Origin of the sequence: Vitreimonas sp., from assembly GCF_035627415.1 — a bacterium.
Classification (GTDB): Bacteria; Pseudomonadota; Alphaproteobacteria; order Caulobacterales; family Aquidulcibacteraceae; genus Vitreimonas.
Window position 1 is genome coordinate 1 of the sequence record NZ_DASPLU010000012.1, and the last position, 163,353, is coordinate 163,353.

Annotated in this window: 171 protein-coding genes and 2 pseudogenes; 88 read left to right on the forward strand and 85 right to left on the reverse strand. The window is 66.2% G+C overall.

What is annotated here, in order from left to right; all coding sequences use genetic code 11:
• Window positions 1–277, forward strand: a pseudogene (locus VEA80_RS08690) (VCBS repeat-containing protein); the annotation flags it as partial.
• Between the two features lie 22 nt (window positions 278–299).
• Here VEA80_RS08690 and VEA80_RS08695 read toward each other — a convergent pair.
• The 6 genes from VEA80_RS08695 to VEA80_RS08720 form a co-directional block, all read right to left on the reverse strand.
• Window positions 300–881: a hypothetical protein gene (locus VEA80_RS08695; RefSeq protein WP_325060329.1), complete on the reverse strand. Its 582-nt coding sequence runs from the start codon at window positions 879–881 to the stop codon at window positions 300–302.
• The gene (locus tag VEA80_RS08700; protein WP_325060331.1) at window positions 878–1,636 is read right to left on the reverse strand and encodes a C39 family peptidase; all 759 of its coding nucleotides are present in this window, start codon (window positions 1,634–1,636) and stop codon (window positions 878–880) included. Before VEA80_RS08700 ends, VEA80_RS08695 begins: the two co-directional genes overlap by 4 nt.
• A 5-nt stretch (window positions 1,637–1,641) precedes the next feature.
• Window positions 1,642–2,043, reverse strand: a complete 402-nt coding sequence (locus VEA80_RS08705; protein ID WP_325060332.1) for a hypothetical protein — start codon at window positions 2,041–2,043, stop codon at window positions 1,642–1,644.
• A 75-nt stretch (window positions 2,044–2,118) separates the two neighbouring features.
• Window positions 2,119–5,433, reverse strand: a complete 3,315-nt coding sequence (locus VEA80_RS08710; RefSeq protein ID WP_325060333.1) for a hypothetical protein — start codon at window positions 5,431–5,433, stop codon at window positions 2,119–2,121.
• 295 nt (window positions 5,434–5,728) lie between these two features.
• The gene (locus tag VEA80_RS08715) at window positions 5,729–6,715 is read right to left on the reverse strand and encodes a class I SAM-dependent methyltransferase (protein WP_325060334.1); all 987 of its coding nucleotides are present in this window, start codon (window positions 6,713–6,715) and stop codon (window positions 5,729–5,731) included.
• 130 nt (window positions 6,716–6,845) lie between these two features.
• Window positions 6,846–7,088 carry a hypothetical protein gene (locus VEA80_RS08720; protein WP_325060335.1) on the reverse strand — a complete coding sequence of 81 codons (243 nt, stop codon included), beginning with the start codon at window positions 7,086–7,088 and terminating at the stop codon, window positions 6,846–6,848.
• 237 nt (window positions 7,089–7,325) lie between these two features.
• Between VEA80_RS08720 and VEA80_RS08725 the strand changes: the two genes are divergently transcribed.
• Window positions 7,326–8,408, forward strand: a complete 1,083-nt coding sequence (locus VEA80_RS08725; protein WP_325060336.1) for an SDR family NAD(P)-dependent oxidoreductase — start codon at window positions 7,326–7,328, stop codon at window positions 8,406–8,408.
• On the opposite strand, the gene VEA80_RS08730 is transcribed toward VEA80_RS08725, so the two are convergent.
• From VEA80_RS08730 to glmS, 9 genes are all read right to left on the reverse strand, one after another.
• Window positions 8,405–8,932 (reverse strand): adenine phosphoribosyltransferase, encoded by a 528-nt coding sequence (locus VEA80_RS08730; RefSeq protein WP_325060337.1) that lies wholly within the window; start codon window positions 8,930–8,932, stop codon window positions 8,405–8,407. The two genes, VEA80_RS08725 and VEA80_RS08730, sit on opposite strands and share 4 nt — an antisense overlap.
• Before the next feature lie 4 nt (window positions 8,933–8,936).
• On the reverse strand, window positions 8,937–10,031 hold the full coding sequence (locus VEA80_RS08735; protein ID WP_325060338.1) for a 2OG-Fe(II) oxygenase: 1,095 nt from the start codon (window positions 10,029–10,031) through the stop codon (window positions 8,937–8,939).
• Window positions 10,032–10,037: 6 nt separating this feature from the next.
• On the reverse strand, window positions 10,038–11,336 hold the full coding sequence (locus VEA80_RS08740) for a TolC family outer membrane protein (protein ID WP_325060339.1): 1,299 nt from the start codon (window positions 11,334–11,336) through the stop codon (window positions 10,038–10,040).
• 8 nt (window positions 11,337–11,344) lie between these two features.
• Window positions 11,345–12,637 (reverse strand): HlyD family efflux transporter periplasmic adaptor subunit, encoded by a 1,293-nt coding sequence (locus tag VEA80_RS08745; protein WP_325060340.1) that lies wholly within the window; start codon window positions 12,635–12,637, stop codon window positions 11,345–11,347.
• Window positions 12,634–14,394 (reverse strand): type I secretion system permease/ATPase, encoded by a 1,761-nt coding sequence (locus VEA80_RS08750; RefSeq protein WP_325060341.1) that lies wholly within the window; start codon window positions 14,392–14,394, stop codon window positions 12,634–12,636. Before VEA80_RS08750 ends, VEA80_RS08745 begins: the two co-directional genes overlap by 4 nt.
• A gap of 124 nt (window positions 14,395–14,518) precedes the next feature.
• Window positions 14,519–15,658 (reverse strand): NAD(P)/FAD-dependent oxidoreductase, encoded by a 1,140-nt coding sequence (locus VEA80_RS08755; RefSeq protein ID WP_325060342.1) that lies wholly within the window; start codon window positions 15,656–15,658, stop codon window positions 14,519–14,521.
• A gap of 150 nt (window positions 15,659–15,808) precedes the next feature.
• Window positions 15,809–16,939, reverse strand: a complete 1,131-nt coding sequence (locus VEA80_RS08760; protein ID WP_325060343.1) for a DegT/DnrJ/EryC1/StrS aminotransferase family protein — start codon at window positions 16,937–16,939, stop codon at window positions 15,809–15,811.
• Window positions 16,940–16,979: 40 nt separating this feature from the next.
• Window positions 16,980–17,915 carry a Gfo/Idh/MocA family oxidoreductase gene (locus tag VEA80_RS08765; RefSeq protein WP_325060344.1) on the reverse strand — a complete coding sequence of 312 codons (936 nt, stop codon included), beginning with the start codon at window positions 17,913–17,915 and terminating at the stop codon, window positions 16,980–16,982.
• Window positions 17,912–19,735, reverse strand: a complete 1,824-nt coding sequence (gene glmS, locus VEA80_RS08770; RefSeq protein WP_349257239.1) for a glutamine--fructose-6-phosphate transaminase (isomerizing) — start codon at window positions 19,733–19,735, stop codon at window positions 17,912–17,914. The genes VEA80_RS08765 and glmS overlap by 4 nt, the downstream gene beginning before the upstream one ends.
• A 296-nt stretch (window positions 19,736–20,031) precedes the next feature.
• On the opposite strand from glmS, the gene glmM reads away from it, so the two are divergent.
• The 3 genes from glmM to VEA80_RS08785 all read left to right on the forward strand — a co-directional run bounded on the left by glmM (window position 20,032) and on the right by VEA80_RS08785 (window position 23,453).
• A complete protein-coding gene (gene glmM, locus VEA80_RS08775) occupies window positions 20,032–21,393 on the forward strand; it encodes a phosphoglucosamine mutase (RefSeq protein ID WP_325060346.1) in 1,362 nt (453 codons plus the stop codon).
• A 17-nt stretch (window positions 21,394–21,410) separates the two neighbouring features.
• Complete coding sequence (locus tag VEA80_RS08780; RefSeq protein WP_325060347.1) at window positions 21,411–22,640, forward strand: S41 family peptidase; 1,230 nt, start codon at window positions 21,411–21,413, stop codon at window positions 22,638–22,640.
• 108 nt (window positions 22,641–22,748) lie between these two features.
• Complete coding sequence (locus tag VEA80_RS08785; RefSeq protein ID WP_325060348.1) at window positions 22,749–23,453, forward strand: hypothetical protein; 705 nt, start codon at window positions 22,749–22,751, stop codon at window positions 23,451–23,453.
• A 71-nt stretch (window positions 23,454–23,524) separates the two neighbouring features.
• Here the strand turns inward: VEA80_RS08785 and VEA80_RS08790 are convergent, their stop codons facing one another.
• From VEA80_RS08790 to VEA80_RS20420, 3 genes are read right to left on the reverse strand one after another with little or no spacing between them, the layout of a single operon-like run.
• Window positions 23,525–23,815, reverse strand: a complete 291-nt coding sequence (locus VEA80_RS08790) for a hypothetical protein (RefSeq protein WP_325060349.1) — start codon at window positions 23,813–23,815, stop codon at window positions 23,525–23,527.
• 48 nt (window positions 23,816–23,863) lie between these two features.
• Window positions 23,864–25,846: a protein-L-isoaspartate(D-aspartate) O-methyltransferase gene (locus tag VEA80_RS08795; protein WP_325060350.1), complete on the reverse strand. Its 1,983-nt coding sequence runs from the start codon at window positions 25,844–25,846 to the stop codon at window positions 23,864–23,866.
• Entirely contained in the window at window positions 25,846–26,319 is a 474-nt protein-coding gene (locus VEA80_RS20420) for a DUF2267 domain-containing protein (protein ID WP_349257240.1), read from the reverse strand. Before VEA80_RS20420 ends, VEA80_RS08795 begins: the two co-directional genes overlap by 1 nt.
• A 584-nt stretch (window positions 26,320–26,903) precedes the next feature.
• Here VEA80_RS20420 and VEA80_RS08805 point away from each other — a divergent pair.
• From VEA80_RS08805 to VEA80_RS08820, 4 genes are all read left to right on the forward strand, one after another.
• A complete protein-coding gene (locus VEA80_RS08805) occupies window positions 26,904–27,407 on the forward strand; it encodes a curlin-associated protein (protein ID WP_325060352.1) in 504 nt (167 codons plus the stop codon).
• Between the two features lie 69 nt (window positions 27,408–27,476).
• Complete coding sequence (gene csgH / locus VEA80_RS08810; protein WP_325060353.1) at window positions 27,477–27,917, forward strand: curli-like amyloid fiber formation chaperone CsgH; 441 nt, start codon at window positions 27,477–27,479, stop codon at window positions 27,915–27,917.
• A complete protein-coding gene (locus VEA80_RS08815; protein WP_325060354.1) occupies window positions 27,914–28,366 on the forward strand; it encodes a hypothetical protein in 453 nt (150 codons plus the stop codon). Before csgH ends, VEA80_RS08815 begins: the two co-directional genes overlap by 4 nt.
• A 78-nt stretch (window positions 28,367–28,444) precedes the next feature.
• A complete protein-coding gene (locus VEA80_RS08820) occupies window positions 28,445–28,963 on the forward strand; it encodes a hypothetical protein (RefSeq protein WP_325060355.1) in 519 nt (172 codons plus the stop codon).
• On the opposite strand, the gene pgi is transcribed toward VEA80_RS08820, so the two are convergent.
• Entirely contained in the window at window positions 28,964–30,523 is a 1,560-nt protein-coding gene (gene pgi / locus VEA80_RS08825) for a glucose-6-phosphate isomerase (RefSeq protein ID WP_325060356.1), read from the reverse strand. It abuts the gene before it with no gap.
• A 28-nt stretch (window positions 30,524–30,551) separates the two neighbouring features.
• On the opposite strand from pgi, the gene galE reads away from it, so the two are divergent.
• Window positions 30,552–31,541, forward strand: a complete 990-nt coding sequence (gene galE, locus VEA80_RS08830; protein ID WP_325060357.1) for a UDP-glucose 4-epimerase GalE — start codon at window positions 30,552–30,554, stop codon at window positions 31,539–31,541.
• A 51-nt stretch (window positions 31,542–31,592) separates the two neighbouring features.
• On the opposite strand, the gene VEA80_RS08835 is transcribed toward galE, so the two are convergent.
• The 6 genes from VEA80_RS08835 to VEA80_RS08860 all read right to left on the reverse strand — a co-directional run bounded on the left by VEA80_RS08835 (window position 31,593) and on the right by VEA80_RS08860 (window position 36,897).
• Window positions 31,593–32,207: a hypothetical protein gene (locus VEA80_RS08835; protein WP_325060358.1), complete on the reverse strand. Its 615-nt coding sequence runs from the start codon at window positions 32,205–32,207 to the stop codon at window positions 31,593–31,595.
• Between the two features lie 25 nt (window positions 32,208–32,232).
• Window positions 32,233–32,874, reverse strand: a complete 642-nt coding sequence (locus VEA80_RS08840) for a hypothetical protein (protein WP_325060359.1) — start codon at window positions 32,872–32,874, stop codon at window positions 32,233–32,235.
• 63 nt (window positions 32,875–32,937) lie between these two features.
• Window positions 32,938–34,251 (reverse strand): UDP-glucose/GDP-mannose dehydrogenase family protein, encoded by a 1,314-nt coding sequence (locus tag VEA80_RS08845; RefSeq protein ID WP_325060360.1) that lies wholly within the window; start codon window positions 34,249–34,251, stop codon window positions 32,938–32,940.
• A 53-nt stretch (window positions 34,252–34,304) separates the two neighbouring features.
• Window positions 34,305–34,700 (reverse strand): hypothetical protein, encoded by a 396-nt coding sequence (locus VEA80_RS08850; RefSeq protein WP_325060361.1) that lies wholly within the window; start codon window positions 34,698–34,700, stop codon window positions 34,305–34,307.
• Between the two features lie 5 nt (window positions 34,701–34,705).
• Window positions 34,706–36,229 carry a phosphomannomutase/phosphoglucomutase gene (locus VEA80_RS08855; RefSeq protein WP_325060362.1) on the reverse strand — a complete coding sequence of 508 codons (1,524 nt, stop codon included), beginning with the start codon at window positions 36,227–36,229 and terminating at the stop codon, window positions 34,706–34,708.
• A gap of 83 nt (window positions 36,230–36,312) precedes the next feature.
• Complete coding sequence (locus VEA80_RS08860; protein WP_325060363.1) at window positions 36,313–36,897, reverse strand: hypothetical protein; 585 nt, start codon at window positions 36,895–36,897, stop codon at window positions 36,313–36,315.
• 76 nt (window positions 36,898–36,973) lie between these two features.
• On the opposite strand from VEA80_RS08860, the gene gpmA reads away from it, so the two are divergent.
• From gpmA to VEA80_RS08875, 3 genes are read left to right on the forward strand one after another with little or no spacing between them, the layout of a single operon-like run.
• On the forward strand, window positions 36,974–37,681 hold the full coding sequence (gpmA, locus tag VEA80_RS08865) for a 2,3-diphosphoglycerate-dependent phosphoglycerate mutase (RefSeq protein ID WP_325060364.1): 708 nt from the start codon (window positions 36,974–36,976) through the stop codon (window positions 37,679–37,681).
• A 57-nt stretch (window positions 37,682–37,738) separates the two neighbouring features.
• Window positions 37,739–38,482 carry a hypothetical protein gene (locus VEA80_RS08870; protein ID WP_325060365.1) on the forward strand — a complete coding sequence of 248 codons (744 nt, stop codon included), beginning with the start codon at window positions 37,739–37,741 and terminating at the stop codon, window positions 38,480–38,482.
• Window positions 38,475–38,915 carry a bifunctional diaminohydroxyphosphoribosylaminopyrimidine deaminase/5-amino-6-(5-phosphoribosylamino)uracil reductase RibD gene (locus tag VEA80_RS08875; RefSeq protein WP_325060366.1) on the forward strand — a complete coding sequence of 147 codons (441 nt, stop codon included), beginning with the start codon at window positions 38,475–38,477 and terminating at the stop codon, window positions 38,913–38,915. The genes VEA80_RS08870 and VEA80_RS08875 overlap by 8 nt, the downstream gene beginning before the upstream one ends.
• 142 nt (window positions 38,916–39,057) lie before the next feature.
• Here the strand turns inward: VEA80_RS08875 and VEA80_RS08880 are convergent, their stop codons facing one another.
• Both VEA80_RS08880 and VEA80_RS08885 read right to left on the reverse strand, forming a co-directional pair.
• Entirely contained in the window at window positions 39,058–39,441 is a 384-nt protein-coding gene (locus VEA80_RS08880; RefSeq protein ID WP_325060367.1) for an STAS/SEC14 domain-containing protein, read from the reverse strand.
• Between the two features lies 1 nt (window position 39,442).
• Window positions 39,443–40,411, reverse strand: a complete 969-nt coding sequence (locus VEA80_RS08885) for a UDP-glucuronic acid decarboxylase family protein (protein ID WP_325060368.1) — start codon at window positions 40,409–40,411, stop codon at window positions 39,443–39,445.
• A gap of 849 nt (window positions 40,412–41,260) precedes the next feature.
• Here VEA80_RS08885 and VEA80_RS08890 point away from each other — a divergent pair.
• A complete protein-coding gene (locus VEA80_RS08890) occupies window positions 41,261–42,697 on the forward strand; it encodes a tetratricopeptide repeat protein (RefSeq protein ID WP_325060369.1) in 1,437 nt (478 codons plus the stop codon).
• A 130-nt stretch (window positions 42,698–42,827) separates the two neighbouring features.
• Window positions 42,828–43,367, forward strand: a complete 540-nt coding sequence (locus tag VEA80_RS08895; protein WP_325060370.1) for a hypothetical protein — start codon at window positions 42,828–42,830, stop codon at window positions 43,365–43,367.
• Window position 43,368: 1 nt separating this feature from the next.
• Here VEA80_RS08895 and kdsA read toward each other — a convergent pair whose 3' ends face one another.
• Window positions 43,369–44,229 carry a 3-deoxy-8-phosphooctulonate synthase gene (kdsA, locus tag VEA80_RS08900; RefSeq protein ID WP_325060371.1) on the reverse strand — a complete coding sequence of 287 codons (861 nt, stop codon included), beginning with the start codon at window positions 44,227–44,229 and terminating at the stop codon, window positions 43,369–43,371.
• A 146-nt stretch (window positions 44,230–44,375) separates the two neighbouring features.
• Window positions 44,376–45,293 carry a transcriptional regulator GcvA gene (gene gcvA, locus VEA80_RS08905; protein ID WP_325060372.1) on the reverse strand — a complete coding sequence of 306 codons (918 nt, stop codon included), beginning with the start codon at window positions 45,291–45,293 and terminating at the stop codon, window positions 44,376–44,378.
• 143 nt (window positions 45,294–45,436) lie between these two features.
• On the opposite strand from gcvA, the gene VEA80_RS08910 reads away from it, so the two are divergent.
• On the forward strand, window positions 45,437–45,580 hold the full coding sequence (locus VEA80_RS08910; RefSeq protein WP_325060373.1) for a hypothetical protein: 144 nt from the start codon (window positions 45,437–45,439) through the stop codon (window positions 45,578–45,580).
• A 66-nt stretch (window positions 45,581–45,646) separates the two neighbouring features.
• Here the strand turns inward: VEA80_RS08910 and asnB are convergent, their stop codons facing one another.
• Together asnB and VEA80_RS08920 are read right to left on the reverse strand one after the other, a co-directional pair.
• Window positions 45,647–47,380, reverse strand: a complete 1,734-nt coding sequence (asnB, locus tag VEA80_RS08915; RefSeq protein WP_325060374.1) for an asparagine synthase (glutamine-hydrolyzing) — start codon at window positions 47,378–47,380, stop codon at window positions 45,647–45,649.
• The gene (locus VEA80_RS08920; protein WP_325060375.1) at window positions 47,380–48,405 is read right to left on the reverse strand and encodes a glycosyltransferase; all 1,026 of its coding nucleotides are present in this window, start codon (window positions 48,403–48,405) and stop codon (window positions 47,380–47,382) included. The genes asnB and VEA80_RS08920 overlap by 1 nt, the downstream gene beginning before the upstream one ends.
• A 220-nt stretch (window positions 48,406–48,625) precedes the next feature.
• On the opposite strand from VEA80_RS08920, the gene VEA80_RS08925 reads away from it, so the two are divergent.
• A complete protein-coding gene (locus tag VEA80_RS08925) occupies window positions 48,626–49,603 on the forward strand; it encodes a KpsF/GutQ family sugar-phosphate isomerase (protein WP_325060376.1) in 978 nt (325 codons plus the stop codon).
• 515 nt (window positions 49,604–50,118) lie between these two features.
• On the opposite strand, the gene VEA80_RS08930 is transcribed toward VEA80_RS08925, so the two are convergent.
• Together VEA80_RS08930 and VEA80_RS08935 are read right to left on the reverse strand one after the other, a co-directional pair.
• Window positions 50,119–50,550 (reverse strand): PIN domain-containing protein, encoded by a 432-nt coding sequence (locus tag VEA80_RS08930; RefSeq protein WP_325060377.1) that lies wholly within the window; start codon window positions 50,548–50,550, stop codon window positions 50,119–50,121.
• 10 nt (window positions 50,551–50,560) lie between these two features.
• The gene (locus tag VEA80_RS08935) at window positions 50,561–50,845 is read right to left on the reverse strand and encodes a hypothetical protein (RefSeq protein WP_325060378.1); all 285 of its coding nucleotides are present in this window, start codon (window positions 50,843–50,845) and stop codon (window positions 50,561–50,563) included.
• A gap of 317 nt (window positions 50,846–51,162) precedes the next feature.
• On the opposite strand from VEA80_RS08935, the gene VEA80_RS08940 reads away from it, so the two are divergent.
• The 3 genes from VEA80_RS08940 to VEA80_RS08950 all read left to right on the forward strand — a co-directional run bounded on the left by VEA80_RS08940 (window position 51,163) and on the right by VEA80_RS08950 (window position 54,014).
• Window positions 51,163–52,470, forward strand: coding sequence for an amidohydrolase (locus tag VEA80_RS08940; protein ID WP_325060379.1), 1,308 nt, complete (start codon window positions 51,163–51,165; stop codon window positions 52,468–52,470).
• 171 nt (window positions 52,471–52,641) lie between these two features.
• Complete coding sequence (locus tag VEA80_RS08945; protein WP_325060380.1) at window positions 52,642–52,851, forward strand: cold-shock protein; 210 nt, start codon at window positions 52,642–52,644, stop codon at window positions 52,849–52,851.
• 77 nt (window positions 52,852–52,928) lie between these two features.
• On the forward strand, window positions 52,929–54,014 hold the full coding sequence (locus tag VEA80_RS08950; protein ID WP_325060381.1) for a glutathione S-transferase family protein: 1,086 nt from the start codon (window positions 52,929–52,931) through the stop codon (window positions 54,012–54,014).
• A gap of 1 nt (window position 54,015) precedes the next feature.
• Here VEA80_RS08950 and VEA80_RS08955 read toward each other — a convergent pair whose 3' ends face one another.
• The gene (locus tag VEA80_RS08955; RefSeq protein ID WP_325060382.1) at window positions 54,016–56,028 is read right to left on the reverse strand and encodes an adenylate/guanylate cyclase domain-containing protein; all 2,013 of its coding nucleotides are present in this window, start codon (window positions 56,026–56,028) and stop codon (window positions 54,016–54,018) included.
• A 135-nt stretch (window positions 56,029–56,163) separates the two neighbouring features.
• Here VEA80_RS08955 and VEA80_RS08960 point away from each other — a divergent pair, with 135 nt between their 5' ends.
• On the forward strand, window positions 56,164–57,672 hold the full coding sequence (locus VEA80_RS08960; RefSeq protein ID WP_325060383.1) for a calcium-binding protein: 1,509 nt from the start codon (window positions 56,164–56,166) through the stop codon (window positions 57,670–57,672).
• 47 nt (window positions 57,673–57,719) lie between these two features.
• Here VEA80_RS08960 and VEA80_RS08965 read toward each other — a convergent pair whose 3' ends face one another.
• Together VEA80_RS08965 and VEA80_RS08970 are read right to left on the reverse strand one after the other, a co-directional pair.
• Window positions 57,720–59,501: a CHASE4 domain-containing protein gene (locus VEA80_RS08965; protein ID WP_325060384.1), complete on the reverse strand. Its 1,782-nt coding sequence runs from the start codon at window positions 59,499–59,501 to the stop codon at window positions 57,720–57,722.
• A 223-nt stretch (window positions 59,502–59,724) separates the two neighbouring features.
• The gene (locus VEA80_RS08970; RefSeq protein WP_325060385.1) at window positions 59,725–60,192 is read right to left on the reverse strand and encodes an Hsp20 family protein; all 468 of its coding nucleotides are present in this window, start codon (window positions 60,190–60,192) and stop codon (window positions 59,725–59,727) included.
• Window positions 60,193–60,390: 198 nt separating this feature from the next.
• Between VEA80_RS08970 and VEA80_RS08975 the strand changes: the two genes are divergently transcribed.
• From VEA80_RS08975 to VEA80_RS09000, 6 genes are all read left to right on the forward strand, one after another.
• A complete protein-coding gene (locus VEA80_RS08975; protein WP_325060386.1) occupies window positions 60,391–61,281 on the forward strand; it encodes a hypothetical protein in 891 nt (296 codons plus the stop codon).
• 70 nt (window positions 61,282–61,351) lie between these two features.
• Window positions 61,352–61,651 (forward strand): SCP2 sterol-binding domain-containing protein, encoded by a 300-nt coding sequence (locus tag VEA80_RS08980; RefSeq protein ID WP_325060387.1) that lies wholly within the window; start codon window positions 61,352–61,354, stop codon window positions 61,649–61,651.
• Window positions 61,652–61,671: 20 nt separating this feature from the next.
• Complete coding sequence (locus tag VEA80_RS08985) at window positions 61,672–62,610, forward strand: alpha/beta fold hydrolase (protein ID WP_325060388.1); 939 nt, start codon at window positions 61,672–61,674, stop codon at window positions 62,608–62,610.
• 19 nt (window positions 62,611–62,629) lie between these two features.
• On the forward strand, window positions 62,630–63,682 hold the full coding sequence (locus VEA80_RS08990) for an aldehyde reductase (protein WP_325060389.1): 1,053 nt from the start codon (window positions 62,630–62,632) through the stop codon (window positions 63,680–63,682).
• 72 nt (window positions 63,683–63,754) lie between these two features.
• Window positions 63,755–64,102, forward strand: a complete 348-nt coding sequence (locus tag VEA80_RS08995) for a YciI family protein (protein ID WP_325060390.1) — start codon at window positions 63,755–63,757, stop codon at window positions 64,100–64,102.
• 3 nt (window positions 64,103–64,105) lie between these two features.
• Complete coding sequence (locus VEA80_RS09000) at window positions 64,106–65,332, forward strand: RNA polymerase sigma factor (RefSeq protein ID WP_325060391.1); 1,227 nt, start codon at window positions 64,106–64,108, stop codon at window positions 65,330–65,332.
• Here the strand turns inward: VEA80_RS09000 and VEA80_RS09005 are convergent.
• Complete coding sequence (locus VEA80_RS09005) at window positions 65,329–66,072, reverse strand: phosphatase PAP2 family protein (protein WP_325060392.1); 744 nt, start codon at window positions 66,070–66,072, stop codon at window positions 65,329–65,331. The two genes, VEA80_RS09000 and VEA80_RS09005, sit on opposite strands and share 4 nt — an antisense overlap.
• Before the next feature lie 149 nt (window positions 66,073–66,221).
• Between VEA80_RS09005 and katG the strand changes: the two genes are divergently transcribed.
• On the forward strand, window positions 66,222–68,417 hold the full coding sequence (gene katG, locus VEA80_RS09010) for a catalase/peroxidase HPI (RefSeq protein ID WP_325060393.1): 2,196 nt from the start codon (window positions 66,222–66,224) through the stop codon (window positions 68,415–68,417).
• 51 nt (window positions 68,418–68,468) lie between these two features.
• On the opposite strand, the gene VEA80_RS09015 is transcribed toward katG, so the two are convergent.
• Window positions 68,469–69,227: a hypothetical protein gene (locus VEA80_RS09015; RefSeq protein ID WP_325060394.1), complete on the reverse strand. Its 759-nt coding sequence runs from the start codon at window positions 69,225–69,227 to the stop codon at window positions 68,469–68,471.
• Between the two features lie 103 nt (window positions 69,228–69,330).
• On the opposite strand from VEA80_RS09015, the gene VEA80_RS09020 reads away from it, so the two are divergent.
• A complete protein-coding gene (locus VEA80_RS09020) occupies window positions 69,331–69,906 on the forward strand; it encodes a TetR/AcrR family transcriptional regulator (protein WP_325060395.1) in 576 nt (191 codons plus the stop codon).
• A gap of 889 nt (window positions 69,907–70,795) precedes the next feature.
• Here VEA80_RS09020 and VEA80_RS09025 read toward each other — a convergent pair.
• Together VEA80_RS09025 and VEA80_RS09030 are read right to left on the reverse strand one after the other, a co-directional pair.
• Window positions 70,796–71,005 carry a helix-turn-helix transcriptional regulator gene (locus tag VEA80_RS09025; protein ID WP_325060396.1) on the reverse strand — a complete coding sequence of 70 codons (210 nt, stop codon included), beginning with the start codon at window positions 71,003–71,005 and terminating at the stop codon, window positions 70,796–70,798.
• On the reverse strand, window positions 71,002–71,427 hold the full coding sequence (locus VEA80_RS09030) for a hypothetical protein (RefSeq protein ID WP_325060397.1): 426 nt from the start codon (window positions 71,425–71,427) through the stop codon (window positions 71,002–71,004). The genes VEA80_RS09025 and VEA80_RS09030 overlap by 4 nt, the downstream gene beginning before the upstream one ends.
• A gap of 222 nt (window positions 71,428–71,649) precedes the next feature.
• Between VEA80_RS09030 and VEA80_RS09035 the strand changes: the two genes are divergently transcribed.
• The 3 genes from VEA80_RS09035 (at window position 71,650) to VEA80_RS09045 (ending at window position 74,554) form a co-directional block, all read left to right on the forward strand.
• A complete protein-coding gene (locus VEA80_RS09035; protein WP_325060398.1) occupies window positions 71,650–72,324 on the forward strand; it encodes a glutathione S-transferase family protein in 675 nt (224 codons plus the stop codon).
• 203 nt (window positions 72,325–72,527) lie between these two features.
• The gene (locus tag VEA80_RS09040; RefSeq protein WP_325060399.1) at window positions 72,528–73,070 is read left to right on the forward strand and encodes a dihydrofolate reductase family protein; all 543 of its coding nucleotides are present in this window, start codon (window positions 72,528–72,530) and stop codon (window positions 73,068–73,070) included.
• A 332-nt stretch (window positions 73,071–73,402) separates the two neighbouring features.
• Window positions 73,403–74,554 carry a hypothetical protein gene (locus tag VEA80_RS09045; RefSeq protein ID WP_325060400.1) on the forward strand — a complete coding sequence of 384 codons (1,152 nt, stop codon included), beginning with the start codon at window positions 73,403–73,405 and terminating at the stop codon, window positions 74,552–74,554.
• Window positions 74,555–74,607: 53 nt separating this feature from the next.
• Here the strand turns inward: VEA80_RS09045 and VEA80_RS09050 are convergent, their stop codons facing one another.
• From VEA80_RS09050 to VEA80_RS09060, 3 genes are all read right to left on the reverse strand, one after another.
• Entirely contained in the window at window positions 74,608–75,663 is a 1,056-nt protein-coding gene (locus VEA80_RS09050; RefSeq protein ID WP_325060401.1) for a 1,9-bis(guanidino)-5-aza-nonane synthase, read from the reverse strand.
• Window positions 75,664–75,803: 140 nt separating this feature from the next.
• Window positions 75,804–76,370, reverse strand: a complete 567-nt coding sequence (locus tag VEA80_RS09055) for a Uma2 family endonuclease (RefSeq protein ID WP_325060402.1) — start codon at window positions 76,368–76,370, stop codon at window positions 75,804–75,806.
• A gap of 40 nt (window positions 76,371–76,410) precedes the next feature.
• Window positions 76,411–77,427: an AraC family transcriptional regulator gene (locus VEA80_RS09060; RefSeq protein WP_325060403.1), complete on the reverse strand. Its 1,017-nt coding sequence runs from the start codon at window positions 77,425–77,427 to the stop codon at window positions 76,411–76,413.
• A gap of 121 nt (window positions 77,428–77,548) precedes the next feature.
• Here VEA80_RS09060 and VEA80_RS09065 point away from each other — a divergent pair, with 121 nt between their 5' ends.
• Genes VEA80_RS09065 through VEA80_RS09080 form a run of 4 tightly spaced genes read left to right on the forward strand, consistent with a single transcriptional unit; the run spans window position 77,549 to window position 81,184 of the window.
• Window positions 77,549–78,364 carry a DUF2306 domain-containing protein gene (locus VEA80_RS09065; RefSeq protein ID WP_325060404.1) on the forward strand — a complete coding sequence of 272 codons (816 nt, stop codon included), beginning with the start codon at window positions 77,549–77,551 and terminating at the stop codon, window positions 78,362–78,364.
• 3 nt (window positions 78,365–78,367) lie between these two features.
• Window positions 78,368–79,048, forward strand: coding sequence for a hypothetical protein (locus VEA80_RS09070; RefSeq protein WP_325060405.1), 681 nt, complete (start codon window positions 78,368–78,370; stop codon window positions 79,046–79,048).
• Window positions 79,045–79,734: a DUF4386 domain-containing protein gene (locus VEA80_RS09075; protein ID WP_325060406.1), complete on the forward strand. Its 690-nt coding sequence runs from the start codon at window positions 79,045–79,047 to the stop codon at window positions 79,732–79,734. Before VEA80_RS09070 ends, VEA80_RS09075 begins: the two co-directional genes overlap by 4 nt.
• 58 nt (window positions 79,735–79,792) lie before the next feature.
• Entirely contained in the window at window positions 79,793–81,184 is a 1,392-nt protein-coding gene (locus VEA80_RS09080) for a serine hydrolase (protein ID WP_325060407.1), read from the forward strand.
• 8 nt (window positions 81,185–81,192) lie between these two features.
• Here VEA80_RS09080 and VEA80_RS09085 read toward each other — a convergent pair whose 3' ends face one another.
• Complete coding sequence (locus VEA80_RS09085; RefSeq protein WP_325060408.1) at window positions 81,193–82,407, reverse strand: type III PLP-dependent enzyme; 1,215 nt, start codon at window positions 82,405–82,407, stop codon at window positions 81,193–81,195.
• Between the two features lie 482 nt (window positions 82,408–82,889).
• Between VEA80_RS09085 and VEA80_RS09090 the strand changes: the two genes are divergently transcribed.
• From VEA80_RS09090 to pstA, 4 genes are all read left to right on the forward strand, one after another.
• Entirely contained in the window at window positions 82,890–84,122 is a 1,233-nt protein-coding gene (locus tag VEA80_RS09090) for an OprO/OprP family phosphate-selective porin (RefSeq protein ID WP_325060409.1), read from the forward strand.
• Window positions 84,123–84,203: 81 nt separating this feature from the next.
• Complete coding sequence (locus VEA80_RS09095; protein WP_325060410.1) at window positions 84,204–85,211, forward strand: PstS family phosphate ABC transporter substrate-binding protein; 1,008 nt, start codon at window positions 84,204–84,206, stop codon at window positions 85,209–85,211.
• A gap of 179 nt (window positions 85,212–85,390) precedes the next feature.
• Complete coding sequence (pstC, locus tag VEA80_RS09100; protein WP_349257241.1) at window positions 85,391–86,242, forward strand: phosphate ABC transporter permease subunit PstC; 852 nt, start codon at window positions 85,391–85,393, stop codon at window positions 86,240–86,242.
• A gap of 35 nt (window positions 86,243–86,277) precedes the next feature.
• The gene (pstA, locus tag VEA80_RS09105; RefSeq protein WP_414731504.1) at window positions 86,278–87,381 is read left to right on the forward strand and encodes a phosphate ABC transporter permease PstA; all 1,104 of its coding nucleotides are present in this window, start codon (window positions 86,278–86,280) and stop codon (window positions 87,379–87,381) included.
• A 29-nt stretch (window positions 87,382–87,410) separates the two neighbouring features.
• Here the strand turns inward: pstA and VEA80_RS09110 are convergent, their stop codons facing one another.
• Entirely contained in the window at window positions 87,411–87,785 is a 375-nt protein-coding gene (locus tag VEA80_RS09110; RefSeq protein ID WP_325060413.1) for a four helix bundle protein, read from the reverse strand.
• A 39-nt stretch (window positions 87,786–87,824) separates the two neighbouring features.
• Window positions 87,825–89,027, reverse strand: coding sequence for a glycosyltransferase family 1 protein (locus VEA80_RS09115; protein ID WP_325060414.1), 1,203 nt, complete (start codon window positions 89,025–89,027; stop codon window positions 87,825–87,827).
• A gap of 104 nt (window positions 89,028–89,131) precedes the next feature.
• Between VEA80_RS09115 and VEA80_RS09120 the strand changes: the two genes are divergently transcribed.
• A complete protein-coding gene (locus tag VEA80_RS09120) occupies window positions 89,132–89,398 on the forward strand; it encodes a nucleotidyltransferase domain-containing protein (protein WP_325060415.1) in 267 nt (88 codons plus the stop codon).
• Window positions 89,399–89,447: 49 nt separating this feature from the next.
• On the forward strand, window positions 89,448–89,906 hold the full coding sequence (locus VEA80_RS09125; protein ID WP_325060416.1) for a hypothetical protein: 459 nt from the start codon (window positions 89,448–89,450) through the stop codon (window positions 89,904–89,906).
• A gap of 4 nt (window positions 89,907–89,910) precedes the next feature.
• On the opposite strand, the gene VEA80_RS09130 is transcribed toward VEA80_RS09125, so the two are convergent.
• Window positions 89,911–90,228, reverse strand: coding sequence for a hypothetical protein (locus tag VEA80_RS09130; protein WP_325060417.1), 318 nt, complete (start codon window positions 90,226–90,228; stop codon window positions 89,911–89,913).
• Window positions 90,229–90,276: 48 nt separating this feature from the next.
• On the opposite strand from VEA80_RS09130, the gene VEA80_RS09135 reads away from it, so the two are divergent.
• Both VEA80_RS09135 and VEA80_RS09140 read left to right on the forward strand, forming a co-directional pair.
• On the forward strand, window positions 90,277–91,467 hold the full coding sequence (locus tag VEA80_RS09135; protein WP_325060418.1) for a serine hydrolase: 1,191 nt from the start codon (window positions 90,277–90,279) through the stop codon (window positions 91,465–91,467).
• A gap of 51 nt (window positions 91,468–91,518) precedes the next feature.
• Window positions 91,519–91,803 (forward strand): hypothetical protein, encoded by a 285-nt coding sequence (locus VEA80_RS09140; RefSeq protein ID WP_325060419.1) that lies wholly within the window; start codon window positions 91,519–91,521, stop codon window positions 91,801–91,803.
• Here the strand turns inward: VEA80_RS09140 and VEA80_RS09145 are convergent.
• From VEA80_RS09145 to gluQRS, 3 genes are all read right to left on the reverse strand, one after another.
• Entirely contained in the window at window positions 91,800–92,030 is a 231-nt protein-coding gene (locus VEA80_RS09145; RefSeq protein WP_325060420.1) for a hypothetical protein, read from the reverse strand. The two genes, VEA80_RS09140 and VEA80_RS09145, sit on opposite strands and share 4 nt — an antisense overlap.
• Window positions 92,031–92,247: 217 nt before the next feature.
• On the reverse strand, window positions 92,248–92,766 hold the full coding sequence (locus VEA80_RS09150; protein ID WP_325060421.1) for a GNAT family N-acetyltransferase: 519 nt from the start codon (window positions 92,764–92,766) through the stop codon (window positions 92,248–92,250).
• On the reverse strand, window positions 92,766–93,596 hold the full coding sequence (gluQRS, locus tag VEA80_RS09155) for a tRNA glutamyl-Q(34) synthetase GluQRS (RefSeq protein ID WP_325060422.1): 831 nt from the start codon (window positions 93,594–93,596) through the stop codon (window positions 92,766–92,768). Before gluQRS ends, VEA80_RS09150 begins: the two co-directional genes overlap by 1 nt.
• Before the next feature lie 76 nt (window positions 93,597–93,672).
• Here gluQRS and VEA80_RS09160 point away from each other — a divergent pair, with 76 nt between their 5' ends.
• A complete protein-coding gene (locus tag VEA80_RS09160) occupies window positions 93,673–94,323 on the forward strand; it encodes an alpha/beta hydrolase (protein ID WP_325060423.1) in 651 nt (216 codons plus the stop codon).
• Window positions 94,324–94,500: 177 nt separating this feature from the next.
• A complete protein-coding gene (locus VEA80_RS09165) occupies window positions 94,501–95,061 on the forward strand; it encodes an HNH endonuclease (protein ID WP_325060424.1) in 561 nt (186 codons plus the stop codon).
• A gap of 43 nt (window positions 95,062–95,104) precedes the next feature.
• On the opposite strand, the gene VEA80_RS09170 is transcribed toward VEA80_RS09165, so the two are convergent.
• The 3 genes from VEA80_RS09170 to VEA80_RS09180 form a co-directional block, all read right to left on the reverse strand.
• A complete protein-coding gene (locus tag VEA80_RS09170; RefSeq protein ID WP_325060425.1) occupies window positions 95,105–95,389 on the reverse strand; it encodes a hypothetical protein in 285 nt (94 codons plus the stop codon).
• Window positions 95,390–95,497: 108 nt separating this feature from the next.
• Window positions 95,498–95,662, reverse strand: a complete 165-nt coding sequence (locus tag VEA80_RS09175) for a Flp family type IVb pilin (RefSeq protein WP_325060426.1) — start codon at window positions 95,660–95,662, stop codon at window positions 95,498–95,500.
• A complete protein-coding gene (locus VEA80_RS09180; RefSeq protein WP_325060427.1) occupies window positions 95,659–96,096 on the reverse strand; it encodes a (deoxy)nucleoside triphosphate pyrophosphohydrolase in 438 nt (145 codons plus the stop codon). The genes VEA80_RS09175 and VEA80_RS09180 overlap by 4 nt, the downstream gene beginning before the upstream one ends.
• 132 nt (window positions 96,097–96,228) lie before the next feature.
• Between VEA80_RS09180 and VEA80_RS09185 the strand changes: the two genes are divergently transcribed.
• The gene (locus VEA80_RS09185; RefSeq protein WP_325060428.1) at window positions 96,229–96,771 is read left to right on the forward strand and encodes an SRPBCC family protein; all 543 of its coding nucleotides are present in this window, start codon (window positions 96,229–96,231) and stop codon (window positions 96,769–96,771) included.
• Here VEA80_RS09185 and gstA read toward each other — a convergent pair.
• From gstA to VEA80_RS09200, 3 genes are all read right to left on the reverse strand, one after another.
• The gene (gene gstA / locus VEA80_RS09190) at window positions 96,768–97,373 is read right to left on the reverse strand and encodes a glutathione transferase GstA (RefSeq protein WP_325060429.1); all 606 of its coding nucleotides are present in this window, start codon (window positions 97,371–97,373) and stop codon (window positions 96,768–96,770) included. The genes VEA80_RS09185 and gstA overlap by 4 nt on opposite strands.
• A gap of 69 nt (window positions 97,374–97,442) precedes the next feature.
• Window positions 97,443–98,681, reverse strand: coding sequence for a bifunctional glutamate N-acetyltransferase/amino-acid acetyltransferase ArgJ (gene argJ, locus VEA80_RS09195; RefSeq protein ID WP_325060430.1), 1,239 nt, complete (start codon window positions 98,679–98,681; stop codon window positions 97,443–97,445).
• A 101-nt stretch (window positions 98,682–98,782) separates the two neighbouring features.
• The gene (locus tag VEA80_RS09200) at window positions 98,783–99,895 is read right to left on the reverse strand and encodes a peptidylprolyl isomerase (protein ID WP_325060431.1); all 1,113 of its coding nucleotides are present in this window, start codon (window positions 99,893–99,895) and stop codon (window positions 98,783–98,785) included.
• 221 nt (window positions 99,896–100,116) lie between these two features.
• On the opposite strand from VEA80_RS09200, the gene secA reads away from it, so the two are divergent.
• Window positions 100,117–102,819, forward strand: coding sequence for a preprotein translocase subunit SecA (secA, locus tag VEA80_RS09205; protein ID WP_325060432.1), 2,703 nt, complete (start codon window positions 100,117–100,119; stop codon window positions 102,817–102,819).
• Window positions 102,820–102,856: 37 nt separating this feature from the next.
• Window positions 102,857–103,201 carry a DUF3175 domain-containing protein gene (locus VEA80_RS09210; RefSeq protein WP_325060433.1) on the forward strand — a complete coding sequence of 115 codons (345 nt, stop codon included), beginning with the start codon at window positions 102,857–102,859 and terminating at the stop codon, window positions 103,199–103,201.
• A 1-nt stretch (window position 103,202) separates the two neighbouring features.
• On the opposite strand, the gene VEA80_RS09215 is transcribed toward VEA80_RS09210, so the two are convergent.
• The 4 genes from VEA80_RS09215 to VEA80_RS09230 are packed head-to-tail and all read right to left on the reverse strand — an operon-like array spanning window position 103,203 to window position 105,711.
• Window positions 103,203–103,592: a type II toxin-antitoxin system VapC family toxin gene (locus VEA80_RS09215; protein WP_325060434.1), complete on the reverse strand. Its 390-nt coding sequence runs from the start codon at window positions 103,590–103,592 to the stop codon at window positions 103,203–103,205.
• The gene (locus tag VEA80_RS09220; RefSeq protein WP_325060435.1) at window positions 103,573–103,851 is read right to left on the reverse strand and encodes an AbrB/MazE/SpoVT family DNA-binding domain-containing protein; all 279 of its coding nucleotides are present in this window, start codon (window positions 103,849–103,851) and stop codon (window positions 103,573–103,575) included. Before VEA80_RS09220 ends, VEA80_RS09215 begins: the two co-directional genes overlap by 20 nt.
• 46 nt (window positions 103,852–103,897) lie before the next feature.
• Window positions 103,898–104,311 (reverse strand): hypothetical protein, encoded by a 414-nt coding sequence (locus VEA80_RS09225; RefSeq protein ID WP_325060436.1) that lies wholly within the window; start codon window positions 104,309–104,311, stop codon window positions 103,898–103,900.
• Window positions 104,311–105,711, reverse strand: coding sequence for a M20/M25/M40 family metallo-hydrolase (locus VEA80_RS09230; protein WP_325060437.1), 1,401 nt, complete (start codon window positions 105,709–105,711; stop codon window positions 104,311–104,313). The genes VEA80_RS09225 and VEA80_RS09230 overlap by 1 nt, the downstream gene beginning before the upstream one ends.
• Before the next feature lie 76 nt (window positions 105,712–105,787).
• Between VEA80_RS09230 and VEA80_RS09235 the strand changes: the two genes are divergently transcribed.
• The 6 genes from VEA80_RS09235 to VEA80_RS09260 all read left to right on the forward strand — a co-directional run bounded on the left by VEA80_RS09235 (window position 105,788) and on the right by VEA80_RS09260 (window position 112,758).
• A complete protein-coding gene (locus VEA80_RS09235) occupies window positions 105,788–107,038 on the forward strand; it encodes an O-antigen ligase family protein (RefSeq protein WP_325060438.1) in 1,251 nt (416 codons plus the stop codon).
• On the forward strand, window positions 107,035–107,532 hold the full coding sequence (ruvC, locus tag VEA80_RS09240; RefSeq protein ID WP_325060439.1) for a crossover junction endodeoxyribonuclease RuvC: 498 nt from the start codon (window positions 107,035–107,037) through the stop codon (window positions 107,530–107,532). Before VEA80_RS09235 ends, ruvC begins: the two co-directional genes overlap by 4 nt.
• Before the next feature lie 72 nt (window positions 107,533–107,604).
• Entirely contained in the window at window positions 107,605–109,203 is a 1,599-nt protein-coding gene (locus tag VEA80_RS09245; protein ID WP_325060440.1) for an ATP-binding protein, read from the forward strand.
• 167 nt (window positions 109,204–109,370) lie between these two features.
• Complete coding sequence (locus tag VEA80_RS09250; protein ID WP_325060441.1) at window positions 109,371–111,476, forward strand: hypothetical protein; 2,106 nt, start codon at window positions 109,371–109,373, stop codon at window positions 111,474–111,476.
• A gap of 70 nt (window positions 111,477–111,546) precedes the next feature.
• Entirely contained in the window at window positions 111,547–112,161 is a 615-nt protein-coding gene (gene ruvA / locus VEA80_RS09255; protein WP_325060442.1) for a Holliday junction branch migration protein RuvA, read from the forward strand.
• A 51-nt stretch (window positions 112,162–112,212) separates the two neighbouring features.
• Window positions 112,213–112,758, forward strand: a complete 546-nt coding sequence (locus tag VEA80_RS09260) for a hypothetical protein (protein WP_325060443.1) — start codon at window positions 112,213–112,215, stop codon at window positions 112,756–112,758.
• 3 nt (window positions 112,759–112,761) lie between these two features.
• Here the strand turns inward: VEA80_RS09260 and greA are convergent, their stop codons facing one another.
• Window positions 112,762–113,220, reverse strand: a complete 459-nt coding sequence (gene greA, locus VEA80_RS09265; RefSeq protein ID WP_325060444.1) for a transcription elongation factor GreA — start codon at window positions 113,218–113,220, stop codon at window positions 112,762–112,764.
• A 117-nt stretch (window positions 113,221–113,337) separates the two neighbouring features.
• On the opposite strand from greA, the gene VEA80_RS09270 reads away from it, so the two are divergent.
• The 4 genes from VEA80_RS09270 to VEA80_RS09285 all read left to right on the forward strand — a co-directional run bounded on the left by VEA80_RS09270 (window position 113,338) and on the right by VEA80_RS09285 (window position 116,206).
• A complete protein-coding gene (locus VEA80_RS09270) occupies window positions 113,338–113,793 on the forward strand; it encodes a sigma-70 family RNA polymerase sigma factor (RefSeq protein WP_325060445.1) in 456 nt (151 codons plus the stop codon).
• Window positions 113,783–114,385 carry a hypothetical protein gene (locus VEA80_RS09275; RefSeq protein ID WP_325060446.1) on the forward strand — a complete coding sequence of 201 codons (603 nt, stop codon included), beginning with the start codon at window positions 113,783–113,785 and terminating at the stop codon, window positions 114,383–114,385. The genes VEA80_RS09270 and VEA80_RS09275 overlap by 11 nt, the downstream gene beginning before the upstream one ends.
• 37 nt (window positions 114,386–114,422) lie before the next feature.
• Window positions 114,423–115,421: a hypothetical protein gene (locus VEA80_RS09280; protein WP_325060447.1), complete on the forward strand. Its 999-nt coding sequence runs from the start codon at window positions 114,423–114,425 to the stop codon at window positions 115,419–115,421.
• A gap of 86 nt (window positions 115,422–115,507) precedes the next feature.
• A complete protein-coding gene (locus VEA80_RS09285; RefSeq protein WP_325060448.1) occupies window positions 115,508–116,206 on the forward strand; it encodes an NUDIX hydrolase in 699 nt (232 codons plus the stop codon).
• Between the two features lie 212 nt (window positions 116,207–116,418).
• Here VEA80_RS09285 and VEA80_RS09290 read toward each other — a convergent pair whose 3' ends face one another.
• Together VEA80_RS09290 and VEA80_RS09295 are read right to left on the reverse strand one after the other, a co-directional pair.
• Entirely contained in the window at window positions 116,419–117,177 is a 759-nt protein-coding gene (locus VEA80_RS09290) for a hypothetical protein (protein ID WP_325060449.1), read from the reverse strand.
• A gap of 108 nt (window positions 117,178–117,285) precedes the next feature.
• Window positions 117,286–117,696: a YciI family protein gene (locus VEA80_RS09295; RefSeq protein WP_325060450.1), complete on the reverse strand. Its 411-nt coding sequence runs from the start codon at window positions 117,694–117,696 to the stop codon at window positions 117,286–117,288.
• A 153-nt stretch (window positions 117,697–117,849) separates the two neighbouring features.
• Here VEA80_RS09295 and ruvB point away from each other — a divergent pair, with 153 nt between their 5' ends.
• The 5 genes from ruvB (at window position 117,850) to VEA80_RS09320 (ending at window position 120,779) form a co-directional block, all read left to right on the forward strand.
• Complete coding sequence (gene ruvB, locus VEA80_RS09300) at window positions 117,850–118,878, forward strand: Holliday junction branch migration DNA helicase RuvB (RefSeq protein ID WP_325060451.1); 1,029 nt, start codon at window positions 117,850–117,852, stop codon at window positions 118,876–118,878.
• A 50-nt stretch (window positions 118,879–118,928) separates the two neighbouring features.
• Entirely contained in the window at window positions 118,929–119,765 is an 837-nt protein-coding gene (locus VEA80_RS09305) for a hypothetical protein (protein WP_325060452.1), read from the forward strand.
• A gap of 102 nt (window positions 119,766–119,867) precedes the next feature.
• Window positions 119,868–120,167 (forward strand): hypothetical protein, encoded by a 300-nt coding sequence (locus tag VEA80_RS09310; protein WP_325060453.1) that lies wholly within the window; start codon window positions 119,868–119,870, stop codon window positions 120,165–120,167.
• A gap of 55 nt (window positions 120,168–120,222) precedes the next feature.
• On the forward strand, window positions 120,223–120,474 hold the full coding sequence (locus tag VEA80_RS09315; protein ID WP_325060454.1) for a CopG family ribbon-helix-helix protein: 252 nt from the start codon (window positions 120,223–120,225) through the stop codon (window positions 120,472–120,474).
• Window positions 120,471–120,779, forward strand: coding sequence for a type II toxin-antitoxin system RelE/ParE family toxin (locus tag VEA80_RS09320; protein ID WP_325060455.1), 309 nt, complete (start codon window positions 120,471–120,473; stop codon window positions 120,777–120,779). Before VEA80_RS09315 ends, VEA80_RS09320 begins: the two co-directional genes overlap by 4 nt.
• Window positions 120,780–120,814: 35 nt before the next feature.
• On the opposite strand, the gene VEA80_RS09325 is transcribed toward VEA80_RS09320, so the two are convergent.
• The 6 genes from VEA80_RS09325 to VEA80_RS09350 form a co-directional block, all read right to left on the reverse strand.
• Window positions 120,815–122,497, reverse strand: coding sequence for a serine hydrolase domain-containing protein (locus tag VEA80_RS09325; RefSeq protein ID WP_325060456.1), 1,683 nt, complete (start codon window positions 122,495–122,497; stop codon window positions 120,815–120,817).
• Window positions 122,498–122,571: 74 nt separating this feature from the next.
• A complete protein-coding gene (locus tag VEA80_RS09330; protein WP_325060457.1) occupies window positions 122,572–123,165 on the reverse strand; it encodes a TetR/AcrR family transcriptional regulator in 594 nt (197 codons plus the stop codon).
• Window positions 123,162–123,569: a cupin domain-containing protein gene (locus VEA80_RS09335; protein ID WP_325060458.1), complete on the reverse strand. Its 408-nt coding sequence runs from the start codon at window positions 123,567–123,569 to the stop codon at window positions 123,162–123,164. The genes VEA80_RS09330 and VEA80_RS09335 overlap by 4 nt, the downstream gene beginning before the upstream one ends.
• 106 nt (window positions 123,570–123,675) lie before the next feature.
• Entirely contained in the window at window positions 123,676–125,070 is a 1,395-nt protein-coding gene (locus VEA80_RS09340; protein WP_325060459.1) for an MATE family efflux transporter, read from the reverse strand.
• Window positions 125,071–125,206: 136 nt separating this feature from the next.
• A complete protein-coding gene (locus tag VEA80_RS09345) occupies window positions 125,207–126,601 on the reverse strand; it encodes a serine hydrolase (protein WP_325060460.1) in 1,395 nt (464 codons plus the stop codon).
• Window positions 126,602–126,646: 45 nt separating this feature from the next.
• Window positions 126,647–127,027: an MmcQ/YjbR family DNA-binding protein gene (locus VEA80_RS09350; protein WP_325060461.1), complete on the reverse strand. Its 381-nt coding sequence runs from the start codon at window positions 127,025–127,027 to the stop codon at window positions 126,647–126,649.
• A 106-nt stretch (window positions 127,028–127,133) separates the two neighbouring features.
• On the opposite strand from VEA80_RS09350, the gene VEA80_RS09355 reads away from it, so the two are divergent.
• The 3 genes from VEA80_RS09355 to VEA80_RS09365 are packed head-to-tail and all read left to right on the forward strand — an operon-like array spanning window position 127,134 to window position 129,541.
• Window positions 127,134–127,772: a class I SAM-dependent methyltransferase gene (locus tag VEA80_RS09355; protein ID WP_325060462.1), complete on the forward strand. Its 639-nt coding sequence runs from the start codon at window positions 127,134–127,136 to the stop codon at window positions 127,770–127,772.
• Window positions 127,773–127,831: 59 nt separating this feature from the next.
• The gene (locus tag VEA80_RS09360) at window positions 127,832–128,623 is read left to right on the forward strand and encodes a thioesterase family protein (RefSeq protein ID WP_325060463.1); all 792 of its coding nucleotides are present in this window, start codon (window positions 127,832–127,834) and stop codon (window positions 128,621–128,623) included.
• Between the two features lie 45 nt (window positions 128,624–128,668).
• Window positions 128,669–129,541: a TonB family protein gene (locus tag VEA80_RS09365; protein WP_325060464.1), complete on the forward strand. Its 873-nt coding sequence runs from the start codon at window positions 128,669–128,671 to the stop codon at window positions 129,539–129,541.
• A gap of 3 nt (window positions 129,542–129,544) precedes the next feature.
• Here the strand turns inward: VEA80_RS09365 and VEA80_RS09370 are convergent, their stop codons facing one another.
• Window positions 129,545–130,249, reverse strand: a complete 705-nt coding sequence (locus VEA80_RS09370) for an SIMPL domain-containing protein (RefSeq protein WP_325060465.1) — start codon at window positions 130,247–130,249, stop codon at window positions 129,545–129,547.
• 79 nt (window positions 130,250–130,328) lie between these two features.
• Window positions 130,329–131,063, reverse strand: a complete 735-nt coding sequence (locus VEA80_RS09375; protein WP_325060466.1) for an MBL fold metallo-hydrolase — start codon at window positions 131,061–131,063, stop codon at window positions 130,329–130,331.
• A 148-nt stretch (window positions 131,064–131,211) separates the two neighbouring features.
• Here VEA80_RS09375 and VEA80_RS09380 point away from each other — a divergent pair, with 148 nt between their 5' ends.
• Window positions 131,212–132,120 carry a hypothetical protein gene (locus VEA80_RS09380; protein WP_325060467.1) on the forward strand — a complete coding sequence of 303 codons (909 nt, stop codon included), beginning with the start codon at window positions 131,212–131,214 and terminating at the stop codon, window positions 132,118–132,120.
• Window positions 132,121–132,125: 5 nt separating this feature from the next.
• On the opposite strand, the gene VEA80_RS09385 is transcribed toward VEA80_RS09380, so the two are convergent.
• The 4 genes from VEA80_RS09385 to VEA80_RS09400 all read right to left on the reverse strand — a co-directional run bounded on the left by VEA80_RS09385 (window position 132,126) and on the right by VEA80_RS09400 (window position 135,126).
• Window positions 132,126–132,671, reverse strand: a complete 546-nt coding sequence (locus VEA80_RS09385) for a DUF4142 domain-containing protein (RefSeq protein ID WP_325060468.1) — start codon at window positions 132,669–132,671, stop codon at window positions 132,126–132,128.
• Window positions 132,672–132,835: 164 nt separating this feature from the next.
• Window positions 132,836–133,714 (reverse strand): DUF4198 domain-containing protein, encoded by an 879-nt coding sequence (locus tag VEA80_RS09390; protein WP_325060469.1) that lies wholly within the window; start codon window positions 133,712–133,714, stop codon window positions 132,836–132,838.
• Between the two features lie 100 nt (window positions 133,715–133,814).
• On the reverse strand, window positions 133,815–134,186 hold the full coding sequence (locus tag VEA80_RS09395; protein WP_325060470.1) for a hypothetical protein: 372 nt from the start codon (window positions 134,184–134,186) through the stop codon (window positions 133,815–133,817).
• 28 nt (window positions 134,187–134,214) lie between these two features.
• Window positions 134,215–135,126: a tyrosine recombinase gene (locus tag VEA80_RS09400; protein WP_325060471.1), complete on the reverse strand. Its 912-nt coding sequence runs from the start codon at window positions 135,124–135,126 to the stop codon at window positions 134,215–134,217.
• 14 nt (window positions 135,127–135,140) lie between these two features.
• Between VEA80_RS09400 and VEA80_RS09405 the strand changes: the two genes are divergently transcribed.
• On the forward strand, window positions 135,141–135,770 hold the full coding sequence (locus VEA80_RS09405; RefSeq protein WP_325060472.1) for a hypothetical protein: 630 nt from the start codon (window positions 135,141–135,143) through the stop codon (window positions 135,768–135,770).
• Window positions 135,771–135,835: 65 nt separating this feature from the next.
• Here VEA80_RS09405 and VEA80_RS09410 read toward each other — a convergent pair whose 3' ends face one another.
• The 3 genes from VEA80_RS09410 to VEA80_RS09420 are packed head-to-tail and all read right to left on the reverse strand — an operon-like array spanning window position 135,836 to window position 138,376.
• Window positions 135,836–136,459, reverse strand: coding sequence for an NUDIX hydrolase (locus VEA80_RS09410; RefSeq protein ID WP_325060473.1), 624 nt, complete (start codon window positions 136,457–136,459; stop codon window positions 135,836–135,838).
• 40 nt (window positions 136,460–136,499) lie between these two features.
• Entirely contained in the window at window positions 136,500–138,164 is a 1,665-nt protein-coding gene (locus VEA80_RS09415; RefSeq protein WP_325060474.1) for a hypothetical protein, read from the reverse strand.
• A 23-nt stretch (window positions 138,165–138,187) separates the two neighbouring features.
• Window positions 138,188–138,376 (reverse strand): hypothetical protein, encoded by a 189-nt coding sequence (locus VEA80_RS09420; protein WP_325060475.1) that lies wholly within the window; start codon window positions 138,374–138,376, stop codon window positions 138,188–138,190.
• A gap of 110 nt (window positions 138,377–138,486) precedes the next feature.
• On the opposite strand from VEA80_RS09420, the gene VEA80_RS09425 reads away from it, so the two are divergent.
• The 9 genes and pseudogenes from VEA80_RS09425 (at window position 138,487) to VEA80_RS09455 (ending at window position 145,438) form a co-directional block, all read left to right on the forward strand.
• Window positions 138,487–139,092, forward strand: coding sequence for a shikimate kinase (locus VEA80_RS09425; protein WP_325060476.1), 606 nt, complete (start codon window positions 138,487–138,489; stop codon window positions 139,090–139,092).
• Between the two features lie 168 nt (window positions 139,093–139,260).
• Window positions 139,261–140,370: a 3-dehydroquinate synthase gene (gene aroB, locus VEA80_RS09430; RefSeq protein WP_325060477.1), complete on the forward strand. Its 1,110-nt coding sequence runs from the start codon at window positions 139,261–139,263 to the stop codon at window positions 140,368–140,370.
• Complete coding sequence (locus VEA80_RS09435; RefSeq protein ID WP_325060478.1) at window positions 140,367–141,650, forward strand: HlyC/CorC family transporter; 1,284 nt, start codon at window positions 140,367–140,369, stop codon at window positions 141,648–141,650. The genes aroB and VEA80_RS09435 overlap by 4 nt, the downstream gene beginning before the upstream one ends.
• Before the next feature lie 135 nt (window positions 141,651–141,785).
• On the forward strand, window positions 141,786–142,172 hold the full coding sequence (locus VEA80_RS09440) for an antitoxin Xre/MbcA/ParS toxin-binding domain-containing protein (RefSeq protein ID WP_325060479.1): 387 nt from the start codon (window positions 141,786–141,788) through the stop codon (window positions 142,170–142,172).
• Window positions 142,132–142,917, forward strand: coding sequence for an RES family NAD+ phosphorylase (locus VEA80_RS09445; RefSeq protein ID WP_325060480.1), 786 nt, complete (start codon window positions 142,132–142,134; stop codon window positions 142,915–142,917). The genes VEA80_RS09440 and VEA80_RS09445 overlap by 41 nt, the downstream gene beginning before the upstream one ends.
• 15 nt (window positions 142,918–142,932) lie before the next feature.
• Window positions 142,933–143,223 (forward strand): annotated as a pseudogene (locus tag VEA80_RS20425) (transporter associated domain-containing protein); the annotation flags it as partial.
• Window positions 143,224–143,291: 68 nt separating this feature from the next.
• A complete protein-coding gene (locus tag VEA80_RS20430) occupies window positions 143,292–143,489 on the forward strand; it encodes a KTSC domain-containing protein (protein ID WP_349257237.1) in 198 nt (65 codons plus the stop codon).
• Window positions 143,490–143,492: 3 nt separating this feature from the next.
• The gene (locus VEA80_RS09450; RefSeq protein WP_325060481.1) at window positions 143,493–144,038 is read left to right on the forward strand and encodes an ATP-dependent nuclease; all 546 of its coding nucleotides are present in this window, start codon (window positions 143,493–143,495) and stop codon (window positions 144,036–144,038) included.
• Window positions 144,008–145,438 carry an ATP-dependent nuclease gene (locus tag VEA80_RS09455; protein WP_325060482.1) on the forward strand — a complete coding sequence of 477 codons (1,431 nt, stop codon included), beginning with the start codon at window positions 144,008–144,010 and terminating at the stop codon, window positions 145,436–145,438. Before VEA80_RS09450 ends, VEA80_RS09455 begins: the two co-directional genes overlap by 31 nt.
• A gap of 173 nt (window positions 145,439–145,611) precedes the next feature.
• Here the strand turns inward: VEA80_RS09455 and VEA80_RS09460 are convergent, their stop codons facing one another.
• Window positions 145,612–145,962, reverse strand: a complete 351-nt coding sequence (locus VEA80_RS09460; RefSeq protein ID WP_325060483.1) for a DUF5615 family PIN-like protein — start codon at window positions 145,960–145,962, stop codon at window positions 145,612–145,614.
• Window positions 145,963–146,178, reverse strand: coding sequence for a DUF433 domain-containing protein (locus tag VEA80_RS09465; RefSeq protein ID WP_325060484.1), 216 nt, complete (start codon window positions 146,176–146,178; stop codon window positions 145,963–145,965).
• A gap of 622 nt (window positions 146,179–146,800) precedes the next feature.
• Between VEA80_RS09465 and VEA80_RS09470 the strand changes: the two genes are divergently transcribed.
• Complete coding sequence (locus tag VEA80_RS09470; protein WP_325060485.1) at window positions 146,801–147,547, forward strand: YebC/PmpR family DNA-binding transcriptional regulator; 747 nt, start codon at window positions 146,801–146,803, stop codon at window positions 147,545–147,547.
• On the opposite strand, the gene VEA80_RS09475 is transcribed toward VEA80_RS09470, so the two are convergent.
• Together VEA80_RS09475 and VEA80_RS09480 are read right to left on the reverse strand one after the other, a co-directional pair.
• Window positions 147,544–147,768, reverse strand: coding sequence for a hypothetical protein (locus tag VEA80_RS09475; protein ID WP_325060486.1), 225 nt, complete (start codon window positions 147,766–147,768; stop codon window positions 147,544–147,546). The two genes, VEA80_RS09470 and VEA80_RS09475, sit on opposite strands and share 4 nt — an antisense overlap.
• 97 nt (window positions 147,769–147,865) lie before the next feature.
• Window positions 147,866–148,432: a hypothetical protein gene (locus tag VEA80_RS09480; protein WP_325060487.1), complete on the reverse strand. Its 567-nt coding sequence runs from the start codon at window positions 148,430–148,432 to the stop codon at window positions 147,866–147,868.
• A 232-nt stretch (window positions 148,433–148,664) separates the two neighbouring features.
• Between VEA80_RS09480 and VEA80_RS09485 the strand changes: the two genes are divergently transcribed.
• Both VEA80_RS09485 and VEA80_RS09490 read left to right on the forward strand, forming a co-directional pair.
• The gene (locus tag VEA80_RS09485; RefSeq protein WP_325060488.1) at window positions 148,665–149,654 is read left to right on the forward strand and encodes a complex I NDUFA9 subunit family protein; all 990 of its coding nucleotides are present in this window, start codon (window positions 148,665–148,667) and stop codon (window positions 149,652–149,654) included.
• Window positions 149,651–150,331, forward strand: a complete 681-nt coding sequence (locus tag VEA80_RS09490; RefSeq protein ID WP_325060489.1) for a hypothetical protein — start codon at window positions 149,651–149,653, stop codon at window positions 150,329–150,331. Before VEA80_RS09485 ends, VEA80_RS09490 begins: the two co-directional genes overlap by 4 nt.
• A gap of 66 nt (window positions 150,332–150,397) precedes the next feature.
• Here VEA80_RS09490 and VEA80_RS09495 read toward each other — a convergent pair whose 3' ends face one another.
• Together VEA80_RS09495 and VEA80_RS09500 are read right to left on the reverse strand one after the other, a co-directional pair.
• The gene (locus tag VEA80_RS09495; RefSeq protein WP_325060490.1) at window positions 150,398–150,853 is read right to left on the reverse strand and encodes a DUF488 domain-containing protein; all 456 of its coding nucleotides are present in this window, start codon (window positions 150,851–150,853) and stop codon (window positions 150,398–150,400) included.
• Window positions 150,850–151,695, reverse strand: a complete 846-nt coding sequence (locus VEA80_RS09500; protein WP_325060491.1) for an undecaprenyl-diphosphate phosphatase — start codon at window positions 151,693–151,695, stop codon at window positions 150,850–150,852. The genes VEA80_RS09495 and VEA80_RS09500 overlap by 4 nt, the downstream gene beginning before the upstream one ends.
• 172 nt (window positions 151,696–151,867) lie before the next feature.
• Between VEA80_RS09500 and VEA80_RS09505 the strand changes: the two genes are divergently transcribed.
• The 5 genes from VEA80_RS09505 to VEA80_RS09525 are packed head-to-tail and all read left to right on the forward strand — an operon-like array spanning window position 151,868 to window position 160,583.
• Window positions 151,868–153,271 carry an NAD(P)-dependent oxidoreductase gene (locus VEA80_RS09505; RefSeq protein ID WP_349257238.1) on the forward strand — a complete coding sequence of 468 codons (1,404 nt, stop codon included), beginning with the start codon at window positions 151,868–151,870 and terminating at the stop codon, window positions 153,269–153,271.
• Entirely contained in the window at window positions 153,268–157,941 is a 4,674-nt protein-coding gene (gene gltB, locus VEA80_RS09510; protein WP_325060493.1) for a glutamate synthase large subunit, read from the forward strand. The genes VEA80_RS09505 and gltB overlap by 4 nt, the downstream gene beginning before the upstream one ends.
• Before the next feature lie 52 nt (window positions 157,942–157,993).
• On the forward strand, window positions 157,994–158,116 hold the full coding sequence (locus tag VEA80_RS09515; protein ID WP_325060494.1) for a hypothetical protein: 123 nt from the start codon (window positions 157,994–157,996) through the stop codon (window positions 158,114–158,116).
• 21 nt (window positions 158,117–158,137) lie between these two features.
• A complete protein-coding gene (locus tag VEA80_RS09520; RefSeq protein ID WP_325060495.1) occupies window positions 158,138–159,523 on the forward strand; it encodes a hypothetical protein in 1,386 nt (461 codons plus the stop codon).
• Between the two features lie 49 nt (window positions 159,524–159,572).
• Entirely contained in the window at window positions 159,573–160,583 is a 1,011-nt protein-coding gene (locus tag VEA80_RS09525) for a hypothetical protein (protein WP_325060496.1), read from the forward strand.
• Here the strand turns inward: VEA80_RS09525 and VEA80_RS09530 are convergent.
• A complete protein-coding gene (locus VEA80_RS09530) occupies window positions 160,580–161,533 on the reverse strand; it encodes a hypothetical protein (RefSeq protein WP_325060497.1) in 954 nt (317 codons plus the stop codon). The genes VEA80_RS09525 and VEA80_RS09530 overlap by 4 nt on opposite strands.
• A 116-nt stretch (window positions 161,534–161,649) precedes the next feature.
• Between VEA80_RS09530 and queG the strand changes: the two genes are divergently transcribed.
• The gene (gene queG, locus VEA80_RS09535; RefSeq protein ID WP_325060498.1) at window positions 161,650–162,786 is read left to right on the forward strand and encodes a tRNA epoxyqueuosine(34) reductase QueG; all 1,137 of its coding nucleotides are present in this window, start codon (window positions 161,650–161,652) and stop codon (window positions 162,784–162,786) included.
• The coding region (locus VEA80_RS09540; RefSeq protein ID WP_325060499.1) for an NAD-dependent epimerase/dehydratase family protein at window positions 162,783–163,353 on the forward strand (571 nt) is incomplete at its 3' end. The genes queG and VEA80_RS09540, both read left to right, overlap by 4 nt.

Genomic DNA, 163,353 nt, shown 5'->3' on the forward strand with positions numbered 1-163,353 from the left:
CGACGGCTATTCCGACCTCATCTGGCAGCGCAATGACGGCCTCATCGTCAGCTGGCAGATGCAAGGTGCGACCGTGACCAGTTCGGGCGTGCTCGCCAGCATCGATCCGAGCGAATGGACGCTGCAGACTGTCGGCGATTATAACGGCGACGGCCGCGACGACATCGCCTGGCAGAACAACAATTCCGGCACCGTCTTCATCTGGCTGTTGAACGGCAATTCAATCCAATCCGCCGGCGCCGCCGCAAGCCTCGGCGACGAATGGGGATGGATCTGAGCGCTGCGCCTCCGGGCGGCGCTCAGCCGCCCGGATCGTAGAACATGATGCCTTGCAGATCGTCGCTGATGCGGAAGCCGAAATGCTCCACGATCAGCTGATCCTGCATCAGCTCGAAGCCCGGCAGCTCCAGCGTCACGTCGATCTCCTGGGCGAGATCGCGGCCGGTGGCGCTATTGATGATGATGTTCTGCAGCGCGCCTTCGGTGACGTTGTGCACCAAAGCAGTGACGCCGTTCTCGTCCTCGATCACGACGCCGCCGGCGTTCTCCAGTTCGCCGAGGCCGAGCGCGTCGAGCTCTTCGGGCGTCATGTCGTTGATGCTCTCGCCGATGTCGCCGACCGTCTCTTCGATGAAGGTGCCGGCGTCAGTCCAGGTGAGCGTCGTCGTCAGCGCCGGCACGCCGTTCACCAAGGTGGTCACCACGGCGCCGAAATTGATGTCGACGCCGCCGATGGAGATGCCGCCGCGTTCAGCCGCCATTTCCTCCTCGGCCATGACTTCGACGCCGTCGCCCCAGCCCGACTCGCCGGCAAACGCCGGCGCCGCCAGCGCGACGAACGCGACGGCCGAGAGCAGGGCGATGCGCAGCGGCCGGGTCATGGCGTCGTCACCGGGGTGATCTGGTAGAGTTCGCGGAAGTTCAGCGTGAGATCCGTCGCCGAGACCGGCCCGCGCGCGTCGCCGAGCGGCGCGACCGACCACGGGCGCCATTCGGCGGCGCGGTTGTAGGCGGGCTCCGGCCAGTTCGCCGGCGGCGTGCGGATCGCCAGCACGACGCCGTTCCAGACCGCGGCGAATTCCTCGCGCGTATAGGTCTGCAGCCCGAAGGTGGGATCGCCGACCAGCACGCGATGTTCGTCGACGCCCTTGATGACGACGAAGTGGCGATAATTGTTGTGCGTGATGAGCGCGATCGACGGCGTGTTCAGCGTCGCCAGCCGATCGAGCGGCAGCCGCAGGCCGTCGGCCTCGAAGCCGCGCGCCACGAGATAATTGCGCATGTCCAGCATCGAGAAGCCGACCGCGCGGATGCGCTCCTGGTCGCCGCGCTCGAACATGTGCTCGAAGACTTCGGATTCGCCGACCTGCAAGCCGTAATGGAAGCGCAGCAAGGTCGCGACCGCGGCCGAGCCGCAGCTGTAATCGTATTGCTGGCGCACGACGGTGCGGAACGGAATGTCGCGCCAGCTGGTGACGGCGATGTTGAACGAGCCGCCAAATTCGCCGTGCGTGCGCACCTGCGCCGCTGCCGGTTGTGCGGCCGAGATCCAGGCCGCGGCGGCCGCGGCAAGGAGAACGCCGCTCCGCTTGGAGCGGAACGGCGCAAGATCGAAAGTGAAGCCGCGGAAGCGCATGCGCCTCAGGAGCCTGGCGTCGGCGGCGGCGGGGCCAACACGACCGAAACGCTCATGTTGGACTGCAGATTGTTGTTGTGGCCGGTGTTGATGACGAAGTTGCCGAGGCCGCCATAGCCCGAGAACGCGTTCGACCCGATATTGACTTGGCCGGAATTGACCGTGTCGCCCGAGACCGTGTTGCCCGTGTTGATGGCGGTCAGCGTGCCCTCCGTGATCACCGAAACATCGACGCCCGTGCCCCCGGCGAGGGCGTCCATGTCGTCCATGCTGAGCAGCTCGGGTTCGCCGGCGGATTGCTCGAGAACCGAAGCTGCGGAAGGGCCTTCTTCCGCCGCCGCGAAACTGGCGCTGGCCAGGCCCGCGGCGAGGATCGCTCCCCTCATAGTCTTGGTCACGCTCTTCATGGATGCGCGCCTTTTCTAGCTGAAGCCGGCGAACCGGGCCGGCGGAGAAGATCCGCCGGCCCGGCCCGTTTCGACTTACGGGGTGCCCGAGCCGTTGCCGAACTGGATGTTGGCGTTGGCGCCGACGGCCGTGGCCGCCTGGTTCGCCGAGCCAATGCCCGAGTTCATGCTCGAGGTGTTGATGCCGCCGAAGTTGGCCATCGCGCCGTTGTCGATCGTGACCGACCCGGTTTCGATTTCGCCTTCCTTGAAGCCGTGCGCATCAACTTCGATGTCGGTGACCAGCGCGTTCAACTCCATCGCAGTGATGACCTGCGTGGTGGTCGAGCTGTCGCTGTTGTAGCTGTCATCGACGTCGGTGTTGTTGGAGTCCTTGATCTCCGTGTTGAACGAGTCTTCGTTCTCGACCGAGTTGTCGGTGTTGTTCGAAGCGATCGTGTTGAACGATTCTTCGTTTTCGACCGAGTTGTCGGTGTTGAAGGAGTCTTCGTTCTCAACCGAGTTATCGGTGTTGTAGCTGTCTTCCGTGACCGCGACGTTCAGCGTGTCGTTGTCCTGGTTGTAGCTATCCTCGTGCTCCACCGAGTTATCGGTGTTGTACGAGCCGATGTCGTTGTTCGACGCCGCGGTGTTCACCGAGTTGTCGTTGCCCGAGTCCGCCACGGAGACGTTGGTCGAGTTGTTCGAGTTGTCGGTGTTGTACGAGCCGATATCGTTGTTCGAAGCAACCGTGTTGTAGCTGTCTTCGTGCTCGATCGAGTTGTCGGTCGAGTTGTCGATATCGTCACCGGCGAGGTTGCCCGTGTTTTGGGTCAGGTCGTCGCCAGCATACGTGCCCGAGTTCTGGTTCAGATCGTCGCCAGCCAGGTTGCCCGTGTTCTGGGTCTGATCGTCGCCAGCCACGTTCGAACCCGTATTTTGGGTCAGATCGTCGCCCGCGAGCGTGCCGTTGTTCTGGGTGAGGTCGTCACCCGCGACGTTCGAACCATAGTTCATGTCGTCTTCAGCAACGATCGAACCGTAGTTCATATCGTCTTCGGCAACGATCGAACCTTGGTACTGGTCGTCGCCGGCCACGTTCGAACCCGAGTTTTGGGTCAGATCGTCGGCAGCCACGTTCGAGTTGTTGGCTTGCGTCAGGTCGTCGCCAGCCACGTTCGAGCCTTCGGCCACGACTTGGTCGTCGCCCGCTTGGATCGAGCCGTTGTCGGCGACCGATTGATCGTCGCCCGCAACGTTCGAGTCGGCGGAGAGGACTTGATCGTCGCCGGCGAGGTTCGAGCCGGTCGCAACCGTTTGGTCGTCGCCCGCAACGTTCGAGTCGGCCGCGAGCACCTGATCGTCGCCGGCCAGGTTGGAGCTGGTGGCTTGGGTCAGGTCATCGCCGGCTTGGTTCGAGCCGTTGTCGGCGAGCGTCATGTCGTCGCCCGCGAGGTTCGAATCCGCCGCCAGCGTTTGGTCGTCGCCCGCGAGGTTCGAGCTCGTGGCTTGCGTCATGTCGTCGCCAGCCATGTTCGCGCCGTTGTCGGCAACCGTTTGGTTGTCGCCGGCAACGTTCGAGTTCTGGGCCATGTCGTCGCCAGCTTGGTTCGAGCCGTTGTCGGCGACCGATTGGTCGTCGCCCGCAACGTTCGATTCGGCCGCTACGACTTGGTCGTCGCCCGCAACGTTCGAGTTGTTGGCTTGGTCGTCGCCAGCATACGTGCCCGAGTTCTGGTTCAGGTCGTCGCCCGCGTAGTTGCCGGCGTTCTGGTTCAGATCGTCGCCAGCGTAGTTGCCGCTGTTGTTGTTCTGATCCAGGTCGTCGCCCGCCAACAGCGAACCGCCATCGGCGACCGTTTGGTCGTCGCCGGCGATGTTCGAGTTGTTGTCCGCGTTGTCGACGCCATTGCCCGAGAAGTTGCCGTTGCCCGAGTCGGCCACGTCAACGTCGGTCAGGTCGCCGCCGGCGTTGTTCGAAGCGCCGCTGACGTTGTCGACGCCGTTGCCCGAGAAGTTGCCGTTGCCCGAGTCGGCCACGTCAACGTCGGTCACGTCGTCGCCGGCGATGTTCGAGTTGTTGTCGGCGTTCACCGAGTTGTCGTTCGCCGAGTTGTCGTTGCCCGAGTCGGCCACGGCCACGTTCGTCGAATTGTTCGAATTGTCGGTGTTAACCGAGTTGTCGGCGCCATTGCCCGAGAAGTTGCCGTTGCCGGAATCGGCGACGTCGACGTTCGTCGAGTTGTTCGAGTTGTCGGTGTTGACCGAGTTGTCAGCGCCGTTGCCCGAGAAGTTGCCGTTGCCCGAATCCGCGACCGTGGTCACGTCGTCGCCGGCGATGTTGGAGCCGCCGTCGGCGTTGATCGAGTTGTTCGAGTTGTCGGTGTTGGTCGAGTTGTCGACACCGTTGCCCGAGAAGTTGCCGTTGCCGCTGTCGGCCACATCGACGTTGGTCGAGTTGTCCGAATTGTCGGCGCCGTTGCCCGAGAAGTTGCCATTGCCCGAGTCGGCAATGTCGGTGTTGGTCGAGTTGTTCGAGTTGTCGGTGTTGACCGAGTTGTCGTTGCCCGAGTCGGCGACCGCGACGTCCGTGTTGATCGAGTTGTTGGTGTTGTCGGTGTTCGTCGAGTTGTCGACGCCGTTGCCCGAGAAGTTGCCGTTGCCAGAGTCGGCCACGTCGACGTTCGTCGAGCTGTCGTTGGTCGAATTGTCGACGCCGTTGCCCGAGAAGTTGCCGTTGCCGGAATCGGCCACGTCGACGTTCGTCGAGGAATCGGAGTTACCGTTATTCGAGAAGTTGCCGTTGCCGCTGTCGGCGACATCGGTGTTGATCGAGTTGTCGTTGGTCGAGTTGTCGTTGCCGCTGTCCGCAACCGCGACATTCGTCGAATTGTCGGAATTGTCGGTGTTGGTCGAGTTGTCGACGCCGTTGCCCGAGAAGTTGCCGTTGCCCGAGTCCTCAACGTCGACATTGGTCGAGTTGTCGGTGGCGGTGTCGGCCGACTGGAACGAGGCGCTGTTGCCGTTGTTCGAGAAGTTGCCGTTGCCGCTGTCGTCAACGTCGGTGTTGGTCGAGTTGTCGTTGCCCGAGAAGTTGCCGTTCAGGCTGTCGGCGACGGCGAGATCGGTGTTGGTCGACGAATCCGTGTTCGTCGTGCTGTTGCCGTTGTCCGAGAAGTTGCCGTTGCCGCTGTCGTCAACGTCGACGTTCGTCGAAGAATCGGTGTTGCCGTTGTCAGAGAAGTTGCCGTTGCCACTGTCGTCGATGTTCGTGGTGTTGGCGGTGCTGCTTTCATTGGCGACGGCGTTGCCGTCGTCCATGCTCACGTCCGCATCGGTCGCCCAGGCTGCCGGCGCGAACGCCAGACCCAGGGCGACGAGGCAAACCGAGCTCAAGAGCTTCAGTTGCATTTTCCCGTTACCTCCGTACGCAAAGATGCCGGCATGTCCCCCAGCTAGAGTTCGGGATGATGCAGCCAGCCTGGCGATGAGTACGGAGCGCCGCAGGACAATCTTGGTTAAACAATCGCCCTGGGAATATTAACCAATAACTTGTGGTTAACTTTCGTGTTCTGCGCGTGTATTATCAAAATGCGACGTCACGGGCTGAATAGTGGCTTTTGCTTGTGTCGGTTCTTAGGCCGCGCGCAAGCACGCGCCGTCAGCCCCTGCGAAGGGACTTTCGACTCGGCGCAGTGATGGGAAGTCAGCCGGCGTCTGGACGCCGGATGCATTCGGCGGCGGTCAATCCGAATGAGGACGTGAGCGGCCCTGGCCGTTTCTGCATGCTTGCGACCATCACCGTCGGCGTGATCGCGCGAGTCCGCAGCAACTGAACTTCGCGCTCCCAGAGCGTGTCGACGAACGCCAAGTCTTCGGGCCGGTTCGGATCGAGATTGTGGCCGTAGCCGCGGTCGATGAACTGATCCAGGATGCCGCCCCACACGCAGAGCTTGGTGAAATGGAAGCGTTCCACCAGGCACGGCATGATGTCCTGCGCGCGAATGCCTTCGAAGCTCTCACCCGAACAATCCCAATTGTCGTACGGATCGACTTCGCGCCCCCAGATGTGATGATATTTGTATCGCCGCGGGATCTGCGCCCAGAGCTCGTTGACGACGCTCAACGCCTCCGGCCAACGCATGTGGCCGTTCCGGCCGATCATATCGGCCGTCACGAATGAGCCGTAATCGGCCAGGTGATCGCGCACCTGATCGAACACGTGCTCGAGGGCCACGATATGGTGCAGCGAATGATGCGCAAACGCGGCGCCGTAAATCTGGGTCGCCCGCCAGCTCGACAGATCGGCGACATGAAACTCGAAATGCTCGCGCAATCCCTCGTCTCGGGCGGAGGCCTCCGCGCGCGCGACCAGGTGCGGATTCAGCTCCACGCAATGGAATCTGAAGCCGCTGAATCCGCCGGCCAGCAAGCGTTTGGCGACGGCGATCTCGATGCAGGCGTCGCCCGAACCGACGCTCAGAATGTGTGGATTTCCACTGGCGCTCAGAATGGAGGTGCGTAGCTCCGTCGCGAAAATCTCATGCATGTTGTCCAGGCCGAACACCTCTTTGAGGTGCGGACCGAGATACTTGTGAGACCAGTAGTGGAAGATTTGGGGCAGGTCGTGAATATTGACCTGCGCTCGGTAGTGCTCGATCTCGGCAGCTACGCGAGAGGCGTGATCTGACATTTGGAAACCCCGAAAGCGGCCCTGTTGAGCCGCGACCTCAGCGCTTGTGTGCTGAAATTATCGCCCGGTTGCGGCGCGACCTTAACTGCTGCGCTGCGGCAGCAAAAGTCTGAAGCTCAGCCCGGACCGGTTATCCACCGTCCCGGTTAAGCGCGACGAGCCAGCGGACGAACCGGCCCATGCCCAGCCCCGTGAACCCCGCGCCCCCGAACAGCAGCGCCACCAGCGCCGGATTCTGCGGCGCGGGCCCTTCGCTCACCGCCGCCAGGGCGATGGTGATCACCACCGGCACGCCGCCCAGCACCAACGCCGTCGCGATGCGCCCGGAAAAGGCGCAGGCGAGGAAAACCAAGGCGGCCAGAACGACGATCATCGGCACTCCGAAAAGGACGGGCGGCGCCAGGGTTTAGCCGCCGCGCCTGCGAAACGGAACGGGCGTCTTGCCGCCGTTAGTAACCTGTTGACCCGAAGCGCCGAGCCTCCGGCGGCGATTCTGCAGCGTGCCCGAATCGCCACAATGCAGTTGCGGGCGCCCGAGCGCGGTAGCGGCGCCGCGCGAGGCTTGCTAAGCAACCGGCGGGCGAGTCAGGAGTCGGGGGAGACCAGCGGAATGATTGCATACTCCCTGGGCCGGCCGGAGGCGCGGTTCGACGAGGCGGCTCAGCGCGCTTTCTACGCCAACAAGCGGGTGCTCATTACCGGCGCGGCGGGCAGCGTCGGCTCGGCCCTGGCGCTGCGCTTGGCCCAGTTCGGCTGCGCCCATCTCGCCATGCTGGATCAGTTCGATCACGGTTTGATCGAGGTGGTGGAAGCCGTGCGCCGGGCCGCGCCGAAGCTGCAGGTCACCGAAGCCCTCTGCGACATCCGCGATAGCGGCCGGCTCGACGCCTGGATGCGCCGGATCGAGCCCGATGTCGTCATCCATTCCGCGGCGCTGAAGCACGTCCATCTGGGCGAGCGGCACGCGGCCGAATGCGTGCTGACCAACCTGGTCGGCGTCCGCAACGCGCTCGCTGCCGCAGCCAACGCCGGGGCCTCGCATTTCATGCTGGTCTCGTCCGACAAGGCCGCTGCGCCGGTCTGCGTCATGGGCGCGACCAAGCGCTTGGCGGAGCTGCACCTGATCGGCTTTCAGATGGAGCGCAACCCGGCGATGCGGCTGCGCTCGGTCAGGTTCGGCAACGTGCTGGGCTCGCAAGGTTCGGTGCTGCCGCGCTTTGCCGCGCAGATCGAAGCCGGCGGCCCGCTCGAAGTCACCCATCCGGACATGCGCCGCTTCTTCATGACGCCGAACGAAGCCGTCGGCCTCATCCTCAGCGTCGCCGCCGTCGACGAGCGCGGCGCGTCGGGCGCGGGCGCCTATTTCATGGAGATGGGCGAGAAGATCTCGATCATGGACATCGGCCGCGAGCTGATCCGCCGCTCCGGCCGCGACATCGCCATCGAGATCACTGGCCTGCGTCCCGGCGAGAAGCTCGAGGAGCAGCTGGCTGACGAGCACGAGACCGTCTCGCCGAGCCAGCTTGCCGGCGTCTTCCGCGTGTCGCCGCTCGCCGCCGACGCCTACATGACCTCCGCCGATGTGGCGCATCTCGAAACCGTCGCCCGCACGCACGAGAACGCCATCGTGCGCCAGCGCGTGTTCGCCCAGCTCGACCAGCGCCTGCGCCGCAGCGAGCGCGCCGCGGGCTAATGCCCCGCGAACGCGCAGATCGCGTCGACATGCACGCTCAGCGCGCGCAATTTGTCGGCGCCGCCTAGCTCCGGCAGGTCCACCACGAAGCTCGCGCCGGCGACGCGCGCGCCGAGCTTCTCGATCAGCTTCACCGCCGCCATCGCCGTGCCGCCCGTGGCGATGAGATCGTCGACGATCAGCACCTGCTCGCCGGCTTTGAGCGCATCGGCGTGCATCTCCATCGCGTCGGTCCCGTACTCCAGCGCATAGTCCTGCGCGATCGTGCGCCAGGGCAGCTTGCCCTTCTTTCGCACCGGCGCAAAGCCGACCGAAAGCTGGTGCGCCACCGCGCCGCCGAGAATGAAGCCGCGCGCCTCGATGCCCACCACCTTGTCGATCCTGAGCCCGGCATAAGGCTGCACCAGGCGGTCCACCGTCGTCCTGAACGCGCGCGCATCGCCGAGCAGGGTGGTGATGTCGCGAAACATGATGCCGGGCTTCGGGTGATCGGGGATCGTGCGGATCATGCTGCGCAGGTCCATGCGCTCAATCCTTGCGATAGGCGCCGACTCCGGCGTCGAGGAACTGGTTGTTGCGCTCTCTGAGTTCGGCGGCCGCGTCGTCATAGAGGAACGGCAGGAACGCGTAGCGCCGCCCGCGCGTCACCTTGGTGACCGCATGCAGCAGCGAGCAGGAGAACACCACCGCCGCTCCGGGCGCCGGCTTGAATGTGCGCGGCCCGTATTCGGGAAAGCAAAGCTCGCCGCCCTCGAACTCGGCGTTGAGATTGATCGACACGGCGAAGCGCCGGTGCGCCGTGCCTTTGGTGGTGTTGTCGCGGTGCGGGCGGAAGTGGCCGCCGTCCTCGGCCGTGTAGCAGCCGATCAGATAGCGCTCCATCCGCGTGGCCTGAAACTGGTGAACCTTGGCGATCTCCGGAACGATCCGCCGCCGCACCCGCTCCTGCAGCGCAGCGATCAATTTGCCGTCCGAGACGATGCAATCGCGCCGGCGCTTGTGCGCGGCGTCGGTGACGAGCACTGTCTTGCCGTTCACCTCGCGCATGAAGCCGGAGTCTTCGCCGCCCTCGGTTTCGTATAGGTCGATCAACTGTCGGCAGAGTTCGGGCTCGAACACGTTGGCGAGCTGCAGCACTGGCGCCATCGCCTCCGCGCCGCCATGGCGCCCCGGCGGCGGCAAGCCGCGCACGAACGCGACGATCTCCTCCGCCGCAACGCTGTCGAACGGCGCGACGCGGACGATCCGCAACGCCGGATCGAGCACGAACCAGAGTCGGCGGAAGACATCGCCGTCCTCGGCCTTGGCGCCATAGAGCAGCGCTACGACGGCGTCGAAATCGAGGAAATAGCGATAGCCCGGATAGCGCTCGCTCAGGCGCGCTTCGTCGGCCGGATCGTTGGAGACGCCGAAGAAGCTCGCATGGACGTCGTCGAACACATCGCCGGCGCTGGCCAGCGCGGCGAGCGCCGCCCGCGTGCGCGCCTCGACGGCGGACGCAAAGAAGGCGAGCACGATGTAGCGCCCGGCCGCGGTGTCGAAGGTGTAGCTCGGCTGCGCCGCCGAGCGCTGCCGGAACCAGGGCGCCGGATCGCCGACCTGCAGATTCCTGAACCGCGCCACGAGCGCCTATTCCTTCACCCCGATCGTGCTGACGGTAAGCGCGCCGGTGGCCGCAAGCAATGCGAAGGCGGCGAAGGTTTCGTCCGCCTCGGCGCGGGCGAGCGCGACTTGCGCCTCGCGCCGCTCTTCCTCGGCGTTCAGCACGTCGAGTGTGGTGCGCAGGCCAAGCCCGCGCTCGCGCTCGGCGCCGGCGACCGCCTGCTCGGCGGCGGCGACCTGTTCTTCCGCCGCGGCGACGATGTCCCGGCCAGCAACCAGATCGTTCCAGGAGGCGATCGTGCTCGCCACCACTTCGCGCCGCAGTCCTTCGATCCGCGCTTCGGCGCGGCCGACATTGAGCCGGCTCTGCCGCACGCGCGAGCGGTTGAAGCCGCCTTCGAACAGCGGCATCGAGAATTGCGCCACCGCGCTCGCGCTGTCGCTGCGATCGTCCGCGATCGAGCTGTCTTCGGCATGATCGTAGCGCGTCACGATCGAGACCTGCGGCCTCAGCGCCGAGCGCTCCACTTCCACCTGCGCGCGCGCGCCGCGCCGCTCCGCCATCGCCCGCAGCACGTCGGGGTGGCGCGCTTCGGCTTGCGCCACCGCGTCGTCGAGATTGGCGGGCGTCGGCGGCGCTTCCGCCGGCTCCAGCCCCTCCGGCATTTGTCCGACCACCAGCTGATAGCGCGCGCGCGAGCTTTCGAGATCGGCTTCAGCGCGAGCGAGCGAAGCGCGCGCGCCGGCCAGCCGCGTCTGCGCCTGCGCCACGTCGGTGCGGCTGACTTCGCCGACTTCGAGCCGCCGCCGCGCGCCGGCAAGCTGGCGCGTTAGCCCTTCGACGTGCTCATGCCGCAGACGCACGATCTCCTGGTCGCGCATCACGCTCACATAAGCGTCCACCGCCGCCAGCAGCACGTCCTGTTCGGTCGAGCGCAGCCCATGGCGCGCGCTCTCGATCCCCGCGCGTGCGCGGCGCACCTGTCCGTCGCGCCGCCCGCCGGTATAGAGCTGCTGTTGCAGCACGACGCTGGCCGCGCCCGGATCGAGCTCGGTCTCGCTCTCGCTCGGCCCGAAAATGCCCGTGGTCTCGGTTTCGGCGGTGCGCGCGCCGTAGCTGCCGGTGACGCCGAGCGAGGGCAGATAGTCGGCGAACGCCTGCACGCTGTCTTCGCGCGCGGCGCGGACGGCGAGGCGCGCATCCTCCAGATTGGGATTGTTGCGATAAGCCGCGCTCAGCGCGTCCTGCAGCGTGTCGGCGCAGGCCGCGCCCGGAGCGAGCAGCAGCGGCGCCAGCGATAGCGATGCGAGCAGCCGTCTCATCATCGGAAGCGTCATTCCTCTCTGAGCGAGCGCCAGAGCGTCTGGTCGAGCGGCTCGAGCAGGTATTGAAGGGCGGTGCGCTTGCGCGTCGGCACGATGACTTGCGCGGAGAGGCCCGCGCGCAGCTCGCGGCCGGCGCTTTCGGTCAGGCGGTCGATCTCCGCGTGCGGGACGGCGATCTGAGTCAGGAAGTAGGCGCGGCCGTCGCGTTCGTCGGTGAACCGGTCGGCGGAGACTTGGCGCACCTCGCCGTGCACGATCGGCAGATTGCGCCCGCCGAACGAAGTGATGCGCACCTCGGTGCGCTGGCCGGCGGCGAGATCGTCGGCATCTTCCGGCCGCACTTGCGCTTCGATGATCAGCTCCTGGCCTTCCGGCACGATGTCGAGCACGCGCTGGCCCGGCGAGATCACCCCGCCGACCGTATGCACCTGCAGCCCGACCACCTGGCCGTCGGCGGGCGCGCGCAGGCGCGTCAGCTCCAGACGTTCGCGCGCGCCGGCGAGTTGCGGCGTAAGCTCCGCCAAGCGCGCGTCGACCGTGCGCAGATCCTGGTGCCGTTCCTGTTGCGTCGAGGCGATCATCGCCGTCAGCTCGGAGCGTCGCCCCTGCAGCTCGGCGAGGCCGCGCTCCAGCTGGCGCACCCGCGTCATCGGCACGAGCTGCTCGGCGGCGAGTTCGCGCATGCCGGCGAGTTCTTCCTGCAGCAGCGATTCCTGGCGGTTGATCGAGGCGATCTCGCCGCGATAGCCGACGATGCGCGCGTCGAACGGGCTCCACGATCCGCGCCCGCCGCCGGCCACTTCGCGCTGATGCCGCTCGTACGCCGCTTCGGCGACGGCGAGGTCCTCCGGCGAGAGCGCCGCCCATTCCGGCGGCCGCTCCAGCGCCCGCGATCCGGTGCGCTCGGCGGTGAGGCGCGCGCGCTGCATCTGCAGGTCGACGACTTGCGAGAGCAGGGCGCGCTCCTGCGCCACCAGTTCCGGCGAGCCGAGCTCGATCAGCACCTGGCCGTGATTGACGCGGTCGCCTTCCTTGACCAGCAGCGCCGTGACGATGCCGCCGTCGCGGTGCTGCACGGTCTGGCGGTTGCCGGAGACTACGACAACGCCCGGCGCGACCACGGCGGCGTCGAGCGGGGCGAACGCGGCCCAGCCGCCGAAGCCGAAAAAGAATACGAGCAGCGTGAGGATGCCGGCGCGGATTTCGCCGCGCCCGGAATCGTCCTCCGCGTTCGCCGGCGAGAGCGGCGGCTCATTCCGGCGTGCGGCCGCGTTCGACCGCTGCAGCAAGTCTACGCTCATGATCTGCGTCCTGTGGCTTCGCCGTCCGAGGCGACGACGACCGGCCGCTGTTGCGCCGGCCCGGCGAGCTTCGCCATCACTTGCTCGCGCGGGCCGTACATCTCGATGCGGCCGTCGCGCACCACCATCAGCGCGTCCGCCGCGTTCATCATGCTGGAGCGGTGCGCCACCACGAGCGCGGCGGCGCCGCGCTCCCGCGCGGCTTTCAGCGCCTCGATCAACGCCGCTTCGCCCTCCTGGTCGAGGTGCGCGTTCGGTTCGTCGAGCACCAGCAGCACCGGATCGCGGTAGAGCGCGCGCGCGAGGCCGACGCGCTGCGCCTGGCCGGCGGAGAGCCCGCGCCCGTTGGGGCCGATCTCGGTGTCGTAGCCTTTCGGCAGCGTCAGGATCAGGTCATGCACGCCGGCGCCCTGGGCAGCGGCGACGACCGCGCCATCGATGTCGCCGGGATCGCCTGCTTCGAAGCGCGAGATGTTCTGCGCGATTGTGCCGGCGAACAGGCCCACATCCTGCGGCAGATAACCGATGTGTCGGCCGATCGTCTCCGGCCGCCAATCGGTGAGCTTGGCGCCGTCGATCCGGACAGCGCCCTGGTCCGGCTGCAGCGCGCCGGCGACCGTGCGCACCAGTGTCGTCTTGCCGGCCCCGCTCGGGCCGATGACGCCGACGATCATGCCCGGCTGCATGCGGAAACTCGCGCCCATCAGCAGCACCCGCTCCCCGCCGGGCGCGCGCACGCCGACATTCTCGACCGAGATATTCGCGGTCGGCGACGGCAGCTCGGTGAATTCGCGCTTCTGCTCTTGCGTTTGCAGCACCTTGGTCAGCACGCCATAGGCTTGCCGGCCTTGCTCGAATTGGCGCCACGCGCCGACGATGAGCTCCAGCGGCGCGAACGCGCGCGAAGCCAGGATCGAGGCGGCGATGATGCCGCCGGCGGAAATCTCCTGCTGCAAGGCGAGATAGGCGCCGAGGCCCAAGGCCGCCGATTGCAGGAACAGCCGCACGAACTTGGTCGACGCGGAGAATACCGCGCCGCTGCGGCCCGCCGTGTGCGAGGCGCCCGACATCTCCGCGCGCGTCGCCAGCTGGCGGCGCACCAGCGCCTCTTCCATGCCGAGCGCGCGCGCCGTGTCGCCTTGGGCGCTGTCGGAGGCGTGGAGGTTGTACATCGCCCCGGTGGTCTGCTCGTTCTCGCGCAGCGCCCGGTGCATCGCGACCTGATTGATGTAGGCGATCAGCACCAGCAGCACGCCGCCGAACAGGGCGAGCGAGCCGATCCAGGGATGGATCAGGAAGCAGACGGCGATGTAGATCGGCGTCCATGGCGCATCGACGGCGGCGAGCGCCGGCGGCCCGGTCATCGCCGCGCGCAGCGTGTCGAACTCGCGCAGCGGCTGCGCGTTGCCGGCGGCCTGCCGGCCGTCGCGCTGCAGCGCCGCCATCAGCACGTGCGGCGCGACGATGCGATCGAGGCGCTTGGCCATCGCCGTGAGCAGCCGCACGCGCGTGGCGTCGAGGAACGAGAGCGCCGCCAAGCTCGCGAGCAGCACGGCCGAAAGATAGAGCAGCGTCAGCAGCCCGCCCGAGGTCAGCACCCGGTCATAGACCTGGAGCATGTAGAGCGAGGGGGCGAGGTAGAGCAGGTTCAGCGCCGCGCTGAACAGCAGCACGTAACCGATATGGGTGCGGCACGCTCTGAGGGCGTCGCGGAGAATGGCGGAGCCCGCCTGCACCGCGCCGGATTTGCTACTCATAGACCGCATCCCCGCCGCACCCGTCGCGGCCCATCGTTTCTATAGAGCATCGATCCGGCCGCGTCAGGGCGCGGCAACAGCCGCGCGAGTGAGCCGGCTCGCTTGAACCGCGAGTTCCCCGTCTTCACAGCGCCTGGAGGGCCAGATCCGCCGCCGCTTGGGCCAGCGCGGGCGAAGAGGTGAGCCCGGGGCTCTCGATGCCGAACAGGTTCACCAGCCCGGGCAGGCCATGCCGTTCGGCCCCGTCGAGCCGGAAATCCGCCGCCGGCTGGCCGCGGCCCGAGAGCTTTGGCCGGCAGCCGGCGTAATCGGGCGTCAGCACGCCGTCCGGCATCGCCGGCCAATAGCGGCGGATCACGGCGTAAAAGCTGTCCGCCCGCCGCGGATCGACGCTGTAATCGACCTTGGCCGGATCGTGCTCGTCGAGCCACTCGACATCCGGCCCGAACCGCATCCGCCCGGCGAGATCGAGCGTCAGGTGCACACCGAGGCCGCCCTCGACCGGCGCAGGGTAGATCAGCCGCGTGAACGCCGGCCGCCCGGCGCAGCCGAAATACGACCCCTTCGCCAAAATGAGCGGCGGAATGGTTTCGGCCGGCACGCCCTCGATCACGCTCGCCACATGCTGTGCGCCAAGGCCTGCCGCATTGATCAGCACGCGGCATCGCAGCGTCGCCGGCGCCGCGCCGCCGATATCGAGCTCGAACCCGCCGCCCTGCAGCGCCCGCCCGCGCAGCACCGGCGCGCCCAGCACCAGAGCGCCGCCGCTGCCTTCGATCTCGCCCAGCAGCGCCAGCATATAGCCGTGGCTGTCGATGATGCCGGTCTCCGCCGAAAGCAGCGCCGAGACGCAGGCGATATTCGGCTCGATCGCCATCGCCGCCGCGCCCGTCAGCAGCGTGACGTTTTCTACGTCATTCTCGAGCGCGCGCCGATGCAGCGCCGCGATCTGCGCTTCTTCCGCTGCATCGGTGGCGACGATCAACTTGCCGCACTTGCGATGCGCCACCCCGCGCGCGGCGAGATAATCGTAGAGCATGCGCCGCCCGCGCACGCACATCGTGTGCTTCAGGCTGCCGGTTGGATAATACATCCCGGCATGGATCACCTCGCTGTTGCGCGATGACGTGCCCGAGCCGATGCAGTCCGCCGCTTCGACCACCAGCACCTCGCGCCCGCGCCGCGCAAGCTCCGCCGCGCACGCCAGCCCCACCGCGCCCGCGCCGATCACCGCCGCATCGATCTGGTAAACGTCCCCGCTCATGCGCGCGGGAGATTAGCGCAAGCGCCACGCGCGCCGCATCCCATTCCCCTCGCCCCGCGCAGCGGGGGAGGGGCCAGGGGAGGGGGACAGTGTGTTTCCCCCTCCCTGCGGCTTCGCCGCTTTCCCTCCCCCGCTCCGCGGGGCGAGGGATTAACCACCCGCCTTCACGAACTCCCGCACCGCATTCGCGATTTTCGTTTGCGTCTGGCCGTCCAGATAGGGGTGCATCGGCAGCGCCAGCACGCGCTTGCAGATGTCTTCGCTCACCTTCATCCCGCCCGCGCCCACCGGGAAGCTCTCGTACGCCGTCTGCTTGTGCAGCGGCTTCGGATAATACTGCGCCGTCGGCACGCCGTTCTCGCGCAGATGCGCCGCCAGCGCATCGCGCGCTTCGTGCTCGACTACGTACTGCGCCCAGGTGGAAATGCCGCCTTCGATCACCGTCGGCGTCCGCACCAAGCCTTCCAGCAGCTGCGCATAGCGATCCGCTACTTCGTTCCGCGCACGAATCTCGTCGGCGAAGATCGCCAGCTTCTCGATCAGGATCGCCGCCTGGATCGTGTCGAGCCGCGAATTCATGCCGATGCGCGCGCAATTGTACTTGTCGTCGCCGCTCGCGCCATGAAACGCGATCGAGCGCATCAGCGCCGTTTCGGCATCATCGTTCGACAGTGTCGCGCCGCCATCGCCGTAGCAGCCGAGGGGCTTCGCCGGAAAGAACGACGTCGTCGCCACGTCGGCCCAATGCATCGGGTGCTGGCCATTGAGCGTGCAGCCATAGCCCTGCGCGCTGTCGGCGATCAGCTTCAGCCCTTCGCGCTTGCAGATCGCCGCGATCGCCGGATAGTCCGCCGGCTGGCCGAACAGATCGACGGCGATCACCACTTTCGGCGTCAGCTTGCCTTCTCTCTTCACCCCCGCGATCGCCGCTTCGAGCGAAGCAGGGTCCATGTTGTACGTATCCGCCAGCACATCGACGAACACCGGCGTCGCCCCGACCCAGGGTGCGATCTCCGCCGTCGCCGCGAACGTGAACGACGGGCAGAACACCGCATCGCCTTCGCCGACGCCCCAGGCCCAAAGCGGCAGCACCAACGCATCGGTGCCGTTGGCGTTCGCCACGCAATGCTTGGCGCCGCCGAACGCCGCCAGCTGGCCTTCGAGCGCCTTCACTTCCGGTCCGAAGATAAATTGACCGTGCGCCAGCACACGCGCAATCGCAGCGTCGATCTTGTCGGCAATACGCGCGCGCTGCGCCTGCAGGTCGATGAAAGGGATCATGGTGTTTCTCTAGGTTTCGAACGATCAAATTCAATGGCGCTCATGAGTGCGACGGCAGCCCGGACGCGGCGTCCACCGCCAGCGCCAGCTCCAGCACCGCCAGCGCCTCTTCGCCGGTCACCACCGGCCGCGGCGCGACGCCCAGCACCGCGTCCACGAACGCGGCGACATTGGCGCCGAGCGGATCGGCGCCAATCCGCGTCTCCGCGAACGCGGCGTTGAGCGGAAACGACGTCGTGTTCTCGAACGTGCGCGCCAGAAAATCGATCTTCACTTCGCCCGAGGGATAAACCGCGCGCATGGTCCGGCGGCGATCATCAGCGATACGGCTCGACCTGAACACTGCCTGCGTCGCGCCAAAGCCGATCCGCGCCTCGATCTCGTCCGCCGCCTTGCCGTGCTCGGCGCGCGCGGTCGCTTCGACGCGATCCGCCCTCGCACCCATCAGCTTCAGCGCCAGATCGAGATCGTGCACCATGAGATCGAGCGTCACCGAAACGTCGGCGCTGCGGCCCGTCCACGGCCCTTCGCGCACGCTTTCGATCAGCACCGGCTTCTCCGGCGTCTCGAACAGGCCCATCGCCTCGAACACCAAGCGCTCCTGGTGCCCGCACGCTAGCACCCGCTGTTTCTCCGCCGCGACCCGCACCAGTTCGGCGCCCGCCGCCAAATCCGTAGCTAGCGGCTTCTCGATCAGCACGTGCTTTCCGGCTTGCAGCGCCGGCAGCGCATTGCCGGCATGGAAGGAGGGCGGCGAAGCGATGGTGATCACATCGGTCTGCGCCAGCATCGCGTCCAAACTCGCAAACGCTTCGGCGCCGTGCGTGTCGGCCAGCATCTGCGCCCGTTCGAGATCGGGATCCCACACGCCCATGAAGATGACGCGCGCGTCCTCGGCGTATTTGCGCGCATGATGGCGGCCGAAGGCGCCCGCGCCGATGACGCCCGCGCGCGGACGGCGTTCTTGCTTCGTCATTCCACCGTCACCGATTTGGCCAGATTGCGCGGCTGATCGACGTCGGTGCCTTTGTGCACGGCGGTGAAGTACGCCAGCAGCTGGATCGGCACGGAATACACCAGAGGCGCCACGAACGGATCGCACGCCGGCGCGAGGATAATGTGCGAAGCGATGTCGCCCACCTCCGCCGCGCCCTTCGCATCGGTGATCACGATCAGCTTGCCGCCGCGCGCCCGCACTTCCTGCATGTTCGACAGCGTCTTCTCGAACAGCGCATCGTGCGGCGCCACTACCACCACCGGCGTCGCCTCGTCGATCAAAGCGATCGGCCCGTGCTTCAGCTCGCCCGCAGCGTAGCCTTCGGCGTGAATGTAGGAGATTTCCTTCAGCTTCAGCGCGCCTTCGAGCGCAATCGGATAATGCACGCCGCGCCCCAGATAGAGCACGTCGCGCGCATGGGCGAGCTCCAGCGCGATCTTCTCGATCTCCGGCTCGGCGTTCTGCGCATCGGCGATGAGGCGCGGCGTCTCCATCAGAGCGCGCACCAGCCGGCGCTCTTCCGCCGCATCGATCGCGCCGCGCGCCCGCCCGACCGCGATCGCGAACGCCGCCAGCGCCGAAAGCTGCGCCGTGAACGCCTTGGTCGACGCGACGCCGATCTCCGGCCCCGCCAAGGTCGGCAGCCGCGCATCGGCTTCGCGCCAGATCGTCGATTCCGGCACGTTGACGACGGCGAGCGTCTTCATGCCGTTGTCTTTGCAATAGCGCAGCGCCGCCAACGTGTCGGCGGTCTCGCCCGATTGCGACACGAACACGCCGAAGCTCGTCTTGCCGAACGCCGGTTTGCGATAGCGGAATTCCGAAGCGATGTCGGTCTCGACCGCCAGCCCCGCGATCTGCTCCAGCCAATACTCGGCGACGCGCCCGGCATAATGCGCCGTGCCGCAGCCGATCAGCACCGCGCTGTCGGCCGAAAGATCGAGCCCATCGAGATCGGGCATTTCCACGCGCTCTTCGTACGCATTGACGTAGCGCGTGATGGTGCGGCCGGTGGTTTCCGGCTGCTCGTAGATTTCCTTCTGCATGAAGTGGCGGTGATTGCCTTTCTCCACCGCCGCCGCGCCGCCGGCGAAGATGTGCACGCGCCGCTCCGTCTCCGCGCCGTTCGCATCGAGCACCTTCACGTGTCTGCGCGAAAGCACGGCGATGTCGCCTTCGTCCAGAAACATCACCCGCGTCGTGAACGGCGACACCGCGATCGCGTCCGAGCCCAGATACATCTCGCCGTCGCCGACCCCGACCGCGAGCGGGCTGCCCTTGCGTGCGCCGATCAGCACGTCCTCTTCGCCCGCGAACAGCACCGCGATGCCGAACGCGCCTTCGAGCCGCCGCACCGCCGCGATCGCGGCCTCTTCGGGCGATTTCCCCTTGTCGAGATAATCGGTGATCAGGTGCGCGATCACCTCGCTGTCCGTTTCGGAGGCGAACTTGTGGCCCGCCTTGATCAGCTCTTCGCGCAGCGGCCGGAAGTTCTCGATGATGCCGTTATGGACAATCGCCACTTTGTCTGTCGCGTGCGGGTGGGCGTTGTCGGTGGTCGGCGCGCCGTGCGTGGCCCAGCGCGTGTGACCGATCCCGGTGACCCCCGCCAGCGGCTGCTCGGCCAGTTCGCGCTCCAGATTGCCGAGCTTGCCGGCCGCACGCCGGCGCTTGATCCGGCCGTCTTCCAAAGTGGCGACGCCGGCCGAGTCATAGCCCCGGTATTCGAGCCGCTTCAGCGCCTCCACCAGCCGCGGCGCGGCCGGCGCATTGCCGAGAATGCCGATAATTCCACACATGCAGTCGTACGCTCCGTCCGTCATCCCGGGGCTCGCGAAGCGAGAACCCGGGACCCAGGGGCAAACGCACAGCCCTTTGACCCCTGGGTCCCGGATCGCGCTGCGCGTCCGGGATGACGGTGAAAGAGGTTGAGCGGTTGATTGAATGTCCCGGCGCCCTCATGCACGCCAGGCCATTGATTTGCACCTCAATTAGTCTTTCAACATGCGACGGAACAGGAGCTTCCGCGAGAGGAACGCGCGGAAGCGCCCACCATTGATTTGTCCGCCTCCTGAAGGGGCGGCTGGGAGCGAGCATGACGCGAGCCTATTTCGGCACGGACGGCATTCGGGGCACAGCCAACCGCCATCCGATGACGCCCGAAGTCGCCCTGCGCGTCGGCCTCGCCGCCGGCAAGCGCTTCATGAGCGCCGACGACCGCCGCCACCTTGTCGTCATCGGCAAGGACACGCGCCTCTCGGGCTATATGCTTGAACCGGCGCTCACCGCCGGCTTCACCGCCGCCGGCATGGACGTCGTTCTGTTCGGCCCGCTGCCGACGCCCGCGGTCGCCATGCTGACGCGCTCCCTGCGCGCCGATCTCGGCGTCATGCTCTCGGCCTCGCACAACAAGTTCGCCGACAACGGCATCAAGCTGTTCGGCCCGGACGGCTACAAACTCTCCGATGAAGCCGAGATCGAGATCGAGCAGCTGATGGACTCAAAGCTCGACGAGCACTTGGCCGCGCCCGACCAGCTCGGCCGCGCCCGCCGCATCGACGATGCGCAAGCGCGTTATGTCGAGATCGTCAAGGCGACGTTCCCGAAAGGCCTCACGCTCAAGGGCCTTCGCATCGTCATCGACGCCGCCAACGGCGCCGCCTACAAGGTCGCGCCGGTGGCGCTCTACGAACTCGGCGCCGAGATCATCAAGATCGGCGTCGATCCGGACGGATTCAACATCAACGAGGAAGTCGGCTCCACCGATACGCGCGCGCTGAAGGAAGCGGTGCTGAAATATCGCGCCGATCTCGGCATCGCCCTCGATGGCGACGCCGACCGCGTCGCCATCGTCGACGAGAAGGGCCACCTGATCGACGGCGACCAGCTGATGGCCTTGATCGCCAAGAATTGGAAAGAGCAGGGGATTCTCAAAAAGCCCGGCATCGTCGCCACGGTGATGAGCAATCTGGGGCTCGAGCGTTTCCTCGAAGGCATGAAGCTGAAGCTCGAGCGCACCAATGTGGGCGACCGCTACGTGGTCGAGTCGATGCGCGCCAAGGGCTACAATGTCGGCGGCGAACAATCCGGCCACATCATCTTGAGCGATTTCTCCACCACCGGCGACGGCCTCCTCGCCGCGCTGCAGGTGCTCGCCGTCATCGTGCAGAGCGGCAAGCCTGCCAGCGAAGTGCTGCAGCTGTTCGAACCGGCGCCGCAAATTCTCGAAAACGTGCGCTACGAAAAAGGCAAGCCCGATCCGATGCAGGCCGCCGCCGTCAAAGATGCGATCAAAGCCGCAGAAGCCGCGCTCGTCGGCAAGGGCCGACTGCTCGTCCGCAAAAGCGGCACCGAGCCTCTGGTCCGCATCATGGCCGAAGGCGACGACGAAGCCCTCGTGCGCAAGACCGTGACCGAAGTGAAAAACGCCGTCGTCGCAGCGGCGCGGGCGGCTTAGCGCTCTGGTGGGGCAGCATGAGTAAGCTGGGCGTTCTTCTGGCATTTGTCGTGGGGCTTTGCCCAATCAGCGCGCAGGCGCAGGATGTCTACCGCACGCTGGAGCAGGTGGCGGATACGTTCGCGCGCCTGGAAAACGAGTGCCCCGCAAACATCCGGAGCGCAATGCTTGGCGCCACGAACCGTGTGAACGAAATGCAGAGCCGCACGAGTTCGACGCTCATGAGCGGGCGAGAGCATGCGGATGCGTACGCATTTCTCGAAGCCTACGCGGATGTCGCGGCGACCGTGGACAGCCGGCGCTTGAATTCGCTCTCGTTGGCCGCAATGGACGGCATGCTAAGGAACTGGATTCCGCGATCATATTTTGTAGGTCCGCACCCCTCGCGGGTGGAGCACGTGCCGATCACGTTGCGGGCAGACGGCGAGCGAGTGTTGGTCGATACTGTCCTCTCGGATATTGCATTGTCGTCGGGCGACGTCATCCTTTCGATAGATACGCAATCGGTCGCCGGCCGGTCATTGCACGATGCGACTGCGATGCTGCTCGGCGCGCCCGATACCTCCGTCGTCATCGTCTACTCACGCGGAGATGACGAGCCAAGAACAGTGCTGATTGAGCGAGAATCGCGTCAGAGGGCGCAAGATTTCGAAGGCTTCGAAGCGACCAGAGACGGAAACGTCGCAATACTAACATTGCGCGAATTCAGCGAACGAACACCGGCCGAAATTCGCCGCGCCGTGCGCGAACTTCGGCGTAACGCCGCCCCAGCTGGCTACGTGATCGATCTGCGGGAGAACGGCGGCGGTCGGATTGATGACGTCGTTCGAACGGCTGACCTGTTTCTCGATGGCGGCGTCATAGGCGGCGTCAAGGCGGCGTGCGATGACGAGACGCAGCTGTATAGAGCGACCGAGGGCGATGTTGCCGACGGTCTTCCGATCGTTTTGGTGATTGATGAAGGCACGTCTTCAGGCGCTGAATGGTTCGCTGCGGCGCTGATAGAAAACCGGCGGGCTCGGGCCGTCGGCGAACGGACGTTCGGCAGGGGCGACGTGCAGACGCTCATGCCGATGCGGCGGTACAATGTCTGGATATCGATGGCGCTTGGGCGCTTGGTTACGCCGTCAGGGCTGGAGATTGACGGGGCGGGCGTAACGCCAAGCGACGTCATGCCTGACGCGCACGCCGAAGGACACGAGCCCTTGGAGCGCGCCCTGCTAATGATCGGGCAGACCGCGGAATAGGGGATAGACGCCCGATCTATCCAACACTTTTTCGCGCCAAGCCGCTGAAAACTAAGCAGATCGCAGAAATCAATCCGACTGGGCCAGAACTGGGTGATAATGCTGCTTATGAACGCAGCAACAACAGCCCTGACACTCACCGCCGAACCGCTCTGGCGCCGCGCCCGCGACGCTTTCGCCCGCGCCGTCGACTCGTTCGGCGCGCCGGTGGTGATCGCCGTTCTCCGCCGGCTGACGCGTCCGTTGCGGCGCGCCATCGTCGCGCGGCTCTGTCTGCTCGAACACGTCGGTCGCAAATTGCTGCTTGCCGAAGCCGCCGCGATCCGCAGCGCCGAACTCGCCGCCGCCGCGTGCGGCGCACAGGCGATCGCCGCGCCGCCCGCAGCGTCGCCGAGGCTGCCAGCGCAGCCGTTCGCCGCGCGCCGCGAACGCGCGGTCATGAAGCCCGATCTCTACCATCCGCAAAGCTGGCGCGCGCCCTTCGCCTGCGGCGTGCCGGCCGATCCGCCGCCGCAGCCGCTGGAGCGCAAGCCGCGCGTCCTTCGCAACGAAGACGAAACCGCCTTCCGTCTCGCCCGCCGCCTCGAAGCTTTGCGCCGCGTGCTGAAGGACCCGCTGCCGCACGCCGCGCGTCTCGCCAACAGGCTCGCGCGCGAAGCCCAGCGCGTCCCCGAGCTGGCGTGGCGCTTCGTGCTGGCGAGCGCGCGCGGCAACGGCTGCGACCACCAGGATCCGCTGCTCGGCTTGCACGCCACCAACGCCGCCTTCACCGGCTGCGTCGCCACCCCTGCGCCATTTCCGGATTCAAGTTGAGCTCAAGCCCAGCCTCGGACGGCCCAAGCCCCGCTTGCAGCAGGCAACGCGGGAACGCCCACGCGCGCCGATCAGGCGGCGATCTCGCCGCGCCGGCCGACCAGCGCGCGCAAATGCGCAAGCGCTTCCGCTTGCGAGGCAAACCACCGGTTCACGGCCGCCGGCGCGCGCAGCTGCATATGCACGCGGTCGCCGAAAATGCGGATCACGCCAAAACCGGGGAAGCGCCCATTGCCGGCTGCGCGGTTGTTCCAGCGCGTGCGGCGGCGGAACGGAAACGGGCGGTAATCGTGTTCGGCGCCGAGCAGCTCGGCGCAAGCTTGGTAGAACCCCTGTTCCACCACCAATTTTTCGTCGTTCATGTCGAGGATGCATATAGGCGTTCGCCGCCGCCGCCGCGAGAGCCTCCTTTAGAGCCCGAACGGATAGGTCTCATCCGCGCCGGCTTTGCGCTGCGTCGGCAGCGGCGTCACCGCACGGGTTTCGTCGAACCAGACGTAAGCGTCGAACTGTTCCGACAGCGCGCAGCTCGAATAATGGCTCCAGCGCTCCGTTTCGGGACGGTAGATCACGCCGATGAAGCGCTCCAGCATCGGTTCGGCCAGTTCCTCGCGCAGCCGATCGTTCTTGCCGCGGCGCAGATCGAGCAGGAAGCGCCTCTTGCCGCTGTCGTGCGCCACCTTCTCGTAGCTGTCGGCCAGCGCCGGACGCACCTGTTTCACCTGCATCGGCTCGTCCCAATCGTCGGCGCAGGCGACCGTGCCGCTATGGGTGCCGAAGCCGATCAAAGCCGCCTTCTCGCCGAAGCGCTCGCGGCAGAGCTGGCCAAGATTGAGTTCGTCCCGCACTTGGCCCATGTCCGTCTTCGAGGCGTCGCCGATGTGCGAATTGTGCGCCCAGACCACGGCTTTCGCGCCCGCGCCCCTGGCGTCGAGCAGCGCCTGCAGCGTCTCGAACATGTGCGTGTCGCGCAAATTCCAGCTCTCCGCCGCGCCGTAATACATCGCCCGGTAATACGCCTCGGCGTTCTTCACCAGCCGCGCATTGGCCGCCGCATCGAGGAAGCTCTCGCCGTCCTGCGCCTCGTACTGGAGCCGCTTCTCCATCAACTCGCGCAGCATCTTCACCACGCCCGCCTCGCACTGCGAGTAGCCGCGCGAAAGCGCCATGCGGCCGTAGGTCTGCGGCTCGTTGGCGTAGGGCGTGAGGCAGCCGTAACGTTTGCGCGCGACGGCGGCCGCTTCCGGATCGACTTTGTCGAGATAATCGAGCACGGCCCGGATCGAGGACGAGAGCGAATAGAGATCGAGGCCGTAAAGGCCCGCCCGCTGTTCGGCCGGGCGGTTGGCGTTGAGTTCGCGCAAGCCTTCGGTGAACGCCTCGAAATCGGTGTTGCGCCACATCCAGGTCGGGAAGCGGCGGAACGGCGGCTCGGCGTGCGCCGGGGCAGGGCGCTGGCGCACATAGCGGTCGATGCTGGCCGCATCCGGCCAATCCGCTTCGAGCGCCACGATCGAGAAGCCGTGCCGCTCGATCAAACGCCGCGTGATCGCCGCCCGCGCGCGATAGAATTCGGACGTGCCGTGCGTTGCTTCGCCCAGCAGCACGACGCGCGCCGAGGCGAAGCGGTCGAACGCCTCCGCGAAGGCGGGATCGTTCAGGTCGGCCAGGTCTTCCGCCGCTTCCGCCATCCGACTCGCCAGCGTCGATGGCGGTCCGGGCTGTCGCGTCGGCAATTCCTCAGTCTCGGTCCAGCCATGCGCGCCGATCAGCGGCACGAACATCACCGCGCCAAGGTCCTCCTCTTCGAAGTGCCGCGCATCCTGCCGCGTCACCTTGATCAGGCGCTGGCTGCGCGGGCTGTCGCCTACCGGCATCACCAGGCGCCCGCCGAGATCGAGCTGTTCTTTCAGAACCTGCGGAACCGCCGGCCCGCCCGCGGAGGCGATGATCGCGTCGAACGGCGCCCGGTCCGGGCAGCCTTTGGTGCCGTCGCCGTGCAGGATTTCGGCATTGTCGTAGCCGGCTTGCTTCAGCCGCCGCCGCGCCAAGTCCGCAAGTTCGCCGTGCCGCTCGATCGCGATCACTTCGCCAGCGATGCGGCTCATCACCGCCGCCGCATAGCCGGAGCCCGCGCCGATCTCGAGCACGCGGTCGCCGCTCTCGACTTCGGCGGCCTCGATCATCATGGCGACGATGAACGGCTGCGAGATCGTCTGCGCCGCCTCGATCGGCAGCGGCGTGTCCTCGTAGGCGAATTCGCGCATGGCTTCGGGCACGAACAGCTCGCGCGGCACCTCGCGCATCGCGGCCAGCACGGCGTCGTCGCTGATTCCGCGATGCGCAATTTGGCGTTCCACCATGCGCTCGCGCGCATAAGCGTAGTCGAGCATCACATGTACCGGTTCAGGTTTCCCGCAGCGCTGAGCATGTTCGGCGGCGGCACGACGGATTCCTCCACCGACATCCACAGGTCGCGCAGATCCCTCGGCAACGCGTCCTGCACGTTCTCGATCTCGCCGACCGGAATGTGCCGCGACAGCGTCTGGAGCACCGCGATCACCGCTTCGCGCGGATCGGTCGGACGCGCATCGGCCAGCCATTCGTCGACTTCGGCGATGAATTCCTCGCGGTCGCAATCGGTGGGCTGCCGCGCCGGGGTGAACTGGTCGTAGAACACGCCGCGGACCAGCAGCGGCAATTGCGCGCCGAGATGGGCGGCGACATCCACCGGCAGGCGGTCGCGCAATTTGTGCAGCACCACCGACAGCACTTTCCAGGCGTGCTGACGGTCAGGCCCCAACGCGTCCATGATCTCGTTCAGCCAGATGTGCGTGGTCTGCAGTGTCTTGTCGAACACCGGCAAGCCCGAACGCGAGGCGCGGCGGTTGTTGCGGTTCGGCCCGCGCTGCTGGTCGCGAGAACCGCGCCCGCGCCGCTCCTCGTCGAAGCGCCGCTCGCCGAAACGCTGGCGATATTCGCCGCGTCCGCCGAAGCGTTCCGCGTCGAAGTCGCGCTCGGCACCGCCGCGACCCCGGCGCGGCTGATCCGGGTAGGGTTCGCCATAGCCGCCGAAATCGGCCCCGCCGCCGCGGCCCCACTCACGGAAATTCGCTGCGCGCTGATCCTCGTAGGAGCCGCCGCGCCGCTCGTTGTCGTCGCGCCAGTACCGCCCGCCGCCCTGCGGGCCGCCCGGGCCGCCGCGGAACGCGCGGTCGTCGCCGCGTCCATAGCGGTCGGCGTCGTAGTATCGAGCCATGAAGGGACCTCCATCCAGATCCCCCGCCGCAGACTTCATCTAGCGCCGCCGGGCGCGCGGTCCAGCGTGCGAACGCCTCGAGCCCACCATTCTGAGGCCGTCATTCAAGTACCGCTCAGGATCGCGGCGCTAGCGTCTTGCTCATCGGGGCGTCGAGGGCCGCACCCGCAGAGTTAACGGAGCACACCACCATGAAACGCATTCTTATGGCTGTCAGCGCGGTCGCCCTCATGACCTCGATGAGCGTCACCAGCGCGGCCGCCCAGAACCGCACCGTCATCAGCCAGTTCGGCCGCGACAACGGCGTCGCCGCGGCGCAGCAAGGTTCGCGCAACGAGGGCCGCATCGAACAACGGGGCCGCTCGCACTATTCGCGCGCCGTCCAGAATGGCCGCGACAATTTCCTGCGCATGAATCAGGGCGGCACCCGCAACGAAGCGGTCACCGAGCAGAACGGCAATAACAATCTCGCCGTCACCGGCCAGGAAGGCCGCCGTCTCGACGCCGCCATCTATCAACGCGGCAACGGCAACATTTCCGGCATCGCCCAGATCGGCAACGGCTCCATCGCCACCACCGATCAGGCCGGCCGCAACAACACCACCGGCGTGATCCAGGTCGGCGACAATCAGGATGCGAGCGTGGTCCAGCGCGGCAGCAACAACATCACGGTCGTGATCCAAGGCGGCCCGTAAGCCGCGATGGATCGGTCGAAGGGCGGAAGGGCGTCAACGCGTCCTTCCGCATCGTCCGGAGGAGCAACAATGTCACGTCATGCGATGCTTGCGGCGCTCTTGCTGAGCGTAGCGGCGTGCGCGGCGGCGAGCGAGCCGCCTGAGACAGCCGCCGAACTCGATGCGCCAGCCATTGCGTACGAACCGGCCGAGTCGGGTGGTGCGGCGCCAGCCTATCGCACAATGCCGGCCGAGCTCGGCTGCGAGATCGACGTCACGCGCATCAGCGGCGGCGTCCGGCTCGAAGCCCGGGCGATCAACTATTCGATCGCCTCGGATTCGCTCGAATACGATTTCGTCGTCACCAAGAGCGGCGCGGCCGGTTCGTCCGACATCGTCCAGGGCGGCGAAGTCACGGAAGAAGCCGTCGGCGAAGTCGAACTCAGCCTCGAACGCGGCGCGCGCTATCGCGCCCGGCTGACGCTTAGCGATACCGAAGGCGAAGTTTGCACAACACGGGTGCGGTCATGAACAAGAAATCCATCCTCATCGCCGCGTCGGCGCTGATGCTCAGCGTCAGCGCATTCGCGGAACCAGCCTCCGCGCGCGGCTTCGGCTGGCGCGCGAACCAAGTCACGGTCGAGCAGAACGGCGCCAACAACGGCGCTGCGGTCGCCCAGAACGGCCGCGCCAACAACGCCTCCGTCCTTCAGAACGGCGACGGCCACACCGGCATCGTCCGTCAGGGCGGCGACTTCAATGGCGGCCACGTCGCCCAGCGCGGCGCCGGCAACACCGCCAATGTGACGCAGACCGGCGGCGACAACGCGCTCTGCATGCTGCAGCGCGGCAACAATCTCTCCGCCAACATCACCCAGTCCGGCGGCGAGAGCGCGGTCTACATCCAGACCAATCGCGGCGAGATTTATGCGCCGTCGCGCAGCATCCTGGTCCGCAACTGCGCCCGAGGCGGCGGCTAGGCCGGCTGGAACGTTTCCGGAGCTGGGTCCGTTTCTGAGCACGCCAAGCTCGAACCGATCCAGCTCCAAGGAAACGCCATGCCCGACACTCTCACCGCCGCTCGAGGCCCGTCCAGCGACGCGTTCGCCATGGCGCTCGCGCGCGGTCTCGGCGCCTTTTCGATCGCGCTCGGCCTCGCCGAGCTGCTCGCGCCGCGCCGGCTGAACGATGCGATCGGCGCCGATGCGCCCAACCTCACCCGCGCCTACGGCGCGCGCGAGATCATCACCGGCGCCGGCCTGCTGGCGGCAAAGGATCCGACGCCCTGGATCTGGGCCCGCCTCGCCGGCGATGTGCTGGACCTCGCGACGCTTGCCGCCGCCGGTCGCGGCGCGAACAGCAAGGGGGCGAGCATCGGAACCGCCATTGCCCTCGTCGCCGGCGTCACCGCGCTCGACCTTCTCTCGGCGCAAAGACTGCACAACCGCACCGGCACCAAGTCCTGGTTCGCGCATCAGCGCGATGAAAGCCTAATCGGCGCCCTGGAGGAAACCGATCCGTACGATCCGAACGGCATGCTGCATCGTCCGCCCGAGGAGGGCCTGCGCGTGCAGTGATCACTTTAGGCGGTCCAGCCAGAACGCGGTGCTGGCGTCCACGTCCGCCGGCGCCGTCCCGCCTTCGAGCGCGGGCAGGAGCGCGTTCGCCATCTCCTTGCCGAGCTCGACGCCCCACTGATCGAACGGATTGACGCAGGCCAGCACGGCTTGGGTGAAGGTCCGATGCTCGTAGAACGCCAGCAATGCGCCGACGGCTTCCGGGCTCAGCGCGTCGATCGCCATCATTGTTGAAGCCCGGTTGCCCGGAAAAGTCCGATGCGGCGCGAGCGCTTCGGCGTTCGCCACGCCTTTGGCTTTCATTTCGCTCAGCACTTGCTGTTGCGATTTGCCGACCATCAGCGCGCGCGCTTGCGCCAGCGCATTGGCGTAAACCTTGGCGCGATGCGCCGGCGGTCCTTCCTGCGGCCCCGCATTGACGATGAACTCGACCGGAATTTCCTCGACGCCCTGGTGCAAGAGCTGGAAGAACGAATGCTGCGCATTGGTGCCGGCCGCGCCCCACGTGACGGCGCAGGCTGAGCGCGTCAGCGGCTCGCCGTCGCGCGTCACCCGCTTGCCGTTCGACTCCATCTCCAGCTGCTGCAGCCACGCCGGCAACAGCCGCAGCCGCTCCGCATAGGGGATCACCGCGTAGGAGCCATGTCCCAACGCCTCGCGATTCCACATCTGCACCGCGGCCGAGATCGCCGGCAGATTTTGCGCGAACGGCGCATCGCGGAAGTGCGCATCCATCTCCTCCGCGCCTTCGAGCATGCGGAAGAAGACGCCGTGTTTCAGCGCGATCTCGCAGACGAGCGAAACCGACGACCACAACGAATAGCGCCCGCCGACCCAGTCCCAGAACGGAAACACATCCGACTCGGCCACGCCCCAGGCCACTGCTTTCTCCGGCGCAGCGGTCGCAGCCGCGATCCGCGCCGGCCCCCAGGCGCGCACGAATTCGGCGTTGGCGAGCGTCTCCTGCGTCGTGAACGTCTTCGAGACGACGATCAGCAGCGTGCGTTTGGGATCCAGCCCTTCGATCGCGTCGGCGACGTCGGCGCCGTCCACATTGGCGGCAAAGCGCACTTCGATGTTTGACCGCCGCTCCGCTTTGACCGCATCGAGCACCAGTCGCGGCCCCAAGTCCGAGCCGCCGATGCCGAGATGGACGACGGCGTCGAATTTTCCGCCTTCGGCGATCTCGTGTGCAAAATCGTGCATGCGGTCGAGCACGGCCGTCACTTCATTGTCGCCGCCCGGGGGATCGGTGATGCGCAGCTTCCAATGCATGGCCGCGCGTCCCTCGGTGTTGTTCACCACTTCGCCGGCGAACAGCTTCCCGCGCCAGGCGTCGAACTCTGCCGCCGCCGCAAACTTATCCAACAGCGCCAGAGCCGTGGTATCTATGCGTTGTTTCGAGAAGTCGGCGGTGAGGTGAGGGGCGGCATAGGTTAGTGACGCGACGCGGTCAGGGTCGGAGAGGAGGTCCGTCAGCGTCGCGTTCGCCAATTGCGCGGCGTGCGCTGCGATGTCGGCCCAGGCTTGCTTCGGTGCGGCGAAAACATTGGCGCTCATGGGGGCAAGCCTCTAACAGGACGAGGGCATGGCGACAATTCTGATCACGGGCGGCGCGGGCTATGTCGGCGCACATTGCTGCTTGGCGCTGAAACGAGCCGGGCACGATGTCGTCGTTTACGACAATCTGTTCAACGGCCACGAACAATTCGTGAAATGGGGTCCGTTCGAACGCGGCGACATCCGCGACAAGGCGCGGTTAGTCGACGTCTTCGCACGCCACAAGCCCGCCGCCGTCGTCCATTGCGCGGCTTTGATCGAGGTCGGCGAGTCGGTGAAAGCCCCCGACCGCTTTTACGACAACAACGTCACCGGCGCGCTCGTGCTGCTCGATGTCATGCGCGAAGCCGGCGTGAAGCCGTTCGTGTTCTCCTCCACCTGCGCCACCTACGGCGCGCCGCAGCGCCTGCCGATGGACGAGACCCACCCGCAGAACCCGGTCAGCCCCTATGGCTGGACCAAGCTGATGATCGAGCGCGCGAGCGCCGACATCGCCGCCGCTTACGGTCTCAAGTTCGCGCACCTGCGTTATTTCAACGCCGCCGGCGCTGCGCCGGAAGAGGGCATTGGCGAACGTCACGAGCCGGAAACGCACGCGATCCCGCTTGCGCTGATGACACTGCTCGGCCGGCGCGAAAGTTTCAAGATTTTCGGCACGGATTGGGAGACGCGCGATGGCTCGTGCCTCCGCGATTACGTCCACGTGCTCGATCTCGCCGACGCGCACGTGCGCGCCGTGGAGCGCTTGCTCGCCGGCGGCGAAAGCCTCGCTGCCAATCTCGGCACGGGCGATGGCGTCACCGTGCTGGAATTGCTGGCTGCTATCGAACGCGTCGCCGGCAAACGCGTGCCCGCCTCGCCAGCGCCGCGCCGCGAAGGCGATGCGCCGGCGTTGGTGGCGGACATCACTCTTGCGCGCAGAGACCTAGGTTGGACGGCCATGCGCAACATCGACGTCGTCATCGCGGACGCATGGCGCTGGCATTTCGAAATCGAGCCGAAGCTGTTCGGCCCGTGACCGCCGGCGCATGACGCCGGCGGTCCGCGTTGTGTTTTGGAGATTGTATTTTTAGGAGCTCGTGCCTTCCGCCGGCTGGTGCGTCGAGGCGATCGCATCCTTGAGGCCTTCCGACATGCTCACTTTAGTGGCGAAGTCGGTCAGCGCCCCATTCATGATCCGGGTCCAGGTTTGGCTGAGGCCGCCGCCGGTGCGCTCGGAGTAATAGCCTTCGAACGCCTCGGTGTAGATCGTCTGACCCGTCGTGCGGTCCACCAGCGCCACATCGCCTTGAACGCTGCCGAAGAATTCGACCGTCACCAGGCCGGTGCGATAATCGAACCAGAAATTGCGCAGCGTCGTGTCAAGCACATAGCGATCCTCCTGGCCGCCGAGGATGTGGCTGTTGGCGGTGAGCACTTGTTCGAGCGCATGCTCGATCGTCTCCGCCGGCGGCTCAGTCGTGCCGACCGCACCCATGACCATGCCGTAGCCGTTGCGCTTGTCGCCGATGCGGTCTTGCCGCTGACGCTGGTCGGCGACCGGGCCGACATCGATCCGGGTCGGCGGCGCTTCGGAAAGCACGCCGGGCCGCGCTGCGGCCGGCGCCAGCGTCAAATTGGTGGTGCCGGTCGCGCAGGCCGAAGCCGTGAACGCGAGCGCCAAGGCTGCGAGCAGTCGTTTCATTGGATTCCCCCCGTTCAAAAACAGATCAACGATAGATGACGGTGTTGGCCACTTGCTGCCCGGCGCGGACCGCAAGCGCCTCCATCTCGGCGCGGAAGGCTTCGGGCGTGAAGTCGGACAATTCGGCCGTCATCTGGCCGATGGAGTGCTGCCGCTCTGGTCCGAACACGCGCCGGCCTCGGGCGTCGAGCACGCTGACGTTGAGTTTCAAAAAGGCGCGCATGGTCGTGTCCGGCCGCTGCGAGCGGCGGATCAAGCCCCATTCGCCGATCTCGACCAGCAGTGTGTTCGAAGCGCCGTCCGCACTCTCGGCCAGCGGCACTGCGTTGCGCGAGGCCAAGCGTTCCGTCAGCGCCTGCGTGATCAGCGTGTCGAGATCGATCGACTCTGCGGTCGGGACCAGCGGCTCGGCCTTTTGCTGATCCTCGATGTTGTTGTCGGCCGAGTTCACGACCGCGCCAATCATGCCGAAGAACACGGCCGCGGTCGCGGTCTCGTCCATCCGGGCGTCGATCACCTCGAATTCGCTGTGTTCGGGGCTGACGTCGATCGCCAGAGACGTAATCTGGATATCGCCGAGTCTGGCCGCGTTGCGCTGGGCGTTGGCTTCGCCCACGCCAATGAGCGCAGCGCAGGCCATCGCCGCGGCAAGTGTCAGAAGTCGCATTCTTGTCCCCCCACGGCCTCGAAGGCTATGCGGGAACAATCGCAGACACAAGACCGCTCGCAATCAATCCTTCTCGGCCCGGCCGACGCTCACGTACTTGAAGCCCTTGGCCCGCATTTCTTCCGGCCGATAGATGTTGCGGAGGTCGACGACGACCGGCGTCTTCAGGGCGTCCTTGATCCGGTCGAGATCGAGCGCGCGGAATTGGTCCCACTCGGTGATGAACACCACCGCGTCGGCGTTCTGCAGGCAATCGTAAGGCCCGGTGGCGAACTGCACGTCCTTCAGCATGTGCTTGGCTTCGTGCATGCCTTCGGGATCGAAGGCGCGGATCTTGGCGCCCTCGGCCTGCAGTGTCGGCACGATGTCGAGCGCCGGCGCATCGCGCATGTCGTCCGTGTTCGGCTTGAAGGTGAGGCCCAAGACGGCGATGGTCTTGCCGGCGACGTTGCCGTCGAGCGCCGCGATGATCTTCTGCGCCATCTTCTGCTTGCGCGCCGTGTTCACGCGGACGGTCGTTTCGATCAGCTCGATCGGCGCCCGATAGTCGCGCGCCGTCTTCATCAGCGCCAGCGTGTCCTTCGGGAAGCACGAGCCGCCATAGCCGGGGCCGGCGTTCAGGAATTTGCGGCCGATGCGATTGTCGAGGCCGATGCCCTTGGCGACTTCCTGCACGTTGGCGCCGACTTCTTCGCAGAGGTCGGCAATCTCGTTGATGAAGGTGATCTTCATCGCCAGGAACGCGTTGGCTGCGTACTTGATCAGTTCAGAGGTGCGCCGCGCAGTGAAGATCATCGGCGTTTCATTGAGGAAGAGCGGGCGATAAAGTTCGCGCATCACCTCGCGAGCACGCTCGTCGTCGGTGCCGACGACGACGCGATCCGGCCGCTTGAAGTCGTTGATCGCCGCGCCTTCGCGCAGGAATTCCGGGTTGGAGACGACCGCGAAATCGGCGCTAGGGTTGGCTTTTTTGATGATCGCTTCGACCTCGTCGCCGGTGCCGACCGGCACGGTCGATTTGGTGACGACGACGGTGTAGCCGTCCATCAGGCCCGCGATTTCTTCGGCGGCCGCGTAGACATAGGAAAGGTCAGCATGGCCGTCGCCGCGGCGTGACGGCGTGCCGACGGCGATGAACACCGCGTCCGCATCGCGGATCGCCGCGCTCGGGTCGGTGGTGAAGAAGAGCCGCCCTTGCTCGACATTGTCCTTCACCAGCTCGTCGAGTCCCGGCTCGAAGATCGGGATCTCGCCCTTTTGCAGGCGCTGGATCTTGCCGGCGTCCTTGTCGACGCAAGTGACGGTGTGGCCGAAATCCGCAAAGCATGCGCCGGACACAAGGCCCACATAGCCAGTGCCGATCATGGTTACGCGCATTGGTGTCTTCCCTCAGAATTTCCCGGCAGCCATCGGCTGCCTGGAATAAAATATCAAGCGGCGGAGCGGCGCATAGCTTCCTCAATGGCAGCGTACGCGAGCTTAGCATCGTTCAGATTGGGCGCGGTGTAGATCGCTCGACGCGCGCCCTCCACCTCCACGGTCAGGACAATCGCGCGGCGTTTGACATTGGCCAACGGCGCGAATGCGCACACCAGACCGCCGATGATCCAGAGCAGCGGAAACTGCACCAACAGGCCTCCGAGCAGCAAAATCGCGCCGATGCTTATAACTGTCACCCGCGCTGATCCCTGCACAACGCTCTCTTGAATCTGCGGCGCGCTCACCGCGCCGACGGCAATTTCGTCGTCGCCGCAGATGATGCGCTTGTCGGTGACCGTGAAGTCGTGCCCTTTGACGATCTGGACCTCGCCGGGGTCCACTTGCATGCGGATCAAATCTCCTGATTGTACGCGCCCACTTCAGCGAAGCGGGCGAGGCGCGGCTTCACTTCTTGGCGGAAGAGCGCCTTCATGTCGTCGTCGCTGGTCATGCTTTCAACCACGACCACCAGTTCGGGCTTATTGGAGGAGGCGCGCACCAGCACCCAGGCGCCGTCCTCGAGCGTGACACGCACGCCGTTCACCGTGTTCACGTCGCGGATGGCGCGGCCAAGGATTTTGCCGCCTTCGGCCGCGAACTTCCGATAATCCGCCACGACCTGTTCGACGACGCCATACTTCTTTTCGTCGTCGCAATGCGGGCTCATGGTCAGCGAGGTGTAGCTCTTGGGCAGCGCCTTCTTCAGCTCCGAAAGCTTCTTGCCCGGATTGCGCTCCAGCATCGCCAGCACGGCCGCGGCGGCGACGATGCCATCGTCGTAGCCGAGCCCAAGCGGTTCGCGGAAGAAGAAGTGTCCGCTCTTTTCGAAGCCGGCGAGGGCGCCGAGTTCGGTGGTGCGGCGCTTGATGTAAGAGTGGCCGGTTTTCCAATAATCCACCTTGGCGCCGTTCGCCTTCAACACCGGATCGACGGCGTAGAGCCCGGTCGATTTCACGTCGGCGATGAACGTCGCGTTCTTGAACTCGGCGCTCAAATCGCGCGCGAGCATCAACCCGACCTTGTCGGCGAAAATCTCTTCGCCTTCGTCATCGACCACCCCGCAGCGGTCGCCGTCGCCATCGAAACCGAGCGCGACATCGGCGCCGTGCTTCTTCACCGCCGCCGCCATGTCGTGCAGCATTTCGCTGTCTTCGGGATTGGCGTTGTAGTGCGGGAAGGTCCAGTCGAGCGCGGTGTGGAGGTCGATCACCTCAGCCCCCATGCGCCGCAGCGCTTCCGGCGCGAACGCGCCCGCCGTGCCGTTGCCGCACGCCGCGATCACCTTCAGCGGCCGCTTAAGCTTCACCCGCGAAGCCACGTCGGCGATGTAGCGCTCACGCACGCCCTCGATACGATTGTAACCGCCGCCGGCGCGCTCCTTGAACTTGCCGCCGAGCACAATTTCCTTCAGCGCGCCCATCTCTTCCGGACCGAACGTGAGCGGCTTGTTCGCGCCCATCTTCACCCCGGTCCAGCCGTTCTCGTTGTGCGAGGCCGTCACCATGGCGACGCACGGAATGTCGAGCGCGAATTGAGCGAAGTAAGCGGTCGGCGAGAGCGCGAGGCCGATGTCGTTCACTTCCATCCCGGCCTGCATCAAGCCCAGAGTCAGCGCCTGCTTGATCGATTGCGAATAGAAGCGGAAGTCATGCCCGACGACGATCCGCGGCGCGACGCCGAACTCATGCACCAGCGTGCCGAGGCCCAGCCCCAGCGCCTGCACGCCCAAGAGGTTCAGCTCCGGCGGCTTCTCCGCGCCCGGAATGCCGAACCACCAGCGCGCGTCGTATTCGCGAAAGCCGGTCGGCTTCACCAGCGGGAAGCTCTCGAACTCGGCGGTATTGGGCGCGAGGCTTGCGCGGGGCGCAGGCAGCATGGTGTTCAAATCCGTGGGCGGCCGGGGGGAGGGAGCCGGCGTGATGGGCGAAAAGCCCGAAAATGGCAATTGCCGGCAGCCCGTCAGGGGTGCGGCGTAACGCGAACTCGTGTGATTTCCAGGCCGTAGGACTGGTCGGTTCCGTTCGACAGCGCGCGCAGGCCGATGGCGTTTACGGCGAACTGGGGGGGCAGTTCGAAGCGGAGCGTGGCGGGCTGGGCCGGCGCCTCCTGGCTCACCCATTCGGCCGGGCCGATGCCTTGCAGGCTGACGGCGAGGGCGCTGGCGGCGTTGACCGGCAGCGGGTTGTAGCTGACCTCGACCGTCACCGGCTTGTCGTCGATCAGCGCGGCCTGCTCGGGAGTCAGCAGCAGGCGCGCGCCTTGTTCGGCCGGCGTCGGCGGCGGCTGGTTCGGCAGCTGGGCGATGCGCAGCGTCTGCGCCCGGCCGAGAAAATCGCGCGTCACCGCCATGTCCTGCTCGGCGCCCACGGCGGGGGAGTTGAACGCTTCGCCCTCGAACACCAGCGCGCCGTTCTCCACCTGCGCCGCGACCGGCGCAGGCTCGCGCGGCCAGGACTGCGGCCGCACGCTGATGGCAATCACCAGGACCGCGAACAGGATCGCCAGCGGGTAGAAGACGAGCGGGTGGAACAGCCAGTGACGCATTGCTCTCCCTGTAGCCGCTGGGCTGCGGCCCTCCAAGGACTTGACGCTCGCCGCCCATGCTGAAACTCAGGCGCCCATGCCTTTCCTCGCCCTTCTTCGCCACGGCCAGAGCCAGTGGAATCTGGAAAACCGCTTCACCGGCTGGGTCGACGTCGACTTGACCGCCGAAGGCGAGGCGCAGGCGCGCCGGTCGGGCGAATTGCTGGCGCAAAGCGGCGTGCCGTTCGACAAGCTGTTCACCTCGGTGCAGACGCGGGCGATCCGCACCGGCAATCTGGCGCTGGACAAGGCGGGGCTCGCCTGGCTTCCGGTCGAGCGCTCCTGGCGCTTGAACGAGCGCCATTACGGGGCGCTGACCGGGCTCGACAAGGCCGAGACCGCGGCCAAGCACGGCGAGGCGCAGGTGAAAGTCTGGCGCCGCTCCTACGATACGCCGCCGCCGCCGCTCGAAGCCGGGGGCGCGTTCGATCTCTCCAAGGACCGCCGCTACGCAGGCGTGGAAGTGCCGCAAACGGAGTCGCTGAAACTCACGTTGGAGCGCGTGCTGCCGTACTGGAACGAGAAGGTCGCCCCCGACCTCCAGGCCGGCAAGAACCTGATCATCGCCGCCCACGGCAATTCCCTGCGCGCTATCGTGAAACATCTGTTCAACGTCCCGGACGATCAGATCGTCGGCGTCGAGATGCCGACCGGCAATCCACTGCTGATCGAACTCGACCGCGACCTGCGCCCCAAGAGCGCGCGCTATCTCGACGCCGCGCGCGCCGAGAAGCTGCCGCCTTAGGATTAAGCACTCCCAATATCCCTAACTCGTGTTAGCCTCCCGCAGGGAGGGTGAACAATGTTAAAGGCTGTCATTCAGCAGCCGCTTGAGATCCTGATTGGTTTGATCCTCGCGGCGATCACAATTGCGGTCCCTTACGCTGTAGAAACAGGTCAGTTGGAGCTCTCGACGGTTTGGTCTCAGGTGATCACGGGCGTATGCGGCACCATCACGGGAATATGGTTCGCCCAAATTTTCGCCGAGGTCGACCAGTTCGAAAAGGCGGCGAATCTGCTCCGTCCCCAAATTGCGCAGGCAAACCTGTCGCTTCTCAGTGCGACCAATGAACTCGTGCAAATACTCCGCCGACATGAGGCTAGCGAAGTCAGCGCTGATGTTGTCGTGCAAGTAGTAGACGCGCAGACCCGTACCTTTCAAACGGCCCTTACGCACTATCAGGAGATTGTCGGTTCGCCTGACATGTCTGGTCGTTTGTCTGGAATACTCATGGCCATAGACAGTTTTGAAGGGGCAATCGAGAAGTTCGAGCGAAGGACGGGGAATGGTTCGGCGATGTCGGAACCTTCGGACGTTGCTGACCTCAAGCAAGAGCTTTCTGAGTTGCGTTTGCACTTGGACGCTGTCGGAGGTCGCTTCTCCAATCGCGAAGCAGTCACGATCAAGTGCCCCAAGTGTCCAGAGATGGTTGGGGTCTATATCGGCCGGTTGAAAGGCAATACTGCCCACGCCCGTTGCCCCAATCGGCACAAATTTCCGGTCCACCGCGCCTATGACGGATCAGTGTTCGTAGGTGGTGTCTGACCTCACCTTCATGCAACGGGCGCTGGCTTTGGCCGCGCCGGGCGTGGGCCGGACCGGCGAAAATCCGAGCGTCGGTTGCGTGATCGTGCGCGACGGCATGATCGTCGGCGAGGGCGCGACGGCGATCGGCGGGCGCCCGCACGCGGAGCATGTGGCGCTGGCGCGCTCGGGCGACGAGGCGATCGGCGCCGATGTCTACGTGACGCTGGAGCCGTGTGCGTCGCGCTCGGTGCCGGGCACCGCATGCGCCGATCTGCTGATCCAGGCGCGTGTGGCGCGGGTGATCGTCGGCGCACGCGATCCGCATCCGCATGCGAACGGGGCGGGACTTGAACGGCTGCGCGCGGCCGGGATCGCGATCGAGACCGGCGTGATGGCGGAAGAAGCCCGCGCGCAGAATGCGGGCTTCTTCGCCAAGTGGGACGTGCGCTAACGCTGCTGCAAAGACTCCTCTTTCTGGGGCAATGCCCAGCGTTGAACCTCGACGCCAGCGGCAAACGACACTGCTGTTGCCCCTGGGTTCCGGGTTCTCGCTTCGCGAGCCCCGGAATGACGAAAAGTAAGCACGCAACGCTTCAGCCCTTCAGCCACTCCCGCGCTTCTTCGCGTGTGCTGAAGAAGCCGACTTCGACGCGCTCGCGATCCAGCTTTTGCGCGACGCTGTCGACGGCGACGCGGTTGAAATAGAAGTTCGGCTGCACCAGCGCGACCTTTCGTAGCCCCGCATGCATGGCGCGCGGAATCCAGACTTCGTTGAGCCAGGCCTGGTCCTCGGCGCCGATCAGCACGAAGTCGGTGACATCGCCCAAGAGCTTGCTGGCTTTGCGGGCGTTGATTTCCGAGAGCACTTGCGCGTTGCCGTCACGAAACGCGGCGCTGGTGGCGTAGCCCTTCCAGATCATGACGACGCAAGGAATCTCTGCGTCATATTCGATCGCGAGTTCGAGGTCGCCGTGCATCTCAGCGCCTCACCATCAGCGGATCGCCTTCTTTCAGCAGGCCGTCGAAATAGGCGATTGTCTTCGTCAAGCCGTCACGCAACTGCACTTTCGGCTGCCAGCCCAGCACTTCCTGCGCTTTGGCGATGTTCGGCTGCCGCTGTTTCGGGTCGTCGCTCGGCAGCGGGCGATAGATCAGTTGTGATTTGGAGCCGGTGAGATCGACGACGGCCTCGGCGAGCTGCTTGATCGTGAATTCGGTCGGGTTGCCGAGATTGACCGGCCCAGGCCAATCGCCGTCCTTGTCCATATAGGCGAGGAAGGCGTCGATCAGATCGTCGACATAGCAGAACGAGCGCGTTTGCGAGCCGTCGCCATAGAGGGTGATGTCTTCGCCCTTGAGCGCCTGAACGATGAAGTTGGAGACGACGCGCCCGTCGTTCGGGTGCATGCGCGGGCCATAGGTGTTGAAGATGCGGCCGACGCGAATGTCGAGATGATGCTGGCGATAATAGTCGAAGAAGAGCGTCTCGGCGCAGCGTTTGCCTTCGTCATAGCAGGAGCGGATGCCGATCGGGTTGACGCGGCCCCAATATTCTTCCGGCTGCGGATGAATGTCGGGATCGCCGTACACTTCCGAGGTCGAGGCCTGGAAGATCCGCGCCTTGAGGCGCTTGGCGAGGCCCAGCATGTTGATGGCGCCGTGGACGCTCGTCTTCGTCGTCTGCACCGGATCGTGCTGGTAGTGCACGGGCGAAGCCGGGCAGGCGAGATTGTAGATCTGGTCGACTTCGACATAGAGCGGAAACGTCACGTCGTGGCGCAGGAACTCGAAGTTCGGCTGGCCCAGGAGGTGGGCGATGTTGCGCTTCCTGCCGGTGAAGAGGTTGTCGGCGCAGACGACGTCGTCGCCGCGGGCGACGAGCCGGTCGCAGAGGTGAGAGCCGAGGAAGCCGGAGCCGCCGGTGACGAGGATGCGTCGTTCGAACATGGCTTCTCCTTTGGATGAGGCAGTAGGCAGTAGGCAATAGGCAGTAGGGTGTCGCAGGCCTATCAAACTTGGAGCGCGCGCCTTCAGGCGCGCAAAAAAGGGCGTGCGCCGGCGCCATGCGGGCCTGAAGGCCCGCGGTCCAACTTTCAACGTTCGCTCCCGAGCGGGAGACGGGGCGCGTGGTGCGCGCCGGAGGTCGTTCTAGTGCTGCTCTTGCGAGCAGCCGTGCGCGTTGCACGCGCCCCGTAATCGGCCGTTATTCCCGGATTGGCGAGCCAGGAGTTTTTGGCTCACCTGCATGGTTTCGCACGCAGGAGCCTTAGCTCCTTATGACCACGAGCCGGTTCAACGCGTCAGGACTCTCCGATGAATCCTGGGCCCTGCGGTTTCATGCCCCGCAGGCAATGCAAGCGTCGTTCGTTTCGCCGCCAGGAGCGGACCTCTGCCGAGCGTCCGTTTCCCGCGTACTTCCTCAACGATGATGGAGATGTTCGTTCGCACGTCCTCCTCCTTCCATCGAAGCGACGTCTGCCGCGCCGGTCGACGTCTGCACATTCCAAAGTTTCGGACGTCTTCGAAATCTCCCGTGTGCGGACAAGAGGCATTCTACGGCTGTTTGGGCGCGGTCGGATAAGTTTTGAGAAAGCCGCCGAATTGGAGTGCGGGCCTTGATGCCCGCATCTGGCGCTAAGGCTTGATAGATAAGCGCAAAGCGCGCCTGAAGGCGCGTGGTCCAAGCTCCGGGCCGCCGGCGCGAACTCGGAGGATAGAGCGCGCATCTATCCGCGCCGGGCGCGGCTCTTCACAGCGCGCTGTCGCCGCCCTAGCCTTTCCGGGGAGGTGGAGCCGATGCGGGCTTGGGCGTGGGCGTTTGCGGTGCTGTTCGCGGTCTGCTCGGCGGCGGTCGCGCAGCCGAGGGAGGACGACCCGTTCGAAATATGCTCGGATCGGGCGGCGACGCCGGCGGACCGTATCGCCGCCTGCACTGAGATCGTCGATTCCAATCCGGCTGACCCGACGCTGTTGTCGCTCGTCCGTCTGTTTCGCGGCATCACGTATTTGAACGAAAGCGATCCCGAGCGCGCCCGCGCTGATTTCGCCGAGGCGGTGCGGCTCGATCCGAGCAACGCGCTGGCGCACTTCTATCTCGGCAACGCCGCTTACGATCTGCGCGATTATCCCGCCGCGCTCGCCGCCTACAGCGAAGCCATCGGGCTCAGTCCCGAGAATGCGGGCTGGTACAACAATCGCGGCAACACGCATTCGCGGCTGCGCGACAATCGCGCCGCGATCGCGGATTTCGATCGGGCGATCGAACTCGATCCGAGCTATCCGCAAGCTTACAACAACCGGGCGATCGCGCATTCGCGGCTCGATCAGGATGAACTTGCCCTGGCCGATCTCAATCGGGCGCTCGAACTGCAGCCGGATTGGCCCGAGGCGCTCAGCAATCGGGGCGATGTCTATCTCAGTATGAATGACGAGAAGCTGGCGCTGGCCGATTTTCAAGCTTCACTCGCGCTCAATCCGCGGTCGCCGCCGGCGCTGGTGGGGCAGGGCCGCGCGCACAGCCGCGCCGGCGATCTGCGCCAGGCGGTGCGCAGTTTCGATGCGGCGCTGGAGATCGATCCCACGTCTGAAGAAGCGCTCATGCATCGCGGCAACACGCATTATGCGGGCAGGGACCGGGATCTGGCGTTGGCTGATTTCAACCGGCTGATCGAACTCTATCCGCGGACCCCGGCCGGTTACCTTGGGCGCGCGTTCGTCCGGCGTGAAAGCCAGGATTACGAAGGCGCGGCAGCCGATTTCAGCGAAGTCATCCGGCTTCGGCCGACAGTGGCTGCACCGCATTATGAGCGCGCCGAGACCTATGTGGAGGCCGGCGATCTTGCGCGCGCGATTCCGGACTATGACGAAGCGCTGCGGCTCTCGCCCGAGGAAAGCGAATGGGCGACGCGGCGTTGCCGCGCCTATGCGGAGTGGGGCCGGCAGCTGGACGCGGCGCTCGCGCACTGCGAGGCCGCGCACGCTGCGGCGCCGGACGCCGTGACGCTTGCCTCGCGCGCGCTCGTGCATCTGCGCCGCGGGAATTTCGAGGCGGCGCAGGCCGATTACACCTCCGCGCTGGAGCTCGCGCCGAAAGATCCAGACGCCCTCTATGGCCGCGGCTTGGCCCGCAGAGGTCTGGGCTGGCCAGACGCGCCTGCCGACTTCGAAGCGGCGGTCGAGCAGGACGAAGCCGTCGCCGCGCGCTATGCTGCGCGCGGCTTTGCTCAGGAGTGAGGCGGATACGCCGGCGCCGCGGCGTTTTTCTCTGCCGGCCCGTCCACAGAGCGAAGATGGGAACCGTTTGCGTGCCCTGGCGTTGAGCCGCTCGGCTTATGGCCATGCGCGCGCAAAAAGGGGGGTGGACGTGTCGGCTCTGGCTCTTGGGTTTGCCGGTTTGGCGATCGGCCTCTTAGGCTTCTTTGTCGGGGTGCTGTTCGAGGGCGCGTCTTGCCGCCGGCGGCTGAAGGAGGCCGACGCCCGGCTCGAAGCGCTGCGGCGCGACTTCGACACAGTGTCGACCGTCAATCTGCAGCTGCTGCACAAGCCTTCCGCCAAGCCCGCGGCCGCGCCGGTCGAGGAGGGCGCGCTGCACCGCTTTCTCGATCTCTACGACGAGGCCAAACGCTGCCTGCACCGTGCGCTCGACCGACACAATGCGAAAGCGCCGCGCCCGATCGTCATCAACCGGGACGGCGCCAACATTCTCCAGGCGCTGACCGAGCTGCCGCCGCTGAGCTTCTGCGAGGATTCGCGCAAGGACGCCGGGCTGCGCTCCTGGCTCTATCGCGTGCTGGAGCTCGACGTGGAGCGGCGCAAGCTGCGTCAGCCCCCGGGCGCGGACAAGGTGAGCGCGTTGGAGTGCGAACGGGAGCTGTGGGGCGCGGTGATCAAGCAGTGCGCTTGAGCTACTCCGCCGCGATCGCGGTTTGCTTGGCCAGTTTGTCGAACGCGACGAGGTCGCGGACAAGGTCTTCGAGCTGATCGAACGGGACCATGTTGGGGCCGTCGCTGGGGGCGTTGTCCGGATCGGGGTGGGCTTCGAGGAAGACGGTGGCGACGCCGATGGCGACGGCCGCGCGCGCCAGCACCGGCACGAACTGGCGTTCGCCGCCGCTGGTCTCGCCGCGCCCGCCCGGCTGCTGCACCGAGTGGGTGGCGTCGAACACGACGGGGGCGCCGAAGCTCTTCATGATCGGGATCGAGCGCATGTCGGAGACGAGCGTGTTGTAGCCGAAGCTGGCGCCGCGCTCGCAGGCCATGACGTTGGGATTGCCGCTGCCGGTGATCTTGGCGATCACGTTCTTCATGTCCCAGGGGGCCAGGAACTGGCCCTTCTTGACGTTGATGGCTTTGCCGGTTTCGGCGGCGGCCACGAGCAAGTCGGTCTGGCGGCAGAGGAAGGCCGGGATCTGCAGCACGTCGACCACTTCGGCGACTTCGGCGCATTGCTCGGGCAGGTGCACGTCGGTCAGCACCGGCACGCCGATCTTCTTGCGGATCTCTTCGAAGATGGGCGCGGACTTCTCGAAGCCGGCGCCGCGCTTGGTGCCGAGGCTGGAGCGGTTGGCCTTGTCGAAGCTGGTCTTGTAGATGAAGCCGGCGCCGACGCGCTTGAACACATCGCGCAGGAATTCGGCGGTTTCGAGCGCGTGGCTGCGGCTCTCCAGCTGGCACGGGCCGCAGATGAAGGTGAGCGGCAGGTTGTTGCCGATTTCGAGCGGGGTGGATTCCACGCGCGGAATGCGGATCACGGAAGCGGGTTGCATCAAGGTCCTCGGGGCGACGGGAGCCCAGACATAAGCCTGGGGCGGCGGGTGCTCAACAGCGCGGACGCGCCGGACAGCCATGAATTAGCGGTCACGTCAGCGCAATGTGGACGTTCCTATCGCCGCTATTGGGCGGGGTTATGGCTTCAGGCTGCGGCGCCGGCGACCGGCAGCGGGCAGGGCGCGTCCTCGGCGGCGGCGCGGGCTTCGAGCCAATCGCGGAAACGGGCCGCTTCGGGCGCGAGCGCGCGGGCGGTGGGCCAGACGATCCAGTAGGCGAAATCGTCGCGCACGGCGAACTCGAACGGGGCGACGAGGCGGCCGGCGCGCAGTTCGTCGATGGCGAGCCATTGGCGCCCGAGGGCGACGCCATCGCCCTGCAGCGCGGCGCGCAGCAGCAGCGGGCCGTCGTCGAACATCGGCCCGCGCTGCGGCTCGGGCCAGTCGAGCCCGGCGGCGCGGAACCAGAGCGCCCACGGCGTCCACGGATTGCGCAACAGCGTGGCGCGTTCGAGATCGGCGGGCGTGCTGAGTTTGAGCTGATCGCGATAAGCGGGCGTGCAGACCGGCGTCAGCGCTTCGTCGAACAATTTGTGTGCGTGCATGCCGGCCCAGCCGCCGCGGCCGAGGCGGACGCCGATGTCGATGCCCTCTTTCTTGTAATCGCTGACGCGCTCAGAGACGCGCAGTTCGAAATCGGTCTCCGGATGCTCGGCGCGATATTCGGCGAGGCGGGCGAACAGCCAGGTGGAGGCAAGGCTCGGCACCGAGCTGACGACGATGTGGGTGCGGGCCTTGGCTTGCTTGGGCGGCGCGAACGCCTGTTCGAGCACGGAGAGACCCTGGCGGACCTGGGCGTCGAGCTTCTGGCCGGCTTCGGTCAAGTGCATGGCGTTGCCGACGCGCTTGAACAGGGTGACGCCGAGGCGCTGCTCCAATTCGCGGATGCGATGACTGACGGCGCCGTGGGTGAGGTTCAGCTCTTCGGCCGCCTTGGAATAGGATTTGAGGCGCCCGGCCGCCTCGAAGGCGCGCAGCGTCTGCAGCGAGGGCAGGTGGCTCATGGCGGCGGCCCAAAAAGGTTGTGAATTCCGCTCACAACCAAGTCGTCAAACCCTCGTTCGGATTCAAGGGGTGGGCTCCCCACTTCGGGTCTGTCGCCGGCGAAATCCTCGCCAAAGCCGGCTCCAGATCACGGAGAAGTCCCATGCGCGCCCAAGGTTTTTATCTCGACGTTCTCGAACACGGCTCGCCGCTGGCGGTGAAGGTGGCGTCGCTGGCGGTGTCGGCGGTGCTGTTTCTGATCGTGGCGCTGCCGGTGCTGGCGGTCGGCGCGGCGGTGGTGGCCTGACGCTTTGCCCAACTGGCGGGGCCGCTCTGCCCGCCCTGATCCCCCCACGCGGCCCCGCCGATTTTTTCAGACGCGCAGCAGGCTGTCGAGCGCGTCGGCGGGCTTGGCGCCTTCGGTGTGGATGCGCCCCCATAGTCCCAAGAACAGGAGCGGCCAGCGCAAGGCGGCGTGCGCGTCGTCGGTGAAGATGGCGCGGATGGTCTGCGCATCGGCCGCGGCGCGGACGGCTTCGACGTGCGCCAGGCTCTGCGCCAGCTCGCTTGCGCGCGGCGCGATCCAGGACGCGACCGGGACGGTGAAGCCTTTTTTTTTCGCCCACGGTTCGGCGGCGGGGCAGTTTTTCTCGAGCCACGCGCGCAGCAGGTATTTGCCGAAGCGGCCGCGGACTTTGAGATGGTCCGGCAGGTTGAAGGCGAAGGCGGCCACTTCCGGATCGAGAAACGGCGTGCGGCCTTCGAGGCCATGCGCCATCAGCATGCGGTCGAGCTTCAAGAGCAGGTCGTTCGGCAGCCATGTGGCGATATCGGCGGCTTGCGACTGCTGCAGTTGGGTAAGTGGGAGCGCGGCGCTCCGCGCCGCATGCGCGGCGGGAGCCGCGCGGTCCGACTTTGACACGTCGCGCCACTTGGCCAGCGCTTCACCGCCAAACATCTCCGCCACCTGCGGCTCGGCCGGACGGCCGCCGAGCCAAGCTGGCCGCAGCGCGCGGCGGTAGCGGCTATAGCCGGCGAAGAGTTCGTCGCCGCCTTCGCCGGTGAGCACCACGGTGAGGCGCGCCTTCGCCGCTTCGGCCAATTTGTACGTTGGCAGGCACGCATAGTCGGCGACCGGATCGTCCATCGCCCAAACGACGTGCGGAGCGATGCGCCAGAAATCCTCTTCGCCGAAACTGACATCGTTCCAATCGAGATTGAGCGCGCGCGCGACGCGTTCGGCTTGGCCGCGTTCGTCGCGCGCTTCCGGCACATCGAAGCCGCAGGTGTAGGCGACGACAGGACGCTGGTTGAGCCGCGCCATCATGGTGGCGACCGCGGCGCTGTCGATGCCGCCGGAGAGAAAGAGGCCGTAGGGCACGTCCGAGCGCTGGTGGACGCGGATGGAGTCTTCGAGCACGCGGTCGAGTTGGTGGATTGCAAGCTCGAGCGAACCTTCCCCCGCTTTGCGACGGGGCGTGGGTATTCTAGCGCGCACGCGATGCAGCTTCACATCGCCGCCGATGATTTCGACGATCTCGCCCGGCTCGATCCGCCGTACGCCAGGCCAGGCGGTTTCGTTCTCGAGCGTGTAGTTGAGCGCGGCGACTTGCTTGCTGATGGCGGGGGCAACGCGCGCTGCGCCGAATGACCGCGGTTCGGAGGAGAACGCGACCGCGCCGTGCTGGGCGCGGATGTAGAGCGGCTTGATGCCGAAGGGATCGCGCACGAGCCAGGTGCGGCCGTCGGCGCCGATGAGGCAGAAGGCGTACATGCCGCGCAGGCGGTCGAACGCGCGTTCGCCTTCCTGGGCGTAGATGTGCAACAGCGGTTCGAAGTCGGAGCCGGTGGTGAGTTTGCCCTTGAGCTGAAACTCCTCGGCGAGTTCGACATAATTGTAGATCTCGCCGTTGCCGATGATGGTGGAGCCGGCCGCGTGCAGCGGCTGCCAGCCGCCTTCGAGATCGATGATCGAGAGTCGGGCATGGGCGAGCGAATAGCCGGGCGCTTCCTCGACGCGGATGCCGTTGGGGCCGCGGTGGGCGATGGCGTCGATCAGCGCGCGGGCGCCTTGGGTCTCGCCGATGATTCCGGCAACGCCGCACATCAGACGCCTCCCAGACTGTCGAACAACGCCCGCCAGTGCGCGACGACGGCGCTCTCGGAGAACTCTCCGGCGACGCGTTCGGCGCCGGCTTGAATGAACGACTGGCGCAGCGAGGGATCGACCAGAAGCGCGCGCGTCTTGGCCGCCAGCGCTTCGGCGTCGTCGATTTCGATCAGGAAGCCGTCGCCGCCGTCGCGGATGAGTGCGCCGGGCCCGGCGGCGCGGGCGGCGACGATCGGCACGCCGTGCGCCCAGGCTTGAATCACGACATTGCCCAGCGGCTCGAAGCGGGAGGGAAACACGACGACGTCGGCGCTGCGGTAGAGCGAGGCGGCATCGTCGCGCCAGCCGAGGAAGCGCACGCGCTCGGCGACGCCGAGCGATTGCGCCTCGGCCTTCAGCGCTTCTTCCTCGGGTCCGTCGCCAGCGATCCAGAGATACGCCTCCGGCAGACGCTGCAGCGCCCGCAGCGAGACGTCGTGCGCCTTGCTTTGGTGGAGCCGGCCCATGCCGAGCAGGAGCGGGGCGTCGTCGGGCGTCTCAAGTGCGGCGCGGTCAACGCGGCCGCCGTCGCCGGGCGCGGCGAAGTTCGGAATGTAGTGCGCGCGTTCTTTCGGCCAGCCCTCGCGCACCATCCAGTCGACGATGTCCTGCGTGTTGCCGACGAGCGCATCGTAATCGCGGTAGTTCTTCAGCTTGTAATAGCCGCCGAGGCGGCCGACGCGCTTCCAGGGCCCGCGCGGCGTCGCGCTCGCGGCGCGGTTCATCCAGGCGAGGATGATGCGCGCGTCGCCCTCGCGCGCCATCGCCGCGATCGCGGGCGTGGTGGTGAAGTCGAAGGTCTTGCCGAACGGCAGCACGCGCGTGGGGACGCCGAATGCGGCCAGCGCCGCTTCGCGGCCGGCGTGCGCGCGGATGGCGGCGTGCTGCGCGATCCCGGCGCGCGCAAAGGCGCCGACGAGGCTGACGAAATACGCCTCCGCGCCGCCATTGACGGCCGAGCCCAACGTGTGCGCGAGGCTCATGCGGAGGGGCGGGGAACTGGCATGCTGAGGTCGCAGACATAGAGGCGCGCGGGACCGGTCTCAACCCAGCGATCCACTCTGTAGCCGTTCCAAAGCGTCAGCCTGAGCTTGTCGAAGGCGGGGTGCGCCAGCGCCGCGCTTCGACAGGCTCAGCGTGACGCTGGTGGTTGCCGCTGGCGCTTTCTTTTCTTTTCGGCGCCGACATGCGAGAGGGCTCCCCATGTCGATCATCACCCCCGCCGCGGCCGTCGCCGCCGGTCAGGACACCATTCGCGCCGAGGCGCGCTCGCTGGATACGCTGGCGGAGGCGCTGGCCGGCGAGCTGAAAGAACCGTTCGTGCATGCCGCCCGGCTGCTGGCGGAAACCAAGGGGCGGGTGATTGTCTCCGGCATGGGCAAGTCGGGGCACATCGCGCGCAAGATCGCGGCGACGCTCGCGTCCACCGGCACGCCGGCGCAGTTCGTGCATCCGGCCGAAGCCAGTCACGGCGATCTCGGCATGATCGTCGAGAGCGACTGCGTGCTGGCGATCTCGCGCTCAGGCGAGACGCGCGAACTCTCCGACATGCTCTATCATTGCCGGCGCATCCACGTGCCGATCATCGGCATGACGTTCAAGGCCGGCTCCTCGCTGGCGGCGGCCTCGACCGCGGCTTTGGTGCTGCCCGAATGCGGCGAGGCGAGCGAAGACGCGCCGGCGCCGACGATCTCGACCACCATGTGCCTGGCGCTCGGCGATGCGCTCGCGGTCGCGCTGATCAAGGCGCGCGGCTTCACCGCCGAGCATTTCGGCGCCATTCATCCCGGCGGCAAACTGGGCGCGGCGCTGAAGCGCGTGCGCGACATCATGCGGGTTGGGCAGAGCGATCCGCTGGTCTCGCCGGAGCTTTCGGTGCCGGAGGCGATGCAGGCGATGAGCGTCGGCGGCATAGGCGCGGCCGGCGTCGTCGAAGGCGGCAAGCTCATCGGCATCATCACGGACGGCGATTTGCGCCGGAAGCTGACGCCGGAAATGTTCGCCAGGCGCGCGCGCGACATCATGACGGCGAACCCGAAAACGATCGCCCCGGACGCGCCGATCGCCGACGCCATCGCCATCATGAACGAGAAGCGCATCACGCTGCTGTTCGCGGTCGAGGACGGCCGACCGGTCGGCGTCGTGCACATGCACGATCTACTGGCGGCGGGGGTGCGGTGAGGAAGGTGACGCCATTGCTCCTGCGGGGGCGGCGGCTTTCGCGTTCGGCGCTCTCGCGTGGGTGCTTTACAAAGGCGCATGGGGCGCGTGGCGCCACTTTCACACGTTTGCACCTGATCCGGATTATGACGTGTGGGGCCTTGCACAGGAGGTTTTGGGCATCGTCGCAGTAGTGGCGCTTGTTGAGTTCACGGCGTGTTTTGTCGTCGTCGCACTGACGTTGGGCCTCCTTAGCCGCTTTGTGCGAGACGGCGTTGTGCTGGCCGGCATTGTGGCAGCGGTTGCGTCTATCTTTTGAATGCGATCGCATTTCTATCTCTGCCTTCTTATCTGTTGCCAGCCGAAGGCATTACATGGCGATCGTTCTTGCCTGGGCCGCAGACCATTGCAAACATGGCCGCAGCCGCGATGATCGGCGCGTTGACGTGGCGCATGGGGTTCAGGCGGGAGCGTGCGTCAGCTCCGGCTTAACGCACGAGAAGAGCGAGTTGCCGGTGAGGGAGTCGAGGGCTCAATCAAGCGGCGCGAAGCGCGCGCATGAGATTGGCGGTGGACCAGGTCGCCACGCCGGCGCCGGCAAAGTCGCGGTCGTGAGTCCAAATGTCGCCGTCCACCGCCCAGCTGAGCGCGAGCACATGCGCGTCTGTGGTTGATCCGGTCCGACTGGGCACGCTATCGCGCAGCACAATTTCGGCCCGCGGCAAGGCTTCACTTAGGGCGGCCACAGGCACAACCGCCATCTCGACCAAAATTGCATCGAGCAAGGACAACAATTCTGGGCGTTTCAGGCCCAGCTCCACCCGTCGGCTGACTTCGAGCACGGCGCGGTCGGTCGTCACGAGCCTGCACGCGCGCACAGCTTCCAGCATCGCGCCGGTTTGACGCCCCAGCAGAGCGGACACCAGGACCGCCGCATCGACGACGAGCGTGGATGATACGCCTTTCATCGGCGGCGTTTCAGAACGGTTCGGCCTTCAACTTCTTGATCTCGGCGATCGACCAGTTGACGGGATCGACTTCGCCAAACTCCGCCAGCAATCGCTCATCTTCCTTCGGGTCGCGCTTCTTGGCCAGCCGCTCGGCGCGCTTCAGAACGGCGCCGAGCTTGTCAGCGTCGCCCACCTTGAGCGGAATGAGCACGCCGATCGTTCGCTCTCCGGCCTTCACCGGGGTCGGCCCCTCGAGCGCGCCGATGGTTTCCCCGGAGATCTTCTGCAGGTCGCGGATGCTGAGGACGTTCATCCGCATTACATACGCACGTATGTACCGCGAGTCAAGGCGATTACGCCGCTTATGGCGGCGCGCCGCGCGCCAACCCTGGGAAGTCGTCGCCTTGCCGGCGAGGGCGCCGGCGGTCCATAGAAGTGAGACATCTCGCTACGTGCGCGCTCGGTGCGTGCGGACGGCGGGGGTGCGGTGACGATCAATACAATAGCCGTCATCCCGGCCGGAGGCGCGCAGCGCCGTAGAGCCGGGAGCCAGGGCAACAAGCTCGTTTGCCCCTGGGTGCCGGCTCGCGCTCCGCGCGTCCGGGATGACGGAGGTTAGTGGGGGAGAGAATGAAGCATCTCACGAAGTTCGCAGTCGCTGCATCGTTGTTGTGCGCGGCGCCTGCCGCCGCGCAAACCCAAACGGCGTTTCCCGCCTCAGTCGAATCCTCCATCCAGTCCGTGCTTCCGCGCATGATCGCATGGCGGCGGGATTTTCATGAGCATCCGGAGCTGAGCTACGAAGAGGTGCGCACCGCGCGCGTCGTCGCGCAGCATCTGCGCAGTTTGCGTATGGAGGTGCGCACCAATGTCGCGCAGACCGGCGTCGTCGGCGTGCTGCGCGGGGCGCGGCCGGGGCCGGTGATCGCGCTCCGCGCCGACATGGACGCGCTGCCGGTGACCGAAGAGGTTGACCTGCCGTTCGCGTCGCGCGTGCGCGCGACCTACAACGGCCAGAACGTCGGTGTCATGCATGCGTGCGGGCACGACACCCATGTCGCCGTGCTGATGGCGGCGGCGCAGGTGTTGGCGGGGCGTCGGAATGAGCTGGCGGGCACGGTGATCTTCGTGTTCCAGCCCTCGGAAGAGGGCGCGCCTCCCGGCGGCCTCGGCGGCGCACGGCGCATGATCGCGGAAGATTTGTTCGGCGACCTCGAACCCGAAGCGATTTTTGGCTTGCACGCTTGGCCGATCCGCAGCGGCGCCGTGTCGATCGCCTCTGGGCCCACGATGGCCGGGTCCGACCGCTTGCGGATCACCGTCCATGGCAGCCAGACCCACGGCGCACAGCCGCATCGCGGCGTCGATCCGATCGTTGTCTCGTCACAAATCGTCAACGCGCTGCAGACCATTCCGTCCCGGCAGATGGACGCCGTGCGCTCACCTGTAATCGTCACTATCGGTTCGATCCATGGCGGGGTGCGCTACAACATCATCCCCGACAGCGTGCAGATGGAAGGCACGATCCGCTATCTGAACCCGGAAACGCGCGACGAACTCTATGCCCGCATCCGCCGCACCGCCGAAGAAATCGCCGCAAGCGCTGGCGCGCGCGCCGATATCTCGATCGAACCGAACGCAATTCCCGTCGTGAATCCGGCGGAATCGACGGCGAGGGCGCGTGCAGCGCTCGTGCGCGCGCTCGGCGAAGAGAACGTCCTGACCGACCAGCCCAATATGGTCGCCGAGGATTTCGCCTATTTCCAACAGGAGCTGCCGGGCGTGTTCTTCTTCTACGGCGTCAATGCGCCAGGCGTCGAAACTGCCGACGCCGCGCCGAACCATAGCCCGCGCTTCTTCGTCCATGAGCCCGCGATGGAAACGGCGCTGCGCGCAATGCTTGCCGTCGCGCTGGATCGCGTGGCCCCCAGCCCCTAGCACCCAGACCCCAAGTTGCGTTTTTCTTGACTCTCCCGCGGCGCGAAGGCGTTATGCCGTTCGGACTAACGGTCGAGACGACCCGACCGCGCGCTCATTTGCGCCGGCTTCGTTCTTCCCGGTCCACCCGGTCGCCGCTCGTGGCGTTCGGTGTCTCGAGGAGTTGCGACGATGGCTACGGGTACTGTGAAGTGGTTCAACATGGCGAAGGGCTTCGGCTTCATCGCTCCGGACGGCGGCGGGCCGGACGTGTTCGTGCATGTCAGCGCGGTCGAGCGTTCCGGACTTACCGGGCTGCGCGAAGGGCAGGCCATCAGTTTTGATGTCGAGAACGACCCGCGCAAGAACAAGCCGTCGGCGGTGAACATCAAGCCGGCCTGACGCACTCAATTCAGTTGCAGTTTTGATCGCCGTGCGGTTTGACCGTGCGGCGATTCTGTTTTCCGGGAGTTCCCACTATGACCGCCCCGTTCCGCCTCTTTGGCGCGGAGCTTTCCCCGTACTCGATCAAGGTCCGGTCGTATCTCCGCTACAAGGGCGTCGAGTTCGAATGGCTGACGCGCACCAATGCGCGGCAGGAGGAGTTCGCCCGCTACGCCAAGCTGCCGCTGATCCCGGTGCTGGTCGACGCCAATGAGAACGCGCTGCAGGATTCGACGCCGATGATCGAGGCGCTCGAGGCGGAGTTCCCCGATCGCTCGATCACGCCGGACGAGGCCGCGCTCGCCTTCGTCTCGGCGTTGCTGGAGGACTACGCCGACGAATGGCTCAACAAGGCGATGTTCCACTATCGCTGGAGCTATCCGGAGGACCAGGAGAGTGCGGCGCAGCGCATCGCCGGCGCGATCTTCGAGGGCGGCGAGAAGCCCGAGGGCATCGAAGAGAGCGTGCGCACGCGGATGGTGAGCCGGCTCTATCATGTCGGCTCTTCGCCGGAGACGGCGGCGTTAATCGAAGGCTCGTTCGCGCGCGCGCTCGAACTGGTCGAGGCGATGCTGAAGGGGCGGCCGTATCTCTTTGGCGGGCGGCCGAGCCTTGCCGATTTCGGCCTCGCCGCGCAATTCGCGCAGCTGCTCTCTGATCCGACGCCGGGCGCGATCATCCGCGCCCAGGCGCCGAATGTCGTCGCCTGGATCGCGCGCATGGACAGCCCGACAGCGGAAGGCGCGTTCGCGCGCCTCGACGACGTGCGGGCGCCGCTGGCCGATCTGCTGCGCATGGAGGTGGCCGGAGCATATCTCGCCTGGATGAGCGCGAACGCGGCGGCTGTGGAGGAGGACGCGAACGGCGTCGCAGCCGAGATCGGCGGCGTGATGTTCACGCAGAAGCCGCAGCGTTATGCGGCCAAGGCGTTCGCCGAGCTGCAGCGCAAGCGCGCGGCGGTCAAGGACGCGGCGCTCGCGGCGCTACTGCAGGAGACCGGGTGCGACGCGTACTTGAGCGCGGCGGACGAGGAAGAGGAGGGCGAAGCGGAAGCGCCCGCTCGGTCCGAAGACGCTGATGAGGGCGCCAATCACAGCGAAGACCACGAGCCGTCGAAATAGGCTAACCCTCGCACGCGGCCCTGAAATCGTACGCGGTCTCGCCGGCGCAGTCCGGCCAGCGTTCGGTTTCGCGCCAGTAGCGGGCGAGACCGAGGCGCACGCAGAGCTTCGCGAACGCCGGATCGTTGCGCAGCATGCGCGTCTCGTTGATGAAGAGGAGCGCGGTTTCGTAGCCGATGTGCGGGCGCGTGGTTTCGAGCGCGCCCGCGCGCCAGGCGTCGGGATTGTCGAGCGCATCGCCGAATATTTCGAGCGCGGGGCCGGTGAAGCCCAGCACCGAGAGCGCGACGGCGAGGTCGAGCGCCGAGGCGGGCTCGGCTTCGGCCATCGCCGAGAAATCCTGGCCCAACTGCATGAACGCCTCCGGCGAAGGCGCCATCATCAACTGCTGCATGCGCTCGCCGGCTTTGTAGGAGGCGGAGTCCACCAAGGTCGGCAACAGCCGCGCCGCGTCGGCGCGCAGCGCCTGCGCGGTGGCGAAGTCGCCGTCCAGCGCGGCGGTGTTGAGGCGCATGAACCAGACGAAGACGTTGTCGCCGTAGCGCTGGGCGGCGTCTTCGAGAATGGCGCGGCCGTCGCCCTTTTGGCCCTGCGACCAGAGATTATAGCCGTGGAACGCCGCCAGCATCGGATCGAGCGGATCGAGTTCGAAGGCGCGCGCCTGTTCGGCGAAGCCGGCGGCGACGCGTCCAGTGGCGATCAGGAATTGGCCGTGGCGGAAGAGGAGGTGCGGGTTGTTGGGCTCGACCGAGAGCGCTTTTTCGATCAGCGCCTCGCGTTCGCGCCAGCGGCCGAAGAACTCGCCCTCGAGCGCCGCGAGCACGGCGTAGGCTTCGCCCATGGAGGGATCGGCGCCGAGTGCGCGTTCGGCGGCTTCGCGCGCATCGTCGACGAGGCCTGCGCGGTCGGCGCGCGAGAGGCGCAGCACTTCGAGCTTGGCTGAGGCGAGCGCGGCCCAGGCGCGGGCGAAGTCGGGCGCCTCGCGGACGACGCGTTCCAGCGCGGCGGCGGCGGCCTGGATGCAGGCGATGGCGCCGGTGCGCATCAACTCGCGCGCTTCGAAGTAGGTATCTGAAAGCGCGGCCGTCAGTTTCGGCGCGCGCACGCGCTTGGCTTCGCCGAGCGTGACGGAGAGCGCCTTCACAACTTCGCCGGCTATCTCTTCCTGCAGTGCGAAGGCGTCGGCGAGGTCGCGGTCGTAGCGTTCGGACCAGAGCACGACGCCGGTTTCCGCCTCGGTCAGATGCGCGGCGATGCGTACGCGGTCGTCCATGCGCCGCACCGAGCCGTCGAGCAGGTGCGTCGCATTCAGCGCCTTGGCCGCGCGCGGCTTGTCGCGGCCGCGGAAGGCGAAGCTCGACGTGGCGCCGATAACTTTGACGCCGGGCACGCGCGAGACGCTGTAGAGGATCTCCTCGGAGACGCCGTCGGCCAAGGTGCGCGTGGCGCGGTCGCGCGCGGGCGTATCGAACGGCAGTACGGCAAGCGTGGGCGCGCCGACATGCGCCTTCACCGCCGCGCCCGATGGATCGAGCGCAAATACGCTCACGAGTGCGCGCATCTTCGCGAGCTTGATCTTGCCGCGCGCCTGCAGCCGCGCCGCGAGCTCTGGCGCGGCGTTGTCGCGCACGATCTCCGAGACGAGGATCGCGCCTGGCGCAGCCTCCGCCTGCAGTCGCGCGGCGATGTTGACGCCGTGCCCAAGCAGATCGCCGTTTGCGGCCTCAGTGACTTCGCCGAGGTGAACGCCAAAGCGTAATTTCGCTTTCGTTTCCGCTTCGCAGAGTGCGATCGCGGCGTTCAAGGCATTGGTGACGCTGGCGAATTCGAGCATCACGCCGTCGCCTGCGGTGTTGAAGATGCGGCCGCCGTGACGCGCGGCGAGGTCCATCGCCGTGGCGCGCACGCGCGCCACATGCGCCAGCGCCTCCGCCTGATCGCGTTCAGCGAGGGCGGAAAAACCGGCGATATCCACGGAAACGATGGCCGCGAGTTTGCGGGGAGCTTCAGCCATGGTTGCAATCACTTAGCACAAAGCGCGCGGCGAAGCCCTCCGCGAATGCAAGGTTCCCTCGTTCGAAACGCATTGCCGCAGATTACGGCGGCGTTATGCAATGGGGCGGCGGGGGCGCTGAGTGGAGGGTTCAGCATGGCAGACATTTTCGGAACGCCGGGCAACGACGTCATCCCCGGCACGCCGGACGACGATTTCATCTTCGCAGATGACGGCGACGACACCGTCAATGCGGGCGATGGCGATGACCAGGTCGAGGGCTGGGACGGCAATGATACGCTCTATGGCGAAAACGGCGATGACTTCGTCTTCGGCGGCGAAGGCGATGACTTCATCGATGCGGGCGATGGGCATGACCAGGCGGCCGGCAATGAAGGCAACGACGAAGTCCATGGCGGCGCCGGCAACGACAATCTGTTCGGCGAGCTGACCAACGAAACGCGCGCCGGCGTCACCGGCAACGACGCGCTCTATGGCGGCGACGGCGACGACTTCATGCGCGGCGGCCTCGGCGACGATTATCTCGACGGCGGCACGGGCTCGGACCGCGCCAGCTATTACGCGCTGCCGGGTAGCGTGCATGTCGATCTGCGCATTCAGGGCACGGCGCAGAACACGCTCGCCGGCGGCTGGGATACGCTGGTGAACGTCGAGAACGTCGCCGGCTCGGAATTCGCGGACGTGTTGATCGGCAACCACAACGCCAACTGGGTCTGGAGCCACGGCGGCGCCGACGACATCACCGCCAACGCGGGGGACGACACGATCTGGATCCCGGAAGGCGACGGCGCGGTGGTGCATGGCGGCCAAGGCGTCGATGTGATCTCGTTCCGAGGCCGCGTCGACGAGACCGGCTCCGGCACGGACACCGCGGGCATCGTCTTCAACCTGGCGCTGAATGGCGCACAAGACATCGGCCGCGGCCTCGTCACCGCGATCAGCATCGAAGGCGTCGAGGGCTCGGAGTACGACGATACGATCAGCGGCGACAACAAGGACAACTTGCTGTCCGGCTTCACCGGCGACGACACGGTGAACGGCGGCAACGGCGATGATCTGATCTATGGCGACCATTCGATCCGCGAAGTCGGCGAAAACCCGCTCAGCTACAATTACGATGATCCGGCCATCTTCACGCATGGCGACGATACGCTGAACGGCGGCGCCGGCGACGATCTGATCTTCGGCCACGGCGGCGACGATGTGATCGACGGCGGCAACGGCCGCGACACGATCATCGGCGGCGCCGGCGCCGACAGCATCGCCGGCGGCAATGGCGACGACACGTTCGTCTATGACGCCGCCTCGGACTCCAGCGGCACGGGTTTCGATACGATTGTCGAAGCCAACTTCCACAACCGGGACATCTTCGATCTGCCGGTCGCCGTCACGAGCTACGCGACGCTGACCGGCGGCAGTCTCGACGCCGCTTCGTTCGATGCGGATATGAGCACGGCGATGAGCGGGATTCTGACCGCAGGCCGCGCGGTTCTCTACACCGCGACGGCCGGCTCCTATGCGGGGCAGAACTTCCTGATCGTCGACGGCGACGGCATCGCCGGCTACACCGCCGGCGCCGACTTCGTGTTCTTGCTGCAGGACGCGCAACAGCTCGTGCGTCTCGGCATTGACGACTTCATCTGAAGCAGGGCGGCGGCCGTCCGTGAGGGCGCGCCGCCGTACGCTTTGGATCAGGCGGACAGGGCGAGGCCGCGCGCCTCTGCGGGGACGCCGATGTCCGTGCGCTGGTCCGCGAACTCGGCCGGGATCGTCAGCACGTAGACGCAGCCGCGCTCCGCGCAACAGCTCACCTCGAAGCTGCCGCCCATCAGCGCCGCCAGCTTGCGCGTGACGGCAAGGCCAAGCCGCGCGCCGGAGAGCCGTTCGTCGTCTTCGCGCAGGAAGGGCTCGAACAGACCTTCGATCTGCGCGGCCGACAGCAAGGCGCCCGCGTCCGTCACCTCGAACTGCAGCGCATCGGCGCCGGCCGATGTGAGGCGCTCCGCGCGCAGCGTGACCGCCTTGCCGGCCGAGCGGCGGACCGCGTGCGTGAGCATGTTGACGATGCACTGGCGCAGCCGGTTCTGATCGGTGAACGCCTGACCCAGGTTCGGCGGCGGAAGAACGCGGAACTGGACATTGTGCGCGCGGACGCTCGATCCCAGCGCGGCCGCGGCGCTGAGGAACACTTCCTCGACATCAAACGCCTCGGCCACGATCTCCAGCCGATCCGCCTCGATGCGGGAGAGATCCAGCAATTCGGTGAGGAGCGTCATCATGCTGCGCGCTGCGCCGGTGATGCGAGCCAGGTCGCCGCGCACCGTGCTATCGCCGCGGTCGGACAGCTCCTCGTCGATCAGATCGGCGTAGCCGATCACGTCGTTGAGCGGCGTGCGCAATTCGTAGCTGATGTTGGCCAGGAAGTCGGACTTCATCCTGTTGGCGGCGGCCGCCGCTTCGCGCTCGAGGATGGCTTCGCGGGCCCGCTGGTTGGCTTCGCCGAGACGGCGCGCGAACTCGTTATAGGCGTCGGTCAGGCGCGCGATCTCGTCCGCGCCGCGGTCGCGCGGCAGTGGCGTGATCGTCTTCGACTGGGCTTTGAAGTGCCGCTCGATCCGCTGGATTCGGCTGATGACGAGGATGCGCAACAGCAGCCAGATCGTGCACATGGCCGCCGCGATCATGAAGGCGGCGGCGAGCGTCGCGACGCCGATCGTGGCGGCGCCGAGGGCGGAGACGGCGCGCTCGCTGCGCGCGATCACGCCGCCGATCGCCTCTCCGTTCGGCGCGCGCAGGGGGATCAGCGAACTCAGGTCCGTCGCGCTGTGCTGAATGCCGCTCGCGAGGGATTCCGTTTGCTGGCGCCGACTCACGAACTGGAGCTGGAGCTGGGTCTGGTTGGCGAGCGCGGCGGTGTCGACTCGGCGGCCGAACACGACCCACCCGCGCGGCGTCCCGCTGCCGTCGGTGTGTGTCGAACGCGCGGCGGCGTAAACGATTGGCCCCATGCTCTCGGTCCACAGTGCGCCGCCTACGACGCTCTGACCGGAGGTCTCGCGGATCGCGTTGAGCACGCGGGCGCGGATCACGAGCATAGCCTCGACCGCGCCGTCGGGGCTCCACTGCTTGGACCAGAGCGTCCGTCCGCGGTCGTCGAAATAGATGGCGAGGTCGACGCCGTATTCGCTCAGCCACTCGTCGCGGGTGAAGTTGTCTTCGATGTAGCTCGGGTTCGCGCCGCCGATATAGGTGTAGGTGTCGTCCCAGCGGGCGTAGTCCACCGCGCGCGTCCGCAGGTCGTCGGCGATGGCGGCGATGTTCGCCTCGACGCGGGCGCGATCGAGCGTGTGGGCCTCGACGTCTTGGCGCTCGAACGTAGGGCGCACGGCTTGATCGAGAATGAACCAGGCCCCGCCCAGGAGGGCGGTGAACACGATCAGCAGAATCGCGCCGGTTTTGGCTGTGATCGACATGAGGCGGCCAGCCTAACCGCTACATGCTTAAGGGAGCTTCGCGAAGGTTAGGTGAAGCGCGCGGAAACTACAGTTGCCGAAAAGAAAACGGCGCGCCGCTGGGGGAAGGCGCGCCGTCGCTCTTAGAGAGCTCTCGGGTCGGGGAGGATCGGAGAGCTGAGGGGCCTCGCCGCGCGGCGTCGGGGGGAGGGGAATGGCCGCGCGGCGAGGGGGAAGCGGTTAGTTAGGCCGCTTCTGTCTTGTCGTTCGCCGCTTCGACGATCTTGGTCGGGGCGGCGGCGCTGATCTCGATCTTGCGCGGCTTCAGGATTTCCGGAAGCTCACGCACCAGCTCGATCGTCAGCAAACCGTTTTCCAGCTTCGCGCCCGCGACGCGGACGTGGTCGGCGAGGCCGAAGCGGCGCTCGAAGCTGCGCTCGGCGATGCCGCGATGCAGGAAGTTGCGTTGCTCGGCCGGCTTGCGCTGGCCGGTGACGAGGAGCGAGTTCTGCTTGAACTCGATGGTGAGATCGTCTTGCGAGAAGCCCGCCACAGCCAGTTCGATCCGGAACTGGTCGTCGCCGACCTGCTCGATGTTAAAGGGCGGATAGCCAGGCGCAGCGTCCAGGCGCGCGGCTTGGTCCATCAGGCTCGCGATGCGGTCGAAGCCGACCAGCGTGCGGTAAAGCGGATTGAGTTCGGTCGAAGCCATGCTTTTGTCCTCCTAAAGCGACAATCAGGCGCTCCTCATGGGAGCTGTTTCTGCCGGCGCTTCCGCCCCCGAAGGCGGCGGGCGTACCGGCTGCGCGGCCTCTGCCGAGCGCCGTGCTCACCGCATGTGGGAACGCCTATGGCAGCTTCAAGAGCCCCCATTTTGACAATCTTAGCTGTTCCCGCTTAGCCCTCGGCCATGATCGAATTCACCCGCCGCCAAGCCGCTCTGGCGCTCGCCGCCGGTCTTGCAGGATGCGGCCGCGGCCGCGGCGCCGACGCGCCGCCGCGCGGCTCGCTGGCATGGGCGATGGCCGGCGAATGGCGGATCGAGCCCGAACGCGATGACTGGCGCCATCCGCTGCAGACGCTGCTGTTCTGGGGCCTCGAAGGCAATATGACCGTGCTCGAAGTGCTGCCGGGCCGCGGCTGGTACACCGCGATCCTCGCGCCGTATTTAGCGGCGAACGACGGTCGCCTGATCAGCGCGAGTTTCGATCCGCGCAGTCCGTCTCTGGCGCAACGCGAAACGCTGGCCGCGTGGCAAGCGCGCTTCGGCCAAGACCCCGAGCTGTTCGGCGAGATCGAACGCACGGTCGTGCGTCCCGGCGCGCCGCTTGCGCCGGCAAACAGCGTCGATCTCGCCATTCTCGCCAACAACGTTCACACCTTGATGGCAGAGGGGATCGCCGAGTTCGTTTTCCGCGAAATCGCGAACGCGCTGAAGCCCGGCGGTTCGTTCGGCGTCGAGCAGCACCGCGCGTCGTCGACCGGCCTGCAAGATCCGCTCGCCGGCACGGGTTACGTCCAGGAAGCTTACGTCAAAGCGCTGGCGCAAGAGGCGGGGCTCGAGTTCGTCGCCGCCAGCGATGTGAACGCCAATCCGCGCGACACCCGCGACCACCCGTTCGGCGTCTGGACGCTGCCGCCGACGCTGCGCACCTCCCCGCTCGGCCGTCCCGACGATCCGGATTTCAACACCGCGCCGTACGAGGCGATCGGCGAGAGCGATCGGATGACGCTCAAATTCCGCAAATCGACCGTTCCTGCCGCGGCGGCGCCCGCAGAACCCGCGGAATTGCGTCCCTGACGCTTCCGTCACTCTTGCAGGCCAACGCGCGCTGGTGTGTAAGGGACCAAGGCCGAAGCCGGAGGAAGCAATGACGTACGACGAAATCTTGAACCGCTTTCAAAGCGCTGGCGTGACCGTCCCGGGCAAGAAGGTGAAGTTCGACTTCGGCGACCAAGGCAAGATCCATCTCGACGGCGGGGCCAATAAGGTCTCGAGCGAAGACGCCGCCGCCGACACGACGATCAAAGTGAAGCTGGAAGATTTCGTCGCCATGGCGCAAGGCGCGCTCGATCCGACCGCGGCCTTCATGCAAGGCAAGCTGCGCGTCGAAGGCGACATGGGCGTCGCCATGCAGCTGCAGAGCGTGATGGCGAAGCTGCGCAGCTGAGAGCGGCGGCAGAGGGGGCCATGGCGTTCGTCCGCGTCCCAGGCAACGACATACCCGAGGGCGCGGAAGAGCATTGGCTCGAAGGCCGCGGCGGCGTGAAGGTGCGGGTGATGACCGCGCCCGCGATCGGAACGCCGCGCGGCTCCGTCATCGTCGCTCCCGGCCGTACCGAATTTGTCGAAAAGTACTTCGAGGTGACCCGCGAGCTGCAGGCTCGCGGGTTCGCCGTTTTCTGCATCGACTGGCGCGGCCAGGGTTTGTCGGGCCGCGAAGTGGAGAACGGCCTCAAGGGCCACTTCGCCAGCTTCGACGATCCGGTCAACGATCTGTCGACGGCGCTGAAGCTGCTTTCGGCCAAGCTGCCGCGTCCGCACATTGGCCTCGCCCATTCGATGGGCGGGGCGATCATGCTGCGGGCGCTGCAGACGCGCCGAATCGAACTCGACGGCGCGGCGTTCTCGGCGCCGATGTGGGGCATTCTCGGCCTCAACGACATGGCCAAGAAGTACGTGCGCTTCATGACTTCGCTCGGCGTCGGCGGCCAATTCGCGCCGAGCGTCGAAAAGAAGTGGAAGCGCGAAACCTTCAAGAAGAACCCGGTCACGCACGACAAGGAGCGGCACGCTCGTTGCCAGGGGCTGGTGGCGGAAGAGCCGCGCTTGGCGCTCGCCGGGCCGACGGTCGGCTGGGTCGCGGCGGCGGCGGACGCGACCGAGGCGTTCCTGACTCCAAACAGCCTCGCGCACATTCGCATCCCCGTGCTGGTGGCCACGGCCGGCGAGGAGCAGTTGGTCGACAATGCGAGCCATCCGCTCGTCGTCCAGCAATTGCCGGAAGCGCGCCACATCACCATTGTCGGCGCCAAGCACGAAATCCTGATGGAGACGGACGAGCTCCGCAGCCAGTTCTGGGCGGAGTTCGATCAATTGGCGGAGCGCGTTGCACCCGCAAGCGCTTGAGTAGCGAGCGGAGGCCGACATGGCCGGAGAATTGGTTCTCGTCACTGGCGGCAGCGGCTTTCTTGGCGCGCACGTCATCATCCAGCTTCTGAACGCAGGTTATCAGGTGCGCACGACGGTGCGTTCGCTGTCGCGCGAAGCCGAGGTGCGCCAAATGCTGCGCGTCGGCGGCGTCGAAGCGGGCGAGCGGCTGAGCTTTGCGGCCGCAGATCTCACGAAGGACGACGGCTGGGCCGATGCGGTTTCGGGCTGCACATACGTGCATCATGTCGCTTCGCCGTTTCCGCCCAACATTCCGAAGCACGAAGACGAAGTCATCATTCCCGCGCGCGACGGCGCGCTGCGCGTGTTGAAGGCCGCGCGCGACGCCGGCGTGAAGCGTGTGGTGCTGACGTCGTCTTATGCGGCGATCGGCTATGGCCAGCCGCAGCAGAGCGCGCCGTTCGACGAGACCAACTGGACCAATCCCGACGGTGACGACGTCCGCGCGTATGTGAAGTCGAAAACGCTCGCGGAGCGGGCGGCATGGGACTTCATGCAGCGTGAGGGCGGCGCGATGGAGCTGTCGGTCGTCAATCCCGTCGCGATCCTCGGGCCGGCGTTGGCGGCGGACTATTCGACCTCGATCCTGCTGATCAAGCGGCTGATGGAAGGCGACATGCCGGGTTGTCCGCGGCTCTGGTTCGGCATTGTCGATGTGCGCGACGTCGCCGACCTCCACATGCGCTGCATGACCGCGCCCGAAGCGAAGGGCGAGCGCTTCCTGGCCGTCGCCGGCGAGTTTCTCTCGATCGCGCAGATCGGGCGCATCCTGAAGCGTCGGCTCGGCCCTGCGGCGAAGCGCGTGCCGACGCTTGAGCTGCCGGATTTTCTGGTCCGCATGGCGGCCCGGCGCGATCCGGCGGTGCAGCAGATCCTGCCCGAACTCGGCAAGCGCAAGAACGGCACGGGCGCCAAGGCGCGGCGCATGCTCGGCTGGGCGCCGCGTTCGAATGAGGAGGCGATCGTCGCGACCGCCGAGAGCTTGGCCGCGCTGGGTTTGCTGAGGGGCGCGGAGAAAAAAGCGGCCTGAGTGTCGAAATGCAGAAAGCCCGCGCGTCACTGCCGCGTGGGTGATGGCGCCCACTTCGTTTGGGAGACGACGATGCAATACATGCTGTTGATCTACGGCGATGAATCGAGCTGGGCCGCGCTGACGCCGGACCAGATCGCCCAGGAGATGGGCGCCTATATGGCCTACACGCAGGATCTGCAGAAGGCCGGCGTCTACATCGCCGGTCACGAACTGCAGCCGGTCGCGACGGCCAAGACCGTGAGCGTTGACGCCGGCAAGCAGAAGGTCGTCGACGGCCCGTTCGCTGAAACCAAGGAAACCCTCGGCGGCTATTATTTCATCGAGGCCGAGACCATGGACGATGCGCTCGCTTGGGCGGCGAAGTGCCCGGGTGCGCGGCATGGGCGCATCGAGGTGCGCCCGGTGGTCATGCGCTGAAGCATGTCCACGGCTGCGGCCGCAGAGCGCGTCGCGCGCGACAGCTACGGGCGCCTCGTCGCTCTGCTCGCCGCGCGCACGCGCGATGTCGCCGCCGCCGAGGACGCGCTCGCCGACGCTTTCGCCGCAGCGCTGACCGCCTGGCCCCGCACCGGCGCGCCGGACAATCCCGAAGCGTGGCTGTTCGCGGCGGCGAAGCGAAAGCTGATCGACGCCGCGCGCCGGCGCAAGACGGCGCAAGAGGGCGAAGCGCAGCTCGCGCTCAACATCGAAGAGCTCGAAGCGGAAACCGCCGCGCGCGAGCTGCCGGATCGCCGGCTCGGGCTCATGTTCGCCTGCGCCCATCCCGAGATCGACGAGAGCGTGCGCACGCCGCTGATGCTGCAGGCGGTGCTCGGTTTCTCCGCTGAGCGCATCGCAGCCGCGTTCCTGGTCGAACCCGCTGCGATGAGCCAGCGGCTCGTGCGCGCCAAGAAGAAGATTCGCGACGCCGCGATCGGCTTCGACGTGCCGAAGCCGAACGCTTGGCCGACGCGGCTCGCCGCCGTGCTCGACGCGATCTACGCCGCCTATGGCGCGGGCTGGAGCGATCCGCTTGGCGCCGATCCCGAGCGGCGCGGTTTGGCGGAGGAAGCGATCTGGCTGGCGCGTGTGCTGGCGAGCCTGGTGCGGCATGAGCCTGAAGTTCTGGGCCTGCTTTCGCTGATGCTGCATCTCGAAGCGCGCCGACCGGCGCGGCGCAACGGCGACGGACACTTCATCCCGCTCGACGAGCAGGATGTGAGCCTCTGGCGGCGCGACCTGATCGGCGAAGCGGAGACGCTGCTGCGCGCGGCGCACACCGCCAAGCGCCCCGGCCGCTACCAACTCGAAGCGGCGATCCAATCGGCGCACGCGACGCGGGCGTGGCGCGGCGAAGCCGATTGGGACGCGATCATTCTGCTCTATCAAGCGCTCTCCGAACTTACCGGTTCACCGGTGGCGCGGCTCAATGCGGCGGCCGCGCTCGCGCGCCGCGATGGCGCGGAGGGCGGGCTCGCGGCGATCGAGGCCGCCGCCGGCGAACACCCCGTGCTCAAGACCTACCAGCCCTATTGGGCGTTGATGGCCGATCTCTGCGCGCGCCTCGGCCGGCGCGAAGCGGCGTGCGCGGCGTACGAAGAAGCGATCGCGCGCGAACGAGACAGAGCCGTCATCGCCTTTCTCGAACGGCGGCGCGACGCGTTCTAATCGCCGTACGCCGCGGCCAGTTCCGCGCGTGCGGCTTCGAGCTGGCGCTGAAACTCCGGATCTGCGTGCAGCCGCGCGATCGCGGCGGCGCCGACATCGCGCCCTGCCTGGACATCGCTCGGATAATGCACGCCGCAGACGACCCGGCTCCAGGTGAAATCGCGGCCGCGCTCGATGATGGCGTCGGCGCGGGAGGGAACCAGTTCCGCCAACACCAGCGCCCAGGCCCAGCCGAGCGCGGCGTGGCCGGACGGATAGGAAAAGCTCGCGCGCAGGCGCTCGTCGCCCGGGATGCACGGCGTGATTGCGTCGTCGCTCAGGAACGGACGCTGACGGCGGTGAAGAAATTTCACCGGATCGCCGGCAAAGCCGGCGGCGCGCCCTGCGCGGTCGAGCGCGGCCGTCGTGGCGGGAAAGTTCGCAGCCGTGAAGTCCGCGCCCAGCACCGAGTCGAACGCCGCGAACGGATCGATGGCGTTGTCCTCGAGCGCCTGCTGGCGGCGCTCCGCTGTCCACGGGCCCCGCACAATCGAGCGTTCGGCCATCTCCGCCGCGCTGTTGGCCTGAGGCGGCGGCGGGATGAACACCGTGGCGTCGACCTGGACTGCGGGATTGCGCTCCGGCGTTGTCGGGTGTGTCGGCTGGGCGCTTGGCGGGGACTGAGCGACAGGCGCTGTGTCCGCGGTCGCGCAGGCCCCCAGTGCGACGGCGGCAGCGAAGACAAGTTTCAGTTTGATCATGTTTCCCCCAGTGACGCGAAGCACCCTAGCGGCGGCCGGTCGAAGCTCAAGGCGCCCGATCTAGTGGCCCTCTCTATAGTTCGACCTAATAAATCCGATTGGGCCGATACCGGCCGAGGCGCTATCGACGCATGAGGAGGATCTCGGACATGGCCGACGAAGGTGAACGCAAATGCCCAGTGCCGCATTCGCGCGGCAGATTGAATCGCGACTGGTGGCCGAACCAGGTCAATGTCAGCGTGCTGCATCAGAACACGCCTGAGACGAATCCGTACGGCGCGGCGTTCAACTACGCCAAGGAATTCGAGAGCCTCGACCTCGACGCGGTGATCAAAGATCTGCGCGCGTTGATGACCGACAGCCAGGACTGGTGGCCGGCGGACTACGGCCATTACGGACCGTTCTTCATCCGCATGGCGTGGCACGCGGCAGGGACGTATCGCGTCGGCGATGGACGCGGCGGCGGCGGACGAGGTCAGCAGCGCTTCGCGCCGCTGAACTCGTGGCCGGACAACGGCAATCTCGACAAAGCGCGGCGCCTGCTCTGGCCGATCAAGCAGAAATACGGCGCAAAGCTCTCGTGGGCCGATCTGCTCATTCTCACCGGCAACGTCGCGATCGAATCGATGGGCGGACCGATCTTCGGCTTCGGCGGCGGCCGCGCCGATACGTGGGAGCCCGAGAACCACGTCAACTGGGGCGCAGAAGAAGCCTGGCTTGCCGACAGCAAAGCGCCCAACAGCCGCTATAGCGGCGAGCGCGAATTGTTCGGCGATTACGGCGCCGTGCAGATGGGCCTCATCTACGTCAATCCTGAAGGGCCGGACGGCAACCCCGATCCGGCGAAGTCCGCGATCGATATCCGCGAGACCTTCGCGCGCATGGCGATGAATGACGAAGAGACCGTCGCGCTCGTCGCTGGCGGCCACACCTTCGGCAAGGCGCATGGCGCCGGCCCGACGAGCCATGTCGGCCGCGAGCCGGAAGGCGCCGAGCTCGAGCTGATGGGGCTTGGCTGGCAAAGCACGTTCGAAAGCGGCATGGCCGGCCACACCATCACCAGCGGCATCGAAGGCGCGTGGAAACCCAATCCGACCAAGTGGGACATGGGTTATTTCGACGCCCTGTTCGGACACGAGTGGGAGCTGACCAAGAGCCCGGCCGGCGCGCATCAATGGAAGCCGAAAGGCGACGCCGGCAGAAATGTCGTCGACGCCCACGATCCGAACAAATTCCATCAGCCGATGATGACGACCGCGGACATGGCTCTGCGCGTCGATCCGATCTACGAGAAGATCTCGCGCCGCTATCACCAGAACCCGCAAGAGTTCGCCGACGCGTTCGCGCGCGCCTGGTTCAAGCTCACACACCGCGACATGGGCCCAAAGTGCCTTTACCGCGGCAAGTACGTGCCGAAGGAGACGTTGATCTGGCAGGACCCGATCTCCGGCCCGCCGAGCACGATCGATGCAGGCGACGCCGAAATGCTGAAGGCGAAGATCTTGGCGACGGGTCTTTCGGTGCGGGAACTGGCCGAGACGGCGTGGGCTTCGGCTTCGTCGTATCGCGGCTCTGATCGCCGCGGAGGCGCGAACGGCGCGCGCATTCGGCTTGCGCCGATGAAGGATTGGGAGGTCAACAAACCGGCCCAGTTGCAGAAAGTGCTGTCGGCGCTGGAAGCGGTCCAGCAGGCGTTCAACGCCGGCGCGAAGAAAGTCTCGATGGCCGATCTCATCGTGCTCGCCGGCAATGCGGCGATCGAGAAAGCGGCGAAGGACGGCGGCGTCACGGTGAAGATCCCGTTCAATCCGGGCCGCGGCGACGCCACGCAGGACGAGACGGAAATCCATTCGTTCGAATTCCTCAACCCGAAGGCGGACGGCTTCCGCAACTATGTGCGGAAGCCGATCATGCCGGTCGAAGAGCACCTGGTCGACCGCGCGCAATTGCTCGAGCTCACCGCGCCGGAAATGACGGCGCTGATCGGCGGCTTGCGGGTTCTGCAAGTGGGTCACGAGCAACATGGCGTGCTGACGAACCGGCCGGGCGTTTTGTCGAACGACTTCTTCGTCAATCTCTTGGACATGGGCACGCAGTGGAAGGGCGCGGGCGGCAGCCAAGAAGTGTTCGAGGGCCGCGACCGCAAGTCGGGCAAGCTGAAGTGGACCGGCACGCGCGCCGACCTGATCTTCGGCTCGCACTCGCAGCTGCGCGCGCTGGCTGAAGCGTACGGCGCCGAGGACGCGAAGGAGAAGTTCGTGCAGGACTTCGTCAAGGCTTGGACCAAGGTGATGGAGCTCGATCGCTTCGATCTGCGCCAGCCGGCGCCGACCGGGGCGCACTGAGCTCAGCGCGAGGACGGAGAGAGGGCGGCGCCGCACGCGCCGCCCTTTTCGTTACGCCGCTTCCAGTTTGGGCAGGAGGCCCAGCTCCCGCATTTTTGCCCGCGCGCGGCGGTCGTAATCGTCGGCCAGCGCGAGAAGCGCGCTCTCGCAATCGCCGGTGAACGACGGGCCGTGCATCAGCGCGAGTGTGCGCGGTTTCAGCTCCGCCAGCTTGCGCAGCGTCGCGCCCATGGCGGGGTTGAGCGCGGAATAGTTGGCGATGTCCTCGCTGGCGATGGCGGCGCCGACGATGTCGCTCTCGGTCGTCGCCGGACCTTGGCCGTACTGGGTGAAGAGATCGCCGCAGAGCAGCGCGCCGGTGGTCTCTTCGTAGATGAGGCCGGCTTCCCAGCCGTGCGGCACGTGCGGCGTGTCGAGATAGCGCGCGCGCTTGCCGCCGAGATCGAGCACTTCGCCATGCTTCAGCGCGCGCGGCGCGCGGTTCGCTTGATCGTTGAGCGAGACGCCGACGGCCGTCATGCCGTGCGCGATTTGCGCCTCGGGAGCGATGGCGAGCCATTCGTTCATAGAACCGCACTCGTCGGCTTCGTAATGGCCGAAGCTGATCCAGCGCAGTCGTTCGGGCGGCATGAGCTTGGCGACGGCGTCGCGCACGAGCGGGAAGAGGCCGCGCATACCGGTGTGAAAGAGCAGCGGCTGCTCGCCGCGGATCAGGAATTGGTTGAAGGCGAGGCCGCCGGGTTCGACCTGCGGGATGAAGGTGGAGAGCCGGAACACGCCGTCGGCGATTTCGTCGATGCTGGTTTGCATGGAGCTGTCTCCTTCAGTCGCCTAGATTGACAATACATGCGTGTGTAGCCAAATTGAGCGGCATGTCAATATGGATGCACAAAGCTGTGCAACGAAAAGCGTAATGGCCCGTACGTACACGCTGAAACGCCGCGCCGAAGCCCAGGCGGAGACGCGCCGGCGCATCGTCGAAGCGGCGGTCGAGCTGCATTCGACGCTCGGTCCCGCGGCGACGAGCTTCAGCATGATCGCCGAGAAGGCGGGCGTGCAGCGGCATACGTTCTACGCCCATTTCCCGGACGAGCGCAGCGTGCTGATGGCGTGCTCGGCGCATTCGCTGGCGCAGGATCCGCTGCCGGAGGCGGCGCCGTGGCGGCCGATCGCCGATCCGGCGGAGCGGCTGCGGGTCGGGCTGCGCGCGGTCTACGATTGGTACGAGCGCAACGAGAGCCTCGTCGCCTGCGTGCTGCGCGATGCGGAGACGCACGAATTGGTGCGCGAGATCATGGCGCTGCGCTATGGGCCGGGCATCGGCGCTTGGCATGAAGCGCTGGGCGCCGGGCTCAAGGCGAAGCAACGGCCGCTGCTGGCGCTGGCGCTCAGCTTCCACAGCTGGCGCACGCTGACGCGCGAAGCGGGGCTGAAGCAGGCGGAGGCGGTGAAGGCGATGATGCATGCGGTGATTGGGACGGGGCAGTAGGCAGTGGGCAGTAGGCAATAGGGTGCGCTGATGCGCCGGCGGACGCCGGTGCTCGAAAATTCCTACTGCCTACTGCCCACTGCCTACTGCCCCTAATGAGAGGCGGGGCGCGTCGGACGCGCTGGGGTAGTGCCTAGTGTGCGTTGGCTGTCGCCAGACAACGCTGCGCGTCGAACGCGCCCCGTGATCGGCCGTTATTCCCGGATTGGCGACCAGGAGTTGTTGGCTCACCAACGCACAGAGCACGCAGGGGCCTTGGCTCCTTATGGCCACGAGCCGGTTCAGCGCGTCGGAGTCTTCCGAAAAACTCCGGACCCTGCGGTTTCACGCCCCGCAGGCAATGCAGACCTCGTTCGCTTCGCCTCACGAACCTGGAAAGCGTCGTACCCTCTCTCAAGGGCCCTCTCGACATTCCACGTCCGCGGACTTCCTCAACGATGGGCGTCACGTCGTTTTCTTTGTGGACCGGTGCCTTCGTGTTTTTTTACCACGGCGACACAACGGATTTCACAGCGATCACAACGCTCCTCTTCCATCGAAGCGACGCCTGCCGCGCCGGTCGATGCGCTCACATTTCAAAGCTTCGGAGCTCTTCGAAATCCTCTCGTGTGAGCGCGAAGGCATTATACGTCAGGTCTGGCGCCGTCGGATTGATTTCTGCGCGGGCGTTGATCGGATTGGGTTTTCGCGCGAAAACATGGGGGATAGAGCGCGCATCTATCCTCGTTTCCGTCACGCTGGGCGAGCATCGCGCGAGCCCAGGATTCAGGGGCGGCCGCTGCGGCGTTGGCCCCTGGATCCTGGGTTCTCAGCTTCGCTGAGCCCCAGGATGACGGATGTGGCTGCGGCTATTGTGGTCCGCTGCGGCGCTGGGCTTCGCGGCGCCAGATCACGCGGGGCGTTTCGGCTTCTCCCTTTCGAACACGTCCTCGATCGTGCGTTCGAACGCGTCGGCGATGGCGAAGGCGAGGGAGAGCGAGGGATCGAAGTGCCCGTTCTCGATCGAGTTGATGGAATTGCGCGAGACGCCGACCTGCGCCGCCAATTCCGCCTGACTCCAGCGGCGCTCGGCGCGCAGCACCCTGATCTTGTTCTTCATGACGGCTCGCGCGGCGCGCGCGACATCCAGACATGCCAGCCGAAGCTCAACAGCGCGGTGCACAGCGCTTGCGCGACGACGACCGCCAAGAAGCCGAAGGTGAAGGTGAGCAGCACGAGCTGCTGATCCGGATTTGGCTCACCGCCCCAAACCGCGGCGCCGGAGAGGATCAGATCATGGATCGGCGGCAGAGCGAGCAGCAGCGCCACCAGCGCCGAGCCCGTGGCCCATCCCCATTGGACGGAGAACCGCGCATTGCTGCGCTGCCATTCGTCGATCTGGCGGTCCTGCAGCATGGCGAGCGCGAAACTCGCGATGATGGTCAGCGTCGCGGCGAGCCCGGTGAGCATCAGCGCCGTCCCGTCGGGCTGCTGCTTCAGCCATGGTGCGGCGGCGAGCACCGAAACGGGCGGGACAATCATGAGCGCGAGGAGGAGAGCCTGGAGCGGCGACCGGGATTTGCTGGACGGGGGCATGTATGTTTCCTGTCGAGCCCAATGTGCTTGGCAAAATGCCAAGTAAACTTGGCATACCTGCCGGCGACGGTCAAGCGGTCTCCACCTCTTGTGGGCGGCGACCAGGCGAGCGGAGGATGTCGGCGCCGGCGGCGCTGGATCGTCCTTCGAGCGAGCAAGGAGAACGCGATGACCATCACCATCACCGCTTTCGCAGACTCGCCCGATCGCGGCGGCGGCTATGCGCGGGACATGATCGTGCGCTGGGCGCTGGAGGAAGTGGGCCAGCCCTATGAGGTGCGGCTCGTGCCGTGGGCCGATTTCAAGAAGCCCGCGCATCGCGCGCGCCAGCCGTTCGGGCAGATTCCGACCTATGAGGAAGGCGATCTCGTGTTGTTCGAGTCGGGCGCGATCGTGCTGCATATCGCCGAGCGTTTTTCGGGCCTGTTTCCAGCGGACGCGAATGCGCGCGCGCGGGCGATCGCGTGGATGTTCGCGGCGGTGAGTTCGGTCGAGCCGCTGATCGTGCAGCGCGAAGTGGTCGAGTATCTGGAGAGCGACAAGAGCTGGGCGGGTGAGCGCATGGCGATGGTCGAGCAGCGCATCCGCGATCGGCTGGGTGAGTTGTCGGCGCGGCTCGGCGATGCGGAGTGGCTCGACGGCGATTTCAGCGCGGCGGATATTCTGATGGTGCAGGCGCTGCGCCGGCTGGAAGGCTCGGACTTGTTGGCGGCGTTTGCGAACCTCGCGGCCTATGTGGAGCGCGGCAAAGCGCGGCCGGCGTTCAAGCGCGCATTTGCGGCGCAATTGGCGGTGTTCACCGGACAAAACCCTCTCCCCCGAGAGGGGGAGAGGGCAGGGTGAGGGGGTGGCGCAGGCGGTTGTAGGTCGGAGCGCGCGGCTCCGCCGCGCATGCGGCGCGGGAGCGCCGCGGTCCAACTCGGCAACGCCTGCGCTCCACCCTCACCCCAACCCTCTCCCTCCCACAGGAGGGAGAGGGAGCGACGGAGGTGTGGCGCTCGATGGCGCCGGCCCGTAGAAGCGCAGCAAAGCTGGAGATCTGCAGCATGGCGAAGCTTGTGTTCGGGATGAACGTGTCGCTCGACGGCTATGTCGATCACGATCGGTTTGCGCCTGAACCGGCGCTGTTCAGGTATTTCATCGAGCAGACGCGCAACACGTCCGGCAGCATCTATGGGCGCGGGCTCTACGAATTGATGCGCTATTGGGACGGCGACGAGTGGGCTCAGGATGGCCTGGAGCAAGGCGACCTGCGCGCGTTCGCGGAGGCGTGGCGGGCGATGCCGAAATGGGTGGCATCGCGCTCGCTGAAGCAGGTTGGGCCGAACGCGACGTTGATCGGCGATGATGTCGCGGCGGCGGTGCGGAAGTTGAAAGCTGACGTGGATGGCGAGATCGAAGTCGGCGGACCGAAGCTCGCGGCAAGCTTGGTGAGGCTTGGGCTGATCGATGAATATCACCTCTTCCTGCACCCGGTCGTATTGGGCCAAGGCGCGCCGTTCTTCGCCGGCGTGCAGCCGAAGCTGCGGCTGGTCGGGAGCGAGCGGATTGGGGAGGGGACGGTGAAGCTGACGTATGCGCCGGCTTAGCGCGTGTTAGGGGGTGAGGGGCGTTGAGCTGCCGCGGTGATACAGAACTAGCCCGGACCGCCGGCGCCCTCGCCGGCATCTTGGCTGATGCAAACTCTGTCCCGCATTGCTTGGCACAACGCGTCTTGCCGGCGAGGGCGCCGGCGGTCCGGGCTTAGCTTGCAAACAGCGCGCGCGTGTTTTCGCCCCTCATCCCGTTCGGCGCTGCGATTGAAGTGCAATCGCTCCCGTTTCGCGGGACCGCGCCGAACCCCTTCTCTGCAAGGAAGAAGGGGAGCGCGCGCAAACCTGACACATGGACGTCTTGCTATGCAGTCCATAGACTGGCGAGCATGAGAACGGCCGCAATAGCAGCTCTCGTTGTGCTCGCCGGTTGCGCCATGACGGCATCGAGCGCGGCGCAAGACCAAGCGCCCGCTGAAGCGTGCGCCAGTGCCGTAAGTTCGGCCGCGACCCTGAACGGGTCTGCGCTGTTTGCAGGCGCGACGTCCTGTGCTCAGGCGGAGCGGAAGGAGGATGCCAACTTCCTGATACTCGTCGGTCAAATCAGAGCCATGGCGGATTTGGCAATCCTGACGCCGAGCGACGAGGAAAGCGCGACGATTGCTGCTCAACTCTATGAACAGATTTACTATCAGTTCGGCGGGTTGGGTTTCGACGAAGTGTATAGAGTCCCTGCAGGTGTCTCTGCGCTTGAACAGCGAGTGCGGGCGGTGAACATCGCCTTCGCGCCCGGGTACGATCCCGGCTGGACTTACCGCTCATCGTCCAAGACTGACATTTATGATGCGATCGTCGCGAATACGCGAGAGCAGCGCCTTTGGCAGATGCGATCCATGGCATTGCATCTCCAGGACGACGAATATTACGCGGCACACCAAGCTCTCGGCGAATTGCAGCGGGCCAATCGTGTCTTCCAGGAAGGCACACCAGCCTACGAAGAACTTCAGCGTTTGAACGCGCGAATGGAGGAAGCTGCGCAAGATATTCCTGAGCTTCCGCCGCCTGAAGACACGACACCATATGCGCGTCTAAACGAGCCAGACCCGGAAATGATGACCCGCCAAGTGGCTGCTGGATTCAACGGCCCGGCGGAAGCAGGGACCTATCTGTTCCGTTCAGAGGCGGAGTTGCGCGCCTCATGGTTGGCGAGAGCATTGCCCGCTCCAGAATTCGCGGCGCTGATAGAAGGGACCAATTTCGACTCTCAGTGGCTCGTGGCGATGAGCATTGGTCGCCGCATGAATGCCTCAAGCCAGATTCACATTTCAGGGCTCGGCTACAGTTCGTCGTTCCCGGGTTATTCGATTGCGGTTCAGGTCGGGGTCGTCCCGGAATCCTGCGGTGTGAGCTTTACGGCGTCCTATCCGTATGTGGTTGGTGTCGTCGATGCGGCGCCGGGGGCGGAAGTGCGCGGACACAGCATGTCAAACTTCCCCGCAGAGTGCGGACCCATCATGGCAGGCCAGCCGACGCCGGAATAAGAAAGACCGCTCCTTTCGGAGCGGCCTTCGTGTTCTGCGCTCGCGCGCTGCGCTTACTTAAACAACTTCGCCCAATTCCGCGCTTCGCGCTTCTGCCACGCGCCGCGGTGATACGCATCGCTCACGATGATCGGCGCAACGGACGTCGCCTCCGCGAACACCATTTGCTCGTACACGGTGCTCACCTTGCCCCAGCTGGCGGCTTCTTGCAGCGTTGAGGAGGAGCAGGCGCCGTCGCGGACGTCGGCGACCGTGATCTGCACGGCGTATTTGTGCATCTCCACGTCCTCGTGGCCCAAAATCTCGGCGCAGACGACGGTGTCTTGCGCGAAGTTCTTCGGAACGCCGCCGCCGACCATGAAGAGGGCGGTGGTGCCGGCGGCGAGCTTGATCTCGGTCAGCTCGCGGAAGTCGCCGCCGCTGTCGATGGTGAGGTACGGCTTGCCCGCCTTGCGGCGCTCGACCTGGTGCTTGACGATGCCGAAGCCGGCCGAGCAATCGGAGAACGCCGGCACGAAGATCGGCACGCCTTTTTCGTAAGCGCGCTGGATGAGCGAATCCGGCTTCTTCGCGTTGCCGGCGGCCAGCCACTTGCCGAGCTCGTAGATGAACTCGCGCGAGGTGTAGGGGCGCGGCTCGAGCTGTTCGCAGATGGCGTAGATAGTGTGATCGACGTGCTGCAGCTCTTCTTCGTCGATGTAGGTGTCGTAGATGCGGTCGATGTAGAGCGAGCGCAGTGTGTTGTCGTTCGGGATCTCGCGCGCCTGATAGTGCTTGAAGCCGAGCGCTTCGAGGAAATCCATGTCGATGATCGAGGCGCCGGTGGCGACGATGGCGTCGATCATGTTGTACTTCACCATGTCGCGCCAAACGTGCAGGCACCCGGCAGCGCCGGTGGAGCCGGCCATGACGAGCCAGGTGGAGCACTTCTGATCTTCCAGCGCCATGTTGAGGATTTCGGCGGCGCGCGCGGCGTCGCGGGAGGTGAAGCTCATCTTGCCCCAGGCGTCGACGATCGGGCGCGCGTCGAAGCTGGCGATGTCGATGTGCTCGACCGGGGTGGAGAGCAGTTCCGCCTTGCGGTTGGAATCGATTTTGGCTTCGGCCATTGGAGGCATCTCCTAACGGCGGCGTCTGAAGCGACGACCGCACGGACGCTCCGCCCACGCGCGATCGCGGCGTCAGATAGGGCAATTGTGGCGGAATGCAAGAGAATATGAAAGCCGGCGCCGCGGCCGACAAGCGCCGGCTATTTCAGAGTGGACGTGTCGACCGCCAGCGGTTGCGTCAGCGCAGCGATGATATCGCCGAAGTGCGCCGGGTCACGCTTGGCGTACGCATTCGCCTGCGGCCCGGAGTGACGCAGCACGAGACGGCCCTGCACGTCGGCGACCCAGTATTCGGCGAGGCCGCCCGCGGCGTAGTCCTCCAGCTTCTCGCCGAGATCGTCGGCAAGCGTAGAGTCCGCCACTTCGACAATGAGCTTCACCGCCGAGGCGGGGATCGGGCCGTCGAGATTTGCAGGCGCTTCCGCCGGATTCCAGACGATGATGTCAGGCAGGGGCTCGAAGCCGCTGCCGAAGCGGACCGAGATTTCCTGATCGACAATCCAGGCCAAGCCGGCGCTAGCCAGGGCTGTTTCCAAAGCCTTCGCCAGCAGCCGCTTCACCGTGCCGTGTGGAACGTATTGTGGGCTCGTTTTGACGATCAGACCCCGCCGCAGCTCGACGCGCATGTCGCCGAACCCGCCCGAACGCACGAGGCGTTCGAACTGCTCGTTGGTAAACGTCGCGAGACTGCGAGAGGGCGCGTTCATGAGGATAAGATAGCGCCACTGATCGGCGGCGACAAAATAGTCAGCCTTTCCCGCGCGCTTCGCGTGGGCTCACCCCGGTCCAGCGCTTGAAGGCGCGCGAGAACGAGGCGGGGTCGGAGAAGCCGACGAGATAGGCGGTCTCGTTCACCGAGACCTTCTTGGCGGCGAGATAATCGAGCGCGAGCCGGCGGCGCAGATCGTCGAGCACCTGTTCGAAGGTCACGCCTTCGTCCTTGAGATGGCGATAGAGCGTCTGGCGGCTGACGCCGAGCTTCGCCGTGATCCGGTCGATGCCTACATCGCCGGTGTGCAGGATCGGCATCAGCATCGCCTCGACCTGGCCGCGCAACGTCTTCGCTTGCTCCAGCTCTTCGAGCAATTCGTCGCCGCGTTCGGTCAGCACGCCGAAGGCGTAGCGGTTCTCCGGCTGAATCTGCACGAAGGCCCAGGCGGGATTGCTGCGGATCGCATTCCAGCGGCTGGAGAAGGTCACCGGCACCTGCCAGAGGCGCTGGTACGCTTCCGCGTGAGCGGGCTCGGGATGAGTGACGTGCGCTTCGAGCGCGAACACCGCCTGCGGGAAGTCGCGCCGCGTCCAGCAGATGAAGCGCGACCAGGTCGACTCGGTGAGCTCCGGGAAATCGTTCGGATTGCCGCGGCGGTCCTCCATCCAGCGTTCGGCGTTCTTCTCCACGATCTGAAAGCGCGGGCCGTCGCCGAGGCCTTCGGTTTCCACGACCAGGCGGCCGTACCTGTTCAACTGCTGCAGCGCTTCGAGCATGTTGGCCGAGGCGTGGCTGATCAGTCCGACGACCGAGAACTTCCTGAAGTCGGTGGCGGCGCCGAATTCGAGCGCGAGCGCGGGATCGCCGGTCTCCGCTTTCGCTGCGCGCATCAACGCGACGTAGCGCGCGAACGGCAGACGATTGTCCTGATCGCTCAGCGCTTCGGCGGGAATGCAGGCGCGCGCCAACAGGCGCCGTTCGCCGGCGCCATGCGCAACGGCGAAGTCGAGCAGCGCCTTGACGTAGCCGGCGGAGACAGTCGGTTCAGCCATCGGCGGCGCTGTTACCTGGGATCATGTTTTTGGCGCCTCGCGTCATGGGCTCTTATCGAAAGTCGACGATAGCATATCGGCCATCGATAGTCGTGCGAAGCGACGTGCGCAGGAGAGAGAGATGACCGAAGCCGTCGCTACAACGCCGATGCCGTCGCGATCGATCGGCGAGGGGGCGCTGGGCGCGGCCACGACGCTCTGGTTCTTCGTGACGCTCGCCGGCCAATGGGTGTTTCTCTACTACATCGTCGCTTTCTATGGCCCTGGCGCGATGTCGGGCCAATGGGAGACGTGGAATCGTCACCCGATGGTGCACGCCATCACGCCAGGCGATATCGGCGGCAACATCGCTTTCGCCGCGCACGTCGCGCTCGCCGCGATCATCGTGATCGGCGGCACGTTCCAGCTGATCCCGCAGCTGCGCCGCCATGCGCCCGCCGTGCATCGCTGGAATGGGCGCGCTTTCATTGTCAGCGCCATGCTGGCGAGCTTGGCCGGGCTCTACATGGTCTGGATTCGCGGCGGCTCCACGGGCGGCATCATCAACGCCATCAGCATCAGCACCAATGCGCTGATGGTGCTGACGTTCGGGGCGCTCGCCTGGCGCGCGGCGGCCAAGCGCAACATCTTCTCGCACCGGCGCTGGGCGCTGCGCACCTTCATGGTCACGAACGGGGTCTTCTTCCTGCGCCTGGCCTTCTCCGGCTGGATCATCATCACCCAGAGCGAACCGAGCGCGCTCACGTTTCACACCATTACCGCAATTTCGTTCCTGCTGCCGCTGGCGCTGACGGAGCTTTATCTTCGCGCCAAGGACGGCGGCGGCGGAGCGCAGCTCGCCACGTCCGGCGTGGTGTTCGCTGCAACAGCCTACATGACTCTCGGCCTGTTCGGGTTCTACATGATCTTCGTGCGCAGCATCCTGGGGGCTGGTTGAACGATGTCGCCTGAAGGGCTCTTCCACGCCGCCGCGGGCGCCGTCGGCATCATCACCGGGATCATCGCCGTAGCCACGCTCAAGGGCGGGCCGACGCACCGGGCCGCGGGCAAGGTCTTCGTCGCGGCTATGGTGGCCGCGGCGTTGAGCGCAATCGTGCTCGCCTTCAGATCAGGCACGCCCGGCTTCATCGGCGCCGGCGTGCTGATCGTCTATTTCATGCTGACGGCCTGGATGGCGGTGAAGCGCCGGGAGAACGAAGCCGGCTGGTTTGAGATCATTGCGTTCCTGTTCGCGGCCGCCGGCGCAGCAGCGATGTACTACGCTTGGCAACTGGCGCTGCGCGCGGAGGATGCGCTGCTGGGGGGCTTGCCGATCCTCATCTTCGCCATCGTCGCAACACTCTGCGCGCTGGGCGATCTGAGCGTCGTGCTGCGCCGGGGCCTCGCCGGGCGGCAGCGCATCCTGCGCCATCTCTGGCGCATGCATCTCGGCTTCTTCGCCGCCGTCGGCTCGTTCTTTCCGGGACAATTGCAGATGTTTCCGGAGTACATCCAGAACATCCGCCCGCTCATCGTGCTCTTCATTCCCCCGTTCAGCATTGCCGCGCTGATGCTTTTCTGGCTGGGCTTTGTGATCTTCTCGAAGCAGTTCGCTGCGCGGCCGGCCGGAGCCAAAGCATGACCAATCCGCGGCTTAACGCACGCATCGCCGGGCTGCTCTATCTGTTCGTCGTGGTCGCGAGCACGTTTGCGCTCGTCACGGTCTCGGGCCTCACGGTGCGCGGCGATCCGGCGGCGACGGCGGCGAACATCTTGGCGTCGGAGCAGATGTTCCGCCTGAGCATCGCCGCGACATTGCTGTCGGCGATCGCTTATGTGGCGGTGGTGGCGATCCTCTATGCGCTGTTCAGACCGGTGAACCGGCCGCTGGCGATCGTTTCAGCCTTCATCGGGCTGGCGGGCTGCGCCGTCTCGGCGACATTCCTGGTGAACCAGCTCGCGGCGCTTTCGCTGCTCGATGGCGCAGACGCGGCGCAAACGCAGGTGCTGGTTCGGCACTCGCTTCGGCTCGCCGCGCTGGGCAATACGCTGGGCTTGGTGTTCTTCGGCTTCTATTGCCTCACCTTGAGCGCGCTTGTGTTCGGGGCGCGTTTCCTGCCGGGCGTGCTTGGGCTATTCCTGCTGATCGCCGGTGTGGGATGGCTTGTGGGCAATCTCGGCGCGATCGTCGCGCCCGATTTGCTCGGGCCGATATCCCGCTATCTCCTGCCCGTCAGCGGCCTCGGCGAGTTCATCTTCACGCTGTGGCTGCTGGCGATGGGCGTCAACGCCGAACGCTGGCGCGAGCAGGCGGCGGCGGCCGCGTAGGGCGCCTTGCATCCGCCATCAAAGAGCTGCTGCATCCCGCCCGCAGCGGGAGGCGAACGTGCGCGCAGTCACCAGAAGAACAGCCCTGTTGTGCGCCTTGGCGGCGGGAGCGTGCCAGAGCGTCGGCACTGACCAGGCCCTTGCGCCGGCTGAGGCGGCGGACATCGCCGCTCTGCTGCGCGCCCGGATCGATGTGCAGAGGCGCGGAACCGGTGGGGCTGTCGGCATCCTCAGCGCGCGAGACTTCTCTGTCGTCAGCCATGGCGTCGCCGCACGCGACAGCAGCCAGCGCGTGAACGATGAGAGCGTCTTCCAGATCGCCTCCCTGACGAAAATCTTCACGGCGCTGTTGCTGACGGACGCCGTCGGCCGCGGCGAGCTCGCCCTCGAGGAGCCGCTGGATGCATTCGTGCCCGTTCCAGCGCCGCGCTTCGAAGGACGCTCGATCACGCTGCTCGATCTTGCGACGCACACAGGCGGCTTGCCGCTGCGCCCCGCAAGCCGCCAGGACCGCAGTCAAGACGATCCCTACGCTGGCTTTACCGAGGCGGAACTCTACGCCGATCTACAGGCGGTCGAGCTGACGCGCGCCCCGGGCGCCGCGTTCGGCTACTCCAATTTCGACTACGGGCTGCTGGGCGCGGCGCTTTCGAACAGGCTGGGACGCTCCTACGAACAGCTGTTGCAATCGCGCATTCTCGATCCGCTCGGCATGCGGGAGACGACGCTCACGCCCAACGCGCGCATGCGCGCGCGCCGGGTGCAGGGCTACGATTCCTCGTTCGAACCGATGCGGCCGTGGGACTTTGGCGCGCTCGCGCCGGCGGGCGGGCTCTTCTCGACGCTGCGCGATCTTCGCAAGTTCCTGGCGCTCTGGGTGGATGAAAACGACAGCGCTCTCGCCCGAGCTGCGCGCGCGACGCTCGCGGCGTCGCGCCCTGGGGACGATGCGGAGACGCGCATGGCGATCGGCTGGCGCGTGATGCAGAGGGGCGGGCGAACCGTAGCGTGGAGCAATGGCTCCGGCGGCGGCGTGCGCAGCTTCATGAGTTTCACTTCCGGCCGCGGCGTGATCGCGTTCGCGAACATGGCGACGGGAGTCGGCATGGACGACATCGGATTTCGGGTGCTCGATCCCAGCTATCCGGTGGACGTCAGCGCGGCGCCGCAACGCGTCGCCATCTCCGTTCCGGCCGAGGCGCTCGCGCGATATGTCGGCGAGTACGTCTACGCCCCAGGCGACTCGATGACGATCGATCGCGACGCGGAAGGCCTGCTGCTTCTGCAAGGTCCCAACCGCATCAGGCTGCTCGCTGAGACGCCGACTTTGTTCTTTATCCGCGAGGACACGAACATCACGCTAGAGTTCGGCGCCGCGCCGACCGAGCGGGTCGACGCGTTCACGCTGACGCAGGGCGGCCAGAGCTATGTGTACAGGCGCTCCGAGTAGAGGCTGGCTCAGGCCTGCTTCGGCTTCCGCGGCGCGCGCTTGCGCTTTGGCATCGCCACCACTGGCGCTTGCGCTTCGCCGTACATGGTCGGCCAGGGCGAGTCCTTCGACTCGATCGTCACCGCTTCGCCGAAGCCGTTGAAGCGCGTCGCCATCGCCATGCCGTAGGCGCCGAGCGAGCCGATCTCGATCAGATCGCCTTCACGGATGTCGGCCGGCAGCATGAACGGGCCGGCGGCCGCATCCATGGAATCGCAGGTCGGGCCGTAGAGGCGGAACGGCGCGAGCTTGGCCTTGCTCGGCTCGGGGCGCAGCAGCTTGGCCGGGAAGGCCCAGTTCAGGTGCGTCGCGTCGAACAAAGTGCCGAAGGCGCCGTCGTTCAAATAGAGCGCATCGCCCTTGCGCAGCTCGACGCGCGTGACGGTCGAGCCGGCTTCCGCCACCAAAGCGCGGCCGGGCTCAGCCCAGAGCTTGGCGTTCTGGGCGACGAACATCTCTTCGAAGCCGGCTTTGATCGCGTTGACGTACTCGATCATCGGCGGGGGCGTCATGCCCGGATAGATGGCCGGGAAGCCGCCGCCGATGTCGACGATGTCGACCAGCACGCCGGCTTCGACGATGGCGCGGTTGACCATGTCCATCGCCGTGCGGAACGCGTCCGGACGCATGCACTGGCTGCCGACGTGAAAGGAGACGCCCAGCATCTCTTCCGAGACCTGGCGGGTCTTGCGCAGCAGCGCCGGCGCTTCGTCCGGGTTGACGCCGAATTTGCGCGCGAGCGGGTAGGCGGCGCCTTCGCCGGCGGCGGCGAAGCGAACGACCAGAGTCAGGTCCTTGGCGTTGTTGGTCTCGGCCAGGATCTTTTCGAGCTCGTCTTCGCTGTCGAGCGCGAACGTCTTGACGCCGAACTCGTGGAAGGCGCGGCCGATGGCGCGGCGGCTCTTCACCGGGTGCATGAAGGCGATCTGCGCGCCTTCGAAGCGCTTGGCGATCAGCGCCGCTTCGTTGTCGGAAGCGACGTCGAAATTCTTGACGCCGTTCGCCCACAGCGCGTCGAGCACCCATTCGGAGGGGTTCGCCTTCACGGCGTAAAACACCTCACCGGGGAAATGCGTGCGAAACCACTGCGCCGCGGCGGCCACGCGATGCGGGCGCGCGATGGCGACGGGACCTTCCGGCGCTTCGCGCGCCGTGAGGTCGAGTGGCGAGAGGACGTAGTCCATCCGGCGACTCCCAAAACTGCGTTGAAGGCATTCAACGCGGTAGAACCCAGGCCGGCGTTAGTCGGACATGCTAAATGTCAGGTCCGCCCTTGGGAGCTTGCGCCGGAGGATCGCCAGGGAGCTTCCTGCTCACTGTGGTTCGCGATCCCCCAGGTGGCCTGGGCCGAGGGGGCGTTAGTGGACGCTGTTTCCAGGTCCGCCGGTAGCCCACGGAAATATGTAAACAGCTCGCCGATGTAAAGAGGCGTTTGTGGTTAATTCCCTTGCGCGTTCAGAACGATGCGTCGCCGCAACGGCCAGCCAGGCGCGCGCGCAATGCGGCGCCCACGCTACGTCACAAATCGGCAATCGAACTGTCACGGAGCCTTAGCTGAAGCTTCGCGCAGCCGTCATCGCCCCCCTCTAACCCCGCCCCGTCCAGCGGGGGCTGGCTGAGTCGGACCCCGCACTCCGAACCGAGTGGGTTCTGAAGGGGGTCTCGAATGATGAAGAAGTTGCTTTCCAAGGTCGCCGTAGCGGCTTTGGCTACCGCGGCCGGCGCGACCGCCGCGCACGCCCAGTCAGCGCCTGCGCCGACGCATTCCACCAGCTGGACTGGCACGGTCGGCGAAGACCGTTTCGGCGACGCGCGCTTCAAGATGCGCGGCCGCTTCCAGTACGACATTTATTCGAGCGATTGGGATGTCGGCACGGCCGACAACGCGACGCGCTCCTATGTCCGCCGCGCCTTCCTCGGCGTGCAGGGCCGCCTGACCGACGAATGGCGCTATAAGGTCGATTTCGTGCTGACGCCGGGCGCGTCGGAAGTGAATGTCGACGACGCCTTCCTCGAATACGTGCAAGACGATTGGTCGATCGTCATCGGCGAACACAACATCACCTCGCCGCTCGAAGATCGCATCTCCTCGCTCGACATTCCGTTCAACGAGCGCTCGAGCATCATCAACGCGTTCGAATACGGCCGCCGCGCCGGCGTCGGCTTCATCACCGGCGGCGCCAACTGGTCGGCCTCGGCCGCGGTGCAAGGGGAATCGCTCAACAACGCCGGCGAGAATTTCGCCGTCGATGAAAGCACCGCCATCAGCGGCCGCTTCACCTTCGCGCCGATCTTCGAAACGTCGCCGGAAGGCGTGACGTTGGTTCACCTCGGCCTGCATGCGCGCCAGCGCGAGCAGGGCGACAACGCCGACTTCCGCTATCGCACCCGTCCGCTCAACGGGCGCAACACGCGCCACGTCGACAGCGGCACGCTGGTCGGCGCCGAGAGCGACACCACCTACGGCGTTGAAGGCGCGGTTCAGTTCGGCCCCTTCGGCGCGCAAGCCGAGTACATGTGGCTCGACGGCGACGCGACCGCCGGCGAGTACAATTACAGCGGCTATTACGTCGACGTGTATTGGTCGCTTACCGGCGAAAGCCGCAATTATCGCGGCAACCAGGGCTCGTTCGGCGCCATCGCGCCGGCGCGGCCGTTGGGTCAGGACGGCGGCATCGGCCACTGGATGCTCACGGGCCGTTACGATTTCATCGATCTGTCCGACGACATCGGTGGCGGTTCGGCGGGCGAGCAGACCGCTTACGGCGTCGGCCTCGACTGGGTGCCGGTGGATCACGTGCGCTTCAAGCTGAACTACGCGGTCAGCGACATGGATCGCGCGGTCGGCACGGACGACGAAGCGCAGATCGTCACGCTCCGCACGCAATTCGATTTCTGAGCCCCGCGACTGGCGGAGACGCGCGAAACCATCCGCGCGCCTCCGCCGCTTTCGCCGGTTTTTCCCAACGGAGTTGCTCCCATGAAACTCTTCAAACTCGCCGCCGCCGCCGTCGCCGCGCTGGCCATGTCCTCGGGCGCGGCGTTCGCGCAGCAGCCCTTCACGATCCAGATCGACGGCTCCTCGACCGTCTTCCCGCTCGCCGAAGCCGTCGCTGAAGGCTTCCAGCAGCAGACCAGCGGCCGCGTCCGCGTCACGGTCGGCGAAAGCGGCACCGGCGGCGGCTTCCGCAAGTTCTGCCGGGGCGAAACGCACATTTCGAACGCTTCGCGTCCGATCTCGGCGAGCGAAATGGCGACTTGCCGCGCCGCCGGCATCCAGTACGTCGAAGTGCCGGTGGCGTTCGACGCGCTGACCGTCGTCGTGCACCCGTCGAACCCGGTCCGCTCGATGACGGTGGCGCAGCTGCGCCGCATCTGGGAGCCGGATGCGCAAGGCCGCGTCACCAACTGGCGCCAAGTCGACCCGTCGTTCCCGGACATGCCGCTCGTGCTGTTCGGACCGGGCACCGCCTCGGGCACGTTCGACTACTTCACCGAAGCCGTGAACGGCCGCTCGCGCGCCTCGCGCTCGGACTATACGCCGTCCGAAGACGATAACGTGATCGTTCAGGGCGTCGCTAACAGCCAGGGCGGCATGGGCTATTTCGGCCTCGCCTATTATGAAGAAAACCGCTCACGGCTGCGCGCGCTCTCGATCGACAACGGCTCTGGCGCGGTCGAGCCCAGCGTCGCCAACGCCGAGAACGGCTCCTACGCGCCGCTGTCGCGCCCGATGTTCATCTACATCAACGCCGCCGCGCTGCGCCGTCCGCAGGTGCAGCAGTTCGCGCAGTACTTCGTGAACAACGGCGCCCGCTACAGCGCCCAGGTCGGCTACGTGCCGCTGCCGGCGGCGGCCTACCAGAGCTACCTTCAGCGCGTGCAGCGCCGCACGCAGGGCACCGCCTTCGGCGGCCGCCAGGCGATCGGCGTCACGATCCAGGAAGTGCTCGCCCGGCCGCTGATCGTCGAGCCGGTCCAGCAATAGAGCATAAGTGAGCCCCGGCGGGCGGTGGATATGCCGCCTCCCGCCGGTGGCCTACATGCGCTAGACACCCCCAGGATTCGGCGGGCCCCCGATGCGGGGCGCGTTCCGTGCGAGCAGAAGGCGAGGAGCCCGTGGAACGGGATTTCACCAAGAAGCGCGTCCGCGTCGGCGAGCGCATCATGGAGGGGCTGCTGTTCATGGCCGCCGCGCTCGCGGTCGCCATCGTCGCCGGCATCCTCTATGTCGTGATCTCGGAAGCGGCGAAGTTCTTCGCCCAGGTGTCGTTCGTCGAGTTCGTCACCGAGACGCGCTGGACGCCGCTGTTCGACGACGCCCATTACGGCATCGCCCCGCTGCTCACCGGCACCTTCATGTCGACTCTGGTGGCGCTCGCGGTTGCGGTGCCGCTCGGGCTTCTGGTCGCGATCTATCTCTCCGAGTTCGCCAGCCCGCGCATGCGCGAGACGATCAAGCCGACGCTCGAACTGCTCGCCGGCGTCCCCACCGTCGTCTACGGCTATTTCGCGCTGCTGTTCGTGACGCCGCTGCTGCAGCGGGTGATCCCCGGTTTGCCCGGCTTCAATCTGCTTTCGGCCGGGATCGTCATGGGCCTCATGATCATTCCGTACATCGCCTCGCTTTCGGAAGACGCAATGCGCGCGGTGCCGCGCAGTCTGCGTGAGGGGTCGTTCGCGATGGGCGCGACGCGGCTCGAGACGGCGTTCCGCGTCGTCTTCCCGGCGGCGATCTCCGGCATCGTCGGCGCCATCATTCTCGGCATGTCGCGCGCGGTGGGTGAGACGATGATCGTCGTCATCGCCGGCGGCCAGCTGCCGCAGATCGTCACGACGCCGACCGAGCAGGGGGCGACCGTGACCGCCTTCATCGCCCAGGTGGCGCTGGGCGACATCGCCTTCGGCACGCTCGAATACCAGAGCATCTTCGCCGCGGGCCTCGCGCTCCTGTTCTTCACGCTCGTGTTCAACTTCATCGCGTTCGCGCTGCAGCGCCGCTTCCGGGAGGCGTATTAATGACCGCCATCGACGCGCAAAACGCGCCGCGCGATATCGCCGCGCATCCGCCCGGGCTCGCAATCCGCCGCTTCAAGGACGCGAGCTTCGTGGTGTGGGGCATCGTCGCGACTTTGATCGGGCTCGGCACGCTGGTCGCGCTGGTCGGCGAACTGGCGCACGACGGCGGCCATCGCCTCACGGCCGCTTTCTTCACCAGCTTCCCATCGTCCGACCCTGCCGAAGCGGGCATCCTCTCGGCCTGGGTCGGCTCGATCCTGGTGATCATCACCACCGCCTTCATCGCCATTCCGATCGGCGTGCTGGCCGGGGTCTATCTCGAAGAATACGCGCCGAAGAACGCGATCACCTCGGCGATCGAGATCGCCGTCAACAATCTCGCCGGCGTGCCGTCGATCATTTTCGGCCTGCTGGCCGTGGGCCTCTTCGTGCAGGTGCTGAACCTCGGCCAGTCGATCCTCACCGCCGGAATCACGCTCTCGCTTTTGATCCTGCCGGTGGTGATCGTCGCGACGCGCGAAGCGGTGCGCGGCGTGCCGCAGGAAATCCGCCACGCCGCGCTCGCCGTCGGCGCCACCAAGTGGCAGACGACGCAGCACCACGTGCTGCCGTATGCGCTGCCGGGCGTCGTCACCGGCGTCATCATCGGCATCTCCCGCGCAATCGGCGAAACCGCGCCGCTGATCCTGATCGGCGGCCTGACCTTCGTCGCCTTCCTGCCGATTACGCGGCCGGGCGACGCCAAGTTCGAAGTGATCGGCGCAGTCGACGAGTACGGCGCGCCGATGACGCCTGAGGCCACTGAAAGCGTGCGCATTGAGCATGACGGCGTGGCGGTGCTGCCGGACTTCAGCGAAATGCCGGTGGAAGCGGGCCAGACCTATGAACTGCCGCACGGCTCGACCGTGCAGTCGGTGGCGAGCTGGGGCGATGCGGCCGCCAGCTGGTCGCCGACCAACTGGCTGGGCTCCGAATTCACGGTGATGCCGATCCAGATGTTCAACTGGACCTCGCGCCCGCAGGCCGAGTTTCTGGAAATCGCCGCCGCCGCCGGCATTGTGCTGCTGTTCATCACGCTTTTGCTCAACGGCGCCGCGATCTGGCTGCGCTATCGGCTGCGCAAAGCGATCAAGTGGTAGAAGAGGTTCTAGGTGCTGGGTTCTAGGGGCTAGTTTTCGGGCGCTTGTTTCAGGCGCTCGTGCAGCCGCCTCAACATCCGTCCAACTTCCTCTGCCGATGCATGGAGCTCCTCGACAGTCCGATCTGGCAGCAATTCGCATTGCTGAGTTAGGAGAATGAGCGTTTCCAACTCAGCTGTTGAGCCGCGCGAAATGCTGACAAAATGCGCGTAGTCCTTGCGCGTTGCTCTGGCGTGACCTTCGGCGATATTGGCGGGTATGGAGATCGCTGCGCGTATCATTTGAGATGTGAGCCGATATTCCTCCTTCTTGGGCATCATCTCAGCGGCCGTGTATACGCTCCGTGCAAGGGTCATGGACTTTTCCCAGACCGCCAGCTCGCGATAACTGCGCAGCGCCGTCATGTCGAAGCCCCCTAGAACCTAGCCCCCAGAACCTAGCCCCTAATCCCCAGCACGCGCTCTCTCAGCGGCGCGCTTTTCGCGGGCGAGGCGGCGGCGTTCGCGGGCGCGTTTTCTGAGGTCACGAAGCTTGTGCCAGAAACGGCGCCCGCGCTCCTTCGGAAGCGGATCCAGATTGCGCCGGAATTCCTCGGCGCACGCGCGCCATGAGTATCGCTCGGCCAACGCACGTGCGTCCTCGCGCTTCAGCTTCAGCGCTTCGAGGCAGGCCTTCCGCAGATCGTCGTCGACGACGCCTGCGCCGGTGCCGGGCAATATGTCCTGCGGACCCGGCGCGACAAAGCCTGCCACTGGCGTGCCGCACGCCGCCGCTTCCAGAATGACGAGACCGAACGTGTCGGTGAAACTCGGAAACACGAACACGTCCGCATCGGCGTAATAGCACGCGAGCTCGTCGCCGAACTTCGGGCCGGTGAAGACGGCGCTCGGATATTTCTCTTTGAGCTCATCCAGCGCGGGTCCGCCGCCGACGATGACTTTCGAACCCGGCAGCTCGAGCTTCAGGAAGGCTTCGATGTTCTTCTCCACCGAAACGCGGCCGACATAGGCGAATACGGGCTTCGGCAGATCCTTGAACACGCCGCCGTCGACGCCGCGTTTGCTGGGATGGAATTGTTCGATGTCGACGCCGCGGCTCCAGATCGCCGTATTGCGGAAGCCCTGCAGCTGCAGCTGCTTCTGCATCGTCGGCGTCGCCACCATGACGCGGCCCGACTTGTCGTGGAACGCGTGCATGTAGCGATAGCCGGCCCAAAGCGGAATCCATGGAAAGCGCGCGGTGACGTATTCCGGGAACTGGGTGTGATAGCTCGTCGTGAACGGAAACTTGTGCTTGAGGCAGACAGCGCGCGCATCCCAACCGAGCGTGCCTTCGGTGGCGATGTGCACCGCGTCGGGCGCAAAGGCGAGGAAGCGGTCCTCGACATCGTCGCGCGCGCCCAGCGCAAGGCGGATTTCAGAGTACGTGATCAACGGCACGGTGCGCGGATAGTCGGCCGGGGAGATCACCTCGACCTCGCAGCCCATCGCCTGCAGCTCGCGCATGGTGTTCGAAAGCGTGCGGACGACGCCGTTCACCTGCGGCTCCCAGGCGTCGGTCACCAGCAGGATCTTGTTGGCGAGGGCGGGGCTCTCGGCGCCTGATTGTGGGCTCGCCGCCGGAGCGGTGGGGGCGTCGGTGCTCATCGGGCCGGGTTCTGGCCTCTGCCGCCGCGCGGCGCAAGGGGTGGGGCGCCGGCCTGCTTGCCCTCTCGGCGGGACACGCGCATGAAAACGGGATGGCTCTGGATTTGAAGCCCGCGCTGGAAATTCTGCGCCGCGAGTCGCCCCAACTCGCGGCCGTCTATCTGTTCGGCAGCTGCGCCGACGGATACGACCGAAGCGACAGCGACATTGATCTCGCCTTTTACGCGGGCAGGCCGATCGAGCGAGGTCGGGTGCTCGAGTTGCAGGAGCATGATCTTGCTATCGTTCGCGCCGTGATCGAGCGGAGTCTCGACGATTTGCTCGAGTTCTCGACCCTGGCGCTAAGGCTCCCGCTTTCGGACCAGAGCTAGAGTTCCGCCCTATTGCCTTACTGCCCTGTTGCCCTACTGCCTTAGCCTCATGTCGCACGACAATGTCACGCCGTTCCGCCGTCCGCCCAAGCGCCCCGCCGTGCGCCAGCAGGGCGGCTGGGGGATGAAGACGCATCGCGGCAAGGTCGTGCTCGCGCACCTGCTCACGATCGCGGCGTTCGCGCTCAATCTGGTTTTCCGGTTTCCGCCGCTTTCCTATCTTGGTCTCGCCGTCGGCATCGCCGGCGTCGTGCTCGTCTACAGCAACCGCGGCGCGGCGATGCCGTGGGCCAACACCCATCACGAGCATGCGCTGCGCACGCTTATGATCGGCTATGCGATCTGGGCGCTGGGCAGTCTGCTCAGCTTCGTGCACGACGCGCTCACGCCGGCGACCCTGTTCATCCAGTTCGGCGCCGCCATTTGGGCGGTGCTGCGCGCGGTGATCGCGCTGGCGCTCGGCGTCATGCGCAAGCCGGTCCCGCATCCGCACGGTTGGCTGGTCTAGCAGCCTATTCCGTCAACCTGCAGCCATACTCGCCGTCCGCCGCCGCTTCGGCGCTGATCGCGCCGAACAGGACGCTGGCGCGCACGGTCTCGCCGTTTTGGGTCACCGTGACGGCCTCGCGCGCGTCGGCCGGAAAGCCGGCGATGCAGCTCTCCAGGCTCCGCCCGCTCACGTGAAGGCATGAGCAGGTCTGCTTGGCGGCGTAGGCGGTGGCGATCTGCGCGTAGGCGATCTGCCCGCGATTGGCCCAGGCGCCGACCGCGAGCGCCGCAAGGACGACCAGCAGCACGCCAAGCCCAATCCAGCGTTTGCGTGGCGCCATTTTCTCCCCCTATGCTTCCCAAGCATAGCCGAGGGGGAGGGGCGCGTCATGCTGCGTCGCGTGCTGGTTGCCGCCAGTTTGATGTTCGCTGCGACCGCGCAGGCGCAGGAGCTTCATCCCTTGCCGCCGCAGCCCGCCGGCGTCGCCTGGCCGACGCAAGAGTGGGAGGAAGCGCCGCTGCCGGCGGATGTCGACCGCGCCGCGTTCGACCTCGCCGTCACTGAAGCTTTCGGCGGCGTGCACGAACGGCTCGGCGAGACGCGCGCCGTAATCGTCGTGCAGAGCGGCCGCATCGTGTTCGAACGATACGCGGCCGGGTACGGACGCGACACGCGTTTGAACTCCTGGTCGATGGCAAAGTCGGTGACGCACGCGCTGGTGGGCGCCGCAGTGCTGCAGGGCCGCGTCGCCGTCGATACGCCAATGGGCAACCCGCATTGGCCGGCAAGCGATCGCCGAGCGTCGATCACGTGGCGCGAATGGCTGCAGATGGTCGATGGACTCGAGTACGACGAGAACGCCGAAGACGTCCAGAACGCGGGCAACGCGCGTATGCTGTTCGGCGACGGGCGGCGTGATGTCGCGCGCTGGGCGGCGGCGCGTCCGCTGATCCGCGATCCGGGCACGCACTGGAATTACAGCTCGGCGGCGACGATCCTGATCTCCGATGCGCTGACGGGCGCGATCGTCCCCGACCCGCGCGACACGATCGACCGCCGCAACCGTATGCGCGCCTGGATGGGCGCCTCGCTGTTCGACCGCATCGGCATGCGCCCCGTGGTCGAGTTCGACCCGCAAGGCACGTTCTATGGCAGCTCGCTGGTCTGGGCCTCGGCGCGCGACTTCGCGCGCTTCGGTTATCTCTATCTCCGGGGCGGCGTTTGGGACGGTCAGCGGGTCTTGCCCGCGGGCTGGGTCGACTTTGCCCGCACGCCGGGCTCGGATGCCGACACGGACGTCTACGGCGCGCAATGGTGGCTGACGCCGCGTAGCGGACCTGGCCGCCCCGACCGCTCGTTGATCACCGACAACGCGATGGCCGACGCGTTCTCCGCACAAGGCCACGAAGGCCAGATCATCGTCGTCGTACCGTCAAAGGACTTGGTGATGGTGCGCCTTGGCCTATTTCACGGCGGACTGGAATCGTGGAACGCGCTGGGCGCTTGGTCGACGCGCCTGATCGGCGCGTTCGGGAGGAGGGACGCGGGACGCGGGACTAGAGCCGCGAGCATGCGCTAGCAGTGATCCCTAGTCTCGAATCCCGAGTCCCTAGTCCCGAAGGAGGTGCGCATGTCAGACGATGGACGCGAAGTGAAACGGCAATGCGCGAAGCTGTTGCGCGAGGCCGGCTTCAAGTATCTCGCCGCCGAGATGGAGCACGGCTCGCTTTCGGCGCTGGCGAAGGACGAGCCGTTCTTTCTGCTGTGCGGCCGCGATCGGCTCGCGCCGACGGCGATCAAGTCCTGGATCGAGGCCGCGCGCATCTCCAACGTGCCTGATCACAAGCTCGAATCCGCGCACGAGACGATTGAAGCGATCGAGGGTTGGCCCGGCGACCGGCACTATCCGGACTAGTGATAGGCGCGCAGCTCCGCGTGCGCGCGGTCGAGACCCTGATACAGAAACGAACGCACGTCCCGCTCAGTCCCGCGCGCGGCGGTTGCGGCGAGGGAGGAGAGCGCGTCGGCCGTCTCGTGCTCGTCATTGAGCAGCGCGAGGATGGCGGTCCCATGCGCCCGGTCGGCGAAAGCCTGCGCGCCGGCGCCGCGCGCGTCGATGATGCGCATGCGCAATTGCCGCATGGCCGTCGCCAGATGCGGCGGCGACCCGGCGCAGTCGCTGTGTCGGCGCTCCCGCAAACGCAAGTTACGCGCGAACCGCCGGTCCGGTCCGAAATAATTCTGATGATCGACCCACAACATGATGCGCAGCGCGGCGTCCGTTCTGGACGCGACCTTTCCTTCTCTCGTGACGCTAGGCTGGTATGCTTAGGATTGCGTTGAGGAAGCTGAAGAACGCTCACGTCAGGCTGTCGCGCCGCCAAGTCTCCTCGTGCAGCGATGCGTTTGCGGAGATGCGTTCGAAGCCTAGCCGTCGCGCCAAAGCGAGTGAGCGCGCGTTGCGATCGTCTATGATCGCCTCGAATGCGACTGCCCCAGAATGGGACATCGCCTCGATCGCCGCCGCCGTCGCTTCGCGCGCGTAGCCGTGGCCCCAATGCGACGCGCTGAACATGTAGGCGATGAGCACTTCATTGTTGGCGCGCGCCGTGGCTTCGACGATGCCGATCGCTTCGTCGTCTGCAGCGGTCCAAACGGTCCAGTTCAGCCATTGCTCAGCTCGGTCCGGGGAAATGCTCTGCGATATTCGCGCGAACCGCGCCTCGATGTCGCTCAGGCGCGCCGGAGGCGCGCGCTCGATCCATTCGTAGAGCGCCGGATCGCGCAGGACCGGCCACATCGCCTCGGCATGCGCCGGTTCGATCGGACGCAACTGCAGGCGCTCGGTTCTCAATGGTCGCGGCAGCCCGGTCAGCATCAAACACCTACCATCGCCCGCACGTCCGCCGGCGTCTTGCCGCTTTCGCGCAAGGCGCGCAGCGTCGCGCTTTGATCGCGTTTGGCCAGGCGTTTACCGTCTTCCCCCAGAACCAAGCGGTGATGACGATAGACCGGCTGCGGCAGGTCCAGCAGCTTCTGCAGCAGCACGTGCAGATGCGCCGCCTCGCGCAGGTCTTCGCCGCGGATCACGTGCGTGACGCCCTGCAGCGCATCGTCCCACACCGAAGCGATATGATAGCTCGTGCCGAAATCCTTGCGCGCGAGCACGACGTCGCCATGCCGCTCGGGCTCGGCGCGCACCAGTCCCGTCTCATCCTCGAACACGAGCGCGAAGTAGGCTGGCCCTAACGCTGCGCGCGCTTTCTTCAACGACAGCCGCCACGCATACGCATCGCCTGCCGCGAGCCGCTGCGCTTCCTCCTCCGGCGGCAGCGCCTCGCCGGTGAAACGCTCCTCCGCATCGCCATGCGGCGCTGATGCGATCGCTTCGGCGATCTCTTTGCGGGTGCGGAAGCAGCGATAGACGAGGCCGCGGTCGATCAGACGCCGCAGCGCTTCGGCGTACTCGGCCATGTGCTCCGACTGACGCCGCACCGGCTCTTCCCAGGTGAGTCCGAGCCAAGCCAGATCCTCGTAGATCGCCGCCTCGAACTCCGGCCGCGCACGGCCCTGATCGATGTCCTCGATGCGGAGCAGAAAGCGCCCGCGCGCCGCCTGCGCCGCGTCGAACGCGGTCAGCGCGGACAGGGCGTGGCCGAGATGGAGATAGCCGGAGGGCGAGGGGGCGAAACGGGTGACGAAGCTCATTGGCCGCGGAGGCTACCTTTGGCGCGGCTGAGCCGCTACCTAGCCCGCCATGACAGTCTTCCTCGACGGCCCCCGCATGCCTCCGAAGCGCGGCGGCAAGCCCGATGCGCTCGTCATCCTGCTGCATGGCTACGGCTCCAACGGCGCCGACCTTATCAGCCTTGCGCCGTACTGGGCCGATGCGCTCCCCGGCGCAGCGTTCGTTTCGCCTAACGCCATCGAACCTCTACCCGAAGCGCCCGGCGGCTATCAGTGGTTTCCGATCACCAGCCTCGATCCGCGCCTGATGGAGCAGGGCGTGCGCATGGCGGCGCAATCAGTCGACCGTTTCATCGACCGCGAGTTGGAGAAGTACGGCCTGCCGCCGAGCCGCCTCGCGCTCGTCGGCTTCAGCCAGGGCACGATGATGGCGCTGCACGTCGCGCTGCGGCGCGAGCAGCAGATCGCCGGCGTACTGGGCTTCTCCGGCGTACTGGTCGGCGGCGGCGCACTGAAGGCGCAGATGCGCTCGAAACCGCCGGTGCTGCTCGTCCACGGCGACCGCGATCCGACCATTCCGATTCCCGCCATGTTCGACGCCGCCGAGGCGCTCGCGGCCGCCGAGCACGGCGCGCAGTGGCACGTGTCTTACGGGACGCCGCACTCGATCGGGCCGGACGGGCTCGATCTCGGCGGCGCTTTTCTCGCCAGTTGCCTGAAAACGCAGGCAATCCGCCCCGGCGCCTGAGCTTTTTCGGCCACGTGTCCGGACTGTCACGAAGCTGTCGCTGCAAATCAGCTAAGGCTGGGTTCGCCTCGGGACTGAATCCGTATAGTCTCCAGGCAGCGAAGGAGCAGCCGTCTTCAGTCCAGCGAGCGTGATCCCCTACCAGCTTTTGGAGCGGCTGCACTGGAGCGGCCGCCGATGAATGTCACCAGCGCTCCTTTAGCGGGATGGCCGGCGCTGGTGCTCAACGCCGATTTCCGCCCGCTATCCTATTATCCGTTGTCCCTTTGGCCCTGGCAGGAGGCGGTGAAAGCCGTCTTCCTCGAGCGGGTCGATGTCGTCGCGCACTACGATCACGAAGTGCATTCGCCGTCCTTCGCGATGAAGCTGCCGAGCGTGATCTCGCTCAGGGATTACGTGCACCAGGACCGCCCGCCCGCGTTCACCCGGTTCAATGTCTTCCTGCGCGACGGCTTCAGCTGCCAATACTGCCGCTCGCCCGACGATCTCACCTTCGATCACGTCGTGCCGCGTTCGAAAGGCGGGCGCACGACGTGGGAGAACATCGTCACCGCCTGCGCGCCGTGCAATCTGAGAAAGGGCGGCAAGTACGCTCATCACAGCGGCATGCGCCCGTTCAAGCGCCCGCGCCGGCCGACCATGCACGAGCTGCAGCACATCGGCCGCCGCTTCCCGCCGCATCACATGCACGAAAGCTGGATGGATTATCTTTATTGGGATGTCGAACTGGAGGCGTGAGCCGCCTCCGTGGGCTCGTTCGACTGTCTTATCAGCATCGCCGCTAAATCGGACGGCGAAAGGCGACGTGTATGCGCGCGTCGGGAATATTGGGCGCGCCGCCGCTGCGGGCCTCGTCCAGGTGCAGCGCCAGTTCGGTCGGATGGCGCTCGTCGAACATGCCGGCCCAGGTTGCTTCTGCGGCGCAGGCGGCGTCCTTCACCAGCGCTTCGCCTTCGTCGACCGCAACGACCAGCGCTTCGTGGGCGCGCCAGACCGGCTCCATCAGCGGCTCACCCGCCAGGACCAGAGCGGCTGCCGCCACCGCCAAAGCTTGCGCGCAATCCATGATCCTCTCCCTCGGTCCGCCGAAGCGGCGCGGGAAGGGGTATGGCGCGGAGACGTTACGCCCGTTCGTCGGGCTTGCAACAAAGCTGAAATATTGGCCGGCCCCAGATCAGGTGGCGGCGGCGACCTCAGCGGCCATGCCGTTGAACAGGTCTCGCAGTTCATCTCCGAGCATGGTGACGCTGGCGATCACGGCAAGCGAAAGCAGCGCTCCGAGCAGCGCGTACTCGATGGCGGTGGCCCCACTTTCATCGCGGCAGAAACGCTTGATCATGCCGCTCTCCATTCCACCAGCCGCCTGACCAGCACGACATCGGCCGGCGGCATTTCGTGCGCGGACAAGTCCGCGGGTTCGACCCACTTGGCTGCCTGGGCGGCGCCGGGGTCGAGCTTCAGTGCGCCGCTCCAGCGCGTGGCGAGATAAAGCGGCATGAGCAGGTGGAAGTCCGGATAGGCGTGCGAAGCGAACGCGAACGGATCGAGCGCATCGGCTTCAACGTTCAAATCCAGCTCCTCCTTCAGCTCCCGGACTAAAGCGTGCTCAGGCGCTTCGCCGGGCTCGACTTTGCCGCCGGGAAATTCCCAGAGGCCGCCGAGCTGTTTGTGCTGGGGCCGCTGCGTGATGAGCACCCGCCCCGACGGATCGATCAAGGCGGCCGCCGCCACCAGGAGGAGGCGCCTTGTGCCAGGAGCATCGCCGATTTGCATGAAGAAGCCGTGAGGCAGGATGTTTAATGAAGCTTAAGCGCCATCAACCCTTCCCGGCATTTACTGCGCCGGCAAGCTTTATCACGCCATCGCGAAATGGCGGGTTTGCGCAAAGCTGGTAGCGTCCCCGCTATGCGCCGACTTCTCTTCGCGCTGGCGCTCTTCCTGGCGCCGCCGGCTACGGCGCAGGATTATCGAGCGCCGCCCACAGTTTCCGTTCAGCGGGAAAGCGACGGCGGCGGCGTGGCGCGCGCGTCGATGGACATCGCCGCGCCGCCCGAGGCGGTCTTCATCGTGCTCAGTGATTGTGCGCACGCGCAGCGCTACATGCCCGAACTGATCAGCTGCCGCGTGCTCGAACGTGGGCCGGGCTGGGAGCTGCGCGAACACCGCGTCCGCGGCTGGCTGCTGCGGCCGGTCCTGCGCAACGTCGCCCGCGTCGACTTGGAGCCCAACCACCGGCTCTCTTTTCGCCGTGTCGAGGGGGACTGGACGCGCTCCGACGGCGAATGGCGGCTGACGCCCATCGATGGCGGCCGCGGCACGCACGTGACTTACACCGTCGCGGCCGCGGTGCGCGGCGGCGCGCCTGATTGGCTGACAGTTTCGCGTCTGCGCGCACTGGTGCGGCGAACATTGGTGCGCTTGCGCCATGAGGCGCAGCGCGCCGGCTAGCCCGTCGGCAGCCCTTCCTCCTCGAGCGCTTGGCGCACGGCGGGTCTCTTCATCACGCGCTGAAAATACGTCTGCAGCTTTTGCCGTTCGCTGAGATCGATCTCGAATTTGCGCGCCCAGGTCAGGATCACGAATGCGTACGCGTCGGCGATGGTGAACTGGTCGCCGAGCAGGAATGGCTTGTCGCCGAGCTTGCGTTCGAGCAGTTCATAGCGGTTCTGCAGGTTCTTGATCGTCGCCTCGCGCACTTCCTCGCTCGGCTTCCTGAACAGGGGGCTCGTGCCCTTGTGCAGCTCGGTGGCGATGAAGTTGAGCGTCTCCAAGAGGCGCCAATGCGGCATGCCTTTTTCCGGCGCCAGGCCGCTCTTCGGCGCGAGGGCGGCGAGATATTGCAGCACCGCCGCGTTCTCGGTCAGCACCTCGCCATTGTCGAGCTCCAGCGCCGGCACCGCGCCTTGCGGATTGACCGCGCGATAGTCGCGCCCGCTGTCGGTGCGCTTTTCCTTGAGGTTCACCTTGTCCAACGAAACCTCGAGCCCGGCCTCGCGAACGACAATGTGCGGCGCCAGCGAACACGCGCCGGGGGAGTAGTAGAGCCTCATCGAATGCCTCCTGTTGGAGGAATGAAGTACTCCGCCGAGGCGGGCGCTCAAGTGTCAGGCGTGTGCCCGCTAACTCCGATAATCCCCGTTGATCTCGACGTAGCGCTTGGTCAGATCGCACGTATACATACGCGCTCGGCCGATGCCGGGGCCGACCGTCACCGTGATCTCCAGCTCCTGGCGCTTCATGTACGTGCTCATCGCCGCTTCGTCGTATTCGGCGCTCACCATGCCGTCGCGCGCGGCATAGAGATCGCCGAAGCGCACCGCGATCATCTCCTTCTTCACCGGTTCGTCGGCGCGGCCAATAGCCATGACGATGCGGCCCCAGTTCGCGTCCTCGCCGGCGACCGCGGTCTTCACCAGCGGGCTTTCGCAGATCGTGCGCGCGATCGCCTTGGCCGAGGCGTCATTCACCGCGCCCTCGACGTTCACGGCCACCAGCTTGGTCGCGCCTTCGCCGTCGCGCACGATCTGAATCGCCAGGTCCGCCAGCACACGCGACAGCGCCGCGCGGAAATCCGCCAACCGTTCGTCGCTCGCATCGGCGATCGGCGGCACTTTGGCTTGCCCCGTCGCGAACAGCAGCACGCAGTCGTTGGTGGAGCGGTCGCCATCGACCGTCACCGCGTTGAAGCTCGTTTCCGTCTCCGCCTTCAGCAGCGTCTTCAGGATCGGCGCTGAGAGGGCGGCGTCGGTGAACACGAACGCCAGCATCGTCGCCATGTTCGGCGCGATCATGCCCGAGCCTTTGGCGATGCCGGCGATCGAGACGTTCACGCCGTCGATCATGCAGTTCGCGCCCGCGCCCTTCGGAAACGTGTCGGTCGTCATGATCGCCGCAGCCGCATCGGGCCAGCGCACCGGCGCCAAATCCATTCTCGGCAACGCCGAGACGATCTTCGCGTCATCAAGCACGACGCCGATCACGCCGGTCGACGCCGCCAGCATTTCGCGCGCTGGCGCGCCGAGCTTCTCACCGGCCGCCTCTAGCGCGCGCTTGCACGCCGCATCGCCGGCCGGGCCGGTGAACGAGTTGGCGCAGCCTGCATTCACCAGCAGTCCGCGCGCATTGCCGCGCGTCGCCGCCAGCGCCTGCTTGCACCAGTCGGTCGGCGCCGAGCCAACGGCGTTGGTCGTGAACACGCCCGCCGCGCGCGTCCCGGGCGCGCAGCGGATCAGCAGCAGGTCAGGGCGCTCGTGTTTGTAGAACCCTGCGCGCCCGATCGCGGCTTCGACGCCGGCGATCTCCGGCAATTGCGGAAATGCCTCGGGCGCAAGCGGGCTGACGTTCGAATCTGGCTTCATGCGGCCGCACCTAAGCACGCGCGCCGGACGCCGCGAAGCGGCGAGTGGGCCGGGGCTCCGCGCTGTGCTGGCGCACCGCTTGGCCCGGGAGCGTCAGCGCGTCACTGCGTCGGACCAGCTTCCTCTGCCGGCGTTTCCACCGGCGTTTCCGGCGGCGACGCCACGCCTGGCGCCACCTCCTGCGGCTGCGGCGCGGGCGCCGGCGCAGCATTGGTCGCAGCCGGCGGCGGCGTGGCGTTCGGGAATGGGAAGGGCGGCGGCGGCGCGCCCGTTTGCGGCGGCGCGCTCGGCTCCGGTCGCGGCTGCGCCGGCTGCGCGTCCGCGGGGGCGGTCACTTCGCCCGCGGGCTCCATGCCTTGCTCCGTTTCGCGCAGACGTTCGATCCGCGCATCCCGCGCCAAGCGCTCGGTCAGCTGCGTCGATTCCTGGTAGGCGAGCCACGCCGTGATGCGCGGGCGCAATTGCTCGAGACTCGGGCCGCCGATGGTGCGGCGGTCGTCCACGCGGAAGAGGTGCCAGCTGTCCTCGATCTGGATCGGACCGATCAATTGACCGGTCGCCGTGCGTTCGACCTCCTGACGCATCTGCGGCGTGAGGTCCGCAATGGCGCGGAAACCGAGATCGCCGCCGTCCGGGGCGGTGTTGCGCTCGACCGAAAGCTCGAACGCGAGCGCTTCGAACCGCTCGCCCTGATCGAGCCTTCTTTTGGCCGCGTCGGCAGCCTCACGTGTGGTGAACTGCATATGGCGCAGATGCACCTCATCGCCTTGGCCGAGCCGGCTCGAATTCTCGCGGTAGAGACGCTCGATCGTTTCCGGATCGGCGGCTTTCTGCGCGATTTCCTCATAGATCGCAGCAGCCAGAACCCGCTCGCGCGCGTTCTCCAGTTGGCGACGGATGTCGGGCTGACGGTCGAGCCCGCGCGCTTCGGCTTCCATGGCGAAGAGGCGGATTTGGATCAGTTCTTCGAGCGCAAGATTGGCCGCGTCGGAATTGGCGTCGAGATCCTCGGTCTCGGCGATCCAGCCGCGCGAGACGGCGTAATTACGCACGTCCTCGACATAGATCGGCCGGCCGTTGACGGTGGCGGCGACGATCGGGTCGCGGACGCCCGCATTGTCGCTGCCGGCGTCGCGGCCGAGGCCGCACCCCGCCAACGCCAGGGCGGCGACAAAGAACACGGCTTTCAGTGGAACACGCTTCAGCGAGGCCATGCGTTCTGCTCTTTCGCTCAGGGCGCGTGCAAGACTCGCGCCCCTGAGGTCGCATTGACACCGCCTAGGGCCGCTCTTAAGTCTCGCCAGCGCACGAGTCGAGAGTGTTTCCGCACCCGGGCGCATCTCGGTGGGACACGAAAAAGCCAAGAAATTCAAAGCTCTCACCGCTCATTCTCGCGCCCTGTCCACAACGGCGCATCAACCTTAAGATCGCGCCCATGCTGAACCTCGCTAAGCAGATTTTTGGCTCCTTGAACGAGCGCAAGGTGCGCCAGCTGAAGCCGATGGTGGCGCGCATCAATGCGCTCGAGCCGACCTTCGAGGCGCTCTCGGACGAGGCGCTCCGCAACAAGACCAGCGAATACCGCCACCGCCTCGCCCGCGGGGCCAAGCTCGACGACATCCTGCCGGAAGCCTTCGCCACCGTTCGCGAGGCCTCCAAGCGCGTGCTCAACATGCGCCACTTCGACGTGCAGATGATGGGCGGCATCTTCCTGCATCAGGGCAAGATCGCCGAAATGCGTACGGGCGAGGGCAAGACCCTCGTCGCCACGCTGCCGACCTACCTGAACGCGCTCGAAAGCCGCGGCGTGCACGTCATCACGGTGAACGATTATCTCGCCAAGCGCGACAGCGAGTGGATGGGCCAAGTCTATCGCTTCCTCGGCCTCAGCGTCGGCGTCATCGTGCATGGCCTTTACGACAACGAGCGCCGCCAAGCCTACGCGTCGGACGTCACCTACGGCACCAACAACGAGTTCGGCTTCGACTATCTGCGCGACAACATGAAGTACTCGCTGGGCGAGATGGTCCAGCGCGGCCACCGCTACGCGATCGTCGACGAAGTCGACTCGATCCTGATCGACGAGGCGCGCACGCCGCTGATCATCTCCGGCCCGACCGAGGACCGCAGCGAGTTCTACAAGTCGATCGACACGCTGATCCCGCTGCTGACGCCGGAGCACTACGAGCACGACGAGAAACAGCGCTCGGTGACCTACACCGAATTCGGCTCCGAGACGATGGAGCAGATGATGACGGAGCGGGGACTGCTGCAAGGCTCGCTCTACGAACCGGCCAACATCTCGCTCGTGCACCACGCCAACCAGGCGCTGCGCGCACACAAGCTGTTCCACCGCGACAAAGATTACATCGTCAAGGACGGCGAAGTGGTTCTGGTCGACGAGTTCACCGGCCGGATGATGCATGGCCGGCGGCTCTCGGAAGGTCTGCACCAGGCCATCGAGGCGAAGGAAAAGGTCAACATCCAGCCGGAAAACCAGACGCTGGCGTCGATCACGTTCCAGAATTATTTCCGCCTTTACGACAAGCTCGCCGGCATGACCGGCACGGCGGCTACCGAAGCCACCGAATTCGCCGACATCTACAAGCTCGACGTGGTCGAAATCCCGACCAACCGTCCGATCCAGCGCAAGGACGATGACGACGAGGTCTACCGGACGGCGAAGGAGAAATACAAAGCCATCATCACCGACATCGAGGACACCCATCGGCGTCAGCAGCCAGTGCTGGTCGGCACCGTATCGATCGAGAAGTCGGAGGTGCTGTCGAACCTCCTGAAGCAGCGCGGCATCCCGCACCAGGTGCTGAACGCGCGCTACCACGAGCAGGAAGCGAGCATCGTCGCGCAAGCGGGCGTGCCCGGCGCGGTGACGATCGCCACGAACATGGCCGGCCGCGGCACCGACATCCAGCTCGGCGGCAACGTCGACATGCGCGTGAAGGCGGCGCTGAAGGGCGACGAGACGCCGGATCAGATCGCCGCGCTTCGCCGCGACATCATCGCTGATGTCGAGCAGAAGAAGCGCGTCGCGCTCGATGCGGGCGGCCTCTACGTGCTCGGCACCGAGCGCCACGAGAGCCGGCGCATCGACAACCAGCTGCGCGGCCGCACCGGCCGCCAAGGCGATCCGGGCAAGTCGAAGTTCTATATCTGCCTCGAAGACGATCTCTTGCGCATCTTCGCCGCCGACCGCCTGGACGCGATCATGCGCGGGCTCGGCATCCAGGAGGGCGAGGCCATCGTCCACCCGTGGATGAACAAGGCGCTCGAAACCTCGCAGCGCCGCGTCGAGCAGCGCAACTTCGAGATCCGCAAGAACCTCTTGAAGTACGACGACGTCATCAACGATCAGCGCAAGGCGATCTTCGAGCAGCGCATCGAGTTCATGCGCACGGCCGACGTCGCGCCCATCGTGAAGGACATGCGCCACGACGTCGTCGAGAAGCTGGTCTGGCGCCACATGCCGGAGAAAGCGTATCCCGAGCAGTGGAATACGCCCGAGCTGATGGTCGAAGCCGAAGAGATTTTCGGCTTCCGCTCGCCGGTCGATCAATGGGCGATGGAAGAGGGCATCGCTCAGCAGGAAATCATCGAGCGCCTGACCCGCGAGGTCGATCAGGCCTACGCCCAGAAGGCGGCGATGCTCGGCCCCGAACGCCTGCGCGCCGTGGAAAAGCAAGTTCTGCTCAGCGTCGTCGACATGCGCTGGCGCGAGCACCTCTCTTTCTTGGATCACCTGCGCTCGGTCATCCACCTGCGCGGCTACGCTCAGCGCGATCCGCTGAACGAGTTCAAGACCGAAGCGTTCACGCTGTTCGAGCGCATGCTCCTCGATCTGCGCACCACCATCACGCGCATGCTGCTCCGGCTGCAGATCGGCCAGGCCGACGAACAGGCGCTGGCGCCGCGCGCGCCGGCGCAGACCTACGAAATCCACCAGAATCCCGATACGGGCGAGAACGAGATGATGAAGCGCGACGCGCCTTCGCTCGCGCCCGAGGGCTTCGACCGCCACGATCCGCGCACCTGGGGCAAGGTCTCCCGCAACGCGCCGTGTCCGTGCGGCAGCGGCAAGAAGTACAAGTACTGCCACGGCCAAGAAGCGGCGACGGCTTAGTCCGGAACACCGGCGCGTCAGCGCCGTTCAAGCCGTCATGGCGGCGAAGACGGCGACCGCGAAGAGGGCGAAGAGCGCGGGCAGTAAGCGCGCTGCAAAGAAGCGCGCGCCGGCGAAGAAGCGTTGGTCGCAACGCGTCACCGAAACCAGCCACGCGCTCGACCTGAAGCAGGGCGTTTTCACGCTGAAAGATCCCAAGCGCATCGCCGCGTCGCTGAAGCGCTCGGCCGAGCGCAGCGAGCGGCGCAAGTCCAGCTCGTTCCGATCGGCGATGTCGATGCTCACCTTCTACATCAATCGCGCCGGCAAGGAGCTCCCGATCTCGCGCAAACGCACGCTGGAGCGCGCCAAGGACGAATTACGCGCGCAGTTCGGGCGTTGATTTATGGCCGGCGGACTTCCAGCGCGCCGGATCGCTTTGCGACTTTCGCCAGGTCGCCATCAAAGCTCACGAAAGCTTCGCATTGCCGAGACGCCGCCATATGCAGCGCGTCGGCAAAGTCCATTCCCTGTAGCGCCCAATCGAAAGCCTGCGTAATCACCGCTGCTTGATCGAGCGTCACAGTCGGCAGACCGCAAAATGCTCTGAGCGACTCGACGGCATCTTGTCTTGGATAGTCGAACGTACTTCGCAGCACCCAGTCCGATTCCAGGAGAACTGTGGCTGTCAGCAAGACATCGTTCTTGTTGATGAACGTACGCGCTTGCGCCGATTGGGACGCATCATCGTTCGTCAAATATCGAACGAGAATGTTAGTATCGACTGCGAGCATGACGACGGCGCGCTTCGGCCAAGACGCCGGCGTCCATTTCCTTCAAGGTCTTCGGCTTGCCCTTGTATTTGAGCATCCCGAAGACATCGTCAGGGTTAGTGCGCGGAATGCCCGCCGCTTCTTTCAGCAGCACGCCCGCATCGGTCCGCTCGACCGTGAGGCGCGTGCCTTCGGTCCATTTCAGCTCGTCGCGGATCGCCTTGGGCAGGATGACCTGCCCCTTGGTCGAAACCGTCGTAGTGGGCGTCGACTTGCTCATGGTAAGACGAAGGTAAGACCAAGTTCCCCTTGCGTCAAGAGGAGGCTTATTTCGAAGCCGCCCCTTCGTCTTCCGCCGCCGCCAAAATCTCGTACTGCGACAACGCCAGTCTTCCCTCCGCATCGAGGAAAGCCCGGCCGCGCGCGCTCGCGCGCAACGCCGCCGTGTCTTGATAGACGGCCGGCCCGGCCGGCGGCGCGACGCGGCTGTGGCCGATGCACGGCACGCTGATCTCGACCTCCGCGCCGACCGTATAGAGCCTTCCGCGCTGCACTTCGCTCACGCGGCCATGCACGGCGCAAAGCAGCGGCCCTTCGATCTCCACCCGCTCCACATCGATGACGATCACGTTCGGCGCAGTGTTGCGCGCGCGCTCGTAATATTGCGGCGCCAGCGCCGCATGGGCAGCCGCAGTGAGCGCAACGAAGCCGCCCGCCAGTGTGATGATCAGTTTACGCATCACTCTCTCCCCGCCAGTTCCGTCAGCAGCACGCGCCAGTGAGTCAGTCCTTGGTAAAAGCTCTCCACCGGCACGCGCTCGTTGAGGCCGTGCGCGAAATCGTCTTCGTCGCCGATGAAGATGGCGCCGACGCCGTAAGTCGGGATCCCCGCCGCGCGGAAGAAGAGGCCGTCGGTCGCGCCGGCGGACATGAATGGCGTGATCAGCACGCCTGGGTGCGACGCATGCACCGCGCGCGTCGTCGCCTCCATCACGTCGGAGCGAAGCGGCGAGGCGTCGCTGAAATTCGCCGGGCCGAGCGGCGCCACCTCGACGTTCGGGCCGGCGATCGCGCGCAATTCGTTCTGCACGTCGGCGACCGGCACGCCCGGAAAGATGCGGCAGTTCACCGTCGCCGACGCCGTCTGCGGCAGCGCGTTCTCGGCGTGGCCGCCGGTCAGCATCGTCGCCACGCAAGTCGTGCGCAGCAGCGTCGAGATGTTCGGGTTCTGCGACAGCGTCCGCGCCGCCACGCGATCGCCGGGCCGCTCGGCGAAGCGACGCATAGCTGCCGCCTCCGGGCCGGAGAATACGTTCGCCGCGTTGCGGAAGCCCTGCACCGTCGTGTCGTTCCACATTACCGGAAACTGGAATGCGCGCAGCCGCGCCAGCGCGGCGGCGAGGTCGTAAATCGCGTTGTCCGCACGCGGCGCGGAGGAGTGGCCGCCGGGGTTGCGCGCCGTGAAGGTGAAGCTCGCGTACGTCTTCTCGGCCGTCTGCACCACGTAAGCGAAGCCGCGGCCCTGCGCGTCGAACTGGCCGCCGCCGGCGTCCGAGTTCAGCGCGAACTCCGCATCGCCGATCAAGCCGCGATGTTCGCCGAGCAGCGCCTGCGTCGTCGCGCCGGTCGTCTCTTCGTCACCCGAGAACCAGATGATCAGGTCGCGCGTCGGCGTGAATCCCTCATCGCGCATGGAGATGAATGTCGAGGCGAGGTGCGCAATGCCCGCCTTGTTGTCGAGCGTGCCGCGGCCGAAGAAGAAGCCGTTTTCCTCTACCATCGTGAACGGGTCCCGCTCCCATTCCTCACGCCGCGCCGGCACCACGTCCATGTGTGCGAGCAGCAGGATCGGCCGCCCGCCCGAACCGTCGCCCCGATAGCGCACCAAGAGGCCCGCCGTGTCGTTGGCGGTAATGATGCGCACATCGTCCGCGGCGAACCCGCCGGCGCGGAAGTGTTCAGCCAGAAAGTTCGCCATCGCCACGTTTTGCGGCCCGGTCGAGGTGTCGAAGCTGACGATCCGCTCGTAGAGCGCGCGCGCGCTCGGACGTTCGACATCGACCCACGCCTGGGCCTGCGCCTCGGCCGCAAAGCACAGCAGCGCCGCGCCGATCAGACGCCCACACCAGTCGCGAAGCATGTATTCCCCCGGTTCGTTTCGGCCATGCTGGGCGGCGGTTAGCGCTTTGGCAAGGGATTGGGCGCAGGGCTAGCCCATGTCGCTCGCGCACGCGCCCGCCGCCCGCGCCGCCGCGCCCTCGCTGGCGCGCTGGCAGCCGATTGCCGCTGCGCTGTGCCTCGCGCAATTCAGCGAACCGTTCTTCGCCGCCGTCGCGCAGAGCCAAGGCGCGACCGAGCCGCCCGGCTATGCGCGCCTCGCCTTCGTACCTGTCTACGCCTTTCTCGCCTGGGCGATCTGGCGCAACCGCGCTGCCGCGTTTGGCGCCGCGTGCGCCGCGCCGCTCTTGATGAGCCTGCTCGCGCTCTGCTTCGCCTCGACGCTGTGGTCGATCGATAGCGGCGCAACCTTCCGCCGCTCCATTTGGCTCGCGCTCAACATGGGCTTCGGCCTCTACTTGGCCTGGCGCTACGATTGGAAAGGGCTGCTCAACGTCCTCGCCGCCGGATTCGTCATCCTGGCCGCTGGCTCGTTCGCTCTTGGCTTGCTCGCCCCCAGCATCGGCCGCATGAGCTTCGAGCATCCGGGCGCCTGGTCCGGCTTGTGGACGCACAAGAACACGCTCGGCGGCATCATGGCGCTCGGCGTCGCCATCGCCGCCGCCGCCGCAATCGTCGCGCCGGAGCGGCGCAAGCTCTGGATCGGCCTCTGCCTCGCGTGCTTCGCGCTGGTGCTGCTTTCCACTTCTAAGACCGCGCTGCTCGCTTCGTGCCTCGGGCTCGGCGCCACCGGCTTCTGCATGATGATCCGCCAAGGTCCGCTCGCCGCAACCTTCGCCGTCAGCAGCGTTCTGGTTGCCATCATCGCCGGCGCAGGGCTCGTCTTGCTCGCGCCCGACATCATCGTCGCCGCGCTCGGCCGCGACCTCACGCTCACCGGCCGCACCGACATCTGGGAAGCCTCCGCCCGCTTCGTCGAGGCGCAGCCCTGGCTCGGTTACGGCTATTACGCCTTCTGGCTGCCCGATAACGGACCGGCCTATTGGGTGCGCGAAGCGGTGATGTGGCAGGTCGCCTCCGCGCACTCGAGCTGGCTCGAAACCGCGCTCGGCCTCGGCCGCGTCGGCGTCGCCCTGTTTGCGCTACAGCTGATCGCGACGCTCGCGCGGGGCGCAGCCGCAACGATGCGTGCCGACGCCGGCCTCTGGGCCCCGGCCTTCCTCGCCGCCTTCGCGCTCTACACCTTGAGCGAAAGCCACGCGCTGCAAGCCAACAATCTGTTCTGGACGATCTACGTGGCGGTCGCAGCCCGACTCGCCCTTGATGCTCGCGCAAGAAAGCTCGCATGACCGCAACGCTCATCCTCGGCGTCGATCCCGGCCTCAATCGTTGCGGCTGGGGACTGGTTCAGAGCGAAGGTTCACGCCTGACGCACGTTGCGCACGGTGTCATCAAGCCGCCGCCGCATCAGCAGCTCGCTTCGCGGCTGCACGACGTGTTCGAAGGCCTCTCAGCCGTGATCGAACAGCACCAGCCGCACGAAGCCGCGGTCGAGGAGACCTTCGTCAACTCGAACGCCCGCGCCGCGTTGGCGCTCGGTCAAGCGCGCGGCGTTGCGCTCGCCGCCGCCGCGCGCCGCGGCCTTGCGGTCGCGGAGTACGCGCCGACGACGATCAAAAAAGCCATTGTCGGCTCCGGCGCCGCCGACAAGACGCAGATCGCCTTCATGGTTCGCCGCCTGTTGCCTACCGCCGGCGAGTTGACGGCTGACGCCGCCGATGCGCTCGGCGTCGCGCTCTGCCACGCCGCGCACGGCGGCTTCCGCAAGCGCGCCGGGGCCTGACGGAAACATCATCTCGACGTTGCGCTTTCGCCGCCGCTGTAGCTAGATCGTCGGCACCGGAAACGGCGGTCGATGGCGGACGAGCACAAACCCGACTCCAACCCAGATTCCACCGACGTCGCTGCGCTGCTCAATTCATTGCGGCTCAGCGAAGCGCGCCTGCGCGGCGTTCTCAACAGCATCAGCGACGGCTTCTACGCAGTTGACCGCAGCTGGCGCTTCACCGAGTTCAATCCGGCTGCCGAAACCTACTTTCGCATCAAGCGTGACGACATCATCGGACGCGTCATCTGGGACATGATCCCAGGCGCGAGCGACGAATTCAAACATCTGCTTCGCGCCGCTATGGCCGGCGCGCCGATGGCGACGCTGGAAACGCCTTCGCTCTATCGGCCCGATCGCTTCGTCGAACTCCGCATCGCGCCGACCGAAGAGGGCATCTGCGTCGCCCTCACTGACATTACCGAGCGCAAGCGCGCCAGCGAAGAAGTGCAGCGCCGCCTGGACGCCGCCGTCGCGGAACGAACGGCCGCCCTCGAGGCCCGGCTGCAGGCCGAGGCGCAATTGCGCCAGGCGCAGAAGCTCGAAGCCGTCGGCCAACTCACCGGCGGTGTCGCCCACGACTTCAACAATTTGCTGATGATCATCGCCGGCGGCCTCAACATGCTGGAGCGTTCCGACGCGCCCGGCCGCCGCGAGATGCTGATGGCGCGCATGCGCGAGGCGGTCGAGCGCGGCGCCAATCTCACCCGCCAATTGCTCGCCTTCTCGCGCCGCCACGAACTCAATCCAGAGCCGATCCGCCTCGGCGACTATTTCGCCGGCTTGAACGACCTTCTCGGCCGCAGTCTCGGCGTCAACGTGCGCGTCGTTATCGATGCGCCGGCGGAGGTCGCGCCCATCCTGGCGGACCGCAACGGACTCCAGCTCGCGATCCTCAATCTCACCGTCAATGCGCGCGACGCAATGAACGATAGCGGCGTCGTCACCATCTGCGCACGCGACGGCGCGCTCGACGATCCCGGCGCTCCGTTCGTCAGCATTTCGGTGATGGACACCGGCGCGGGCATGACGCCCGACGTGATCGCGCGCATCTTCGAGCCGTTCTTCACGACCAAGGAGATCGGCAAAGGCTCCGGTCTCGGCCTCGCTCAGGTGCATGGCTTCGCCGAACAATCCGGCGGCCGCATCCATGTTTTTTCGACGCCGGGGCAGGGCACGTCGATGACGTTGGTGCTCCCGCGCGCCGAGACGGCGCCGGCCGCCGCGCCAAGTGCTGCTGCGCCGCCGCGTGCGCCGTCGTCCCCGCGGGGCGCCGTTCTGCTGGTCGAAGACGACCAGGAAGTCGCCGCCATCACGCAGGAGATGCTGCAGGACATCGGCTGGCGCGTCACCCGCGTCGCCAGCGCCGAAGCCGCGCTCGGCGCGCTCAATCGCGCGCGGTTCGATCTCGTCTTCTCGGACGTGATGATGCCCGGCGGCATGAGCGGCGTCGAACTGGTTCGCGAGCTGCGCGCCGGCGCGTCCGTCACCCCCGTTGTGCTGACCACCGGCTATTCCGAATCCGTGCGGGCCGAGGCCGAGCGACTGAGCGTGGCGCTGCTGCCGAAGCCCTATGATGTCGATAGCCTGGCCCGGGCGCTGGACGCTGCGATGGCGGCCTCGGTCTGAAATCGTCGCAACCGGGTCCAAGCTTGGAAACTTCGCCCGTCGCGCCGCGTTGGGGATGGGTAAGTTCCCGCGGGTTCGCGGGCTGACGCGTGTCAGGGGGCTCCGAAAGCGGGGCCGCCCGCAGGCGCGCGGCTGGCGGGGACTCAACGCGTCTTGGGCTGCCCCGCATGAATCCACACCTCAGCGCTTTCATCCGCCAATTTCAGCGGCACCTCAGGGAAGCCTGGTTTCCGATCGTCATCTCCGGACTCATGTTCGGCATTTTCGGCGTGTTCGGCCTTGCCGCCGGCCAAGTCCAGGAAGTGCTGGCGAACTATATTGGCGACGGCGAACGCGAATTCGCCTGGACCCGCGCGCTGCTTTCGCTCTTCGCCATTCTCATCTTCGCATCGACGCTCCGCCACTGGACCGCGCGGCTGCTCGGCGTGAACATTCACGCCGCCACCACCGACGGCTGGAGCGGTTGGCATCGCGTCTTCATCTCGACGGCGTGGTATGCGCCGTTCCTCGGCGCGGCTTTGAGTTTCGCGCAAGCGCACGTTTCCACCGGCGGCTCGCTCGATTGGCAAGCGCTGCCGCAGCAGATCCAGACTCACCCTTTCCTCATGCTGGCGGCCGCCGCTGCTTTGATGCCTGGCGTGCTCATCTTCGTCTGGTGGCTCGGCCCTGTCGCCGAGTTTCGCCGGCATGTGTTCTCGAGCAACCTCGCGAGATTTTTGAGTTCGGCCGTGCTGCCGCTCGGCTTCAGCGCACTCGCCGGGTACTTCCTGCTGATGCCGCCGTCCGCGATCGAGTTTGCGCGCGCCATCGGCCCGGTGCCGATCGTCGGCTTCAGCCTCGCGGTCATCACCGCTGTCGGCTGCTATCTCATTCTCTTCAGCCGGCGCCGCAACCTCCCGGTGTTCACGCCGGTGCTGCTGGTGCCGGTATTGATCGGCGCGCTGGGGTGGGACGACAATCACTTCATCCGCCGCCTCTCCGACGACAGCGTGCTCGAACGGCCGCCGATCAGAGACGCGTTCTACGAGTTCGCCGCGGCCGACCCGCGCGCGCCGATCGTGCTGATCAGCGTCGAAGGCGGCGGCATCCGCTCGGCGCATTTCGCGGCGATGGTGCTGGCGCGCCTCGCCGATCATTGTCCGCGCCTCGCCCGCCGCATCTTCGCGATCAGCGCAGTCTCCGGCGGCGCGATCGGCGCGGCCGCCTATCAGGCCAGCCTCGAATCCATGCCGCTCGAAGGCGAGCATTGCGACCTCGACGGCGACCTGCCGCCTGGCGCGCGCCAGATGGCGCTCGACAATATGTTGAGCCGCGACCACCTCTCGCCGACATTGGCGAAGATGGCGTTTCCCGAACTGGTGCAGACGTTCCTGCCGGCCTCGCGTCCCGATAGCCAGAATGCGTTCGTGCCGGGGTCCGATCGCCAGCTCGGTCTCGAACTCACGTTCGAGCAGGCCTATGCGGAAGCCTTCGGCGTCCCGCGTGAGCAGGCTAATCCGATCGAGCATTCGGTGTTCTCGCAGAGCGCCCCGCCGCACCTGATCATCAACCTGACGCGCGTCTCCACCGGCGGCGATTACGCCGCCTCCAGCCTCGATCTCAGCGGCGTGCGCGAACAGCATCCGTGGCTGCACGATTTCCGTTGTCTGTGGGCCGAGCGCAGCGCCGATGGCGGCGCGGCCGATTGCACGCGCGCGCCGGACTTCCGCTTGAGCACCATCGCCGCCAGCAGCGCGCGCTTTCCGGTGATCTCGCCCGCCGGCACGGCCGGGCGCGTCGACGGCCAGACCTACCGTTTCGTCGACGGCGGCTATTTCGACAATTCCAGCATCGAAGCCTTGCTCGCCGTCATCGATCATCTGCGCGCACGGCCGAACTTCGAGACCGACATCCGTCCGCGTCTCATCATTCTCCACATCGACGCCAACCCCTATTCCGCCGAAGGCGAGCTGCCGCGGCCGCAGCAGGAGCGTCGTCTCGATCTCGACATCCACGAACTGCAGGCCGTCCTCGCAACCCGCGAAGAACGCGTGCGCATGTCGTTCAACAAGTTGGAGAATCTCGAAGAGGCCGAAACCGTCTGCGACGTGCAACTGATCGAAATGGATCAGCCGCAGGACGTCACGCTGCGGCTCGGCTGGATTCTCTCCAACGCCTCCGCGGCCGGCCTCCAGCGCGAAGCCGCCCTCCAGCTTGCCGCCCCCTACGAAGCCGGCGACCTGCCCCTCGGCGCCTGCCGCAACCCGAACCGGCCGGCAAAGCCCAGCGCTTAGGTTTTCCACAGGCTCCGCATCATTCCGCTCCCCGCCGAATCCCGCCACCAACGACGGTGGAGAACTCGGTATGATCGGCAGTTTGAACGGCACGGTGGCGGCGGTGGGGGAGGAGACGGCGCTGATCGAGGTCGGCGGCGTCGGTTACGTCGTCCAATCCGGCGCCCGCACGCTGTCGCGGCTGGCGGTTGGCGCGCCGGTGAAGCTCTTCATCGAGACGCACGTGCGCGAAGATGCGATCCGGCTGTTCGGCTTCAGCGGCGAAGAGGAGCGCGCCTGGTTCGCGCACCTGCAGACCATTCCGGGCGTCGGCGCCAAAGTGGCGCTCGGCATCCTCGACGCGATGCCGCCGGAAGTTCTGGTCGACGCCATCGCGCTGCAGGACAAAGCCGCCTTCGCCCGCGCCAACGGCGTCGGCCCTAAGCTCGCCGCGCGTCTCGCCACCGAACTCGCCGCCAAACAGGGCCCCAAGGGCTTCATCGGCATGAGCGCCGGCGCCGCGCGCAGCAACGGCGCGCCGCCGCCGGTGAACGGCGCCCGCGCCGAAGCGGTCTCCGCGCTGGTCAATCTCGGCATCGATCAATCCAGCGCCGCCCGCGCCGTCGCCAGCGCCGCCAAACAATTCGCCGCCGACGCGCCAGCGCCTGAGCTGATCCGCGCCGCTCTCAAGGAAGTGAGCCGCTGACGCGTTGATCTTCACGCGCGCCTGTGCCTCCATCCTCCGGGAAGAGGGCCAATGCGCGCATTCGTTTTCGCAGTCGCCGCAGTCTGCATGTTCGCAGGCGCCGCCAGCGCGCAGAGCCAGCTCGTAAGCTCCGTCACGATTGAGCGCGGCGAGGCCGCAACGCTCCACTTTGACGAAGGCGGCGGCGCCATGTTGATCGAACGCGGTGTCGCGCCGCCGCTTACGCCATTCGAGGAATCGGTGGCGCATGACCTGTCGGGCGGCGCGTTCGATTATGCAATCGGCCCAGTCTCGGCGCCCATGACAGGCGACAAACGGCCGACGCCGAGTCCCATCACGCCTCATGCCGTGCGGTTGAAGTTCGTTCCCGCGCCGGACGAGGAGCATACGTTGCTGCTGGTCGAGAACGGCTACGAGCAGGCGTTCCGATACCGAGCGCTGATTTACATCGAAGGTGAAGGTGAAGCGACTGACGTTTGCCTGGTCATGCCGGCGCTGCGGGGTTTTGAGCACTGGCCGTATCGGATCGACCGGATCGAGCTGTCTGCATTGCGGCTTCAGCCCTGGCGCGAGGGCGACGCTGTTCCTTGCGCGTAGCGCCTAAGCAATCTCCGCGATCTCCGCATCGCCGCCAGCAACACGCACGATATCGCCCTCGCTTTTGCCGAGCAGCGCCTGCGCCAAGGGCGAGACGTGGCTCAGCGTCCCGCGCTCAGGATCAGCTTCATCCTCGCCGACAATGCGAAACGTCTGGCGGCGGCCGTCGCTGCGCTGCACCGTCACCGTCGAACCAAAATGCACGATATTGGCGTCCGCCGGCGCCGGCATCAGATGGGCGCTGCCGCGCCGCGCCGTCCAATAGCGCAGATCGCGACCGATCCGCGCGCGTGCGTCGCGGTCGTCGCCGTCCGCCGCCGCCAGTTCCGCGGTCAGCCGCACGATCTCCGCCTCGATCGCGGCTAGGCCCTCGGCCGTGACCAGGTTGGGCGCGCTGGAAACGAGCCGCTCCGGCAGCTCCTCGGGCGCGTCGTCGTGGTCCTTAACAAAAGCGCGGCTCATACCGAAAACCTAGGTCTCGGCCGCTTCTTTGCAACGGCGGCGTAAGAATCCCCGGGCCGCCGGCGTCTAAGGCTGCAGATCGGAGGCGATGTGGGCGAGGCGCGGTTTCAGGCGTGGATGGGCGAGCACCTCGGCGTGCTGCACCGCATCGCCCGCGCTTTCGCCGCCGGCGCCGATCAGCACGATTTGCTGCAGGAGCTCATGCTCGCCGTCTGGCGCGCCGCGCCATCGTTCCGCGGCGATGCGGCGCCCTCCACCTTCATCTTTCGCGTCGCCCACAACCGCGCCATGACCTGGCGCCGCAGCGAAGCGCGCCGCCGCCATCGCCATACCGAATACGAACGCCTACGCGTGGAGGAGGGCGCCGAAACCGATCCGCTGCTCGCGCGCCTCTACGCCGCCATCCGCAAGCTCGAGGCGCTCGATCGTTCGCTGCTGATCCTCTCGCTCGAAGGTCAGAGCTATTCCGAGATCGCCGCCATTCACGGCCTCAGCGAAACCAATGTCGGCGCCCGCCTCACCCGCGCGCGCAAGAAGCTCACCCAGCTCATGGAGAACGACGATGGATTATGAAGCCCTGCGCAATGCCTGGCGCTCTAGCGCCAACGCCCCCGACGCCGCCGCCAGCGCGTATCTGCTGAACGAAGCGCAAAACACGCTCACGCATCGGCGCCGGCATTTGCGGCGAATGCTCGCCTTCGCCGCACTGATGCTCACCATCCCGCTCGCGCTCATGGGCGTCGATCTTCTCACCGGCCAAGTCGACGCGATTGATCTTGCCCGCGAGTGGGGACTCGTCCCGTTCGCGCTGATTCCGTTCGCCGCGCTCATCCTCATCGCCCGCCGCGCGGCGCCGTCGGCGGCGTCGACGAACACCTTGATCGAGGCGTTCCGCGCGCTGCGCGCCGACAACGCCGCCGCGCGGCTCCGCATCCGGATCATCGGCGGCGCGATGATTGTGTTTGCGCCGCTGTTGTTCGTGTTGCTTGGTCAGCTTGTCGCCGTTGGAAAAATGGCGCCGCACGAAATGCAGAGCGCGGGCGTCGTGCTCGGCGGCGCGCTGGCGCTGGGCGCGCTTTGGATGGCGATCAAGTTCTTGACCCAGCTCGCCCCCGAGCGCCGCCATCTCGACGCGCTGATCGCCCAGTACGAATCCGCGGCCTGAGCGTTGCCGCAGCCAGCGAGGGCGTTAGGTCCGAACCATGGCGTTTTGGATCGTCGTTTTCGCCGGCTGCGCGCTCGTGATCGCCTTCGCTGGCTGGCGGCTCACGCTCGCAGTCGACACTATCGCCGACAGGACGGGCGTCGGCCGCGCCTTCCTCGGCATGATCCTAGTCGCGACGGTGACCTCCCTGCCGGAGCTCTCCACTGGGCTCAGCGCCGTGCTGGTTGTCCGCTCGGCCGACATTGCCGTCGGCGATGTGGTCGGCAGTTGCGTGTTCAATCTGCTGCTGTTCGTGCTGGCCGACGTCGCCTCCGGCAAGCGCGCGTTCTACGGTGCGCTCAGCGCCTCGCACTTCTTGACCGCCGCCGCCTCGATCGTGCTGGTCGGCGTCGTCGCGCTCGCAATCCTCACGCCCATCTCCAGCTTCGCCGTCGCGCATGTCGGCGCCGTCTCGTTCGCGCTGGTGCTGCTCTATCTCGGCGCCGCCCGCTTGCTCTACGCGGTCGAGACGCGCGCGACACCCGCGCTCGACGCGCCCGACCGCAGCGGACGCGCCCCGCTCGGTGCTGCGATCGTGCAGTGCATCGTCGCCGGCCTCGCCGTCACCGCCGGAGGCGCCTTGATTGCAGTGAGCGCCGGCGAGATCTCCGAGCGCCTGGAGCTCGCCCAATCCTTCGTCGGCGTGGTGTTCGTCGGCGCGGCGACATCGCTGCCGGAGGCGGTGTCAGTCATCGCTGCCATCCGCCTCAAGGCTTATGATCTCGCCGCCGGCAATTTGCTCGGCAGCAACATGTTCAACGTGCTCATCCTGGTCGCCGACGACATCGCCTACCTCGACGGTCCGATTCTCGAAGCCGCCGTCCCATCGCTGGCGCTCGCGCCGATCGTAGCCATGGTGATGACGGGCGTGGTCATCGTCGCGATCGGCTACGGCCAGCGCACGCGGCTTGCGCCGGTGGACGCCGCCGCGGGGCTCGCGCTCACGTTGCTGTTCGCCTTCAACACGTATCTGGCCGCAACTGGCGTCGGCCCCTGAGGCGTGGACAGGCGTCACGAACACGCCGCGGGGCTGTGCGATGGCCGAAATCGCAGCTAATGTCGTTCCCGAAGGGGGCTTACGACATGGCCGAGAAGAAGGGGGCGGCGAAGAAGGGCGCTGGCAAGGCGCGCGTAGCGAAAGCGCCGAGAGTGAAGGTTCGCCAACGGCGCGAAGTGTTCAACCGCTTCTTCAGAATCGTCGAAGCCGAATTCGACCAGCCCAAGCTCGACGGCTCCGGCGTCATCAAGAACGTGAAGCGCCTCGTGTTCGAACGCGGCGACAGCGCCGCGGCTTTGGTCCACGTCACCGACCGTGACGTCGTCGTCCTCACCGAACAATTCCGCTTCCCGACTTATGACAAGGGCCCGGGAATCATTCTCGAAGCCATGGCCGGATCAATCAGTGACGGCGAAGATCCGGAAGCGTGCATCCGCCGCGAGATGCTCGAGGAGATCGGCTACGAAGCCAAGAAGCTGGAGAAGATTGCGCACTTCTACGTCTCGCCCGGCGGCACGAGCGAGCGCATCTTCCTCTATTACGCGCCGGTGACGACCGCCGATCTCGTCAACCCGGACGCCTGCGGCGTGGCGCACGAACACGAAGACATCCGCCGCGTCGAAGTGTCGACGAAACGCTTCATCGACGATGCGCTGAACGCACGCCTCAACGACGCGAAGCTCCTGGTCGCGGGCCTCTGGCTCGCCGCGCGCACGCCTGCGCCTGCGAAAAGGAAGACGCCTACGAAAACAAAGACGAAGGCCAAACCCAAGAAGAGGCGCTGACGCAGCCGGAATACAATCTGAAATCGAAGCGCATTTGGTCCCGATCGTCATTCCGGGGCATCGCGCAGCGATGAACCCGGAACCCAGGGGCCACCACACTTGCGTTTGCCCCTGGCTTCCGGGTTCTCAGCTTCGCTGAGCCCCGGAATGACGAATGATAGTGCTTGCGACTGGACCTCGCAGCCGCTGCGGCCGATCTAGCGCACGAAGCGCTAGCTCCGCTTCCCCTCGCGCAGCTGCTGCTGCAGCACGCTGCGCGCGATCGGACGCTCGGCCCAGAACGAGCCTGCGCCGTGGCGCTGCTCGAAGTTGTTCACCAGCGGCGCAACGTCGGACCAGTCCTGCTCCTGCTTGCGCTCGCGCGGCGCCTGAACGGCGAAGCGGCCGAGTCCCAAGCTGTTCGGATCAACCCAATCCTGCAATTCGCTGATGAAGGTGCGCCGCGCGCTGAAGATGTTGTTCGAAGCTTCCGCAGCGCCGTTGTCGTCAATATTGGCGGCATGGCGCAATTCCTCGTGCGCCAGCATCAGCGTGTCGAGAATGGGATCGCGGAAACCCTTCATCGCGCTTGGACGATCGCGGAACGACGGCCAGTCGAGATCGCCGCTATGGTTGGGGAAGTAGAGCCGGCCGGTATCCACCAAAGCCGAAAGCCGCGCCATCAGGTCGGCCGCGGCGGTTGCATCGATCGGCTGGCCCGGCGCCTTGTTGCGAAACACAACGTTGGCCTCGGCCATGGCTTCGTTCGACATGCGCGCCCAGACCAGCAGCTCGGCCAGCACCGCGGCGCGCATCTGATTGCGCTCGAGCTTGCGCATCTCTTCGGCCGCGTCCCGCTCGCGGCGCACCCGCGCGAGCGCGGCGCGGCTGATCCAGCTCAGAAAGCCGAAGAACACGCTGAGCACGAACAGGCCGAGCGTGATCAAGTCGCCGCTCGACAGCCCCGCGAAAAAGTCCTCGATCGTCTGCATGCCTGTCCCCCACGCTTGGGGGCAGTCTAGCACCTGCCGGCCCGCGGCCAAGGCTAACCTCGGCCGCGGACGCCTCCCCCCAAGCGGGGGAGGGCCAGCGCCAGGCGCCTAGGCGGTCTCCGCCGTCTTGGCCAGCTCCTGCTGCGCCGCGCAGCCGACCTCGACTGGATACATCGCCCGCATTTCGCAGACGCCCTCCCAGCCCTCGCCGTAGAGCCGGTGCAGCTCCATGAAGTCGACCGCCGATTTCAGCGCCTCCTCGCGCGTGGCGAACTCGAAGATGGCGAAGCCGCCGATCACTTCCTTCGTCTCCGTGAACGGGCCGTCATGCACTTTGAGCTTGCCGCGCCTGAGCTCGACGCGCGCGCCGCCGCCGGCCATCAGCGGCACGAGCCCGCCGGTGCTGATCATCCGGCCTTCAGCCATCGCCTGTTCGCCGGATTTCATGATCTCTTCCATCAGCCGCTGCGGCGGCGGCTTGCCGTCTTCGAGGGCGGAGATGAGGTACATGTAGCGCATGGGGACTTGTCCTTTCGTGTCACGCCGCAGCGGCGCTAGGCTGAGGACGATGCGCTGTCCCGAAAGCCGACGTTTCGTTTCGAGATTTATCCACAGGCGCGTGGGAAGGGCCGGGAGAACAATCCGGAAACCCGAATCGAGCTACCAAGGCCCATGGCCGAAGCAGAACGTCTCGTGACCGCCGACCGCATGCCCGGAGAGGGCGCGGACCGCGCTCTCCGCCCGCAGGGGTTTGACGAATTCGTCGGACAGCCCGCGGCCAAGGCCAATCTCAAAGTGTTCGTCGAAGCCGCCCGCGCCCGCGGCGAAGCCATGGACCACGTGCTGCTGTTCGGCCCGCCGGGCCTCGGCAAGACCACGCTCTCGCAAATCGTCGCCCGCGAACTCGGCGTCGGCTTTCGCGCCACTTCCGGCCCCGTCATCGCCCGCGCCGGCGATCTCGCCGCTTTGCTCACCAACCTCGAACCGCGCGACGTGCTTTTCATCGACGAGATCCATCGCCTCGCGCCGGCGGTCGAAGAAATCCTCTATCCGGCGATGGAGGATTATCACCTCGACATCATCATCGGCGAAGGCCCGTCGGCGCGCAGCGTGCGCATCGATCTTGCGCCCTTCACGCTCGTCGGCGCCACCACGCGCGCTGGGCTCCTCGGCACGCCGCTGCGCGACCGCTTCGGCATTCCGGTGCGGCTCGAATTCTACGGCCCGGATGAACTCCTCGGCATCGTCACCCGCGCCGCCGGCAAGCTCGGCGCGCCGATCACGATGGAAGGCGCGATGGAGATCGCCAAACGCGCCCGCGGCACCCCCCGCGTCGCCGTACGCTTGCTCCGCCGCGTCCGCGACTTCGCCGGCGAAAACACCATCGACGCAAAAGCCGCCGACGCGGCGCTGAAGCGCCTCGAAGTCGACAGCGACGGCCTCGACATGCTCGACCGCCGCTATCTCCACGCGCTGGTGGAAACTTATTCCGGCGGCCCCGTCGGCGTAGACACGTTGGCCGCCGCGCTCGCGGAGGCGCGTGACGCCATCGAAGACGTGATCGAGCCCTACCTCATGCAACAAGGCTTCGTCATGCGCACGCCGCGCGGAAGGATGGCGGCTGCGAAGGCGTACGAGCGGCTGGGGAAGAAAGCGCCAAGCGCGCCGCCCGCGACGGGGAGTTTGTTCGGGGAGAAGTGATAGCGAAAGAGTGACTGGTCCGATCGCACCCGATGCTCATACGATCACCTATGCGCGCGATTTTTGCCGCGATCGTTTTTGTTTGTGCCGTAGCAGGCGAAGCATCGGCTCAAACGATGCGGCTAGGGCCGTTTGAGCTTGGAATGAGTCCTCACGAAGCGGATGCGGCGGCGCCCGGAACGCTTCGCTTTGAGGCGCCGACGCGCGGTGGGTCAACGCGCGCGGAAGGGATTGTTGAAATGTTCGGCGCCGAGTTCACTTTGAGCGCAGGATTCTACTGGAATACAGGGCTGCGAACGTTGTCGATCCTTCATCGCGGCGATGAAGATGATCAGGCATGCCGCGCGCTTGCAGCTGCAAGCGCTGCTGAGGTGGAGCGCGGCCTTGGCCTGGAGGCGCCGGAGATTCCGCCTCACAGAACTCCTTGGTACGCCGGTCAAAATAACTACGATGAGGCGGATATTTGGGATATGAACTGGTATGCCGGCGGCGCCCCCGGTGATTGTGTGGTGGGCGTTCAAGTCTCGGCCGATCCGGTCCGCGTTCCAGATCCGATGCATGAGGAGTTGGCGAATGCCCCATGGATTTCGGGCGCCCCCGCATGGATGTCGACCCCAACTCGTGCGCAGATTTTGGCTGTCTATCCTGTTCAAGCGAGAGAGTTAGGATTCGAGGGAGAGGTCGATCTTGCGTGCCGTGTCCGGCTCGAGGGCGGTGGACTGCGGTGCATGGTGCTAGAAACGCGCGGTTGGACCTTTGGTGAAGCGGCGCTCGATCTTGCGGAGACCCACTATCGGATTGCTCCCGTAGTCGGTGGCGAGAGCACTGCCGGGCGGCAGCTGAGATTGCGCATTGAATTTCGAACCCCGCACGAAACACCCCAATAGCGTTGGTCTGTGCGGGTGGCGCGCCGTTCACGCCGGCGTCGGCCACTTTAGCGTTGTACCGGACCTCTGGCGAGGCGCAGCTTTCCTTCTATACTCCCCCCAATGCCCGACAACCTCTCCCTCACCATCAAGCTCGATCCGCACACCGCGCAGCAGCTGGCCGAGCGCGCGCGCGAGGAGGGCGTAACGCCGGAGCAATACGCCGCTGAACTGGTCGCCGAACTCATGGCGGACGATGCCAGCTCCTGGCCGCCGCTCAGCATCAGCGACGAAGAACTCCGCGCCTCGATCGAGCAGCAGCGTCGCGAGATCGCCGCCGGCACGGCTCAGCTCTACAGCCGCGAAGAAGTCATGGCCGGCGCCAGGGCCATCTTTAGCGAAAGCGCGGGAAGTCGATCCTAGGAGCTGAGCGGCCAGTCCGGTTTCGCCCTGTCGCTTGGTGTGTTATCCTCCGCCCATGTCCGCTATCACCATCCCGCTTGATCCCGACACGGAGGCCAAGCTCGACGAGATCGCCGCCGCCACGAAGCGCGGCAAAAGCGAGATCGTGGCCGACGCCGTCGCCGCCTTCGCGCGGGACGAAGCGGAGACCATCGCCAAGATCAAGCGCGGCATGGCTGACGTTGAAGCTGGGCGGACCGTTCCGCACGAGCAGGTCATGCGCGAAATGCGCGAGATCATCGAACAGGCCAAGCAGCGGCGCAAATGAAGCGGATCGCGTGGTCTGAAGAGGCCAGAGCCGAACTCCGCCAGATCATCATCCGCATTTCCGACGACAATCCCTTTGCGGGGGAACGCGTTTCGAAGCGCATTCGCGATGCGGTCGCGAAGTTGCGCTATTTCAATAGCGGCCGCACCGGCCGAGTAGAAGGCACGTTCGAGAAGCTGGTTCCAAAGACGCCTTACATTATCGCGTATGTGGTGCGGCGTACGACCAGCGGTCGCGAAGATGTCTTTATCGTGCACATCATCCACGCGGCGCGTGATTGGCCTGAAGGGCAGTGGCCCGGCTGAAACCGCCTACGCGAACTTGCCGTGCCGCCGCTCCGTCACTCCCTCCGCACCAGCACCACATCCTGCCCGCCCTGCCTAATCGTCGCTTGCGCCGCCGTCGCGCCCTCGGCGCTGAACTCGATCGTCGCTTCCACTTCCTCGATTGCGAACACGGTCGGCGATGTCGCCCGCAGCGTCACCGGCGCTTGGCCCGTCAGCTGCGCGCGGAGTGTTTCTCCATCGAGAAACACGTTCATGCTGAGTTCGCCGGTGACATAAATGCCAACCACGCGCTCCAGCGCCGCGCGCGGCAGCGCCACCGCGGCCGGCAACGGCGCCAGCGGCTCGTCGCTGCGCACGCCGATGACGCCCTCGCCTTCGCCATTGGCGAAATAGCGCACGCTGGTCACCGCGCCGCTGGCGTCGCGAATGAGCTGAATGCGGTTCAGGCCGTCGTCATAGAGGAAATCATCCGCCGCGATCGGCGTCAGCGGCACGCGCGGGCGGTTCTCACGCTGCGCGGTCAGTCCGCCATTGACGACGCGCAAGGTGCGCCGGATTTCGCCGTCGAACAGATAGATTCCCTCCGCGCTCTGCAGAACCTCCGGTTCCAGCGTCACCGGGATCATCTCAGGGTAGGGCGCGCCGAGCGCCATCGCCGCGAGGCGGCGCGCGACAATGCTGGCGTCCATCGCGCCCGGCGCGTCGCTGTCGCTGTTCTCCAGCACGACGACCGTGATGTCCGGTCCCGGAATGTAGGCCAGCACGCTGCTGAAGCCGAAAATTCCGCCATCATGTTCGAGCTGCGTTTGGCCTCGCACGCTGCCGGAGGCGATGCCAAAGCCATAATTGGTCTGCGCCGCCGCGCCTTCGGGCGTGATCATCTGCACATAGAGCGGGTTCGCGAGCACGCGGCCCTCATGCAGCGCGCGATTCCAGATCAACAGATCGTCCACCGTCGACACGATCGCGCCCGCCGCATGGGGCTGTGTCATGCTAAGTTCGCGCATCGGCACGACCGCTCCGCCGTCGAGCGAGTAGCCATTCACCTGTTCAGCCAGCAAGCGCGGATCGCCGCCATAGCCGGTGTGACGCATGCCCAGCGGCTCGAAGAACGTGCGTTGCAGATATTCATGCCACGCCATGCCGCTCGCCGACTCGATCACGGCGCCGACCAGCACATAGCCGGAATTGCTGTACGACCAGCGCGCGCCCGGCTCGAAATCGAGCGGCAGCTCGTCGAACACGTCGATCATCTGCGCCGTCGTGAGGTCAGCGCGGATCGGGCCCATCATGTAGCCGTCAATGCTGGTGTAGCTGTGAACGCCCGACGTGTGGTTGAGCAGCTGGCGCACCGTGATCTGATCGCCGCGCGGATAGCCCGGCACGTAGCGCGATAGCGGATGGTCGAGATTGACGCGACCGGCCTCGACTAAAGAGAGCACGCCCGCAGCCGAGAATTGTTTAGTCACCGAGCCAATGCGGAAAACATCATCCGCCTGCAGCGGCGCATTGCCTTCGACATCCGCTTCGCCGCGCGCGCCGCGGTAGAGCACTGTATCGCCGCGCGCCACCAAAACCGCGGCGCCGGGTCCGTCCGCCGGGTACCGGCGCTCAATCAGATCGGCGGCTTGGCGCGCGATCGCAGCGTCGCCAGGCGCTGCGTCGTGCGCGCACGCCGCGAGCAGGGGAGCAAGGCAAACCGCCAGCGAAACGCCGAGCGCGCGCACGTTCTTCATGAATTTCCCCGTCGCTGGTCCTCAGACGCGGCGACTATCGGCGTGTTTCCGCTCCCGATCCAGCCGCGGCGATGCTATTTCCGCACCTGCGCCCGCAAATCCGCGACAACCAGCGCCACGGTGTGCGCAATCGCGTCCGGTGCGCGCTCTTTCGACAGGCCATGATCCACCAGCGCCCAGGACGCATCGCCGCCGGCCAGGCTGAGCAGCACCGCCGTCGCATCTTCCGTCGCCCGCTTCGGGGCGCCGATGGCTTTCACCGCGCGCCGGATCGCGTCCAGACGCTCCGCGCGTCGCGATGCGCGCACCTCTTTCCACACGCCCTTGCTCGACGTCAGCGCGCGCGTGATCGGATGAGCGAGCCCGAGTTTGTGGATGTAGCGATAATAGCGCGGCAGATCGTCGGGCCCGCTCGGCAGCTCAATGCCCTCCGGAAAGATTTTCGCGTCGAACCACTGCCCGAGCGCCGCGATCTGGCTTGCCTCGTTCGGAAAGTGAAAGTGCACCGTGCGCAACGAAACGCCCGCGCGCGCCGCCGCTTCGCTGGGCGAGAGCGTCGTCCGCCCAGGTTCAGAGAGTTGCTCGGCGAACGCTTCCAAAATCGCCGCGCGCGTCGCCTGCGCCTGCGCTTCGCGTTTCGGGCTGACGTACTTCCGCCCCGCACTCATGCCAGGAACGTGATCCCGTGCTTTTCGCCGACAGCGAAGATGCCGGGAATGTCCGGCGGGTCCATCTGCACCTGCGCCACTTCCTTGAAGAACTTCGCCGCATTGCCTTTGCTGACGATGGTGAGGAAGTGCGTGTCGGTCAGCGTCGTGTAGCCGTGCGGGGTATCGGCCGGCACGTGCGCGTAATCGCCGGCCTTAAGCCGCGTCGTCTTGCCGTCGACGAACACATCCATCTCGCCCGAGAGCACGACATAAATCTCTTCCCATTTGTGCTTGTGCGGCGGCGGCCCGCCGCCCGCGACGCCGCGCGTGTCGAAAATCTCGATCGCCGAGCCCATCGCATGCGTCAGCATTGGCGTCAGCGTCTCGCCCAGCACGTGATGGCTTTCCCTGGCTTTCGTCATCGTTTCCGCCGCACTCATGACCCGCGTCTCCTGGTGAAATATTCGTTACACTGGAATGCAATGAAAGTGTGATACGATTCATTGCAGCCGAGTGCAACGTATTTCTTTACGCCATCTTCGCTGTCCGCCAGCCGCCCCAGCGATAATATGCCCCGGCCAGCGCCGCCGAGGCCGCCATGCTCGCCGGAAAGCTCCACCAGATCGCGTCCGCGCCCCACGCCGGCTGCAGCAGCGCCGCGAAGCCGATGCGCACGCCGATCAGCGATACGACGAGGATGATCAGCGGCGGCGTCACCGCGCCAGTCGCGCGCACGACCCCGAACAGTACGAACGTCACGCCGAACAGAATGAAGCTCCAGCCCGCGATCGTGTTGATGTGCTCGGCGATCGCGATGGCGACCGGCTGCGCCGGCAAGAACAGCCCAACGAGCAGGGGATCGACGAGATAGAGCAATGCGACCAGGCTCCCCGTCAACGCCACATTGATCAGCACGCCCGCGAGCGCGCTCTTCTCGACGCGCTCCCACTTGCCTGCGCCCACATTCTGCGCCGCCATCGACGAAGCCGCCGCGCCGATCGCCATCGCCGGCATCTGCAGATAGGCCCAGAGCTGGAACGCGACGCCGTAAGCCGCGGCCGTCTCGGCGCCATGCGCGTTGATCATCGACATCATGACGAGCCCGGACGCCGAGATCACCAGCATCTGCGCGCCCATCGGCAGGCCCTTGAACACCATGGTCCGAAGGATCGCGCCGTCCGGATTCAGCAAGTGCAGCTCACGCCACGCAAGCCGAAGATCGGACTTGCGCCAGTAAAGATAAGCGAGCATCGCGCTGAGCCCGGTCGCCTGCGATAGGAGTAGCGAGAGCCCGGAGCCGGCGATGCCGAGCTCAGGGAAGGGGCCGAGCCCGCTGATCAACAGCGGATTGAGCGCGACATCCAGCAGCGTCGCCAGCGTGTTGAAGAAGAACGGTGTCCGCGCATCGCCGGCGCCGCGCTGCGCCATCACCATGAACGCGAACACGCTCATGAACGGCATCGAGAGGAACACCATCCGCAGATAATCTTCCGCCAGCGGCCGCACGTCCGCCGGCGTGCCCATCAGCGCCAGGATCTGCCCTGAGGCCGCATAGCCGCCGATCGCCAGCGCCAGCGACATCAGCAGAAAGAAGCTGATTCCGGTGCCGACCGCTTGCTTCGCGCGCGGCAAATCCTTCGCGCCGACCGCTTGCCCGACCAGGATCGTCGCCGCCATGCCGACGCCGAACAGCACGCCCAGCAGAAAGAGCAGGATCAATGTCGCGTTCGTCGTCGCCGCCAACGCCTCCGGCCCCAGCAGCCGGCCGACCCACACCGCATTGATCGAGCCGTTGATCGACTGCAGCACGCTGGTGCCCAGCACCGGCAGCGAGAACATGATGAGCGTGCGCGCGATCGGACCCTCGGTGAGGTCCATGCGCGCCTGCGGCTTGCGCTGCGCGGCGGCGGCGGTCTGAGACATGGGCTGCTCCGGACTGTCCAGCGGGGGCGCGCCTTCTAATGGAATCTACGTTGGCCGTGCAGTCTTGTTGTTGCACCTCCTCACGCCCATTTCTTAGCTGGGCGGAGTTCCATGCGTTATACGCCCCGCCGCTTGTTTAGCGGTTTAGCAGGCCGGGAATGACGTAGCGCGCCAGGAGTTCGTTGCTGTCGGAATCCTGATTATAGGCGGCGCCGGTCAGCACGATCACGGCGTCGTGCTCGGCTAACACGATGATCTTCTGCCCGCCATTGCCGGTCGCCTGCGGCGTCTCGAACCGGCCTGACGGCAGATTGATGAAGCGGCGCCAGAAGAAATAGCCGTAGGGCGTGCCGTCGATCGCCGAATGCGCGCGCGTCATCTCGCTGATGTAGCCGCTCGAGACGATCTGACGGCCCTGCCAGGCGCCGCCATCGAGGATCATGAGTCCGATTTTCATCATGTCTCGCGGCCGAAGCCACGCCTGGACGAAATTCTCGCTGTTCGATCGATCGGGGCGGAAGTCCCATTCATAGTTCTCGATTCCGAGCGGAGCGAATAAGACGTCGTCTGCGAACGTGCGCAGCGGCCGTCCCGTGGCCTGTTCGACGATGCGGCCCGCCAGGATCACGTTGCCGGAGCAGTAAGAACCGTGCGTTCCTGGCGCGTGCTCCATCGGCAGGTCGAGGATGAAGCGCGCCCAGTCGTCGGTTTGTCCCATCCTAGTCTCGTTGCCGGGCGAGTCTGGGTCCCAATCGTTGCAAGCAAGACCGGACCGCATAGTGAGCAGGTCACGGATCGTGATCGCACGCTTGCGCTCGTCGAGATTGGCAATCTCGTGATCGGCGAAATAGGACAGCACCGGCGCATCGAGCGAGGCGATCGCGCCGCGATCCAGCGCCGCCCCGACAAGCAACGCCACCAGCGTCTTCGTCGCCGATCTCAGCTGGTGACGTGTCCTGGCGTCGTATTCGTGGAAATACTCTTCGAACACGAGCGCGCCGCCGCGGAAGACCAGCACGCTGTCGAGGTTCGGCAGCTCTTCGTCGTACGCAGCCTGCGCCAGCGCTGTGAGGCCGGAGCGCAGCGAATCTTCAGCTGCAAGCGCACGCACCGGGAGCCCCCCGTCCGCTTCCTGTGGGGCGCGGTAGGTGTAGCGCTCCGGCGCGCCTGGAGGGCGCGTGCGCCAACTCGCGGCGGGCACGCGCACACTCGCATCAAGCAGGCGGCGAAGCGGATTGGCGTCGAGCTCCGGATTTTCGCGAACGCGATAGCCGAGAACGCGCCCGCTTCCATCGCGCACGATGTGCACTTCGGTTCCGCCCGAATTCAGAAAGATGTCAGCTCCGGCGCGTCGTAGCGGATAGCGCGCGCCGTTGATGACCGCGAACACTTCACCGTCCGCGGGTCTGGCCGCCAAGATGAGCGGCACGCCCGGTTCGTATTCGTAGCGTCCCTCGATGCTTTGCCGTTCAGTCGAGGTCGCACACGCAGCGAGCGCGAGCAGCGCGATGATTGTGGCAATGAGGCGCATATTCCTCCCCGCGAGATCAAGGGTGGCAAAACCGAGCCGAGAAAGCTAGTCCGCCAGCTCGCGCCCCAATTTCTTCGGCGCGACCGCCACGTAGCTCTGCCTCAGCCAGCCCTTCAGCGTCGCCATCTCCGCCAGAACGTCGTCCTCCGGCTCGAAATGCGCCGTTACCCAATTGTGCTGCTTGAACCAGCCCTTCGCCGGTCGCACGAACGAAAGCTCCTCGGCCATTTCCGCTGAGATCGGCAGTTTCATGAGGATGGTCAGCGCATCGAGCGGCTCGCCCTTCGCGCCGAACACGCAGAACATTTTCTTGCGCACATAGAGCCCGCGCGCGGGCAGCCAAGCGGGGCCGGACGTTGTCTCCGGAAACGTCAGTCCGTAAGCCGTGAGCTCGGCCTCGGCGCGCTGATGCGGCGTCTGCGGCATGGCCCCCCAAGCATAGACCCGCCGCCGCCGTACGCTACCGTGCAACCTACGGCAATTCTCAAACGCCGCGCCCATGCTAGAGCGCGGCGGAACAGGAGGGGGAGCAATGGCCGCCATCGCCAACGACGCGCGCTTCTGGAATGGGATCGCGCGCAAGTACGCCGCCGATCCGATCGCCGATACGGCCGGCTACGAGCGCACGCTCGCCCACACTAGGCGCTATCTCGCGCCTACGCACACAGTGCTCGAAATCGGCTGCGGCACAGGAACGACCGCTCTGCAGCTTGCGCCGAACGTCGAACGCCTCGTCGCAAGCGACATCTCGGCCGAGATGGTGGCGATCGCGCGCGAGAAGGCGGCGGCCGCGGGTTGCGTCAACGCCTCTTTCGAAGTCGCGACGCCGGATGCGGCTCCTTGGCCCGACGCGACGTTCGACGCGGCGCTCGCCTTCAACCTCCTGCACCTCGTCGCCGCGCGCCAGGCGGCGCTCGCAGGCGTGCATCGTCTGCTGAAGCCCGGCGGGCTCTTCATCTCGAAAACGCCCTGCCTCAAAGAGCTGAACCCGCTGATCCGCCTCGCCGTGCCGATGATGCAAGTCGTCGGCAAAGCGCCTCATGTCGCGTTCTTCTCGAGCGAAGAGATAGAGCGCGAAATCGTCGCCGCCGGCTTCGAGATCGTCGAACGCGCGCGCCACGGCTCGCGCGGCAAGGACGCGCGGCCGTACCTCGTGGCGCGCAAGACGTGATGCGGCCTTGACGCCAGGGCACGCGTTGTCCGCGTTCGCGCGCCAGCCTATGACGGCGCATGACGTCACTCCGCGCCGTCGCTGACCAACTCACGCCGGAGGCAGGTCATTTCGCCATCGACGCGCCCGCCGCCTGGGGCCAGGGCCGCACGCTCTATGGCGGCATGACCGCCGCGCTCGCCTATGAGGCCGTGACTCGCACGCACCAAGAGCTGCCGCCGCTACGCTCGGCGCAATTTGCTTTCATCGGTCCCGCCTCCGGCCGTCTGCGCTTCAGCCCGACACTGCTGCGCCGCGGCCGCTCCTCCACCATCATCGCCGCCGATTGCGCCAACGCGGAGGGGACAGCCGCCCGCGCCGTGTTCGTCTTCGGCGCGGCGCGCGAAAGCAAGGTTGCGCACGACTTCCTGCCGATGCCGAACGTTCCCGCGCCAGATGACAGCCCGCCGTTCCGCAAAGGCGCGCCCTCGACCCGCGGCTTCTGGGACAATTTCGAAACCCGCCTCGCCTCCGGCGCGCGCCTGCTCGATCTCTCGGCGCCCCGCCCGGAATTCGCGGTCTGGACGCGCTTCCTCGATCACGGCGGCGCCGATCCCGTCACCGCGATGCTCGCCATCGCCGATTGCCTGCCGCCGGCGGCGATGACGCATTTCCCCGACCTCGCGCCGATCAGCACCATGACCTGGAGCGTCGACGTGATGACGCCGCCGCCCACTGCCGACGGCTGGTTCTTGCTCGCCTCTTCAAGCGAACACGCCGCCGACGGCTATTCGATGCAAAGCATGACCATGTGGAGCGAGTCCGGCGCGCCCCTCGCCGTGGGCCGCCAAGCCGTGGCGATTTTCGTCTAGCCTCGATACGCAACTGCGCTAGGCTGAGCCCGAGGGGAGGCGATGATGCGCGCTTTGTTGATTGCCGCTGCAGTCCTGTTTTCGCCTAGTGCGCTGGCGCAGACGCCGCCGCACATCGCCGGGTTTCACATCGGCATGACGATTCAGGAGGCGCACGCCCACGCGCCGCACGTTATTCAGCCCTACCAAGTGAACCTTCAGAGGCTCCACGTAACGCAGCGCACGCACAGAATTGGCGCCCTGGACATTCCGCTGCAACTGATCTTCGTCGATGGGGAGCTCGACTTCGCAGGCGGAGAAGAAACATTCTCGGTCCCATCGAGTCTCGCCTGCGCTGAACGCCTACAAGAGGTTGTCACCGCGCTCGAGGCGAGCGTAGGCGTACTGGATGACGCCGAGAACAATGCTGATGTTCTAGGCGCGCTGCCTTCGGTGGCAACCGACGGGGGATCGGTTATCCGCATCTCCGAACGCGATGGCGTTACGAGCGCCGTTGCGGTGGCGAATGAGCCGACCTACGCTGAGGTGCGCGCGTACTCTTTCGCAGACGTCGATGGCTGGCGCTGCACGCTGACGTTCGAGATCAGCAACCAGGCGCCGCCGCCTGCTGACCTGCCGCGCGCGACCTTGCAGAGCATCCCTTGGACTGAGCGCGCCAGCGGCCAAGACTTCGCGCGTTTCTTTCCGGTGCGCGCACTCGAGCATAGCCGGCCAGGCAGCGTCATGCTGATCTGCACCGTGCTGCCGGAAGGCGCCTTGGACTGCGCCGTCGGCTACGAAGGCCCGCAAGGTTGGGGTTTCGGCGAAGCGGCTCTCCGTATTGCACAGAGGTTCAAAGTCGCGCCGCAAACGGAGGACGGCGCCGCCACTGCAGGCCAGACGGTGCGCGTGCCGATCCGTTTCCGCGTCGCGTTCTGAACGTCAGCGCAGTTCGTAGACCACAGTCACGCTGCTGTGCGCATCCAGCTCTCCTGGCCGGATCGCGTTGCCTGAAGCCGCTTGCTCGGTCGCTACCGCCATCGCGTAGTCGCGCCGGCCGTCGATCGGCGGCACGATGCCGCCCGGCTCGGTGATCGAAACCGTGCGCACCACACGCATCTCCGCCGCTTCGGCGTAAGCCTCCGCCCGCCGCCGCGCCGTCTGTAGCGCCTCCGCCCGCGCCGCATCGCGCGAAGCCTCCTCGTCCTGGAACGTGAACTGGATGCCCTGCAGTTCGTTCGCGCCCTGCGCCACGGTCGCGTCGATCAATCCGCTTACGCGGCTCAGATCCTTCACGCGGATCGTCACCGTATTGCGGCTCACATAGCCGGTGATGCGCGGCGCCGCGTTTCGCGCATAGGCGTATTGCGGCTCGAGCGAGAAGCCGACCGTCTGTACATCGGGCTCCTCGACGCCCGCCGCGCGCGCCGCCTCCAGCACCGCATTCATCCGCGTACTCTGCGCAGCTTGCGCCGCCTGCGCCGTGTCGCCGCGCGCCATGACGCCGAGCGTGACGATCGCCAGATCCGGCGCCGCCCGAGTCGTCGCGCTCGCATGCACCGTCAGGATCGTGTCGTTCTGTCCGCAGGCGGCCAACGCGGCGAACCCCGCCGCCGCCGCCGCGAACCTGATGCTCTTCCCAAACATGCTGGCCTCCCGCCGTTCTGAACCGTCAGCTTGGCGCCGCGCCGCAGCGCGGGCGAGGGGCGTGCGCAGCGGATAACGCTTAGGTGTAGCGCTTGCGCGTCCGCTGCTCGCCGACATCCGGCGCGACCGTCTCTGCGCCGCCATAGCCGGTGATCCGGTCCGCCACGAACGGATTGCTCTGCCGCTCGCGCCCGAATGTCGATGTCGGCCCGTGCCCCGGCACGAACGTCATGTCATCGCCCAGCGGCCAGAGCTTGGTCGTGATCGAACGGATCAACCTCGCTTGATCGCCGCGCGGAAAGTCGGTCCGCCCGATCGAGCCCGCGAACAGCACATCGCCGACAAACGCGATCTTCAGTGCGCTATTGCTGATCACCACGTGCCCCGGCGTATGCCCCGGCGTGTGCGCCACCTCGAAGCGCGCGCCTTCGAATTCCAGCATCTCGCCGTCCTCGAAATAGCGGTCGGGCGTCACGTTGCGCAGCCCGGCGACGCCGTAGCGCTGCGCGCTGCTTTCGATCTGATCGAGCCAGAATTGGTCGTCCTTGTGCGGCCCCTCGACCGCGACGCCGGTGCGCTCGCGCAACTCCGCGGCCGCGCCCGCATGATCCAAATGCCCGTGCGTCAGCCACATGCGCGTGAGCGTGAGCCCGAAATGGGCCAGCGCGCCCATCAGCCGCTCGGCGTCGCCGCCCGGATCGACCAAGCACGCCTTCTTCGTCGCCTCATTCCAGATCAGCGAACAATTCTGCTGCAGCGGCGTCACCGGCAAGGTGCGGATCTGCAAACGAGGCTCGGGCGAGGGCGCGTTCATGCCCTTTGGATGTCGATTTCCGTGCGCGGGCGCAAGCGGCCTGGGCGGCCGTAGGCGTAGTCCTCAGCAGCGCCGGACTGGACAGCGTAGGGTCCGCCTGAAATGAAGCGTGGCGTAACGTAAGCCGCTGGGGCATCGGGGAAACACCGTGGCGAAGAATCTGCTCATCGCGCTAGCGTTGATCGCGCTGTCGGCAATGCCGTCGGCGCAAGCGCAGACCGCCCAGAACGGGCTTGGCCCTTACACGTTCGGCATGAGCAGCGCGGAGGTGCGGGCGACGGCGCCGAACGCCGCATGGAGCAGCCGAAACCAGGACGGGGGTGAGATACTATCCGGCGGCCCGCGCGTCGAAATCGGCGGACGCTTCGATGCGCGCCTTGTGTTCACTGACTCCCAGTTGCAGCGCATCGTACTCGTGGGCTTGGCGTCCGCGCCGTGCGCAACTGCCGTTCCCACCATGGTCGAGGCGCTCGAGCCGCTCCATGGTCCACTGACAAGCATGGCGCCGCCGTCCTTGGAGCGCGGTGTGTTGAAGCGCACGCAGAGCACGGAAGCTGGTTCTGAAATTCGCGTCCTCGGGATTGAGGGGCGGCCGGACACGACTGTGAGCGCCCGTCACGGCGCGACGTCCATCATCGTGCAAGGCGTCGACGTCGAGTCACGCCGTTGCCAGCTCACCATCGTTTTCGGATCGAACGCAGATTGGCGCCGGCCGGACTCGGGCGGGGTCGGCCCGTCCTGGACGCAGCTCGACGCGGCGCAGAGTCTGGTCGAGCCCAATTGGGCGGCTCGGCCGAACGCGTACAGCTTTACCCGTCATTACCCGCAGGGTGCGCTCGAGCGCACCCTGGACGGCGAGGCGGTGGTGGATTGTCTCGTTGTGGAAGACGGCAGATTGAGCTGCATCGGCGTTGAAGAAACGCCAGTTGGCGAGGGTTTCGCGCAAGCGGCGGCGAGCATCGCGCGCGACTATCGCGTGCGCCGCGGCCGGGACGGGACGCCGGCGATCGGCCGCCGCGTCCGCGTCCTGGTGCGTTTTAACGCTGAAGGGCCGTGACCGCCTTAAGTCGCGTTCTCCAGCGCTTCCACTTGCTGCAGGTGCGTGCGCAGCTTCGGCAACGTCGTGTTGGCCCAATCGCGTAGCGGGCCCGCTTGCGCGCTGGCGATGTAATCCTCGAACGTTCGCACGGCTTCTTCGTGCGCCGCGACTTGCGCGTCGAGATAAGCGTCGTCGAAGGCTTCGCCGCTGGCGCTGCGCAGCGCATTGATGCGGTCCTGCTTCAGCCCGTCCAGCTGCGGCGCCGGCGGCGTCAGATTGATCTGCGGCGCGAGCGCGGCGAGCTCTTGCGTCGTTTGCGAATGATCCCGGATCATCATTGCCGCGAAATCCTTCACCTCCTGCCGCGCCGCGCGCTGGGCTGCGAGTTCGGACGATTGAATCTCGAACGCGTCGGAATTGGCGACGGCTTGTGCGAAGGTCGCGTCGTTCATCGCCGCCGTTGGCGCACTCGATTCCGCGGGGGCAGTCTCCGTGGTTTCCGAAGTGGTCTGTTGGCCGCACGCCGCCAAGGCGAGCACGCCAAGCGCGAGGAAGGCTTGCCTGGTCATCGTCTCTCTCCGTCAACGCCGCTGTGGCGCACCGGGAAACGTGACACGCTTGCAATGCGTTCCCGCTTTGGCCGGCGTCGCTGAAGCGAGGGAATACGCCCACAATGAAAAGCGCGGCTGAGGAAGGCCTCAGCCGCGCTTGCGCAACAACGATGTTGCTGAGCTCAGTAGTCCGGGCGGCCGACGCGGCGGCGCGCCGGCGTGCGTTCGCGGCGGCGCGCCGCGCGCTCGGCTTCCGCCTCGCGCTCGGCCACGTCGTAACCCGCCGGCACTTCCGTCAGCGCCTCGAACGTCAGCGTCGTCGTGTAGCTGCCGACTTGCGCGGCCGAGCCCGCGGGCATGTCGGCGCGATGGCGCGCGGCGATGACGTAGTGCCCCGGCGCATCGAATGTGAAGGTCGCGCGTCCGGCTGCATCGGTGACGACGTAACGGTCGAGATCGGTGTCTGGGTCGCCCTCGCCATAGAGCACGACCGCTGAGTTCGCGAGCGGCGCGCCGTCAAACAGAATGTCGACCTGAAAGCCTTGCGCCGCCAGCACCTGGTTCGGGTGCGTCACCGGCTTGATCGCAAGCCGCCCGTGCGGCTGGTCCACCACTTGGCGCGAAGCTTGGCCGCGCGTGACGTACGTATCCGCCAACGTCACGGTCTGCAGCGTCGTCACCGGCGCGCCTTCCGCGGGCGTCTCTCCCTGTGCGAGCGCACGCCATTGGCCATTCTCGCCAACCAATGTCGTCACGTTGCCGAGCTGCTCGCCGGTGGAGATGCGATAGGTGCCAGCTGCGGGAAGATTCGCCTCGAGCCGCGTGGCGGTCTCTTGCACGGCGACGCGATCGTACACCGCTTCGCTGCCATCCGGATTGCGGCCGGCGATATCGGCCGGCAGCGCGATCTGCGGCGCGAAGAAAGTGCTCGCGAACGATCCCTCGACCGCCACTTCGCGGCCTTCCGGCCAATAGCTCTCGGGCTTCAGATAGGAGGTGTACGCTGCCGCCGGTGTAGCCGCGACCGCAAACAGCGCCGCGGCCAAGACATGCTTCTTCATCGTCTTCTCGCCTGCTTCGGCCGGGAACTTCCCGCGCCTGATCCCGCGCCTAAAACACACGACCTCGCGGCGTATTTCAACCCCGTAACGTCGCTGTGATTTACCGCGCGCGTGCGTCGAGCAGCGCCAGTAGGCCCAGCAGGGCCTTAACAGTGAACCAGATCAGGATGATCAGCAGGATCAGCCCGCCGAGCCACATGATCGGGAAGCCGATCAGTGCGATCATCAGCACGAAGCCCAGGCCGACCAAGATCCAGCCGCCGACGACCCACCAGAACGCCGTCCACCAGATGCGAATGGCGTGATCGAGGTGCGAGCGCGCGAGCGGGCCGGCGCCGTCGCGCGCGGCGTACGCGACGATCACGCCGATCAGCGCAAACACCGCCGCGCTCGGTATGCTGAGCAAATAAAGCGCATAGACGGCGAACGCCGCGCCGCGGCCAGCTTCAGTTTGGCTTGCGTTAACCGTCATTTCGCCCTCCAAACGGCGCCTCGCCGCCTCAAGTTCCTTTACGCTTTCGCGCCAGCGGATGGGCGGTCTCGACCAGGGTCTTCAACCGTCCTTCGGCGACGTGGGTATAGATCTGCGTCGTCGCAATATCGGCGTGGCCCAGCAGCGTCTGCACGGTGCGCAGATCGGCGCCGCCTTCGACCAGATGCGTCGCGAACGCGTGCCGCAATACATGCGGCGAAACCCGCGCCGGGCTGATGCCCGCTTTCACCGCCGCCGCTTCCAGAATTTGCGCCACGCGCCGGCGCGTCAGCTTGCCGTCGGCGGCGCTGGAGGAGGGGAAGAGCCAACGCGCGGCTTTCTCGCGCTGCGCCTCTTTCTTCGGCAGCATGCCCGCACGCGCAGCAAGGTGCGCATCGAGCGCCGCCAGCGCCGGGCGCCCCAGCGCCACGAGCCGTTCTTTGCCGCCTTTGCCTTCAATGATCATGTGCGCCTGGCCCGGCCGCGGCGCTGCGCGCAGCGGCAGCGAAACAAGCTCGCTCACCCGCAAGCCCGCGCCGTACAGCAATTCGATGATCGCCTTGTCGCGCGCGCTCTCCGCCGCCACGATCAGCCGCTCGATTTCCTCCGCCGAAAGCGTCTTCGGCAACGCCCGCGCGCGCTTCGGCGCATCGAGCCGGGAGGTCGGATCGTCGCCGCGCACGTTCTCCTGCAGTAGGAAGTGGAAGAATTGCCTGAGCGCCGAAATCCGCCGCCGCGCCGTCGCCGGCGCAAGCCCGCGCTTCGCCAGCCCGGCCACATACATCTCGATCGCCTCGGCGCTAGCGCTGCCCAGCGCGCCTTTCACCTGCGCCCGCGCATCCTCCAGATCGCGCGCATACGCCTCCAACGTATTCGCCCGCGCCCCCCGCTCGGCGGAGAGCATTTCCAGGAAAGATTCGATCAGGGCCGAGTCGGTCACCGCCCGATCCTAGCATGCCGACTTTTTTCGACTATTCTGAACGACGTCGGGATTGGGGAGACGATCAATCGATGTCGGGCATGCTCATCCAATGGGGCAGTTGGCTCATCATCATGTCTCTGGTCATGGGTTGGCTGGGATGGAGCCGGACGCGGCCGCGGCCTCTGACCGAGCCCGGTCGCCTAGTTCAGCCTGTCAGCATGCTCATTTTGGGTGTCGTTTGTTCCGCCTTCTTCTTCGGAATCTTGATCCTGTTCGCGATCTTTCCGAACGGCACGATGACGTGGTGGGCGTTCGCGAGTTTTGCGGGCTTCGGATTGATCTCCACGTCATTCGTTCTCGCGTACTACACCGACAAGCACGGGGTAGACGAGCACGCCTTGACGTATACGCCGCTCTTCAGGTGGCGTCGGAAGCGGATGGATTGGTCCGATGTCAGCTTCATCCGGTATTCCCACGTCCTGAAATGGTTCGTGCTCAGGTCGCGCAACGGTGACGTTGCGCGGTTGTCCGTGATGTTGATGGGACTTCCTGAGTTCGCGCGCTTGGCGCTGCAACATTCGCCGCCAGACGCGCTCGACGAGGCGACCGCAGACATTCTCCGCGCAAGCGCAGAGGGCAAACTGCCTCCAGTCTGGGTTTAGGCCTAATTCATGATCTCAGCGAGAGCGGCTCTCCTAATCCCACGCCACTGACCATTCCAAGCTGCTCAGTCGAACAACACCGGCAGCGCCGCATTCGCTCTGGCCGCAAACGCCGCTTCGATATCGCTCCGCACCGTTCTCCCGACGGACAGATCGGGCAAAGCCGGCAACGGAAAGAACGCCGCCGCCAACGTCTCCGCGCCGGGCGCCGGCTCGCTCTCGTTCAACGCCTCACAGAGAAAGAACAGCTTGTAGAAGTCGCGCGCGTCCGGCTCGTACGGCTGCTTGGCCTTGTGCCGCACCGCATAGAGCCGCTCCGCTTTCACGCGCAGGCCGGCCTCTTCGTCGATTTCTTTTTCGACGTTCCTTCCGGCCGAAAGGCCGATATCGGCGAATCCGCCCGGCAGCGTCCAGCGCGCGTCGCTTCGCTCTTGCACGAGCAACACCCGATCGCCCCGGATCACCGCGCCGCGCACGTCCACTTTCGGCGTCGCGTAACCTTGCGCGAAATCGGACACCAACCCTTCGATACGCGCGAGCGGCACATTGCCGAGCTCGGCCAGCATCGCGTTTGCGATCGCGCCGACCTCGAGGAAGCGTTCGCGGTCGTATGCATCCTTGGTGAAATGCAGCCCCGTCGAAGCGATCGCCTGCAGCCGCTTCGCTTTGCTGAGCCAGGCGTCTTCCATGCAGAGCCTCCCAACTCCAAACGCAACCGGCGCTGGCGCTCTAGCTCGGCGTCCCCGCCAACAGCGCTTCCACAGCGATCCGCCGCGCGTCGTCCTCCAGCCGCAGCGCCCGCAGCGCGCGGATGATACGCTCCAGCGATTCCGCATCGAGCGCGGCCGGTCCGCCTTGACCCAACGCCGCCGCCGCCAGCAACGCGCCTTCGCCGACTGCGCCGCGCTCCACCGCCGCCGCCAGCGCCAGCATTGCGCCCGTGTCGGCGCGCGCGCCGCCTTGCGGCGCATTGCTCAGCACGAACGTCTGCACCGGCCCGCTCACCGGCGCGCCGAGCGCGGCCAGGATCGAAACGTCGCGCGCCGCCGCGCGTGCGCCGCTCGCGCCGCCCGCATCGATGCGGCGCTGCATCGCCATCGTCGCCTGTTCGCCGCGCACACCGGTCATCACCGCGAGCGCCGCATCGAGCGGCGCCAGCGCCGCTTCGGCAGCGCCGGCTTGCCGCGCGCTCGTCACCAAGCGTTGCGCCACCTGCGTGTCGCCGTTCGCGATCGCAGCGCGCGCGAACAGCAGCGCCGCCGCCTGGTCCGGCGCCGCGGGCAGGGCGTTGATCTCGTCGCGGAAGAAGCGCGCCGCGGCGTGGAAGTCCGCCGGCGCCGAAGCTTGCCGCAACACCTCGGCGATCGCCGCCGCCGCTTCGAGCGCAGCCGGATCGACTGCCGGCGCCGCGCCCGCCGCGACCGGCGTCGCAGGCGCCGCCGCCGTCGCGCGCGCCGCCGTGATGCGCCGCATCGCCGTCACGATCGGCGGCAGCGCCGAACTGATCTCGGCCGGCGTCGCGCCCAGGATCGTGCGCGTTTCCTGCACGCTGAGCGCGCCGCGCCGGAACGCCAGCGCCGCCGCCTGCGCGCGATGCGGCTGCGGCGTCTGCTCGTTGCGCGCCAGCGCCACCAGCGCCAGCGTCGAGGCGTTGTTCAGCGGATTGGGCCCCGCGCGCAGCTGGCCCGCGAGCGAAAGCTGCACCGACAGCGAATTATCCCATCGCGCCGCCGGCGGCCGCGCCCCCGGCGCCCCGCCTGCCGCGGCGACAGCGCCCGTGTACCACGCGTCGTCCGCGTTCTGCGCCCGCGCCAATTCCAGCGCGAGATCGGCCGCGGCGCGATCGCCGCTCGCCGCGGCGCAATAAGCGCGCAAGCGCAGCAGGAACGGCGGCGCGGTTTCGCCGACTGCGGCGCTTCGCCCGCGCGAGCACGCCGCATTGCGCTGGCCGCGCGCCAGCTCCGCTTGCGCGCCGTATTGGGCGATGATTGGATCGGTCGCCGACGCGCCCGCGCCCGCCACCAGCTGCGCCAGCTGATCGGCCGCGCCCATGCGCCCGATCGCTTCGAAGCGTTGACGGCCCGCCGCCTGCGCATCGCCGCGCGGCGCCTCGCCGCCGGAGAACAGCACCCGCCGCGCCAGCGCCAATGTCGCCGGCGAGTCGTACGCCGCCGGCAGCTTGTCGAACGCCGCGGCCAGGAACGCCGGATCGCTGCGCGACCACAAATCCGCCGGCAGCGCGCCTTCGCCGCGCGCCACCGCGCTCACGCTCCAGGCGTCGAGCTCCTGCAGCGCGCTCGTTTCCACCGGCGTCGGCAGCGCGCTCTGCGCCAGGGCGACAGTGAAGGGAGCAAGGGCCGCGAACGCGGCCAAAGCGACAAGTCTCGTGCGCATGCGGATCATTCCTTGAAGGCGCCTCATTCCTTGAACGCGTCAGGCAGCTCGACGCGGATTTCCTGCGGCTCGGGAGCAAGCTCGTCCGCCTGGCGAATGAAGAAGATGAAGAGGGCGATGAACACCACCGCGCCCACGCCGATCATCGCCAGGCGCGCCTGCGGCGGCGCACGGCGGGCGAACGAGCTGCGCCGACGTCTGCGTCTGAACATATCGCCTTCTTGGCCCCTGCCGTTGCGAGCCGGAAGGATTGCCCCCAAAATGTGGCGAGTTTCCAGTCCGGCCCGTGGGTTAACCACCTTCGGTCCTTTTGAGGTGATTCGTGACCCGCCCGGAGAGCAGCGACATCGGCGAGCGCACCGACGCCGCCGCGGCGCTGCGGCGCCAGGCCGCCGGGCTGGTTCCCGACCGCACTATCGCGCTCGTCGGCCTCATGGGCGCCGGCAAGACCACGGTCGGGCGCCGCCTCGCCCATGCGCTCAACTTACCGTTCGCCGACGCCGACGCCGAGATCGTCACCGCCGCCGGCCAGAGCGTCGACGCCATCTTCGCCGACCACGGCGAATGCGAGTTCCGCCGCGGCGAGCGCAAGGTCATCGCCCGGCTGCTTGCCGGCCCGATCCACGTCCTCGCCACCGGCGGCGGCGCCTTCATCGATCCGCGCACGCGCGCGCTGATGAAGGAGCGCGCCATCTCGATCTGGCTCAAGGCCCCGCTCGATGTCTTGATGAAGCGCGTCGCCAAGCGCGACGATCGCCCGCTCTTGAAGGAAGACGATCCCCGCGCGGTGATGCAGCGGCTGATGGACGAGCGCTATCCGATCTACGCCGAAGCCGACATCATCATCGAAACCAGCGCCGGCCCCCACAACACCGCCGTCGCCGCCATCCTCGACGCGTTGCGCGCGCAGCTTGCGGTGAAGGCGTGAGCGTCTCACTTCACCCATTCCCGGGGCTTCGCGCAGCGAAGAGCCCGGGACCGATAAACGCAGCTGCATACGCGTTCGTGCGAAAGCCCGACGCAGTTGGGGTTATGGGTCCCGGACTTGGCGCTGCGCGCCAATCCGGGAATGGGTGCTAGATTCTGTAGCCATCCCATGACCCAAACCATCCCCGTAAACCTCGACGACCGGTCCTACGACGTCCATGTCGGCCCTGGCCTGCTCGGCCGCGCCGGCGCGCTCATCGCCCCATTCGCGCCGACCAAGCGCGTCTTCATCGTCACCGATCAGAACCTCGCCCGCCTGCACCGCCCCGCGCTGGTGCGTTCGCTCGACGCCGCCGGCTTGAAGAACTGGACTGTAACGCTCGCCCCCGGCGAAAGCAGCAAGAGCTTCGAAGGCCTCGAACTGCTCTGCCGCCATCTGCTGCAAGCGGGGATCAACCGGAAAGACTTGGTCATCGCTTTCGGAGGAGGCGTCATCGGCGATCTCGCCGGCCTCGCCGCCGGCCTCGTCAAACGCGGCGTCGACTTCGTGCAGATCCCGACGACCTTGCTCTCCCAAGTCGACTCCAGCGTCGGCGGCAAAACCGCGATCGACACGCCCGAAGGCAAGAACCTGGTCGGCCTCATCAACCAGCCGCGCCTCGTCCTCGCCGACACTGAAGTGCTCGCAACGCTCCCCGAGCGCGAGCGCCGCGCCGGCTATGCCGAGATCGTCAAGCTCGGCCTCATCAGCGACGCACCGTTCTTCGCTTGGTGCGAACAGAACGCCGCCCCCGTCATCGCCGGCGATCCTGAAGCGCTCGCCACGGCGATCGCCAAGGCCGTCGCCTTCAAGGCCGGCATCGTCGAGCGCGACGAGACCGAGCAGGGCGAGCGCGCGCTGCTCAATCTGGGCCACACCTTTGCCCACGCGCTCGAAGGCCACGCCGGCTACGACGGCGCGCTGCTGCACGGCGAAGCCGTCGCCGCCGGCATGGGCCTCGCTTTCGAACTCTCCGCCGCGCTCGGCCTCTGCAGCGAAGCCGACGCCAAGCGCGTGCGCGCTCATCTCAGCGACGCCGGCTTCGTCACCGATCTCCGCAAACTTCCCGGCGCCCCGTTCGACGTCGAGCGCCTGATGCAGCTCGCCGCCGCCGACAAAAAGGCGCAAGCCGGCAAGCTCACCTTCATCCTGGCGCGCGCGCCTGGCCGCGCCTTCATCGAGCCGGACACGCCCGCGGACGTCGTGCGCGAACTCCTGCAAACCGAAACGAGATCATGACCGCCTCGCTCCTCATCGCCGCCGCCGTCATCGCCGCGCTGCTCGCGCTCAACGCTTTCTTCTCCGCCGCCGAGACCGCGCTCACCGGCGCCAGCCGCGCGCGCATGGCAACGCTGGAGCGCGAAGGCGATCACGCCGCCCGCCGCGTCAACAAGCTGAACGAGGACCGCGAGCGCATGATCGGCGCCGTGCTCCTCGGCGCCAACGTCGTCACCATCGCCGCCTCCGCCATCGCCTCGACCATCTTCTCCGGCCTCTACGGCGATCTGGGGCCGCTCATCTCCACCCTGGTGCTGACGCCGCTTCTGCTCATCTTCGGCGAAGTCGGCCCCAAGACCTACGCCATCACCGCCGCCGATCAGATCGCCCGCGCCATCTCGCTGCCGGTGCAATGGATGGTGCGCGTGCTCGCGCCCATCACCGGCGCGGTGCAATGGATCGTCAATCGAGGCCTCAGGCTCATCGGCGTCCGCGTCGACGAAAACATCGACGTCCTCTCCCAGGCCCGCGCCGAGATCGCCGGCGCCGTCGAGCTGCACGCGGAGGAGGGCGGCGTCGAAGCCGAGCAGCGCCATCGTCTCCTCGGTGCGCTCGATCTCTCCGAACTCGAAGTCGCCGACGTGATGATCCACCGCAAATCGATCCGCTCGATGGATATCGATCTGCCGCCGCGCGAGATCATCGCCCAGGCGATGTCGAGCCCGCACACGCGCACGCCGCTCTATCAGGAAGAGCCCGACAACATCGTCGGCGTCCTCCACGCCCGCGACCTCTTGCGCGCCATCTCCGAGCACGGCCGCGACGCGTTCGACGTGCGCGAGGTCATGCGCACGCCCTGGTTCACGCCGATGACCACCAGCGCCGAAGACCAACTCGCCGAATTCCTGCGCCGGCGCGAGCATTTCGCTTTGGTGGTCGACGAATACGGCGCGCTGATGGGCCTCGTCACGCTCGAGGACATCCTCGAAGAAATCGTCGGCGACATCAAAGACGAGCACGACATCGCCGTCCAAGGCGTCCGCCCCCAACCCGACGGCAGCGTCAACGTCGACGGCGCCGTGCCGATCCGCGATTTGAACCGCGTGATGAACTGGGACTTGCCGGACGAAGAAGCCGTGACGATCGCCGGCCTCGTGATCCACGAAGCCCAAGCGATCCCCGAGCCCGGCCAACGCTTCGCCTTCCACGGCTATCGCTTCCAGGTGCTGAGACGGCAGCGCAACCAGCTGACGGCGCTACGGGTGGAGCGGGAAGTGGAGGAGCGGATGGAGGGCGGCTGAGTCAGAAAAATCTGATCTAAAACAAAGAGCTGGTCCTCCGAGCGCGCATGGATGCGGTAGGGCTGTTGACGAGCCCTCTGTCCGGCCATACCTTTCCTCAGAAAGAATCGGACAGAGTTATTTCTGGAGGTCACAATGCCGAGCGCCTCGCGAGCGAGACAGCAGCCGCTTCCGGCGGAATCGGCGGTGCTGACCAAGGCCGTGGTTCGAGCCGCCAAATTGCTTGGCCTCAGCAACGCCGCCCTGGCGCGGATTCTTGGCGTCTCTCCCGCCACAATCACCCGGCTCCGGGCTGGCGAATACCTGCTTCGCGCCGACGCAAAAGAGTTCGAACTCGCCATGCTGTTCGTCAGGCTGTTTCGCAGCCTCGACGCGATCATGGGCAGCGACGACGAGGCGTCCAAGTCCTGGCTTCGTGCGCCGAACCGGGCGTTTGGCGGCCGTCCCATCGATCGTATTCTCACCGTGACCGGACTGGTCGATGTCGTCGCGTATCTGGACGCCAGCAGAGCTCCGGTCTGAGTTTCGGCCGTACAGCGCCATCGTGTGGCGCTGTGTCGAGGCGCAGCATCGCGTCTCCACCAACCGGCTTGTCGATTCATTGGCCGAACAGGCGGTGCTGGAGCGGCTGCTAGAACAGAGCAAGCCGCCGCTGCCGTCCGAAGTGCAAAGTCTCAACTACCTGCTTGCCACTCCGTTTCGCTATCACCCCCGGCGGCCGGGTTCGCGCTTTCGCCGCCAAACCGAGCGCGCCGGCGTCTTCTACGCGGCGGAAGATATTGCAACGGCCGTCTGCGAGCTCGCCTTCTACAAGTTTCTGTTTCTAGCCGACGCGCCGGACGCGGCCTTGCCCGCGAACGCTATTGAGCACACAGCGTTCAGCGTCGCCTGCGCCGTAGAGCGCGCCCTCGATCTCACGCGCCAGCCGTTTGCCGGTGATGCGGACGTCTGGGAGGCGCTCGCCGATTACGCGCCGTGCCAACGCTTCGCCGACATCGCCCGCCAAGCCGAGACGCAGCTCATCCGCTACGTGTCCGTGCGCGATCTGCTCCGCCGCTGCAATGTCGGGCTGATGGATCCCGCCGCTTTCACGACGCCCAATCCGATCACCCAGCAATCATGGCGAGTCCTGCTCAAGCCGCAGCTGATCATCGCATTTTGCGACTTCCCGCGCGCCGAATACGAATTTCCACTCTCCATGTTCGCCGCCGATCCAAGGCTGGCGCCGCTGTTGACGGCAAGCGCGGGAAATGAGGGAAACGGCTAAACCGCTTCGCAGCGCGGCGATATCAAAGACGACACGACATCGCCGTCCAAGGCGTCCGCCTCCAACCCGACGGCAGCGCCAACGTCGACGGGGCCGTGCCGATCCACCTCAACCGCGTGATGAACTGGGATCTGCCAGACGAAAAGCCGTGAGGATCGCGGGGCTAGTGATCCACGAAGCCCAAGCGATCCCGGAGTCGGTGCAGCGCTTCGCCCTCCACGGCTGCGGCGGCAGCGAAACCAGCTGGCCGCACTGCGTGTCGAGCGGGAGGTGGAGGAGCGGATGGTGGTGGGGGCTGATTTGTAGTATCCATTACAATTCCGCATGGGGCCGAATCGAGCTGAAATTCGAGTCCAGCAACCTGGAGGCGTGGAGTGCCCGCAGTAAACTCGTCTGCGATTTCCCAAGTAGAATATGACGCAGCAACATCGACTCTGAGCGTTTGGTTCACCTCAGGAAAACAGTACGATTATCCCGGCGTCCCCGCTACATTGTATCAGCAGCTTCTGAGCGCGCCGTCCGTGGGGCAATTCTTCAACGCACACATCCGCGATCAGTATTCGGTGGCGTAGTAGATGCAGCTTGGCCGGCTCACGGTTTCGAACTATCGCGCCATCCAGAACGCCGCAGTAGATTTTGATGACGTTACGATATTGATCGGCGAGAACAATGCCGGGAAGTCAGCATTTCTGGCCGCGCTGGATTTGTTCTTTGCGTCCTCGCCACGCGTGTTGCCCACTGATTACTACGGGGGTGACACTTCGATACCGATCGCGGTTACCATTGAATTCGTCGGCCTCACACCCGCGGAGCGCGATCAATTCTCAAACAACCTAGTTGATGATCGACTGATAGTGACGCGGACCTTTCACCCCGATCTGGGCAAAGGTCACGGCGGCTACTCGGTTGATAGGCTCGTACATCCGGATTTCTCAGCATGTCGTGCCGAGGAAGGTGCTCGGGCGAAGCGAGAAATCTATGATGCGCTAAGAGAGCGGTTCGGGTTGCCGGCTGTAACGCGTGCAGAAGATGTCGAAGCAGAGCTGGATCGTTGGGAGGAAGCAAATCCCTCGACTTATCACGGCAGCGGGTGTCTGGATTCAGAGGTTTCAAGAACGTAGCGTCCGGTCAACTCAAGAAAAATACGGATTTCGTGCTGGTCGCCGCCGTGAAGGACGCGAGTGCTGAATTCGGGCAATCGAAGGGTTCGCCGGTTAAGCAACTCATTGATGTGGTTGCTCGTCAGACTATCCAGAACAGCAAGCAGTTCAGAGAGTTTGTTGTGGAGGCGTCCGAACGCCTGCGCGAACTCACATCGCCCGAGTCTGTGCCCGGATTGCTTCAGATCAACAGCGACCTGACTGCGATTCTAGAGCGATATTATGGTGAATCGAGCATTTCGGCGAGTTGGCAGCCGCTGAACGATCTGCCCGTTCAGATGCCGACAGCCGAGATTTCGGTGTCCGATCACGGGTACACGACCGGCATTGACGGCGTTGGTCACGGTTTGCAGAGAGCAATCATCTTAACTGTGCTCCAGTACTTAGCCGAACGGGGCGCCGCATCGTCTGAAGATACCACGTTTGACGAAGCGCAGAGTGATATCATCATCGCAATCGAAGAGCCCGAACTATATCAGCACCCGACAAAGCAGAGACTCTTCAAAGACGTATTTCGCGAACTGGTGAGGTCATTCAATAGCGAAACGGGCATCAGACTTCAGGTCGTTTACACAACGCATTCAGCGCTCCTCTTCGACTTCCCCGATTTTTCCAAGGTGCGCGGAGTTCGCCGGAGTGGTGGTCTTGCGATTCCACCAGTGATCGTAACGCGGTCTTCGCTCAAAGAATGTGCCAAGGTTCTCGCCGAATCGGTCGGTAAGAACTCTGAAGATGCCTTCGCTGAAGGAACGTTGCTGGCGCGTCTGCACGTGTTCAATTCAGAAATAGCCGAAGGTTTCTTTGGGAGAGTCGTCGTTCTCATCGAAGGACCGTCCGATCGCGCTATCGTGGAGGCTTACTATCGAACGTTGAATCGGGATCCCCTTGCCGAAGGGATTGTGTTTGCGAATGTCGAGGGAAAGTCCAAGTTGGACCGGCCGTCCGTTGTCTTTTCGGCTTTGGGCATCCCAACGTATCTTATCTTCGACAGTGATAAGAAATACGCGGACAAGGACGAGGCGTTGGCGAAAGTCGCGATCAACCGCCAGCTTCAGTATCTTTGTGGGCTTCGCGGAGCTGGAATCCAGGACTGGCCATGTGGAGTGACCGAGAGGTTTTGCAGCTGGGAAACGACTATCGAGGACTATCTAGCGGAATGCGCTGGCGCCGAGGCCTTCGATGCTGTTCTGGCCGCTACCAAGGTCAAATTCTCTATCGACCGCAAGGATTGCTTGAAAACACCCGCCGTCGCTTCATCGTGTCTTGTTGAGTGGGCGGCCAGAGGAGTGAGCTTCCCTCGATTTCGGGAGATTGTTGATCGCATCGATGCGATACTTGCTGAAGGTCTCGGGGTTGTTTGAATCCCAGCCCGTTGATCCGCCTACGGCGGTCGTCTAGCTCCCGTCGCTGCGCTCGTAGACCGCCGCGCCCGACGTCTTGCGAATGCTCATAGCCGCTTCCTTCTGAAGCGACCCCGCGCAAACGCCACGCCATCGTGGTAATCGCGCAAAGCTGTGACTTGCTGCCGGCCCCATCACTCCGGCATCGGCCGCGCCCGCTCTTGCTTCGGCTCAAGCACCACAAACCAACCGCGCCCGTGATCCTGGAGCGCCACGATCCGCCGCGCCGTCGCCTGCACAATCGCGTCCGACACAAGATCAAACCGGATCAACACGACACCCACGGCCGCGCGCCGATCGCGAAACACCAGCTCGCCGAAATCCTTGTCCGTCGTGATCAGCACGCGGTCGCGCGCGACTGCGCCGCGCAGCACGTCCTCATCGGGCATAGCGGGCCGCCCTGCAGCGGAGACCACATCTGCGCCGAGCCCGGCCAACGCCTCCGCCAGTTGTCCCGGCACGCAGGCGTCGACGCCGAAGCGCATCTATTCGGCGGCGACCGCTTCAGCGGCGTAGGCCAGCGCGGCGCGCACATCGGCCTCGGTCAAATCCGGAAAGCCCTTCAGCACCCAGGCCATGTCCGCGCTCGCCGCGAACTGGCGCACGATTGTCTCCACCGGCACGCGCGTCCCGGCGATTACGGGCTTGCCCATCATGATGCCTGGGTCGCGGGCGATGCGCGGATGTGCAGCGGCGTTCATACGCGCCAATGTAGTACATTCGGGCGAGTTATCCCAGACCTTTTCCCCGTGAGCCCGTTGCTTCGCATGTGGCTTCGAGCGCCGGTGAGTGCGGGCATTCACAATCTATCCCGCCGTTTTTTCGGTTAGGCGCTTGAATCCGCGCACACAAAAATAAATCTATCCGCCCCCCTTCAAACCCGTGCGATACTGCTTGCACCGTTCAGCAAGGAGAGCAGTCGGCCGCTGTTCGAGATCGATGCGAGAACGGGGTGATCGAGCGTGAACCTCCGTGGCGCGGTTGAGCAAAGCAGAGGTGAAGCCCGCCGAACATGAAAAGGCGGGAAGACGCACCGGAACGTCGTCGAACGCGACATCCGCACGCCGTCGGCCGAGCCGCCTCCCAGGGTGAAACATCCCTGGCGACGGCGCCGGCGCATAACGATCACGGGACGCGGCGCGCCGCGTTCACTCCGCGCTCCTTCGCGGGAGCGCACTTCAGAACGTGACGCGCCGCGTCCCGCTCTCCGCTTTCAACCGGCGCAAGCCCCCAAGGATGGCGCACGCCCGCATGCAAGGAGACGCCATGCCTCCCAGCTCACGCCTTGAGAAACCGGCAGCCTCCCGCTAGAAGCTCCGCCCCATGGCCGGCCATTCCAAATTCGCCAACATCATGCACCGCAAGGGCGCGCAGGATAAGAAGCGCGCCCAGATGTTCACCAAGCTCGCCCGCGAAATCCAGGCGGCGGTGAAGCTCGGCGGCGCCGATCCCGAGTCCAACCCGCGCCTCTATCGCGCCATCACCGCGGCGCGCGCGCAGTCGATGCCGAAGGACAACATCCAGCGCGCGGTCGACCGCGGCGCCGGCGCGGGCGGGGAGAACCTGGAGGAGATCCGCTACGAGGGCTTCGGCCCTGGCGGCATCGGCGTCATCGTCGAATGCCTCTCCGACAACCGCAACCGCACCGCCGGCGAAGTCCGCGCCGCTTTCGCCAAGAACGGCGGCAACATGGGTGAATCGAACTCGGTCTCGTTCGCGTGGAAGAAGCTCGGCGAAGTCCGCTATCCGCTCGCCGCCGCGAGCGAGGACGCGATGTTGGAAGCCGCCATCGAAGCCGGCGCCGACGATTGCGTCGTCGAAGAAGAACAGCACGTCATCACCTGCGACATGGCCGCGCTCGCCGGCGTCTCGCAGGCGCTGGCGAAGAAGTTCGGCGATCCGGTTTCGGCCAAGTTCGTCTGGCGCACCGACATCGCCATTCCGGTCGAAGGCGACAACGCCGAGACGCTCTTGAAGCTCTTGGACCAGCTCGACGATCTCGATGACGTGCAGGACGTCTATTCGAACGAGGACATCAGCGAAGCGGAGCTGCAGCGGCTAAGCGCCTAGTTCGCCGCAAAATACTCGCCGATGCCTTCGAAGAAGATCCACGCCGGCGGAATCAGGAAGCCGATCAACGCCGCCCAGAACACCGCCACCAGCGCGCCCCAAAGGATCCGCAGCGCCCGCACTTCGCGGCCGACGACCTTGAACTGCGCGTCGATGACTTTCGCGTCATTCAGCGGCGCGGATTCGACTTCACGCAGACGTGTCGGTTGCGGCTGGCCCATGGCGTCCGTCGGTGTACGCGCAAACGCGGCCAGCATAAGGCGAAGCCGCCCATGCTTCACGCAAAGGCGGCTTCGTTGTTCACAAGTGTATGAGCGCTCAGCCCCAACGTCTGTTGCGGTCGCGGAGTTCGGCTTCCACGGTCGCGCTCAGGCGGTCGAAGCGGCGGTCGAGGTCGCGTCGTTCGCCGCGGCTGAGGCCGTTGCGGCGATACCGCACTTCGAGCCGGGCGATTTCGTTGAAATCGGCCCGCAGGCGGGTCGCTTCGCGCTGGGTGAGGTAGCCGCGGCGCAGGCCCCAGTCGATGCGGTTGTCGATCTGGCGCTGACGCGCATTGATCGATTGCCAGCGCCGATCGTCGTCGTCGCGCCGCTCATAGCGGATTTGCGAACTCAGGCTATCGAACCGGCGATCGAGATCGGCGCGTTCACCGTACGAAAGCCCGCTCGACGCCCTGTAGCGCGCTTCGAGGCGGGCCAAGTCGCGGAATTCGGCGCGCAGACGCGCAGCTTCGCCACGGGTCAGCGAGCCGTTGCGCACGCCGACGTCGATTCGTTGATCGAGGTTGGCTTGCCGCTGATTGATGCTCTGCCAGCTTTGAGCAGAGGCGGGAGCCGCGACAGCAAGCGCACTCGCCGCGACGGCCATTGCTAGGAACTTCTTCATTGGTCCTTCCTCAAATCGTGTCGCCCAGTCCTGGGCACGTTCACCAAGTCAATCCGGGGCGCTGCAGCCTCGTTCCGGTGGAACGTGAGCCAAGCTGCCGCGCCCGGGCGGCCAGCTCCGGCAGTTGCCAAAATGTGGCGGAATCTTCATACCGCGACGAAATTCGGCGCATGCCGGTTCTGAGCGCGCATCGTCGTCGGCGCAGACTGAACCGCGCATGATGGAGCAATTCATGAGTGATCTTGTCGTCGTCTTCGGCGGTTCGGGCTTCATCGGCAAACAGATCGTCCGCTCGCTCGCCAAGCGCGGCTATCGCGTCCGTATCGCAATGCGGCGCCCGCATCTCGGCCACGAATTGCGCGTCATGGGCGACGTCGGCCAAATCCAGCTGGTGCAGGCCAATCTGCGTTTCCCCGAATCGGTGGACGCAGCGCTCGAGGGCGCAGGCTCGGTCATCAACCTGGTTGCGACGCTGTACGAAAGCGGCCCGCAGAATTTCGAGGCGCTGCATGTTGAGGGCGCGCGCGCCGTCGCTGAAGCGGCCGCCCGCCGCGGCGTCGGCCGCATCGTCCACATCTCTGCTTTGGGCGCCGGACCCAAGGGCTCGCGCTTCGCGCGCAGCAAGTATCACGGCGAACGCGCGGTGCTGGACGCTGCGCCGTACGCGACTATCCTGCGGCCGTCGATCGTGTTCGGACCGGAGGACGGCTTCTTCAACCGCTTCGGCCGCATGGCCGCGACCGCGGCCGCCTTCCGTCCGCTCGGCTTCCTGCCCCTGATCGGCGGCGGCAAGACCCGCTTCCAGCCCGTGTTCGTCGGCGATGTCGCCGAAGCCGCGGCGGCGGCGCTCACCAGCGAGCATGCGCGCGGGCGCGTGTTCGAACTTGGCGGTCCGCGCATCTATAGCTTCCGCGAACTGATGGAGTACATCCGCGAGCAGACCGAACGGCGCGTGCCGCTCGTGCCGCTGCCGTTCTTCGTCGCGCAGCCGATGGGGCTCCTGTTCGGCGGTCTCTTCAGCCTGCTGCCGTTCAACCCGCCGATCACCGGCGATCAAGTGCGGACGCTGCGGCGCGACAATGTCGCCGGGCTCGATCCGGACGCCGGCGTGATCGCCGACCTGGGCGTAACGCAGCTGGAAAGTGTCGAGGCGATCACGCCGGCCTATCTCTGGCGCTTCCGTCCGTACGGCCAGTTCCAGACCAAGCAAAACCCGGCGTGAGCACGCGGGGCTGGGCCGTCGCGACTGCGATTGCGGGCCTGCTCACGCTGGCTCTGTTCGTCGTCTTCCTGGCGCTGCCGGAGGTGCGCGCCGCCGCAGATTGCCTGCCGCCGGGCGCAGTGGTGCAGTTCGAACTCGCGCGCAACGCGGCCGATCTCGAAGCGATCTTCGGCCCGCCCGGCAGCGCGTGCCGCACGCTCGGCGCAGCGGCCATGGACGCGGTCAACCGCATCGACCTCATCGCTTTCATCCCGGCCTACACCGCGTTCTGCCTCTGCGCGGCGCTCTATCTCGCCGCCGGGCAGTGGGGCAGGCCGCTCGCCGCCGCCGCGGTCGCCGCTGCGCTTCTCGCGGCGCTCGCGGATGTGCTCGAGACGACCACGCTGCTCGACATCACGGCGAACTTCGATGCGGCCGAGCCCCTGTTGCCAATGTCACAGCTCGGCGCATGGTCGAAGTTCGCGCTGCTCGCCGCGCACGCGCTGTTCTGCGCGGGCTTGTGCCTAATCGGGCCGAAGCCGCGCTGGATGCTCGGCGTTGCGTTTATGGCGCCAACTTTGGGCGTCGCCGTTGCCGCGTCAAGTCATGTTCAGTTCGCTAGCGCCATGAGCGCAACCTTCACCATCGCGTGGCTCGCGCTGTTGGTAGCGGCCGTCGCTACGGCTTTTCGGCGGTGACAGGCTCGAGCCCCATCCAAGCCGTACCGGTCGATCGTGATCCGTTCGTTGCTCATTTGACCGTCTTCAAATTCTGGGTTCTGGCGAAAGGTGCGTCGGCTTGATGCCGAACGCGTCGGTCAGGTGCTGGGCGACAATGGTGCGATGGCAGTCGCGCCAGGCGTGTTCGAGACACATGAGGCAGACGCGGCCTTTCCTCGCCAGCTCCGCCGCTTCCGCCAGCGCGAGCTGGCTTTCCGGCTCGACCATCTTCGCCTCGAAAATGCGATGCATGGTCTTTGTGTCGCCTTTGCGCGCCGCTTCGCGGCCGGCCTTCGGCGTGCCCAAGGATTTCATGTGAACATAGGCGATGCCGGCTGCATCGAGCGCGGCGGCGAGGGACTTCTTGGAAAAGCCGGCCCGTCGCGAGTTGGCGACTTCGCGCACATCGACCAGCGTCTTGATCTTCGCCGCCTTCAGCGCCGCGACGAAATCGGCTTGGCCGACTTTTTCGTAGCCGATGGTCCAGACCTTGTCGCTCACAGCCAGCCTAAAGCCAGGATGCCCAGAATGAACACGCCGAAGACGATACGATACCACGCAAACGGGCCAAAGCCCACGCGGGTGACGAAGTCGAGGAACGGCTTCACCACCAAAGCAGCGGAGATGAAGGCGAAGACGAAGCCGACGGCGATCTCGACCGCGAAGTCAGGCGTGAACCGCACCGCGTTCTCTGCGAGCGCAGGATCGGACATGGTCCGAATCATTCGCACCAAGTCGTAAGTGAACGCCGCCACCATCGTCGGCATCGCCAGGAAGAACGAGAATTCCGCCGCCGCGCGCCGATCGAGCCCCAGTGCGAGGCCGCCGAAAATGGTCGCGCCCGAGCGCGATACCCCCGGGATCAATGCCAGCGTCTGGAACGCGCCGACTCCGACGGCGCGCCAGATCGGCGTTTCGGCTGCATCTTTCACTTCGATTTTCGGCGGCCATTTCTCGATCGCCAGCATGGCGAAGCCGCCGAGGATCAGCGCAATGGCGATGATGTCGAGCCGCAGATAAAGCTCGTCGCGGATGTAGGAGTTCGCCAACAAGCCGATGAAGGCGGCAGGCAAGAAGGCGAGAAACAGCATCAGCGCAAAGCGTCGCGCTTCGGGCTTCGTCGGCAGGCCGGCGATGACGTCGATGATCCGCTGGCGGTAGAGCCACATCACCGCCAGGATCGAGCCGAGCTGGATCATGACGGTGAAGACGCCGCCCGGATCGTCGTAGCCGATCATCCGCCCGAAAATCAGCAAGTGCCCGGTCGAGGAGACGGGCAGGAATTCGGTAAGGCCCTGGAGGACGCCGAGAAAGGCGGCGCGGATCAGGTCGAGGAAGTCCAAGGCGGCGCCCCCAGCAGCAAAAAATCGGCGTGACCATGAAGTGCGTCGGCTGCCTTCGGAAGCGGCAATTCCAGCCCTTTAGCCCGGCTAAGCCGCGGCTTCTCTTGCTGCAGATGCGAATTCGGGCATAAGGGAAGAATCTCCCGCCCATCTGCCGCTTTGGAGGGCGTTCTTGACTGAACGCATGCAGAAATTTGTGTCTTTAGGGCAAAACTGGCCCGAAAAGCGCTCGGCCACCGAGCGCGCGGGCGATTTTCACGAAATCCACCGCGCGTTCATTGCCGAAAAAGCCGCCGCCCAGGCCGCCCGCTGCGCGCAGTGCGGCGTCCCGTTCTGCCAGACCCATTGCCCGCTGCAGAACAACATTCCCGATTGGCTCCGCCTCACCGCCGAAGGGCGGCTGCTGGAGGCTTACGAAGCGTCCGCGGTCACCAATCCGATGCCGGAGATCTGTGGGCGCATCTGCCCGCAGGACCGGCTTTGCGAAGGCGCCTGCGTGATCGAGCAGAGCGGCCACGGCGCCGTGACCATCGGCGCGGTGGAGAAGTATCTCACCGACACCGCCTGGCGCGAAGGCTGGGTCGCGCCCATCAAACCGCGCGGCGAGCGGCGCGAGAGCATCGGCGTCGTCGGCGCCGGACCCGCCGGGCTGGCCGCGGCCGAGCGCCTGCGTCTGCGCGGCTATAAGGTGACCGTCTATGACCGCCACGATCGCATCGGCGGGCTGCTGGTCTACGGCATACCGAATTTCAAGCTGGAGAAGGAGGTCGTCGAACGCCGGTCGCAGCGGCTGATCGACGGCGGCGTGAAGTTCGAGCTCAACTGCAATGTCGGCGAGACGATCAGCTTCGTGGAGCTGCGCCAGCGCCACGATGCAGCGCTGATCGCGACCGGCGTCTACAAGGCGCGCCCGCTCACCGCGCCCCACGATCAAAGCGTCGTCGCCGCGCTCGACTATCTCATCGCCTCCAACCGCGTCGGCCTCGGCGACGACGTGCCGGAGTTCGCGAGCGGCGCGCTCGACGCGAAGGATCGCCGCGTCGTCGTCATCGGCGGCGGCGACACGGCGATGGATTGCGTGCGCACGGCGCGCCGCCAGGGCGCAAAGAGCGTCACCTGCCTCTATCGCCGTGATCGCGCCAACATGCCGGGCTCGCAGCGCGAAGCCGGCCACGCCGAAGAAGAGGGCGTCGGCTTCGATTGGCTCGCCGCGCCGAAATCCGTCAGCAAGGGCGCCGTGCGCGCGGCGCGCATGCAACTCGGCCCGCCAGACGCGAGCGGACGGCAAACGCCGGAAGAGCAGCCGAACAGCGCTTACGAGGCGCCGGCCGATCTCGTCATCGCCGCGCTCGGCTTCGACGCGGAGGATTTGAGCGGCTGGGGCGTGGCGACGACGCGTTGGGGCACGCTCAAGGTCAACCCGCTGACGTACGCGACGAACCTGCCCGGCGTGTTCGCCGCCGGCGACATCGTCCGCGGCGCATCGCTCGTGGTGTGGGCGATCCGAGAGGGCCGGGACGCCGCGGATGCGATGCATGCGTGGATTCAGGAGAATGCAAAAGTGGCGGCGGAATGAAGCGGCGCGATCATACTCCTCCCCCGCACGCGGGGGAGGTGCTGAGCGAAGCGAAGCGGAGGGGGGCGTTGGCGACTCCCCCCTCAGTCTCGCGCGTTGCGCTCGACAGCTCCCCCGCACGCGGGGGAGCACAAGACATCGCGCGCTACGTTGAGGAGAGCGCGAAACTTCAATCCCACGGCCTCTACAGCGCCCAAGACGAACGCGACGCCTGCGGTGTCGGCATGGTCGTCTCGATCGACGGCAGGCCGCGGCGCGATGTGGTGACGCTGGCGATCGCCGCGCTGAAAGCAGTCTGGCACCGCGGCGCCGTGGATGCCGACGGCAAGACCGGCGACGGCGCCGGCATCCTGATCGAAGCGCCGCAGGAATTCTTCCGCGAAGTCGTCGTCCGCACCGGCCACACGCCGAAGGACGGGCCGGTGTTCGTCGGCCAGATCTTCCTGCCGCGGCTCGATCTCGGCGCCCAAGAGCGGGCGCGCGTCATTGTCGAGAGCGAGATCATCCGCGCCGGCTTCGTGATCTATTCTTGGCGCCAAGTCCCGGTGAACATCAGCCAGATCGGCGAAAAAGCCAACGCGACGCGTCCCGAGATAGAGCAGGTGCTGTTCTACGACCCGCAAGCGCGCGATTCCGAAACGGTGGACCGCGATCTCTTCATCGTCCGCCGCCGCATCGAAAAGCGCGCGCTCGCGTCGAACATCACCGAACTCTACATCTGCTCGCTCTCGGCGAAGCGGCTCGTTTACAAAGGCATGTTCCTAGCTGCGCAAATCGATGCGTTCTATCCCGATCTGCGCGACGAGCGTTTCACCTCGAGCGTCGCGCTCTATCACCAGCGTTATTCCACCAACACGTTCCCGCAATGGCGCCTGGCGCAGCCGTTCCGCATGCTCGCGCACAATGGCGAGATCAACACGCTCAAAGGCAATGTGAACTGGATGCGCTCGCACGAAGTGCGGATGGCGTCCGAAGCGTTCGGCGACGCCGATTCCGACGTAAAGCCGATCGTCCAACCCGGCGGCTCGGATTCCGCCGCGCTCGACAACGTGTTCGAAGTGCTGGTCCGCGCCGGCCGCGCCGCGCCGATGGCGAAGTCGCTGCTGATCCCGGAAGCGTGGGCGAAGTCGCGCACGATGCAGGATAGCCACCGCGCGCTCTACGCTTACTGCAACGCGGTGATGGAGCCGTGGGACGGCCCGGCCGCGCTCGCCATGTTCGATGGCCGCTGGGCCGTCGCCGGCCTCGACCGCAACGGTCTTCGTCCGCTGCGTTATGCGCTGACTCAGGACGGCCTGCTCGCCGTCGGCTCCGAAACCGGCATGTGCCCGCTCGACGATCGTGTCATCACCGAACGCGGCCGCATCGGCGCTGGGCAAATGGTGGCGGTCGATACGCACGAGGGCAGGCTCTATCATCACGAAGAGCTGGTCGATGCGCTCGCCGCGCAGCATCCCTACGGCGCGTGGCTGAAGAACGTCATCGATCTCGACAAGAAGCTCGAAGGTCCGGAGCCGCGGCTCCATAGCGATCGCGTCGAATTGCTTCAGCGCCAGACGGCGGCAGGCTTCACCATGGAAGATGTCGAGCTCTTGCTGCAGCCGATGTTGGAGGAGGGCAAGGAAGCGATCGGCTCGATGGGCGATGACGCGCCGCTCGCGGTGCTGTCCGAGCAGAACCGGCCGCTCTCGCATTACTTCCGGCAGAATTTCAGCCAGGTCACCAATCCGCCGATCGATCCGCTGCGCGAAGGCCGGGTGATGAGCCTCGCCACCCGCTTCAAGAATCTCGGCAACATCCTGGCCCAGGACGAGACCCAATCGCGCGTCTATGTGCTCTCGAGCCCGATTCTGACCAACGGCATGTATGCACGGTTGATGAAGGAGTTGCGCGACGACATCGCCCGTATCGACTGCACCTTCGCTGCGCTGGGGCCGGGCGAGGATGCAGGCGCCGCTTTGCGCTCTGCGATCTATCGCATCCGCGCCGAAGCCGAACAGGCGGTCGCATACAACAAGCGCTCGCACGTCATTCTCTCGGACGAAGCGCAGGGGCCGGACCGCATCGCCTGTCCGATGATCCTGGTGGCGAGCGCCGTGCATTCGCACCTCGTCGCCAAAGGCTTGCGCTCGTTCTGCTCGATCAGCGTGCGCAGCGCCGAGTGCCTCGATCCGCACTACGCCGCCGTGCTGATCGGGTGCGGCGCCACCACGGTGAATCCGTATCTCGCCTTCGATACAGTGGCCGACCGGACTGCGCGCGGCCTCAGCGGCGGTCTCAGCCAAGAGCAAGCGGCGGCCAACTATCGCGCCGCGCTGGAAGCAGGCCTGCTGAAGATCATGTCCAAGATGGGCATCTCGGTGATCTCGTCTTATCGAGGCGGACTCAATTTCGAAGCCATCGGCCTCTCGCGCGCGCTGGCGGATGAGTTCTTCCCCGGACTCACCAGCCGCATCTCCGGCATAGGCCTCTCCGGCCTCGCGCTCGAAGCGGCGGATCAGCATGCGCGCGCGTTCGACGGCGCGGTTGTGGCGCTGCCGGTCGGCGGTCAGTATCGCCATCGCGCCAGCGGCGAGCGTCACGCCCTGGAAGCGGACTCGATCCACCAATTGCAGCGCGCCTGCGACACCGGCGATTACAAGGCCTACCGCAAATATTCAGAAGCGGTGCGCGAGCGGCGTCTCAGCCAGCCGATTCAGCTGCGCGACCTGCTCGAAGTGCGCGAAGAAAAGATTCGCCCGACGCCGCTGGCGGAAGTCGAAAGCGTCAACGACATCCGCAAGCGTTTCCTGACGCCCGGAATGAGCATGGGCGCGCTGAGCCCTGAAGCGCACGGCGCGCTCAACATCGCCATGAACCGCATCGGCGCGCGCAGCGTCAGCGGCGAAGGCGGCGAAGACCCCGCGCGCTATAAGCCGCTGCCGAACGGCGACGATGCGAACTCGGCGGTGAAGCAGATCGCCTCGGGCCGCTTCGGCGTCACCGCCGAATATCTGAACCAGTGCCGCGAGATCGAGATCAAGGTCGCGCAAGGCGCCAAGCCCGGCGAGGGCGGCCAGCTGCCCGGCTTCAAGGTCACAGAACTGATCGCGCGCCTCCGCCACGCGACGCCAGGCGTCTCGCTCATCAGCCCGCCGCCGCATCACGACATTTATTCGATCGAGGATCTCGCGCAGCTGATCTACGACCTGAAGCAGATCAACCCGGTCGCGCGCGTCACTGTGAAGCTCGTCGCGCAATCGGGCATCGGCGCGGTCGCCGCGGGCGTCGCCAAGGCCGGCGCCGACACGATCCTCATCTCCGGCCATGTCGGCGGCACGGGCGCTTCCCCACAGACCTCGATCAAGTACGCCGGCATCCCGTGGGAGATGGGCCTCGCCGAAGCGCATCAGGTGCTGATGCTCAACAATCTCCGCCACCGCGTGCGCTTGCGCACCGATGGCGGCCTGCGAACCGGGCGCGACATCGTCGTCGCGGCCATTCTTGGCGCGGAGGAGTTCGGCATCGGCACGGCGTCGCTGGTGGCTATGGGCTGTCTCATGGTGCGGCAGTGCCATTCCAACACTTGCCCGGTCGGCGTCTGCACGCAGGACGAGGCGCTCAGGAAAAAGTTCACCGGCACGCCGGAGAAGGTCGTCAATCTGATGAGCTTCATAGCCGAGGAAGTGCGCGAGATTCTCGCGCAGATCGGCTTCCGCCGCTTGGAGGAAATCATCGGCCGCACCGATCTGATCGAGCAGATCAGCCGCGGCGCCGAACATCTCGACGATCTCGATCTCAATCCGCTGCTGGTGCGGGTCGATAGCCCCTATCCGAGCTATTGCACCCAACTCGGCCGCAACGAGCCGCCGGCCTCGCTCGACCAGCACTTCATCGAGGAAGCGCCGGCCTTCTTCGAGCGCGGCGAGAAACGTCAACTCGATTTCGCCGTGCGCAACACGCAGCGGGCGATCGGCGCGCGCGCGGCGGCGCACGTCGTGCGCAGGTTCGGCATGGATGCGCTGCCGGAAGGCCAGCTCAGCGTGAACCTGCGCGGCTCGTGCGGGCAGAGCCTCGGCGCGTGGCTGGTGCAGGGGATTGCGCTGCACGTGACGGGCGATGCGAATGACTATGTCGGCAAAGGCCTCTCCGGCGGCCTCATCACGTTGAAGCCTGCGCCGGAGGAGGCGAGCCGTCTCGGCGCCATCATCGGCAACACCTGCTTGTACGGCGCCACAAGCGGCAAGCTCTTCGCCGCCGGTCTCGCCGGCGAGCGTTTCGCGGTCCGCAATTCAGGCGCGACGGCTGTCGTCGAGGGCGCTGGCGCCAACGCGTGCGAATATATGACCGGCGGGACGGTCGTCATTCTAGGCCCGGTCGGCGACAACTTCGCCGCCGGCATGTCGGGCGGCATGGCGTTCGTCCATGACGAAGCCGGCCGGTTCGAGCACTTGCTCAATGGCGACAGCGTTGTTGCGCGCCGCTTGGGATCGGCGCATTGGGAGAGCGTGCTCAAGAGCTTGATCGAAGAGCACGTCCGCCGCACCGGCTCGCCGCGCGCCGCGCATCTGCTGGCGCACTGGAAAGAAGCGCGCGGCCAGTTCTGGCAAATTTGCCCGAAAGAGATGTTGCCGCGCCTGCAGCACGGCCTCACCGACGCTGACGAAACGTCGCCCGTCGCAGCGGCCTGACCATTCGTCGCGCCGGCGCATCCGTGCCGGTGCGTCAGCGCATCTCAGCGGCATGACCGGGAAAGGCTCACTGCGCCTCGCGCTGCTCGTCTTCACCGCGCTTCTGGGCGCGGGGCTGACGCTCGGCGCGCTCCATGCGCCGAAGCCCGATCCCGCGCCATACGATCAGCGTTAGGCTGACTCGAGGGAGGGAGAAATGATGGGCTTCAAGCGCATGGCTGCGGCCATGCTGGCGGCGGGCGTTCTGCTCGGCGCGCCGCACGCGTCGGCGCAGCACAGCGCGCCGACGGAGGTTGAAACCGCGCCGATCGCGCCGACGAGCGCGGAAGCGCGTCGCGCCGACCTCACATTCTTCCGAGAGAACTTCATGGCGCACGACGTCGCTTACACAGCGTCCGCCCGCGCCGAAGCCGAGCGCCGCATCGCCGCGCTCGAAGCGCAGGCGGGCGAGGTGAGCCAAGCCTATTTCGAACTCGAGCTCGCCCGCATCGTCGCGCTCGCCGACAACGGCCACACGGCTTACTTCCCGGGGCCGCGCTCGCGCCGCTTCAACCGCATTGCCGATGTGCGGTTCGCGCCGTTCGGCGAAGATTTCTACGTGCTGCGGGCCACGGCTGCGAATGCCGACCTGCTCGGCGCGCGGCTCGTTTCGGTTGACAATCGCTCGATCGCGCAGGTGCGCGCCGCGGCGCGTTCGCTCGCCGGCGGCACTGAAGCCTGGCGCGACCGCAACGCCGCCTATTTCTTCGAAAGCCCCGAACAGATGCACGCGCTGGACGTGATCCCGCGCGCCGATCGCGCCAGCTATCGCTTCCAGCTGCCCAACGGCCGCATGGTCACGCGCCGTTTCACGCCGGAGCCCGCCAACCCTGATCGCCTCCGCGCCAACACCGATCGCTGGTATTATCCGGCGCCGATGGAAAGCGAGAGCGGCATGCGCACGCTGCTCAGCGTGGACGCCGCGCCGTGGGCGTTCCGCGAGCCGGATCAGCCGTTCCGCATGCGCGATGCGCCGGAGATCGACGCATTCGTCATCGAGCTTCGGCAGAACAACAGCGCCGAAGAGATGGACATCGCCGAGTTCATGCTCGACTCGCTCGAAGCGGCGCGCACGTCGGGCCGGCGCAATATCGTGCTCGACATGCGTATGAATGGCGGCGGCGATCTCAACACCACGCGCGCCTGGGTGCGGCGTCTGCCGCGCGTCGTCCCTGGACGCGTCTTCGTGCTGACGAGCCCGAACACCTTCTCGGCCGCGATTTCCACCGTCGGCTATTTGAAGCAATCGGCCCCGGACCGCGTCACCATCGTCGGCGAAATGGTCGGCGATCGGCTCGACTTCCACGCCGAAGGCGACGTGATCACGCTGCCGCACGCGGGCGGCGCCGTGCTCTACGCCACCGAGCGTCACGATTATCGCACCGGCTGCCGCAACATCGAGAACTGTCACGGGTCGGTCGTGCGCCATCCCATCGCGGTGGAGAGCCTCGCCCCGGACATCGCCGCGCCGTGGACGATCGAGGCCTACCGCGCCGGCCGCGATCCGGCCATGGAGGCGGTCGCCGCCGCGCTCGGAAACTAGTAGTCGACGCCGCCCTCCCGCCGTTTCATAACGGAGGCGGGAGGGTGGCATGCGCACTTTGTTGATGCTGATGGCTGCGGCGTTCTTGAGCTGGGCGCCCGCCGCGAACGCGCAGACCGCCGAACAGGCCGAGTACGCGCTGCGCCAGGTCGGCGCCTGGTCGGGGCGCAACGCGGAATTTGGGGCGCGCCTTGTCGCGCTCTATCAGTCAGCGGACGAACTCGACGCCGTGTACGATTTGGCTGACGAGTCGAAGGGCTCGGCCGACGCTATTGCCGCCGTGGACGCTTGGCGCGCGCGCTACGCGACACAGCTGGCCCAACTTCGCGTCGACATCGCTGCGGCTCCGCCGCCGCCGCGCATCGAATCGGTGATGGGCGCAAACATGCAGCGCATGCTCGACGAGATGGCCTCGCGCGTGATGCTGGAGATTGATCAGGCCCAAGCCTTCGGCGACGCCATGGCCAACCTCACTCTGGCCGTGCTGCGCGGCGAGCTCGACCGAGAATCCAGCGTGATGCAGCGCAGCATGGCTATGATGCGTGAGCTGCTGCAGTTCGAGAACGAATCCTGGCGCATCGTCACCGCGTTGTCGCCGCCGGGCCATCCAAACCAGAATCTCGCTCGCGCGCACATCGCCATGAACGAAGGCATGATCGTGCTCGCCAGCGTGATCGTCGAGAGCGCGTTCGCCGACTCGCTCGTGATCACGGCCGAGCAGCGGCGCGATGTGCAGGCGGCGATAGGCGCCATGCGCACGCAGGTGCGCGAGGGCCGCGCCTCGATCGCCCGCACACGCTCCGAGCTGAGTTTCAGTTCGCTCGGCCTATCGCAGGACGTGCGCGACGCCGCCGCGCGGCTGTTCGTCAGCCTCGAAGAATCCATGACCAGCCTCTCCGCCGCCGCCGACGTGATGGAGCGCCTGATCGGCCTGCCCGCGTCGGCGAAGTACGCCCAGGTCGACGCGGCGCTGGCCGAATTGGTCACCATCGCGGACGAACTCGCCATGCAGCAGGTCTATCGCGGCCAGCAGCTCGCGCTGCCGACGCCGACGCTCTAAGCCTCGGCGCGCCCTTTGCGGAAAGCGTTGCGCAGGCCGAACCAGGCGCCGACCAGCACTGCGAGCGCCGTCAGCACGCCGGCGACGAGACGCAGCCAGGTCGGCGCCGCGGTGAGCAGGTCTTGCGCTTGGCCGACAAGGCCGACGGTGACGTTGACGTCGTAGTTCTGGCTAGTCGACCGCAGTGGATAGCACTGGCCTTCTGCGGTGCAGCCTTCGACCACGGTGCGCAGCGTCAGCGAGCGGCGCCCGCCCTCGGTCGCGACGACGCGCCAGCTCCAGGTCGTCACGCTGTCCTGCAGCACTTCCTGCGAGGCTTCGGTGAGCGGCGTGATCTCGAAGCCGTTGCCGACCAGCTCGGCGCGCATGAAGCGCCCGACCAGTGGCGCGAACTCGACCGTCTCGCCCTGCAGCGGATCGACGGTCTCCGACGGCGTCAGCGGCGGCGACGGCGCCGGCGCCGACGCCGAGATCGGCGGCGGCGCTTCGCGCCCATCCACGGTCTCGGTCGAGTCGACGGTGTTCAGCGCGACCGTCTCTTCTTCCGCCTGCGCTGCAAGCCGCTCGGCCTCCAAGCGTGCGCGCTCCTCGCGCGCGGCGATCTGCTCCTGCGTCAGCGCGAAGCTGATCGCGAGCTGCAGCGTGTGCGCTTCGCCGCGCTCCATCGGGTCCGGCGCGTTGAATGCGGCCGTGCCCTGCGCGGCGTCCTCCGCCAGCGCGGCGAAGTCGGCACAATCCTCAGCCGAAACGCGGCGGCCGACTTCGGCGCAGAATTCCGTGGGCGCAGCCGTCGAGCCGAGCGCCGGCTCGCTCGGCGCCGCCGCGGGGCTCTCCTCGATGACGGTCGCATCCGTCGTCTGCACGTCTTGTTCCGGCGCCTGCCCGCAGGCGGCGAGCGCGAGCAGGGCGGCGGCGGCAACATATTGAGCAAAGCGTGGTCGGCGCAGCATGTGGGGTCCCCTCCGCGTCTGCTGGACGGCGCTTTATACAGCTGCAACGCCGCCGAGGGGTAGCCCTAGGCAGGCGGAACGTCGACGCGCCAACCGCCCTGCGGCATAGAACCCGCGTGACCGTCGCGCTCACCATTGCAAAAGCGGATATCGCCGCACGCGCCCATGCATTGGGCTTCGACGCCTTCGGCGTCGCCTCGGCGCGCGAACCTTGGCCGGCGGGCGCGCGCCTCGAGCATTTCATCGCCGACGGCCGCCATGGCGACATGGATTGGCTGGCGCGCGAGGCGCACCGCCGCAGCCATCCGCAGCAGCTTTGGCCCGAGGCGAAAAGCGTCATCATCGTCGGCCAGTCCTACGCGCCCGATGACGATCCGATGACGCTGCTGGCGGAGCAGGACAAAGGCGTCGTCTCCGCCTATGCCGCCCGGCGCGATTATCACGACGTCGTCAAAGGCAAGCTGAAGCAGCTGGCGCAATGGCTGGCGCACGCGAGCGGCGAAGAGGTGAAAGTGTTCGTCGACACCGCGCCGCTGATGGAAAAGCCGCTGGCCGAGCGCGCGGGGATCGGCTGGCAAGGCAAGCACACCAACCTCGTTTCGCGCGAACACGGCTCGTGGCTCTTCCTCGGCGCCATCCTCACCGCCGCCGAGTTCGAACCGGATGCGCCGCACCAAGAGCGCTGCGGCTCCTGCCGCGCCTGTCTCGACGTGTGCCCGACCGATGCGTTTCCAGCGCCATTCCAGCTCGATGCGCGCAAGTGCCTCGCCTATCTCAGCATCGAACATCACGGGCAGATCCCGCGCGCCTATCGCGCGCCGATGGGCAACCGCATCTTCGGCTGCGACGATTGCCTGGCGGTGTGCCCGTGGAACAAGTTTGCCGCGGCATCCGCCGAGGTGAAGCTGCAGGCGCGGTCGGACCTGATCGCGCCGCGGCTCGAGGATCTCGTCCGACTCGGCGACGCAGACTTCCGCCAAAAATTCTCCGGCTCGCCGATCAAGCGGATCGGCCGCGGCCGTTTTGTCCGCAATGTGCTGATCGCGATCGGCAATTCCGGCGAGCCGGCGCTTGCGGCGGAGGCCGAGCGGCTCCTTGACGATGCTGAGCCGGAGGTGCGCGGCGCGGCGGTGTGGGCGCTGTCGCGGCTGAAGGGCCGGGCCGAGCTTTCGGCCGCCGCCGCGCGGCGAATGGCGGAGAGCGACCCCGACGTGCTGGCGGAATGGCGGGCGGCGCTCGGCGAGGCGGCGTGAGGCTGTTCATCTTCGGGCTGGGCTATTCGGCGCGCGCCGTGGTGGAGCGGCTGCGGCCTCGGCTGGAGGCGGTCTGGGGGACGACGCGCGATCCGCAGAAGCTCAGCGATATCGCGGCGCTGGGCGTCCCGCCGATCCTGTTCAACGGGAATTCAGACGTGGCGGACGGGCTTGCGCCGCGTCACCCCTCCCCGCAAGGGGGAGGGGAATTGGTGGCCACCCTTAGAGGGGCCACGCACATCCTCGTCTCCATCGCGCCTGACGAGACGGGCGATCCGGTGCTGAGGCATTTCGGCGCCGAGCTTGCCGGAGTGAAGCCCAAGTCGATCGTCTACCTCTCGACGGTCGGGGTCTATGGCAATCACGACGGCGCCTGGGTCGACGAGGAAAGTGCCTGCCGGCCCGTGTCGAAGCGCTCGCGGCAGCGGCTGGCAGCCGAGGCGGCTTGGCGCGTCTTTTCCGAGCAAAGCGGCGTGCCGGTAGCGATCATCCGCCTTGCCGGCATCTACGGGCCGGGGCGGGGCCCGTTCGAAAGAATCCGGAGCGGGACTGCGCGGCGCATCCTCA

Excerpts from the sequence above, each read along its gene's own strand:
- VEA80_RS08755 (WP_325060342.1), bottom strand. The coding sequence starts at position 15,658 with ATGAGCGGGGACGTTTACCAGATCGATGCGGCGGTGATCGGCGCGGGC.
- VEA80_RS09485 (WP_325060488.1), top strand. The coding sequence starts at position 148,665 with ATGAGTGATCTTGTCGTCGTCTTCGGCGGTTCGGGCTTCATCGGCAAA.
- VEA80_RS08945 (WP_325060380.1), top strand. The coding sequence starts at position 52,642 with ATGGCTACGGGTACTGTGAAGTGGTTCAACATGGCGAAGGGCTTCGGC.
- VEA80_RS08985 (WP_325060388.1), top strand. The coding sequence starts at position 61,672 with ATGGCGTTCGTCCGCGTCCCAGGCAACGACATACCCGAGGGCGCGGAA.
- VEA80_RS08745 (WP_325060340.1), bottom strand. The coding sequence starts at position 12,637 with ATGAGCGTAGACTTGCTGCAGCGGTCGAACGCGGCCGCACGCCGGAAT.
- VEA80_RS08835 (WP_325060358.1), bottom strand. The coding sequence starts at position 32,207 with ATGAAACGACTGCTCGCAGCCTTGGCGCTCGCGTTCACGGCTTCGGCC.
- VEA80_RS09305 (WP_325060452.1), top strand. The coding sequence starts at position 118,929 with ATGCGCGCGATTTTTGCCGCGATCGTTTTTGTTTGTGCCGTAGCAGGC.
- VEA80_RS08740 (WP_325060339.1), bottom strand. The coding sequence starts at position 11,336 with ATGATGAGACGGCTGCTCGCATCGCTATCGCTGGCGCCGCTGCTGCTC.
- VEA80_RS09160 (WP_325060423.1), top strand. The coding sequence starts at position 93,673 with ATGCCTCCGAAGCGCGGCGGCAAGCCCGATGCGCTCGTCATCCTGCTG.
- pstC (WP_349257241.1), top strand. The coding sequence starts at position 85,391 with ATGGAGGGGCTGCTGTTCATGGCCGCCGCGCTCGCGGTCGCCATCGTC.
- VEA80_RS08970 (WP_325060385.1), bottom strand. The coding sequence starts at position 60,192 with ATGGCTTCGACCGAACTCAATCCGCTTTACCGCACGCTGGTCGGCTTC.
- VEA80_RS09085 (WP_325060408.1), bottom strand. The coding sequence starts at position 82,407 with ATGGACTACGTCCTCTCGCCACTCGACCTCACGGCGCGCGAAGCGCCG.
- VEA80_RS09220 (WP_325060435.1), bottom strand. The coding sequence starts at position 103,851 with ATGAGCAAGTCGACGCCCACTACGACGGTTTCGACCAAGGGGCAGGTC.
- VEA80_RS09330 (WP_325060457.1), bottom strand. The coding sequence starts at position 123,165 with ATGAGTGCGGGGCGGAAGTACGTCAGCCCGAAACGCGAAGCGCAGGCG.
- VEA80_RS09250 (WP_325060441.1), top strand. The coding sequence starts at position 109,371 with ATGAATCCACACCTCAGCGCTTTCATCCGCCAATTTCAGCGGCACCTC.
- VEA80_RS09445 (WP_325060480.1), top strand. The coding sequence starts at position 142,132 with ATGTCGTCGCGTATCTGGACGCCAGCAGAGCTCCGGTCTGAGTTTCGG.
- VEA80_RS08850 (WP_325060361.1), bottom strand. The coding sequence starts at position 34,700 with ATGCAAGTGGACCCCGGCGAGGTCCAGATCGTCAAAGGGCACGACTTC.
- VEA80_RS09515 (WP_325060494.1), top strand. The coding sequence starts at position 157,994 with ATGACCGGGAAAGGCTCACTGCGCCTCGCGCTGCTCGTCTTCACCGCG.
- VEA80_RS09350 (WP_325060461.1), bottom strand. The coding sequence starts at position 127,027 with ATGCCGCAGACGCCGCATCAGCGCGCCGAGGCCGAGCTCACGGCTTAC.
- pgi (WP_325060356.1), bottom strand. The coding sequence starts at position 30,523 with ATGAGCGCCAATGTTTTCGCCGCACCGAAGCAAGCCTGGGCCGACATC.
- VEA80_RS08975 (WP_325060386.1), top strand. The coding sequence starts at position 60,391 with ATGATCGAATTCACCCGCCGCCAAGCCGCTCTGGCGCTCGCCGCCGGT.
- VEA80_RS09115 (WP_325060414.1), bottom strand. The coding sequence starts at position 89,027 with ATGAGCACCGACGCCCCCACCGCTCCGGCGGCGAGCCCACAATCAGGC.
- VEA80_RS09090 (WP_325060409.1), top strand. The coding sequence starts at position 82,890 with ATGATGAAGAAGTTGCTTTCCAAGGTCGCCGTAGCGGCTTTGGCTACC.
- VEA80_RS09320 (WP_325060455.1), top strand. The coding sequence starts at position 120,471 with ATGAAGCGGATCGCGTGGTCTGAAGAGGCCAGAGCCGAACTCCGCCAG.
- VEA80_RS09170 (WP_325060425.1), bottom strand. The coding sequence starts at position 95,389 with ATGGATTGCGCGCAAGCTTTGGCGGTGGCGGCAGCCGCTCTGGTCCTG.
- VEA80_RS09185 (WP_325060428.1), top strand. The coding sequence starts at position 96,229 with ATGCGCCGACTTCTCTTCGCGCTGGCGCTCTTCCTGGCGCCGCCGGCT.
- VEA80_RS08725 (WP_325060336.1), top strand. The coding sequence starts at position 7,326 with ATGATTGCATACTCCCTGGGCCGGCCGGAGGCGCGGTTCGACGAGGCG.
- VEA80_RS09415 (WP_325060474.1), bottom strand. The coding sequence starts at position 138,164 with ATGCGCACGAGACTTGTCGCTTTGGCCGCGTTCGCGGCCCTTGCTCCC.
- VEA80_RS08750 (WP_325060341.1), bottom strand. The coding sequence starts at position 14,394 with ATGAGTAGCAAATCCGGCGCGGTGCAGGCGGGCTCCGCCATTCTCCGC.
- VEA80_RS09095 (WP_325060410.1), top strand. The coding sequence starts at position 84,204 with ATGAAACTCTTCAAACTCGCCGCCGCCGCCGTCGCCGCGCTGGCCATG.
- VEA80_RS09470 (WP_325060485.1), top strand. The coding sequence starts at position 146,801 with ATGGCCGGCCATTCCAAATTCGCCAACATCATGCACCGCAAGGGCGCG.
- VEA80_RS09200 (WP_325060431.1), bottom strand. The coding sequence starts at position 99,895 with ATGGCCTCGCTGAAGCGTGTTCCACTGAAAGCCGTGTTCTTTGTCGCC.
- VEA80_RS09290 (WP_325060449.1), bottom strand. The coding sequence starts at position 117,177 with ATGCAGACGATCGAGGACTTTTTCGCGGGGCTGTCGAGCGGCGACTTG.
- VEA80_RS09165 (WP_325060424.1), top strand. The coding sequence starts at position 94,501 with ATGAATGTCACCAGCGCTCCTTTAGCGGGATGGCCGGCGCTGGTGCTC.
- gltB (WP_325060493.1), top strand. The coding sequence starts at position 153,268 with ATGAAGCGGCGCGATCATACTCCTCCCCCGCACGCGGGGGAGGTGCTG.
- VEA80_RS08885 (WP_325060368.1), bottom strand. The coding sequence starts at position 40,411 with ATGTTCGAACGACGCATCCTCGTCACCGGCGGCTCCGGCTTCCTCGGC.
- VEA80_RS08965 (WP_325060384.1), bottom strand. The coding sequence starts at position 59,501 with ATGTCGATCACAGCCAAAACCGGCGCGATTCTGCTGATCGTGTTCACC.
- VEA80_RS09295 (WP_325060450.1), bottom strand. The coding sequence starts at position 117,696 with ATGCGCTACATGTACCTCATCTCCGCCCTCGAAGACGGCAAGCCGCCG.
- VEA80_RS09150 (WP_325060421.1), bottom strand. The coding sequence starts at position 92,766 with ATGCTGACCGGGCTGCCGCGACCATTGAGAACCGAGCGCCTGCAGTTG.
- VEA80_RS08910 (WP_325060373.1), top strand. The coding sequence starts at position 45,437 with ATGCGCGCCCAAGGTTTTTATCTCGACGTTCTCGAACACGGCTCGCCG.
- VEA80_RS08990 (WP_325060389.1), top strand. The coding sequence starts at position 62,630 with ATGGCCGGAGAATTGGTTCTCGTCACTGGCGGCAGCGGCTTTCTTGGC.
- ruvA (WP_325060442.1), top strand. The coding sequence starts at position 111,547 with ATGATCGGCAGTTTGAACGGCACGGTGGCGGCGGTGGGGGAGGAGACG.
- VEA80_RS09275 (WP_325060446.1), top strand. The coding sequence starts at position 113,783 with ATGGATTATGAAGCCCTGCGCAATGCCTGGCGCTCTAGCGCCAACGCC.
- VEA80_RS09480 (WP_325060487.1), bottom strand. The coding sequence starts at position 148,432 with ATGAAGAAGTTCCTAGCAATGGCCGTCGCGGCGAGTGCGCTTGCTGTC.
- VEA80_RS09050 (WP_325060401.1), bottom strand. The coding sequence starts at position 75,663 with ATGGCCGAAGCCAAAATCGATTCCAACCGCAAGGCGGAACTGCTCTCC.
- VEA80_RS08715 (WP_325060334.1), bottom strand. The coding sequence starts at position 6,715 with ATGTCAGATCACGCCTCTCGCGTAGCTGCCGAGATCGAGCACTACCGA.
- VEA80_RS09045 (WP_325060400.1), top strand. The coding sequence starts at position 73,403 with ATGAGAACGGCCGCAATAGCAGCTCTCGTTGTGCTCGCCGGTTGCGCC.
- VEA80_RS09325 (WP_325060456.1), bottom strand. The coding sequence starts at position 122,497 with ATGAAGAACGTGCGCGCGCTCGGCGTTTCGCTGGCGGTTTGCCTTGCT.
- VEA80_RS08860 (WP_325060363.1), bottom strand. The coding sequence starts at position 36,897 with ATGCGTCACTGGCTGTTCCACCCGCTCGTCTTCTACCCGCTGGCGATC.
- VEA80_RS09365 (WP_325060464.1), top strand. The coding sequence starts at position 128,669 with ATGCGCGCTTTGTTGATTGCCGCTGCAGTCCTGTTTTCGCCTAGTGCG.
- VEA80_RS09410 (WP_325060473.1), bottom strand. The coding sequence starts at position 136,459 with ATGGAAGACGCCTGGCTCAGCAAAGCGAAGCGGCTGCAGGCGATCGCT.
- VEA80_RS09015 (WP_325060394.1), bottom strand. The coding sequence starts at position 69,227 with ATGCAAACCAGCATCGACGAAATCGCCGACGGCGTGTTCCGGCTCTCC.
- VEA80_RS09465 (WP_325060484.1), bottom strand. The coding sequence starts at position 146,178 with ATGAACGCCGCTGCACATCCGCGCATCGCCCGCGACCCAGGCATCATG.
- VEA80_RS08780 (WP_325060347.1), top strand. The coding sequence starts at position 21,411 with ATGAGTAAGCTGGGCGTTCTTCTGGCATTTGTCGTGGGGCTTTGCCCA.
- VEA80_RS09145 (WP_325060420.1), bottom strand. The coding sequence starts at position 92,030 with ATGCGGCAATTGCGCATGCGCATCATCGACGCGCGCGGCGCCGGCGCG.
- VEA80_RS08785 (WP_325060348.1), top strand. The coding sequence starts at position 22,749 with ATGAACGCAGCAACAACAGCCCTGACACTCACCGCCGAACCGCTCTGG.
- VEA80_RS09520 (WP_325060495.1), top strand. The coding sequence starts at position 158,138 with ATGATGGGCTTCAAGCGCATGGCTGCGGCCATGCTGGCGGCGGGCGTT.
- VEA80_RS08840 (WP_325060359.1), bottom strand. The coding sequence starts at position 32,874 with ATGCGACTTCTGACACTTGCCGCGGCGATGGCCTGCGCTGCGCTCATT.
- kdsA (WP_325060371.1), bottom strand. The coding sequence starts at position 44,229 with ATGCAACCCGCTTCCGTGATCCGCATTCCGCGCGTGGAATCCACCCCG.
- VEA80_RS08705 (WP_325060332.1), bottom strand. The coding sequence starts at position 2,043 with ATGAAGAGCGTGACCAAGACTATGAGGGGAGCGATCCTCGCCGCGGGC.
- VEA80_RS09140 (WP_325060419.1), top strand. The coding sequence starts at position 91,519 with ATGTCAGACGATGGACGCGAAGTGAAACGGCAATGCGCGAAGCTGTTG.
- VEA80_RS08950 (WP_325060381.1), top strand. The coding sequence starts at position 52,929 with ATGACCGCCCCGTTCCGCCTCTTTGGCGCGGAGCTTTCCCCGTACTCG.
- VEA80_RS09235 (WP_325060438.1), top strand. The coding sequence starts at position 105,788 with ATGTCGCTCGCGCACGCGCCCGCCGCCCGCGCCGCCGCGCCCTCGCTG.
- VEA80_RS08880 (WP_325060367.1), bottom strand. The coding sequence starts at position 39,441 with ATGCACGGCGACCTCGAACTCGCGATCGAATATGACGCAGAGATTCCT.
- gluQRS (WP_325060422.1), bottom strand. The coding sequence starts at position 93,596 with ATGAGCTTCGTCACCCGTTTCGCCCCCTCGCCCTCCGGCTATCTCCAT.
- VEA80_RS09175 (WP_325060426.1), bottom strand. The coding sequence starts at position 95,662 with ATGATCAAGCGTTTCTGCCGCGATGAAAGTGGGGCCACCGCCATCGAG.
- katG (WP_325060393.1), top strand. The coding sequence starts at position 66,222 with ATGGCCGACGAAGGTGAACGCAAATGCCCAGTGCCGCATTCGCGCGGC.
- VEA80_RS09390 (WP_325060469.1), bottom strand. The coding sequence starts at position 133,714 with ATGAAGAAGCATGTCTTGGCCGCGGCGCTGTTTGCGGTCGCGGCTACA.
- VEA80_RS08760 (WP_325060343.1), bottom strand. The coding sequence starts at position 16,939 with ATGATCCCTTTCATCGACCTGCAGGCGCAGCGCGCGCGTATTGCCGAC.
- VEA80_RS09460 (WP_325060483.1), bottom strand. The coding sequence starts at position 145,962 with ATGCGCTTCGGCGTCGACGCCTGCGTGCCGGGACAACTGGCGGAGGCG.
- VEA80_RS09370 (WP_325060465.1), bottom strand. The coding sequence starts at position 130,249 with ATGTTTGGGAAGAGCATCAGGTTCGCGGCGGCGGCGGCGGGGTTCGCC.
- VEA80_RS09475 (WP_325060486.1), bottom strand. The coding sequence starts at position 147,768 with ATGGGCCAGCCGCAACCGACACGTCTGCGTGAAGTCGAATCCGCGCCG.
- ruvC (WP_325060439.1), top strand. The coding sequence starts at position 107,035 with ATGACCGCAACGCTCATCCTCGGCGTCGATCCCGGCCTCAATCGTTGC.
- VEA80_RS09280 (WP_325060447.1), top strand. The coding sequence starts at position 114,423 with ATGGCGTTTTGGATCGTCGTTTTCGCCGGCTGCGCGCTCGTGATCGCC.
- VEA80_RS08795 (WP_325060350.1), bottom strand. The coding sequence starts at position 25,846 with ATGCTCGACTACGCTTATGCGCGCGAGCGCATGGTGGAACGCCAAATT.
- VEA80_RS09020 (WP_325060395.1), top strand. The coding sequence starts at position 69,331 with ATGGCCCGTACGTACACGCTGAAACGCCGCGCCGAAGCCCAGGCGGAG.
- secA (WP_325060432.1), top strand. The coding sequence starts at position 100,117 with ATGCTGAACCTCGCTAAGCAGATTTTTGGCTCCTTGAACGAGCGCAAG.
- VEA80_RS08820 (WP_325060355.1), top strand. The coding sequence starts at position 28,445 with ATGCCCGACACTCTCACCGCCGCTCGAGGCCCGTCCAGCGACGCGTTC.
- VEA80_RS08700 (WP_325060331.1), bottom strand. The coding sequence starts at position 1,636 with ATGCGCTTCCGCGGCTTCACTTTCGATCTTGCGCCGTTCCGCTCCAAG.
- VEA80_RS08935 (WP_325060378.1), bottom strand. The coding sequence starts at position 50,845 with ATGAACGTCCTCAGCATCCGCGACCTGCAGAAGATCTCCGGGGAAACC.
- glmS (WP_349257239.1), bottom strand. The coding sequence starts at position 19,735 with ATGTGTGGAATTATCGGCATTCTCGGCAATGCGCCGGCCGCGCCGCGG.
- VEA80_RS09005 (WP_325060392.1), bottom strand. The coding sequence starts at position 66,072 with ATGATCAAACTGAAACTTGTCTTCGCTGCCGCCGTCGCACTGGGGGCC.
- VEA80_RS09420 (WP_325060475.1), bottom strand. The coding sequence starts at position 138,376 with ATGTTCAGACGCAGACGTCGGCGCAGCTCGTTCGCCCGCCGTGCGCCG.
- VEA80_RS09000 (WP_325060391.1), top strand. The coding sequence starts at position 64,106 with ATGTCCACGGCTGCGGCCGCAGAGCGCGTCGCGCGCGACAGCTACGGG.
- VEA80_RS09210 (WP_325060433.1), top strand. The coding sequence starts at position 102,857 with ATGGCGGCGAAGACGGCGACCGCGAAGAGGGCGAAGAGCGCGGGCAGT.
- VEA80_RS08855 (WP_325060362.1), bottom strand. The coding sequence starts at position 36,229 with ATGCTGCCTGCGCCCCGCGCAAGCCTCGCGCCCAATACCGCCGAGTTC.
- VEA80_RS09405 (WP_325060472.1), top strand. The coding sequence starts at position 135,141 with ATGCCGACTTTTTTCGACTATTCTGAACGACGTCGGGATTGGGGAGAC.
- VEA80_RS09270 (WP_325060445.1), top strand. The coding sequence starts at position 113,338 with ATGGGCGAGCACCTCGGCGTGCTGCACCGCATCGCCCGCGCTTTCGCC.
- VEA80_RS08940 (WP_325060379.1), top strand. The coding sequence starts at position 51,163 with ATGAAGCATCTCACGAAGTTCGCAGTCGCTGCATCGTTGTTGTGCGCG.
- VEA80_RS08995 (WP_325060390.1), top strand. The coding sequence starts at position 63,755 with ATGCAATACATGCTGTTGATCTACGGCGATGAATCGAGCTGGGCCGCG.
- VEA80_RS09530 (WP_325060497.1), bottom strand. The coding sequence starts at position 161,533 with ATGCTGCGCCGACCACGCTTTGCTCAATATGTTGCCGCCGCCGCCCTG.
- ruvB (WP_325060451.1), top strand. The coding sequence starts at position 117,850 with ATGGCCGAAGCAGAACGTCTCGTGACCGCCGACCGCATGCCCGGAGAG.
- VEA80_RS08765 (WP_325060344.1), bottom strand. The coding sequence starts at position 17,915 with ATGACGAAGCAAGAACGCCGTCCGCGCGCGGGCGTCATCGGCGCGGGC.
- asnB (WP_325060374.1), bottom strand. The coding sequence starts at position 47,380 with ATGTGCGGCGTTGCCGGAATCATCGGCGAGACCCAAGGCGCCCGCGCG.
- VEA80_RS09040 (WP_325060399.1), top strand. The coding sequence starts at position 72,528 with ATGGCGAAGCTTGTGTTCGGGATGAACGTGTCGCTCGACGGCTATGTC.
- VEA80_RS09135 (WP_325060418.1), top strand. The coding sequence starts at position 90,277 with ATGCTGCGTCGCGTGCTGGTTGCCGCCAGTTTGATGTTCGCTGCGACC.
- VEA80_RS08955 (WP_325060382.1), bottom strand. The coding sequence starts at position 56,028 with ATGGCTGAAGCTCCCCGCAAACTCGCGGCCATCGTTTCCGTGGATATC.
- VEA80_RS08890 (WP_325060369.1), top strand. The coding sequence starts at position 41,261 with ATGCGGGCTTGGGCGTGGGCGTTTGCGGTGCTGTTCGCGGTCTGCTCG.
- gstA (WP_325060429.1), bottom strand. The coding sequence starts at position 97,373 with ATGAGGCTCTACTACTCCCCCGGCGCGTGTTCGCTGGCGCCGCACATT.
- VEA80_RS09030 (WP_325060397.1), bottom strand. The coding sequence starts at position 71,427 with ATGATTGTCCCGCCCGTTTCGGTGCTCGCCGCCGCACCATGGCTGAAG.
- VEA80_RS09340 (WP_325060459.1), bottom strand. The coding sequence starts at position 125,070 with ATGTCTCAGACCGCCGCCGCCGCGCAGCGCAAGCCGCAGGCGCGCATG.
- VEA80_RS09225 (WP_325060436.1), bottom strand. The coding sequence starts at position 104,311 with ATGCGTAAACTGATCATCACACTGGCGGGCGGCTTCGTTGCGCTCACT.
- VEA80_RS08720 (WP_325060335.1), bottom strand. The coding sequence starts at position 7,088 with ATGATCGTCGTTCTGGCCGCCTTGGTTTTCCTCGCCTGCGCCTTTTCC.
- argJ (WP_325060430.1), bottom strand. The coding sequence starts at position 98,681 with ATGAAGCCAGATTCGAACGTCAGCCCGCTTGCGCCCGAGGCATTTCCG.
- csgH (WP_325060353.1), top strand. The coding sequence starts at position 27,477 with ATGTCACGTCATGCGATGCTTGCGGCGCTCTTGCTGAGCGTAGCGGCG.
- aroB (WP_325060477.1), top strand. The coding sequence starts at position 139,261 with ATGACCCAAACCATCCCCGTAAACCTCGACGACCGGTCCTACGACGTC.
- VEA80_RS08815 (WP_325060354.1), top strand. The coding sequence starts at position 27,914 with ATGAACAAGAAATCCATCCTCATCGCCGCGTCGGCGCTGATGCTCAGC.
- VEA80_RS09060 (WP_325060403.1), bottom strand. The coding sequence starts at position 77,427 with ATGGCTGAACCGACTGTCTCCGCCGGCTACGTCAAGGCGCTGCTCGAC.
- VEA80_RS09525 (WP_325060496.1), top strand. The coding sequence starts at position 159,573 with ATGCGCACTTTGTTGATGCTGATGGCTGCGGCGTTCTTGAGCTGGGCG.
- VEA80_RS09310 (WP_325060453.1), top strand. The coding sequence starts at position 119,868 with ATGCCCGACAACCTCTCCCTCACCATCAAGCTCGATCCGCACACCGCG.
- VEA80_RS09065 (WP_325060404.1), top strand. The coding sequence starts at position 77,549 with ATGACCGAAGCCGTCGCTACAACGCCGATGCCGTCGCGATCGATCGGC.
- VEA80_RS09125 (WP_325060416.1), top strand. The coding sequence starts at position 89,448 with ATGTCGCACGACAATGTCACGCCGTTCCGCCGTCCGCCCAAGCGCCCC.
- VEA80_RS09440 (WP_325060479.1), top strand. The coding sequence starts at position 141,786 with ATGCCGAGCGCCTCGCGAGCGAGACAGCAGCCGCTTCCGGCGGAATCG.
- VEA80_RS09285 (WP_325060448.1), top strand. The coding sequence starts at position 115,508 with ATGGCCGAGAAGAAGGGGGCGGCGAAGAAGGGCGCTGGCAAGGCGCGC.
- gpmA (WP_325060364.1), top strand. The coding sequence starts at position 36,974 with ATGCCTTTCCTCGCCCTTCTTCGCCACGGCCAGAGCCAGTGGAATCTG.
- VEA80_RS09360 (WP_325060463.1), top strand. The coding sequence starts at position 127,832 with ATGACGTCACTCCGCGCCGTCGCTGACCAACTCACGCCGGAGGCAGGT.
- VEA80_RS09110 (WP_325060413.1), bottom strand. The coding sequence starts at position 87,785 with ATGACGGCGCTGCGCAGTTATCGCGAGCTGGCGGTCTGGGAAAAGTCC.
- VEA80_RS08920 (WP_325060375.1), bottom strand. The coding sequence starts at position 48,405 with ATGAGCCTCGCGCACACGTTGGGCTCGGCCGTCAATGGCGGCGCGGAG.
- VEA80_RS08960 (WP_325060383.1), top strand. The coding sequence starts at position 56,164 with ATGGCAGACATTTTCGGAACGCCGGGCAACGACGTCATCCCCGGCACG.
- VEA80_RS08980 (WP_325060387.1), top strand. The coding sequence starts at position 61,352 with ATGACGTACGACGAAATCTTGAACCGCTTTCAAAGCGCTGGCGTGACC.
- VEA80_RS08695 (WP_325060329.1), bottom strand. The coding sequence starts at position 881 with ATGACCCGGCCGCTGCGCATCGCCCTGCTCTCGGCCGTCGCGTTCGTC.
- VEA80_RS09450 (WP_325060481.1), top strand. The coding sequence starts at position 143,493 with ATGCAGCTTGGCCGGCTCACGGTTTCGAACTATCGCGCCATCCAGAAC.
- gcvA (WP_325060372.1), bottom strand. The coding sequence starts at position 45,293 with ATGAGCCACCTGCCCTCGCTGCAGACGCTGCGCGCCTTCGAGGCGGCC.
- VEA80_RS09345 (WP_325060460.1), bottom strand. The coding sequence starts at position 126,601 with ATGCGCCTCATTGCCACAATCATCGCGCTGCTCGCGCTCGCTGCGTGT.
- VEA80_RS09070 (WP_325060405.1), top strand. The coding sequence starts at position 78,368 with ATGTCGCCTGAAGGGCTCTTCCACGCCGCCGCGGGCGCCGTCGGCATC.
- VEA80_RS09395 (WP_325060470.1), bottom strand. The coding sequence starts at position 134,186 with ATGACGGTTAACGCAAGCCAAACTGAAGCTGGCCGCGGCGCGGCGTTC.
- VEA80_RS08710 (WP_325060333.1), bottom strand. The coding sequence starts at position 5,433 with ATGCAACTGAAGCTCTTGAGCTCGGTTTGCCTCGTCGCCCTGGGTCTG.
- glmM (WP_325060346.1), top strand. The coding sequence starts at position 20,032 with ATGACGCGAGCCTATTTCGGCACGGACGGCATTCGGGGCACAGCCAAC.
- VEA80_RS09055 (WP_325060402.1), bottom strand. The coding sequence starts at position 76,370 with ATGAACGCGCCCTCTCGCAGTCTCGCGACGTTTACCAACGAGCAGTTC.
- VEA80_RS09245 (WP_325060440.1), top strand. The coding sequence starts at position 107,605 with ATGGCGGACGAGCACAAACCCGACTCCAACCCAGATTCCACCGACGTC.
- VEA80_RS08730 (WP_325060337.1), bottom strand. The coding sequence starts at position 8,932 with ATGGACCTGCGCAGCATGATCCGCACGATCCCCGATCACCCGAAGCCC.
- VEA80_RS09075 (WP_325060406.1), top strand. The coding sequence starts at position 79,045 with ATGACCAATCCGCGGCTTAACGCACGCATCGCCGGGCTGCTCTATCTG.
- VEA80_RS09385 (WP_325060468.1), bottom strand. The coding sequence starts at position 132,671 with ATGACCAGGCAAGCCTTCCTCGCGCTTGGCGTGCTCGCCTTGGCGGCG.
- VEA80_RS08930 (WP_325060377.1), bottom strand. The coding sequence starts at position 50,550 with ATGAAAGGCGTATCATCCACGCTCGTCGTCGATGCGGCGGTCCTGGTG.
- VEA80_RS09180 (WP_325060427.1), bottom strand. The coding sequence starts at position 96,096 with ATGCAAATCGGCGATGCTCCTGGCACAAGGCGCCTCCTCCTGGTGGCG.
- greA (WP_325060444.1), bottom strand. The coding sequence starts at position 113,220 with ATGAGCCGCGCTTTTGTTAAGGACCACGACGACGCGCCCGAGGAGCTG.
- VEA80_RS09260 (WP_325060443.1), top strand. The coding sequence starts at position 112,213 with ATGCGCGCATTCGTTTTCGCAGTCGCCGCAGTCTGCATGTTCGCAGGC.
- VEA80_RS09215 (WP_325060434.1), bottom strand. The coding sequence starts at position 103,592 with ATGCTCGCAGTCGATACTAACATTCTCGTTCGATATTTGACGAACGAT.
- VEA80_RS09230 (WP_325060437.1), bottom strand. The coding sequence starts at position 105,711 with ATGCTTCGCGACTGGTGTGGGCGTCTGATCGGCGCGGCGCTGCTGTGC.
- VEA80_RS09130 (WP_325060417.1), bottom strand. The coding sequence starts at position 90,228 with ATGGCGCCACGCAAACGCTGGATTGGGCTTGGCGTGCTGCTGGTCGTC.
- VEA80_RS09025 (WP_325060396.1), bottom strand. The coding sequence starts at position 71,005 with ATGAAGAACAAGATCAGGGTGCTGCGCGCCGAGCGCCGCTGGAGTCAG.
- VEA80_RS08805 (WP_325060352.1), top strand. The coding sequence starts at position 26,904 with ATGAAACGCATTCTTATGGCTGTCAGCGCGGTCGCCCTCATGACCTCG.
- VEA80_RS09355 (WP_325060462.1), top strand. The coding sequence starts at position 127,134 with ATGGCCGCCATCGCCAACGACGCGCGCTTCTGGAATGGGATCGCGCGC.
- VEA80_RS08845 (WP_325060360.1), bottom strand. The coding sequence starts at position 34,251 with ATGCGCGTAACCATGATCGGCACTGGCTATGTGGGCCTTGTGTCCGGC.
- VEA80_RS09335 (WP_325060458.1), bottom strand. The coding sequence starts at position 123,569 with ATGACGAAAGCCAGGGAAAGCCATCACGTGCTGGGCGAGACGCTGACG.
- VEA80_RS09035 (WP_325060398.1), top strand. The coding sequence starts at position 71,650 with ATGACCATCACCATCACCGCTTTCGCAGACTCGCCCGATCGCGGCGGC.
- VEA80_RS09315 (WP_325060454.1), top strand. The coding sequence starts at position 120,223 with ATGTCCGCTATCACCATCCCGCTTGATCCCGACACGGAGGCCAAGCTC.
- VEA80_RS09375 (WP_325060466.1), bottom strand. The coding sequence starts at position 131,063 with ATGAACGCGCCCTCGCCCGAGCCTCGTTTGCAGATCCGCACCTTGCCG.
- galE (WP_325060357.1), top strand. The coding sequence starts at position 30,552 with ATGGCGACAATTCTGATCACGGGCGGCGCGGGCTATGTCGGCGCACAT.
- VEA80_RS08870 (WP_325060365.1), top strand. The coding sequence starts at position 37,739 with ATGTTAAAGGCTGTCATTCAGCAGCCGCTTGAGATCCTGATTGGTTTG.
- VEA80_RS08925 (WP_325060376.1), top strand. The coding sequence starts at position 48,626 with ATGTCGATCATCACCCCCGCCGCGGCCGTCGCCGCCGGTCAGGACACC.
- VEA80_RS08790 (WP_325060349.1), bottom strand. The coding sequence starts at position 23,815 with ATGAACGACGAAAAATTGGTGGTGGAACAGGGGTTCTACCAAGCTTGC.
- VEA80_RS09435 (WP_325060478.1), top strand. The coding sequence starts at position 140,367 with ATGACCGCCTCGCTCCTCATCGCCGCCGCCGTCATCGCCGCGCTGCTC.